Below are 230,686 nucleotides of genomic sequence, written 5' to 3' on the forward strand. Positions count from 1 at the left end.
TATCAGACGGTAAATCCATATACAAATAAGCTAGTGCAGAGCTTTCCATACGCGTCAGATGCTGAGATCGACGCCGCAATCCTGAAATCTCACGAGGCGTTCTTGAATTGGCGTACCACCGGGTTCGCAGATCGATCGAAGGTCATGACGCGAGCAGCAGAAATACTTCGAGCTGATAAGCGTATGTTCGCGGATGTGCTGACGTTAGAGATGGGAAAGATATCCGCTGAGGCAGAGCTTGAAGTAGAACTTTGTGCCGACATCTTCGACTACTTCGCCGAGCACGGCGAAAGTTTCCTTAAGGATAAGCCCCTTGAGGTCAAGGGCGCTAAAGAGGGTACTGTGACGATTGTATTCGAACCGCTCGGAGTTATCTATTGCATTGAGCCGTGGAACTTTCCTTACTACCAGGTTGTGCGCGTTGCTGCTCCACAGATCCTCGCCGGAAATACTGTCTTACTAAAGCATGCGAAGAACGTGCCGGCTGCGGCACAGGCAATGCAGAAACTCTTCAATGATGCTGGGCTTCCCGATGGCGTCTTTACCAACCTATTCATATCGATTGCCTCTACCGATCACATTCTGGCAGATCCACTGGTGCGAGGAGTTGCGCTAACTGGCAGTGAGCGCGCCGGCACGATCGTGGGCGCCGCTGCTGGTAAGAACCTGAAGAAGGTCACGATGGAGCTCGGTGGTTCGGATGCATTCATCGTTCTCGAGGACGCCGATATCGACAAGACCGTTAAATGGGCGGTAATGGGGCGGCACTGGAACGCCGGGCAGGTGTGCTGTGGGTCAAAGCGGCTGATAATTGTGGATGCAGTATACGACGAGTTCATGGACAAGTACCGTTCTTCAGTGGCGGCACTGCGCGCTGGTGATCCGCATGATCCAGTCACGCAACTTGCTCCGCTGAGCACGCAAAGTGCAGTCGATATGCTCGCCGAGCAGGTGAAGACGGCTATCGACAGTGGTGCGACCGCAGAGAGGCTAGGCGAAGCAGTCCCTAAGCAGGGAGCGTTCTTCCAACCGACCATCCTCACCGATGTGAAGCCGGATAACCCGGCGTATCAGACCGAGTTCTTTGGTCCGGTGAGCTTGGTCTTCCGTGTCGCCGACGAAGACGAAGCGATCTCCGTTGCGAATGCCTCCATCTATGGATTGGGCGGGTCGGTGTTCACTCGTGACGTGGTCCGTGGAGAGCGTGTCGCCCGGCGAATAGAGACAGGCATGGTCTTTGTTAATCACCCAACTGTAGTTAGAGCCGACATCCCATTTGGAGGTGTGAAGAACTCTGGCTTCGGAACCGAACTCACCGAATTCGGCATCCGCGAATTCGTCACTAATAAGGTGGTCGGCGTCGTTGATATCGACGCACCCTTCTAGGTGATATAGGAGCTGGTCTCGGTATTTTATTGCAGTTGCGTCGATGGAGTTACGCCGTTTTTTCTTTACGTCGCTGTCGTGAGATAGCCGAGACTGGCAGTTGTTGGCCTGTCATCATGCGTGCGTGGTTGACGATATCGAGATGATTCTGTTACCCGTCTTCGATCTCGGAAGCTAAATGTTATTCGTGATTGCCAATTAGTTTTCTAAATTGGAAGTCCAAAGTGTGGTCATCTGATTTTATTGGCGAGATAACCCGAAACCATGGTGCGCGATCCTGCGGTGGAATGAAGCGCACCATTTGCACCTCGATCATTTAGTTAGCTATTTGGTAGCTACTTGGCTGGGTAGCGTTCACCCCGGAACCGTGAAGTTAGCCATAGCAATGCCTAAGAGCACTTCCTTGATTCATCGGTTCCAGTGCGAAAACGTGCACGAATCCTGGTCATCTGGTGGCGCTTTATGCAAAGAGGAGTATTGTGCGGATATTTGTTAGAAGTTTCGATACACTTCACTTCGGATACCGATTTCCACCACTAAGACGATAAGTTGGTCGTCGTCGATTGCATATAGCTCGGTAGTCGCCAACGCGTAATCGCCAGATCCCAAGAAAGCCTTTAAGGGTTCGAAGTTGCTTCCGCGTGGATCCGTCTTGAGTTTGTCGGTGAGCGCCCGACAGAAGGCCCCCGGACTAGAGTAGGTTCGCTTTCGTTCACTCATGTTGTGCGCCTGTTTCGTGAGGCTAATTTAGCGCTAGCAGCTTCGAACGGTGTGTCCCGCGCCTCTTGCATCCATTTTGCCGCCTCCTTGTCGCCGACGAGGTCGAGCAGCCAACGAAGAAGAGAGACCATCGTTGCGGCGTAGTCCGAATCGACCGGCGTGGGGGACAAGGCTCGCAGCGAAGGCTCCGGGGAGTCGAAGCCCTGGCGGATGGCGTGGCAGTAATTCCCAAGACTGCAATGGGACTCTATCCGGTTGTGTTATTGCAGTGTTCACTACAGAGTATTTAGAAGTATTCAAAATTTGGATTGAATCTAAATCGGATGGGTGACATCGCATCAAAACAGGGGGTTTTAATGCGACATCGCATCAAAACAGGGGGGGTTTTAATGTGATACAACATTAAAACAGGGGGGGTGGTATTAGCGTAGAATCATGCGCGACGATGAAATTCGTACTCGACTTCGTGAGAACAACCCATGGTGGCAAGCGGCCGCAGCCGGGCGAGATCCTGATGGGTGGGCGTTGGACGATCGCTCTCTTGTGTCGCGAAAGTCCTTTGATTTGGGATATCGATCCAACCTCCTTCACGATGTCGCCAACGGAGACGTGGATGATAAACTTATCGTTCTTCGAGGTCCTCGTCGTGTCGGAAAGTCTGTCCTTCTAAAAGACACGGCATTGACACTTTGCGGACGAAGTGACATCGATCCGCGCCAACTCATCTACGTTGCACTCGATGGTATGACGCTAGCCGACCTGCGCCGAGTGGTCCGTCTCGGTCGTGAACTCACACGTTCAATGGGAGAGCGTCGGCGAATTTGGCTCCTCGACGAGGTGACCGCGGTTAAAGGCTGGACGGCGGAGCTCAAATATCAACGCGACAATACTCCGTTTGGTAACGACACCGTTGTGTGTACGGGGTCATCGTGGGATGATAGCTCAAATGTCAAGAGAGATCTAATGGCGGGTCGATCGGGGGAACGTTCCAATCGGCGTTCACGTATACTTCATCCGATGTCGCTACGTGATGTACTGATCGCTACGAATCGCCTGAATCCATCCTTTGAAAAAGTACGTCCGTGGGAGTTGCAATCCCCGGACGCACTTCGTATCGTAGAAACACTCGAACCATTCGTAGACGAACTCGATCTCGCGTGGCAGTCTTATTTAACGTCGGGCGGGTTTCCACGAGCTGTAGCCGAGAACCATAACACGGGGGCGGTGAGCGACTCGTTTCTAGAAGATCTTGCGTCGTGGTTGCACCGCGATGTTGATCCCGATGCCCACGATGACTCGGTTCCACGGCTGCTTTCGACGATCGAACAACATTGCAGTTCCCCTCTTTCTAGGAAGACTTTGGCGGAGGAGTTGGGTTACGCCGATGGCAACGGATTCGATGTTCGTTTGAATCGACTTACACACGCCTATGCGGCGCTTTGGTGTCACCAGATCGATGTGGATGGGAATCGCAAAAGAGGTTCGCAGTCCAAGATGTATCTGGCTGATCCACTGCTCTCGTGGATTGGTCCTCGTCTGAGGTCTGGGATTCCTTCGCCAGACTTTACTCGTCTCACTGAAGCGGCGCTTGCGGTTTCGGTAGCTAGGGCAGTCGATGATTTGCAAACGGGACGTTGGGAATCCGACGATGCAATTGGCTATCTTCGGACTGGAAGTGGCAAGGAGATCGACTTTTCAAAGGTTCCAATTCCAAGTCCCTCTGGTGTCAAGCAAAGCGTTCCAATGGAATCGAAGTGGGTGTCGACTGGTTGGCGAGCCGAGGCAAGGTCAATCGAGGGTTATTTTTCGTTGGGAGTTGTGGCTACACGTACAATATTGGACACTTCTCATCCGGCATGGGCAATTCCTGCGCCAATTGTGGCACTTTTGCTTGAGTGATGTGGGCTTTGAACTCTCGGCAAGCAGTTTTAGCGTAAATAAACCAATAAGGTCGATATTGTTGCCAACGCCTTGAATCCGATGCGCTTTTGATTTTGCAGTTCGCCGCTTTATCCTCCCATCTTGACACCTAACGGTTCCCACGTATTCCTTGAACGATAAATGAAGCCCGTGAGATAGGTACTTTGGGTCTCGTTATTCGTAACCTCTCCGATTCGAGGAGTTGTATGGTGAAATACTCCCCGCCCTTACGGACGGGACTTTCCGGCGCAATTTCATGCATTATTCCCAGTAAAGACCATAACGGTTGAGTTTAGTAGGTTCTTTAGGTTTACCATGTATTATACTTTCATATAACTAATTTGAAAAAGGAGCGTAGTGTATACAACGAATCTTCGTAAGGTCGGAGGGTCAGTCATGCTTGCCGTTCCCCCTGCTCTCCTCGATCTATTACACCTACATTCAGGTGAGACTGTCGGAATTGAAATAGATAACGATCGGCTAGTAATTACAAAAGCTCCGCGAGCACGATACACCTTGGAAGAATTGCTAGCTCAATGTGATGGATCAGTGGAACTATCTCAAGAAGACCGGGTTTGGCTTGATTCAGAGCCCGTAGGGAACGAGCTACTTTAGTGGAACGTGGCGATATCTACCTTGTGTCGCTTGACCCAACTTTGGAACATGAACAAAGAGGCACACGTCCCGTATTGGTGGTATCAGCTACTGCATTTAATCGAGTCGTTAGGGTCCCTATAGTCTTGCCCATTACAACAGGAGGTAACTTCTCCAGGACGGCGGGTTTTGCTGTGTCACTCCAGGATGCAGGAACGAGTACCAACGGAATAGTCAGGTGTGATCAGCCGTGTGCTATTGATTTAGGAGCCGCTAATGCCCGTTGGTTGGAAAAGGTTCCAGGATCAGTTCTCGACGAAGTGCTGGCGAAGCTTGCTCCGATATTTGAATGAGAGAAACAGCAGACCTTCTAAGTTTGCCATTGAAACAGTGGCTCGTTGAAAATGTTTAAGGTTGCGGCGTCGATTCGGGGTTAGAAGTTTGCCTGAGTAACCTCCTTGAGTATCGCAATATCAAGGGTCTGGTCAACTACGATTCTTTTTAGAGAGGAGTTCTCAATGTTTGAGTTCCTTGAGACGCTTTACGTCGTTGCCTTTATTTCCGCCGTAAGTGCTCTTCCATCGGTGCCAGGTCGCCTCGGCAACACCAAAGCTCCAGGCAACCTCGCTTGCAGTTGCACCTTCATTGAGCATTTTGTCCCCTTCGGCGATCTTTTTCAACACCTGTTCTGGGGTATGTCTCTTGGACTTCATGAAATTTGCCTCCAGCTACGTCATGGATACAAAAATCGCGTTAGTGGTGGATTGATAAAGTGGGAGCCTTCCAGCTAGACAATTGGTTAGACCTGAGTTCGTTCCAAGGTAAAGCCACTATTCAATTTCGGGGAGTTGACAGCGAAGGTTGCGAGACCTGAGTGTTACCAGTTACACGTTGAATATGACAAAGTCCAATCAATACGTCAAGACAACTATCTCGGTTCCTGTTGAGGTGTATGCCCGTGCGACGCGCCGCGCTAAGGAACTGGGTACCAGTCGTTCGGCGTTCTTTGCCGGTGCAGTAGAGAAGGAACTAGAAGCGGCTAACTCATCGGCTGGCGTGATTGACCGCATTAACGCAGTGGTCGACGCCGTCAATGACGACACGAATGAATTCTCGACAACCGCGGCTCACCGTCTGTTGGCAAAGGACGACGGCACGAGGTGGTGATTCAGCGAGGGGAGGTGTACTGGGTGGACTTAGGAGAACCACAAGGGTCGCGACCCGCGAAGCGTCGACCCGTTTTGATCGTGTCTGATGACCTTTATAACTCGAGCAAGTTGGCCACCGTGGTGGCTGTAACCTTCACCAGCACACTCCACCTCGGTGATATGCCGGGTAACGTGCACATCGCCGAGGGCGAGGCGGGGATGACGCGCGCATCGGTGGCTAACGTGACGGCCCTTGTCACATTGGACAAGTCCGAGCTCGGACGCCGTACTGGCCGTGTGCGACCACTCACTCTCGAACGCATCGATCATGGCCTACGGGAGGTCCTTGGGCTTTGAGTGTTAATTGGTGTCAGGAAACGTTTGCCACTCCCAAAGTGAGCTTCATGACGAGTTCGTCCACTTGGTGGAGGTAATTTCAAATTTCTTCGATTTTCGATCTTGAACACGGCAATCGTTGGGCGCCACAAGCGTGAACGTTCAGAGCCTTATAGTGGGCCGCCCGGAGTTCGATCTGGCACCTTGAGAGTGTTTCCAGAACGTCCAGGGACGTCCATCAGCCTCGAAATCTGCTCGCCGGACGAAGTGCAATGTCCACCAACGTCCAATGACGTCCTCTCACGTTTGAATTCGTGGCTAACAACATAGATCCCGTTGTGGGTTCGCGGTTCGACCAGAAGATTGTGCGTATCGGCCTGCAGTTTTGGGACTAGCGCAACTTAACCTGAATCCACAGAAATGGACCAGCTTGAGCCCTTCGGTGTGACTTCAAGTCGGTTTTTAGGAACTGATTTAGGTTTGACGGAGGGTCTATGGCTTAAATCTGGTTTCAGAGTGCCAAATATGACCTAATCCCTTTGTGGTTGAGCCTGTTTGGTCATTTTTGAGATTGTGAAATCTCATTTTGGGTATAGTGACCTAATCCCTTGTCTTCTAGAGCAGTTCCTTCAAGTAATATTCAGTGTGTTAGGTAACCAGATGTTCAGGTGATGGCGATCTCAAACTTTCTGATCCGATCAAGAGCCTCTAAGAACTTATCCTTATAGTGCCAGTGTTCTTCAAGATGCAGTATTACTTTTCTAGCTGAACGAGTGATATGTCCTGCGATCTGAAAGTAACACCGTCGAAGCTTTGGTGTGGTTATTACAGTTTCTGTAATAGCACCTATTCGTGCCAGGTTGTGTGCAATTGCACCGTGCCAGGTTGTGTGCAATTGCACCGTGCCAGGTTGTGTGCAATTGCACCGTGCCAGGTTGTGTGCAATTGCACCAATGGCTAATTAGACCAGAGCCAACCAAACGGCATTAGCGTTCATGTATCTGGATGGAACATGATTCCGCCTAGAACCTCCTTTGAGATCCTTGATGACTAGTTCGATCTGGGCATGTGCTCGGTGATCAGCCTCAAGGAAAAGCGTTTCGCCTTGTCGATCGGTAATAAATGCGTGATAGTCATAGTCACTAAATAGTGCCAGCTGAGACCCTGGAGTAGGCTTGACCCTTCGTACGATAAGACGAACGTCTTGTCTATCTCTTGCAAATGCGCGATATTTCACTTCTGCTACATCAGCTCCACCTTCAAGCCAATAAGGAATTGAAGTCCATGTTTCTTCTGGTATGGCTGCAATAACCTGCTTCAATCGTTTTGACATCCGTGTTGTAATGCAAATGCGCACATCACCCGCACTAGCTGCGTCTCTAACGGCTCTTGAGTAGAACCCAGAGTCAAAACGCATGGTTATTTCACCAGTTGCTCCAGCGGCTCTCGCATTGTTGATTACCTGAGTTACAAACTCTCCGGCACCACGGGCGGTATTGGCATTGCCTTCACGTGTCACTATTCCAAGAATGTCACCTGTTTTACCAACAGCTGCTAGGTGTGGGTGATACCCCCTTACTTTGGTATAACCAAATCCAGCTCCTTCTTTTTTGTTTCCATATACCTGACATATCGTGGAATCAACATCAATGGTGAGTGACTCATCACCTGGACCTGCTCCAGCTAGCCAGGCTCGTTTTAGCAACAAAGCTGCAACTCGTTCAACATCTGCGATGTCACTGGTCTCAAAACTACGCAAGAAGACACCAAACCTAGATGGTGCTGGCATTATCTGACCAAGGATAACTTGCGCTTTTGGGCTTTCAAGGATTGCAGTGTCATCAATGCAATCACCACCGGCCAAGATAGATGCGACGATAGCCATAGCTTTTCTGCCAACATTTGCTCGTCCAGGACGATCCTCTAGGTCAATGTGTAAATCAAAGAGATCCCTAAGGCCAAGTCTCTCAGCAAGGGTGATAGGGAGTATTAACCCACTGTTGGAAACTGCGTTCGAATCGTCAAAGGTGACTATCAAACACTCTAAAGCACTAGTAGATGCTTGCATCTAAAAGGTGCTCCTTGAACTGATGGATTTGAAGTGTCTTCAAACATCATTCTACCAGGTCAGAGCACCTTTTCTATGTCTAAATCAAAGTCGATCGGCTAAATTTTCGGTGGATCCAGGTTAACTCGGAATACCCTTTAGAGCCTGGACGCAACTCCTTCATTTTTTTGTGACGTGATGTCTTCCCTGTATCTACCAACGGGCGCCGCAACTGTGGGCCTCGGTCACAGAGCAAGCAGCGACAACTTGTTCATAATAATTATGATCGAGATCATCGAGCCAGGACTGCACGAGTTCGAGATTCACTTCCAGCGCGAGGAAAGTATATAATATGTAGGCTGCATAACTCAAGGGTTGTTAGAAATTTGCCATACAGGGTGTCGCCAATAGGAATAACATAGATTCGTAACCGGAAGGCGCAATGGCCATTCCTAGTAGTAACAATTCCTGGACTTATGCATCAAAGTAAACCATTGCCACCAAATAAAACTATGGCCCACCAAAATCGCATATCCCGTAATCCATTTACTTTTACCGACTCTCGAGAATCATCAGGTCGCAAAAAGTTGTCCATCGCAACTCCCAACATACTACTAACATCGGTAATTACCTTGTAATAATTGCACTCATGACCATCTCCCCGTAGAGTAAGGATCCCTAGGTGTCAAGATAGTTGGCATTTATTCGAATAGAATACCAACCATGCAGGGCGAGAACTTTGATCGAACACGATGAAGCCTTATCCAAAGGATCAAAAAGAAGCTGTTGTCAAGAGGCTGAGGGAGCTGTTGTCAGATCCCAATGCACCCAGAGGTGCAATCGCCGATTTGGCTAAACAAGTCCAGATACCAAAGACAACTATCTACATCTGGAATCGTGAATTAAAGGACCAGATAGATCGCCAAGATCCAACTAAGCGAACTCCAGCCAGTTTATGGAGCTCAGAGGATAAGTTTCGGGCCGTACTCGAGACTGCTGCCATGTCTGAGTTGCAACTTGAAGAATACCTTCGCACTAAGGGAATTTTGAAAGAAGAGCTAAACGACTGGCGTATTACCTGTTCAAAGGCGAATGATAAAACCGGTGAAGCTATAGCTAAATACAGATCCGAATTAGCTAGCGTGAAAATAAAAACTAAGAAGCTGGAGTCAGAGCTAAATAGGAAAGAGAAGGCACTCGCAGAAAAGACAGCGCTGCTGGTGCTGCGGGAAAAAGTCCAGGCGATATGGGGGGACAAAGAGGTCGAATGACCTTTCCCTCAGATCGCCTACTTGCAGTAGAACTTATTGAGGAAGCTCATAACGGCGGAGCTAGGCTTAAACTAGCGGTCAAGGAACTCGGACTGTCACTGCGTAGCTTTCAGAGATGGAAATCAGAAGGTAGCCTAACCTATGACAAGCGTCCCTTTGCCACTAGGGCTAAACCCAGCTTTAAACTATATTAATTTCCAGTGTCAAGAGATCTTAGATACCCTAGATAAACAAGAGTTCTCGTCACTTCCTTCAGGTCAAGAAAGTTCAAGCCTAATCTGATCAGGGAACCGTGTGCTATGAATGCTAACCATAGGTCGACCTTTTGAGCTTCCCAGTCAAGCAATGCAATATGAAAGATGAGGAGAAATGCCTCTAGCTCGCTGGCTCTTTCGATATCAACTTACGACAAAGAGATATCAAACCGGCACGAGCCGCGTTGTTATTGAGCCAAGATGATGAGCGTTTCTTTTAGGGGACGGAGATACTTCCTTCGGTAAGTTCTACGAAGATGAGTAAAAGCCAACGATGCGATGACGCATCGAAATCCCTATGGATGACATCACAACCAAGGCAGAATAAATGCCTTTTGATTACTCTGGCTGGTCGGTCGTTTCAGGCCAGACGGGTCTCTTGTTAAGGCGGCATGAGCGAGTAAGGCGTATAAGGGCAAAGTAGGGGTGCAGCAGTGGCAGGGTAGGAGATTTCGTATTGAACTCACGAATTAGTCTTGTAGCTTTTCCGTAAGGAAACCCAAGAAACCGAAGTTCGCCGAGGCAAAAATCTAAAGGTAAGAATGCCGGATGTCATGCAGCAGCGCGAAGTGCACGGTAGTAGTGACGTCGGTCTTGTAAAGAGACTTTGAGTAAAGGCGCGAGGCTGTTGCTGGCAATAGGGTACTTCGAAACGCAGTGGCGCGTTTGCTCGCCTTCGGTGTCGAGGCCACCAAATGGTTTCGATCTTCCACTGTCTCTGCCATACAGGCATTGGCACCGAGCATGGCGGGGTGGTAGACCGTGCACATATCGGCCTTTGCAATTTCTACGCGGTGGGTGTCAAAGTTGTCAATCCCGGTTACCGGCATGGCGAAACTTGGAAGCTACTTATCTATAGTAACCATGGTTCCAATGGATCAAGCAATGAGGAGCCTTCCACTTACACATGGCGGTCAGCTCTCACTCTTACCGTACCCTTTTAACCAGATTAAATGCAAGCTGTTATATGTCAAAACCACTTCGTTTGCCTGATTCTTGAGAGTGTGTGAAAAATGCACCCGTCCGCTATCATTGGCCGAAGTCAAACTTTTTTCAATAATCTCTACGGTGAGCGCAACGGTATCTCCAGGTCGCACTGGTCGTTTCCACCGAACCTCATCGACGCCAATCCCAATCTTCATAGAACCTTCCACTAAGCCCAGCTTGAGAAATAGCCACCAGGCGATGCTGAGCGTATGAAATCCGGACGCAATGAGACCTTTGAAAGACCCATCTTCAGCATATACGCGATCAATATGCATCGCCTGTGGATCATATGAATGGGCAAAAGTGATTATTTCAGCTTCAGTAAAGGTCCGACCGCCACCAACGAAAGTTTGGCCCACCTCAAAATCATCAAAATATATTGCCATTGGTTTTCTCCTTCTTGTTTAACTTTAATTTGCCTTGGCTTGTAGCACCTTGGTAGGGCCTGTCCGATCGCTAGAATTTTCGCAAATAATGTGACTTGCGCTGCAGTGCAGTGCATTCCTTGCTCCATTTCGACAGTTACACGGCGGCAAATATTGGTTGGGTAATATCTCGTAGCATTTCTGGGTGCAGGCCACAACCGCTCTGGATGGCGGCTCACTTAGCGGCACGCGAACCCGATGCTCAAGCTGAGAGTACCCTCTGCGCCCTACGTATTGGTCGAAAATGATTGCATCGAGATGAAGGTCGGTTGAAGCTAGTAACATTGGCAAGGATAGTTCTTACTCTTCGGTGGGGTCAGCAACCAGCAAATCACGCTCGACATTCCACCCGAGCGGCCACTTCTTCTCCGCAACGGTACCGGCAGCATCAGCGAATGCCCGCAGAGCAACTAACACAGTTTGGCGGTCCACTAAGGGTAAACGTGCCAGGATCACTTCCAGTTCTGTGCGGCGTTTTCTAGTTACCTCAGTAACGATCTTGCGTCCCGGCGAGGCAAGTGAAACTCGGACTATCCTTCGGTCAGTGTTAGTCCTGCGACGTTCGATCAAACCCTTTCGCACGAGCCGATCACACATTCTTGTCGCGGTCGAAGGGCTCACTCCGAGCGCTGTAGCAAGCTCTGCCAGATTCTGAGGCCCACGGGCAGCCAATTCGACGAGGACCCTATATTGGACCAGGGTTACCTCTTCGTCAACGGTGGCAAGCGAGCGTGCAGCCACTGCGACTAGGGCACGGCTGGCCGCCAAGACCGCGTCGACCAGTTCCTCTCCAGCATCTAACGATTCCTGGTTAGCAATATTTGTCATTAGCATTCATTGTATATGGCTATACTTGCCATATGCAAGTAAATTTCCTCAGAGAACGGTCTGGTATTCGTTTCGCACCCAAGAAGAAGAGATTGAGGATAAGAAAATGAAGAAGGTAACTAGGGAGACGCCTGAAGTATCTCACATTGCTTTGAACGTTGATGGCTTAAGAAATCTCTTCCCAACGACCTCCGTCGCACATCAATCGCCGCGTCAAAGAGGCGCTAAGGCGAAAAACAATGACGGCCTCGTCGTCAGCGCGTTGTGTTCGCATTTATCGAGATCTCCCGACCCTAGAATCCGAGGTGGCAAGGCATGAAAAGCTATCTTTCGAGCCGGATCAAAGCGATGTCGTATTTGCCCAAATGGCTGATATTGGCTTCAGTTATCGGGATTATTGCCGGATTGGGTGCCGTACTGTTCTTCGAAGCGCTTACGCTCGCAACGCACTTCTTTCTGGGATACCTTGCTAGTTACAAAGTTCCGACCCCAGCCGGCGAAGGGAACGTTTCGGGTTCGGGACACTATCTCAGGGCCTGGGCTATTCCGTTGGTCGTGGTACTTGGAGGATTGATCTCCGGGTTCATCGTCTTTACCTGGGCTCCAGAAGCAGAAGGCCATGGTACGGATGCGGCGATTGACGCCATTAACCGAAACCCCCGTGGAATTCGCCTACGCGCAGTCGTTGTCAAGATTATCGCGTCAGCCGTCACTATTGGTTCGGGAGGTTCCGGAGGTCGTGAAGGCCCAACAGCTCAGATAAGCGCCGGCTTCGGGTCCTTTTTGGCCCGCGTGCTTGACCTATCGCCGGAGGACGGCCGAATAGCGGTATCTGTTGGGATCGGTTCGGGTATTGGTGCAATATTTAGCGCCCCGCTTGGAGGAGCGGTACTCGCCGCGGATATTGTTTATAAGGATGACTTCGAATTCGAAGCCTTGTTGCCCGGTATGCTGGCGTCTATCATCGCATATGCGATTTTCGGGGCGGTTTATGGCTATCAACCCTTGTTCAGTATCCCAGGCGGATACAATTTTACTCAGCCAGTCCAACTGGTCTGGTTTGCGGTCCTTGGGTTGGTTTCTGGTGGCGTTGGCCTTCTGTATTCCCGGTCCTTCTATGGTATCGTCAAACTAGCGAGCAAGCTTCCATTCAGCAAGAAGCTACGACCAGCGCTTGGAGCTCTCCTAACCGGGTTGATTGCGCTATGGTTGCCCGAAGTCTTGGGAACAGGTTACGGATGGATCCAAAAGGGTCTCTCTTCTGACCTTCTTCACGTGCCCCTTTACATCATCATTTTGCTTCCTATCGCCCGTATTGCAGCAACAGCCTTCTCCATAGGAAGTGGGGGATCCGGTGGAGTCTTCGGCCCCGGTATGGTTATAGGAGGATTTACCGGGCTTGCCATCTGGCATCTGCTACAACCCTGGGCTCCCGGCATTGGCCACGATCCCGCCGCTTTTGTAGTGGTTGGAATGATGGCAGTCTTTGGAGGAATTTCACGTGCTCCTATTGCCGTGATGCTAATGGTGGGTGAAATGACGGGCAATATTAGCCTTCTAGCGCCTGCCATGATTGCTGTTGCCATCGCCTGGTTCATCGTAGGGCGTTCCGATGATAGTATTTACCGTTCGCAGTTGAGTACCAGGGCCGACTCGCCAGCAAGGACGCCGACCTTCGGGCTACCATTATTAACTTCCCTCAAGGTAGCCGATCTAGTTCATCCAACAGTTGTTAAATTCCAAAACAACCAGCGCGTTGTTGAGGCTCTCAGGGTACTTCGCGAAGCTGGCTTGCCAGGTGCTCCTGTTGTAAATGGTGACGAGAAATACTTGGGTACAGTGAGGACCGAGCGTCTCGAAGAGATTTCTTCTGCGGCTCCCGAAGCCGAGATCGAAGGGTCGATCGACTTTGCCAGCCCTACCATACCTCTGTCGGCCAAACTCGATACAGGCCTTGAGCTGCTTCTTCAATCAGGATTGGGATGGTTGCCGGTCACAGGCGAGGATCAGCGCATTGTGGGTATTATCTCCGCTAGCGATCTCGTCACTGGCTACCACGAAGTTCTAAATTCCAAGGTCGGTTACGCTTATGACCTCACGACTCGTGTCCTTGCTGTTGAAGAACGTGTTAGCAAAGGGGCACCGGTTATAGGCCACATAATACGTGATGCCGGTCTCCCTCCTGGCTGTGTGGTGGTATCAGTGCAGCACAAAGGTGTTCGAAGTTACGCATCAGGGTCGACTGAGATCTCTGAAGGCGACATTGTGATTGCAATAGTGGCGGCTGAGGAAGCAGTTGCACTGCTCCAACGGTTGCACGGCGAAGACAATGCGCCTAATTCGAAAAAAAGGTCCTTATAGGATCAGGCTAGCTGGCAAGAATAACCCGAGCGCCACAGGGCTTCCTGAATTGGTAGCTGTTTGATGAATTCCATGCTAAATCCAATGCTGCGCTGGATTTCCCCAATCTAAGGAAATCAAAGTTAGCGACGAGACAACAGTCAAATGGGATTTTCTGGACCGCCATAGTTTCGGGTGTAGTACGGAGTCCTCGCCACCGGAGAACTCCGTACTCTATATTTGCAATGTACTAAACAATCACGAGCAAAGGTCCATGACACCGTACCGTCTCACATTTAAAATGAGCTCAATTAGAAAGTATCTAACTGTATTGCCTTCCTGGAACCGATTATCAGAACAACCAAAAGATTGAATTTTAGCGTCAACTGCCTCCTGTCGATTGCTGCATCAACATCCCTTTAATCAACCTCGTACGTAGGAGAACTGGGTGACCACTTTCTTTTGGTAGGCTCAGTATCCCTTGTCTATGACGTAGCGATATGCTCTTTTGTAACCTTGAGCTTTGTGTTCTAGGACAAACGTTCTAAGGAGTTGCGTGATCTCTTCGTCTAGATCTGCACTTTTGCGTTCAGGTGCTACGGTACGCTGCGTAGAACGATTTTGACCTGCTACTTTGCAGGCTCGTCTCTTTAGAAACCCCGAATCGTATCTGTAGTTTGTGAACTACCATACGACACTAACGCAGAATCAAAGCTCAAAGACTCCATTGTGCTCTGATCGCGTTTGCATTCGGCTTGTTAATTATATATGGCACTTGCGAATCGATAAAATCAGATTGACCGAAGGCGACCCTGGTGTCGCCTTATATCGACGCTATAGAGAACCTATCGCGAGGCTCTTACTCGTGGAAGGGAACACCCGGGGCTGGATGCTCTCGTTCCGCCTTCAAGGTATGAGGGACTTGGACGATGCGCAAGAGCGTTACCAGGCCAACACCACCAATAATGTTGCCAATAGCAGCCCATCCTGCCGTCTCTGCCCATTGGAGATAGCCAAATGGAGCATGCCCGGTATTCAATGCGGCAAACATCAGGAGGGAATTCACTATCGCGTGGTTGAGGCCAGCGGCACCGAGCAAGAAGGCTCCAGTTACAGCGGCAACTATCTTCCCAGATGTTTGCTCTGTCCCGTGCTGCATCCAGGTCATGAGAGTTATAACGGTTCCACCAATAATCGCGAGGACCATTGCCCTAATTCCAAGACCAAGATCGACGTAGTAGGAACCCGATACAATTGCCTGTGACCTCAGCGATGGAAAACCGGCAATTATGAGCCAAGAAAAAATCCATCCTCCAGCGAGGTTTCCGACGAGTGTCCCGATCCAGAGTCGTATCAGACCCCGAAATTGAGCTTGGCGAGCAATAACAGTAGAGACCGGTATTAGAAAGTCTTCGGTGAATAGTTCGCTACGAGCCAATGCCAAGGCGATAAACCCTACCGAAAATGCAAGACCAGCTAGCAGCTTTGAGTGAGTGGTGTATTCAACGAGCAATAGAGCCAAGACACCAGTACCTACATCAATCCCCCCTACAAATCCGGTAGCCAGCAATGGCACCATTCGGCGGAAAATTCGACGACGCCCTTCGTCAACCGCACGAATGAAGGTATCTTCTACTTCTACCTCAGCGACAGAATCATCTAGGGCGGGGTCGGACCCAACGGCTGGTCGTGCTCGCTTGTCAGCCTTTTCCCCGGCTGCTAGCTTTTCATCAGACATATTTTACTCCTTTGATTAGGAGTTTTCTCTATGCGCAGTGGTAGGTTTCTCTTGAAGATTCCAAATGGACGATCCACCGTACGGCGAGGTATTACCTAGGTCTTGTTTGTTAAGGCTAGTCCTATCGCTTCGCCTTCTCGTCGTGTCGTCTCAATTGGGACGAGTGAGAACATCTGGCAAGGATCAAAATTGTTGTGCTATCCGTCGACTGAAAACAGCCATGACGCCCGTAACCACGCTGCTCGCTATGAACTCGCAGTAGCTTCTTGGTAAGTGAGGAAGTTGGAACGCGCTAAGAAATAGCAACTGCCAAGATAGTTGTTACCTACAAATATCGCTCATGCAGCTTGGATTTGGATCTGACGGAACTCAAAGCTCTTCCAACAGTAGCCAATTTCGCACGCAAAAAGTGCACCGAGGTTTTACTCACTATTTATCCAACGCGCTACCGTCGATGATGAGCGTGACGTCAAAGGAAAGTCGATTAGCGCAAGACAAAACAAGCAGTCCATCTGCAGCAGATAAATAGTAGGTCTTGAAGCTGCGATATCCACTGGGGAACTCGCTGTGCTCTACTGCCCGAGGCGTCAATGCGTTTGGCATCTGTTCAAGTAAGGCATGAACCAAACAATAGGGCGAGAACATCGCTCGAAGTTGGTTCCTTTAAAATTACCGATTACCGCAGATGCTTGTGCTTTCAAAAGATATCGGATGCACTGGTGAAAGTGCCACCTTGTCTGACCTTAGTCCGAAACAAATCTCGTTGTAATTTTCTACCGCTACTCCACGGGAACATCGAATGGAAGCAGACTCGAATATCCATACTTCAGCTTCATTTCTATCAACTGAAGGGGTAAGCTCGTCGTCCACGTTCGTACGATCGAAGGGTTGGTCTCCATCACTATGACCAAGAAGGGACTTAGCGTCCTAGCGACTTATTCTAAGGTCCGCAAAGGTAACCAACCGGAGTGCACATAAGCGGTGAGGCCGGTTTCGTAGTTGGTAACTCGAGTCAGATAATTGGGATGCTTTCTATAGGAGATCTCATCCGCCGCTACTAAAAAGAGGTTCTCCAAGCGATTGGGATCGAGCACTTCAGCGACTACCCGCTCGCAGATCGAACCTACTGTTCTGAACGAAAATGCGGCTGACTTTGGTAACGGTGGCATTATCCACCTTGTAGGTTGACCAGGCAACCAGGTGCTAAAAAACTTGTTCAAAGCGTGAATATACTACTGATCGTGCAAATGGAACTGATTTGATCATTACGCCATGGCTTGGATACTTCGTTCGTCCAAGTTGACAGCAGGACTAAGTTTGGCGCACTCCAATATCCACATGTCTGAAGCTGGAGTTGATGGTTCTGGTATTGTAGGGGAAGTTCGTACTGTAATTGGAATTACGACATCCAAGCTTGAAGCGGGTGAACTTGAGCTTTACAGCTACCTCTCCTTTTATAAGAGAAACTTCACTTATAACGACACGTTTTAATCCAAGGATCGAATTAGCTAAATTGGTAGCTATATCAGGTCCGGTCTACCTTTTTGAGTGTTTCTCAACTAAAAATTGAGGGACTTGGATCCTGTAAAATTTCTTAAAGGGCTACCTCAGATCCGAAAGATAGGTGTTTACTGGGATTGTCGCTTGCTTTAGTGGTACCTGGGACCCGTATCTATGTCAGGAAAGCCTCAAATATTTGGCATCCTGCCGAATTCGAAATAGACAAGGTCGGACCTTGCCAAATCAGATACCACGGCTCGATTATTGGCGCACTCCGTTCCTCTTGGAACTGGTAGGCGTTTATAACTACCTAATCATTGCCGATGCGTCGCACTACAAAGGTGTCTCGCAAAAGCATCAATACTCTCGATTAATCGGTCAACTATTTCACGATAATGTAAAGCGTTAGACACCAAATTATCTGAGGAAAGGAGACTGCCGCTAATCAAGAGTACGGAATTGTAAAAGCCGTCGTAGAACTGAAGATGGTGAGCTAATGCTGGAGTTGCGATAAAATCATTAAGGTGAGGTCGGAAAGGAGCGGGGTCATGCGCGTCGACAGAATTAGCCAAAGCGGTGCATTGTCGTGTTGAAATCACCTCGAAACTCTCACTGGCAGGTTCGAAAGCGACTGTCCCGAAGCCTATTTTTAGTGTTATCCACGATACTGATCTCTGATTGCGGTACTTCGGCCGTGACCTCAAACACTACTTTGCCGCCCCAATCTAGTACTACCAGTACCACGCTTGCTGTTCCTAATTCAACTACCACGACCGTGGCAGCAACCTTGAGCTTATCTGCTACTGAGACGAAATTAAAGTCGAATAAATCTCTATATCCTGCTCCTATCGGCGCCTCCAAATATTCATCGTGCCCCAATCCTCTTGGAGTGGTTGATGGTTCAAATCCCGCTGGACAGTTGAGGAACTCCTTGATCCAGACGACTCGAGAGTGGCTCATGGCTTCTTCAATACCTTCGCGACTTATCTTGTCGGATAGGGCACTATGGACCCAGGTCTCGCTAGGGCCTACGCAAAATCCAGTCATGTCAGCTACGAGTGCAGAACATGTGCAGCTTCAGATCACCAAGTCGACGTCTCTTAGCGCTTATTCAGGTTGCTTTGCAAAGATAGTAAAGGACAGCGCCTTGGTCGTGGTATGCAATGTTGCAACTGCAACGGTAGCGGCCTGCGATCCAGGACTTTCCCTAGAACTGTACGCCCTCGATCGATCCGGTCATTGGCTTATGTGGCAGGAACTTGCCTAGCGATGAATGCCATTTGCTAACGATCGAGCAGAGCTATCTTCCATTTTCAGATCAGACTCTAAAGGTTGGGGGGTGTATCAAGGCCAACCATCGAACGTTCCAAACGCTTCAGATCATTGTCGATAATCTTCGTCTAGGATCTGCTCGATTAGTGCCTAGGAGGTATCCCAGTATTGGTGAGTAAGAATATTACACATCCCGATAATACTTCGCCATGGAATCTCTGGTCGTTCGCTCCTGAACTCATCACTTAATCCGTTGACGGCTTCGCCAATAACTCCGATTTGGGCATCACCGCAGATCGATACACTCATCCTCGCTCTCGTTACTCGCCCGCCAACGAACGATCCTGGGAGTCGCTACTAATATGTCAGCGACGCGTTCGACGCCATGTCGACCGCGCTGACTCCAATGGGAGAGCTTCGGACAATATTTTTGGCTCTATTGACCTTCATGTGGATCAACTCGCCCTATCGTACGAAAGTTTGAGATCAATAGTTCCACAAGAAAGCATGACCAAAGCTAGAGTTGCCTCAGCAGAATGTAGTCCATAACATCTAGCAATGATCGAGCGGATCTTGGTGCTCAAACCTTCAACTCGACCATTTGATACGCCCTTGTCAAAGCAAAGGGATCAATTGCGGCCATGATGCCCGCCTTATGGGTCCGAATTGTCTTTGACAATCGGACGAAGGTTTCAATCCGGGACCGAGAAGCTCGGGAACACCATCGCTCTAAGGGAGTTCACTTACCTCATCGTTAGAGAGATCTCCAGCAAATACAGCTCTTAGGGACTCCTTCATCTCGTATGCCCGCTAGAGTTTTCCACCGGTACGCTTGATTCGAAGTAGGGTTTCACCCTGGCAGTCAGTCAAATCTCCGGGGTTCTTTAGTAGTGCCCACCGCGCACCTGCGAACTTGCGGTCATATTCTTCGAGAAGGAAGTTCTCTCATCTGGCGCCATAGGTCGCATCTAACCTCTACTAGGGCTTTTTGTTCTCAACTTGGAATTACTCACCAAACGCGACACGGAACTGTAGCTTATCTATGCAACTTTCAACATAGCTGACTTGAGGGAGCTCAGTTGGTGAAATATCACCAATACGTAAATGTCTCCGCTCTCGGTTGTACCATTGGATCCAGACGAAGATCTCTATTCTTGCCTCCTCTCTAGTATCGAAGACTGTTCGATACACGAGCTCCTTCTTCAACGAGGCACAAAAGCGCCTCGGCCATAGCGTTGTCATACGATTAGCCGGTCAACGGTGAATCTCCAACGCTCCCCATCGACTTACAAGAATTGAGCGAGTCGTAGCATCTCTCTGACCTCGATACTCGTATATTGAGATCCGTGGTCGGAGTTAAGCCGAATTCGGCTTAACTCCGATTGTGCCGAGGTTTTCATTAAGCCGAGGAATTAATGTTATGCCAGCGTAGACGTGGATAGCTGGACAATTTCTCGGCTTAATATTTCGGTGTCAACGCGGGCTACGTGGAACCAGAAGTCCATCCTTGGTGAGGATGTTCTCGGCGGGGATATCGTTGCTGAAGTCTTCATCTTCGAGGTGCACTCGGTCCCTAACGGCGTAATGTCGATTCGCGCGGCCTTAGCATCTACATTCTTCCCTTTCGCAAAAACATATAGGCGAGACTGAATATAACGATAATCAGCAGGAACATTAAGCCGAGGAATTAGTCAACAAACCTCTCACGTCCAGGGAAAATTTAGATTCCTCGGCTTAATGAAAACCTCGGCATAATCAGAGTGAAAAATGGTATCTGACATCAGTACCTTTCCCCTGGTAGATCTGGCTTTATCGAGGCAATCTATAAACATCTGGGTGTCCATTACCTCGCTATCGAGTATCCAAGGATCCTTACTTGAATCGCGTCCATGATGCAGAGTAACCTTCCTACAACCAGCCCTCCCTGGTGCCGATGTAGGTAAGGTCGCTAACTCATAACTTGTCGGGTGCATCGACGGAAAAGTTACGCTGAACCAAATCAGAACTCTTTCTGGCATGTCAATCTGGCCTAGTGGTGATTGTTTTAGCTCTTCCACAAGCCCCAGTAATGGATAACTCGGCCATCAGGCGACTAGCGGTCGCTCTAGAGATACCAACACCCATGGCTCTAGGTTTATGGGTAAGCCTCGGTGCCCTGTAGATCCTACGGTTAGCTGAGAAGGCTTCAAGTAGCCTCGTCTTCAGTTCCTCACGAGCGCTATTTAGCTCTTCGAGTTACTTTCTCCTCACCGCCCAACGATAATAGGCAGAACGCGATACAGCTAAGACTCTGCAGGGCAAACTGATCGGAAAGTCGGCCTTCTGGACATCGATGATAGAAGCACCCTAGTTTCGTTGGACTTTCCCTTATCCAGAAGGTGCGAAAACTCAAGTCGCTCACTCCTTTTCCATTTACGGGCTTGCTCTTATCTCCTTGCGGAGACGGTTGATCTCGTCGGCCACAACACATCCGATCTTTCACCGCTGCTAGCCTTCTTTGCTCTCCGAGCGTTGTAGACCCAGTTGTTGAACGTCGCCTCTGAGATACCCAACTCTTCTACTACCTGTCCAATGGAACGATATTTGGATCTCCGCAAGTTTGACTGCGTACCTTTTAAATCTGAGTCAAACTCCTCTACGAGGCGTTACCTCTTTTGGATGCAATTGAAGGCTCTGCATTCTCCTTCGAATTAGGGAGAGTCGTGTCGCGTATCGTGAGAAGGTTTAAGACTTCCGGTCGCTAATTAGAGGTGGTGGTTGATATTTGACCAAGGCGACTAGCTGGGATGATACATTAAAGTAGTACTAACTTGCATTTGCACTTTTCGTGTTTTTAGATGTGTAGCCGCTTTCATATGCGATCGAAAGGATGATTGTTTGAATCCCAATTTGAAGCAGGATAGTTCTCTAGAGCGACACTTTGAGATGGCCGAAGCAACGGTTGATGAGTTGGTTCGTATTGTAAATTCCATCAGCGCTCGGGGGAAAAAGGCTAAGAAGGCCTCTCAAACTGGCTCAGTTCGAGATTACATCCTTGCTGTGACTGAATTGAAAACATTGGTTGAGGGGATTGGCTCGGTGGTGGATGAACTTAGTTCCCTTGCTGAAGTAGATGTCTCAAAGATAATGGAGTCGGGCTCTTACAAGGAGGAACTATTTTCTCTTTGCGAGGAGGAAGATATAAGGATTATTGAATCCGATGGAAAATTCCTCTCCTATCCGACAATAATCTCGCTTTCTCCCTCAGATGCAACAGTGATCATTGAAAAGAAGAAACAGCGGGGGATTCGCCCTAGTTTTTTGGTTGCTCAATTGAAAGGCCTCTCAAAGCGCCAATTTGGATTAAAGCCAGAAACATTTATTGAGATGATCGCAACTGCTTATGACCTAGTAGTTGCCGAAAAGGAGTTCCCAGCAGGTACAGTTGTCAAACTTGTGGATCTCTATAGAGTTTTGACGATTCTTCCAGCTGCTAAGAGTTACACGAAATCGGAGTTTGTGCGAGATATCTATCTGCTCGATCAAAGTGGAATTGATACCACCAGAGGTGGCCGTGTCTTGAAGTTGCCAGCAAGTGCAATGACTCGAAGTTCCGGCACGATGGAGACAGTTGCTAAAGGTGGTCAGATCAAGCTATACGCAGGAATCTCCTTCGAGGTGACGCAATGATAGATAGCGATAAGTATCTCGAGTTTTTCTCTCAAGAATATCTAACGAGCTATATACCCAGGGGAGGTACTACGACAAAGTTTGTCTTACCACCTTCCGGTGAAGAGGCTAACTTTGTTGATGCTATCTGTTCGCAAGCACAGTCGAGTGGACATTTAGTGGCACGAATTGATTCAGCGACCTCCAAGGTGCAGATGATCGAGCAGATTTTTTTTGGTATCGCAAGGCAGATCGATTGGCAAAAGCTAGCAAATAGCTTTACCAGAATTGCAGCCCATAGTGCAGGATATCCAGTTCCCAACGACGATCAGGATCTTTCTCTAGCGATGTTGGCTTTTTCTTATGGGGCTGATGAACGTGAAGTTAAACGCGATATCAATATCGTTCTTCAGCAAAGGATCTTCAAAGATTACTCTATGGTTGGAGAGTTTCGCATAGCAATGATGCGACTTTGCCAGTACGAACTCAAGAGCGGACAGGTTACAGAACTAGAGCGTGATTCAATAATTGCTTGGCTGGAGGGATCCCTAAGGCAGATCTCTCTATTGAAGAGTGCTCTAATCTTTCGTAAGATCTCTCGTTCGAATGCGAGGGCAATGCTCTTTTCTCTCTCTCGATGGATAGTGGCGAATGGCTATGAGGGATTTCTATTGACGCTCGATATCCGTCAATTTCAGAAATTGAGAAAAGAACCAGACATTGAGTCGCCCGGAATAATTTATAGTCGCAATGCAGTAATGGATGCCTATGAATCATTACGCCAACTCATCGACAATGCGGACGAATTTTCTAATTTTGCCACGATCGTCGTTATCTCACCTGAGTTTTTGAGTGACGACTCGCGAGGCCTGTCAGCCTATCAAGCCCTTAAGCTGCGGATTTATGACGAGGTGAGAGATAAAAACCGTGACAACCCATACTCTTCTCTTATTTCTCTCTCCTCTTCAACCGCGGAGGAGCTCTCCCAAGATCTCTTAGATGGTAACTTGGCAACTTTGAAGGAGGTGTCGCATTGAACGTGGATCAAGAGAGCTTAGAAGATGTACGACAGATCGCCCGGCGAGCGATAGAGGCACTTCGATCTGGAGTTCCTAATGGCGAGAGTGTCAAGGCACTTGGAACAACGCAGCGTTCGATTGTGGATCGATTTGAAGGTTTGCTTACCGAGACCTCCGATGCTACCAGCGATCGATCTTCCTTTGGCATGGTCATCAAGGGTGGTTTTGGATCAGGAAAGAGTCACCTGCTTGAATATCTAGGCGAAGTCGCATTGGCCAAACGTTTTGTGGTCTCAAAGATTGTCATCTCCAAAGAGACTCCGCTTCACAATCCTACTGCAATGTTTCGCGCGGCGATAGCTTCAGCTAAAGTACCAGAACGATCTGGATCGGCTATCGATGAGATTGCAGCTGCATTGAAATTTGATTCACCTCGATATGCCGCGCTCTATTCTTGGCTCCATCAGCCCGAGTGTAAGCTAGACCAGCGCCTTAGTGCGTCACTGCGGCTATTTGAGAGCTTTCAGGGTGATGAGGAGTTTGCCGAGAAGCTTACTCAGTTTTGGGCCGGAGAGCCCTTTTCTATAGCAGAGATGAGAAAACGCCTTCGCGAAGCTGGTTGGTTGGGAGGTTATTCTCTTCGTTCCACCAAGGCAATGGATCTCTCCTTGGATAGATTTGCATTTGTATCCCGCTTGATTCATGCGGCGGGTTTTTCTGGATGGGTGCTTTTGATCGACGAAGTTGAATTGATCGGACGTTACTCCCTGATGCAACGGGCAAAGTCCTATGCGGAGATTCGTCGCTGGGTGGAGGGTTCTAAGAAATACCCACCTTCGCCAATTATCTCGGTTCTAACCAGTGTGGACGACTTTGAAGGAGAAGTCCTAATCGGTAAGGGTGACTATAACAAGATTCCCCAACGCTTAGCTGCCAAAGACCGACTCGAAGAGGCAATGCTTTCAATCGACGCTATAGCTGGGATGAAGATATTGGGCAGTCGTCAATCAGAGCTTCAGTCTCCAAATGATAATGAATTGAACGTAACCTATGAGGCAATTCGAAGAATTCACGGCGCTGCCTATAACTGGGACCCACCACATGTGGGTGGGCTAGAGAGGTTGGGCTCAAATAGAATGCGTCAGTATGTGCGAGCGTGGATCAATGAGTGGGATTTGATCCGTCTTGACCCTACCTTCATACCGCAGACTACCGTAACCAAGGTTGAGATTGACTATGGGGAAGACGGTGATTTGACTCAGTCCCCGTTATTCGAGTCGGTTGATAACTCTTAGGCAAAGCGATAAGATTCTTCTTTTCTTTTTGAAACCATGGTTTCTCGAAGGCATAGACCTTTGACTTCTGGATGGATTTACTTGATTCTTCAAGTGATCTTTAGCCCATGGATGGTAACCGATCGTCGAATTTGACGATCGGTTCCTTCGATAGGTAGAAAGGTGCGATGTTGTATTGATTTGTGGTGTAAATCGTTACCAACGGTTCAAGTAATTCTAATATCTCCATATGCTAAAAATTATTGCTTTGTAAATCCATTTGGGTAACTGTTCGCGGAATTATTAAGGCAACCGGAAACGTTGACACTCTTGGAAATATCGAACTGATAGACCGCCAAGAACTTCGAGTTAAATCCTTTTTAGACTTTATCTCATTTGCTTGCTGTCGTAGCAGAATTGACTCTTCACTCTCATGGGCAGATGAATCGATTTGCGCGATAACTCCATGTTCGAAGAGAGTATTAGCCGGGATGGTTTGTACTCAAGGAGCCAACCCGTTGATTCTTGATGAACTTTCGGAGATCGACATATTGTCGGTAAAATGAGATAACTTTACAAGATCAGTCATTGTCTGTATAATCAGACAATGAGCCTTTAGAGTGACTATGAATTCACTATGCCCAGAGAGACAGATAGTGAATTCATAATCATTGTACCTCAGTCATTTGGACTAGCGATTAGAGAATTTCGCAACATCGTAGGTGTGACTCAAGTAGAGCTTGCAAGAAAATCCGGGCTACATCGCAGAGCTCGAAACTGGTTCGACTACAAATGCAGTCAAATATTTGGTAGATGCATTTAATGCTCTGAACCTAGAGATCATCGTTCGACCCCGTAGCGAAGTTTCATAGAGGTATGGACTTAGAAATTTGGCGAAATGGTGAGTGTATCGCACTAATTAGCGAAAAGCGAAAGCGAATGCAACTTCGTTATACAGATGGAGCACGTCCGATTGGAGCACCTCTTGTATCAGTAGCAATGGCCGTAAGTTCAAAACCCTATGGAGATAAAAAGGTACGCGCATTTCTTCGAGGGTTGCTTCCAGAGTGAGAAGCGCGTCGAATCTTGGCTTACGACTTCAATACCGCAATAATTTAGTTGCCGAACCCACCATGGTCTAAAGGCAAGACAAGCACCTCGACCTTCACTCCTTTTGGCACTACTCTTGAATTGATTTAACCAAGAGGAACTCATCCAAGCCGAAGCGACCAAATTCTCTACCGATTCCTGATTTTTTGTATCCTCCAAATGGAGCATTGGGGTTGAACGCCCCTCCGTTGATCTCTACTTGTCCAGTTCGTATCTGACGTGCAATTGATAGAGCTCGTTCTTGAGTCGATGCCCACACTCCGCCTGCAAGACCGTAATTAGAGTCGTTTGCAATTGCAATTGCCTCTTCTTCTGTGTCAAAGGGTATTATGACGAGCACTGGGCCGAATATCTCCTCTTGAGCAATTGTCATATCAGAAGAGACATTTGAAAAGATCGTTGGTTTGACAAAGAATCCAGTATCAAGGCCATCGGGTTTGCCAAGGCCGCCGGTTACTAGAGTCGCGCCCTCGTCGATACCTATTGAGATATAGTGTTGCACCCTATCCCATTGAGACTTCGAAACTAGGGGACCGAGGCGGGAATTCCTAGCAAAAGGATCGCCAACAGTCATCTTTTCAGCAGTTTGCGCTGCGATCTGCTCTACTTCCGTAATTTTGTTTCTCGGAACGAGCATTCTCGTCAAAGCAGAGCAGGTCTGTCCTGAATTGAGAAATGCCTTTGATACTCCATCTGCGACTGCGCGTTCAAGGTCAGCATCTTCGAGAATGATATTTGCACTCTTTCCACCTAGTTCAAGAGTAGCCTTTGCGATGCGTGATCCGCAAATTTCAGCGATTCGGCTCCCTGCTCGAGTAGATCCTGTAAAAGAGACCATGTCGACGTCTGGATGTGAAGCTATAGCCTCACCGACGATTGGACCGACCCCGCAAACTAGGTTGAAGACTCCGGCAGGTAAACCAACTTCGTCCACTATCTCGGCTAGAAGGAATGCGTTCAATGGTGCGACCTCTGACGGCTTTAGGACAACTGTGCAACCCGCAGCAATTGCATAGGCTACCTTTGCGGCTATCTGATGGAGAGGGTAGTTCCATGGGGTGATACATCCAACAACACCAATTGGCTCTCGAACAATGGTCGAGTTCCCAGAGCGCTCTTCAAAATCAAAGCTTGATGCTATCGATGCTGCGGTGTTGAATGAATTTATAGGTAAACCTACTTGGATGAGGGAGCTTAGGTTTTTTACCATGCCGACCTCTTGAGTAACGATTGTGGAGATTTCGTCTAGGCGAGCTTGAAGCCCCTCGGCAATTCTTGTGCAATACTTTGAGCGCTCATCTACTGATACCTTTGACCAAGTCTTGAATGCCCTCTTTGCTGCATCTACCGCCTTTTCTACGTCGGCAGCAGTGCCGGCAGGGACCGTTGCCATAACCTCTTCGGTGGTGGAATTGATGACGTCAATAGTCGAGGTTGCATTGGACTTAATCCACGATCCATCTACGTATATAGAATCTCTAACTATCATGAAGGGCTCCCTGTAAGTAATAGTGAAATTGAAAGACTGAATTCGGAGCTGCCCTTCGCCAACTTTTGAGCGGGGCAAGCTACTTCTAATCGTAGCACTTAGCGAATTGCTACGCTCGTTATAGTAGTGCCAGCGAAATTGAGTCGCCGAATAATGACACAACGTGGCAATTTGTTTGACGGTTCTAAGGAGACGAGTTCACAAAAAACTTCCCTAATCTCTCAATCGATTGATGCAATTTTGAGGAAAGGATCGATCATGATTTGCTTTGTTTATATTGCAAATTGGGATTCTTTTCGATCCTGTGGATAAATTATCAACATTCCTCAAGTTCTCGTCCTGTCGAGTTATTCATAATCCACTTGAGCAGATGCCAACCATCCAGACACCTAGGGTATCTAACAGCTAGGTCTCTCCATAAGTCGGGCAATTCGCTCGTTACAATCATCATTGAGTGGATGCTTAGGATGGTGTAGTCAGACCTATTCAATTGTTGTTTTAGCAGTTAATTGGAGAACCTTCAGGGACGATACTAGAACTTGGTGGAGGTGCGTTGTCCTTATTCGAACTTCGAACCACCAGAGACCTGTTCGGACTCCTACTACACGACCTCAACGAAGAGTCAGGTAAGTATCCCAAAAACCTTCGCAATTGACATTGCGTTGACTAAACAACGACTGCAAGGCTGGTTAGCACCGCGGCCGAGAGGGCAGCCACGGTCGTGCAAGACTGCTCGATGATGTTCGACACGAGCTCATCGTCGAGGCGAAGCAGTCCTAGCAACAAATGGCCAGGGAGGATGTGATGGTGGTGCAGTTCCTGAGCAGTTCGAAGCGATAGCTCTAGTGTCCGCTTTGCGTTGGGAGTAAAGGTTGGCGGGCAGGTCCGAGTGATCGATACGCGCCGATCAGGGGCGCTTTCGAGTGCGCCCGCCCCAAAGGTTCCATCGACCGCTGCTCGGACGCCCCCGTAGTCGATCCCGATAGAGCTCATCACTTCAGGATCGGCCTGCTCTGCTGGCTGTTCAGCCGTACGTGGGAGAATTCGTCGAATAGCCACTGCCGTGATACCGCACTCTCGTAGGGGCCCACCCGCAGTCTCATCCCGGACTTCGGCGCAGCCGTAAAGAAGATGGCCCACACTCAAGTAGCGAGAGCCCAGCTCTATGGCGAGATCCTGTGCTCGGAAAAAGACCGCTTTGGATGACTCCGCGAATATCGACATTTGCTCAGCTCCTTTTCTAAGTGCTTGGGTCAGCGTGGAATCCATGCTTTTGGTTTACAGCCTGCTTGGATACACCGAGCTCTGAGGCGATCTGGGACCACGACCAACCAAGGTCGCGGGCTCTGTCAACGTGCAAGTACTCCAACTGTTCGGCTAGCCGTCGAAGGGAAGCAACGGCTCGAAGCCCAACTGTAGGATCGTCACTTCCCGCGCTTTCCGCTAGGTCAGGATGCGTCACGATTGTCAATCTATCTTGTCGGAGCAAAGTTGTCAAGGCAGATTGTCATTTTGAATCATACTTATCAAGTTTCGTAAGCAAGAGCCATTTTGGAATCAGATTCGCGGAGTAGCGGATGTGGAGACGCAAACACACATGTATTGAGAAGTCGCTCTACCAAGGACATTTCAAAGTGCCTTGCGTTGAATCGGTATGCGAATTCCTCGAGGCATAAGTTGCTTATGTTCTTGGTGAGTCCGTGGTAGGTTCTGTCGATAAATTTCTTGGAGTTTACAATTGAGGATCTTGAGCCATTTGAATGTTACATGTGATTGTTCGTCTTTGGATAGAGTGAACCCGTGCGCTAGTCCAAGGTCTTTCAGCACATACCCCGTAACTTGGGTTACCATCACTTATCAGCTTGGTATTAGAATCTCAACGTCTCACAAAAACATCTTTGGGTGATTTAGCAGTGGTATCTTTGATTACTTCCATGAAGCAATGAGTAGGAGCACCATTGCTAATCGATATTCAAATTAGGAGATTGGTTTGGGTCGTTGCTTTTCCTCTTTAGTCTTCACCATGGCTCTCACCACCTAAAAAGAACTCATCTACTCAGGCGTTTTCTCCAAGTTTGTATAAACCATCTCGGTCAGCCGGTACGCTCAGCCATTGCGCTCAGCCATTGCGCTCAGCCATTGCCTTAGGTAGCTTATTTAACATCAACCATCCAGTCGAATAAGATACTTGAACGAATTTAGCAAGGGCTCTAATGGCTAGGGGGTAGTAGCTGAAAGACCACGCTTGTCGTTGGACAATAGATAGATAGCAGAAAACCACTAGGAAAAAGAGATATGGCTTCGATGGAAGATGGTTCCGGAGGTAACGCTAGTTTGGCGGTGACAAGATTTACATTGAAAAAGTGGAGCTCGAGATGCTGCATTTCTTGAAATGATTTGGCCTTACTAAAGTAAATTGATCGAAGTTACACTTTGGACATCTAAATCCCTCATAGCAATAGCAATTTGATCAAATGATCTTCACATGCTTACTTTGAAGCGAAGCGTACCATAAAGCCTGAGATATCCACCATGCCACCTTAGTAGAACATCTGTTCTACTAAGGATTAGCTCCAATCTGGTCTCGGTGGAGGCGAAACTTACGAAACTCGATAAGTATGTTTTCAAATGGCCGTTGACAGGCTGGATTCGACGACTAATGTTCCGCGTTGTCCTGACGGACACCAACGTTCTGTTTGGCAGGACCGTCCGCGACTACTTGATCTAAACCCATCAGTTTGGTCTAATCGAATTTCGCTGGTCTGACAGCATCATGGTCGAATTGGAGACCAAACTGGCCCGCAAGTACGCAGACAAGAACCCGAACGCATCTAAGGACGCAACGCGGCTGCGTTGGCTATTGGAGAAGCACTTCCTTGAGTCGATGGTCGCCGTGGAATCAGAGTATTACGTCTTCGACGATCCCGAATTAAAGGATCCCGATGGCGAGCACGTCCTTGCTGCGGCGTTGGCGGCCGAGGTGGATATCATCTGCACTAACCATAAGGACGGGTTTTCCTCCGAGGAGGTTGACCCGAATTATGTAGGAGTTCCCGTTTGAAATGGCTCTGATACACCAAAAAGTCGTCTCGATGAACCCCAAACTCAGTGAGATACAGACCATTGCAAAACTCGACGTAGCAAAATGTCCGAATGTAGCCCGTGGCGCAGCGATGATTGCGTTGCCCGGTGGCTCCCACTGGGTGTCAGAACACAAGAAATCTGGACGAGGCTTCTCGAGTGGTCACCGGCTACGCAATCCCAGTCGGTGCGAGGAGCTTTACTTCAGCAAGTGATTGCAACGCTCGAGAAGAATTCAATGGTGCACGATTCAATTATCGGAAGTGTTCCCATTGCCGGAGGTTCACCATCGAACAGCGCGCCCCTGGCTAGCGTCTTCGGAGCCGAGGTAGAGTCTGCGAACATTTGCCAAACAGGTTGGCTGTTGCCGCATGGCCACCGAGATCATGCTGCGTGATCAGACTCGAGATGGTCCGGTCGCGATTACCTGAGCTACACGAAGAGATTCATTCACTATCTCACAATGCGATGAACTCCTCCGGGGATTCGGTTGTGACGACTTATTAAGTACCGTTTCCCGTCAACTCGGTGGTTCTGCTTCAGTAGTCTCACGAAAGGTTAGCGTCAACGGGGCAGGGCCAGCCACAGGATCTGGTCTGCGCTATCGCCAATGGCGCAATTGTGGCTGTTCATACCCATTCGTTACTTTCCAATATCTCACCTACTGGACCGAATAGCCATAGCGAGAGTTATCGGTTCTCACAAGTCACTCTTAGCCAACCTAAGATCCAAAGACGTTATGATAATTGATGACTCTGGCCTAACGCCGATTGCATCAAGGGGTAACCGCGAGCTATTAATATTCTTTGATGATCACAAGGGTTACCCCCGTTATCGGCGCTAACGAAATTCTATTTAGTACCTGATCTTCTTGATCGATTCCTTAGGGCTGGTGGCTCCAGCTTTTCCCACTGAATTCCACTGGTAAAGAAACGTTTACATTGATGCCGTGATATCGTTTGAATCTTGGCAATTGCGCCAGCTTTTGCTGGCTTTACGTTGTCTAATTCATAGAGAGCCGCTGCCATTTATCTCTAGTTCCTCTGGATACTTATTCATTGCTATTCTGTCTTCGCTTTCTTGGAAACACAAATCAAGCGAAGTAACAACGTTCATAGCACTGAAGCCAATTTTAGGTATGGCAGTTAACCTTAGGTAGGGGAGTATCGAATCAAGCAACTGTATCTAGATCCCGAAAAACAGCGTTTTTAAAATACACCAACTATACATACTTTGTGTATAGTTGGTGTATGGCAAAGATCAGAACCAATATTGACATTGAGAGCGTTTACCTCGAAGCCATCATGGATCGGTACGGCATCCACACTAAAACCGAAGCGGTCAATTTAGCTTTGCGGTGGATGGCAGGACAACCTATGACCCGAGAAGAAGCTCTTGCGATGCGTGGTGCACATGCTATCGGTGAAATTCCAGTAGACGGCGAACCGACGCCTCGATGATTTTGGCTGACAAATCGGCATGGATTGAATTCGACCGTGCTACGGGAAGCTCGGTTGACTTGCGAATTACCGAACTTATAAGTAACAGCGGTTCATTAGTCGTTACAGAGCCAATAATCATGGAGATAATAGCTGAGGCAAGAAGCCAACAGCATGAATCTGACTTACGCCGTCTATTACTTAGATTTGATCTTCTTGGTTTCGATGCAGCCATAGATTTCGAGGGTGCCGCGAGACTTTACCGTAAATGTCGCCTCTCAGGCATAACACCTCGTGGCATGGTCGACTGTATGATCGCTTGAGTAGCGAGCAGATACGAAGCTTCATTGCTAACTTCCGATGCTGACCTAATCAGAATTGCAAAGATTGCACAAATTGACATAGATGATGCTTCAATTTTCAAGTAGGTTCGAACAGGCAAACACCACAACGTCGTGTCAGGTATGCTCTTTTGTAACCTTGAGCTTTGTGTTCTAGGACAAACGTTCTAAGGAGTTGCGTGATCTCTTCGTCTAGATCTGCACTTTTGCGTTCAGGTGCTACGGTACGCTGCTTAGAACGATTTTGACCTGCTACTTTGCAGGCTCGTCTCTTTAGAAACCCCGAATCGTATCTGTAGTTTGCGAACTACCAAAGAAGTGAGATTTTAGGGTTAGAAGTTTCTTATCGTCACCTTCTTGGCCATTGCAATATCAAGAGCCTGGTCAGCAACGATGCTCTTTAGACGATGGTTCTTTAGATTCAAGTTCAATGAGTAAGCTTTACTTTGGTTCCCTTCAATGCAGCGTAGGTACTCTTCCATCGGTGCCAGGTCGTCTCGGTAACTGCAGCGCCTTAGTTCTTTTATGGCAAAGCGGCAACTTCACTTATGGTTGCACCGTCATTTAGCATCTTGTCCCCTTCGGCGATCTTCTTGCGCACCTGCGCCCTGCTTACCTTGAGTAGAACGGGTATGCCTTTTGGACTTCACATTAGTTTCCTCCATCTACATTATGGATACAAAGCTGATATTGGTAGCGGATCAATTAAATGGGAGCCTTCCATCGGCGCTCGCTAGATATGATTTGACACACGAGATTCCGAGGATGTTCGATGTCAAAATGCCTTTGGCGGACTTATAGATTCGCAAGGAAATTTGCTGCAAACATCCAAGTATTGAGCGAGACGTAGCGATCCAGCAATCTCCCTAAGTCAATAATTGAATAGGCTCAAATACCATGAGAATTGTCTCCTTGGTGCCATCAATATCTGAAACGCTTCTCGCAGCAGGTGCTAACGTCGTCGGCGTTACGAGGTACTGCAATCGCGACGACTTACCATTAATAGGAGGCACGAAGGATCCTGACTTGGCAAAGATAGCGAGCTTAGAGCCTGATCTTGTAATTTTGGATCGCCACGAGAATTTACTTGCAGATTACGAACTTCTGCGGCAAGCCAAAATGGATACTTTTGCAACTTCAATATCATCAATTTCCGACATGAACCGCGACTTTACCGAGCTATCAAAGATTATCAACTTAGAGCTTCCAAAGTTCGATGATTTCATAAGGTTACCTTCTCGAATAAAAGTTCTTGTTCCAATTTGGCGACGACCCTATATGGCCCTCGGACCTGACACTTATGGCGGTGATCTCCTGTCTCACTTAGGCTTTGAGGTTATTGGGGGTGAAACGACATATTCAAAGATCGACCTTGAGGACTTTGTAGGACGAGTCGATTTGATCATCGCCCCAAGCGAGCCATATAAATTTACTAAACGCCAACTTCCTGAACTAGGTGCAATCTCTGAAGTGATCTTCGTAGATGGTCAAGATCTCTTTTGGTGGGGAAGTCGGACTAAAGTGGCACTCCAAAGACTTGCTAGGAAGCTTTCGGCTTACTAGAACTGCCAATTGGATTTTTAGTACCGATAACTGGGGGTGAATGCCAAGGGGGGACGAAATGATACGGTATTCGGTATCATTTTCTCTGTCGAGAGGAGGATGCGGTCATTTATAATTGATAGTTTCGAGAAGTTCTACAGTACTTGATAGCGAATATTCAAACGGTAGACATTCAGAGGTAGATGGATGTTCGCTAGATAGCAGGCCACTAAGGTGATAAAAGCGATCTCAAACATGCAATTGGGATAGTTTGTACTTATTTCCAACTAAGTACAAACTTCATTCAGGAGGATTCGCTGTAAATGGTTTTCGGGTAAACAATCAGCAATTCGGTGCAGTACTTGCTGTAGAGATTCTTTTAGGGTTCGCAATGTGGGACACATACCACGCAGCGTGGTAAAATGCGATATCTTCGGGATGGCATTAACGTAGGACGATCTAATTTAGATTTGTATATTTTCGGATCACTCCAAATGCTCACGAAATTCGAACGTTCCCAAATGGCCAGCTAGCGCCAATGTCAATGAAGATTATGTGTATCCAATTGCTTCAATCACTGATCTAATCCGGAGAGTAAAAGTTCAACCGACAGTTGCGCAGTTGAATTGAGTTCGAAGTTGATCTATGAAGATATTAAAGACAACCGTAATGGGCCAATACGACGGATGCGGTGCCATTGGTAATGCGTCAACAGGTTGCTTAACTGCCCTGTTTACAAACGCCGAAAATATATATTATGTAAAATTGAGCTGATGCACTGACGTTCGGATAAATTATTGTTATTTCTCACGTTTTCGCCCTATTGATTTATGCATCCATTATTTGAGCAGAAGCCATCCTGACACCTAGGGTATCGAATATCCCACTGTTACAGCTTAACGCCAAAGGGTGGAGGAAGATGAACTATTATTTTAAATAAGTGTTTATCATAGATTTAAATAGAATATGGGTATCATATCTAATAAAGAAAGGTGGTCAAATGGAAACTAAAGATATCTTACTGATAACCGGAATTGCTACGCTTTTAGGATCTTGTATACATTCCCAATACGAAGGAGAATGGAAAACTATTCACACTGTTATTTCCGCATTCGGGTTAGTAGTTGCGCTGTCTTCTAGCCGCAAGTAGGTAAAGATTCAAGAAATTAGATGGGATGGTAATAGGCAGATTTCCGAGCTAGGAGCCTTCTGCTGGCTTTAAGCACTCGTATTCGCTCTCCTTATTCAACTACTTTCAAATCCTGCGACTATTGAATGTAAAACCTTGTGAACAGCAGTGTTTTTGAAACATGCGGTGGCCTGCTGAAAATAATGAGTTGATGAACTCATCTACTAATTATCGAATTACGAGGGGATGGACTCCAAAGCGACGAACTCGAAATGCCCTGGGTTTCAAGTGATCAAAAGATATAGTAAAAGGCTTCGTTGTGTGGTCTAGTTGGATCGCGTCCAACCTTTGTTCATAGTCAATTCAATATCTCGACGAGAGAGTACCTTTGAGCACTCTTCCCAGCCATCTACTCCCATGACGGTTCGCTTTGATGCTTTTTCGAAGATACTGACCGATCGATTCCGAAAGTGGAGGTACGTCTTGGCTTTCTCAGCAAATGCTTCGATATCATCTATCCATTCGTCATCTATGCAATCCGGGATGCTGCCAAAGAGGTTATAGCGGTCTCTCATACGCTCTGAAAGCTTCTCGTAGACTTTCTCATCCCGAGTGTCTTTGTACACCAGGTTCAACATATCCACCTCCTTGCGAGCTTGACCAAATCGCTTGATCCGCCCGAGGCGCTGTTCAAGCCGAGATGGGTTCCACGGAAGATCAACGTTTATGAGCGTCCCCAACGTCTGTAAGTTGAGTCCCTCGCACGCTGCATCGGTTGCGACCACCAAAGATACTTCGCGAGACTTCACCAGCCCTTTAATTTCTTCTCGGGACACCGCAACGAACTGCCTATCTCGGTATAGCCCACTTTTTGATGCACCGGCGTAAACCGCAATGGTTTGATCAGGGTAGACCTCCGCTAACTTTTTCGCTATCCAGTCCACCGTATCAAAATACTGTGAGAATATGATGCAGCCCCACTCTCCCCAGGTCCGTCCCTCGGAGTACTGGGACTCCAAGAATTTCTTTACGGCAGCGAGTTTTGGATCGACTGCTTCCGGGCGTGAGAGTTCCGCTCGAATCTGTTCCAAGTAGCCGATCTCTCTGGTCGTCAAGGTATCTAAAAGACCCTGCTCGGACCGAAGCCCTTCTCCTTCTTCGTCGTCGTCATTGAGCTGTTTATCCAATATTCGTCCTACTGTTGCTAAGCCAGAGGCAAACGACGAACAGATACGTTGTAAAAAGATCGCTCGGAATAAGCTTGCTCCACTTCCCCTGCTCTGGAGTGCACCGCCGAACTCCTCGGCGGCCTCGTAGCCTCGCTCAAACGAGTAGTTCGTAATCAACCCCAATCCATCGAAAGACGTTCCATAGGTTCCAGGTGAAGCATCGGGGTCCGGATGGACGTTCACCCCAACTCTAGCGAGGAGACCTTCGGCTTCAAGAGTTGCGCGCTGGCGTATCACAACATGCCGAACGAAGGGATTGTTATGGCGGAAGAAGTCTGACCCCATTGCGTCTTCAAGGTCCGCGCGAGTAAAACTTCCAAGTCCTGATAGCCCCCGAGAGGTATAAAACGTGTTGTCGGAGAGGCCGAGATCTGCTCGGATTGAGTCAAGTAAAGGTCGAGCATCAATTGTAGCCAAGGAGCGCGGCGCAAGGGGAGATCGAATGAGTTCCCAGGCTTCGTTAATGTCACCAACGGAGGATTCACCCGTGATAACAGGAAGCGTTCGCTCCACCACCCGCCATCCAGTTGCCCCTCCTTGTCCAAAGACAAAATCCGCATCTACCGAGATCACATCTAGGAGATCCCAAAGCTCTCGTACAGCGGTTTGAATTGGCGTGGCGGTTCCAAGTAGGACATGGCGAGAGGTGCGGGAGATGTCAACCATAAAGGAACGCAAGTTACTCTCGCCATCCTCTTTGTCAAAGCGAAGTTTCTTTCGAGCCTTATGAGCCTCATCTAAGATCACGGTGCCAAAGCGTATCTCGCGAAGGACCTGTGCTTCCGCGGAGTTGTGCGTGATGAGACCTGTAGAGACGATCCCTATCTGCAACGGACAACGCCCAACTTCGCCAGCGCTTCCTCCTCGGATGACTCTTTGTTGGTTGTCCACCCACTGTTTCTTGTTGGAAAGCCATACCGCACTTGGAATTCCCAAGTGGTCTTTCAGCTCTGTCTGCCACTGTTGGGTCAATGTTGCGGGACACAAAATAAGCACCGGTCCGTCGCCGAGCAGACTCCCAACCAGTGCAGCTGTCGCCATTGATAACGTCTTTCCCAACCCAACTTCATCAGCTAATAGGAGTCGAGCTTTCCCAAAGATCTCGCGATGCTCTAAAAAGGTAGACACAAAGGAGCGTTGCCAGGGTTGTAGCCCTTCGCCGCCCCGGTAGATGGGCGACTCCACCATTGCAGCTGCGGGTAGTTCTGCTGGACTTAGGTCGGCAAAGTGTACTTCTATGCGCTGAGAGATCCGTTTGATCTCCGTGATAATTGCATCTGGAAGCTCATGGGCCTCGTCCCAGAGCTTGTTGAACTCTGCTTCTACCCAGAGCGCTGCTTCAGGGGAGCTATCTTCCCAGAGGATCTCGTAGTTATGCGCAAATGCCGCTTTGCTCTCGTTGACGGAGCCTAAGAACGCAATCTTGGAACCGTCTGGTTGTGCAATGACGCCGGCTTTACCATGCACGAAGACCTTGTCTTTAGGCACGACCCTAATCTGTACCCGCCCCGAACAAAGAAGCTTATAGAGTCGCTGGTAGCGCTCTCGATGTAGTAGTGCCTCTGTTTCAGGAGCAATACCATTCCACACTCCTTTAAGTGCGACCTCACGAGCGGCTTTAGAGACTGCGATATCAGATGCATCGAGTTCGGAGTTGCAGACAATCTTCACCTCTTCGATGCTTTCGATCTCTTCTCCAACGAGCTCAAAGATGGAAGAGCGAAAGTAACCCGCAATGCGCTTATAGCTCTTTGCTCCTTGGAGCTTTTGAGCTAAGAAACTATGGTCGAGTCTCCCCTCAAGCGAGGAGTAGCGCATGATTGGTGACGAGGGCCAACTGGGGGATACTTCCTTAGTTGAGGACGATATCTCTACTCTTTGCTCATCCATATCTGGCTGCTTCACTGTTGCCTAGGTTGACTTTGATCTAAAAGAGACTTAGAAGCCATCTGCTTTTCGAGATACTGTTCACGAATTGTTGACAGCGGAATCCAGGAGTCGTCACGTTTCACTCCCCAAAAGCTCCAACCGTTCGTTGCGAGTCCACCTTTGATCGCAGCACCTGCTGCCGACGGTGTGTCGTAGGTAATTCCATTAGACCTAAGACGGATACCGATAGGCACAACAATCTCACCCTCTCCGGGCCATGCAGACACAAGAGAGATGAGCCGCTCTCCCACCTGGAGCATGCCAGCCTGCATGAGCACCTTCAGGTCGATGCCGTAATATTTTGCTGTCTTAGCTTTCGCTTGCGGCGAGGGAGATAGGATTTGGTTACCGTCAGCCGTCGCGGGATCGAAACCGAGAAGACGGAGCACTCTGGAGATAGGAACGACACAGTTTTCGAGCATGGTTTTTTCGTATGGAGCCAGCGTGTTGTCAGTTGGAGTCTGTTGGTTGGAAACCTGTGCGTTAACCGACTCCTTGAGGAGCTGGTAGATTCTGCCCTCAAGCCACCCCGTCTGCGTAGAGTTGAATCCATGGGTTGTGTCTCGACAGACCAGTAAGGCCTGACTCCAGAACTCTTTGGAGTTTTTACCGGTAACGTGTTGGGAGACTCTCGTTTTGAGTCCGTTCGGAGCCTTGCCAACGTATGCTTCGAAAAATCCGTCTCCGTCAAGAACGTGAAGCAACACATAGATGCCTGGCACGTCCCAAGTATCTTCCAACCCCTTTACTCCTTCACGATCAATCACCGCCATGACAAGTGCAGCAGACTCGTCATAAATGATCGTTGGCTCCAAGCCATTTTCCGGAACGAGCACCCGTAACGGTAGTGAATCAGCTGGTGGGTTTATGTCCACAACACAGTCCTTTCAGAGTTTCTACGCACTACATCCGCTCATTCCGGACAAGATCTCGTAGGATACCCGCCGCATATGATTCTTCTGGGTTGAGTGTCGCTCGTTTCTTTGCGAGGTAGTCCGCAATTGCAATAAGGAGCTCTCGGTTCTGGTAGTAGTTCGCTACCAAGGACTTCACTTCTGCAATCACTCTGTCTCCACCCACAGAGGTCGATGCGAGCTGGTAGATCCCATAGAGCACTGTTCGCACTAGCGTGGAGCCGAATTCGTCACCCGCACCCATGTAACGCTTATTGAGAGCCACAGCGTCTTTGAGCCGGGCGTTATTTGCCTTGGTGTCCGCCATGAGGGGGCTAAAGTCTTGCACTTTGAACGCCTTCGCAAAGTTCTGATAGTTCGACAGCACGAAGACGTCTTTGGACTCCATATCCACCATCTTGAGGTAGAACCGCTCAATGCCGGTGAGCTTGTCCCAGACGTCTTGGCTAAGTCCAGTGGGCACCAAGTACTCATTCGCCTTAGCAACCGCATAATCGATCAACTCATCGACGAGCGTCTTCTGCTTCTTGACCCTCGGACGCAGTGCCTCTTGGGTCATATCCACACCGTCGATGGTGGTGTACTTCGTCAGCACCCGAAGCGCTGCAGCGTACCCAGCCATCTGCAGATCGGCGTCTTCAAAGAGGTTCTCGTCTCGGTAGAGATCCTTCGTGTCTTGGTTCAGCCCGGTGAGCAGTTCGACTTGAGCCTTCACCTCGTCTTCAATTTCATAGGCGAGCTCGTCTCTTGAGGTGGCTTTGTTGCCCAGACGCTTTCGAAGCACTAGGAGGATGGTGCCTTTGATGTATTGGCCTTGGCGGAGCGCTGAGTCGGTCTCGGTTACGACGTACCACGCTGCCGAAACTTGGAGCCCCGAGGCCCACACGATGTTGGACATATCCGCCCATATCGAGCCGCTCTGGTGGGTGAACATGATGACTTGCATCCCATTGTCAGGCATGCAGTTGGTCATTGCCTTGTATGCGGCGACCATCTCGGCTTTGAAGTTGTGATCTTCGCCTTTGATTGCAAGTGCTCGCCGTGAGTCCCAGGTCCAATTGGCGAACTCCGGTGGGGGGTTCTTCCGCAACCAGGCGATGAAGAATTCGTAGATTTCTTCATAGCGTACCGCACTCCCGTAGGGGGGATCGGTAAGAGCCAGGTCAAAGGGGGTTGTGATTGAAGAGGCTGGGAGTGCTTTGATTTCTGTGCGAACGTCTTGGTTTAAGGGGTATGACTTGTAGTTCATCTCTAGAAAGGGAGAGGCGTAGTCAAATCCTCGGGTTCCATAGTCATAGAGAGTGTTTAGTGCTTGATTGTAAAAAGCATCGTTAATTTTGCCGGAGCCGGTAGTCGACTGCCAACGCGAGAGGCGGCTCCCAAAGTTTAGAACTTGAGCCAAACCGAACTTCAATCTCGCATCCGAGTGTTGGTTGACGAGCGCCGCCGTGAGCAACTGTCTCGGATTGAAGAGGTGGTGCCAGTAGGCCCAACCTCGAGTCCGAATTGGCTCGTCGGTCTTGTCGCCCGGCTCAATGCGCATATCCGGCACCCAACCGGCCTCTTGCCACCCCGCTAGATGCGCCCCGACGTAATCGTTGACGATCTGCTCTCGCTTGAGGTCGTCTTCGGTGACGGAACGAAATTCGGTCTTCCTGACAGTATCGTTCTTCACCCAGAGCACTGCATAAAGACGCTCTTGATAAAAGTCGCCCGGACGGGGCATGAAGTCCGACTTCTCCCACATCCGGAGTCGATTGGCGTTCGACCCGTCTGGGAGCTTGTGGTCACCCCTCAGCGTCGAGAGTTTTACGCGATGCTCTGCGTCATCAAGAAAATAAACAACATCGCCCTGGACGTATGTACCCTTAGAAGCAACCTCCATCTCCTCGTCGGCTGCATCGTGGACCAACACAATATCGAAGCTCTTGGATCCCTTATTTGGAACTAATTGAGCAATGATTCTGGTCTGTCTCACGACTACCAGGCTCGGTAGCACGGGCACTCGCCAACCTGTCGCCGGATCAGTAACCTCTACGCAATAGAGATAAACCTTCCCCCTCCAACCCGCGCCGTCAGATTCGATCTGAAGGGCATCAATTTGATCTCGGACAACCTTGACGAGTCGCTCTTGTGATTCTTCAAGTTCCGCCCGTTCGCTTGTATCCGCACCAACGATATTGAGCGCACCCCAGGTCAACATGGTTGCGATGGGGTTCAAGTCCGAGGCGTACACATCACACCCAAGCCGAGCTGCTTCAAAGGGGATCTGACCGGACCCGGAGAATGTATCTGCAACCTTTGGTCGATGCCCAAAGCGCATGATGCCGAGCTGTTCCGTCAACTCTGGAAATGAAAACGCGTTGGTCCCGAGATGTGCATTGACCGAGCCCCAGATAGGCCCATAAAGGTATTCCTGATCAACTGACTCGGCTCGTTCTACTTGACTAACGGAGTCTCGAAACGACGTTTGCGCAAGCGTCCGTCGAGCATTGGCCGCCCTCGCTTCTGGCGAACTAGTATCCCAACCCTCAGCTTTGAAGTTCTTCGTCGCTTTATTGAGGGCTTCTGAACGAGGGAACCTTCGCCACAGTGAATCTGTATCCATTGCCATCAACATCTCGAATATCGCAAGATCTTTGTGAAGATCGGCAGTCGCTGGAAGCAATGTTCCCAAAATGACTGCTTTATTCAAGACGAGAGCCTTTCGGCCTTTCCAGTATGACCCCAGTCCAGTAAGCGTCTTACTCGCACCCGCCATGCTCTCCTTGTACGCCTCAACCGACAGCTTCTGTACCGGCAACAGCTTCTCAATCAGCGCTGGAGCATCTTTCAGCGAAAGCGGGACGATCTTGTTCCCCGTAGCCTCAGTATCGTTCTGTGTCATAATCTCACTGAGCCCCTACAGGAAGAGACTCATCCTCTCTGATGTTTCTGCCTCGGGTATCTTCACCGAAGTCGTTGACATACCTTCACCGTCTGAGAGCGCATAGAACAACGCCTTCCTCCAGCCACGGTTCCGATCTCCAACCCCTCCAGCTTCCGCACTGGTCATTGAATAGAGCCACCAGCGCTCCTCGGGACGAAGTGCGCTCCACTTCTCACAGATCGTGTCGATCTCCTTCGAGGACGCCGGTTCCGCAGCCCACATGAGTATCGCTAGTTCTTTGCCAAGCATCCGGTCCAACACGTTCTCTTGTGGCTTCCACGTCCCAGGGGAGGACTTCGTTGCTCGTAGGCGAGCATTGAAGTCACGTCGTGAAATATCTGCAAGCGGGGTCCAGAGCGATCGATCAAGTTGTGCCCGAATAATCCGTTCCGGTGTTCCGTCAACCCCAGCTCGAAGCCCGAACTCTTCAGAGAGGACGACAAGCCCAGAGCGACCGGGGGGAATCTGCACCTTGAAGACGTGTGCGCCGTACTCAGCGGGGGCACCAAAGCCTATGAGCTTCGTGGTTGGTGTGGGGGCGTTACTCATGCCTGCTCCTTCCATGCGTTGGCGATACTCACACCCGTGGCTGCGGCAAAGTCCAAAAGGTCCTGCCCGCTTGGGAAGTGCATCGCTCCAAATTTGAACGTCAGTGACGCCGTTGGCGGGAGTGTGCCAGAGAGACTCTCGGTGAGTGCTCGGAGTTGCTCTGCTCTAAAGCCCGCAATATCAAACTGCATCCGGGCACTCGCTTGACCTTCAGCAACGCTTACCTCCACCCAAGAGAACGTCATCTGGCGAGCAATCGCCATATCGAGTGCAGCGAAGACCTTGTCTCGGGCGTTGATAGTGGCTTTCTGAGCGGTAGGGAAGATGACCGGTTTCGTGGGCGGTGGATCCGCTACAGGTGGCTTGCCTGGACTGCCACCCGGACCAGTCTCAGAGACACCTTTGGGAATCTGAAAGTCTTCCTTTGCGGAGATGCCCTTGTCTTCTGCAAAGACGAGGAGTCGGTAGTTATCTCCATCAACTATGAATGGCCCCGTATAAGCGATGCCGTCTCGAGGCTCTGCGCCGTTGAGGGTATAGCGGATCGCTTCAGCTGATGGGAGCGCAAAAAGGGTTACTTCCCGCTTATCTCCGAACTGCGGATCTAAGCGGTGCTGAATCTTGATCTGATTCGACCAGATGTACGGTGCTGCTGACTCTAGCCTCCCAGAACGATCAACCGCAAGAAATGCCACGCGCATTGCGGTCGTTAGCAACTGGGTATCGGTGAGCTTGGGAGACGCTACGGAGACCTCTCCGTCCTCGGCGTAGTGAACGGTTGTCGTTTCGGGATTGGCGTTTATGACTTGGACCTCTAATGTGATCGATCCATCGTCTCGCATGTCTCCAAGTTGTATGACGGATACCGTTGCTTCTTTGGGCTTTGGCTTCTTGGTGATCCACCCATTACTAAGATCCTCCCAGCGCCCTTCGTTGATAGCTTTGGCCTTTATACGCTCAAGATCTCCAGGGGGCAAAAAGTACATCGCAGCATCTTCTTGCACTCGCTCTTTCACGGCAGACCAGGGGATTTCATCGGTCCCTCCAATGAGCTGTTCTAATCGGGTGCAGATACCGCTAAACGCGGTCCCCTCATCCCAGTCCAAGTACAGCTTGACAGGGTCCCTCCTGAGTGTCTCTTCGATCTGGGCTTCACCGTTATTGGTATCGCCAACCGCGGCTAGTCCTTTTGCCTCTCTAAGCTGAGCTTCTCCCCCGGAGCTGATTGCACGAATTGGGTAGAACAGTTTGTCAAAGAGGCTCTTAAGTACGCCGGTGAGGTCGTGTTCAAATCGATTCTTCAACTCTTCGAACTCTTCGAACTGCGTGGTGCCCTGGGCGACTCGGTTCTGCGCTAATGCTAGTGATGACGCATAGACACTACGAGCAGCCTCCCAGAGCTTTCGCATTTCAAAAGAGGGTTGACCTGTCAGCACTAAAAGGTTATTCTTTCGCACGATCGAGTCAAAAAGGCGAGAGATCTCTTGAGGTGGCAACGAGGAGTCTGGGGCGACAATTGCGAGTACCCGAGAGCCCTTCACCTCTTCAGCTATTTCATCGATATGTGGTAACGCAAGCACCTTTTGGTACGCAGCTTTGCGCTTGGGTGCAAACATTTCCTGGAGCCGGTGAGCAACTAGGTCTTTCACTTTCACATCTGGTGCATCATCGGCTAGGCCTTTGAGCATCTTCGTCAGATTCTCCAATTTGTCAAAGTATACCCGCCCACCTTCAGAGCGATGGAGGTACCAACAACTCCCGAGCATTGCTTCGAGTGCATCTTGGTAAAACGAGAGATCCGCATTCGGGGTTGCTAAGCACTCCAGCGCTTCTGATTTTGTGAGCCCTTTGACGGGATTAACAGCAGTTGAGAGGCTAGAGACCAATAGAAGGCTCGCAAGCTGGGAGGCCGCATCGTTTCCGTTATTCGCATCGAGCACCTGAGCATGAGCACTTCCGTCGGTTGCATAGATATCCTTTGCGACAGCCTCATCTAGCTTTGAGATTGAGATGATCTTCTCTCGGACTTCGTCAATTGCAAGATCAAAGTGCTGGGGTCCAATGAGGAGCACATCGTTTGCGGCGCTATTCCAAACAGAGCGAATAAGGCGTGACGCAAGCTCCATGAGCCCACGGGTTTGTTGAAAATCCTTGTTCTCCTTGAAAAGAGCAAAGATGTGCTTCATTTGAGGGTGGAATGGATAAGTCTGGATGATCTCAGAGGCAAGTTGCTCGGGTGTCTTTTGCTGCTCAATGGTCTTTGAACGTTGGGCAGCTTCGATAGCTTTTGCGAAACTTTCGGCGATGTGTCCTATCTGTGCCTCGTCGGGGAGCTTCGCGAAGAGGCGCTTTTTGAGGATTGCGTAGGTTTCATCTCCGGAGAGGTCAACGGGAGTGATATTGAACTCGACTCGGCTGAGCTCCTTTCTAGCATCGTCGAGTGCGGCGTTGATGATGTGGGTGCCCTCGGCATGGGAGGCTTCAAGTTCGGAGACGACTACACAAATATTCTTGAGTCCTTGGGTGCACGACAGCAGGTTGGCAAATGCTCGACCCGCGACATCTGCCATCGTCCCTTGTCCGGCTGACTGGGTTCGGTAGTACCCAAAGTACGTGGGCATTTCGTCGAGAAGGATGAGGACTGGCCCACCAACGGATGCGAAGAGCTCTCGCCACTTCTCTTCGCCGGGAGCGTGAGCTCCGCCTTCAAAGAAGCCAGGCTTCCCAAGCTGGGCAGCGATACGCCCCCAGAAGAAATCATCGGGTTGTTCGCGACCGTTGAAGAAGCACACTCGGGCGGTATCGAAGGGGTAGCGATTTGCTGCTTCGGGAAAGAACTCTGTCCGGAGGCTTGGGTGTCGAGCAAGAAATGCCATTGTGCGAATGAGGTGTGTCTTTCCGCCACCCATCGCTTGTTTGAGGCGGAAGACTGAGCGACCACCGCTTGCTCCAGAGAGTCGCTTGAAGCCTTCTCGGACGAGTTCGGTCATACCTGCAGTGAGGTAGGATTGCGACAAAAAGCGTTCGCCGTCTTCTAAAGAGAGTGTCTCTTCGTCAACTCGTTCAATTGAGTCAGAGATACGGATGTTCTCTGCTCCTTCGTTCAAAACGCAGTAGTCTCTAACTGTGGGTAACATGTGGCCTCCTGGGTGCCTGATCGGCTATCAAGCAGGCACCAATCTGCATTGAAACAAATACGTTATAACTGATAAATTTTCCTAAAACCTTTTTGAACCAGCTACCAGTTTTTGGGTCCATCAAAACCAAACCTCATTGATTTGTAGCTTTTTCCTTACAGCCAATGTAAGTGGATTTTTCCACTCGGACTTCAAGTCAAAAGGAAGTAGCCTAAATTTCATTTGAGCCCACTCAAAGTTGCCATCTCATAATGCTTCATCTCGATTGTTTGGCGGAGGGAAGGTAGATAGCATTTTCGCGTCTGATACCGATCGATTGCGACGTTAGACATTCCCTGAAGGTGCCGATTTAAAAGGCCCATGGAGATTTTCCAGTGAAAAAAGTAGCCGGTCGGATTCTAGACGTGTACTCAACTACGTCACTCTTGCAATTTGCATCTATGAAATGGCGAATGAGAGGCACGAATTGGGCTCTATCTATCAATTTGACTTTCCATTCAAGTTTTATGTTAGCAAGTAGTTTTCGGCGAGTTGAAGTATTCTCGTGCACGGCCCCCTATTGGTGATCCACTCCCTATGTGAGTCGACATCGTCGATCTTATATGCTTGTCGCCATTGCGGCCTTCTTCCGAAAGTGGCTAGTTGCGTAAAATTCTCTGCACTTCGAAGATCCTCGTAAGATATCCCGCTGATCGGTTAGTCCAAGAGCTGTAAATTCATGTGGACTTAGATAACCAAGTGAACTATGGGCCCTGCTTTCGTTGTATCTCTTGAGATATTTGTCGGCTAGGACTTGAGCTTCGTCAACGCTTAGAAACAGTTCTCCATTCAGAAGCTCGTCTCGGAGTCTTCCATTGAACGACTCACACTTTCCGTTCTGCCAGGGTGAGCCTGGGTCGATGAAGTAAAGCGTAATTCCCATTTCAGATGAGAATTCTTCTATGACCTTTGAGATGAACTCTGGTCCGTTATCCATCCTGATGTAGGTCGGAGTTCCTCTGCTTGCGACTATCCCGTCTAAAACAGCAACGACAGCTTTGGCATCAATTGAACGATCTACGAGGGTAGCTAGGTATTCGCGAGAATACTCGTCGATCACGTTTAGAAACTTCAATACTCTTCCATCACTTGTTGCATCGAATTGAAAGTCCATTGCCCAGGTTACATTTGGCGCTATTGGCTGATGAGCCCCCATTGCAACTCCGCGATTGGACCTTTTACTCTTCCTCTTCCTGAAGGGAACTTTCAGTCCAGCATCGCGCCAAAGGCGATGAATCTTTTTCAGATTGACCTTGTATCCCATTTCAAGCACGTACCTATATGCCTTCCGATATCCCTGACGGGGATTCGAAAGTGCAAAGCTACGGAGCACTTCTGTAAGCTTTTCATCCAAATCTTCCTTCGGCTGGCTGGCCTTTCTTTGGGTAGACCTTGGTTGGGTAGTCAATTTGCAGGCTCTTCTTTCGGAAACCCCGAATCGCTTCTGCAGCAGCTTTACAGCGCTACGTCTGCGATTCGGGGTTAGAAGTTTCCCTCCGATAGTTCCTTGAGCATCGATACATCTAACGTCAGATCGGCAACAATGGTCTTAAGTCGTCGATTCTCAGCTTCTAGTTCTTTCAATCTCTTGGCATCGGTGGCTTTCATACCTCCGTAGGTGTTCTTCCAGCGATGCCATGTAGTTTCGGTTATTCCGAGGCTTCTTGCAACCTCAGCCACCGAACTGCCGGCGTTTAACAATCTGTCACCCTCGGCAAGCTTTTGAATGACTTGTTCAGGTGTGTGCTTCTTACCCTTCATGAAAAATCCTCCCATTTATATTTTGGTCAGTATTCTCACATTAAGGGTGGATCATCCAGGATTCTCCATGGCACTCGATTGTCGAATTTAATGTAGCTCGACCACATATCCCAACGGTATTTGAGATCCAAACAAATCGAAGCACCCGCCCATTCATTTCGAAATCCACAAGCTAAAAGCTCCCTACGTAGTTTCCCCTCACTCGGAGCAAACATTGTTCTCGTTTGATTGAAGTTTTAAGTCTCTTGAATGCTTCAAATAATTGTATCAACCGACTGTTCGGTCTTAGGAAGGTGGAGTTTGGAAACATTATTGGCAGAGAGAGCTATTCTTCCAGATCATACGCTAATTTGCAGAAACTTGCGGGAAACTATGTCAGGAGTCCTGGGCTCATCAAACGAGTAAAGTCACCCAGAATTTGGACCTTGTTAGATAGGTCCGATATAAAGTTTGTCAATGAGTAATGGTTGTTTCCAAAATCCGTGGCATCGACCCGACTGGTTCAGGTATTCGATCTCTCGAATCTCAAATTTTATCATTCCTCCAATAGAGGTATGTCAATCGGGTAATGATGTTACGAAAGAAGAGGTTGCAGTCGCTATGCCAGATGGCGTCAACCTCTACTTGAACCTCTTTCGCCCATTAGGCGCGGGAAAGCTACCAACGATTTTGTCGGCGTCACCATACGGGAAGGACGCGCTCCCTAAACGGAAGGGCGATCGGTGGTCTCTCAGTTCTCAATTTCGGATTATGAATCAGCCAAGTCCCATTCGGATCTCAGACTAAACGAGTTGGGAGGCTCCGGATCCTGTTTGGTGGATGGATCAAGGATATGCGGTAGTGAATTTAGATACCCGTGGGGGTTGAAAGTCGGAGGGAGTAGGGGATCTCTTTTCTGATCAGGAAGCCTCCGATATCGCTAACGTCATCGAGTGGATTTCTAAGCAGCCTTGGTCCAACGGTTCCGTTGGCATGCTTGGAGTCTCTTATCTAGCGATGTCTCAATACAAGGTGGCTGCAGGACCTAGACCTGTGGCACTCAAAGCGATCTGTCCCTGGGAAGGATTTACCGATGGATTCAGGGACTTTCTGTCACCCGGTGGTATAACCGAGAGGGGCTTATCTCGACTCTGGGTTGCGCTTACTAAGCGGTTTGCGAGAATTGGTATCGATATCGCGAAGAAGCGTCGCGAGCACCCGCTTCGTGACTCTTGGTGGAATACGATTACACCCGATCTTGCGAACATAACGATTCCTATCCTTGTTTGCGCAAGTTTCTCGGACAGCAACCTTCACAGCACAGGTTCGATGCGTGCCTTCACGGATGTATCATCCGTTGAGCGCCACGTTTATACCCATCGGAGTCCAAAATGGTCTACCTTCTACGGTGAAGAGGCACGTACTTATCAGTGGCATTTTTCAATCGTCATCTCCGCCAGATGTAGGCCACTCCCCTTCCTAAGGTACGGTTAGAGGTTCGTGATCGACGTGATCACATAATGGAGGTTAGAAATGAGGACGCTTGGCCGCTCAAAGAGACCAAGTGGACGACCTTAAATCTTGCAAATAGCGATTCATTGCGGCAATCTTCAGTAGGGGTTGGGTCTACTCAGTTCAGACTACGAAATCAAAGCCGCTTCTTCGAGTATCGCTTCGAAGAGGACACCGAAATATCAGGGCCAATATATGCAAACCTCTATCTAACCTTCTACGAAGTGGACGATCTCTACGTGTTTGTTGAAGTCGAAAAGTTTTCAAATGGCAAGCCTGTTCTATTTGAGTGTTCGTATGGATACGCGCGAGACTGCGTGTCGCAAGGAATGCTTCGTGTCCAACTGCGCTCAGAATCAAACACAGGTGATGAATTTGGGTATGCGGAGAGTTCTCTAGTTGAAATACACCCTATCAAAGATGGTGCGATTGTCAAAGTATCGATCAAGCTTAGTAACTCTTCAACCTTCATTTATAAAGGTGAGCAACTACGGTTGAACATCTCTGGACGATATCAGCAGCCTAGGAATCCATTCTTTGGCCACTTCCCCGCCCTTTACGCCAGAACCACTAGCGGAACCGCCAAAGTCACCTGGTCTCGCGATTCGCCGTCGAATATCGTCATTCCAGTGATTCCGACGAGATGATTTCGGTCTTCGTCAAGGCGCGTTCGTGAACGATTCTCGCCACAGCAAAGTGCCGCTTCAGCAAGCTGCCAATGCCCTGGGTAACTTTTCCATCTATTGTCATCCCCAGTTAGTGGGATCGATAAAGGCTTTTCCTTGATTGAATGTATTCGCAGTGCTCGGGTGATTTGACGTTGGCGGAATAGCTATTTCCCAAAAGCGAATGATCATGCGAGGCTTAATTCGTTTTTGATGAAGTTGGATTCCTTGGCGTACTTTTGTGGGGCATCTCGAGGATATCTTCGATTGGTGATCGCAAGGCTTTCAGCAGCCCATCGTTGTGCAATTTATAGCGGCACCCGCCTGTCAATTTAAGTCCTTTATTGGATGATTCAATAGCGTCGATCCCGGTTTGAAACTTTCAGTTAGGAACCTTGGATATGGCATTGCTACCGAAATTCTCAGATCCTTTGTGACCGTGCGATTCCTTGTGGTGACGATGGCGGAACGGTCCTTAATCCACTTTGGAATGGCTACCACCGAGATCTTGATTTGGTTACAGAAGCACGCTCTCAACGTTTGGATAATCGAAATAGTCTCTAACTGCTGCGATTGGGCTGTCTCACGGTTTGGTGGTTAGGTGGTTCAATGTACGCGTTTCGATATATCTAAAATCGCAAAGTGCTGAAATCTTGGATATCGAAGTGAGGTTGATCACGATGTGAATGATGCAAATATAGAGGTTTATTGGCGTCCTGGTTGCCCTGATTGTATGTACCTTCGGCGTGGTCTTAGCAAGTTGGGAATTGAAACTCTTGAACACAACATCTGGGCCGACCCTTCAGCCCGCGAATATGTTCGCAAGGTCGCTAGCGGTAACGAAACCGTCCCTACCGTAGCTATCGGAGATACGAACCTTATAAATCCAACGGTTGAAGATGTTATTGAGGTCATTCGACGGTCATACCCTGACCTGCTTACAAACGGTAGCGATAGTACCCCGGACAATGACGGTCGCCGTGCGATTTTCCAGTGGACAGTGATAGTGATCCTGGTGTCATTGAGTTTTTACGTTGAGAAGTTGGGATTTACCGCCTACAGCTGGGGAGTTGACGTTGTCAACATTCTCTTTTGGGTAAGTTTTAGAACCTTTCGATCGCGCAAGGGAGATAAGTGCGACGCAAGTAGCTGAAGGCTCTCCACTTTCCCACCGGGCCTGATGAATTAAAATCATGAATTCGATAGGCTCTTCCTTGCGTCAAAGTCGACCTCAGGGCAAGTGATTAGCGATCTCGTTGTTCGGAAATTGAAGAGCACTTTGCCGGATAACGTATCATTGTCGATCGTCTTCGTTGATCAAGTGATTCGGTCACCATCTGCGGGAGCCGATGGAAAATATCTTGGAATCAAGGTTCAACATCTGCCCGCGAAATGTGGCTACCCATCAAAATTCATCGACCTCTCAGCGCGTCTCTAATAAAAGACCTCGAAGTCCCCATCTGGATCTCTATTAATCAAGGCGACTAGAGCCCTCTAGTTCATTATGGGATTTAGTAAGCACAGAGCATCTGTGAATCCGTAAATCCCTGCGATTCGGATGCACAATCGACCGTGGATGGTCGTGCCGTCTAAGGAGTTGTAATCGCAATGGCGTTGGCAACATCGATCCCGCCACTCTCCCACTGTCCTGTTTGAAATTCTGTTGTGTGGAGAAATTCAAAGTGTCTTCGCACCACTCCAATTGAAAGCGGTCTCACTGTGTTGGATGACAAGTGGGAAGGATCGATAGATTCATCATTGATATATATTATTGATATATATCAGTGGAGGGTTGAAATATGGACATTGCAAAAGTCTTTCAAACCGGGCGAAGCCAAGCAGTTCGATTACCAAAGGAGTACCGATTCGCTGAAAGCGAGGTATCGATTCGACATTTTGGAAATGGCGTCTTACTGCTACCTATCAATCATTCATGGGAACTCTTGAGTGTTGCGTTAGGTGAATTTGAGCCGGAATTCAAAATTACGAGAGACCAACCAGAAATACAAAGTCGTCCAGAAATCGTGGGTGGATGAGATACTTACTCGATACAAATATTTGCATTTATATCATCAACAATAAACCTCATCATGTTTTGGAGAGATTCCAGCTCGAGGATCCGGACAGCATCGGATTGTCGAGCGTAAGTGCTGCTGGACTGGCTTACGGTGTAGCTAAGAGCGGATCGACTAAAAATCAACGGGCGTTGGAGATGTTCCTGACCGCCCTAACCATACTGCCCTTTGATGAGCAAGCCATATGGGAGTATGGACGTATTCGATTCGAACTTGAACGAATTGGTCAGCCAATTGGCGGTCTTGATACCATGATTGCGGCACACGCTATTTCACTTGAAGCCACATTAGTAACGAACAACACCAGGGAATTTGCTCGAGTTCGAGGGCTAAGGCTCGAAAATTGGAGTTGAATCGACGATGATGGAGATCGGAGATTGCTTAGATCGCGCAAAAGGGACAAGTTTTTCGCAGCCGCTGAAGATTGTTTACAGATGTTTGTTGCCCGTAGCTAAGTAGTCTGTCATTGTACCAAATGGAGAGTGCCGACTAAGCGCGATCCCTCCTCGAAGTCATGAACTTAGTTAGGACGCTCTTTTGAACTCTTCGTAGCGCTCAGCGAGACGGTCTTTATCCGGTTTAGCAGCGCGCTCTCTAGGGAGAAGAATTTTAGTTCCAGCTACCTTTTGAATCCCGTGTAGCAGCATCTGCCCGTCAGTCTCTTTCATGAATCGTTCCTGTACGTCGACGATTCCATCTGGAGTTATCCCTACAAAGTTATTGTCGTAAGCTGCGTGGTGTATTTTGCAGAGTGATAAGCCATTGGGAACTACCGGGTCGCCGCGGACGTTTCCGTCGGGGATAATGTGTGCTGCGTCGAGTAGCTCGGGATGGCGAAGTCGACAGATTGCACACGAAGTTTCGTAGGCATGAAGAACGCGTGCCCGAAAAACTGGCTGATGGAGGCGTGCTTGAGTGATCCGATTTATATAACTACGTTGAAGTTCTTCCTTGTAAGTTGAATCTGCATTGAAGAGTGAAAGTGCTTCAGAAAAGCCAATAATAAATTCGTGTTGTACAGCAATCTCTTGCAAAATATACATTGGGTACATGGGTAGGTAAAGTCCGCGGCCGATTCCGATGAAGTATGCGAGGGGTAGCCGTTCGTCCATCGCCATACGAAGAGCTCGATTATCGGAGTGCCCTGGATCAGTACCACGATACTTGTAGTGGATCATGCCGTCATTATCAGTGAGATCAACATACGGAGGTGGCTTCGAAAGTGGAGTGAATGTTGTTCGAATCGTTAGCGCCGCTTCGCTTCCTTGAAGCTTACGGATCCCAGATTGGACAATTAGGCGTATTTGTCTGCCGCGATACTCAAAGGAATTGATCTCAACAGATGTCAATACCCCGCTAGGGTAAAACTTAGCGAGTGCGTCGAGATGACGGAAGACCTCTTCTCTAAAGGCGCGTTCATCCTCTGTTCTATTTGCTATCACCACAGATGATTATGTTATCCCAACTGAGATGCATTTAAACTTCCTGACGAATTTTGTCTCTCTGTGGAAGACAGGCCACGCTCACTATTACGACCATCATTATCCGTGATGACACTCGGTTGGATGGCTTAATAGAGAATCGAGATAAGCCTGGTTTGACTTTATAGTGATGAGAGCGGTAGGTGCAACAACTCACTTTACGCGAAAGCAATTCTCCCTAATTCTAAGGGAAATGCCAAAGCATTGGCATCGAATCAAATTGCGGACAAGCCAGGTTGAAGTTTTGACACTTAGTCAAATATGACACTATTCATAGGTGACGCTGCCAAGCTTTTGGAGGTCTCAAAACCGATCCAACAAGGATGAATAGATCAGAGATACGTACATCTGGGATGGAACCTACCCACCAAAGAACGCGCAGTTCGTATGGTAGATCTGGCCGTTGCTAGGAGCCACCTAGATGTTCTTGAGAAACACTATCGTCTACGCAAGGATTTTCAACAGCTCGTAGGTGAAGACCGATGGCGTATCGTTAGTTTTCGTGCCTTCGACATGCATGAGACTGGCAGGAGGTAGCGGGTTCCTCTCGTCGAGTCCAAATACGTGCGATCGTGGAGTTGACGTGTGATGCAGATATCAATTCTGTCGCGTAATGCTTCATTTCTTTGATAGCTGGGGCGAGAAGACGAACTTTTGCGAAGAGTTAGATATCCGGTCGTGATCGGCTCAAAGGGCACCATTACGCAGCACTAGATGCGCGTTATTGAGCCCAAGTATCTCCGCGGTTTGCCCTGCAAGCCCGGTGATATTAGTTTCGAAGGAAGCGCGGTTCTGTAGTAACGTCGACAATCAAAACACGTCGAAGATAGCGCTCACACCGGAGGTTGACATTTTGCGAACCTACCCACATTGACGCCCGTAGCAACCATGACTTTGCTGTAACTCAATAAAAATCGTCGACACACTCAGCAAAAGACCTTGGTCGTGACTTAACTAATTAATGATTTGGCGAAAGTCGAAGCAGCACCTTGAATGAAAGGCCCGTACGAAAATTGCATCCTGTGTCATCAGACAATGAAGACGGGTCGACAGCCAGCAATAGAAGCGGTAACGATAACGACGGCTTCGCAAGATGGTATGAGTTGTTCTATCCGAAACTCCTAGCGACAATGGTCCTTGTGATTGGTGACCTCGAAGAGGCAAAGGAGGTTGTCGATGAAGCTTGCGTACGCGCACTTATGCATTGGCCCAAAATCTCTAAAAGCGAACGGCCCGAGGGATGGACCTATCGAGTTGCCTACAACGTCTTTCGTCGGCGAGCAAGGAGGCGAACTTTTGAAAGGCGCTTCTTGAACCGCCAAACAAAACCTTTCGACCTTTCGGCTCCAGCTGGAGAGATTTGGCTCTTGGTCAACGAACTTCCGCGTCGGCAAAGAGAGGTCGTAATGCTTCGATATGTTGGGGATCTTACCGAAGTTGAAGTTGCAGACTCACTAGGAATTACAAGAGGTACAGTCTCGCGAACCTTGGGTGCGGCTCGACAAAGACTCGCAGCCGACTTGGCAGAACCACTTACCGAGTCGGGTGACATTGCGAAAAGCAATAAAGACAGAGGAAATCGCGACGATTTCCAAATCGAAAACGAGCAAAAGAACCCGTCAACACAATCGCCCGATGAAACGCGACAAGCAAGTAAGGCGCAGATTACCAAAGGAGCACAATGTCACGATTGACCGAACTTACGAAGTCCCTACTAGAGGTGCCGCTAGCCGAAGCACCTTCAATTTCTACACTTAGCCAGCGAGCTAACCGCCGGCGAATTGATCGCCGTCGCCGTAGTTTTATCTTTGGGGCCATCGCGGTTTTAGGAGTCGCAATTTCTGGAACTACATTTGAGCTAAATAAGGGCTCTAGTTCGAATGCGCCACTATTGAGTGCTCAAGTGACAGCCTTTGTCAACCCTGGTCCACCGCACCTCCTGAATGGCGAGGTTAGCCTTGGCCCTCAACTTAGCGGTTGGAGACTAATCTCCGATCGGCAAACAAACATATCGACGACTCCAGCCAACTACTCATCGGCGATCACCTATGAAAATGATTCGACGACGAATGGAAAATCATTTACCATCACTATCAATCAGGGAACGGTGAATCCTGATTTCGTAACACCTCCGGCAGGAGGTATCGCAAACGCAACCATGGATCAAGTAACGGTAAAGGGGCAAAAGGCTCTCTTGTTGCAAGTTTCTAATCAAATTTCATACACATCAGTAAAGGGACCAAACGGTACCCAATCAATGACTATTAGCGGTGCTTGTACCGATGCGATACCGACTAACTCCGTTGGTTCTCCGTTAATGAATCCATGCCAAGGCACAACCCAACCGAACCATAAAGGTCCGAATACCATTTTGCAGTGGCAACTATCACCGATACTTGGGGTGCAGATAGTTGGCTTCAACCTAAGCCCAGCAGAGATTCAGGACATCGCTTCAGCCTTGGTAATCAATCCTTCCCTCGACAATTGCATGCCAGGCGGGAACCCGATTCATAGTGGCCTATGTGCTCCAGGGATAATTGCATCGCCTCCCATCAATACTCCAAAAGTTCCAATTGGTGGAACAGAATTGGCATATGGAACCGTCAAGAACCAGCCATGGGTATTTTCAGCTTCAGTGAGTGCTAGTAACTCATGGATGGAAGTTGTATATGGCAATGCGGTGGTGACCTCTAGCGGAAGCACAAAACCAATGGCAACTGTAAATTGGGACAATGCTAGCAACGGAGAGACCTTTCTCTCTGGAACTGTGCCGAGTTGGGTAACTAGCGTCAGTGTTTCTGGTCCGAGCAATCAAACAACTGCCCTACTTCCCACCACGCTCGACGGCTGGAGCTTCTTTATCTTGCCCATGGGAGTAGCAACAGCCCCTTGCAATGGTGTCTGCTCCGAGCCAATAACCGCTACCTTCTACGACGGATCAACTGTGGTTGGCCACGCCACTATGGCAACCACTGAAACGAGCTACGGTGGATTCAAATTAACGCAACCAGCTTGATCTTTATTAGTACCTGCTGGAGAATTACTACCTTTGGTCCGACTATCAAGGATCTCAATTGAATTGAAGGTGCGAGGACTGATTTACCGAGGGGCAGAGCAATGGGAATCTGGTCACTGAAAAGGTTAATTGTAAACAAAACCACGAAGCAGGGAAAGTGGCGGAGTCTGCCCCGGTAATTCAATTAGTTGAACAGGTTTGACGTGTGTAAGTCAATTCATTTCGAAATGCAAGTCGTTTCGTCCTCCCTTCATAACCATGAAGCTCCTCGGGGCGCCATTTGGGTAACTCTGCTCGTCGACTCCTATAGCTTGCTAGTGCTGAAGTCAATAAAGTTGATAATCTTACTCAGGTTTAGCTTTATAATCTTCAATGAAGGTGAAATCAAGCCAAGGGAGTTAGAAAATGTCAGTCCTAAATGAAGTACTAGAGGCAAATAAGGGCTATGCAAAGGAGTTTGGAGACAAGGCCAACCTTGCGATGCCTCCAGCACGCCACTTCGCAATCCTTACCTGTATGGACGCACGTCTTGATCCAGCAAAGTATGCGGGATTAAGTGAAGGCGACGCTCACGTAATTAGAAACGCCGGAGGAAGAGCTAGCGACGATGCGATTCGTTCATTGGTTATCTCATACAAGTTATTGGGAACCAAAGAGTGGTTTGTCATCCATCACACCAATTGTGGTATGGAGTTCTTTAACAACGACCTCATGAGTAACCTTTTGGCTTCGAGCCTTGAGACCGCTGAACTTGGTGCTGCGGGATTCAAAGATGTTGGTCAAGGACCTGGCTCAAGTGAAGGAAAGTACATCAACTGGTTGACGATTCCTGATCAGGCTTCGTCAGTACTTGAGGATGTCACTCGAATCAAGTCGCATTCGCTGGTACCATCGTCGATCCCGGTCTATGGATATATCTACGATGTTGCAACCGGAAGCCTCATTGAAGTTCCTGAGGCCACCAAGGTCGGTCAATCTCGATAGCGATTCGTCTCGCAAGAGTAGATATCTTGTCAAAGAGCCCACTACCCTGCTGATTTGTCTTCGAAGGTAGTGGGCTCTTTTGTGTTTGTTCGGAGATTTTCCATTTGGAGATCGCTGTTGGTCCCCTGTGTTGATCAAATCAACCGTATTTGCGATACATCGGCGATTTTCGTTGGCGATGCAGATAACTGGTACCTTCAATGGCTACCATGCCCCATCATTTCGCGTCCTTCGTTGCAGGGGTAAAATGATGGCTACTGGGATTGGTATTTAATCTTCGATACTTTAGTCCAATGGCAACGGCGCGGAAATGCCAAGAATACCCAGTGCCCGTGCCTACGTTCCTTCTGACTGTGTTACGACCACAGTTCTAACAAACTGGTAACTCCGACGATGAATCGGTCCATTATCGCGCATCTTGATCTTTGTGTATCCATGATGGTCTATGCACGGTGCTGCGCAGCACATTTCGGAGGGAAGGGGCGTTGCGACAAAGACGTTTCCATAGAGCTATGCGGGAGACGATAGAGTGCTGGAGTCCTCTCTATACTCTGTGACATCGTGAATTCAGTTTGAATCGCCAGCGAACTTCAGGTTTCAATAAACAACCGCCGCGAACGAATAACCTTTGATGAACGACATAGTGGTTGAAACTGCAATAGAGTTAGGGCAATAGATCAGCGAGGTTTGCGATGGTCATTGTTTCTTTAGTGTTATTAACACTCACCCTATTAGTCATTGCAGCTGGACTGCACCTAGGCCCACACTCCTCCGTAGGAGCCGGTGTTTCTTCGTTTGTGATTGCGGGCGTAGCCGTCTCTGTTTTGGCTAGTAGCACATCTTCGATTACTACCCTTACGCTGCTAATCTACGGACTTATCTTTTTGATCTCGTTGGGAACGATTGCCTTGGGGCTCAAAGGAGTTCTATCAAAGCCAAAGACATCGACACCACAGAGGTACAAGTCGCTTCTTGGTAGGACAGGGGTGGCTTCGACTGATTTAGCTCCCTCGGGGACCGTAACGGTCGATGGGGAGAGCTGGAGCGCTGATGCACTTGAGGGAGTCATTAGTAAGGGTGACAATATCTTCGTGGTAGAGGCCGACCAAATCCACCTCAAGGTCGCCATCGACACTTTCAATACCAGCACTTCAACGAGTGTTGAATTAAATGAATCAACCGGTAAGGAAAACAATAATGGTAAAGACGATCATTGAACTAGCCGTAGCTTTAGTCCTCTTGTTCGCAATTGTGCGGGTTCTCTTTTCGACCTTCAAGATTACGCGAGATTACCAGAGGTTGGTGGTCTTTAGGTTGGGTAAGTCCAATGGCGCAAAGGGTCCAGGGCTTGTTGTTATCAATCCAATTACCGACAGAATATCCTTAGTAGATCTTCGAGAGCAATTTCTTGAGATCCCGCATCAGACAGCTATTACCAAGGACAATGCGCCTATCTCTATTGACTTCATAATGTTCTATCGCGTATTTGATCCAGTGACATCAGTCGTCAACATCCGTGACTTCTCCGGAGCAGCGCTGAACATCGCTGCAACGACACTTAGAAGCGTTGTCGGAGACATGGCCCTCGACGATGTCCTCTCCAAGCGCGAGGCGATGAATACATCGCTAAGAGTGAAACTCGATGAAGTAACGGAGCGATGGGGAGTAAAGGTTACCAACGTAGAAGTTCGTGAGATCAATCCCCCACCCGCAGTTCAAGAGGCAATGACCCGCCAGATGTCAGCTGAAAGAACGAGGCGAGCAGTTGTTACTGAATCTGAAGGTAAGAAGCAGGCGGCGATCACCGTTGCCGAAGGACAGAAGCAAGCTGACGTTCTGTCAGCTGAAGGTGCCCAGCAAGCGGCAATTTTGACTGCTGAAGCAGAGAGGCAATCTGCGATTTTGCGGGCTGAAGGTCTTTCTACTGCCCTATCTGTTGTTGGTCAAATTGCAAAGGATTCGGACTCGAATACGTTGCTTCTTCAATACCTCGGTGCATTGAAAGAGCTTGCCAACTCCCCTTCCACAAAGATTCTGTTTCCGATGGAGCTGACCAACTTGCTGTCGGGAATTCGCGACATGGCGATGGGTCAAGGCCAAAGCAAGTCATTTAATGGAAGTGAAAATGATTGATTTTGACGCACGAAAAAATAATTTGCCGTTCATGTGAACAACGTGCATTTGTCAGTCAGTTATTGGATTAAGTGTTTGATAACCATTTGTACGCGGGAGTCAGCAAGCTTTATTTGAAGCAACTTCATGATCGCGAGGCCCATTCATTGAAGGTGTCGGCAGCTCCACGTCATTCTACGGATTACTTTATGACGCTTATCGACGCCCACTGTTGTGCGTATTTTCGATTTCCACGGCTAGCAAATGGCCTTTGATCATCACCGAGAACGCATAGCCGCCGAAGTCATTCGTCTATGGTTCTATGAGGTTTGAGTTATTCCAATGCCTCTTGCAACAGTTACCGCACCGCTCGCTTAGTAGTGTGTCCCATTCGGTAAGCTTTTGAATGACTCGTTCTGGTGTGTGCTTTTTACCCTTTATGAAAATCCCCCCTTTGATATTTTGGTCTGTATTCTCAGGCTAAGGGAGGATCGTCCAGGATTGATCAATGCAGTCTTATAACGCTTCGCCCTTTGAGTTTTAGTGTTGTGCCACATTGGACGCTTCACGGATAAGCGAAGTTCTGTGTCGTTCTCGTTAACGAGGTGCATCTATAAGTCGTTTTCAAGTAGGTTTGGGAACCACGCGTCGTGATTGATCCCTCCCAAATAGGTATAGGTCCATTCGTCGCCGATTTGGACTGGTGCAAAAAACTCTTGGGCTTCGTTTATGTAGATTGTGCCACCGGATATGCCTTTATGTACACCTAATCTTCGCGCAAGGGCTTCGGCTTTGATCGATCCGACATATTCCGAAAGGAGGAATTCTTTGCTTCGCGTGGGCGTGATCATCTTTTTGAAGCTTATGTCGCGGGCACCAGATTTGAGCGTGTAAGGGATTCCGACATGAGGCCCAAGCCAGGTATTGCCGGGTGAAAGAGTTTTAGGCGCCTTTGCGGAGATCGGATCTCCCTCAAGATCGAATTCAAGGATCTCTTTGTACGTACCTGCAAAATAACACGGTTCACCTCGATTAGCAGGCACCAAAACGTGGCCGTATTCATTTATATAAAATGCCCCGCCCTTCTGTCCATTGATCTCCATTTTGACGTTGTTTACCATATCTACGAGGTTAAAATGACTAGTGGTCGTAAGTAATTCTCTCTCTGAACTTGAAACTCGATATATTAGGCGAACTGCCATTTCATTATTCTGCGAACGGATTACTGAATACTTTGCTTCTCGGCTAGCATTAGCTGGGTTCAATCCAGGATAAACAGTTGCCACTTTCTAACTTCCCCTCTCTAAATCAGATTGCCAAAGAAATCCCCCCGGAACATGTTCGAGGAAAATATGGCTGCCATTATTTACATACCATACGTCGTCACGATGGTTTACACTAATCTTTATTCCACGGTCTAGCAGCAGTTTCCAGGCCTTTATTGTTTTTATGGCGTTTTGTGATTGCTGAGGATAATTGTTCTCATCTATGATCGCGAATTCGGTTTCGGACTTGTTAGCCCGCCTTTCGATTAACCCGCCACCCTTGCTCCTTATTTGGAAGGACCCACCGGTAGCATCGGTGGGTCCATAGTAAAGATCTCCGGGTTTTATATTTCGTTGCGGGAGGATTTGCTCCTGGTTTTCTATGTCATTCGTGACGTAGACGAAAGGTTCGTTGATTTTGCCAGCCACGTACATCATGTTCTCACCCGCATTTCGTTTTGAAACAAGAATTAGGTTGAACTCAGGCGTTAGGTAAAATCTTCCACCGCGTTGGCTACGTACTTTATCAACGATATCGGATACACCTTGTGGATTAGAGACTATTTTCCCATCGTACCGCCGAACCGTTCCTAGTGTGTCGAGGCTGTGCTCAACTCCAATTCTTCCACCGCGCCACTCTTGTGGTCCAAGGTCTAAGAGCTGGCAGAGTCTCTTCCATTCCTGGCTTTCGCTAGGCGTGGGGGTTTGGGGAGGATCAAACTTTTGTATTGGTGCGGCATTCGGTTCGAGAAGCCATTCCCAATATTTATTGGATTCAGGTCCAGTTAGATCAGTCCAGTCAAGCTTTCCATAAACAGCCTCATCCACGGTGTTCGAAACGTAAATAATATGCATATCAGCTATTTTTTTAGACCCGTCTCCTTCGAACTGTCGACGCAAAACTCTTCCTAATGTTTGGATCCTTTGGCGTATGCTGGAGCTTGACGCTACAAGCACGCCTAGATCAGCTTCTGGCACATCTATTCCTTCGATAAGAGATTTGACAGAGACCAATATTTTGTTAGTACCTGTTCGAAATGATGCTAAGGCCTCATTGCGGACGGACGACTTTAGTTTCGAATTTTCGAGAGTAATGCCAATAGAGGGTAATTTCAGTTCTAAAGCGCGCGCCAATTGTGTGGCTGAATCTACTCTTTCGTGAAATACCAGTGCGCGCCTATCAGGGTTTCTTTCGAATGAATCCGACACAATTCGTGTTGCGACTCTAATGCGTTCGGTACTTTTGTAAAGGAAATCTTTCCGTTGCGTCGTTGCTGAGACATAGCGCTTTGCGAGGGAGCCAACTTCATCGTTTCGAGTTTGGTAGATTCTTGCCTGCGAAATTTCGACTCCGATGTCCTGTAGTGCGCTAATGGAATCGTCGACACGTCGGGTTAGTCTTTCGTATTCTGCTTGCTCTGATACAGTTAGGTGCACACCGTGGTGATTTATCTCATAATTAGGCAGCCATCCATAATTTCGAGCTTGCTTTAGATCGAAGTGATAAACAACAGCGCCAAGAGATTTCCCAACAAGCTGATCATCGAACGAAATTAGGGTGCCTTCCTGCGAAGCCTCGTCCCGTTCCGGAGTTGCAGAGAGTCCAAGTCGAAATCTTGCCTTGGTATTTAGCACCTTTGCCATTGAAGGAGCTCCTGCTCTATGGCACTCGTCAATTACTAACATAAGTTCGCCCGATATTGCCGAAGACATCTCCGGAAGGAGGCGTGAAGCACTGTTTAGGACACAGATCAGGACCCTAGATGACTCTAAATCTCCTTTACTGCCTGATCCGAGAAGGCCTATCTCTGATCGGTTTAGATCTGAATGCCTATTAATTACATCTATCCATTGTCTCGCTAGTGCAGATGTGGGTGCAACGATAGCGACTTTAAGCTCGGGAGATTCCCGTGCCGCTCTTTCGATGCACTTTAGAGCAATAAGGGACTTCCCTCCACCGGTAAACACTTCGATGGTTCCCCTGAAAGGACCATGCGTGTCTCCCGACATCCACGCTTCTACAGCCGCTTCTTGCCACCTGTGTAGTTCAAATCCGGTAACTCTCATTTCCTACAAATCTATCGAGTTTCTGGAGATTCCTGACTTCGTTATTAACTGGTGTATCAAACTGCCTGCCACGCTTCTTAGTCGCGATGCGGGACGCAGTTCAGGCGAAGCTAACTTTATCCCCAATCAAGGATTACAGATAATTGATCGATTCCGAAAGCTCATTCTGAGGGAGTGGGCGCAATTAGATGGCTAGCCATCAATTTCGTTATTTAGAAAGCCATTCGCGTCGAACAAAATAAAAGGTTTATTTTCGTTCAGCGCATTCAACGAAAATACCTTCTGGCTTTTTTTTCTTGACACTATTCGACGGAAGTTGATGCCTGCTAGCGCCGAAATTGTTTTCGCATGTCTGTGCCATGGTGAATCCTGGATGATCCACCCTTAATGTTAGAATACTGACCAAAATATAAACAGTATATTTTTTATGAAGGGTAAAAAGCACGCACCAGAACAAGTCATTCAAAAGCTTGCCGAGGGTGACAGATTGTTATACGCCGGCAGTTCGGTTGTGTAAGTTGCCAGAAGCTCATGCATAACGGAAACCACATTGCATCTTGGTGAGAATACCTACGGAGGTATGAAAACCACAGATGCCAAGAGCCTGAAAGGACTAAAGGCAGAGAATTACAAGACTAAAGACCATTGTTGCCGATCTGACCTTGGATAATTCGATGCTAAAGGAACTATCGGAGGGAAACTTCTAACCCCGGATCGCAGACGTAGCGCTGTGAAGCTGCTGCTTCAATACCTTGGTGCATTGAAAGAACTAGCTAACTCCCCTTTTATAAAGATACTGTTTCCGGTGGAGCTGACAAATTTGCTGTCAGGGATTCGTGATATGGCGGCGGGGCAAGGTTCCGGTGGACTCAAAGGTAAAGATAACTCGATCGATAAGGATTGATATCTTTAGAACCTGCGGCTGCTAAAGAATGTTCTGGCGGTCTCTCAGTCGCGACGGTCGCCACTTTTGACGTGGATTAACTTCGCTTCATATCCGCCGATAGATCAGCTGGCTCGTTTGAATTCCTCAAACCTCTCAGCGAGTCGGTCTTGATCCGGTCTCGCGGCCCGCTCCTTGGGTAGATGAATTTTGGTTCCAGCTATTTCTTGAATACCATGTAGAAGCATAGGTCCGTCAGTTTCTTGCAAAAGTCGATGTTGTACTTCTATGATTCCATCCGGACGTATTCCCACCAAGTTATGGTCGAAGGCGGCATGGTGTATTTTGCATAGAGCGATTCCGTTGGGTACCACCGGTTCACCGCGGACATGACCGTCAGGGATTATGTGGGCAGCATCGAGCAATTCGGAATGGCGAAGTCTGCAGATTGCACATGACGTATCGTATGCGTGGAGAACCCGTGCCCGGAAGACTGGTTGGTGCATGCGAGTTTTTGTAAGCCGATCTACATAGTTACGTTCGAGGCTCTCTTTGAAGATTGGGTTCGCGCTTGAAAGTGATGATTCAAAGCCGACTACAAATTCGTGCCGTTCTGGAATTTCTTGCAGGAGATACACTGGAAAAATTGGTAAGTAGAGCCCTTTCCCGATGCCGTAGAAGTAAGCCAGCGGCAATCCCTCGTCCATCGCCATCCGTAGCGCTCTATTGTCTGAATGTTGCGGATCTGTACCGCGGTACTTGTAATGGATCATTCCGTCGTCGTCGGTATCGTCAATGTATGGCGGCAGTTCCGACGGTGGGGTAAATGTCGTTCTGATTGTTAGTGCGGCGCTGCTGCCCAGGAGCTTGCGTATTCCCGACTGGACGATAAGACTTATTCGTCTGCCGCGAAATTCAAATGAATTTATTGTAGAAGACGGTACTACGCCGCTCGGGGAATGTGCTGTGAGTAATTTAAGATGGCTAAAAACCGCCTTCCTCAATTCGAGCTCTTCGTTAATTTCATCAAGAATCATCACAATTGCTCATACTATCTCAACGGAAAAGCTTTCGAGGTATGGGAATCTTTTTGATGGTTTGGCGGTCTTCTTGGACCTTCTTACGGCCGCTCCCTTAAATGGTTGCTTTTTCGAATTTTTATTCTTGTTGATCAGCGCCATCCACCGCGTACTCCTGAGCATCATCAACAGGGCCTCTGACACTACGACATCTAAGTCGTGGTGCCCTCAATTCGTGGTACCAAGTGATCGCTTCGCAGAATTAAACAGAATTCACACTTAGTTGACTCGAGCAAGTTGGCAAATCATAGTCTTTAGTTTTTGAATGGGACTGTCTTGCCAATATCTGAAAGGCGTGTCCGTAGCACGTTCTCGATAGAGACTGTAATCCAATATTGAAGCGAATGATAAAATAAGCAAATTTGTGGCCCGTGGTAACTTCGAATTCGCTGACAGTGCCTTTGCCTAAAGCGAACAGGTTGGTTTCAAATAAATACTCAGCTACACACCAGCTACAAGTAGATCAGGATTAATAAAATTCAATTCTGAAATGCCCAGTCCCAGAAAATCGAACATCGCCATGATAAATTAGGGGTAATTGGTGATGCGGCTAAGACCCCAGCGGCAGGGACCATCACCCCAATAGGCGGTAGTTGATTGTGTCGAAATTAGATTTATTATCCTCGCTCGAAAAAGGCGCGGCAATATATTTCTCCAACGTTTTGTCGGCGGGTAACATTGCTGCTGAACTTCGCTCTAAACAAACATATATATCGCTCGTAGCGACGGATCGCCAAACTTCGGAGTTTGAATCCGGCAACACCTATTTCGATGATTCGAGCCTTTTTTCATCCTTATCACCAGGAGAAATTCCTGATGGTGTTTATGTTCTCTACGAAGACGTATCGGTATCACTTTTAGTTGTCGACTTTTCGAATGGTGGTGTTGAAGATGCAAATGGTAAGCCACTAGATGGTGACCAGATCGATAAAGTTCGAACATACTTCGAGACTGCGATGCAGGACGGGAAATCTATTCCATCCAAACCTAAGTACGACATAGATGATGGAGTGCAACGCCGTGGCTCGGGAGACCTTCTAAAGGTTGTTGATAGATCGTGGCGAGCCGAAGACAATTGTTGGCAGTACAGATGTAGATCCACAACTGGTGCTTCTAATCGGTTCTTGGAAGACGAGCTTGAAGATATCCCCGAGGACACGAACGACGTCAGATCCTGGCTTCGCCAAAATCCAATGCACAACATTGATACCGCGGCAGCACTAACTTTCATAAAGATTGACCAGGTTCTTAGCGATCTCTTCTATTCAGCGTTCAGCTCCCTTACAACCTTTATCCCTTATCAATTTCTGCCGGTTTTGAAGTTTTTGATTGGCGATAGTCAGCGCATTCTGATCGCTGATGAAGTCGGTTTAGGAAAGACGATCGAGGCAGGACTTATTTGGCGCGAACTTGATCAGCGCGGTTCGGCAAAGAATGTACTCGTCGTTTGTCCCTCCAACCTCGTAGCTAAGTGGAAGGCTGAGATGAGGAACCGCTTCGGCTACATTCTGCGCGACCTAAATGATGAGGAATTGAAGTCACTTTACTTGCGTAGCCCTGGGCGCTTAGCAGCATCTCATTATTTTGTCGTGTCGCTCGAAAAAATAAGGAGCGGAAGGTTCAGTGACCAGATAGTAGAGCTTTTAGACGAACAATCGGATCTTTTTGATCTCGTTATTCTAGATGAAGCCCACAATATTAGAAACAGTGAAACCAAAGGGTTTAGGACTATTAAGGCCCTATTGGATGATGTGGAGAGTGTTGTATTTCTCTCGGCAACTCCAATCAATAACGACTCAAAGGACCTTCATAACCTAATGCGACTCTTAAGGCCCGATGCTTACGAGGAGAGTTCAGTCTTCGGACGCATTCTCGATTTCGTCAAGATGGTGAATGAGTTTGTAAAGTTTGTTGAATCATCGGAGTTCGAAAGAGATGAAGCTCGTGCGAAGTTGGTTGAGATATCTGAGACGGAAGTTGGGGCAGCCGCTGCAAAGAGCGGTGACTTTAAAAGAATCGAACAGATTCTTGCTCAAGGCGTTATAAGTCCTGAAGACGAAGTCCGGCTTCGACACTCGATCGTCTCCCTCTCCCCACTCGCCTCTGAGATTTCTCGTATGCGCAGACGAGAGGTTACCGAAAATCCGGTAGTACGCGACGTCAAGATTCTTGAAGTTGAGTGGAACGAGCGCGAGAAGCAAATATATGACGAATACATTCGTCTACTCAAGAGGAGCTGTGTCGTCCTAGGACGACGATACGGGTACGTTGCTCAAATGCCGCTGCGATTTGCAGCAAGTTGTATGCCTGCGTTTGTCGAGGCTGCTACCAAGAAGTGGGAACCTTTTTATGCGCAGTCTTACAAGTCGCAGGACAGTGACGCTGTGTCAGTTGAAGACGCACTCTCGATTGACGACCAATTCGAAGAGGACGATCGCTCCGATGACGAGAAAAAGGACGCTCCCAAAATGGCGGGGCAAGAGGAGATTAAGTTGCTCCGAGACGAATCTTTCATGGAGCATCTAGACAACTTTATGAGTTACGCGAGTTCACTGCAAGCCACCGATTCGAAGTACGAGAAATTCAAGGAGTGGATCTTAGAGTTCTCTGCCAAGGATGATAAACAGTTGATCATTTTTTCATTCTTTACTGGAACTCTCAAGTACCTTCAAAAGCGACTCGCAGACGATTTCGACGTGAGGCTGCTGTATGGCAAAACGGCGCCCGAAGCTCGCCAGAAGATAATGGACGATTTCCGAAAAGGCACGTTCAAAATTTTGCTTATGTCAGAGGTTGGTAGCGAAGGTCTGGACTTCGAGTTTTGCACGGCCATGGTTAATTACGATGTGCCTTGGAATCCGATGAAGATAGAACAGAGGATCGGTCGCCTTGATCGATTTGGACAGAAGAGTGAAAAGATCCATATCTTCAACATGTCAGTGAAGGACACCATCGACAACAATATCTATATGCGCCTTTTCGACCGACTGGGCGTGTTCCAGTCATATGTCGGAGGACACGAGGAGATTCTCGGGCACATTGCCTTCACAAATGAGGATATATCAGAGATGTGGAGTCCTGATATCTCACCTGAGGATTCAGAGGCACGTATAGCTCAATTCGAAAAAGCTCGTCTTACAAATTTCGAAGCTATGAAAGCAACCGAGAGCGCTGAGGCTCTGGTCAATACTGACCGCCTACTTGTAAAGGGTTTCGAAGCGGATCAAAAGAGGCGTGGCAATTATTTAGGGCCAAATGAGATTCGTATCTTTGTCGAAACATTTCTAAGGCGAGTTCGTAATTCGCCACTGAGACCTAATCGAAGGCCTGGTATTTATTCCGTGCGATTAGACGACGACGCGAGGAGTTACGTCTCCCGATTCCAAAGAAGTAACCGACAATTCGACACTGCAGTAAAAAGCGATTCGGAGGTAATCATTTCTTTTGACGCGCAACGTGCCATAGAAAATGGTTACGACCACGTTGACCTTACACACCCTCTTGTTCAGGGTGCCCGCGTTTGTTTTAGAAATATGGAAGCAATTTCTGGAAGGTATGGGAGGATTCGAATTCCCTATGACCAGTACAAGGGCAGTTACCTGGTCAAAGTCTGCTTGGCGAAATCTCCTAATAGCGAATTCAGTAAATTAGTTGCCTTTGCCGTTCGGGCGGATAATTACGAATACGTCCCCGAGGTGGGAATGCGACTAATGGCGGCATTAGCCGACGGTGCATTTGAGAAATCGAGCGAGGGAGAGGCAATTGCCTATTCGGATCTCATCTTTGAAAAATTAGAGGATATGGAGATGGATTGGCGTCGAAGTGAAGAGGCAGAGGAACAGGCAAAGTTGGATTCTCGAAGGGCTGCGGAACTATCGCGAAAAAGGATAGTGCTCAGCAGCAAGATTGAACAACTTGAGAAGTCGATTCTCAACAGCTCGAACGAGACTTATATCAAAGGACAAAGAACGAAAATATCAAATCGCAAATCTGAATTGGCTCAGCTTGATGGAGTTGAATCCAAACGCGATTGGATTTCGATAGAAATTTTGCCCAAATTGGTCATTGATCTGGAAGTTTCCTAGCATTTCATAGCGGTGTCTTCTAGTAGGAGTAGTGGTTTTGGAGGATAGTGATCTACTGCGAATAGAGAACCTTGTACTTGAAAAGGTTCGAAGACTTGCTGCCCAAACGAAGGCTGATCTCTCGGAGGGGGTAACGGCCGGAGCGAATCAACACGCAAACACCAACCTCTACCAGGAGCGCAAAAATAGACGGGAGGTGATAGATGGAGCCCTTCGTGAAGATCAGTTTTTATACGGAAAGGTAGTTCTCAACGACGGCGGCGGAAACGACGAGATTCGTATTGGTAGGACAACCGTATGGGATAAAGAAAACAAGGTGGTGGTGGCGGATTGGAGAGCCCCAGTCTCGAAGAACTTCTTCCTTGCTGAGGACGAACAAAGAAACCACTTTCTAATGAGTGCCACATTCACCTTTGAAGAGCGCAAAATATCGGCTATAGAGGTTCCATTTGGACTCGACTACGCCACTCCCCGGAGTGCAACGATTTTCGACAAAAAACCGAATAAGATCGAGAATCGAAATGTCGCAGCCACACCTCGGGTAAGACCGATCAAGGATTCTAGTCTCGATATCAGATCTGCTCATTTAAGGCAAAACGATTCTGCGGGAAGTTCGGTGGTCGGCTCACCGAATGTTACAGGTAGTCAGCAATCGAATGCATCCAATGGGCGAAAAGTGCGCGCACCACGGACTCTCTCCACGATCCTTCGAAGACGTCGTAGTGGAAAAATGAGTGATCACGTAAATACATTGCAGCCTGATCAATATCTAGCTGTCTCGGCGGAAAGCACTGAATCGCTGATTGTTACTGGCGGACCTGGAACTGGAAAGTCCGTAGTAGCCATTCATAGAGCGATGTATCTATATGGTGCAAATAATCGGCGCATCCGAACGCTCGTCCTCGCCCCGTCTGAAAACTATTCGAGTCATTTGGCGGAGGTAGTCGATGGATCAACTCAGAGTGAAGGCAAAAGATACATTCAGGTACTGACACTCGAGCAGCTTTATCGTCAAGTCATCAGTGAGTTTGAATCTATCAAATTCGAAGGTACACGATTCGACAAAGAATTTCAAGTATCGATGCACTTAGACCCCCGCTTCCATGACGCGGTTAGAGACTTTATTTGGAGTCACGCTAGGCCGCAATCGATTGAATTGGATGTTCGCGGAACCTTAGTCCGGGTCGATCAATTAGATATTTCTCTCTTGATTGGACGAATGAGAGTAACGCAAGAGCCATTTGGATCCGGGCAGATTCTACTAAAGAAAATAATACAAGAGCACTTTAAGATTGCAGAAGGTGATACGCGAACGCGGTATCGCTTTGGCGAGAGTTCTTTGGATCATTTGGATGAAGAAATTAGCTCTAAGAGGGTGCTGGATAATGTATTTCTGCCCATTCAGCGGTTTTCTAAAATCGCGAAGGAGTTTCTCCGCGTACCCGGAGTTGGAAAGAGCTTTCTTGCACCGTACTTCACTGATGCGGAAATAGATCAATACTATGGTGGGTCAGTTTCTCAAAAGGAGCCCTTTTCGAATTCTGAATTGGCGGTATTACTTTCGATGATCTTGGAAGTCAATGGAGAATCAATCCGCTTCAAAGACTTCGGTCACGTGATCATCGAGGAGTTTCAAGATCTAGGTAAAGCAGATCTTTTGTTGATTAGACGAATAATCCCAGATTCCAACTTTACTTTAGCCGGAGATTTGAACCAAAGTTCAAGCGGAGTGGGTGTTGAAAGTATCGACGAACTTAAGGATCTTCTCAATATTCAAGATGCTCAGGAGGTATCTCTCGAATTATCTTTTCGTGTCCCAAGGAGCGTATCAATGTTGGCGGAAGCTATTCGGAGCGCAATCAGTCGAACCGATAACAAACTTTCGTTTTCTAACTTGATCGATAATGAGCTCGATGACGATGGCGTTTATTACCTTCGGTACGGTCATAGAAGAAGCATCGTTAGTTGCGTCGAAGAATTTTGTAATAGTATCGAAGTTTCCGGGCTGACTGCGGTTATCACTTCGCCTGATAATGTCGGTAAATTAAGGAGTCAATTCAAAGCCGCTGGCGTCGGGTACGTGACACGCCTCGAAGAGTTTGAAACATCTGCAACTGGACTTATCCTAACTACTACGATCGATGTGCGAGGCCTCGAATTCGACAACGTGGTTGTAGTGGATGCATCAGGATTGCTAAACGACCCCGAAGGCAGGGGGCATCTTTTTCGTGCAATAACTCGTGCGACCAGGAAAGTATGCATAGTTGACGGTAATCTGGACGACAAGCTACGCCACTTCGTAACACGCGAGCTGTAGTAGCCGGTCGCCCAGTCGGTTGGCTATGAAAATCTCTCCGATTTAAATTCGGAATTAATACCGCTTCAGAGTGATGATCTCTTGCCAGCCTCCACCGCTGTAATATATCGCATGGTGATTTTCTAAGCTGCGTACCATGTCAATAATCTCTTTTTGTTGATCACTATGTTCTATGTGCTTAGCAACCTTTCTCGCATCATCTTCGTTTGATTTGAAAAATACTGCAGTTCCTGCGTTTGCTGTCACGTCGTCGTCGAAGTCATTGAATCTTTGCGATGCGAGTACGAGCGACACTCCGTACTTTCGGGCTTCCCGTGCAAGGCGTGGAATTCGATCAAAGTTACGTATCAGGTGAGCTTCGTCGATAACTAGGGCATGGGTTATCTCCTTCATGACCCCTCGTCGCGTCATCTCTCTATAGATTCCATCGATCGAAAAGATTAAAAGGGCGAGACGGGCAACCTCACTATTGATGGTGCTCAATTTAATGATTGTTGCATGGTCAGAGTGGAGGAAGCTGCGGCCGCTGTTTGTTTCAAACAGAGATTCGTAGCTAAATAGATCGCGCAACCTAGTCATAAGATTTTTGTCGATGTCGCTTGATCGATTCATTCGTTTGAAAACGTCGAGCAATGTTGGCTGATTCGACTCATCGAAGTCGCTTGCCAAGTCCTTGGGATACTGCTTCTTGATGGCTTCTCTGAATTGACCAATCTGTATATCTCCTAAATTGGGAAATAGAAGAGATAGCATGCCACTGACTCCATTTGCGATATCGTTGACGACGTATCGGTTGGTTTGTAACTCAGATTCCGTAAAGTAAAGCGGGTTGAAGCTGGCATTGTTGATGTCTGAGACATTCATCTCGTTACCGAAAAACCCCTCCATTATCTCATCGACGTCTTGGTGGAAAGAGATTACGATTGGGGCAATACCTTGCTCCTTCAGCTGCTTCACCACGCCCATAATGAAGGTAGTTTTCCCTACGCCAGATAATCCCGTAACGATCATGTGGGGGTTGGTGGAGACGGATGGTTGCCAAATTACAGTCTCTCCGCTCCGAGAACTACCCACTTCAATCGAGATCTCTTTGGGGTGAATTGGTGGTAAGGGCATTTCTCCAGCGCCATCAACTATATTTGTGGGTTCGAGGGTTGAAGGCTCGGAAGTAGATAAGTCGGAATGTTGAATTTCTACGTCTGGCTTACCTGGCGTCTCGATCGTAACTAGATCGATCGTAACTAGATCGATCGGATTTGTGAGGCGATTTGCTTTTTCAAGGTAGTCTTCTGTAAATCCACTGACTTCAATCGCTGTGGAATCAACGTTTTCGTTGGTCACAGAGATCTCGAATTCTGTATCATCGATGAAGCCTTGGTCGCTTACTTCGAGTTCCGTGCGATTAGTGACACCGAATGTATCGCCGTCAATTAAGTCATTGGAGCGAGAGATGTAGAGATGATCTTGGAACGCACTGCGTTGAATAAACCGATCAACTACGTGTTCACTACTTATCTCGATATAGCGAAGGTTCACGTCGGAGTCTGTTCCAACTCTGAAGTCGATTGTGATCACGGTATCCATAGAGGTGTCGTCGAACTCGATCGGTATCGTGTCACACTGTAACTGTCTAAGGCTCGCCAACTTTTCCTGAATAGTTTTGTAATGCTGCGGCCTTAGCTGTTCCGATCGTGATCTTCCGATTTGCTGTTCAATGACCTTGGCGAGAGCCACTCTATCGCTCCAACGCTTCCGGGAAGAGGTTAAGGAAACGACAGACCCCCAAAGGCTGTGACACTCGTCCATAAAATCGCGTATTGCGGAGGCACCGCTAGCGAACGTCTTCTCAGTCGCCGAAAGTGTCAATCCAAGATAGATTGCATTGCCCTTTATGCGAAGAACGGCAAAAGACGTTTCAACTAAATTTTGACTCAAGTTGCTTCTCATCGAATTTGGAAGATCGATTAGCGGGATTAACACTGCTGCCTCGTTCGCTGTAGCTCCAACGATCGATTTATCTTGAACAGTGGCGGTGTATCCTAGGACGAAGCTGAGCGCCGGATCAGATCGGTCGTTTCTGTCAGTGTAATAGATCTGAGAACTTCCGGGAATTTCTTGGAGGGCCGCGATGGTGAATCGTACAGCGCTCTCGGCGTTGTTGGCGACCTCGCATGAATCCATTGAAGGCTTGTAGCCAATTGCAAGCAATGATGACGTTCGAACTGCTGAGATGGATGACTGTACAACCGTGGCTCCATTTGCGATAGTCTCTCCTATTAGATATTCGCCATTCGTTACTCCCCTACTACGGTAGACTTCCATGGCCCCTGAGTCGAGTATTACAACTTTTTCGGCGTATCGATGTGCATCGATGATAAAGTTTTGCTCTTGGTCGGAGATAGTCTTTACGAACGTAATTGTCTCCCCGTTGCCGCCGATTCGTTCCCTTACTTTTTCTTCTAGGGTGCCTAGTACGTCCGCTAGGTTATTTTTTGTTCGACGGTTATCGAATCTTTCTGCGTTCGAAAGATCGTCGTAAAATGTGGCTGTTATTATTTTGCCGTCGGTGGCAATCCTCTGCGTATCCCAAGTTCGAACTAGACCATATAGAAGTGACCTCGGACGGTTGATTTTCATCTCTTTGGCTTCCAAGGCGAATGCAGCGTTACTCCCGACAGAAAAAAATATCGCTAAGTGATATAGTTCGGTGCTCCCTCCACCGAGTTCATTCGGGTTTTCTTTTAGATCACCCTTTCTCCATGTAAGGCTAAAGCCCGGATTCCTCGTGTTTCGGCTAGGTCTCTCAAAGATCCACCGATATTTTTGTGGAACTTCATTTTTGCTTTTCCTAGCCAACTCCCATAGATCTTCGAATTTTCCCGCAATAGAGTCGAGCTCCATCGATTCGTTAGCCAAATCTTTGCGTGCGATTGAAGGAAACATGCCCAGCGAAAATGAAGGCGTCGTTTCATCCGGCTCAATTTGTTTCGGATTTGATACTCCCTTGCCTTCTCGAGACATTGTTAATGCAGTTAGGAGGGTTCCACCGTCGCCGCCCCCAAAGGACGCGAGTAAGGTGAGGTCAACCAACGAAGACTGATTTTCTTCGTTGGTTTGAACAGATCGCGTCGCGGCTATCTCCTTTGATATCTGTTCGGCCTGCCACATGCTGTCAGCGACTGCTTCAAAGTTATCTTGGTCGTCGGAATACCAGTATCGCCGTATCTGCGTCGGTAGAGAACTATCGTCAGTTATATCAGGAGCTACCAGTAATTGCGTATTGATGTCCAAGGCTTCGCACGAGCGCATAACTCCATATGGCGAGTTTTGATCGAAAGTAGGAAATACGATCGGGAAGCCATTTCCGCTTACCGATTCGTAGATAGATTTGAGCTCACTTCCCTTTCCCTCCCGCGAGAGAAATTCGATAAATTGGTCGTAGTAGACTCTAAATAAGAGCCTAATTGGGCTTTCCGGTAGGAGTATCAGCGCTTTGATACGGCCTGATTCGTCGAGAACTGAGATTGTGTTGACGAGGGCCAGATCATCGGCGTCTTTCTCGACGCCTTCCTTCCATAGGTTCGCAAATCTATTTATTGCCTCTTGGCTATCGGCTAAGTGGCAACCATATACGTTGTCAGCTGATCGAAGCCTTTTGACCACTGCATTCCAGATCGAAGAATCGACCTTATTGACCTCATCGAGTTCGATAGGTCTAAATTCGAGCGATGATGGGAGAAGTTTGCCCGCCGCACTCATTAGCATCGTGAACTTTCCGAGATTAAAGTCATTTTGTTCAAGAAGTTGCCAACATCGCCTCCATCCCCAGGGTAATTTAATTTTCCCTTTTATAGGCTTCTTTGAGTCGCGGTAAAGTAGGACGATCTCGCGCTCGCCGAGCGTTGCGATCGCAGATGGTTCTTTCAGTGCATCTGTAAATGCATCGGAGTTTTCTGCTTCTAGCAAAAATTCACTGATCGTTCGGTAAGTCCGATTCGACGATGTACCGCTCTTTTTAGTGGAATCTCCATCTCTTACGATGAAGGTCTCGGTCTCTTCTCGAATTGTATCGCGAAACGAAACTACCACGCGCGCATCGAAATTATCGCCAGCTTCGATCTCAAAGACATCTGCTCTGATTTTGAAGTCGTTTCGATTTTTTCCACTGCTCAGTACTTCCCAGTTGGCCTTTGACTCGTCGCCAACAAATAGCTCGACATTGAAGAGAACTCCGCCTTTTCTAATGGTCTTTGGTGTTGTCGTCCACCGAACGGTGAGATCCTTCGAGGTACTGTTATCCTCGGCGTTTATTATGTATTCGAGTTCGCCGTTACCATCCTGGGATAATCCTGACCATGGGGTCGCCTTACCGTTGTTGCCGCGCCAAGCTTCTATGAATATCTCGCTCACTTCTTCTTGTTCGACAAGCTCGAGCTTCCAGTTACCGACGAAAAATTTGTCATCGAGAGGGTTGTTGATAAAAACATCCTGCATTCGACCTTTGTCGCACTCGGAAATAAACTTCGAAACCAGCAAAAGGTCTTCTTCATTACCGTTGGGAATGATATCTAGGGATCTGAGACGATCTGTCGGCATCGCAGAGTTTGAGCTAACCCGTAATAGGTCTTTGACAAGTGCTTTAGATATCTCCAAATACCGATCGACCAAGTTGGTGGGCGTGTCACCGGCAATTGGCCATAGTCCGATACGCCACAGATTCTCTAAGAATTGTGAGAGACTACCCGAATGCTCTATGAGCTCTACAACTTCAAGTCGGCCGACGGCAATGGCGACCTCCTTTGAATACTTGGATGCGAGATCTACGTGGTGTAAGTATCCCTTCAGAGGAGATATATCGAGTAATGCTTTACGATACTCATCAATAAGGTCAACTTCGGAAATCTCTCGTCCTGCGGAGAAGATACCATCCAATCCGCTCTCTTGGTGCTTGTCATTTATAATGAAAATTAGAGCTTGATCCTTTGTCTCACGCAGCTCTACGGCTTCATCTCCCAGAATTACAAAGGAACTCCGTTGGTCAGGGGTATCGTCGACAACAAAAAGATTCCAATCCCTAACGCGATTACCTTTAGTCGCGGATAGCTCGAGACATAGCCGATTGATTAGTGTGGGTTCGCTGGTGCGTAGGTATGCAACGGCGCCCTTTTCGGCGGTATCCGCCAACCTTATAACGGTATCAGTAAGACTTGCAACGTTCAACTTGGATTCCTTCATCTAAATTCTCACCTAGCCAGATCTATCGCTCAAGCGCATCGTCGAGGGGAAACCTTGGGCGCAGAATCTTCATATTTTCAGAGTCGTTTACACCTACTAATAGACCGAGTGCTCGTAATCGCTCTTCGAGGTAACCTCTATTTTCAGTGAGCAAATAACTGTTTGCAGCAGGGTCTGCGTCGATGCTTAGTCCGTAACGACTCGCTATCTCATCGATAAACCTTCTGACAGTTAGAGTTCGAGGAATACCACTATTTGGGTCAATCAGTAGTCGATGTACAAATGTTTCCAAGAAGATGTCCGATGCAACTACTTCGCGTGCTACCTTGCTCTTCGAGTTGCCGTTACCTTTATTGCGGGTTTGTCGCCATATAATCATGGATGCAGTCGGCCCTTCGCCTTCATGTAGGAGGTCCTTCATTGCGCCAATCATCCTTTGAACCGTAGGCGTCGTGCCCATTAGGTCGGCTACAACTCGTCCTGCGCCTAAGGCTATGTGCTCCTCCATCCGATATAAACTTCCTAGAGGTTCACCGATCGTTTCATTCGAAACTGAGTCGAGGAATTGATCCATTCTCATTTCGATATAGGTATTGACCCTGTGGTTATTGTTTGTGAGAACTTCGCCCGCGGCTTCAAGTTTCTCTCTCGGGGTCTTTTCACTGAAATTGTCGTCGTCTCGTTTCAATTTGCTTCCACCACCAACTTCGCCAAGGAGGTGTTCGATGAATTGGAAGCCCTTTATCGCCGTCGTTGCAGATGCAATCTTTCGCGAGAGGTTCTCCCAAGAATTTTCGGCAAGTAATCGGATGGTTCTGTTGTCTCCACCTGAGCAATCAATAAAGACTGGGTAAGGAGCTTGATCGTCGTGGCTTAGTACCTCGCCGCTCATCGCCCATGTATTCATTATTTTGATGTACGAATTGAGCATCGCAAAGAGGTTGACGCCGATCATCATCTCAAGTGCGGCGGTGAATTCATTTCGGCTGAGATTCTTAGAGAAGTACCGTATGAAGTGGCGGAGGTCTTCTGAAAAGATTCGCCACTGGCGTTCAGTCACTACTGAAAACGGCTCAAAGGTCTTACCATTTGATGTCTGCTTATTCGGGAAACCACTTAAACACTGTGCGACCCTTACCTGAAGGAGTTGATCTATCTCTAGATCGATAGCTTCTGCTTCATCGATATCTTCGCGAGGATTTCCGGTGTTAGCAGCGGACCTACTCTCGTCTACCTTTATCGCCCGGGCAAATTTTGCTAAAAGTAAATTTGAGCCATAGTTGTTAAATGACTCTTTCGAGCTCGTCATTTGAAGGGCGTTTTTTATAAATGGTCGACTTGGTTTTCGGCTATCGCCCACTATCGCCGATACCGTGATTTCTGGGATCCCTCGAAGATGGGAAACTCGCTCCGGAAGGTCAAATTTGGCGGACATGAAGTGATTGGGAAGAGTTCGAATGATCGCGTGGTTAGTTCCGCGCCTATTTTTGGTGTTCTGAAATACCAGTCCGGATAGGGCATTCGAAATCACCCTGTGGGCAACCTTTTCATCGACTTCAACAGAGAAGTAGGCTCGATTCTCATCGGCAAGGAGCAGATCAGCGATATCATTAGCAGTTACCTTGTCCTTTCTCCCGCTCGAATCCCCTTTTGTGACAAATGAGGTTGTGAAGTAGCCTTTTCCAGGTCGCGCTCCAAAACGAAGAATGTAAAGTACTGCCGGTACAACGGCTTTTAGGTCAACATAGTTGAATTGAATTGGAAGAAGTGAATCAGCGTTTGACGACCACACTGCTCTCTCAAGCTTTCTGCCGAGGCTATCGCGTAGATTAGTGCGGATGTCCTTGGAAACTACCATATTAAACCTCGACCATCTTCAGTTGTGTAACTTCGTTTTTTAGTTGCGTGGATACTTTGAATACCTTTTCACTATCCTCGTTGTCTAGAACGAATAACTCTTTGATCTCGTGCATCTGTAGCTGTCGGAGGAAGATCCTGAGATTCGTCAATGACCCCCCGCCCCCGCTCGTCGGAGGAAGGTGAAGACGTCGTTGGGCATTCCTAAGATTCGTAAAAGTTTCTAAGTCGACAGTAAGGGTGGAAGTTGTCGACCGATCCGAATAACGGTGTCTGAGTATAACTTTATTGGGTAATTTTTCTAAGGAAGAATCGCTTTGAACATCGGCCATATTACCGAGTGATAGATCGAATTCGTCAATGGCTATCTCGGACCAAATGACCAATTCAATTGGATTTACGGTGTCGATTCTAAGTGGAATGTACCTCTGGTCCCTAAAAGCCTTACTCGGAAGATCGTCGATTCGGGCGAGTCCCTCTAGGAGTAGTTTAAGGAAATATTGAATGGCTGAGTGATCGCGATCAACTATGGCCCTAACCATCTTCTGATAGAGCGACGCCTCTATGGACCCCGACAATTCGTAGGTTAATCCAATCTCGCTAAATCTCGGGTAAAGGAACTCTGCGCGCCTGTAGCTCTCAATTTTCTCTTCGAACCGTGCACCTCTATCTAAAATCGGCTTGGGAACTAATCCTGGATCGAGCAGCTTGACCTCTTCGAAGATCTCGCCTTGAACAGTCTCACTCGGATATCGGATAGCCTTCCCGACTTCATTGACGACACCAAAGAGCCTTTCCGCCATCGGAGATGGAATGAGTTCTTCGTTGGACTGCAATTCTTTGCAAGAATAGGTTCCAAAGAGAACGAAACTGAGCCAACCTTTTAGAACTCTTGTGGTTATGTGAAACTTACCTCTAAGGTGAACGATCCTCGCTATCTCCTCTATCTTTCGAACGACGATATCGCCATTTTTATCGGTTTGACCACGCAGGGTTTGAACGGAGTTGAAAGCTGTACATCTGCTTTGTGCGCTGCATTCTCTACATGCATCCCATTTGTCGTCTCCATTAATAGGATCAACCATTTGCTTGATCATTTCGCTTAGAATACTTGAGTCGTTACGACCTTTATGGATAGAACCAACTAGCGATCTTTCGTTTAGATCGACGATCCAAGTGAAGCTATCAAAGTCCGATGACGAGTTTGTTTGGCCGTTTTCGAGGTACTCTTGGATGTACACGGCAAGATCTGCGAACTCGGGTTCGTCCCGATTATGTTCGACCCAAGTGTAAAGTGGGCCCGAATTAATTGCTACTATTCTGATTCCAGTGTACGGCTGAGCACCTTTGCTAAAGGGTTCAAAAAGCTCCTTCAATAGCTCCTGTGCCGACCTGCCTTTATGGGATGCTGAACCATCGAAATTCACGTACAATTCTCTGTTGCTGTCAAGTTCGCCAATGAAGATACGGTCTCGCGAGTTAAAGTTTCGGTCCTCTCCGTATATCTCTTTTAGTAGGTGCTGCAGTACGGCGGTCTTTCCGTCACCTGCGTTGCCAAGCAGGATAACTAAATTTTTTTCGCCACTTGTTACCTTTTCATATAGCTCATCATCTAACCGCGTGGGAACGTAAGTTTGTCTCGAAATCTCTTCATCTATGCCTCGTGTTTCGCTATTACCGAATCTTGAACCCGGATAGAAGCTGAGCAGATTCATTAGATGGTCGTTGTTAGGTTCGTACTTCGCACTCGCAATTTCGTCCAGTTCAACTATAAGTTGATTCAAGCACGCTTCGTAACTATCGATAGTCAGCGAAATTGACTGGGTAATAGACCTGTAGAGTGCGAAGAGTTTCGGTTTTGCACTCTCGATAGTAAGTTCGTTGGTGCTTTCTTGAAGATACGGAAATATTTCATCAAGCAATTTCTTGTAGCTCGAGATAAAACTGTTGAAGTCGTCGACTGGCAGATAAGTACCGTCACTGTCCTCCCGAAGTATGTAGTTTGCAGGGGTCAAATGATCTGGAATTGAAGGAGAATCGTCGATCGCCGAAAGGTCAATGAAGGTGGCAGATTTGTTGTTGACGATAATGTTTTGTTGGCTTACGTCTCGCAGTACGAGATTTTGACGGGAAAGCTCTTTGAGAGCTTTAAGTCCGAACTTCAGCCAAGTGATCACTAGGTTTTCAAATGACACCTTTGCATCGGCGGCAATATCTGACCAGATCTCGGGAACGTCGATTAGCGGAAATCCGTCGACATAGCTGCTAATTACCGCAACAGCGCTTGGATCTTGGTGTTCCTCAACCTCGTTTATTCGTTGTAGACCTTCGATGTCTAAAAGCGACGCTTTTCGATAGGCTGTCAGACTTCTAGAGTCTTGGGACGCGTGGTGAGGAACTCGCAAAACCACGCTTCGCTGGATCGAAGCCTTTTCTGTTTCGGCATTTGCGCGGAACGATATGTATTCGGAGCCATGTCCCAAGCGTGCTACGATTTTGTACCTTTGCGAAGGCTTGCTCTTTAGAGCAACGACTGTACCGTTGTCCCATAGGTCTACGGGGTCATTAATGTAGGATGGTGGAGCGGGAGACGATTTTGCTTCAGCCAGTGCCGAGAGGTCTTTGATGACTAGGTCAATATTCGCATCTTGATATGTGGCGTCGTTGCAAAGTTGCTGAAGGGCCATCCGGGCCAATTCAAGTTTTTCGTCACCGGTTTCGGTTCCCTGCTTCAAGACCGTGTCTAGCAGTATTTTCGCCATCGCATAGTTATCAGTTCGATCGGATGCCGCTAGAAGGCCTACTTCTCGAATGATCGGTGCCAAATATGTAGATGGTGCATACGATCCTTCCAAGACTTCGCTTGGCTGAATGCTAACGACCGTACTGTTTGGATCTAGACCGGCTAGTGCAAAGTCGTAGATTACAGGGAAGAGACCCTCGGTGCTGATGTAAATACTTTTAGGTGATAGGTTCCTATGCAACACCCTAACATTTGGGTTCGAAGGCACTTTTGTCTGATGGATCTCCGTTAGTGCTGTTAGGCACTCCTTGGTGAAGAGAATTCGCTCGTCCGTATTCAGATTAGAATACGACCTTTTATCTTCCAACGAGCGTTCGGACCTCATTGAAGCGATAGCGAATGTGGCTATCTCGCCCGGGTAGTCGGCCTGCGAGAATTGACTCACAATACGGGCGACGGACCTGCACTTTTGAAGATGCATGTAAACATTGGATTCCCGTTGCGCTAACGCAAGGCCATCCTTGACATCGTTACGATATCCGATATCATAGACGAAGAGAAGTACTTCCTCGCCCGAGCGGATTTGCTGCGCACGGAAAATCCGCGTAAAGTCGTGCGATAGACTTTTCACGAGAGAGTTCGCTTTAAATTCACGAAATCGCGGAATCCGTACATTCTTGATAGGGACTTTAGGAACAGGGCCCCTGTTCAATTGAGCAATAATACTATCAATCTGAGCGGAGTTAAACTTGCCCTTAGATGCTGATCGAAGTTCCTTTACGAGACTCTGTAGGTCGGTGATGATGATTTGGTCACTCTTGTGTATTGCGTTTAGTAATTTGAGATTAGCCGCGAAGACAAGGTGGGCTCTGAAAAATTCATTGCTTTTCTGGCCAAGTGACCTAAGTGCGTTATCGACCATTCCTTTCGCAATACGTCCCATGCTTATGGTCTGGTTTACTGCTTTAGCGACTAAGTCATCGTCTGTCCTCATCGTGTACTCGCTGAAACTTTTCAGCTCACAAATCCAAAGACCACATTCACTTATAATCACCATGTCGACGTTTTGAACGTCGTGACTACTAGGCGTCCTGTTGAGTTCATGATTGAAAAATACGGTCCAGTTAACCCCACGCTCTTTGGAGTCGGTTTCTAGTGCTTCCGCTAATGTTCGAAAAGCTCGTCCCTCAGAGTCGTTAGCTTGATCATAAAAGTTGTAATAGAAGTTCATCGTTTCGAAATCCTATCATTCGAGTGTTTGCCTAAGTTGGAAATATACGACGGCCTTTGATTATTATCAGCGGGGATTGGATGGAATAGCACTCGTTAAATGTGGATCAAATGATCCCATCGATCCGTTCCCCCAATTGAATTTGACGCTCAAATCCAGTTCTACCGCCTCGTGGTCACCATCAATTTCGTTGCTGATTTCGTCACCAACCATGGGATCGAGATTTACATGTTCGATTTTGGATCTAGGTGGCCGTCTCGATGGCAGTAGTTGCTTTAGATGAATTATAAGACAGCTAAGTTGATCTTTGTCCCGATAACAGAACATGGGGGAGATAGATGTCGCTCAGTCGTATCTTGAATGGAGATGCAGAGGTTCGCAACTTCTTCAGTAGCCTCAAAAGTCAACTAACCGATCGTAACGGATATCCCATGGCGCTGGCAGTTTGGAATTCCGAGATCAAGGTTCCAGAATTGGTGAATCCTTTGAAAGCGGAAAAGTGGGTACCGCATTTGACTATGTAGCACGTGCGCAAATTGAACGAACGGTTGGTGCTGAAAGAATAACTAATTATCCTTTGGCCTGTGAACTCGGCCTCGCCATGCTCATTGACGTGGTAGCGCATTCGGAGGATGCAAAAGTTATAGCTGATTCGATTCGATCAAACCTTTCCATCAACTGGACTAATAACGCTCGTCATACCGATAAGTTACGTGAAAATCTTCGCGCCAACATTATGCGCTCATCAGATTTGTAACGCGAAGAGAGGGAAAAAGGCCTCGCGCTCGTCTACAAGAATGATACGGCTGTCCTGTCGCTCTTGAATTTCCAATGGCAGCGAGCAATGAGCATACAAGCGAGTTTTGCTTCAGGATCTGGTTTCTTGCGCGAGTATTCGAACGCCGCACTATTCCTTGCAGAGCTAGATTCTTTCTACAGAACAGGATCGCCTTACGTACTTGACTACGCATTGCATCAACTCCAGGCTGAAGGTACTTCGAAAGGTTACCGGTATTTCTCGCAAAATTCTACGGTTACTGGCAGTGCCCTAGCGTCCAACGTTGAACAACTGGCGTGTTACTTCGAATCCTTTGCTCACTCAACCGAGATTGAACATGCTTGGCTGAATCCAAACTTTGGTAATTTGAGTGAAGTAGTAAAGGGAGCAGATGCTGATCTTATTTACGATGATCACCTGATTGATTTCAAGACTTATTCCAAGCTGAGCTATAAGCATCTTGATTGGGCCCAAGTCCTGGGATATGCCGCAATGGCGCAACACGTGGGAATGAAGATTTCCACCGTTGGCTTGTATTTTGCGAGATTCGATCTTTTAGTTACGCTCGAGTTGAATCGTACCTTGCAAGAACAACTGCCAATTTTCTTGGACGTAATTACGAGTTCCGCGTCCTACGATCTTGGTAAATAGCTTTATTCACTGTTATTGATCAATGAATTGGTTGGAACGGTATAACGATCGAAAAGGTTTCTGATGAAGGCGAAAGAGGCTCAACTGCTCAAATTTCTCAAAAAAGTCGAGCAGCTGCAGATACCGATTTATCAAAGAATGTATTCATGGACTGAACGTGAATGCCAACAGCTGCTTGAAGATATAATTCGTGCCGGAGACAGCGAGACCGACTCGGGTCACTTCATTGGTTCACTTGTTTATATTGAAGATGACGATAACACCCTCGCGGGATTTTCGCCCGTTTTGGTAATCGACGGTCAACAACGTCTTACCACCATCACACTACTCATTGCTGCTTTGGCAAAGGTTTCAGAGATGACTAATCTCCACGATGATGAATTGCTGAGTGACTTCACCCCGTCGAAGCTTCGAAATTATTATTTAGTTAATCCTGAAGAATCTGGGGAACGGCATTTCAAGCTGATCTTGACTCAAACCGATAAGGCCACATTGATAGCCGTAATTAAAGGTATTCAACTTCCAAATGATTACTCCATAAAAGTTTCTAGAAACTTTGAATTCTTCGAAACGAAGCTTTCTGAGATGAAGGGAGAACTTCGATCGGTAATAAAGGGCTTGACAAAATTGATGGTTGTTGAAATTGGTCTAAGCCATGGCCATGATAATCCCCAGCTTATCTTTGAAAGCATGAACTCCACAGGACGCGAGTTGAGTCAAGCTGACCTAATTCGCAATTTCTTACTTATGGGCGTCAAGCCGCAACTCCAAAAATATCTTTATGACCTCTATTGGCGTCAAATTGAGGTCGACTTTGGTCAGGAAGCATACGACCTTTATTTCGACGGTTTCATGCGTCACTTTCTGACTGTAAAGACTGGCAACATTCCACGTCAAGATAAGGTCTATGAAGTTTTCAAGACTTACGCTCGCTCGCCTCAAATCTCAAAGATGGGTGTGCCTACTCTGGTAAGTGATATTCGCTCGTACGCCAATTATTTTTGTGCAATGGCCCTAGGCACCGAGAATGAATCCGATCTCGCTAAGGCATTCCACGACTTTCGTGAATTAAAAGTGGATGTAGCCTATCCATTTTTATTGGAATTGTACCACGATTACCAAGCGGGAATACTTGCTAAGAGTGACCTCGTAGAGATTGTCCGTTTGGTTGAGTCATATGTATTTCGCCGTAATGTTTGCTCGATTCCAACTAACTCCATGAACAAGTCCTTTGCTACATTAGCAAAGTCGCTGAATAAAGAGCGCTATCTCGAGAGTGTCAAGGCGCAATTTCTGGCGATGCCGTCATATCGTCGCTTCCCAAATAGCGAGGAGTTTCACCGCGATTTTCAAACACGAGACCTGTATAATTTTCGAAATCGTAGTTATTGGCTGCGTCGTATTGAAAACGATGGTTCTAAAGAGCCAGTTTTAGTTGACTCCTACACCATCGAACATATCCTTCCACAGAATGAAAACCTTTCAACTGAATGGATTGATGACCTGGGTATAGATTGGAAAGTAATTCAGCAAAAGTGGTTGCATACGCTTGGAAACCTAACTCTTACGGGCTATAACTCTGAGTACAGTGATCGGCCATTTCTACAGAAGCGGGATATGAGTGGAGGCTTTGCCCAAAGCCCCATCAAACTTAATGCGGATATTCGCTACCTCGATCATTGGGACGAGAATGCCATTAAGGCGAGGGCTGGAAGGCTCGCTGATTTGGCAGTCAAAGTTTGGGAATTTCCCATTCTTCCTGCGAGTACGGTTGAACCTGATTCGCTAAAGCTACCGATGAGCGTCCATAATGTCGCTATAAATGATTTCCCCTTTAGTGGCAATACACGCGCACTATTTGATATTTTTCGGCGGGAGGTCTTGGCTCTTGACCCCTGTGTTATAGAGGAAGTTTTGAAATCGTATATCGCTTACAAAGCCGAGACTAACTTTGTGGATGTCGTGCCTCGTTTCAATCGTTTGGTGATTTTTCTGAATTTGGAGTTGCACGAAGTTAATGATCCGCGTGGCGTTTGTCGCGACGTGAGCGGTGTTGGTCACAACGGCAATGGAGACGTTGAAGTCGCCCTTGAGGCCGAAGGTGAATTGCCATACGTTATGGGACTTGTGCGGCAGGCACTTGAGATGCAGCTATGAAAGACTTTTGCTTACTAACACAAGTGATACGAGCCGTTAGTTCGGTTTCGCTATCCTACGATAAGCTTTCAGCTTCCTACTCCAGGAGTGTCCGCATCTAAGGGGCATTAGGTTTCGAGCGATTTGGCCCTTGCGTTTACTGCTGACGACGGTAGCTGTGTGGTCAGTTACTTTAGCTCCGACTCAATGTTTACATGTCAACCTGGGAATGAAGGTTTGGCCGAAGTGTTTTCGGGCGAAGGTTGAAGTGTTTGGGTTCAGGGGGGTGAGCGCAACGGTCGAGAAGAATCCACTGGTACTTATTTCAACCAGAGGAGTTGCATTGACCGCCCATTTGAATATCGAACAACGAGCAATCGCTCGGCGTCTTCGGAGCGAAGGTTGGAGCTTACGAGCTATCGCTAAACAGATTGGTTGTGGTCACTTCTGACATTGACGTCATGTTGCGTGGCCAGGCCCGAGAAGCTCGAGAAGTTATATGGGTTCCACACCCGTGGTGGACACACCATCTCTGTATGCAATGAGATCCTTTGTGGTCTGAGCCGTGGTGATTCTCTAAGTGCTATTGCCCGTCAACTTAGTCGTTCCCCCTCCACCATCTCACGAGAGGTTGGTGTCGACGGAGATAACTTAAACTATGCGGGTCTGGAAAGCACACTGGCTGCGCTTTTCGAATGTGCTAAGCGACCGAAGCAGCAGAAGCTGAGCTACGCACCACTAGCGAAACGTATCACGAGTGATCTTTGAAAGCTCTGGTCAACCGACGAAATCGCTCCGCGTCTCAGAAATAGAGTTCTAAGTGGTGCTGCGTATGCAACTTGGTCACGAGAGACAGCTATCTGTTCCTCTATGTGATTAGCAACCTCAGAGCTACGCAGGGAACTTGCTCGATAACTGCGGTAGGTCACACCACTTGTCATCCCCTGGGATCAAAGTGGCAAAGAAGAAAAAGGAGACACTTCATCGATGAGCCCTAGAGCTAACTCTTATGGATTGCCACCATAATTAGTTGCTTCATTCGCTGCTCTTGAACTCCAAAGTGAATTTCTTCTCATTTATGGCAATTGTGACCCCTCCATTGCAATATCCTATGGAAAGTTGTTAGGTGTCTACCAAATTTAGCCATCGGTGCGAATCCGTTCATTTCAGTTGCCATCCTTTCGCCAATGAAACTGCCGCATTCACAATTAAGGACCGCTGTTGAGGAGTTCTACGTGCTCCTACGACTACTAAATAGTGAGCGAAATCTCAACTCCGATAACCTTCCAACACTTCAACAGCTGCTTGAAGGTGATCTTCCTGAGGCTGGAGTTCACTTCTTATTCGAAGATAGTGAACTGCGCCGATGCGGAGATATATTACGGGTTGTAAATATTGGATCACACAGAGTTAGCGACGGTTCTAAGGCGAAGCTCAAGGATCGCCTTAGAACACATGCTGGTCCTAAAACACTCAAGGGTTCACATAGGTCGAGCATCCTTCGTCAATACATCGGAGACGCCATTGGGGGACAAGACCCTAAGAAGTGGGAGTTAGCAATGACTACTTGGGGAAGGGGTGGAAAGGTCCCCTCTAAGGATGTGAGAAACCACGAAATGGATCTCGAAGAAGAAGTTTCTAGGGTTATCAACGAGATGAGGATCCTAGTGCTTCCGGTTCACGATAGAGCAACTAGAGAGAGTGATCGAGCGTTCATAGTACAGAATGCAGTTGCGTTACTCGGCTGGGATCCATATGATCGTCCTAGCGGCAGTTGGTTGGGTAACTTTTCCTCAAACAAGCAGATTGCTTCGAACGGTCTTTGGAATATTGCTCACTTGCATGAACCCGTTTCTTCGCAATTTATAAGAGTTATAGATGGCTTAGTCAATGTAAATCAAAGTGGTGGCCCCATGCCTACATTCTCGCTTGCCCCATCTAACTGGAAGGGTTCGAGGTACATTGACTGAATTTAGCCGATCGCATGATATTCCTGTTCTAGCTGAGGCCTTGACGCGAAGATCGATCCCTATTATTCAACTTCCTAAATCCAACTTCTGGATTATTGCACAGTATCCCGTATATCTCCTTACGAGAGCGAGTTTCTAATTATTCTCGCGTTTTGCCGCCATGTTAATAATCCCGGTGAGTATCAGGATCGTTGACCAATCTGCCCGCTCTTAGCTTTTTCTTGGTCGGCCGTTTTGAGCGGTTTCACTCCTCAATTGTTCCTCGTCGCCGACAACATCTGTATCAGAGTCAACAGCACCTCTGTATCTTTGAAATACCGCTTCCAAAAGCCGATCTAAAGCTATCTAATCCCTTTAGATCCCAAAGCACTCTTTGCTTGCGTTATTTGGCTCTTTGCCATAGCCATTCCATCTTCGCCGGCCTATAAACAAAAATCAAGCTAGGTGACAACAGTCTTGGCAGAGAGGGACGATGAAATAATCGTTGCGAGAAACCGCGAAACCAGAGAGACTAAAACGGCTCAAAATGGCCAATTAACCATTAATCTGAAAGAAGGCAAATGCGTCAACTATCCTGACATTCACCGCTAGCGCGTACTTTTGACAATAACTTATTGCTTGCTATTTCAAATCGATACTTAGAGGTGATTTCACCACCTCTATCGACAGAGTCTGGTTGGCTAGTTTAATCACCCCAATTCAAATTAGCTTTGCGTGAATCCCCGTCGTTTTCATTGCGCATATCCTCCCTTGTGAATTCACTGATAGCCTGATCAATCTCATTGGATTAAGTTAGAGCCGGTCGGATAAGAAGAGGGGGAACAGTTCACTCAAAGAAATTTACCTTAGCTAGGAATTCACAATATCGATTGGTTATAATTGAGCGATGCGTGGGGAAATTTTCACGATTCCACTGGGGCTAATTCAAAAAGCCTATTCGAATTAGACGCATTGGCTCTATTCACGAAAGGTAGCGCCTCACCTTTGCTAGCAAAAAACGTTGAGACTATCAAGCGCTTACTTGAAATCGGGCCACGCGACGTTCTAGAACTTTTAGTTGAACTTGAGGCTATTGGAATTCTCGTCGACGATGTCTATCTTCGTACTCTTCCTGAACGCTATCCTGAACTGTTCCGAATCGACGCCGAGAACATTTGTTTGATTCAATCAGCGGAAGAAATTTCTGACATTCAATTCCAAAACCCATCATCCGAGCGATTAGTAGATCTTCCAGTTGGAAACGCGGAGGGGAATCAGCATTTTCCTCCTCTGAGTAGGTCTTTGAATTCCGTTCGGGATGTTGAACTAAGCCGCAAGATCGCTGAAAATTTCGATAAGTTTCTCGTTCAGCAAAGCAAAAGTGTTCGTGCATATCTTCTCGTTGCGGCGTCACGGGATCGTAAATATTTAGATTTCGATCTACTATTGCACAACGATCATTCGGATGTTGCTGCAAAAAATATTCGTTCCTCGTTAGAACTGCTGGGGAACTCGGAAGACGTCGCAAGGATCAAAGATCATATTGATTCGATTTCCCGAGAATGTGCTGTTGGGCACAGTGCTACCGCCGGTTTTGTAAAGCTCGAAGTTAGAAATGAAGAGATCGAATCCCAGATTATCCGGGACCCCAATCTTTTAGAAGATTGGACGCTCTTTGAGGAGCTTCTCGGTGTTAGTGGCTATCCAGCTCTCGGGCTACCTATCTCCCAGCTTTGTAGAGATCTACTTGGAGATAAATGTAACCATTCATCCGACATTAATTGCCTTATGGTCTCCTCTGGCTACATGATTGACGACGTTCTTTGCAATCCGGAGGCTTTGAATAAGTCCTTGATCAATCAACTAGTTAGATGGGGCCATCCGCTGGTTGGTGCCCTGAATGCAAAGAATGCAATAAGTAGGGAGGAGACTAACGAATTATATCGTGGACTCGATACGAACTCTAGTGCAGTTCGAGATGGCGAAGATAGCGATGACTTCGAGAAAGAGACTTTTGATAGTTATCGTTTGTTAGTTCGTTTATTTCACGAACATCTACCCGCAAGAGGTCGGGAAGTTCGCAGTTCACAGGTGACGATGGCGCTAGCAACCTATCATTCGATGAAGAGAAATGGTCGTGTTGCCATCGAGGCTCCCACTGGTACAGGAAAGTCTCTCGCCTATCTTGCTGCCGGTGGAGCGATCACAAAGTCGTCATCGCAATCCGCGGTAGTCGTTGCTACGCACACCAAACTTCTGCAGCGTCAACTGCGTCGTGAAATCGAGGTGATTAATGGAGCATTAGGCGCAAGCGAAGGTTTGAAAGTGCGCTTTCTATCTGGAACTAGCAATTATGTATGTGCACGTGAAGCAGCCTCCGTTCACCCTCTCAAGCAAGATAAACGCGGTGTATCGATTGCCCTAGCGATTGGGCTACGGGCACTTGGTCAACTACGCACTGGAACTTGGGATGAAGTAGCCGATGAATATCTTCGGCGCTATCTGCCGGGATATGAACAAGCACGACAGCAGCAGACCACTTCTTCTGCTGCATGCGAGAGGGATAGCTGCGAATATGCCACAATATGCCCCCTGCGTCAAGTTCTCGTTGGCATAAAGGAGCGTCCTGGGATAATCATAACAAATCACGCCATGGTGGCAAATTGGTTCGAACAGGACGAAAGCGAGTCAAATGGAGAATTAGGGGATGATTACGACAGTGAACAAGTCGGTCCCCTGTTAGGTAAAAATCTTCATCTCATCCTTGACGAGGCCCATGAACTAGAAGACTCGCTATCATCTGCGTGGTCAACTTCACTTGAACAGATCGCTGTTACTCGGATGGTGAATCGAGCCATACGTGCCTGTGATACCCTTATCGAAGTATTCGAAGATGAAAAATCCGACACAACTGGAATCGATCAGTCCACTCCCCTTGGCAGAGTTCAAAGTCTCAGGACTCTATTTTTGTCGCTAGAGGAGGTCAACGGACGATTATCAAACCTGACCAAAGACGTTCTTGCAATTTACGGACCGTCGGCGATGAGTGTTGCTATCGATGAGATCCTAAAAAGGTCGAACATTAAGTGGCCATTTCTAGATCGCGGAATCAATGAATTAAACGACGCTCTCAGCAGAGCCATTGAAAATATCAAGACGAGTATGAGCCTAGCCACAGCTACTCTTGGCGGTGATGGAAGTCCTTACGTTGGTAATGTCAGAAAAACTAGGGCGATTCGTCGCGCTCTTCGTTTGCTAGCAACAGTATCTCTCGAACTGGCAGACGTTCATATTCCAGCCGCAAAGCTCTTGTTGAGGGCGAATACTTCTATTGACAATGTCGTAGTTCTAACGCTTGAGGATGATAGCTATACGCAACAATCCACCTGGTCGATCAAGGTTACGCCGATCGACATCGACGTACGCTTTCCTAAGCATATTCTTGCGCGAGCCTCTTCGACGATTCTCACGAGTGCCACCTTACGCACAGAAGAAAACTTTGACTTTTTGTCCAGAACGTTGGGGATTAAAGTATCGTCGCAAACGGTCAACTCTGAACACAATCACCGCGAAGCGTACTATCGCGAACTAGCTGATATGGTCAAGACTACAGATGGCAGTTTCGCCGGAATTGCCCTTCCTTCACCCTTTGACTTTGCGAGTAATGCACTGACGATTTTCACGGGACACCTGACTCCACCTGCGCCAAGTTTGGAACGTCAGCTTATAGAAGACTTGGCAGAAGAGTTCATTGGCTTTACGACATTGACGCGAGGGCGAACCCTAGGCTTGTTCACTTCTGCAAAACGTTTAAGCGGAGTGCGTGAGATCTTAGAGGTGCGAGAAGCTGAACTAACCGAGCGCTTCGACGTTGAGTATCTTTTTCAACGGCGCGAGAACCTGAACTTTATACAGCAGCGATTTCGTGACGTGCGGTCATCGGTAGCATTCGGGTTACGCAGCTTTGCCACAGGATTTGATGTTCCAGGCCCTTCTCTTTCATTCCTTGCAATCGAACGACCTTACTTCCCTCCCCCAACCGACCCAATCATTAGTGCGCGTCAGGCTCGACTGAGAGATCTGGGAGGTGACGGTTTTTTTGATTACGTATTACCCAGGACCACCCTGCAGTTTGTCCAAGCAGTCGGCAGATTGATCAGATCTCGATCCGATCGGGGTGTAGTTTTGGTGCTCGATCGCCGCCTGCAGGTACCTGGTAGGACATCGCAGTCACTCAGGAGTTCTCTTCCTAGTGGCATGAATGTCATGGATACATCTACTAGGGCTGAGGCGTGGCGGGCAGCGATTAATTTCATCGACGGTGACGACGAGGACCTAGAGTTACACCTCAAAGAATTCGATGTCGATCGTAACGCTGATCTAGCTGATTTGATCATACATGAAGGAGAGGATTCAACTGAAAAGCTAGTAGCGGGTGCTCGGAGACTATTTGGCATTGAACAACTTGCCGAAGAACAACTAGAACTCATGAGAGCGATTCTTAGTGGAAAAGATGCGGTTGGATTGCTTCCCACGGGATTTGGCAAATCGATCTGTTTCCAACTTCCAGCGCTATTACATCCTCGACAGCTTCCGACAATTGTGGTCTCACCGTTGAATGCACTCATTAAAGACCAGGTTGATGAGCTCGTTGGTCGTCTCGGTCTACGAGGGATCAGAGCCCTGACAGGTAGCTCTTCAGCTACAGAACGTAAAACTTACCTACATGAGCTTATGTCGGGCCAGCTTCGACTTTTGTACCTTTCTCCAGAGCGCCTCGTTCGCGACCCAGCTCTTCACGGCGCTTTGAAGCATATTGAGATCGGTACACTTACCGTTGACGAAGCTCACTGTATAAGTAGTTGGGGTCATGATTTTCGGCCAGAATTTCGTCAAATCGCACCAGCACTGATTGAGCTTCCAAGGAGCACTCGTTTGGCTCTAACCGCCACAGCCAATGGAATTGTCGAAAACGATATCGTAGCCACCCTCGAATTAAACGATCCTTTAGTAGTTCGGGTTCCATCCAATAGGGCCAATTTAAGTTATTCGCGCATCTTTGTTGAAGATTCGAAAATGAGGATAGCGGAACTGCTACGACTTGTCGGTTATCACTACGAGCGCGGGGAAAGAATAGGAATAATCTACGTCCAACGTCGAGAAGAGACTGAATACCTAGCGGCGATTCTCAATCGTATGAAGTATCGAGCACGAGCATTTCACGCTGGATTACTTCCGGAGATTAAGGAAGGCGTTCAAGAGTCATTTTTCCTTGGCGCTACAGACATTGTCGTTGCGACCAAGGCGTTTGGAATGGGCATCAATAAGCGAGACGTCGCCTGGGTTGTTCACTACGGTATTCCCGAGTCGCTTGATGCGTATTCTCAAGAGTCTGGTCGTGCTGCACGCGATAAGTCGCTGACCGGCTTGGCAACTCTCGTATGGTCAAAGCAGGATATAGCTCGAAGATGGCGCCAGCTTGATTCTGCAAAAAATGAGCCAACAATAGTTGATCGCGCTCAGCGTCTTCTCGATACTATATCTAATGCACCGACTCGAGGACCTAATCATGTCGTTAGCGAAGACGAACTTTTGAGCCTTGACGATGAACTCGATAATAACGTTATCCTTGCCTGGCTTTCACGCGCCGACGTCGTAAAATTATTCCCCGACAGCATGGGTCGTGTTGCGATATCAAAGGGAATAACCGCTCCGGGCTCTCCCGCGGAGGAGATCGAATTTAGAACTCTTGTTCACAAGTTGGGTCTTGTGTCCGGCGTACGCCGCATACTTTCAATTGATGATATCGCAGCAAAATTAATCCGTAGCGCCGCTGAAATTGAGAATCTGCTGACGACTCTTACTCGTGATCGACTTCTGGATGTAACCACAACTCAACGACTTAGGACCATCCAAGTTATTCGAACAACGGTGCCTCGCAATAGGTTGGTTGAGTTACTTAGAGAGTGGAACAAGGAGCAGAGATCGCGCTTTTCTGAGATGGTTTCGTATGCCAACACTGACAAATGTCTTCGTGAGACCATCGCATTGGCCTTCGATTCGGCCCCTCCGAATTGTTTTGCGACAGTTACTCCAGAACTGTACTGCGACAACTGCCGCAGCGAAGTGCGTCCCTGGAAGTTAGACGACATCGGTAAGGTTCCGCTTCTAGAAGAAATATTCAACTTCGATGAAACAATCATCGGTATTGTCACCTGGAATTCTCATCGTTCAAATCCGCTCTCCGAAAATAGCTTGGTCGAAATTCTCCTCGGGAATAGCGAGGGGAGCAGAAAAGTATCTCTCGGTGAATCAGCATTTTTCGGTCTATATCACGACGTGCCAAATGCAAAATCGACGATTCAAAGACATATCACCGGATTGATCGTTGGCAAAAAGATCGTTCGTCGATCTGTTAGTTTTGAAACAAAAAACAGTGGCGTAGTACTGTACGGGACACTTCTACTAAATGACACTGTTTAGTGATCTTGAAAAGTTGAAAGTTTATGAATTCAAATAGTATTCGAAGGACGACGTCGACACTTACAGTTGAGTTCGATTCAAATCTGGTTCGAAGCGGGATTGTAAGCATCCCTAGATCTTCGGATTTATTAGAGAAAAACAGTAGCTATCCTGCCGTACTTCCTAGCGGGACTTTGATAGGCAACGCTCTAATCAAGGGTAACCAGGGCATCATCGATATACGTGAAGTACTGACATACCTTCAGGATGAACTCAGAAGCGGAGAATTATTTTCTATTGGATTGGAGGACTCTCGCCTAGTCATTACCCTCTTCCCGGGAGAAGATAGTTCAAGACCCAGGCGCCTACCTACCCGCGACGGCAAGTCTCGAAATACCCGAAATGGCATTTCAGATACTATTCCTTCGGACGGCGAGTACATAAGTTTCGAAGAAATTGAGAATCTTTCTATTGATCAAAAAAGGCTCGAGTCCTTTGTCGGATCTCAGCACTTCACTGATATTACGCACGAGAATGTCCTAGTCCGAGCAGCGATACCACCGCATCGTTCAAGCGTCGAGAAAATTTTCGAGGAGATAGCAGAAATTGCAGTTGATATTGAAGATCGACCATATTCAAATCTTCGATTATCGGAGTTGATCGAGGTAATTAATCGGGCTGACGGCATAGAGGACCTTGCGAAGATTTTAGTGGAAGCGCAGCGACGGGACGCATCTCATGAGTCGACGATTGAAGAGAAAATCAGGGAGTGGATTCGCAATAAGGACGTTCGAATTGGCGGTGGGGATGCCGCTAACGCAAGTAAAAATCTACTCAATCTTCTTTGGGAGCAGATCGAACTAGAAAAACTTCGCCTCGACGTTGATCAACTGCTTCTCGAACCACTAGACACTTTAGAGATCGATCTCATGCCTCACCAAATTGCCGCGGTTCAATCTGCCCTTGGTCCAATGAACGGTAAAGCAATCCTTGCTGATGAAGTTGGACTCGGTAAGACTATTGAAGCCGGGAGTATCGCTCATATTCTTATCTCACGAGGTGATGTTCGACGAATCTTGATAGTTGCGCCGCGTACCCTACGCATCCAATGGTGCGAGGAGATGCAATCGAAGTTTGGAATTTCGATACTCGATGCAACTAATAGCGAGCTTATTCACGAGTACCGTCGTAGAATTTCATCAGCAAAGTCCGACCACAAAATACATGGCATCGTAATGACCTCCCAGATGCTAGGACGAAATTTAAATGATGTTGCAGCGCTTCAACCCGACCTCGTAATAGTAGACGAGGCACATAGGGTGGCAAAAGGTGCGTCAAAGTTCAGAGAGCAGATGCAAACGTTGATGGCTACGGCTCCATACGCGCTCTTCCTTACCGCTACGCCGGTACAAAATAATCTCTTAGAACTCTATAATCTGGTTGAACTCCTTCGACCTGGGACATTCGGTACTCAGCAAAGATTTCGATCCCGCTTCGTAGCAAGTGATGAGCGAATTCCAAAGGAAAATAGCCTCGACGAGTTGCGACAAATACTTAAAAAAGTCCTCGTTAGGTGGACTCGCGCGCAGGCTGGACTCGATTCCGTAGTCCGTATTCCTGTTGACTACCCAATCTCACTTGATTCTGAGGAGCTCGAACTATACCAAGAGATCTTCCAAAGGGCCGTTAGGCTATATGGAAGCTATGAAGCGAACCGGCGAAGCGTCGTAGCAAGATTTCTATCGGAATGCTTCGCCCGCTCTCCGAAGGCTGCACTTGCGAGTCTAATTCGTCTTGCCGAGCGTCATCCATTTGATAAGCGTGAAGTGGAAAAGCTCGAAATGCGACTCGCATCGACTCTAATCTCATCGCGCGAAAAGGTACTTCTCAAACTGGCGTCGGATTGGATCGCTGAACACGGCAAAGTCGTAATTTTTGCACAGCACGTTGGTGTAATTGACCGTCTTCGACAACTCTTCGAATTAAATGGCTTTTCAACTAGCCTTTTCCACGGAAAGTTGTCTTCAACGGCACAAGCTGCTGCTCGTAGGGAATTCCAGAGTACTACTCAAGTCTTCCTATCAACTGATGCTGGCGCCGAGGGTATTAACCTTCAGTTTGCAAATTGCATTATCAACTACGATCTTCCGTGGAATCCAATGACCATTGAGCAGCGTATCGGGCGCCTACATAGAACAGGACAGACTCGGTCGGTCAATATTGCAAACTTCTTTGCTCCTAACACCTTCGAAGCCCACCTGTACGAACTACTCAACCAAAAACTTCACCTTTTCGAGTTGCTATTCGGAGAATACTCGACGATTCTCGGTGAAATTGACTGGAAATTCAATAGTTTTTCCGAGGCTATAACCTCTTTAGCAGTCACTTCGGGAGAGGAACAAGAGCGCCTTGCCGTGAGTGTAGGTGAGCAGCTTGAAGAAGCCCATCGAGCACTCCAAAGCGACAAGCGGGATGAGTCTGCGCTCACATCATGGTTTTCATTGAATGCTCGCAGGCAGAGTCGCGAATCTCTCCATGGAGCTGAGGTTCTGGCTCCGTCTGCAAGTCGAGAGTTAGCTATGGAGATACGACATCGTTATATCCGCGCTATCAACCAGTCGCTACTCGCTGCTGGCGCCCAAATTACCCACACTGAGATCGACGAAGTCTTGATCGAGGTTTCACTCCCTCAGGAATTTGCATCTGCTATCTCAAAAAACGGTACTAGAAGGGCTCAATTAGCACTGGTCCCAGAGGGACTGAGGCGACATCCGTCGGCAATACCTGCAGGGTTAGGTTCGCAGTTTTTACGTGCATGGAGTTCATATTGCCGTAGCCGTTTAAACGGAATCAAACTTGATCTGCAAAGCGTCAAAATTGACCCAGATACATTATCGTTTCCTCATTCCGAACGTATTACTCGACTCCGACGGGAAGTCGAGGTGCAGTTTGTTGAATTCGGTAGTCTTTCGCAATGGGTTTGGCAACCGCGAGATGGAAATCCGATATCGAAGACAATTGTCAAACCAGATAAATACGCCGAGATATTATCTCAAAAGAGGGAAGCTAAGCCCGCACTCACGTTGGCGGCTAACCAAGCTACAAGTGGCCCCAGCGCAACGATACTCGTCGAATCGTTAGCTTCGTCACAATCGGAGATGATGTCAGAGATTGAAAACGATGCGGTTCGAAGGACGATAGATATTTTGGAGGCGACGAATGAAGAGTTGATTGCCCTGAATGACGCCTACAAAACAGCTAAGGAGAATATACGCTACGACACTGAAAGTCAAGTACGCGTTGCTCGACTCGACAAGCAGATTTCTGCAAAGATGGCTCAAGCAAACGAACTAAAGAACAGACGCCACTCGGCGAATGGCGAGTTGGTCCGAGTCTTTGAAGTGGCAATGCAGCGTCTTCAGTATCGAATAGTCGATACCTGGATAACACCTCAGGGCAATGAGATCCGTAGTGAGGTGAATGTACTACCCCGGTTGGCTCAGTTCGACCTTGATGCCCCTGACTACAGCGCGACGATCAACGGTCGACAGGTTAAAGAACTCGACGTCTGCGACTTTGAGCACATCGGTGACATAGTCAATATTTGGGAATGCGCCAACTGCGAATTACATCACTGCGCAAGTTGCGAAACTTCCATTAACTTTTGCCCCCTTTGCAATGAATACGTCGGCGATGAATGCTGGAGAAGTAATTTAGACCTTTGCGTAGGGTGTGCGCCAGAGCAAGTTTCTGTTGACGAAGCCACAGGACTTTTTACCTACACCATTCGGAGCGGAGTCGTTGTCGCAGGCAGTCGATCCCAGCTCGTATTTTTATCTTCAGGTGAAAAGGAACCGTTGGCGGAACGACTCTCAAAGACCTTTCACTGGTGGAGCGTGGAGCCTGAATGGAACATAACTGACGACGAAGCTACTCTCGTAAGTAGCCCTGGCAATTCGAGCATTGTTCCACCTCTCTTGAAATGGGTTGTCGATAGCTCACGTGGGAAAAAGTCGGTCGAACGTGAGCACGATCGATTTCTAGAGTGGGCAGCTGAGAACTTTTTGGAGCCTCAATATCCCACCGTCAAGACTGCGTGGAGTCCAGTATCCAACGGTGCCTATGTGGTGATCTTCATTCATCGAAGCACAAAAATAGTGATCGATGTCGTATCGACGAATGAGACAAATAGTGAAGAAGAGGTAGAGGCTCCCCCAAAAAATTTGCAGTTTGAAGAGTTGCCTGCGTTTAGTACTGATAAAGATCTTAAGGGATTCTCCTCTAAAAAACTTCATAAATGGATACTAGGTAAAGTTGACAACTCACTGCCGAGTCGAAGATCACGTTGGAGACATCAGAGCCAAGGTTTGATGATTCGGATTGATAAAAATTCATTGGAAGTTACTCCCTTTTCTACGATTGACGATCAGATAGAGTATTTCGAAGCTCATTCAATCGCCGTGCTTGGTCCTGCCCATTATCTCGCTGTTCAAGCTGACTACTTTAAGCATGAGAATAAGCTTGACGAATCTGTACCCCTGGATGGATACTGCATCTTGCACTTGAACGGCGTCGGCGTTTTGGTAGTGAGAGTTGGGGCGGTTATAAAATTATTTATTGACACCGAGATTTCTGACAATGACTTTGATATTGCGCTAAGACTCGAAAAACTTGGAAGTTTAGCCGGGATCGAGGATGCCCCATTAAGGGGAGTTGATGTTCGCCGTAATACCCTTCTCCAAGATTTGCATTTAGAGTCGACCCAAAGATATCAGGTGCGGGAAGTCGATCGCACGGCGTTTGTACGAAAGCAAGAGCCGGGCCGAACGTCCTACGCCAAAATAACCAAAGCAGATTTAGATGCACTACTAGGAGAGCTAAATCAAACGTCGATACCAGATGATGAGTTTCGCATTATAGGTGAGAGATTAGGTCTGGACCAGGGTGGAGTAAAGATTGAAATTGAACGCCTACGGATGATTAATCAACTTGCAGAGCGAAACCTTTCACACCCATACGCCGTGCTTGAGCGGTGCGAAAGACTCAATGTTGAATTCACTGAAAATGACGGTGGGTCTATTCAGCGACGGATATCGGAAAGTTTGGTAGGGCCAGATGACACTGAGGTATGGAAGGGCACCTTGTGTGGCGATGATCATCAGGCATACCCAAATGACCGTTGGTGGTGTGATCGCTGTACGAAGTATCACTGCCCCACCTGCGATCTTGTTTCTATAATCTGCAAAGAGTGTAAAGCTGTATCCTGTGCTTCTGACGGTGTTGGCTTGATTAGCTCTCTACTCCTTAATCGCTCTTGCGAACGTTGTGGTTCAATCAAGTGCAGTAAATGTGGTGTCTCTCCGGAGATTTCTATTTGCAGCATCTGTTTTCGTGATTGCTGTTCACACTGCAGCAGAGGGGGTAGTATCTGTTTTACTTGCTTGGAAGCCCCTGAAGAGGAATGGATACTACCTGAGTCGATCATTGAAAAGCTCATTGGACTTCGATTTGAAGTTCGAACTCAGTTACTTCCCCCACGAAAAGGTCTCGAAAGTGCCGAAACAGTTGTTCTCGCATCAAACTCTTGGCGAACGGAGCGATTTATTCTTCGGGACGGCCTGCTTTATGAGTGGCGACTTCTTTCAAATTCAAGTGATTACACAACTCGAAAAGCCCTCGAACTTTACGTTGGTGGCGAGGTGCGGATTAATCGTTTGACGATGAAATCTCCTACCAATAGAAATAGTGAACAGGTTTTGATCAAGCAAGTCGATTTGCACAGTATTGCATCAATATCGTTTGGAACGGAATTAGAACCTAATTTATCAATGAGGATGGATATCTTAGAAGGAAGTAACTTTGACCGCGACACAGTCCTGTTGCTTGGCTTATGCAGTGAACTGGGATTGAGTTCTGCTGAGGAACCAGAGCACGCGCGACACTTAATCGACCAACCATCGATCTTCGAAGCGAAACTAGAAATGGGTAATAAAACCATCTTTCAATTCGTCATAACAGTGCAGATTAATGTAGTAACTGCTTCTTACTTTCTCGATTCCGTTGGATTCCTGTTAAATAAATCAGTTACTGGTGTTGATTCGGTTTCAAATTTTGACGAATCGATAGAAAGACGTTTTTTGTTTATTGAGAGAGGCACTTCGGCTTCACGAGAACTTGCTATCGTGTCCACTGACTTGTTTGAGGTCAATCTTTTTCGTCATGGCCGAGCCTTTCGAGTTAGTCTCCGCTTTAGAGACGGCAGTACGTCCGAGAGAATCATCGGCAAGGATTTAATCGGACAATTTAGAGAAGAGATGGCTAATGAATACGGACTTTCTAGTGGTACCGATGTAGTTTTTACTCCTTTGCCTCCTTCCTTGCAACTTTCGGACATGCCATTGTGCGCTAAGCGTGTTGCTCGGCAATTTACGATTGGGAAGGTCGAAGTACTTTCACCGGTCCAGGAGCATCCTTCAACCTACATTGATTTGGGCAAGGATAATGTTCCCTTCGTACCTTTCGATCAAGAACAGAAGACCGTGGTGGCTTTGGGGCATACTACTGGCATCGACGACCGAATGGAAAAAAATTCAGAAGTTGCCGCCGCTTCGCTTCTAGAACGTTTTCCATTCAACCAACGATATAGTGTGGCGGTTCGTCAAGAGTACCACGTGATCTATTCGTCACTCTTTAGAAGAACCGAGGTTCAAGTATACTGCTACCCGGGAATTCGCAATGGATATGTTTTTGCCTACGAATCTGGTGAAGGTGACGAAGGACGCTGGGTTACCTCATTTGAACTTGAAGGAGGTAGGACGCGTATTCCGACGACACTGAAGGGATCGTTCAACTGATTTAGGACATGAGCCCAATAACATGAACTCGTTATTAAGCTCATCGCATCGTTTCACTCACTGCCAAGAATTCCACGGTGTCCAGGAGGTAATTTCATCTTTTTTCCAATAGAACACTGGGCGGTTTCAAGTGGTCAGCGCAACGAGCTGAGCAAGTTTCTCCACTGGCTTGTGAAATCCTAAGGCCTTTCTCGTCCGATCATTCAAGCTTTCGTAGTTACGTTTCAGATCCGCATGGGAGAACTTGGAGAGATCTGTGCTCTTGGGCATGTATTGGCGAAGAAGTCTATTGGTGTGTTTCTTCGATCCTCGTTGCCATGGCGAATGAGGATCGAGTTCTTAAACTTGCACACCAGTCGCGACAGTGAACTCGATGTGTCGAGCAAGTTCGCTACCCTGGTCCCATGCTATGGTCTTTGTAAGGGAGTTCTGTAAGGTTTTGATCTCTTTACGCATTGCTGCTTCGACCTGTTTGGCGCTATGACCATTTGGGAGATGCAAGAGCAGGACAAAGCGAGTGGTGCGCTCGACGAGGGTGCCAACGGCGCGTATCTCCACGAGAGCCAATGATATCTCTCTCGGAAGTGCCCCGGTGTGAAACGATCCTCGACCTCCGGGGATCCTCTGAGATGCTGACTATATTGGCGATGGGACCAGACCTCTTGTGTGATCCCTGGGGATGACGCATGGAGTTGCTATAACGTAAGCTGGGCGGTTTCGAATCAATCTGAAATTCCAACCATAGAGTGCAATGCTTAAAGTTTCAATAGCTAGATGTAGGGTGCAGAATATCCGGAAGATGAACACCACTCCCAACGGTCTAACCTTCGATAAGATTAGTCCTCGTGAAGTTCAATCATCTCATTTCACGCGCTTTGCGCACGTAGTACAAACCACTCAAGCTCGTTGACTCGTAGGTACCGTTTTGTCGTTGAAAAGTCTTGAGCAGTTCTCGTTCCGCAATTTTTGATAGAAGGTGTAATGGAGCTACTAGATGCTGTTGAGCAGGTTCTCAAATCGGCCAATCAGCCGCTACACGTGAAGACAATCACTGACAAATTGATAAGTGATGGTCTTTGGAAGTCTTCGGGAAAGACTCCCGATAAAACAGTTGGCGCACGACTGTATAAGGACATCAAAACGAAGGGCGCGAAGTCGTCCTTCGTTATGGTTGCTCCCCAAACTTTTTCGTTGAATGGTATTCCAATGCTTGGCAAGAATACCGCACCAGATATGACTCTTGTAGATGAAACGCAAAAGACTCGATCTGAAGGTGCATACTTCACCTTCATTGATTGTGCCCAGAAGGTACTCGAAGAGTACGGTGGCAATAAGCCGGTGAACTACAGGGAAATCACTGACAGGGCCCTTCAAAAAGGGTGGTTGAATACGGGAGGGAAAACACCAGCTGCAACGATGTACGAGCAGCTGATCACCTTAATTAAGAGTCAGCAAAAGCACGGTAAGCAACCTCGTTTCGTAAAGCACGGTAAAGGCTACTTTAGCCTCAGTCAATCAACGGATAGCAGTCTTACAATTCAAATCGAGCAACATAACCAACAAGTTCGCAAGGCGTTGCACGAGAAATTGTTGGCCTTGACACCCGGCGAGTTTGAGGAGTTTATCTCTCAACTGCTGGTGGAGATGGGCTTCGAGATGGTTGAGGTTACAAAGCTTACTGGCGATGGCGGGATCGATGTTCGGGGCACCTTGGTGATCGGAGAGGTGGTACGCATCAAAATGGCGGTTCAGGTGAAGCGGTGGAAGCACAAAAACAATGTTCAGTCCCCTACTGTCCAGCAGATGCGAGGTAGCCTTGGTGCGCATGAACATGGTCTGATTATCACGACAAGTGACTTTAGCTCTGGAGCAATTAACGAGGCTATTGAGTCTGATAAAACTCCCATTGCGCTTATGAATGGTGATCAACTCGTATCACTGTTGATGGAGTATGAAATCGGGGCTAATCGCTCTAGGCCAGATTTATTTGAGATAGATGACGAGGTTCTACTTGTTGGGGGAGGAAAGGAATAATGGTGGTTCGGAAGTGAATTCACAGATAGAGGGAGTCGGTGCAAAGGCGTGTTGGTTTGTCGGGGCGACTTTCGGCGGTACCGACGATCAGACATCTCGCTTTTTGCGGGATGGCATATGGGAAAACGGTTATCAGGATAGATACCTTGATTTAGTAAAGTCGATTCAACCTGGGGATTTAATCGCGATTAAATCGACGTATTCGCGAAAGAACAACCTTCCCTTTGATAACAGAGGCTTTAGCGTTTCGGTTTTGGTGATCAAATCGATTGGAACTGTAATTAAAAATTGTGGTGATGGCCGCAACCTTAGAGTCGATTGGAACTCGTTCGACCCAGTTCGCGAGTGGTATTTTTACACTAATCGAAGTACGGTCTGGCGGGTCCTGCCTGGAAATTGGTACTCAGATGGATTGATCGGATTTACCTTTGAAGGAAAATCACAAGATCTTGATCGGTTCCGCAACGAGCCCTATTGGCGTGATCGCTTCGGTGATCGCGACGATAGGAGCAGTCCGTTTAAGTGGTCTGGTTTTTACGAGGAAGTTGCAAATAAGCTGCTCACCTTTCAAAGTCGACGTAACGAGCTTGTTGCAGGAATACTCGATATCGCCTCGAAAGTAAATGGCTTTTCCATCGTAAATGATCAATTCGCAGACGGTTCCATAGGTCCAATGAAAGACATTTGCCCATTTACTGTTTTTGGTATATTCAACCGAGGGATTACAGTAACAAATCGTAAGGTAATTGCAAACGAACTCGCCCGGCTGCTCGGAGTTTCGGTGCCCGTTCCAGACTCGTTCGACGGAATTCCTATTCTCAATAATCAGAAGTCATGGTTTTATGGGTACGGTAAAGATCGTCAACAAGACGACATTGAAAACCTCTGGGAGGTCTTTGCGCGGGCGATTGACTTTGCTGATTCGCCCAATGAAGAATCCCAGTCCAATTTTGCGTTAGCCTATGACAAAGCGACCCACATCTCAAACACCGGTTGGAACCTTACAATGGGGCTGTACTGGATTCGTCCCTGGAATTTTCCGACCCTGGATGGTCAGTCTCGGCTTTACATTGAAAAGAAGCTCAATATTCACATCGACCTGAATGGCCCCAAACGTCGTTGCAATGCAACTGATTTCCTAAAGGTGCTGGAAACGCTTGAGGTTCGTTTCAAGGAAGACACTTATCCTGTACATTCATTTCCGGACCTATCCTTTGCGGCTTGGCTGTACGGAGATAGCAAGGCTTCTGACACCACAAACGAGTCAGAAGCCGATGCGCCGGGCGACGAAGCGAATGCCGCATCTGAAGAAGAATTCATCGCTGCCCCGCTCGTTCCGTACTCGATAGACAATATTGTGGCCGATGGATGTTTCATTGGGCGAGATAAGCTTCAGCAGATCCTAGATCGCTTTAGTTCAAAGAAGAATCTTATCCTTCAAGGACCACCAGGTACTGGAAAGACTTGGTTGGCCAGGCGATTGGCATTTGCTTTGATTGGGCAGCGCGACGACAACAAGGTACGGGCTGTTCAGTTTCACCCAAACCTTTCATACGAGGATTTCATTCGAGGATGGCGGCCAATGGGAGACGGGAAACTCAGTCTCGTCGATGGCCCATTTATGGAGATGATAGAAATAGCTATAAATGATCCAGGTTCTAATTACGTTGTCGTCATTGAAGAAGTCAATCGTGGTAACCCAGCCCAGATTTTCGGTGAGATGTTAACACTTCTTGAGGCAGATAAGAGGACACCTAGCGAGGCTCTCGAACTCTCGTATAGGCAGTTCGATGGCGAGCGCGTCTTCATCCCAAAAAATCTCTATGTAATCGGCACGATGAATATAGCCGACAGATCACTTGCTCTAGTTGATTTGGCCTTGCGCCGCCGCTTTGCTTTCATTGACTTAGAGCCCAAACTCGGTAAGCCATGGCGCGATTGGGTTCAAACTAGATACGGATTCGATGCACAAATACTCGACAGAATTGAAAGCAACATTACAGCGCTGAATGAAATGATCTCAGCGGACTCTGGCCTCGGACCTCAGTATCGAGTTGGACATAGTTACGTCACTCCGACGGGCGATAACGGTATTAAGGATCCTAGCGCCTGGTTCTGTCAAGTAGTAGAGACCGAGATTGGCCCGCTACTGGATGAGTATTGGTTCGATTCCCCCGCAACCTCCAAGAAGGCCAAAGAACGCCTCCTCGAGGGATTCTGACCTTGACACTTGCTTCGATGGATTCGCGAACAGATGTTCAGGATGAGGTTGGCTACATAGGCCGCATCCCTGTTCGTAACCTTTGGCTGCTCATGCTGTATGCATCAGATCTTTTTAGAGAACTTGAGAATGCAAAGGTAGCAGTAGAGGACAATCCCGACGAAATCGCCGATCTAGTAGCTGAATTGCTGTGTCGGCGTGTTGAGCGTCGCCTTCAGCGAAACTTGAGTTATGGCTATCAATCGCGTGAGGCTGTACTTAGCTGCCTTCGAGGCCGGATTGATCTGCTGACCACTGAGAGGCACCGACTATTGGATCGAGGAAAGGTTGCCTGTCGATTCGACGAGTTGACGATCGATACGCCTCGAAACCGTTACGTTCGGACAGCCCTTGAGGAAGTTTCGAAGATAGTCGTCAGTAAGGCACTGGCACATCGATGCCGGTCATTGGCAACAAGCTTGAGACGTATGGGCGTGATCGGGGATCGACCTAATCGTAGCGAAGTTTCAGTCGACCGCTTCGGAAGACACGACTCTGGCGATCAGTCTATGGTAGCTGCGGCTCATCTTGCATTGAACCTTGCATTGCCTACAGAGAACGTTGGCGCAAAGATGCTATCGTCGCCCGATAGGGAAATTCACTGGATTAGAAAGCTCTATGAGAAAGGAATCGCGGGTTTCTATGATGTCACGCTTTCTCCACAGGGATGGCGCGTCGAAGCTGGAAAAACGTACACCTGGCAGATTGAAAAAAGGAACCAGGATATCGACAAGGTGTTACCCTCGATGCGAACTGATATCATCCTCGAACACAAAAAAGCTGAACGCCGCATCGTAATTGACACAAAGTTCACCTCCGTTGTGACGCGAGGTTGGTATCGCGAAGAGACACTACGCAATGGTTACGTTTATCAGATTTACACCTATTTGAGGTCTCAGGAAGGAAGAGGCGATCCTTTCGCTGAAAATGCATCCGGGTTGCTCCTTCATCCATCTGTGGATAGTTCATTTAACGAATCCGTTGTAATCCAGAACCATGAGATTCGATTTGCTACCGTTGACTTAGGCGCAACGGCGAAGGATATCCGGGAACAGCTATTGAAAGTCGTAGGAGAAGTATCATGCAATTAGATCGTGCCCAGGGATGTCTACTTGGTCAACTCGCAGGGGATGCCCTAGGCAGTCTGGTCGAATTTCAGTCTCCTGAGGAGATCAGACGCCGCTACCCTGATGGCTTACGAGAATTGTCTGATGGAGGCACATGGAACACCATTGCCGGTCAGCCAACCGACGATTCAGAGATGGCACTTCTTTTGGCACGGATGTTGCTAGAGCGTGGCACCTATGATTCTAATGCTGCATTTAATGCCTATAAATTCTGGTTAGACTCCGATCCTTTTGACTGCGGTATGACAACTTCCTCTGGTCTTCGAGGGTATCCGAACTCAGCCAGCCAGGCCAACGGAGCCATGATGCGGATCAGCCCTTTGGGTATTTTCGGCGCTAGCCACTCTCTGGATACAGTTCGAGAATGGGCTATACAAGACGCCGCTATAACTCATCCCAATCAGGTATGCCTTCAATCCAACTCGCTTTTCACAATGGCTATTGCTCATGCTATTTCAACTGGATGCGACGGCGAGACACTCTATCGCAAGATCAAAAAGTGGGCTCACGAACAAGTAGTCGATCCTTTACTCATGGATGTAATCCAAGGAGCTACCGAAGGACCACCATCTGACTACGTCCATCAACAAGGTTGGGTTTTGATTGCATTTCGCAATGCGCTGTGGCAATTGCTAAATGCTCCTAGTTTTGAAACAGGCGTCGTCGATACGGTTATGCGAGGTGGAGATACAGATACCAATGCAGCAATTTGTGGAGCGCTATTGGGTGCTGTCTACGGTATCGACGCGATACCATCCCAATGGGTCGACTCCGTCTTGAACTGCCGACCTAAAGTCGGAAGTCCTGGCGTCCATCGCCCGCGACCAGAGTGCTTTTGGCCAGTGGACGCCTTGGAGATAGCAAGTCGATTAGTTGGCAACCAATAAAGTCCACTGATTCATGTGCTGGTTGTTTACGTGTAGTCCAATGCAATAGTTAGTTGCGAGCACTTGATGAACCCGCAAATGTACAAATTTTATTTGAGATAAGCATGTAATTAATGGGGCCACTTGGTCAAGCTAACTGGGGTCAATTTACTCCGGTGTTTCCAAGAGGGCTTCTGCAATCCCCATTCCCCTTGGCAAAGGGAATGAAACAAAAACACCAATGCCCTACTTCGCCAATATCTCCCCAAGGGAGAAGACCTCAATAAGTTCTCTGCAAAAGATCTACAAAAGATACAAAGAAGCCTAAATGGCATACCTCGAAAAACCCTTGGCTATAAGGTACCTGAGGAGAAACTTGCCGAACTCGTTGCGTTGTCTACTTGAAACCGCCCATCCACTCACTTCTGAACAGCTAGCGCAAAGGTTAGGCTTATCAGGCCGGAGGGTCCCCGAACATGGTCGGTGGCCTACTTGGCTTGGATGCGAGCACGATCTGGCAAGCATTGAGGCGAAAAGGTGTTGCGATGCAAGATAGCTGCTGGCGAACTCGCCAGCACAAAAGCTGTAATCCTACGGGAATGTGAAGAATTGTATAAAAAGTGAAGACGAATTTCACTATTGATGAACTGATCATTGAATAGTATTTTGAGTCGCATCTGCGATTCGTAGTGCGGTTTTACCCAAGCATTTATAATTGCAAGCTCAAGCGAGTGTACGCCGTCGCCAGAAGTTGTGGCTATTTACTTACAGAATGTAACACCACTGCTCAGCGAAATCACCGCGTGATCTAGCTCGGTTTGATCCGGCCCGGGTAATAATTTCGACCTCTTTTACGCGATCAAAAAACGTTCATCGCCAATCTCGACTTCAACTCTCAATTCATCGCCGACTGCCTCGACATACTTGCGTAGTGTATCGAGTTGTGCGCGTTCGATGTCGCCATGTTCGATGCGTGAAACGCGATTCAGTCTGACCTTCATGCGACTAGCGAGTTCCACCTGGGTGACCTCAGAAGCTTCGCGCAGCTCGCGAAGGCGGTAAGACCGGACTTCGCTAAGCATTTGCTTTTTGTGCTCCTCCACAACCTCGCGGTTGACGGGACGTCTTGCGAGCATGTCGTCCAAATTCTTTGACATCTCGATCCTCCTTTCTGTTTCCTAATGTGGTCATCAAAGCGCTTGTCAGCAACTGGGATCTTCGCTTGACACCACTTCTTCCAACTTTTCGATTCGTCTCCCACTACTAGAGGAACTGCGTTTCGTTATAGATCGAAGGCAAAAAAGAATCTTCAATTCTGAACGCCCTCTAGAGCCTGGACGCAACTCCTTCATGTTCTTGTGACGTGATGCTTTTACGGTATCGACCAACGGACGTCCAAGCTGTGGTCCTCGGTCGATGAGCCACTCCAAAGCAGCAATAACCTGTTCGTAGGAGCTCTGATCAATGTCATAGAGCCAACGCTCGACGAATTCGAGATCCACTTCCTACGTAAGGATAGTATGCAATATAAAGGTTATACAACTCAAGGGTTGTAAGAACTTGCCAAGTAGATTGTCGCTTCCTCCGAGCAGTCCCTCGTGAATGGCATGGACGCGATGTCTGTCCCTCAGGTTAAGTCAGGTTAGCTACGAGAGTGAACGGAAAAGAGGTCGCGGGTTTGCTGGGCAGAATGTTGTGAAAGAGACAACGAGCGGACCTTGAGAGACACAATAAGAACCGAAATGATTCCAAATAGAGGACTCTTCTCTGGTAGGTGAGCAATTCGACCACTTGGACCACTTTGTTCGGCAACCGTATTCGGACGTAGTAATCTAACCTGTAGCAATTCGTAGCATAATTTGCTACACTTTCCTCGTGGCAAAGACGATCGCTCAACGTGAACTGCGCAATGACAACGCCAAAGTGATCGATGAAGTAGTTGCTGGCGAGAGTTTCGTTGTGACCCGCAACGGAGTTCCAGTAGCCGAATTGCTCCCTCTTCGTACGCTACGACGCACCGTGGTACCGAAATCCAGCATCGCAAATTTCATCGATACTGGGCCCGGTATCGATGCGAAGCTCTTTCGGGCCGACCTCGACAACCTCATCAATCAGGATCTCTAGATGAATCCGGGGCTACTTGATATTTCCGTAGTCATCGATTGGGATGATCCTTCGGTGCAAAGAGTCCTACCCGAGGAGATCGCGGTCAGCGCGATCACGCTTGCCGAATTGGCCGCCGGTCCCATTCTGGCATCCACCGTCACCGAGCAATCTGTTCGTCAGGCGAGCCTGCAGCAAACCGAAGCAACCTTCGAGCCAATCCCCTTCGACGCTGCCGCCGCGCGAAGTTTTGGCCAGATTGTTGCGGCCGTTGCGAGTACTGGTCGCACGCACCCATCGCGCATGGCCGATCTACTCATCGCGGCAATCGCTCACGCGAATGGCCTCGAACTCTATACGCGCAATCCGGATGACTTCGTCGGCCTCGAAGAACTGATTCGCGTTATTACCGTCTGAGTGACGTGAGCTTCGACCAGGCTGACTTCTTGGACAGTGGACTTCATAGAGAAAATCGTGCCGGTGACCTATGCAATCAGACTCGGTTTATTCTGCTTCGAAGGGGACCTTGGGTGACACAATACGAACCGTTTCGCAAACGTCGACGGTCGGCCACTCTCCCCCTCTAACTGATGACGGCATTCTTAGTGGCTGGAAGATGGGCCAGTTCCAGCGGTTGCTGCGCGACGCAATGACGACGCAGGACATTCGGGCTAGTCGTGGCTTACCAACTTCATCGTAAGCAAAATTGGTCTTACAATCCGAACTACACAAGACCAGCTATAACTGGCCGTCGATCTTTCCCTAGGAAGTTTCATCTTGGTCCAATTACCGGACCAAACCCACCCGAAGTAGATGGCTAAGAGCAGAGCGTCTACGGGGAGTAAAATCAGAAGCAACACGGTCCGAGTGCCAATTACATTTCCTAAAAAGTACATCATCGAGTTGAAAATCAATAAGACGGCGACGGACCGCGTCCGTCTTGAATAGGACGCCCCTGTTCTCGGCCTTGATGCGGTTCGTTCCCGCAGCATCAAGGCCAGCACTAACTCGGCACTCAAGACAGACACCCTAGGTGTCAGGCTGGTTGGCATCAGCTCAAGTAAAATATGTACAACCCCATAGGGCGAGAACTCCGGCGAACGATGATACTTTATCCAAAGGATCAAAAAGAAGCTGTTATTAGAAAAATAAGGACACTCCTTTCAGATCCAAATATACTAAGAGGTGCTTTTTCCTAACTTGCTAAAGTAGGCAAGATACCAAGTGCAACTATCTTCCAATGGAAAAAAGAAGTAGAAGCTGATTTAATCAGCCAGGAGGGGGAGCACCTTCTCGGCAGTTGCTCGTGGCAACTTGGCACTGAACGATAACTCTAAGGCTGATGAATCAAGGGCACGACAAAGTCGCTCGATGTCGCGCGTACGGACCTATGCATGTTCAATAGATGCTGATTTCACCATTGCTTTCCTAACGGCGCTGAGTGTGCTAACTGTTCAAAGCGTACATCAGGCTTCGATCTGAGCAATTCGATTAGCCCAAGTTGCATTGTTTACCATCGCGCGAATCAGATCTTCAATGACCCAATCCTTCCGACGTCGGCACTGGCCCTTAATCTGCTACCCAAATAGCCTCCCGAATGCTGATCGGCTCGAGACCGGATCCGCCGGTGCTCAGTGATCAGATCGTCGGGTTCGGTGATTTCTTCCTCGGGTTCTGACACTTTATCGGTGGCGATCCTACTCAACGGTAGGATCGCGCATTGCGAGTATGTTGATGTTATTCGCCGTGTCGCGGTAATACGATTAGGGCAATGGTCTATTAAGTGGGCGAATATTCGTAATTGGAAAACCATTGCCCTTCATCCTCCGAGCTATTTTACGATTGGATTGCCAAGTGAAAGACCCTTCCCCCCAGTTGAAATCATTGCAGCACTTGCAAAGGCGTAAAGTCCAAGGGCACAGAAGGCAAAGACGATGTATCCTCCGATATGGGTTAATGTATTCGATCCCTGAATCGTGCCCGCGAGTATAAATAGAAGTGCAATCTCCACTAGAGCTAGAATTGCTGAAAATACCATAGGTAATCTCAGCGTACTTAGCGTTAGGACTCCGATCAGGACTGCCCATGCCACAAGGTAGGTAACTATAGTTTGTTTTACGTCAGCGGCTGGAATTGCGTACCAATTATGATCTAGGCCGAGTAGTAGCGCAGCATACGAAAGCCAAAATCCTGCGAATATCGCAAAGAGACTAGCAACAGCCGATTGTCCTAGACGCGTTGCCCAAACTGCTGCAACGAGTAGTCCAATGCCCGTGGCGGTAATGATGTTTGGCAACACCCCTCCTGAACCAGCTGCTGGTATGTAGCCAACTGCTCCAAGTGCGAACGCGGTCGCTCCCACAATGAATGACGGTAACCCTATCATTGCTGGATCACCAGTTGGTGCTGGTGGTGCTACTACGGTCTCCTGAACGGTGTCAGTCATAATTCCCCCCGGAATGTAAAGATTTTTGGTTTGCGAAGAAGGTATAGGGTCCGCGTATTTGGTGATCTCCTCATCCGAATGACCTTTCCTACCGCGCGTTTGAAGCTTAGTGATCGGACAACTTGGTGTCAAGTGAGAAATTATGTTTATCTACGATTAGTTCAACACCAAGTTGTTTCGCTTTTACACAATCGGCGAATAGACATCTTGAAATGGTGTTAAGTGCCCTTGTGTCATTTTTTTATTAGGCATCTCTATAAATCGAAGGTCGCAATTACCCAAAAGTTGAACCTATGAGTCAGTACAGATGTAGGACATCTTTTTTCGTTGACTATCTATTCTTGGGGAATTATTGAAGTCTGAACTTCAACCCTTAATGCTTCCTATCTTCGCGCGCCTTGTCTATCGTCTTTGTCGTCATCAGCTGATCTGACGAAAGCGGCGTGAGAGGGTGACTTCCGTACTTTCGATTAACACCGAACTTCCACACCAAGTGCGATCGATCTAATCGGCTCTGTGATTTGAGGTGAAGAATCTACTGACAGGACCCCGTTAGGTGCATAAGATCGCAGGTATTTCTTTACGTGAGTACTTGGACGAATTGAATGCGAAGTGATGTGAAAAGACGATTGGCTCGGTTTGCATTCTTTTGAAATTGGACCTTTGTCTCGACCTAGGCTCTTGGCAGATCCGTAATACCTTGGGTAAGCTACAGATATGAGACCCGGTGCCGTATTAGGGTGGTTCCCTTTGAGATCCGAAGTTTTTGCTATTGATTGTCGAAAGTGCTCGGCCGCCTGTTTAATGATAAGTAATACCTTTGTGCAAAACCTGAGGCCAAATAGCTTTTCCGGCTGAATTTAAATTGTTTACCTTTATCTCTCTCTTGTTCGTGGTTGATATCGGAATCGATCGCTGCTTCGATGGCTATTTGGTGCTCTACCCCAAAAGATTTATCTTCAGCTGCTCGATTGCGTCAGAGGAGACTCCCTTTTGTTCAGCCCACTTTTCAGCTCCACCGTATCGAGAGTTAAGTTCACGAAAGAATATCTCTATGGTTTTAGGTTCACAACTATATATTTCTGGGGGAAGAGTCTCCATGTTGTGGGCGTATCGCGGCCATTTCTTAAAGCGTTGCACGATACGGTCCATATTCTCGGTGGTTCTTAGGTAATCGTGCGCTACAGCTTCCTGCGGGACCCCAAGTAGGAGGAGAACTAGGGCGACTAGGACTCCTGTTCTGTCTTTACCTGCTGCACAGTGAACGACAGTTGGAAGTTGGACTAATGATCCAAGTAAGTTAATGGCAAGGACGAGGTTATCATCGGTCTCGAGATGATCAAGGTACTGATTTACAGTTAGTTCCCCCGGATCTCCATGCGGGCTATCTACGTCTATGAGTGGAAGATTAATGTAGCAGAGTGGAATACGTCCTAACAGTCCCCTACCTTCGGTAACAGCCTCTCGCGTCGAGCGAAGATCTACGATACACCTCACCTTAAGCTCGTTACTAACAACCTCTACGTCGCTCGCAGTTAGTTCTTGCAAGCTGTCGCTTCTAAAGAGCTTGCCGTAGGCGATCTCTGCCCCATCTGCTGTCTTTATTCCGCCCAAATCTCGAAAGTTGAAAGCTCCCTCAAGCATTACTCGTACTCCTTTTCGTTCAAAATTCTCATCCGTCAGTTACCTCAACTAGAGTGGCATTTGCCATCCCTCCGCTTTCGCACATGGTGACAACTCCCCTCCCCCCACCTCGTTGAGCCAAATCATCGAGGATCTGAGTGAAGAGGCGGACTCCCGAAGCTCCAACTGGGTGGCCATAGGCGATAGCACCGCCACTTACATTTAGGCGATCCAGGGGCACCTCTAACTCCTTGGCGTACGCTAACACCACCGAGGCGAAGGCCTCGTTTACCTCAAAAAGGTCGATATCCATTATCTCTAAACCACTCCGCTCGAGCAGTTTCCGAGTAGCCGGTATTACTCCTGTTAGCATCATGATTGGATCATCGCCTACCACGGAAAAGTTCGAGAGATACCCTTTTACACTCAAGCCATTTTCCCTTGCAAAGTCTTCGCTTACTATTAGCCCAGCCCCAGCCCCATCGGAGATCTGAGAGGAGTTTCCCGCTGTGATCCTCCACTCTTCGATCTCGGGGAAGCGCTCGGCCATTTCGTGTGAGTAGAAGGCGGGCCGAAGCGACGATAGGGCCTCAAAAGTTGAAGTGGGACGAATTCCTTCGTCACTCTCGACTATTCGTCCGGAGTTTTCAATTGCAACCATCGATGCAATCTTGGAGGTAGTTTTCATGGCGCCATCTGCCAATTGATGTGACCGCAGGGAGTACTCGTCTAGCTGCTGCCGCAAAATATTGTACCGAGAAGCGATGAGCTCTGCTGAGACACCCTGCGAAATGAGTCCAGCGGGATAGCGTCTGTGAAAGCTTGGACCTTTTTCATCCTTTCCCATTCGATTAGCCTTCATCGGTACGAGCCCCATTACCTCAACCCCACCGGCAACTGCGACGTCATATGCCCCAGAGATAATCCCTTGGGCCGCAAAGTGCATAGATTGTTGGAACGAACCGCACTTGCGGTCGATTGAGACTGCGGGAACGGTCTCGGGATAGCCCGCTGCAAGTACTGCATTCCGAGCGATATTGCCAGACTGCTCGGCGACCGGTAAAGAACACCCAATTATCACATCGTCGATATATTCTGCAGCGATTCCGCTGCGCTCGACGATCGCAGTTAGGCACCTTGCTAGAAGATCTACGGGATGTACGCCCGCCAAGGAGCCACTTTCTCGACCTTTAGCAAATGGGGTGCGGACTACGTCAACGACCGCCGCTCTCGTCATAATCGAAGACCTATTGGTGGCGTTATCCTCATCTCTGTGAGCTCCTTTTATTTGCTACTTCCATAGCCATCAAAAGAGCCACCAAGGGTTGTTCGGTGACTATCTCGATGCCTTCGATATTCATCGCCGCCTCGATACCTTCGAGTGTCTCAAAAAGAGTGCTTCTCACCTGACGTCGATCGCCGACGTAGGATACGACCTGGTCTAACTCAGTTATCCCTTGAAGGTCTAGATCTAAAAAATTCGTAGTTACATCTGGCGTAGACACTTTGATAGGCGCGACTTCGCGAGCCCACGCAAGCAAGGTACTTAAGTCAGGGTCCTCGTCAATCTTTGCCTTAGGGAGCCAATCTACACCCACGTAAATAACTCCGTTGAACCCATCTACGGTTATGAACTTACCCTCAAGGGCTGAGAGCTCTTCGTTACCGCATCCGACGATGCAGGGACGACCGAGTTGCCTTGAGACCACCGCGGCGTGGCTCGTTGATCCGCCAACTTCAGTGCATATTCCAGACGAGACGATCATGCCATGTAGATCCTGCGGGCTAGTATTGTGCGCGAGGAGTACCACGGCTTCACCATCGCCCACCCTTGCGACCGCTTCATCGGCTCCGGTTACCCCTATGCCTTGGGCAATTCCTGGACAGGATGGTTGGCCTTGGGCTACGATTTGTGCATTCACGAGGTACTCTTCGGTTAAGTATGGCCGTAGAAGTATCTTCACTTGGTCGGCACTGACCCTTGAAAGTGCCTCTTCACGGGTTATCCATCCAGCCTCAGCCATCTCGACTGCACACTTAACTGCAGCACGGGGCGAGCGCTTAGCTACTCGTGATTGCAAAAAGTAGAGAGTCCCTGACTCAACCGTGAATTCAATGTCTTGGATATCGCGCGCGTCCTTTTCCAATTTGGACGCAGTAGCTAGAAGTTCGCGGCAAACTTCGGGAATCTGCTCGGCTAGTCGTGAAAGGTTTTGTGGAGTGCGCTCACCCGAGACCACCTCCTCTCCTTGGCCTCTACTGAGGTACTCTCCAAACGGCGCACCCTCGCCAGTCATTGGGTTTCGGCTAAAGATCACACCTGTACCAGAGACTTCATCACGATTTCCAAAGACCATCGCCTGTATTGTTACAGCGGTTCCAAGTTCATCTGAGATCGACCAATGGCGGCGGTAGGTGCGCGCTCGCGGTGATTGCCATGATTCAAAGACCGCAGCTACTGCTCCAAAGAGTTGTTCCCATGGATCGGTGGGTACCTGACGATCCACCTGGTTAGCGATCTGCTCCGTTAGCTCCTTAGGGGATGACTGTGGAGTGCGCTCGACCTCAGCTTTTAGAACGATCCTTCCATAGGATTCGATGAAGCGGCAATGAACCTCTCGTGCGAAGGCCTCGTCTGCAAATTCTACGGCAAGTTTGTCTTCAACTACTTGGTCGATTCCTAGGTTTAGAACTGTATCCATCATCCCCGGCATGGAGACCGGTGCGCCTGACCTTACTGAAACCAATAGGGGGCTAGGTCCTCGGCCAAAGGTTCTATGCAGAGATTCCTCTAAGTACGCAATCCCCTCTCGAAGCGCGCGTTTGGAATCTTCAGAGAGCGTCATTCCTCCATTTAGATATGCCCAACAGGTAGAAGTTGGTAGGACGAATGCCGGTGGTACTCGTATTCCTAGGGCAGCCATGTGAGCGATACTCCACGCCTTTCCCCCTATGTCATTCTTTGAAAGCTCGACGCTACCATCGAGAACGATTGGATTTTCAGCCAAAGGCATAGTTAGTTCTCCTCTCGGGTTCGACCTAGGAGGCGGAGAAGGTCTTCGTGTAGTTCAAACCAGATTGTGTGGTAGCTGTCTATGCGAACGCCGCTGACGTATTCGCTTTGACCGCTAAGTACTTTGTCATATGCGTCGCTTAGTCGCTCTTCATAAAGGGCGAAGCGGGGAACTTCTTTAGAGAAGGCGGCAATAATTGGTTGTGAACGTTCGTGAATACCACCTAGATCGTCGAATATTCGGTTGTCGTATTCGAAGTCGCTGTGATCGTTGGGAACCGACGTTCCAGCCTTAGTGACACTTTGCCAAGCCGTAAATAGCGCGAGCAGCCTCTTGTTGATAACCTCGAACCTCTCGTACGACTTATTAAGGGCTTCGTTTTCGCGAAGATCCTTGAAGACAACGGCATAGCTCTCGTTCAAATGTTGATGGCCTGAGGGCGTCAACATAAAGTTTCCTCGTGCCCCAACGATCAATCCTTCGGCCTGTGCCGTTTTGAAGGCCGACTCGACTTGATTGGAGGTTAGCCCCATGATCTTGGCGATCTCTTCGATCCCCCCAGCCTTTTTGACTCCCAGCCCATGCAAAGATAGAAGATCGACGTCCATATATACCTCCGGTTATTTCATCTAATTTTCTTGGACCTCTGCGGCCTTCAAGCGGCCTCTTACCTCTTTACGGAGGATCTTTCCTGCGGAGCTTTTGGGGAGGTCCTCCCAGATCTCCACGTAGCGTGGGCACTTGTACCTAGCTACCCTTTCACGAACGAAGCTAAGTAGCTCCTCTTCGCTCGTCTCGCCCCGAACCGAAACCACTGCCTTAACCGCCTCGCCCCACTTGGCGTCTGCTACACCGACTACGGCAGCCTCCTTCACCATTGGATGAGACTGAAGTGCATCCTCCACCTCACGGGGGTAGACGTTAAAGCCACCGCTAATGATTATGTCGTGGCGGCGATCGAGAAGGTAGACAAAGCCGTCTTGGTCAATTCGACCGATGTCGCCGGTGTGCAACCACCCTCCCCGAAGAGTTTCTTCGGTTTCATTTGCGCGCTTCCAGTAGCCACTCATTACGATCTGGCCCCTAGCAACTATCTCTCCTTCGGCCCCGATGGGGAGTTCCTTGTCCTCTTCGTCGAAGACTCGAACTTCTACCATGGAGTAGGGCTCCCCAGCCGAACCGACGCGATGGTGCTCTTCTGGCCTGAGTAGAGTTAGGGTCATTGGCGCCTCGGACTGGCCATACGTTTGCGTCAAGATCTTACCAAATGCCGCCTCCGCCCTTTCAACCACAGAGGGCGCGATTGGGGAAGCACCGTAGCAGAGTCTTTTAAGCTTTGAAAAGTCCAAGTCATTTATATTGGGCTCTTCTAAGACCATCGATATCATCGTTGGTACCAAAAATGTGCTGGTTGCTCCTCTCTGCTCGAGCGCCTCTAAGTAACGAGACGGCTCGAATTTGGAAAGGATGATGTTTTTAGCGCCACGAATTAAGTGTGGGAGAAAGAACGATCCACTCGCATGGGTAACGGGTGCTGCGTGCACCATTACATCTCCCGTTCCGATTCCAGGAATGAGATCGATGAGATAGTTGGTTATCTCAGCGTATTCATTTGCCATCGTAAGTACTACGCCCTTCGGTGGACCAGTAGTACCTCCGGTGTAGCCAATTCGATAGGGTGCTTGAGCAGAACGCCCCACGTCACAGGCGATCGGCGACCCATCCGAGATCAATTTCTCGAGCTGTTCAAGGTCGATCGATACTTCAACTGGAAAGCTAGAAGCATCCTCCGAAATCATGGCCCTCGCTTCAGAGTCAGCGATACGGTGAAGGTGATCTTGATGGGAGTCCCTGTGATTTAGCGAGACTCTTACGAGTCCAGATTTAGCTAGCGCGTAGTAGACGATGAGTCCTTCGATCCCATTTGGAAGAAGGACTCCCACCCGGTCGCCAGGCAAAAGACCCAATTTGAGAAGGGAGTTTCCAAGCCGGTCGGTAGCATCGTTGAACTGGTTGAAGCTTAAGACCCTTTCCTCACACTCTATGGCGGGCGCATCGCCGTGCCGACGAGCCGCCTGACGTATTAGATCTCCAATTTCCATCTAGAGCCTTTCGTACTTGACCACTACTTATCCTCCGGCGAGATAAAGTCCCCCCTAAGAAGCGATGCCCCCTTACCCTTTAGGGTTCGAGAGTTTCTCTGCGAATAGAGATAGAGTTCCTGGGCCCTCGGATCGTTTGGATGCAACTTCATCCACTCGTCATCTAGAAAGCGGTACTTATCCTCGAAGACTAGACAGTCGAGTTTCTTAGCCTCAGCATTCGCCTGCTCCTGCGTCAACTTGCCCTTTGTGGTCGTATAGAGGCCAGCCTTTGCCGGTAGCGAGGTGCTTCCCCCTCTGATTTGTCCGACTGAAGTGGTAAATTCATCATCACTAAGTACTGAATATGGAATGGTTGACCACATATCGCCCCTCGCCATCGAGTACTTACTCATCACGTACTCGTTCCCTTGCTGAGATGAAAGGGAGATATATCCAACTAGCTCTGCGATAAGATCCCTGCCATATTCGTCGTTCATAAGAGGCTTGAAGCGTTGAGCCCTCTCCTCGACTGTGAACCAATCTTCCTGTTCATAGATGCCTGCTATGTGGAATAGGTCCTTTGGAACGTTGTAGTAGACGAGTAGACCTGCGTCGATCAATTGATCTCTACTCCATGTTGCCATGACCTTCCAAAGGTCAGAGGTGGCCTTTCGAAGGACTTCTCGTTCATTCTCAAGGAATTCAGCCAAGGTATCGGGACTGTCCATTGCTACTGGCAGGTATCCCCCCGAAAGATAGTCAGAGGTGTAGACGCCCACTGCGGCCATATTGGCGTGGTCGTAAGCTGGAGTCGCTTCAAATGATGCCCAGTCGTCGACGATATGAAAGTGGGTGTCCTTCAGGATTACTGGAATTGTCAGGTTGTTATAGGAGACAGCAGAGGCGACCCCATCGAGCCACGGTAGATCTCCCTCCGCGAGGTCTACAAAATCCCTTACCAGCATCTCCGAGTTTTCACCGACCATATAGGGGCCAGAGTTGTGGATACCTAGGCGACACTCTGCATGCGAGAGAAACGCATATTGAGAGATCTGAGCTAGGAACTTTACTACCGCCGTATGTAGGCGGTCGCCCGGCTTTACAGGAAAAGCATCTGCTTCGAAGACTTGTACCACACGCTCAGGTAAAAGTTGCATTCTCTGGTTTGCATCACTAGCGAGGATGTGGGCATGGTTTCTGTGATAGGAGAGGTTTAGTCTTCGAGAAAAGTCCAGAACGTACGCAACGTCGTCGAGGGCGTCCGTAGGACTAATCATCCCCATGTCAATGAGGATCTGTCGCCCGCCTAGATAGAATTGAGGGATGATTCCATTTGCAATTGCATTGGCGTAGGTCGTTACCTCTCGAGCTCTATCACCAATATCTTCGGCAGACATGTGCTCTTCTAGCTTTCGCAGGAGTTGTGGGTAGCGATACCATGCATTTAAATAGGAGAGGGCGATATAGGGATTGACTGGAAATAGCTTTGACTCTTGAACAGTACGCGTGGTACAAAGCCAAAAAAAGGTGTCGCTGCACTTTCTGATCCATGAGTTGAGCTCGAGCAACTCGGCATAGCTGTGATTCTTTGTAGGCATTATTTTCCCCCTAATTCTTCAATCTTCCAGATGCGACGGCGTGAATTGCTGTCGCCTCCATTTGCCTGTTCCCCTTGCCGAGCAAATTCAACCTCTATGGTGTCGCCATCGTTTAGACCATCGAGTTCGGCGGCCATCAGGCAAGGAACCCCGTATTCTCGGGTCAAGATTCCAAGGTGTGATCGCACGGTTCCCCCCATGCATACGACACCAGCAAAGCCCTCTAGTATTGGCGCTGTTAGAGTGCCACCTGAGTCGTCGATGATGGCGATAGTTCCATCGGGTACGCCATTTATGAGCATCTCCATGACGATCTCGACGTTGGAGATCATTCGTGCCGTACCAATGACGTTGGCTTTAGCATTGAAGACGTTGTCCCCGGTTCCTACGACCTCTCGCCCCTCTTCGTCCCTTTCGCGGTTTCCGGAATCTTGAACTCCGACCAGCGACTTGTACTTATCGGGCTCTTCTTGTTGCGATATTTGAGCTGACATCTCAAATCGATACCCAGTTGCGAGTAGCTCGGCCTCGATCTTTTCAAAGTCGGCCTTTGTAAATTCAAGATTTGGATCTACCACGACATCGTTCCATGGTTTGCCTGACGATGCAAACCTTTCGGCTACTAGCTCGCGGATGCGATTGTGGTAGAACTCCACAGTCGGCGTCATCGCCTTCTTCCCCCACTTGGAGTCGTTTGTATTTGGTTGACCCATCGATATTCCCCCTCGATATTCTTCTTGTTTAGGCTTGTTATAAGTGTTTTGTAACTGTAAAGCTCTATCGTCGCAACGTGATAGTCCAATCCTCCTTGCTCACTCGAAGGTATTTAGGCCTCTTCATTGCCAACATATCCTCGACAAGATCCTTCAGGGAGGATGTCTCGTTGAATATGTAGTTGCGAGGAACAGGACCCTTTGACCTGGTTGCTTCAAGATCATCTGCAGGTGCTAGGTATCGCATGAGAAGCTCCTCATCGGAGATCTTTTCATCGCCGTATTCTCGCTTTAACTCTTTAATAGAGGGTTGCGGAGGCTCCCAATCCTGCATCTCTCTTCCCCGAGTCGAATCCAAGATTCGATCCTTGACCTCCTCATTGAATGGTGCTGGTGCCTTACCAAGGTGGCCAAGGACGTAAATAATTACCTCGTCGGGCACTATCGAGTAGCGTTCCCCTGTCACTACGTTTAGTACCGCTTGAATTCCCATCAATTGTGAAAATGGAGTAGCTGAAATTGGATGGCCCAAGTCCTCTCGACATTGAACTACCTCTTCAAGTACCTCATCGAGTCGGTCCGCCATGTTGTACTGAGCAAGTTGGGCTTTGAGGGTTCCAGTCATCCCACCTGGTAATTGGTGCTTGTAGTTGAAGACGGAGTACTCATTAACGTGGCCAATTGGATGACCCTCTTGCTGTGCTACACGAGCGAAGTGTGCGGCAATAGGCTCAAGGAGCTCTTCGTTGATTCCATGGGTGTGGCCTAGCCAATCTAGATTTGCAACCATGGATTCGGTTGACGGAAGTGATGGACCATTTGCGAGTGGCCGAGAGGCCGTGTGGAGGATATTGATTCCTGCTGCAATTGCTTCAATGTAATTTCTTGGCGCAACTCCGACGGTATTGTGGCAATGCATCTCGAGAGGCGTGCCGTTAGCAGCTTTTACTAAAGCTGGAAAAAGAGTAGTCGCTCGTTCGGGGGTTAGAATTCCTGGAGCATCTTCTACGTACACTGAGTCCACAAAGCCCCAAGACACCATCTCGGCGACCCTCTCTGCAAAGAATTCATCGGTGTGCACGGGACTGATGCCATACATGACCGATGGGACGACTTCGGCCCCGGCATCCGATACCACTTTGCATAACCTCTCCATCTTGTCCATATTGAAGAGGCAGTCGTAGATCCAAAATGAATTGATACCGTGCTTGACTAAAGTCTGAATCCAAAGGTCCATCAGCGAATCGGGTGTCAGGCCGAATTTTGCGATGCAGTTTGACCTTGAACCAGCACGTAGTTTAGAGTTTGGCATCCAACTCCGCCAAAGATCTAACCCTTCCCATGGATCCTCTCTGGAGTAGCGAATCATGCATTCAAACATCGAGCTACCCGTTACATCTACGGTCCTAAAACCGGCCTTGTCGATCAATCCAGCTACTTCCGCTACCATTCCGGTGCGCATTCGCATACCCCAAAGGCTCTGTTGGCCGTCCCTTAAAGTCTGATCAACGAATTCGATATGGCTCATTAAAGTTCCTATTTTCCTAGGGGGTCGAAGTTTGACCCAGAATTAGCAGCTAAAAATCTGGGTAGAAATGCTCTCTCTAGCCAAACGGTGGTGAACTGATTTTCTCCAAACTCTCTCGAGGATATAATCGAGCGGTGCAGGTCGATAGTCGTAGCCACTCCCTCAACTTCGAAGTGTGTTAGGGACCTAAGAAGCTTGGTTATCGCCTCTGATCGGGTATTGCCGTGGCATATTAGCTTTCCTAGCATCGAGTCGTAGTAGGGGGAGACTCTATATCCGCTGTAGCAGTGAGTGTCTACCCTCACACCGCTTCCCATCGGCGCCGTCCAGGAGGTGATCAAACCAGGCGATGCAGTAAATCCGTTTAGGGCCGACTCTGCGTTGACTCGACATTCGATAGCGTGGCCCGAGATCTTTACATCAGATTGCGAGAAAGAAAGGGGTGCCCCTCCTGCAACCCGAAGTTGCTCCCTTACAATGTCGATCTCGGTAACCATCTCTGTTACAGGATGCTCCACTTGAACGCGGGTATTTACCTCTAGAAAGAAGTACGACTCGCGGTCGAGATCATAGAGGAATTCGACCGTACCTGCTCCAACGTAATCGAGGGCTGATAACAGTGATATCGCAGCTTCGGCTAACTCTCGTCGAACAGTTTCGCTTATGATCGTTGCCGGCGCCTCTTCGACCAACTTCTGAAACCTACGCTGGCAGGAGCAGTCTCGATCACCGAGGTGGACTACCTTACCGAAGCGATCTGCCATAATCTGCACTTCGATGTGGCGTGCATTCTCGACGTAACGCTCTATGTAAATCCTGTCATCGCCAAAGGCGGCACGTGCTTCATTGGATGCTTGTGCGAATCCGGCTCGTAATTCATCCAAGTTGTGAATTTGGCGCATCCCCTTCCCCCCGCCGCCTCCAGCTGCCTTCAGAAGCAGAGGATATCCGAGCTCCTTGGCAATATTTTCAGCTTCATCTACTGAAGAGACTGCGTCGGAACCCGAAGCCACGGCAACTCCTAGGGAACGGGCAAGCTCTCGTGCTGCTACCTTGTCTCCGCCGCGTCGAATGGCATCGGCACTCGGACCAACGAAGGTGATTCCCCATCGATTCGCCTCCTCAGCTAGCGCCGGTTGTTCAGAGAGAAATCCATATCCGGGGTGGATGGCGTCACACTTAGCTAGTATCGCGGCAGAGATTTGGGTTCCAACGGAGAGGTAACTCGCACTCGCGCTCGGTTCACCTATACAAATTACCTCATCTGCTAACCGTGCTGGCATGCTGTCCAGATCTGCTTCAGATAGTGCAGCAACACTTATCAATCCTTCGTCAAAGCAGGCACGGATGATGCGTACCGCGATCTCTCCCCGATTTGCAACTAAAACCTTCGAAATCAATTTGTGCCCCGTGAGAGATCGTCGCTTTCGACTTCGATTAGGAAGAGAACGTCTCCTGCCTCCACTGCCTTTCCATTTTGTGCAACTGTCTCGACTACCCTTCCTGAAACGCCTGCTTTGATGTGGTTCATCAGCTTCATAACTTCAACGATCGCTACTGTGCTATCCGGCTCTAGAAGCTGCCCTACCTTTGCAAAGGGGGGTGCTCCGGGACTGGGTGAAGCCCAAAAGATCCCTACAGTCGGCGCCGTGATTCGAACCAGATCTGACGCACTGTGATCTCTGTTCAAGTTTCTCTGGGAGATTTGTAATTCAGCTGGAATTGATTCAGCTTCGGTGTCATTGCCAATCGTCGCTCTTTCACCCAAGTTGTAGGATGACTTTGTTACTTCTCGTTCGAATACGATCTCCTCTCTTTCGTCGATCGTACCTGATTTTGAACTAATTTTAATCTCGAAATCCGAAGTACTTAGGTGTATGTTTTCCCAGTTAGAAGCTTCAAATGCCTCAAGTATTCGACGTACATCCGAAGTATCGAAACCCATTCAACTCCCCCTTCGTAGTCAATTTGTCTTGACAACAAGTTGTAGGATGACTACTATTTACTCATTCTACATATGGCATGTGGTTCCGTCAAGCCATTTCGAAAGATGGGGCATTAAGCCATATGCAGAATCGAACATGTTCGAATTGAAGGGGGATATATGACGGGGAGACTAGAGGGCAAGATCGCTGTTGTCACGGGGGCAAGTAGTGGCATTGGCCGATCAGCCGCTGAACGCTTTGCTGCAGAGGGGGCCAAAGTCGTTGGGGTTGGAAGGAGTGAATCTAAGCTCGCCGACCTGAAGAAAGTAATAGAGAAGAACGGTGGCACGATAGTCACAGTTGCTACTGATTTATCGCAAGATGCGGGTTCGGCGGCCTCGATCGACACTGCGATCTCGACCTACGGAGGTCTTGACATCCTAGTAAATTGTGCAGGAGTTGGCTACTCATATAGAGAAGTACGTCCGAATAGCATGCTTGCTATCGATGAGAGTTCGGTTGAGGAGTGGAGCCACGTTATGGCGATCAACCTCGACTCGGTTGTAAATTGCACGAGGCGCGCAATTCCAGAGATTCGTAAGCGTGGTGGCGGAGCGATCGTCAACGTCTCGAGCGTGCTTGGTATCGTAGGAAATCCAGATGCGCACGCATATACCACTGCTAAAGGGGCAATAATAAATCTCACTCGCTCACTAGCTACGGCCTATGCTAAGGACAACATTCGTTCTAACGTCGTTTGTCCGGGATATATCGAGACGCCGATGGTGGAAGAGTACATCGACTACCTAAATGGTGAAGACTATAGGTTCCAATGGAATCCATCGGGGCGGATGGGCAAACCTGAAGAGATTGCAAATGGAATTCTCTTCCTTGCATCCGATGAAGCGACGTACTGCAACGGCTCCGTCATGGTGATCGATGGAGGAATGACTTGCTCGCCGTGAGGCCAGTAGTCCGAACTTTCGGATTTGAAGGCACGAGTGATCACTCGTGCCTTCAAAGATCGTTGGATAGGTCAATTCTCGTCCATCTGCTGAGCATTGAAGGTCGAAATGGCTGGCTCTAACTACATCATCGGTACTTCGATGACTCGATTCACCAAAGAGGATCGTTCGTTGGAACAGATGTGCTCTCAAGTGATTGAAGCTTCCCTAGCAGATGCAGAGATTTACACCAACGAAGTTGACGCCGTCATATTCTCAAATGCAGTCGGTGGACTAATTACAGGCCAAGAGATGATCCGAGGACAGGCAAGTCTCAAGAGAAGCAGCCTCCTTGGTAAGCCTATTATCAACACTGAAAATGCATGTGCCTCGGGTAGTTCAGCCTTCTTTCTGGCAGATAAGTTGATAGATTCCGGCGCCTACGAAGTTATTCTCGTCGTTGGCGCTGAGAAGATGACACATCTCGATAAAGCTACATCATTTGCCGCCATTGGCACAGCGATCGACCTGGAGTGGCCACCACCAATTGAAAGTGACGGCGCATCGATTGATCGTTCGTATTTTATGGATGTATATGCATCGATGGCAAAGGAGTACATGAGTCGTTACGGCGCTACCGAGGACGACTTCGCAGAGGTAGTAGTAAAAAACAGGCGTCACGCATTGAGTAACCCAAGTGCTCAATTTCAAAAGAGCACAACGGTTGAAGAGGTTTTGGCAAGTCGCGTTATTACCGGTCCATTGACACTCCTTATGTGCTCTTCGATTAGTAACGGCGCAGCAGCTCTAGTCGTAACCGGTTCCGAATTTGCAAAATCTCGAAGGACTGACTCCAGAGTTAGAGTTTTGGCGAGTGTCCTTCTCTCTGGACAAGAGAGAGCTGAAGAGACGCCTACGGTGGCACGTCGTGCCGCCACCAAAGCGTATGAGAAGGCAGGTGTATCCCCTGCTGATATCGATGTCGTTGAGGTTCACGATGGAGCAGCCCCCGCCGAGCTCATCACAATTGAAGAATTAGGTCTAGCTGATGAGGGAGGAGCCCTGCGTATGCTGCGAGCGGGAGATACGACCATCGGAGGAAAGATCCCAGTCAATCCAAGCGGTGGTCTGATTGCGAGGGGCCATCCGATCGGTGCAACTGGCTGTGCTCAGCTCGTGGAACTTTCGGATCAGTTAAGGGGACGGGGCGGTGACAGGCAGGTAATTGGTGCAAGAATTGGATTGGCTGAAAATGCCGGGGGATATTTGCGAAATGACTCTGCTGCAGCTACGGTTATAATTCTTGGACGCTAACGAGTTGAAAAATGCGTTTCGACTTTCGCATCTTTGGTGATGGTATTAGCCAAGTCGATGAAAGTATAATTAACGTTCGAAGGTGACGGCTTTCAGCGAGGTTGCCCGAGACTATCGCATCGATCCGAGTGTCGATATTTCGCTGCAAAGTGAATGCCAAAAGCCCTTCGGAGAGACATCTAAATGAGCGGATCTGTACAGACGATCGAAAGAATTATGGATTTGATAGCAAACGGTGAGTTTGCGTCAGGTCAGCGTCTTCCTTCGGAGACTGAACTAGCGGCTAAGTTTGGCCTTTCTAGGAGTTCGTTGAGGGAGGCCACTAGCGCCTTAGTCCACTTGAAGGTTCTTGAAGTACGCAAGGGAAGCGGAACCTACGTTTCAGACCTGGGGCCAGAAGTTTTGATGAGTGGATTTGGACTTGTTGTCGATTTGGCCAAGAGCGATACTCTGCTCGAAATATTTGAAGTAAGACGCCTTTTTGAACCAGTTGCAACCGCGCATGCGGCGTTAAAGATAAACGATGAGCAAGTTGAGCAGCTGCGTCGAAGCCTTGATCTTATGTACGAAGCAAGCAATGTGGAAGATCTCATCGTTCTCGACTACGAATTTCATGAACAAATTATGGCGGTTACTGGAAATATGACTTTGTGTGCCCTGATGCGAGGGCTGTCAAATAAAGCAATCCGGGCACGTATCTGGAGGGGAATTTATATCGGTGGCGTACAGTCGTTTACACTGGAACAGCATCGAAGGATCGTAGATGCGCTGGCTGACCGGAACCCTACCTTGGCTTCCGCAGCATCCACGATCCATGTAACCGAATCCGAGAGATGGATTCGCTCGCTAATTGAGGATAAGCAGATCTCGATCAATGCCCTTCATGATCATTCAGTAAACTTGACGGAGATTGAAACGGCGGAGTAGAGAGGTGCTCACCGATCCCTTTTTACAAGTTACTCTATCGAAATTGATAGCGATGTGAACCTTCTCACGATACGCGACACGACTCTCCCTAAATCAAAGGAGAATGGTAGTCATGGGAGAATTGCATCCAAAAGAGGCAACGCCTCGTAGAAAGTTTGACTCGGATTTCAAAAGTGACGCAGTCAAACTTGTAGAGATTGGAAATCGATCCATTAAGCAGGTGGTAGAAGAGTTGGGTATCTCGGAGGCAACTCTTAATAATTGGGTCTACAACGATCGGAGAGCAAAGAAGGCTTCCGGTGAGACTACACCGGACCTCATTGAAGAGAATCTTTGGAATTACTCACCAAACGCGAAACGGAACTCTGCTTATCTATGCAGCTTTCACCATAGCTGACTTTTCAAAATCAATTGGCGAAATATCACCAATACTTGAATGTCTCCTCTTCCGGTTGTACCATTGGATCCAGTCGAATATTTCGATTCGCGCCCGGATAATGCCGTGTTAACCTGCTAATCGAGGCAAATTGATTCGCGGGAATGGAGCCTCACGATTAGCCGGTTAACGGTGAATCCCCAACGTTCCCCATCGACTTATAAGAACTGAGAGAGTCGTAGCATCTCTCTGAACTCATTACTTGTGTATTGAGATCCATGGTCGATGCGAAAAATGGTATCTGACATCAATACCTTTCCCCTGGTAGATCGTGCTTTATCGAGGCAATCGATGAACATCTGGAGGTCCATTGAATCACTCATCGAATACCCAAGGATCCTTACTTGAATCGCGTCCATGATGCACACCAAATACAACCAGCCTTCTCTTGTGCCGATGTAGGTCAGGTCACTCACCCATAGCTTGTCTGTTTCATCGACGGAGAAGTTTCTCTCAACTAGATCAGAACTCTTCCTGGCGTGTCTATCTGGTCGAGTCGTGATCGTCTTAGCTCTTCCGCAAGCCCCACTAATGGATAACTCTGCCATCAGGCGACTTACGTACGGTCGCTTTTGAGACGTTAATACCGCTATCTCTGAGCTCATGAGTCAATCTTGGTGCGCCATAGATCCTACGGTTAGCTAAGAAGGCTTCAAGGAGCCTCTCTTTGAGATTCTCACGAGCGCTATTTAGCTCTTCGAGGTACTTCCTCCTCACCGACCAGCGGTAATAGGCATAAACGCGATACAGCTAAGACCCTACAGAGCACATTGATTGGAAAATCGGCCTTTACGGATATCTATGAACTGGTAAATCAGTTCCCGTCTGTGTCCTTTATCCAGAAGGCCGAAAACAGAGAGTCTCTATTTCTTTTCCATTTACGAGCCTGTTCTTATCTCCTTGCGGAGACGAAGATTATCTTCAATGAAATCCGGTGTAGTCTCACCGGAAGCCTTCTTTGCTCTCCGATCGTTGTAGACCCAATTATTAAGAGTTGCCTCCGAGATACCCAACTCTTCTACCACCTGCTTAATGGATCGATTTCCAATCTCTACAAGTTTGACTGCGTCACTTTTGAAATCTGAGTCAAACTTTCTACGAGGCGTTGCCTCTTTTGGATGCAATTCTCCCATGACTACCATTCTCCTTTGATTTAGGGAGAGTCGTGTCGCGTATCGTGAGAAGGTTCAATCATTGGATATGGTCGGCGAATGGGCTATGCAAGACGCCGCTCTAACTCATCCCAATCCAGTATGCCTTCAAGCTAACTCGCTTTTCACAATGGCTATTGCTCATGCTATTTCAACTGGATGCGACGGCGAGACACTCTATCGCAAGATCAAGCAGTGGTCTTACGCACAAGTAGTCGATCCTTTACTCATGGATGTAATCCAAGGAGCTACCGAAGGACCACCATCTGACTACGTCCATCAACAAGGTTGGGTTTTGATTGCATTTCGCAATGCACTGTGGCAATTGCTAAATGCTCCGAGTTTTGAAACAGGCGTTGTCGATACGGTTATGCAAGGTGGAGATACAGATACAAATGCGGCAATTTGTGGAGCGCTATTGGGTGCTGTCTACGGTATCGACGCGATACCATCCCAATGGGTCGACTCCGTCTTGAACTGCCACCCTAAGGCTGGAAATCCAGGCGTCCATCGCCCGCGACCAGAGTGTTTCTGGCCAATTGATGCCTTGGAGCTAGCAAGTCGATTAGTTGGCAACCAATAAAGTTCGCTGATTCATGTGCTGGTTGTTTACGTGTAGTCCAATGCAATAGTTAGATGCGAGCACTTGATGATGCCACAAATGCAAAAACTTGATTCGTTGTAATCATATGAGGAGTTGAATCACTCCCTCAAACGCACTAAGACCAGTTCAGTCAAGCGTTTCCACACTATTGACATCATTGAAGAAACGGAGTGTCTATCGAGGCGTTTTCGACACCAGAGAGGAGGCGAGAATTGAGATCTTTGACTGGATCTAATGGTACAACCGCAATAGGAGACATTCAAGTATTGGTGGCATTTCACCGGATGGGTTTGAGAAGTCAGCAATGTTGAAAGCTGCATAGATAAGCGGGGTTCCGTTTCGCGTTTGGTGAGTAGCTCCATTCCACCAAGGGTCCACATCTCTCTCGACATATAAAAAATCGCCCTCAGGAACAACCCGATAGGCGATTTGAGCGGCATCGATAAAGTGCAGGGTTATCATACGGATAGTTAGGTGGAGGTGAGCGGACTCGAACCGCCGATGTCCACGGTGCGAAAGTACCAATCCTGGCCTCCTGAATAGGGATTTAGCGAAGAATAATGAGGTCAAAGCACTGCAATCCCCTCAAGCCCCCTCGATAAACTTCCCCATATATATCGATAAGGTCGCGTAAGTTCACACCGACTACCCGCAGCCCACAGCCACCCCAAGCGCGGAGCAGACCTCGCGCATCCGTGCGTCGCTAAGTCGGCCTAAACGCTCGACGAGCACGCTGACTGAGACGCTCTCAACTGAGTCCAAGTTAACCGCGGACGGACGCGGGACTGGGTCGTCTTCCGGATTGAGCACCACCTCGCTCGACAACCCCCGTATGTTCGTCGTACACGGGGCGATTACCGCCCGGCGAAGCCGAGGAATAGCCATGTCGCGAGACAGAACCACCACAGGACGGCGACCGACGTCCGACAGTTCGCACCACCACACCTCGCCCCGTGCTGGAAGCTGGGTCACGACCGCCCAGCTGCGTCACGAAACGATGCCAGATCACCCCACTCATCAGGCACATCCAGCGGAACGTCATCGTAAGCACCGTAACTTGCATCTATCTCCGCACGACGATAAGAAGCCACCAACGCCCCCAACGCCTCGTCCAGCAGCGCAGCGTCCGTCGACCCGACGAGCAGCTCGCGGGCACTGCGCAAAAGATCTTCGTCCACCGTGGTACTCACCCTCACCCTACTCATGCCACCAATATAGCATAGATATGCCACAAGTCATCTGGTTGGATTGCTTCCAAGCGCGTACTGTGGGCAATATCACGGCCGCGCTGTGACAACACGCTGGTTGGTGAGGGTTGCGTCGCCCCGTATGGAAAGACCCGGATAGGAAGTAGGCAAGGTCACAGAGATAATGGGGCTTGACTTCGACGGAGTAAAAAGGTGAGGGTGACAACCGTCTAGGTCGACCAAGGAAGGAGGCACTATCGGACGCCGGAATGCGTGGCGAACGGTAATGACCGACAAGGTGCTTTACCGGGCGGGCCGACTTTTGCTGGTTATTGCTCTAGAGCTGCCTTGATTTCGTAGTCGGCTAATGAGCGATACGGAGGTTGGTCTATTATCACCCCTTGAAATCCAAAATATCTTAAAGATGCTTATTCATGGGTAGTAATGCGATTTCCCAAAGTAAATCAGGTAAAACTTTTCAGACGCAGTTTCAAATTCTCTTCAGACAGTTTCCCGCTTGTGGCAAGAACTTTCCATGGAAGCGGTTTCTTATCAGTGCTTGCATGTTGCTGGTGCCACTGACGGCAAAGCCACAGAAATGTGCTCGCTTCGATTAGCGCAATTTCAGTTCCAACCGGACATTGGGTCTTAAGGCGCTGGGCTTCTGCGACCGATTCTTTTGAAAAGGAGGGCGCTATTATCATCATCGGACATGGAATCTGAGGCGCTGGAGTTCGAGTGCAATAAGCTAAAAATTGACGGCTCGACTTTTCGGTAAGAGAGTATTCACTCACGCTTGACTTGCAGTCCCAGAGGAGGACATGACGTTTGTCGGGGTATAACGCTCTGCCGTCAGCATGGTTACTTCCCTCGAATTTCTCGGTTTCAAGAAAAAGATACTCCCTAACCAAATACGTTGTTGCATCTTCGAAGAATCGTTCGCCTTGTATATCTTTTTCGATAACTCCAGCTGCCCGAAGTTTGTTGTAATCACGAGAAGCAAGTTCTACGTAGAACCCCACCAATTGCTCGTGCCTCGAAACACCTTGCCCGATCGCCTTAGTGGTCGACGTATCGTAAAACTTGACGATACGTCTTATTAGGGCATCTTTGCTCGAATCAGAATTTGGTAGTGAAAGCTTCCGCGCCCACGCCCGAAGTTGATCATCCTCCACCAACTTCAATACAGCTTTTGGAGATGTGTAACTGTCAATCAGTCGTGATGCCAAAAACTCCCGCGTTCCGGTAAATAATTGGTTGCTTGCTTCGAGCGCAGCTTTCATGGTGCTGACTTGGACATTCTTGAGAAGATTTAAGTACGCTGGGGTTTGCAATTCAATCTTTAGGAGTTGGCGAAGCGGTATTGCAAGTTCGTCTGGCACGCAATAAATGTGTTCATCTTTCAATCGTGCTCTCAGCACGAGACCCATTCTTTCCAGATGGCCAATCGCTTCATTGACCTCTTTCGCGGTATGCAATGCGCCACTTTCCGATGGAAACTTACCGAGCTGAAGCTCTATGACTCGATGATCGCGTCGAGCTATTCCTAGCTTTAGGCGAAGCCTCTCGAGTAACCGGAATTCACTTGCATTGACGCTATCTTCCCAGGCCGCTTCTAGGACTGTTTTATACAAATCGACTGTCTTGGCATTCAAATGCCGAAGGGAGTTAGGTTTGCATGCCCCAAGCTCCAGCAAAAATCCTAAGGTCTGTCAAATTAACACTATTTACAGCACCTTCCAGATTCACCTGCACTCCGTCTTTGTTCGTAATCAACTGAGTTTGCAATATCAAACGTTGTGGATGATAGCATCCCAACCAAACCTCTACACGTTTTTCGAAAGTCAATTGCGTCATTCGACCTTTAAAACCATTCGAATTTATCGATTGAATCGTGAGTGGTTTACGGCTAAGTTCACAGTTACTTGTGGTGATCCGCTCGCTACGTGAGTCGATACGGCTGATTTTACAGGTTTGTTTCCCTTACGGATTTTTCCCGAAAGTGGCTAGTAACGTTGAATTTACTGCGCCTTAAAGATCCTCGTGGAATCTCTCAGCTGTTCGGTTGATCCCAGAGCTGTAAATTCACAAGGACTTAAATTTCGCGTACCTGGGTCATCGCTCCTCTAACTCCATCGCAGCGGCAAGGGATTGTTGGAAGCTGCATAGTTGAGCAGAGCTTCGTGTCGCGTTTGGTGAGTAATTCCAGCTACTAGGACTCTCTGCTTTGGTTCCTAGGGCACCTTGTCATACGCGCTCCATCATCGCCCTCTTCCAAACAAAAGTCAAGTTAGGTAACAACATTATTGGCAGAGAGGGGTTGTGAAGTTTCCAAACTTGAATTGCGCCGAGTTGACAAATTCGAACTGCTTACTATCCGCTTAAAAATTCCCCTCGACTTTATCGCCCTCTCTAATTTGCTTGAATGAATTGTCCGACGGGAGGCTGACGCCGAGAAGTGTAAGTTCGCCACTCGCGAATAATCCGACGTGTCCCCTTGGGTAGCATGTAGCCAGGCGTGGGCTGTTCCCAAATACCCTCTTATCGTTTTGTCGATTTGCCAATGAATGCGCGCTCTATATAGTTCATGCTCCACTCACAACTCACGTGCGAATTCGGCCTATCTTTTCGAGTTCACTTCAACCGAGGAGTCTACGGAATTGAGAGTTTGAGCTATGAAACCGAATAGATCTCAGGGCTGCGAGCCAAAAGTTTGGCCTTCAAGTGCGATATTCAACGGTGTTTGCGTATCACGAGAAGTTCGGAAATCCGCAGAATTCGTCGATAGGTCTCCGCATTGATCGGCATAGGGTTGCCATAATTATCGGCATAGGGTTATGATAGTGACAGTGGATACCGTTAAAACTCTAGGGCGAGAATACCGGCAACGAGTGATAGACGTGGCGTTGCTTCGCGCGCTCGGAGCGGCCGGCGCTGTGATTATTGAGGGTGCGAGGGCCAGCGGAAAAACTATGACCGCCATGAATGCATCAAATTCATACGCGTTCATTGACGATACTGACATACAGCGAATCTTGGAGATCGCGCCGCGCTCGGTTCTCGAGGGGCTCGCTCCGCGACTGCTTGATGAATGGCAGGTCGCCCCAGAACTTTGGAATTTAGTACGACGTAGTGTTGATTCGACCATTGAACCTGGACAGTTCATCCTTACAGGGTCTGCCCTAACTGCCGACGATTTAACCCGCCACACCGGAGCTGGTAGGTTTATTCGACTTCGACAACGGACAATGACCTGTTCAGAGAAGCTGGATGGGGCTAGAGGTCAGGTGAGCATCGCCGGACTTTTTGAAGGTATTCGACCGTCCGCGTATGCAAGTACGGGCATTGAACTCGACCATGTCGTCGACCATATCCTGCGTCCCGGATTTCCCGCGATGACAGCCCTAAGTCCGGAACAATCTGCAGATCGCCTCAGGGCTTACATCGACGACGTCGCCCGTACGGATATTAGGCGGCTGGCTGACGTCCGCCATAAGCCCGACGTCATTAGGCAATTAATTGTGGCAATCTCAAGGTCCGTCGCTACCGAGCTGAACTATACAACTCTTGCTAATGACGTACGAGTTGTCGCACCAAACATCGACGTAGAGACGATTAGCAGTTATGTCGAACTGTTGCAGCGTCTATTCATCGTTGAATCCCAACAGCCCTGGGCGCCAAAGCTGCGGTCCAGGGCTCGATTGCGAGTCTCGCCGAAGCTTCACTTGGTCGATGCTTCGCTTGCTGCTGCGGCGCTCGGTGCAGGACCTGTACATTTGCGAAATGATCTTGAGACACTCGGCATGCTTTTCGAGAGCGCAGTAATCCACGACCTTATGGTATTCGTTTCTGCAATGGGTGGCGAAGTCCGCCACTACCGAGACTCTAACGGCAAGGAGATAGATGCGGTAGCCGTACTTGCGGATGGACGCTGGGGAGCAATCGAGGTAAAGCTCGGTGGGGGACAGATTCTGAATGGAGTCAAGTCGTTACGCAGCGCTATCGACCAGATCGACACTAAGACGATGGGCGATCCAGCGTTTCGACTTGTCGTCACTGGAACCGGTCCGATCCTCACTGCAGACGATGGTACCGTGTCTGCCCCTTTAAGTGCACTTTCACCTTGATTGAAACCAATTTGTTTGAACTTATTTGTAAATCGCCCCTTGAGCTCATGATGGGTGGCCAATCTTTATAAAATTGAGGGTGACGCGGCTCTTCGAAACTCTTGGTTGCGTGCCTCTTGGGATTTCAATGAAAGGCAACCGCAAGTGCTGGCATCCCTACTTCTATCTAACGTGAACGAAGTCCTCTGGAGGGTCCCTGTTCAATCGTCCAAATTGAATGTGGTCTTAGGATCGCTTTGTTTTTATACGTTAGCGACCCTAAGGCAAATCCGTCTAGCTTTTTGACCATTTAACAGTAGCTGGTTGTTGAGCCTTTGTGGGCGAAGATCAACCGATTGTGTGTAAACGCGTAGCGTTTTCCCATTCAGTCGATCTTTTGCGTAGCAATCGTCCACAACTTTGGGCAACCTCACTCTATCCAATTGACGGTGTTTGTGAGACACAACAAAAAATAACCTTTTGCGGAATACGGCATTATGCCGTATGATAGATCATATGAGGAGGTAAAAATGAATAAATCCAAAACCGATGTCGAAACTGCCCGATTGGAAGCGCGAATCCCGGTCCAGATCTACGACCTGATGCAACGTGCTGCACGGTTGCGCGGTATGACTTTGACCAGTTATCTCATCGCCACCGCAGGTGAAGATGCCCGCCGTATCGTCGAGGACGCTGACATCATGCGATTGGCCCGTGAGGATCAGACCGTGTTCGCCGAAGCCCTAATCAACCCAATTGCACCGAACGAACGTTTGGTTCGCGCTGCCAAACGCCATTCCGAGATGATCGAACGGAGGTGAGTAGTCGTTACGTCATCGAGTCGCTCACAAAAACACATAAGCGGGAAACGTTTGTATGCGGCAACGACCGGATCGATAGCTATTTCCACAAATCTGTCTCACAAGACGTAAAGCGCAACTATGCCACTTGCTTCGTCGCGCGAGATATCAAGACTGATCAGGTAGTAGGGTTCTATACCTTGTCTTCCAGTAACGTGCCGTTGACCGAAGTGAGCGACCAGGTGAAGCGGAAACTGCCACGTTACCCAACCATCCCGGCAGCGTTAATAGGCTGGCTTGCTCGCGATAGAAATTTCGCCGGACAAGGGCTCGGGGAAGCATTGTTGTTTGACGCAATTAAAACAGTCGCCACAGCTCCTATTGGGGCCCATGCCATATTTGCTGACGCGATTGATGACCAAGCTGCAAATTTCTATATTGGATTTGGCTTCACGCCATTGTTGCATCGTCCTCGCACCCTCTATTTGCCGGTGGCAACGGTAATAAAATTATTGACGGTGCAGTAATGTAAGCAGTAATCTCGTTTCATTTCAACCCAGGGTGAGGGTCCCCAGATTTCGTGGGTACCTGTTAAGTCAACATAGATTATTAGCAGAATGGTTGTCAATTTTTCGAGAACAAGGCGTATATTAACTCTTGCGTTCAAGATACGAAGGTGCGCATCGAATTGTAGATTCCGGTAGGAACGCGCCAGAGGTAGGAAATGAGATATCTATTTCTGTGAGAGTTTCTAAAAAGCTCAAGTAAAAGATCAATTTAGGAGATTAGAGGCTGCATCGATCGTCAGCGACGGATCACTAACTGTGATGGGAGATGGGTGACGAGAACTCATAAGGCTTAGCCGCGAGCATCGTAGATACTCGAGTGAGAATAATGAGTTCTAAGGGTAAGCCAAACGCGTACTTTTACAGCAGAGCAAACAAGCGACGGCAATTTACCTTGGTAGAAGTGTAATTGCGCTAACTTCGAATAACCACGAATGGTGCGACTTCTGGACGTATCGAGATATCGTCTATTTCGCCTGGTTGCGGCGGTTACAGAACGAAAGCCTATGCCAATTTAACAAGGCGACGACCTTGAGGCAAAGATCCTTATTACTCACAGGGGATCTGTTGAAAGCGCGGTGTCGCTGAGGATCATCGCTGGCAGAGAGGGAGCATTAGATCCTTCAAACGTATATGGGGTGGTTAGTAGTTGATCTTTTAGCCTCTCGCAAGCGGTTGTCAGATTTTCGAAGCACTTTTTCCTCGACGACCTGCGACAATAGGAAAGCCCTAATAATCGACAACAATGAGCTGAGCTTGTTGATCGGAACCTTATGCCTCGCAGGACTCAACTATGAAAACACCCCAGTTCTCGCCGGTCTAGTCCACCCCAAAGGTGCGAAAGCTAAGGAATCTCCGTTTCTCACCGGCCGCGAGCTTTCTCACATCTAGTTGTGAAGACGACGCACTCTATTCGATGCGATCGCAGATTATTCATACCCGAAGCTCATTTTGACTTCGAGGCTTTGTACGCTTAGGATTGTAAGCGTCGCTTCGACGACGACTAGCACATTTGCCATCTCTTAATGGATTGGTTCTGAGATCGCTAAACGGTTTACTGAGTCACTTTTGAAGTTATGGGACAAACCTTTCACGAGGCTTTGTCCCTTTTGATAGTACTTTATCCATGCCAATTATTCCCCTTTAAATTAGGGAGAACCGTGTCGCGTGCCGTGAGAAGGTTCACTTCGTGACACATGATGGTTAGGAGAACCCGAGATTGTCCTTAGCCTTATCCGCATAAGAGGTCGTCTTACTTTCGATTACGTTCCACCTTTGCGTCGTTGTTAGTTTCATCCCTTTCTTATCTTCAATGCTCATGGCTGCAAGTAGTAGTGGTGAGCTACTACGTTGATTTTTTCAGATTCCCTGAATACGTCCTCACGCCCATTCCATCTTCGCCCTCTTGACGATATGACTCAGTTTGGGTGGCAACGCTATTGGCAGATAGGTTTTGAGAACCTAGTTCCTAGGGTCATTTACCCAAAAGCGCAGCTGCTTTTGCCCGTATAGCAGCGAGTTCATCCCGTGTAACTTTCCCCTTGTGTTTGGCGTTCCTAACAACCCAATCAAGACTCTTGATCTGATCTGCCAGAGCCACACTTTCAGGGTGGCCGGTAATCACAACTTCAAACGGGTAACCTTTGATTTGGGTAGTTAGCGGACAGCAAAGCATCAATCCGACCTTGCTATTGTAAGTAGATGGGCTCAATACCACCGCCGGACGATGTCCAGACTGTTCATGCCCAGCTTGTGGATTGAACTCGATCCATACAATGTCTCCTGCCTCTGGAACATAGCGTTGCAAAGTTACAAAAGCTCCCTGCCGGAGGGAATTCCAAAGTCAAATTCTCCGTGTATGTTATCGGGTTCAATAGCGCTAAGCAACTGAGATAAATCGTACTCATCATTATGAATTGGATCAATGACTATACGTCCAGCTTCTTCACGTATCTCTATTAAATCGTCTATTTTTAGATGAGCAGCTTCCATGATCGAGGATGGAATCCGAACCGATGCACTATTGCCCCACTTCTTTATGACTGAGCGCATCACAATCCCCTTTCCGAATGCTTTCTGGTTGCTTCACTTACATCAATCATAATGATACATTGTATCTACATAAAAGGTGCCGTGATTTCTCCCCAGGGATGCTCTAGGCAGTCTGGTTGAATTCCAGTCCCCAGAAGAGATCAGACGCCGCTACCCTGATGGCTTACGAGAATTGTCTGATGGAGGCACATGGAACACCATTGCCGGTCAGCCAACCGATGATTCAGAGATGGCACTTCTTTTGGCACGGATGTTGCTAGAGCGTGGCACCTATGATTCTAATGCTGCATTTAATGCCTATAAATTCTGGTTAGACTCCGATCCTTTTGACTGCGGTATGACAACTTCCTCTGGTCTTCGAGGGTATCCGAACTCAGCCAGCCAGGCCAACGGAGCCATGATGCGGATCAGCCCTTTGGGTATTTTCGCTGCCGGTCAACCATTGGATATGGTCGGCGAATGGGCCGAGCAAGACGCCGCTCTAACTCATCCCAATCAGGTATGCCTTCAAGCCAACTCGCTTTTCACAATGGCGATTGCTCATGCTATTTCAACTGGATGCGACGGCGAGACACTCTTTCGCAAGATCAAGCAGTGGGCACAAGAACTGCGAGTTGACCAATCGCTCATGGATGTAATCCATGGAGCTATCGATTCACAATCATCTAACTATTTCAATCAACAGGGATAGGCGTTGATTGTATTTGGCAACATACTTATCAAGTTTCGTAAGCAAGAGCCATTTTGGAATCAGATTCGCGGAGTAGCGGATGTGGAGACGCAAACACACATGTATTGAGAAGTCGCTCTACCAAGGACATTTCAAAGTGCCTTCGGTTGAATCGGTATGCGAATTCCTCGAGGTAAAGTTGCTTATGTTCCTCACGTCCGTGGTATGTTCCGTCGATAAATTTCTTGCAGTTCCCTATCAGGATGTTGAGCCATTTGAATGTTACATGTGCTTGTTCGTCTTTGGATAGAGTGATCGAATGCGCTAGTCCAAGGTCTCGAGCACATACCCCGTAACTTGGGTTACCATCACTTATCAGCTTGGTATCGGAATCTAAACGTCTCACAAAAACATCTTTGGGTGATTTAGCAGTGGTATCTTTGATTACTTCCATGAAGCAATGAGTAGGAGCACCATTGCTAATCGACACTCCAATTAGGACATTGGTTTGTTTTGTTCCCTTTCCTCTTCTGCCTTCGCCATGGCTCTCACCACCTAAAAAGAACTCATCTACCTGGACGTTTCCTCCAAGTTTATATAAACCATTTCGGTCAGCCATTGCTTTTCGTAGCTTATTTAGCATCAACCAGCCAGTCGAATAAGATACTTGAACGAATTTAGCAATGGTAGTAGCCGAAAGACCACGCTTGTCGTTGGACAATAGATAGATAGCGGAGAACCACTTGGATAAAGAGATATGGCTTCGATGGAAGATGGTTCCGGAGGTAACGCTAGTTTGACGGTGACAAGATTTACATTGAAAAAGTGGAGCTCGAGATGCTGCATTTCTTCGATGGTTTGGCCTGATTAAGGTAAACTGGTCAGAGTCACACTTTGGGCATCTAAATCCCTCATAGCATAAGCAATTTGATCAAATGATCTTCACATGCTTCCTCTGAAGCGAAGCGTACCATAAAGCCTGAGATATCCACCATGCCTCCTTTATCGAACATCTGTTCTACTAAAGATTAGCTCCAATCTGGTCTCGGTGGAGGCGAAACTTACGAAACTTGATAAGTATGTTTGGCAATGCCCTATGGCAGCTACTCAATGCCCCAAGCTTTGCTGAAGGCGTCGCCGATACAGTTATGCAAGGGGGAGACACAGATACCAATGCGGCAATTTGTGGAGCGCTATTGGGCGCTGTCTACGGTATCGACGCGATACCATCCCAATGGGTCGACTCTGTCTTGAACTGTCGCCCTAAAGTCGGAAATCCTGGCGTCCATCGCCCACGACCAGAGTGCTTCTGGCCAGTTGACGCCTTGGAGCTAGCAAGTCGATTAGTTGGCAGCCAATAAAGTCCGCTGATGCATGTGCTGGTAGTTTACGTGTAGTCCAATGAAATAGTTAGATGCGAGTACTTGATGAACCCACAAATGCACAAATTTTATTTCTGGTACGTATGTGGTGAGTGGGGCCACTAACTCAAACGTGCTGGGGCCATTATGGTCGAGCGTTTCCAAACTTGCACGATCCAAACTCGCATGTCCACCGTGTTGTTGAATAAGCCGTAAATTCAAAACCAAATACCGCTACGACATCAGAACTTATCAACTCTCGCTGGAGACATCTTGACATGGGAATACGTCGTACTTGGATCTCTTGTGCCCTACGGAGACCGAAATGCCCCAATCATGGAGTAATCACTGAGTCAGTGCCATTTGGGTGACCGGTATCGCAAATCTCGCTTCACGAGAGACTTTGAACATCTAGTTGCCGGCTCAACCGCAAAGATGGATAAAACAACAGTTACGAAGCTCACCCGGATTGCTCAGAAAACAGTTGGTACGATCTGTGAGAGAGTAGTAGCCAAAGAGATCGATCCAAAGCGACTAGAGAAGCTCTCAATAATAGGGGTAGATGAGATTGCCTATCGTAAACACCATAAGTACATAACCCAAGTTATTTAGAGCCCGTAACAGATCATGAAACTGGAAAGATCGTCTATGGAGCATGTTACTGGCCATTGAGAACTGCAAGTTGGCGGCAAGGTCAATGGGGATCTTGTAGCAACCTTGACACTGACATTTCGTCAGTGTCCGCCGTGGTAAATAGAAAATCGTAGCGCTATCAAGATGAGCTTACATAGCTACTTGCTGTCTTGATATCAGCTAGAGATCCTCGTGGTCGAAGGTCATTAGAAGTCGAAGGTCCCTGGCATGGGCAGAACGCAAAGTGTTCTGCCCATGCCAAGATTGTTTTCCTAGCTATTTTCCACAGGGTTAGTCAATCTTGGTAATACAGATCACGCTGAGGACCTACATCTTGTAATAGGAGTCAGGGGCCATTGCGATGTCATCCGTCGCACCTATTGTCGCACCGCGGTGACTTGGTTCAAGATAAGCCTTGGTCCAAGATGAGTTATAGATCGTGTTCCTCAAGTTCTCGTCCCGTATAGTTGATATTCTATTCGAATAGATGCCAACTCCCTTGACACCTAGGGCCCCAAACTTTTAAGGTCTATCCTGAAGTAAATTCGTCTTTGGTGACATAATGCTTGATCCGACAGATCGACTTTTGGTCACTATGGCAGATGTGAAGGTGATCAGGATCCCAATTGCGAGAGCAGCTATCCACGGTCCAGGCCGACCCATAAGCCAAACGACCAGCACTCCCCCATGTGGAACCGGAGCGGTTGAACCAAAATACATCGACAAAGATGCTGCAATTGCCGACCCGGCAACTGCTGACCATCGAGCATTTTTTGGATCCGCCATGGCAAATGGAATAGCTTGTTCTGTTACCAGGGCTAACCCTTTGGTTAATGCACTTGATGACACCTTTAGCTCAGGTGGTGTAAAAAGCTTAGGACGCACCTTTACTGCTAAAGCCAGACCAACCGGGGGAACCACACCTGCAACAATGATCGCAGCCATGACCTTCAAATTACCAGACAGCAAGAGTGCCACACCTATCGTATAGGCGACTTTATTTATTGGACCTCCAGAGTCAAAGGCCATCATTGATCCCAAGGCCAAACCAAGAACCAGACCTTCGGGTGAATTTAGCCCATTTACAAATTTCAAGATCGCATTGGTAACATCTCTCAATACGGTACCAAGAAAAACAAATAAGAGACCTCCAACCACAAGGGTTGAAATTACGGGAAGTAGCGTGGTTGGAAGAATCGGTTTGAGGATTGAAGGTACTTTTATCCTAAGTAGCTGTTGGACCAAGAGTCCACTGCCAACCCCAACCACAATGCCACCGATGTAACCTCCGCCCATGGCTCCAGCAATCAACCCTCCAACCAAACCTGGCACTAAGCCCGGGCGATCCGCTATTGCAAAGGATATATACCCACTTAAGATCGGAATCGTCAAAACAAAGGCAAAGGCACCGATTGAATAAAGAACCCCGGCAACCCCAAAGTGGCCATAGATCACATTGATATTTCCAAATAGCGAGTTCGCACCGCCGTAGGAACTGCCAATTCGAGATGCAATCGAGGTGCCAGCCATGGAATATGAGATCGTTGTCAAAACTCCCCCACAAGCAATTAGTGGAATTGCATAACTTAGGCCCGTCATTAGCCATTGACGAAGGGAACTAAGGAAGGAGTTCTCGGAGTCAGGTTTCGCCTCATCTGATCGAACCAAACCATCACCTTGCAACTGATCGACAGGTTCCTCATCTTTGTTGGGTGACTTCTGCTGAGACTGGGCAAGTGCGATAGCCTCTTCAATTACAACATGAGCTTCATTGATGGCACGCTTTACGCCTACTTCTAGGATGACGGCCCCAACAAAACGCTCCCTTTCGCGCACTTGAACATCAGCTGCAAAGATGACTACATCAGCACTTGTTATATCACTGGTCTCGACAGCATCTATACCAGCTGCCCCCTGAGTCTCGACGTGAATCTCATAGCCAGCCTCATTTGCGGCATTCTCAAGCGCTTCGGCTGCCATGTACGTATGGGCGATTCCTGTTGGACATGATGTAACTGCGACGATCTTCAATGCAATTCCATTGTGCTAGCGAGATGAGTATGGATAAGGGCCATTGGACATAATAAGGCAGAGGAGTAATCTACTTTGTCTTTGCGACGACTTCAACCTCGATCAGTTCAACGACCTCTTGGGCGTTTTTAGCCTCTCGAAGGGCGCTCTTAAATGAATCATGGATCAACCTGCGAGCTAGAGCCGCTAGTAACTTCATATGACTGGCCTCAGAGCCCTCGGGAATGGCTATCAAAAAGACCAGATCGGCCTTTCCGTCGCTAGCGCCAAAGTCGACACCTAATACAGAACGACCAAAGGCAAGGCTTGGAGTGACTACCCCACCCGATCGTGCATGAGGAATTCCAATACCACCCTCTAGGCCGGTCTGCATCTGACCTTCACGAATCAGTACATCATCGAGTAGTTTCTTAGGATCCACAAGTCGGGAGTCACTATCGAGCAAGCCGATCAGGTGCTTTATGGTCTCTACTTTGTCGGTAGTAGTCATATTGAGATCTACTGTCACAGTGCTTATGATCGGGGTCATTTGGAGCTCCCTTCCTTAATTAACTTTGTTCTATCGATTTCATTGTGCATTACCACGCTAGAGCGGTCCACCACCGCACGGTTCGGCATGACACTGCCTGGTAGAGAAACAGAGGCACCCGCCCAGGCTAAAGCCTCTGCCAGAGCTTGTTGACCAGGCTCATAGGCGGATAAAAAGCCCGCCAGAAGACAGTCGCCGGCACCCACCGAGGATCGTATTGCACTTGGACGAACTTCGCCGTAGATGAGTTGCCGTTCGTTTATATAAAATGCACCATGAGAGCCTAAACTTACCAGAGCCGACTTGGCGCCTGCCGCCAAAAGCGACTTGGCAGCGTCTATAGCGTCACCTAGGGTCACAATTTCTTGCCCGCAAAATCCCTCTAGCTCTTCGCGATTTGGCTTTACAATAGTTGGCCCATATGGAATCACTGTATTTAGGGCATCTCCGCTTGTATCGATCGCCACTTTGCAGCCACAATCACTAAGTTCATTCATTAGCCGACTATAGAAATCTTTTCTCATTCCCTTGGGAAGAGTGCCTGATCCAACAACCCATCGAGCACCGCCACCATGGATTTTAGTCATAGTAATCAAAGCCGCCTCTTCATCGTCGCTTAGACACGGTCCGGGTTCATTTATCTTGGTTACCAATCCACCTGGCTCAACGATTGAGATATTCATACGAATTGAAGACGCAATTGAGACCGATCTAACGACAACGAGCTCATCTTCTAAGAGTCGGATAATCTGGTTTCCCTCTAGGCCGCCAACGGGGAAAATAGCTTCGCTTGCAATACCAAAGCCACGTAGGGCTCGAGAGACATTTATGCCTTTTCCACCGGCATCTATTCGGGTAGATGAGGCCCGTATGACATCACCATTTATCAATGACGGTACCTCGAGAGTTCGATCCAGGCTTGGGTTGGGAGTCAGGGTAACTATCAAAGTCGTGCTACTTTCGCCTAACGCCAACAAGTTGGGTCATCTGATCATCTTTAGGTCTATTGCTTGCATCTATATCGAGAGAGATCATCGCCCGGAGCGAAATATCTCTAATCATTGCCGAACTAGAAACCATATTGTTCATGCAATCAAATCGATTGCGATCTAAATCAAAGTCACCGATTTGCATAAAAACTACGCTTTCTAGGTCAAAACGCTCAAGTGGAAGATCCGACTTATGCTGAACCATTCGAATCCGCCCGAGTGGAGCCGACTTGGGATTGGTCTGGCCTAGCTGGCTAATGTTAGTTTGGATGAAATGTTGTCGGCCTAAATTGGAATTGGCCAACTCTTGTTGGTTAGCCTGTAGCTGAGTTAACTTCAAAGTAGCAAATCGGAATTGATCTAGAATCGTACAAACCAGCCACCAAGGTTTTATTTGGCGTAAATTTGGGGCCCACCATTTCCACTTTGGCCCAGGAAGACAAAAGTGACCTAGCTTCAATTGATGAAGCATCGACAGGTCTTTACCTGTTTTGGTGTCTATCTTGGTGGCCATTTCGGTCCAATCCAATTGATCCAAATCCAATCGCACTGACTCGCCAAGATATATATCGTTTTGGTTTAATTCATTTCTATCTGATTCGACTGGACCCAATTCGACTGGACCCAATTCGACTGGACCCAATTCGACTGGACCCGATTGCCTTTGCGTTTGATGGAGTTGACCTGAATAAAATTCGAATGATTGGAGTTGAGCCGAAAAGAGATGAACCGAACGAAGCTGGTCTGGCACAACTGAGGCTGAGTTAGGCTGGGCTGGGTAAGGCTGGAATGTCTTAGGTTTGCCTAGTCTAATCCAGCCCCAGTCAAACCGAAGGGGCATATCTTGTGTGACCCCAGCTTGAACAAGGTCACCTTTAGCCACCTTGGTATGAGCCGACTCGAATTTAGCCGCTTTGAATTGGTTAAGGCCGAGATGATTCATACTTAGATAATCAAAAGAAAATCGGTCACTATTCGATGGAGATGGCGAATCTAGGGCGAAAATTCGATGAAGAATTGAATTTGTACTATTCACCGCTATATCTGTCAAGATACTTATTGTTTCATCTGTAACACTGGCGATCCCGCAGCGATTAATATGCGATGAAGAATTGAAGTTCTCTGAAATCCTTGAAGTATAAAAGTTCTTAGGGGTCCTCTGCCTATCTATAAATTTTGATAGCTTAGGCCCTAAATACGTACCCGTGGAATGAACACCAGTGAAACAAGACATGCTCAATGAACTATTAGCAAAAAGATAACTGGCTAAAATACTGCCGGACAAACGAGAAGTCGCAAAATTAACAATATCCAATAGCGCGCCTACTGAAGAACAACCTGTGAGACAAACACTCGACGGGTCTTCGTGAGTGGAGTCAACCCTAGTAATCTCTTTAGCCCCTTTGGATTTAAGTGCCCTCCTGCTAAGAATATCTTGATGACAAAGGTCAACATTATCCGAAAGTCGTAGTTGGCTAGATCGGGCTTCTTTTCTTTTGATTTCTCTTCTTTGGGTTTCTTGTTTATAGAGAGGGCTGCTTGATTGTGAAAGCTTACTCAAATCGAAAAAGCCATGACTTGGGTTGCCCCTATGTCCGGTGCTAAAGCAGTATTCGGGGTTATGATCTTTTGAACTACGAAAACCGAGATCCTCATAAACATCTTGCGCAGCCCGAAAGTCAGAGACTAAGCCAGAAAATGGTTCGACCAAGACTTCTAAGAAACACGCAGTATTGAATGGAACGAAGCCATCAATGGCCTCCGTCACCAGATCCATCGATGCCAGATCCATCGATAGTCCAATGCAGATCTTCGAATCATTCAGTCGTAGATGAACCGATGATTTGTTCATCACATCATCTAAATGATTTTCTGGTTTTGAAGTCTTGTGCATGTCTGCCATAGAGCCTTGTAGTTGGTTTAGCTTTTGTTTATTGCAATATTACCTTTGTTTTTAGATCAATGGAGCGATTTTTCAATCTCGGCAAATTTAAAAATATCTTCCCAAATATCTCTACAATCGGTAATAATGCCTTAAGATCTACTTTGGTCGATCGCCTCTCATTTCTTCATCAACGCTGTTCCAGCAAAGAGTAGACAACGAAAAGACCCGCTCATATATGGTTTGTTGATGAATCTAAGTAATCAATAGCCAGTGCTGTTAAGAGGAAATATTCGGTTTGAGGCTTATTGGATCGACAAATTTAGTCATTTCTTGGACCTAAGGCTAAGCCACCTCGAAGATGACGAATTGGAGTGCAGTTTGTGGTGATTAATCCATTTCAGAGGTTATTTCCAATGAGTTGTGACCCTACTTCTTTGAATAGTTGTGAAATTCTTTGAATATTTTTGCATGACTTGACTTTTAGATTTGGTTCTAGTACGGTTTTGTATTTAGTAAACACAGCGTTCATTTCGGACGCAAACTGATGGGGGAAACCAATTGAAGAAAATTAAGGGCCGCACATCCCTATTTGGTCGCCGGGGCCTAAAGACCAAGATTATCCTCGGGCTTTCAATGGCTACACTTGCAGCCGCTTGCGGTAGCACGTCATCGTCTTCGACGGCAACGACAGCAGCCACGTCTGCTACGTCAAGCTCATCGAGTGGAATTACGATCGCCTTCAACATGGGCGCCGAGGCCGATCCATTCTTTATCTCTATGAATATCGGCGCTGAAGCAGAGGCCAAGAAGCTTGGGGTAAAGCTGATTTGGCAAGGTGACCCATCGCTCTATTCACCAGCGACACAGATTCCGATCGTCGATCAACTTCTAGCTCTGCATCCAAGTGCCCTAATCATTGCACCTACAGATCCTAATGCGCTTCAGCCAGCTGTAAATCAAGCTGTCAGTGAAGGAATTCCAGTCTTCAATGTTGATACTCACGTAGCCAACATGGCCAAAGTCGTCTCATTCATCACGGGAGACAACACCCAAGGTGGACAAGCCGCAGCTGATGCAATGGCCAAGGCTATGCACTACACAGCAGGCAAGACCTACCAAGTTGTTGTGGGCCTTAGCTCGCCTACCGCTACAACCAACACCGCTCGACTGGCTGGCTTCAAAGCTGAGATCGCTGCTAAATATCCAGGTATACAAATCGTCTCCACTGCGTATTCGGAGTCGGTAGCTGCAACTGCAAATACCAACGTAAATAACTGGTTGACCCAGTACCCACACCTAGCCGGTATCTTTGCCATTGACGGAACCAATGCAACTGGTGCCTCATCAGCACTACAGGCACACGGCCTCGTTGGTAAAGTCGCCCTAGTTGGATATGACGCTTACTCAAACAACGTAGCTCTCCTTCAAACCGGAGTCTTCTCTGCCCTAATTGCACAGAACCCAACCGAAGAAGGTGCTATGTCAGTAGCCAATGCTGTCAAGTATTTACGACAGGGCAAAAAGGCAACTGGCATTCCAAAGCAAATCATTCTGCCTAACGTCGTCCTAACGCCTAGTACCCCAGCCGCTCAGCTAGCCAAGTACACTTACGCAACGGCTTAGTCGAAACGTCTTAATCCGCCACGGAGAAACTCTTCTCCGTGGCGGATTAAAGGCAGCTACAAAAGATCGGCAGATCTTTTGTAGCGTATTATTTCCATAGCGGAAGAGGTAGATGTGGCATCCAAAGTTGAAGAGGCGCCATCCACAGCGACAAAGTCGCTAGAAACGACGCCTACTCTAATCGCGCGAATCTTGGGCAATCAGCAATTTTTGCTCCTGATCGCCTTCGTCATCCTGGTGGCGTTTTTTACGACCAGAAATTCAGTCTTTTTATCCAATGGCGAATTTGGCAATATCCTTGCTGACTTCTCCTCGCTTGTCTTGATGGCAGTAGGAGAGACCTACGTAATTGCCACAGGTGGGATTGACCTCTCGGTCGGAGCAACTGCAGGCTTTGCCGGTGTTATTGCAGCATTTGTGATGCGAGATGCAGGATTGAAAAATGAGATGTTCACTCTCTTGATTGGTTTAGTTGTTTGCATCGCCGTCGGAGCTATCGTTGGCCTTGTAAATGCGATTTTGATGAACTATGCGGGACTGGTTCCATTTGTCGCAACTCTAGTAACACTTGGAGCGGCTGGTGGTCTATCTATCGTACTTACTGGTGGCGCACCAATAGGAAACGATTCACAAGCAATTCAAACCACAGTCTCGGTGATTGGGCCATTTTCATATCCGGTGTTGATCGTGATTGCAATCACTGTCATAGCTGGCCTATTTCTTCACACATCGCGCTTTGGTAGATATACCTTTTCTATCGGCTCCAATGAGTTTGCCTCGCGAGCAGCTGGTATAAACGTCAAAAGACATCTGACCAAGGTCTATATGCTCTCTGGGGTTTTAGCTGGTCTCACAGGAATGTTCTTTTATCTACGCCTTGGATCAGGTGCACCAACATCTGGTTCCGGTGCTGAATTAAGTGCAATAGCAGCTGTGGTTATTGGAGGAGCAAGCCTGTCTGGTGGTTCCGCAAGACTTTCAGGTACTGTTTTAGGTGGCCTGATACTTACCACCGTTACAAGTGGTTTGATCATCATGAACGTGGCGCCCAACTGGAACCAAGTCGCTGTTGCAATTTTAATTGCAGTAGCTGCAGGTTTTCAAGCCATCAAGCCCAAGAGCAGGAGAAAGCCATAATGGAAAACCGAATACCACTCTATGAGGCTCGTAACATCAAAAAAAGCTACGGAAGCGTTGAGGCGCTTAGCGGCGTAAGCCTCTCTATCTACGCAGGTGAAGTTGTCGGACTGGTTGGTGACAACGGTGCAGGAAAGTCGACTCTTGTAAAGATCCTCTCCGGTGTCTATCAGCCCGACTCAGGCGAACTCTTAGTGGATGGGGTGAGCCACTCCTGGCGATCTCCCCATGACGCTATGGAAGCTGGCGTTGAGACCTTGTATCAGGACTCTGGCTTAGCACCTGATCTCTCGATTGGCTCCAACGTCTTTTTAGGGCGAGAGAAACTACGGCCGGGGATCTTGGGCAAGATGGGCTTCTTGGCTCAAAAAGAGATGGAAAGTGAGGCACGCGAAGACCTAGAAAAGGTCGGAATCTCGATTCCGGCTTCAAAGCGAAATGTTTCTCAGCTCTCAGGCGGACAACGCCAAGCTGTAGCGATTGGTCGAGCAGTGGCTTGGGCACGAAAGGTGATCCTTTTAGATGAACCAACTAACCACTTAGGGGCTCGCCAAGCCGGCGAAGTTCTAAGTGTCATAAAAGCTGCTAGGGAACGCGGATTAGGTGTCGTCTTTATCTCACACACCCTTCCCCATGTTCTCGAAGTAACCGATAGGATCGTCGTTCTTCGCCTTGGTTCAGTCGTGCGTGATGCCCCTACTTCGCAGTTCAATGCAGAGTCGCTCCTAGGTACGATTACTGGCCTTACCGGCGCTAGCCCCAGCGCCCAATAGACAGATCAACGTTTGAAGCAATTTTTGTGGGCCTTCAAAAGCCAATTAGAAAGTCTCTGTAGGTCCCGTTGTAATGAGATGAGGCTACCTATAGGAACTTTTCTAATAGCTCAGAAACCTGCATTACAGTTAGTTGACGATCTAGAAAACCCTCTAGCTAGCCAGATAGATGACTAGATCGTCAACTTACCTCATGAGCCAATCATCCTGTTCGTTATACCTCGTTGCTCTCATTAGGTAGATCCAAAGTGCTAGCTCCTAGAGCGTTAGATTTACCCCTAAGATTCCCATCCTGGCACCCCGCAGGTTCGCTCCAGCATAGAAATATGCTGGAGCGACGGGCCAAGCTAAAGACTCTATTTGGTTATTCGGCCATTGCTGGGATAGGCAAATAGGAAAGTCTTATTCAAGCTAGCAGAGCGAAATCAGTGACAAGACGGACGACGTGAATAACATCGGCGGAATAATCCAATCAGTTCGTTTACGGTGGCAACAGAAAGATGCAAGTTAGTGAGGTTTCAGATCTACCCAATTGAAGAAGCTCAATGACACCTGCGATAAGCAGGTTATCAGCAGCATCCTGTGGCAGTGCGGTGCAGTTCTAGTCGCGATTCCAGTTGTCGCTACCATTGGGGTGCAGCATTTGGAAGTTCGAATGAAGTTCAAGATCAGTCTCAATGCCCATATCTAAATATGAACTTTAGAATTTCAGCTCAAAAATTCAGCTCAAACGTGTAGTTCAAAAATGCCGCTCGACAATGCCGGTCAGAAAAAAGCCAGAATTAGAGGTCAAGAATGCAGTTCAGATACGAAGTATTAGCTGCCCATATCCAAATATGCAGTTATAAATTTACCGAAACGCAAATAAACGCAAATAAACGCAAATAAACGCAAATAAATAAGGGTAACTGACCAGACGGATAGAGCAAGCACTTCTAGCCTAGATCAAGTTATCGCGATAGTTTCTTTGGAGTAGCACATGGCTGAAGGCAACGACTCTCAATGATGTTCGACGACTTTCTACCAGCTCCTAAAGTTCAGCGGCGTTCTCTAGGGAATAATCAACTGAAGGACGGGCACTTCCTGAGTTATCGATGATCAGCTTCGCGAGGGCGAGACAACCTAGCGAAGTTAGCTAGGTTGACGAAATGGATATCTTGATCTGGAGAGTTGGTTCGACAAAGGTAGAAATCCACTATAAATCTCTATATTTGTGTAAATGGTTACTTTGTTATCTTCGGATTGAGTTTTGACTACTCGGGTAATGTTTTGAATAACCCTATTAATTGGATCACTTTAGGTCCATGATTGTCCGTTTAGCACTCATAATCAAATAAATCGGCAGTAATATGGTTGCAAACAAAAATTTAGCGCACATGAGGTTCAAAAAGCGAATGTACCCGGAAGAACGCCATGAATGGATTAGAGAACAGATCAAGACCAACAAGCGCGTTGAAGTTCTAGAGTTAGCAAACGACCTAGCGGTTACGCCTGAGACGATTCGAAAGGATCTAGATCTTCTAGAAACGACCGGGATCCTAAAGAGAGTTCATGGTGGAGCGATCGTTGTTGAACGTCTTCGGTTCGAACCAAATTTGGATTCACGCGATTTAACTGCTCGAGTTCAAAAAGAAGCTATTGCCAAGAGGGCTCTAGAGGAGATCCCCGATGGTGGCTCGATCATCATCGACGCTGGCACGACTACTGCACGCTTAGCCTCCATCATGCCTCAAGACCGCGAACTGATGATCGTAACCAATTCAATCTCTATTGGAATGATTCTCTCACCTCTTCCAAACCTAACCATTCTTTTGATTGGCGGCAGATTGAGAAGTAAGACTGCAGCAACCGTTGACTCATGGGCACTTTCAGCGCTCAGTGAGATTCGGGTCTCAACCGCACTTATCGGAACCAATGGAATATCTATCGAGCGGGGCTTTACAACCGCCGACCCCACTGAGGCAGCTGTAAAGCGAGCGATGGTTGCGGCGGCTAAAAGAGTGATTGTCCTCGCCGATCACACCAAATACGGTGATGAGAAGTTCGCCCGCTTTGCCTCAATCTCAGAGGTAGACCTACTAATCACCGATAACGGGATCGACGAAGTTGACCGCGCCGCCATGGAGCTTGCTGGATTAAATGTTGTAGTTGCACCGTCATAGAAGGAATATCGATACAAAGATAGCTCTGATCAACAGGTAGAGCTCTGGAAGAGATGACAAGGAAATTTGAGATAGCCAGATAGATAGCGCAAAGAGATGTTTGGAGTAGGTAGATGAAATGGAAAATTGATGTTGGCGACTATTCACAAAGAGAAAAACCCCCCGTTCGTCTTTAATTGTGAGAAGACCAAAGGTTCAGCCGACGATGGCATAAATTGCTCAAAATCAACTATGAAGACTAAGGCACCTTACCAAGGCGAAAAACAACCTCTATGGGCGCAAGTCAATCGAAACCGCGAAATCAATTCTGGGCAATTGTAGCAGTCGATCAATTCAGGGCAGTAAACAGAGGGCAGTAATCACATGGAAATTTACATGGGCAATAGAAAAACCCCATTGACACGATCTACAAAAGAGGTTCAAGTTTATCGATTTACAAACTCCCCCACCATGAAGGCATGGCGGTCGACTAAAAAACAACAAGGATCAAATGAATTATACGAACAGAGATAGATCCCTTCGAAGAAACCACAGAGGACTCACAAGGTTCCATCTATTTCAATCGTGACGAGAGGATAATACTTAGATGGATTACCCAAGTGGCCACAGAGCCGAAAGTGGTTCGGTTGGGCTGTTGTGGTGTTGGATCCTGTTACCCCTAACCACGACGAAGTGTCTAAGAGATTTGCGGAATACGAAATTGGCCCTTGCCAAACAATCAGAATAAGTGCTACTAGATAATTGCTGCGTGAAAATTACAATGAGAAAATTACTACCAAACAACAAGTTAAAGGATGAATTAAAGTGACACAGCTTCGAGCTCGAGTCGGTTCTTCGGTTGGACTTCATGCACGTCCAGCCATGTTGGTTGCACAAGAGGCAGCCAAGGCACCAATCTCAATAAAGATTTCAAAGGGAGATGGCGACCCGGTAGATGCCCGCAGCGTCTTGTCGATACTGGCCCTCGATGCCCGCCAAGGCGAAGAAGTGACTCTCTATGGCGAGGGTGAAGATGCAGAATCAGCTATCTCTGCATTGGCTGCCTTTATCGAGTCTGACTTGGATGCTAAATAAAGCCAAAATTTAGTTTGTGAATACTTTGTGGGGGAACAGATCTTGAAAGAATTAAAGGGTATCGCGGTCAGTTCTGGGCTGGCTCAAGGCGTAGTAGCTACTATCGCTCCGCCGATAGCACTTCCTCCTGAACTGGATCTGCCTCTGGTCCTCGATCCCAAAGAGATAGAGACAACTATCTCAAGAATCAAAAATGCAATCGAAGTCGTGGCCAGTCGCCTCGACCTCTTTGCGACCGAAGTGGATGCCGAGATTGCACCCATTATTTCAGCACAGGTGGCAATAGCTCGAGATCAGGTCCTCTTTGATCGAATATGTGAATACGTTGCAGCTGGTTCAAAGGCTGAATACGCCGTCAGCAAAGCACTTGGCGTCTTTCGTGACCAATTCCTCCTTGCGGGCGGCTACCTGGCAGAGCGAGCAGGAGACCTTGACGATCTCTCGGGTCGCATCGTCGCAGAGCTACTTCAAAGGGCGATACCCGGACTACCAATACGCAATGAACCATATGTGCTAGTCGCAATCGACCTCTCCCCCGCTGACACCGCTGGTCTAGATCCCAAGAAAGTTATGGCAATCATCACTGAAAAAGGTGGACCAACGAGCCATACAGCGATCATCGCTAAATCACTTGGAATTACAGCAATCATAAACGTTCAAGGTGCAGGCGAACTCGTCGATGGTGAATTTGTAATTGTCGATGGATCAACAGGTACCGTGGTTGTCGATCCAAGTGGCGAGCTCCTAAAAGAACACGAACTAAAGGTGAGACTTAGAACTTCTAGCCAAAGCTCAAGCGGAGGGCCAGGAAGAACTGCCGATGGCCATGGTGTTGAACTTTTGGTCAACGTAGGACGAAGAGCAGACTTCGCACTAGCTGGGCTTGCTGATTCAGAGGGCGTCGGCCTCTTTCGCACCGAATTTCTTTATTTGGATCGCACCAGTGCACCTGAACTATCAGAGCAGGTATCTGCCTATCTAGAACTCTTTAGCGCCTTTTCAGGGCGAAAAGTTATTGTAAGAACTTTAGATGCTGGAGCCGATAAACCTTTGGCCTTTGCCAACAATGACGACGAGCCAAATCCTGCACTTGGCCTTAGAGGTTACCGAATTACCTCTCGAAACCCGCAACTGCTAGAGCTGCAACTTGAAGCTCTCTCCATAGCTGCTCAGGCGACCAATGCAGAGGTGTGGGTGATGGCTCCAATGATCTCAACTGCGCTTGAGGCTCGTTCATTTAGTGAGTTGGTCCACTCAAAGGGACTACGAAGTGCTGGAAGCATGATCGAGGTACCATCGGCTGCCATTCGCGCAAACCTCGTAGTTGGCGAATGCGACTTTGTAAGCATTGGCACTAACGATCTTGCACAATATACCTTCGCCATAGATCGCGAAACTGCTCCTTTGCCTGAACTTCTAGACCCATGGCAACCGGCACTATTGGAGTTGATCTCACATACAGCGCGCGCTGCTAATCTAGCGAATAAGCCAGTGGGCATCTGCGGAGAAGCAGCAAGCGATCCTCTCTTAGCGGTTGTATTTGTCGGTTTTGGGGTAACTAGTCTTTCAATGGCCCCTATAAGCATCCCCCCGGTTAGAGACGAGATCTCAAAGAGGAGCCTTGAAATCTGTCGGAAGGCTGCCGAGATAGCTTTAAATGCGGTCAGCGCTAGAGAGGCTCGAGAATTGGTATCGCTCTTCTTGGTGGCAGCACCAAACTAGCTTTACCAAAATATTGAAGAGCCAAATCACAACCTCTTCATCGAGATTGGAAGAGGCACAGATCATGGGATCTTCTGAAAATGAGTCTCATTGGAAATGCGTTCAATCGCAACGGCTACAATCCTTCGAATATCGCTCTATTAGCTCCACAATTTGAAGCGAATATAAGTTGATGCCGATGTGCTCGTTTGATACCGCCCGCGTACCTCTTTCGCCAAAAATTAAGCCTAGAACCATGAAGCTAATCTTTAGATTAAGGTAACTTTGGTAGACCCATCAATGGGTCTCCCGTAGCGGTCGGATGCAAATTGGCTTTGTTGCCTCTCTTGTTACATTCTTTCCGAAAGGCAACACGCCGGCCGCCCAAAAAAGCGTTTTTGATATGCCGGAATTGCTAGGGATCCACCTAGTCTGGCACGGCCCAGCAATGAGTCGTGCCTACCCTTCTAGCGGTGCATTAATTAATAAAGCATACTTATCAAGTTTCGTAAGCAAGAGCCATTTTGGAGTCAGATTCGCGGAGTAGCGGATGTGGAGACGCAAACACACATGTATTGAGAAGTCGCTCTACCAAGGACATTTCAAAGTGCCTTCGGTTGAATCGGTATGCGAATTCCTCGAGGCATAAGTTGCTTATGTTCCTCACGTCCGTGGTATGTTCCGTCGATAAATTTCTTGCAGTTTCCAATTTAGGATCTTGAGCCATTTGAATGTTACGTGTGCTTGTTTGTCTTTGGATAAAGTGAACCAATGCGCTAGTCCAAGGTCTTGCAGCACATACCCCGTAACTTGGGTCACCATTACTTATCAGCTTGGTGTCGGAATCTAAACATCTCACAAAAACATCTTTGGGTGATTTAGCAGTGGTATCTTTGATTACTTCCATGAAGCAATGAGTAGGAGCACCATTGCTAATCGACACTCCAATTAGGACATTGGTTTGTTTTGTTCCCTTTCCTCTTTAGCCTTCGCCATGGCTCTCACCACCTAAAAAGAACTCATCTACCTGGACGTTTCCTCCAAGTTTATATAAACCATTTCGGTCAGCCATTGCTTTTCGTAGCTTATTTAGCATCAACCAGCCAGTCGAATAAGATACTTGAACGAATTTAGCAATGGTAGTAGCCGAAAGACCACGCTTGTCGTTGGACAATAGATAGATAGCGGAGAACCACTTGGATAAAGAGATATGGCTTCGATGGAAGATGGTTCCGGAGGTAACGCTAGTTTGACGGTGACAAGATTTACATTGAAAAAGTGGAGCTCGAGATGCTGCATTTCTTCGATGGTTTGGCCTGATTAAGGTAAACTGGTCAGAGTCACACTTTGGGCATCTAAATCCCTCTTTCCACCGCAATTTGATCAAATGATCTTCACATGCTTCCTCTGAAGCGAAGCGTACCATAAAGCCTGAGATATCCACCATGCCTCCTTAATCGAACATCTGTTCTACTAAAGATTAGCTCCAATCTGGTCTCGGTGGAGGCGAAACTTACGAAACTTGATAAGTATGTAATAAAGTGCGGTGCTTCCAATGCCCCGTGCCTACGATCTCAGAGTCAAAGGTGTAATTGATACCGAATGTTCAAAGACAATTCAGTTTCACGGAAAAGACGGGTGAGATTTTAGAAATTCCCACACAACAGCTCGTTATCAGAATCGTAGAAAGTGAAAAAGCAAGCCGTCAGATGTCATTTCGCATAGAATTCAAGCTCAACCCGGACTTTTAAAGAGACATCCCAGCTAAGACTGTCACACGGACTGATTTATTGCGACAGGTAGTATAAAACGCTAGGCACATGGCAAAAGAACTATGGGGTATCCGTTGCAACATTTGCACCAAGTCGCTTGTGATCATGGCTTCTGATTACTCCAGAGAAAACGATTGCCACTATGCATAAGATTGCCGGAACAAAAAAGGTGTACTGCAAGGAGACAACCTTGGTCAACTGTCCGATCACCAAAGGACCAGCTAACATTCCAAAGTAGCCAACACTAGCAACCTTCGAGACATTAGCCCCAGCGTTGTTGGCGTCAAAATGCCCTGCCGCTGAATATATCTGTGGGACACAGCCTGATAGACCAAGGCCAAAGATTGCCCACCCAGAGATTGCAATTATGGTAGATGGGGCAAAGATTACAACGGTTATTCCAACTAAAGCGAGTGTCGCGCCATATCGCAGGACAAACAGCGAAGAATAGGACTTAGCCAAGCGATCAGAGATTGCCCGACCAATAGTCATCGTTGCAGCAAATGCTCCGTAGGCATAGGGTATTTGATTAGCTGGAGCGTGGCGAATGCTTTGCATATAAAGCGAACTCCAGTCATTGGCAATCCCCTCGCTTACCATTACTGCCAATGCAACGACCGCAAAGATTCGAATCTCGCGAGGCACGTTCTTCCAGGTACTACGGATCACTTTGGATCTAGCTTCCTTGGAAACTGCATCTTTTTTCAAAAGGCCTAAGACCCCGATAACGCTGGCCAATGCACTCAAAACCACAGCGATATCTACGATAACATCAGGAGAGACATTGTATGTTGCTAGCTGAGATGAGTAGATTGACGAGGAAAATCCCCCTATCGAAAAGGTGGCGTGAAAGGAAGACATGATGGGGCGACGATAGCTTCTTTCCACCTCAATGGCATGGGTATTCATAGAGATATCCAAAGCGCCAACGCTAATTCCAAGACTAAATAGAACTATGGCTAGCTCCCACCAGTTGGATGCGCGCAGTGGAAAAAATAGCGCCATCGCACAGCCAAACGCACTCGTTGGCACAATCAGCCGGGCGCTTAATCTATCTGCAAACTTGCCAACCACAGCCATGCTCACAAGCGCACCTACCCCAAGGCACAAAAGTAACCACCCAAGAGTCGCAGGGTTCACCTTGCTTCGAATGGCAACCGTTGGAATTTGAATCACCCAGACACCAAGGATAAAACCATTTATGTAAAAATAGGTAAGTGTCGAGAGACGTGCCATTCTCATTCGAGTTGGAATCTCCATTGTATTCACGATAATGGCTGAAGATTAAAGATGGTTTCAACCAGACAGCGTGTTATACCCGAAAACTAAGTGAAAAAGCGGGAGTTAGTGTACGCTAGCGCTCGAGCCGGCTAACCAGTGGCACTACTCGAACCCCTCCAGATGTCAAAAGATTTCCCCATAGGTTTCAAAATGGGCTGGTGGGCCCCCATTTATAGGCGGAACTTAAATCGGGCTATCGAGCGAATGATGGCTCGATAGATAGAGATCCCGAGAGACTGTCATATAGATTTTTTTTCATTATTCAGAGTAAGGAGTTGAAGGATCCTTTGATCCAAGTGGAAAGCTTCCAATGGATTGAACCCAAAGATAAAGAGTCTGTCTCAATCCATGCTTTTTCAAGCAATGGCCCGCAACATTTGGCGAGCAAGATTGGATCCCGCATAGTTGCAAACCGCGACCCTACGCCCGCCAACGTTAGTCAAGCTTGGTCAACCGCGCAGAACAAACAAGTCAACCATAAAAAGACGCAGTCGCCATCTCCTTGGTAGCCCCTCTAACGGGAAGTTGTCTCATTAGCGCTTCACATGCCTCAGCGGTCTTCGATACTTAAATTCGCACTTTCATGGTGACATGCCCAGTCTTATAGGGGTACAGATTCGCCCATGCAAGGCGCACTTGCGATGTGTTCGTTAGTGGTGTCTTTAGGTTCGCCAAAGACAAATATGGGGCCTTCGAAATGAGATTTCGAAGGCCCCATATTGTAATTTATCGTGATTCTAGGCGCACCTAGAATGCCAACACCCAACCGTATTTCCAGCTCCAGCTCCAGCTCCAGCTCTATGGTCGCAGTCGCTGTTATGGCCATGGTCATTTCCCTGGCCATAGTCATAGATCGTAGGACTATTCCAATTCAAGGACTACTTTGTATTCGCTAGATCCAGATCGAAAACCTAGCGTTATAGAGCTACAATGTTGATTCGCGACTTGATCCACCGCAACCCTCAGTCGTACTTTTCCGCCTTTACTCGATCCTCTCTTAGCCCAGCGGCCAAAAGGGTTGCCTTTGTCATATCGATTAGATCTGGCGAACCACAAACGTAGCCAATTGCCTCTGTTGGTTTTCTGGGAAGCTCCCTTAAACACTCTTGGACTATCTCAGCGTCAATGCGACGATGATAGCGAGATCCTGGGTGCTGGGGAGAACGGGTAAAGGTGTGCACTACCTCTAGCCAGCTGTGTTGCTCTTGAAGAGCAGCCAATTCATCGGCGTATATAACTAGTTCTTCAGTCTTTGATGAAAAAGCAGAAGCATTGGAACGCTAAGCCCTTTGATAGAGGCGTATCTAATCATGGCCATAAAAGGAACCACACCACTGCCAGCCGCAACTAAAAGAACTGGTCCATCATCGGGCTCGTTCCAGGTGAAATTGCCATGGGGCCCTCTTACGTCTATGACGTCACCCACTTGGAGTTGCCTAGTTAGTCGCGGTGAGACTAGCTTGGGTTCAAGAGGTGAACGCAACGATTGGTTGAGAATTCTCCTGCTACATTTAAAGCTAGACTGAGGTTCCCCAGATTTAGTGGACACCTGTTAAGCCAACATAGATTGTTGGTAGAAAGGATGTCATCATGGGAGCAATAAGGCGTAAATTCACCCTTGAATTCAAGACTGAAGCTCCTCATCGAGTTATAGATTCCGCCACGTTCATTCCAGAAGTTGCGAGTGAGCTATCTATTTCTCAAGAGGCGCTGTACCGATGGGTAAAAGATGAACGAATACGTCTAGAGGCAGCATCTAGTGTCAATGAAGGACCACTAAGTGCTGATGAAAGAAGAGAACTCATAAAGGTTCGTGCACGTTCTGCTACTGACCTGCTGTTGCGACTCCTTGTCGGCGCACCCGTTGTGACCGTCAACAGCGCCGCAAGCCTCATAGGGCGGAGCTTCGTTCACCCCAATGAAGCGGTCACTCGACTTGTCGAGACTGGCATTCTCAAGCAGGTCTCCGTTGGTCGTCGAAATCGGGCCATCGAGACACCTGAAATCATCGTCGCCTTTGCTGCGCTAGAACGGCAACTCGCCCATTTTGAGTAAATGCGTTGCTGTCGAATACGCCAAACGGTCATTTCGCAATGGCCCCTATGGTGACTAATAGGACTGGTAAAGAGTTTTGGAATACTCAGGATGACTTCTACTCGTTTCCCCTCTTCATCCAGGAGTAGGACGAACTGGCGCACCTCAAACTACTCCCTCACTTTTACAAAACGTTGAAGCTGACTGATGTGTTGATGATCCCATATCTCGGCCATAGCGCATTTAGCTGTACCTGCCCTAGCGGAGGCAGTGGAGAGATCCAGATCCATAAATTTCGGGGGTCATTCGGTGGTCTAAAGAAGCGGTTTGAGATAACATCTCCCCGTCCATCATTGAACCTGGGGACTTCGATAGTACCCGTGGCACGTCCGTCAAGGAACAGCACTTCTAGCTGGAGGCCATCAAAGATGTCGATCCGCCCTGCTTGATTGGGTGCGAGCTTAGATCTAATATCGTCGAGTATTTCGCTCATTCCCCGCGGCAGCGCATCACCTCCTATTTGAAGGTGAATTTCGAATCCGTCGTCGTACCTTAAAATTTCCTCCAAGATGAGAGTCGCTTTATCGACGGAGGCGATCACAATCGGCGAACCAAGTTGCGACTTAGGCCTTACCGCAGCCTCATCTGGAATCTCGAAGAGCAAAGGAACGGGAGAACTCGGGGCAGTTGTAGCGTAATGAAAGGCCTCGGTAAGCATCGGTCGCAATCTGTCTTCGTTTCGAAAGAAACCCTTTGAACCGAGTAGCACACCCGTATCGTGAACCTCAGACCATGAGCCCAATACGTCAAGTTGAATGACTCCTACTGTTACGGTTTTAGACTGTACACCTAATCCTTGAAGCACGTCAGAAGCAACTGACGAAACGAGGTTCCAGTCCACGATCATGGGTCCTTCTGGACGATCTGGCACAGCACCATTTCTATGGTAGAACCATCGCTGCGCTTCCACGATGATGAGACGCATGCGTTCCGCGGCCTCGCTTGATACGTCCGTTGCACTTGATGTCACACGAGCTAAGAACTGGTCCGATGCCTGAGTCATGGCCCGAAGGATCGCCGCACTCCCTTGAGGTTGAAGGACTAGGACATCTCGGACCGAAGAGTCAATGATCTTTCCCCACCAGGAAACCCACTGTCGATTTGCAATGGAACGCATCGATTCATCAAGGAGGCCCCTGAGATCTGGGAGATCGCCCTCAAGATTGGGGGGATATAGTTCCCACCTTGGTATCTCAAGTCGGCACGCATCTCGAACGAAAAGTGCCAAGTGCGGATACCAAGGCCTATCAGCAGCTAGGCGCCAAGGGGGCGCTGCGTAATCTTCACTATGCACCTTAGGATACCACCGTATACGACCTTGCACCCGCGGAGGTGCAAATTCCATTCGCCCCCAAAACGTAACCGTATAATGAAGGATAGATTCCAACTACGTTTGCGCTATAGCTTCCTGTGCCGTCGATATCATAAAAGCTTGTTATCCAACTATTTTCAGAGATTGGATCCTCCCATTGAAACAATATGGGCCGACCGTAGGTTGTGTTAACAACTTCGGCTCCCCATCCGTAATAGTATGACTGCCCATTTACCGACGCATTGACGTTCCATCCGGTCCAACCATATACACCGGAATTGTTAGAATCCTTCTCAATGTAAATATATGAATATCCGCAATTTCCATACACCGTGTTGAGCGGCGAAACGCCACTATTACGATTAACAACCGGGAGCCGAGAAGCCATAGATGATGGAACCGTAAGCGAGGTACCGTCTGCCAAGACCAACCGGCTTAGGCCAGATGCAAAATCCACTCTAGAAACAACCGGGATTGACCTAAGCGGAACTCGAACTTCGACTGCCTTAGCAGTCACGTACGGAGCTGTGAGAGCTACTAGCGCAGTTGGCAATTGATCCCCTATTTGCCTGCCAGGGGAGGTACTCGTGGCCGTCGCTGGAATGGTGTAACTTGTATTTCTTGCTCCCTGCGCAGAAGCAGCGGTTGCACTAACGGCAACAGCCAATGCCCCCAAACCAACTCCGATCCTTCCAGCTATTCTTTTAATTCCCATTGCGAACATCCCCTCTTTGTTACCATTTATCTATCTAATAGCATTCGTCAATATGGCTCATAAAACGAGTTCGCCTATCGTGGATAAGACCTTGATTTATTGATTCTGCTATAAAGCATCCCCATGGCCACCACCACATTCGAAGCCAACCTCCGTAGTCATAGAACACTGGTAGTAACGCTAACTATTTATTTTGCGCGTCGCATCTGCTTAAAAGATGATTTTTGGGGACTTTTGGGCTTTATTTACTCTGGAGAATAACTTTCAGAAGTAACCAGTCATGCGTCCGGATCGGGTACCTTGGCGTCTCTCCCAGCCACCTCTCCCAATCCAGCTAGATAGACAAGTCGTGACCATCATTGTTTACCACAATGCCTACGTCTAATTGATCTTGCAGAAGTGCCTGCTGTCTTGCTGCTACTCTTGCCGCTTTGTGCTGTTCTGTTCTGACGCACGCTACAAAGCGCTCCTTGTCAACCTCGCTCAAGTTGTCATGCCATCCATCGAACTTGACCCGCCACTCATTCACTGCTGCTCGTTGTTCGGCGTCGCGTTGTGGATCTACTCTCTTGTTGTCTTTTTGTGCGTGTAACTTGGCTAGAGTAGCCCGTACCTTAATTAGCGTCTGGGCTGTCTGCTGTAACTCCTCTTGGGTTACAGTTCCCATTTTATTAGCAAGTGCATCTCTGGCAGCACTTAGTCCTCGATTATGGCGATCTCGACTAATTGCACCTGACGGGTCCCCATTTGTTGGTCCAAAATTGATGTGAGTTTTGGATCGGGTTGTTCTACATAATAGCTATTCCAGGAGAGATCCCTAGAGCTTTTTACCATTCAGTAGTAGCTAGCTGTTGAGGCTGTGGGCGGAGATCAATCGATTGTGTTTAAACGCTCCGCGTTTATGCACATTTCAATAATCGCTTGCGAACCGATCGTCCACGATGAAATAACCGTTGCGAGAAACCGCGAAATCAGAGAGTCAAAAACGGCTCAAAATGGCCAATTAACCATCAATCTGAAAGAAGGCAAATGCGTCAACTATCCTGACATTCGCCGTTATGCACTAGTGGTATATTGACCAACCCAAAATTAGCTTTATGGACATACAACGCTGGATGGAATGGCGTTAGCTACAAAAATGTAAATGGGAAACCGACGGTGGTCTACAACGACTCCATATTTGCCCATTCTTCTGATAATCCAGCTCGGTACGTCTTAGATGTACTTTCAAATGCTGCTAGATACAGCAGTGGAACTATATCTGGCTCGTCCAGCATGTCAGTTACAGGACTAGCGCCAGGGGCGAGCGGGAGCGTGAATCAGTTACGTCAACGTAGTGCGCTCTGGATGGCGTTACTCTCTGGGAATAGTTGTCAGTCGGCGCTACACACGTCGTGTTTCGATGCGCTTCCAACAATTATGGGCAACTATGACGGAATCGTAATCCCCTCCGCCCCGTCGCAGATGAAACAAGACCTGATATCCACCTCAAAGCCTCTCGCTGGTGACATCATTCTGTTTGGTAGTTATGTGACCACAACCAATCCGAAGACCCACAAACAGACCACCAGGTTGCAGATCAATAACAACAGCTATGGGGTAATGCTCGATCCAACCACAAACAAGATTGCGTTAGTGGTCGCTGGGACGGCACCATCTTTCCGCTCTGCAATAAATGTCTTGCAAATGCCTTCAGCCCCTAGTGTCGGTGGACAGATAGATTCACAGACAGTTCAATTCATTGGAAGTCCATTTGGGTGAGCTATCAAAATTAAAGTGTTAGACGACATATCTACCATCAATACCGCAATTTTCCTCGTGGACGTGTATCGCGACACCTAGCGAGCTATCAGTTGGTGAACTCTCTGATACGAGATGCCGAGAATATCGCCAATATCCCGTAGAGAAAGGCCCTCATTGGCCAGGTCGTGAGCGAGACTTTCGGCATCGGTCTGCACTTCACGTTCGAGTCGTATTGCAGTCTCTCGGGTAGACCGCAGTCGGGCAGTTCGTTCAGCTACCTCCACCGTCCCAACCTTCCCTATTTCTATGTCAACATTGAAACTATCGGATGGAACGTCTAGAGTGATCGCGATCAGTGAGCTCGCCATTGTTCCGGCTTCGCTGAGACGTCGTGCTTGTGTCAACCCGCCGATCTCGGGGATGCTGACCATCCACCAACGGCCCTCTCTGGCAACTGTTGCTTTGTAGGTGTGTTTGGTCATTTGTTGTCCTATCTATCTGTATGGCAGGTACAACCCGCGATTGCCTTACGCGCATTGTGAACGACACCAGGGGAGATCGTTTTGTGACCGTCCGGGAGTGTGAAATGATGCTGGCCACTGGAGCATCCATACATCGTGTGACTACCGTCGGTCCACAATGCTGTCCATTTGGCTGCTTTGAACTCTTTAACCATTTTGCGAGAGGATTCTTCTGCAACCATATGGTTAGTCTAGCCAACAATACACGTAAAGTCAATCAGGCTAGACATGAATGTTTACCGACTTTACATTCCGAAATAGGCATGTAAGCCCTCTGATTCATCCGCTGTGAGGCTGCCAAGCATATACCGAGAGCGTTAAAGTAAGTAAGTGTTTTTATGTTGTGAAGTTGTGAAGTTGATATGTCAAGTAGGCGTGGCATCACAACCGAATACAACAAGGGTGCCCAGCTTGCGCCGAACACCCTTGAAATGTTGCACCTAATCCTATAATAGTGCAGTCTACCAGGGGTTTTAGGAACACCCCCCTGAGCTGCTGCACCCAGGACAACACCAGCAAGATCCCGTTTTCATCATTGATGTTCCACATTCATAACACAGTGGCGCATCAACGATCCTACTATAAGGATGCTCATCTATGGAAACCTGTTCCTTTAGAGGCGACCCCAAAGCTTTAGCATCGGCGGAATAGTGTCCAAGTCGCATTCTAAGTTCAACTTCCGTGGGATTGCCGTCAAGCTCGGGGAATGAACTACCTACTGAGTCGCCGTTCATAGATGTATATGGAGGCTCAACCATGGTTTGACGTTCCTCTGAGCTATGAATCCCAAGCTCTGAGCGAGTGCCAGAGTCAAGCTAATCAATAGCCACACGCCTGAAGATGCAGTCAACCAAAGACGAGGCAATCCGAAGATCGGGATCGTCAGTCATCCCTGCTGGCTCAAAGCGCATGTTAGTGAACTTGCGAACATAAGTTTCAAGCGGTACACCATGCTGTAGGCCAAGACTTATGGCTATCGAGAAAGCGTCCATGACTCCGGCCGATGTGGAACCCTGCTTGGAAACCTTAGCAAACAACTCACCAGGCCGTCCGTCGTCATACTCCCCTACTGTCACGTATCCTTCTGCTTCACCAACACGGAAAGCATACGTGCGGCTTCTGCGGTGACGAGGAAGGCGACTGCGAACTGGAGAGATTACTTTAGGCTTTGAAAGTTCTTCTTCCAGCCCAGCTACACGGTGGCGCAAAGTTGAGCACTCTGCCTCTGCCTCCGCTGCAAGAGCTTCCCACGTTTCTGTTTCTGATGTCGTATCTTGAGTTGCTAAATCTTTAGTGCTCGAGAGCGGTTGGCTAACCTTGCAGTTATCACGGTAAAGAACTACGGCCATAAGTCCAAGCTCCCACGCTTCGATGTAGGTTTCCTCGACTTCTTCGACGATTGTTTCCTCTGGAAGATTGGCCGTCTTTGAAATCGCTCCAGAAAGAAATGGCTGAACAGCACTCATCATCTTGATATGGCCGCTCGCTGAAATAGAGTTCTCCCCAACGGCAGTCGCGAAAACCGAACGATGTTCAGGCCGAAGATGCGGCTCTGACGTTAGAGAGCTGCCGTTTACTATTGCCTCGAGAATAGCTTACCGATCAGACTCGCTGTAGCCGAGGCGCACAAGTGCTGATTCGACGCACTGTACAGGGAGGATCATATTTCCACCACCAACCAGTTTCTTGTACGAAACAAGCGAGAAAGCGGGTTCGACTCCAGTGGTACCACAGTCCATCAGGAACGAAATAGTTCCAGTTGGAGCAAGCAGCGTAGCCTGAGCATTGCGAACGCCAGAGGTACGAGCTATCTCTAGGGTGTCATCCCAGATTTGTGTAGCAGATGAGAAAAGTTCCGGCGAAACCAACTTCTCGTCGATCTTCCCCATTGCTTCTCGGTGCATATAAAGTACTTGAAGAACTGATTCGGCGTCGCGTGAGTATCCAGTTAACGGCTCAAGGCGTGCTGCAAGTTCAGCCGAAGTCATAAAAGCAACTCCGGTCATAAGTGCCGTAACAGTCGCTGCAAGCGCCCTTCCGCTGTCTGAGTCATAAGGCAACCCTAAAGTCATAAGAAGCGCTCCAAGGTTTGCATAGCCCAGTCCTAGCTGGCGATAAGACCGAGTGTTCTCAGCTATAGCCTCGGTTGGGTAATCACTGTGATTGATGAGAATATCTTGGGCAGCAAATACCAACCGGCTTACATGAACGAAGGACTCGACATCAAACGAACCATCATCACCCAAAAAAGACAGCAGATTCAGAGATGCAAGGTTGCATGACGAATTATCAAGTGAAAGATATTCTGAACATGGGTTCGACCATTTATCCGTCCAGCTTTTGGCGTAGTGTGCCAGTGATTGATTGTGGTATCGAACTGAAGTCCTGGATCGGCACACTCCCACGCAGCTTGGGCAATCTGACGCATCAGGTCACGAGCACGCATGGTGCGAAGTAATCCACCTGTCTTTACTGCTCTAAGTTCCCAGTTCTTGTCCTCGAGCACAGCTTCCATGAATTCATCAGTTACCCGAACAGAGTTGTTAGCGTCTTGGTACTGGACTGAAAATCCGTCCCTACCATCAACTCCCATATCGAAACCAGCATCCCTGAGCGCCCTAGCTTTGTGCTCTTCTACTGCTTTGCACCAGATAAATTCTTCAATTACTGGATGTGAAGCGTCAAGAATGGCCATCTTCGCAGCTCTTCTAGTTTCCCTAGTCATAAATTCGTTTAATTAAGGAATTAATCCCTATTTGTAGTGTTTTACCTATACAGAGGTACATTTCACTACACTTAGTAGAAAAATGGAAAAGAAGATCGGTCGACCTGCTTACAAGGTTGTTCTTTCAGACAACGATAGAAAGTTCCTAGAGGGTGTAATCCGCAAGACCACCTCTCCACAGTCTCACGTAACTCGTGCCAAGATTGCTCTTGGAGCTGCTGATGGCCTTAGCCACGAAGAGATCGTTGAATTGTCCGGTGTCTCAAGCTTTACTGACTCTAAGTGGAGGAAGAGGTTCTCTCTCTTTGGGGTATCAGTTCTATCTGATGCTCCACGAAGTGGAACCCCAAGAATCCGGAGCCCGCCAAAGAAGTTGTCACTTCCACACAATCTAAGCTACCTCCTTTCGGCTCCCTTTTGATACATTTCCAACCGAACTATTCGTAGGAATAATTGGTACCTCTGCTACTGAATCGAAAGTCTCTGCACCTACCCGATATCCACCTTCGTGGTTTAGATTTGTGCTGCTCCCACCTACAGCGTCGCACCGCTTAGCACGTATCTCGATTTGTTCGACGCTATGGGCCCGTTGGGGAGTTTCAAACCATTACGAAGGGGTGTCTCAACTGCACAATTCACACTCACTTGGGCTCAAATCGCAACCCCCGTCACACCCAAAGAATTAGGGACCTCGTGTACCGGTGAATGTCAGGATAGTTGACGCATTTGCCTGCTTTCAGATTAATGGCCATTTGGCCATTTTGAGCCGTTTTAGTCTCTCTGATTTCGCGGTTTCTCGCAACGATTATTTCATCGTGGATGATCACTTCGCAAGCGATTATTGAAATGTGCATAAACGCGGAGCGTTTAAACACAATTCAACAATCTTTGACCGCTTTCACCAACAGTTTTCTTCTGCTGCTACTACCAACTAAGTCAAATAGTCATTGAAGATACTTTAGAACTAGCAGGCAAACTTTGACTAACGACCGATCTATCTCGCGGTGGTGTGGTCCATGTTCTCGCCAGGTGAGGCTCCAATCTCTCACTTTGGAGTTGACCCACCTCTTTGGATTGAGTTCCTTTGTTCTCTTGTAGAGCTCGGCTCGCTTTGAGAGTACCTCCATATGGTTACCTTCGTGGACATCGTGTGGAGTGACGAACTTTAGAGCACTATGGCGGTGGTGGTAGTTGTACTAACTGACAAACTTCTCCACCCAGATCCGACTATCTGCAAGGCTTTCAAATCCTTGAATAAGGATAACCTGGCCAGTACTTGGTTGTACGAAAGAGCGCCTCGATGTGAGGGTTGTCATCTGATATTGAAAGGTCGTGAGTTAGAGGTGGTGATTCCCATCTTGTAACAAAGCTCCAGTAGAGATGATCCTTTCATCGGTGAGCCGTTGTCACTATGTAATATCTTTGGAGCTCTTCCTCCTTCTAGGAGGGTTGCTCTTCTTACTACGTCGCTAAGTTGCTGAGACGATTCGCATCCATACACTTCGTAACCAACTATCTTTCTTGAATATAGATCCATTACGAAGTACAGGTAGTAGTAGATACCACTAGCTGGTCCACGGAGCCAAGAGATGTCCGTGACCCAAATTTCAAGTGGACAAGTCGCTAGGTGACTAGGTGTACCACGCTTGACTTGCTTTTTAGCTCTACCCCTGTGGTTGTTTTGCTTGTTATCTCGAAGAATACGATAAAAGGTAGATTCTGATCCGAGATATATACCCTTATCAGCTAAAGATGGAACTACTTGACTTGGTGGAAGTGATGAGTACTCCTCTTTGTGGAGCGTATCTAATATCTCTTGACGTTCTGATTCATCAAGGGCAAAGCTTGGTTTAGCCTTAATGACAAAGGGACGCTTGTCATGGGTATTCGCACCTTCAGCCTTGGAACCTCTGGTAACTGCGTAGTGACAGACCGAGTTCCTTTACCGCTAGTCGTAATCTAGCTCCAGCATTATGAGCTTCATCAATAAGTTCTACTGCGAGTAGGCGATCTGAGGGAGGAGATCATTGTAACCCCTTTGTCCCTCGCCAGAATAGCCTCGGCTTTTCCTTAGCTATACCAGCAATGTGTAAGTTTCTTGCTGTGCCTTTTCTTTTCTATTTAGCTCTATTTCAATTATTTAAGCTTCAAGCTTCTTTGACTTAGCCTTCTCACTTGCAGCTTCTCAATGGCCATTAACGCAGATCGGTATTTAGAAGTGGTTTCACCACTTCTATCATTCGCCTTTGAACAGGTGATTCTCCAGTTATCAAGCTCTTGTTTCAAAATTCCATTGGTTCGAAGATATTGCCCGAGTTGCAACTCACTCATTGCTGCTGTAGCAAGTACGCACCTGGAACTTAGCTTCTGAGCTCCACGTATGTGTCGGGGTTCCCTTTACTGGGTCCTGGCTAATCAGATCAGCTTCTACTTCTTTTTTCCATTGGTAGATAGTTGCACTTGGTATCTTGCTTTCTTTAGCAAGTTGGGAAAAAGCACCTCTTGGTGTATTTGGATCTGAAAGGAGCGTCCTTATTTTTCTGAAAACAGCTTCCTTTTGATCCTTTGGATAAAGTATCATCATTCGATCCGAGTTCTCGCCCTATGGGGTTGTACATATTTTACTTGAGCAGATGCCAACCATCCTGACACCTAGGGGTACCGCACATCGTGATTAAGCTTCAATCTAAATTGCAAATACTCCGAAACTGCCTGCGGCGACCACTGCGATAGCACGACTAGCTAGGGGCCCAATGCAGCCAAAGCAATTACTGCCACCCCATCCGGCCTCATGTAGCTGTAGCCTCCGGGCGTGATCACGCCTAGCATGCTCGGTTCACCTGTTCGATCTCTATCAATCTTTCCCACAAACCTCAATAGAGAAGCTGCACCTTCATCGATGCGCCCAGCGCCAAGCTTTACTTCGAATGCAGCCCAACGCCCATCACGCAACTGCACAACTGCGTCGACTTCTTGTCCCCCTTTGTCCCGGTAATGAAAAACCTCACCATCTAGGGGCTGCGAGAACACGCGCAAATCACGGACGACTAGCGACTCAAACAACAATTCGAGCAACTCTAAATCCCGAACTAATCTCTCGGACGTAGCTCCCAATGCAGCCACCGCAAGCGATGGGTCAACGAAATGACGCTTAGGCGAATTACGAAGCATTGTACGCGAACGAAGATGTGGCGACCATGCTGGCTGATTTTCTATCACCATTAGGCGTTCAAGAGCGTCAAGGTAAGAGACGACCGTGTTATGAGCCAATGGTCCAGACTCCCCTCCCGCCTCATAGCCCAAAACTCCAATTGCCACTTCGGTAGCGACATTGCGAGCAAAAGATCGTAAGAAGCGTTTAAGTCGTTGTGGGTCTCTATATGCCCCTGCCAAACGTTGAACGTCTACATTACAAATATTGTCAAGATAATCACGCACCGAACGAGCAGCGACGCGTGAAGAAAGTTCAAGATTTCGTGGCCAACCACCGCGTACTATCAGATCGGTAAGGTCCTGAAGCGAAAGCGCAACTTCGCCCGACTTCGGGGCCTCCCCTTCCATAAGGTTCGTAAGAGAAACCTGACCAGTGCTAAACCCCATCTCAAGCAACGTCATAGGTCGCATAGTCAAGATAGAAAATCGACCTGCGCCACTGTGGCGCTTAGTATCATCATTCGGAACTGACGAACCGGTAAGTATGAACTGACCAAATGTCCTGCGCTGGTCAACCAGCCTACGCACATCGTTCCAGATACTCGGCGACTCCTGCCACTCATCAATCAATCTCGGAACAGCGCCTTCAAGCACGAGCAACGGATCAACACTAAGAGCCCGCTTTGCTTCAGTATCAACATCAAGCATCACAGAACTCTTGGCTAATCTAAGAGCAGTTTCCGTCTTCCCGCACGCTTTGGGCCCCTCAATCAGTACCGCACCGGTCGCTGCCAAGCGTTCAATCAGTTCAACATCGACGATCCTGTCCCTATACAACATTTTTAGCTTTCCATAAAACGTAACACATAGAGCATAAGCGACACATTGATAGATTTGGCCGAAATACATTGATAGATTTGGCCGAAATACATTGATGCTCGAGGCGGTGAACGCCATCGGCTTCAGCCCACACAATCTCAGCGATCTAACTTCAAATGAGCCACTACTAAAGCGAGAACGGAAATGCCTGGGCCAGAAAATGAGAAAGGTGGACTCTATGGGTAGTCGAGGCTTCTGGAGTTACAAACTCAAAGGTGACACTATACCCAAGGTTTTCGCAAACGTTGATCTCATGGTCTCTAGTACTGTTAGCTCAGTTTAACCGGTAAAAGTAAGCCTATCTCAGTACTTAATGTTGCAACTGAAGTGCAGTTAGACCTGCTGGATGCAATTGTGGAAGCCAAACTGCCACGGTGGATCCTGGATGGTCTACCCTAAATGTAAGAATACTGTCCAAAATATAATTGGGAGGATTTGTCGTGAAGGGTAATGACCTACACCAGATCGAAAATCCTCTTGGCGTCGAATCAGCTTGTTCGATTACTGATAAACCTCTCGGCGGTGGCCAACGGTGTAACGACAATTAGCAGGACTCTATTATCGATTGTGTAAATGATCCGGAGGTCACCTACTTTTTAGCCTAAAACCATCGCGACCCCTGAGCTGGCGAGAAGCAGGGGGACGTGAATCTCGAGCGAGAAGCTCAATCGCTCCCTGAATCCGGGGTTGAATTGAACGATCAATCTTTCGAAGTTCACGAACTGCGCAAGGCCTAAGTTCGATTTGATACCGCCTCATGACCAGCTGAGATCTCTCTTTACTTGATCCCAGGGAATGTTAATATTCGGTTCGTCACGGGCGATATCAAACGCGGTTACATCACGTGACTCTTCGAGCGCCTCGACCATTTCGTCGTATTGGCTCGGGCTTATCACCGCTGCTGCGCGCCGGGAGTTGTCGGCGAGTTAGTTTGTATTCCATCACCTACAACAACCCGCTGGTGAGTACCTTTAAGGCCAATACATGAGATGGAGCCAAACTGTTTTCTCGTAAAGGCCAACTGCATCTTTGAACCGATTTTGCATGAAGCCGAAAATCTGACATGTCATCGTATTTGAGGTAGTACCAAGCCATCAATATACTGGTAAAAACGGATCGTTATGGTCGGGTTAACAATGGTGTGGCGTTTCCACCATTGTTGGATCTGTAATCTAATCAACCACTTTGAGATCTTGAGCTGAACCCTACAGTCCGAGTTCGGAATGCGAACCAAGCCTCACTAGTTGCACGCGATCCGGATTTGATTTTCTATATATGAGCACTAAATCGGGTCTAATATGGCAGTCGCGATGATCACTCCATTCTCCCGCAAGCGGATGGTCTTGATATCGTTGTTCCAAAGGCTCGTCATTAGCTAAGGATTGCACGATACTGTGAAAGTCTCTTTCTAGGGTGAGCCTATGTTTCCCCTTTGCTTCTCGCTTGTAATCGCGTTTGAAAGCATTGGTAGTCTCAATCAGGCGCATTCAAATCTGCCATCAGTTCCTCAACCGTTGCAAAGGAGGGCAGATTACCCCGTCGTGCTTCTTTCATTGCCTCGATAGTTTCTTCATTGGGAAGCAGTGGATCAAAAGGTAGAGCGTGCTCAGTAGCGACTCTAGTCAGGAGTAGACGCACTGCGTCAGATACGGTTAGCCCCATTGCTTTTAAGACAAGAGCGGCTTCTTCCTTTATGGCACTATCAATACGAGCCTGAACCAGCGCATTTGCAGGCATAATGGCCTCCTCTACTGAATTACATTGTAATACACCGCTGGTGTATTACCAGGGCAAATTGGTAGATTTCGTGCTGAGCGCTAATGAATTAGATCCAGAAGCATAATTTTCACCCGGGGGTACTCAAGAGGGTAAGTCGCCTGTGGCGAAGACGTGGAGCAGTAAGTCATGGATACCATGTTAATTCTACTTTCGGGCACCACCCCATGAAAGCCCAGTTCATGACTATATTGGCGACTGTGGCGGGTTCCCATTTAATGGTCCAAAATGAATGTGATCTTTGGATCGGGTTGTGTTTACACATTAGTGACTTTAAGGCAAATCCATAGAGCTTTTTCGATTAATTAGTAGCGGCTGGTTGTTGAGCCTGTGGGCGAAGGTCAAACGGTTGGTGTAAACGCGTAGCGTTTTCCACACTTTACATAATGGACACAAAACTCACATTAGTGGTGGATTGATAAATTGGGAGCCTTTCAAGAGGCTTTATCTGATTTAGATGCTTACTTTCCACCCTTAAATCCGAAGACCCACTAATCGGAGCCGGCCAAGGCCGCTGGTCACATTTCAACTTAACCTTGCCTTTCCGCTGCAATCGATCTCTGATGCGTAACATTAGATTCGGTCAATAACTATACGGCGCTACCGCATGGCGCCTCATCGAGCGCAATCGGGGCGATTCAATTCTAAGATAGTACTCGAAGAGTTGAACCCCGCAGAACTTTTAAACAGGTTGCTTCTACTAGGTGGTTTTTTGATGCGGCCGTCTGAAGTGCTCGAAATGAATCGAAGACAAGTGCGCGACTTAGTTAGCAGCTATCGCACTTCGAATCCTCGTGTCTTCGGATCAGTGCTGCATGGCACCGATAAAGAGGGCAGCGATCTTGATATACTGGTCGACGTTTTACCGGGTGCGACGTTACTGGATTTGGGTGGCCTGCTCGATGATCTCGAATCGCTGCTTGGAATCCATGTAGATCTTGTGACACCAAGAGATTTGCCTTCAAAAATTCGAGCGAAGGTACTCGAAGAGGCCAAGGCTGTATGAACGAAAATCGCCTTCCGGATTACCTTGAGCACATGAAGCAAGCCGCGGCGGACGCATGCGCCTTCGTCGAGGGGTTAGACAAGGCAGACTTTTTTGGTGACAAACGTACACAACAGGCCGTCATCATGAGTCTCGTTATAGTTGGCGAACCAGCAACCCTTATCATGGGACATTACTCGAAATTTGCGCTGGATCATGCGGAAGTACCATGGCGAAACATGCGGGGTATGAGAAACCAAATTGCTCACGGCTATTTTGCCCTAAACCTAGAAGTAGTCTGGGAGACAGTAAGGTCAGATTTGCCAACGCTACTCAGTCAGCTACCTTTATTGCAACGGGATGCCGCTTAGCTCGGCGTATCAAATGGTCGAGTTGAAGGCTTGAACACCAAGTTCTGCTCGATCATGGCCAGATGCTACGGACTTCATTCTGCTGAGGGAACTCAATCGTTGGTGATGCTATCTTGTGGACCAATCGATCTCAGACTTCCGTTCGAGAGGGCGAGTTGATCCACATGAAGGTTAGGAGAGCCCGTCAACTTTCAATTTACAAAAACCTGCGACAATAAACTGCTCGTCAAAAGTGGCGACTGCGCCAAAGAGCTCTCTTCTGACTAAATCCTTGATAAACCTAACAAATCTGGGAAGTGCTACCTATGAACAAAAGGATGTTCATGCACATGGGCAGCCCCTAGTGGCACGAAGAGACTCTCTCAAGCCCCACTAAGACAGTGCGATATTAGAGTCCACTTCGAAGTTGTCCAAACGGCTAAAAAAGTCAATCAATGCGCCAACATCGCCATCTATAGTTACCTGCTTTGAACCTATAGCATCGATCATGGCAAGCTATTGGCCAAGGACCAGATCCAGCACATGGCGATCTAATCGAATGGTAGCTGTAGCCTCGAGATCATGGCGGCCTAGGTAACTTAGAGCACTATTTTCTAACCACAGGACCCACTTCTCGCCGGTATCAGGAAAGTCCCAATTTATAGCCATATTGCGCCCCTGCGCATTTGGACCATTGAGACGGACTCCAAAAAGATCAAAGATCATATCGATAGACATCGAAGAGAGAACTTCAAAATTTGCCCCAGGTCGGGCCGTGGGAACAAATGAGACCTCCGAGCGAAGCTCTAGCGCTCCACAAAGGTAGAAGTTACGCCAGGGGCCAGATTCAGCCTGATAAGCAAGCTGCTCATATGTCGAAGCAAGAAGTTGACGGGCAGCGATATTCTCTGGTTCGCTAAAGACCAAATGAGTAAAGACTTGGCTGACCCACCTATATTTTCCAAGGCCATAGTCGCGCTGTGCTCGTTCTAGTATGGCCGCAGCTCCACCCATATATTCAACATAGGCCTCACCGGCCTCGCTTGGCGGAAGAGGATTGAGATTGGAGGGATTGCCATCAAAAAATCCTAAATATTTCTGATAAACCGCCTTCGAGTTGTGATTTAGCCCTAGTTGTCAGGATGGTTGGCTTATGCTCAAGTAAAGTATGTATAACCCCATAGGGCGAGAACTTGAGGAATGAACTCACAGAACTGTCGGTACCCAGATGGGCGTTTCTGGTATTTTTCGCAATACTCATCGAATAGAAGCTTTTGCGGTGACAGATTGGATTTCGACAGTTCGGCGATAATTGCGTCTCCATCGGGGACCACCTCTTCATTTGACATTGGATCTGGACTTGTTGGATAGCAGATAGCTCCTATCCGCTCATCGTCAGGTTTGTGTGCTTGGAGAATCACACCCCGCCACCTTCCAATTTGGCGAGATGCCGTTATTTGGTATCCACCTCCCATTTCTTTAAACTCATCTAAGACTTCCTCTCCAATATTTGCGATTCAATTCAAACGTCAAGAGACACTAATCAGATCGATTTCTAGGTGATCCGGAAATTTCGGCGGGCTGGTCCAAAGATTGTGGAAAATTCAGGTGAATGTGAATTAGGTACCTCAATCGCTAAGGATGAGCTTTTCGCCTAGCCAATTCTGATCCCACACCACAAGTGATGGATATCATTAATTCCAAAGCAAGCGCTTCGGAACTCCTTTGTCCTCGCTTTGTCTTGCTAACACGCTTAGCGAAACCGATTCGGTATTCGTATCACCATCCCAATGTTGGGTTCTTCGTGGGTTGACGTTCTAGCACTATCAGTTCATCCAAACTGTATTTGAAGAGATGCCAACCATCCTGACACCTAGGGTCAAAGAGGATCTCTTGTACAAGTACCTTTTAGGGAAGCCTTTCAATAGCCGGAGCAATGCCACCATCCACCAGATCTATGAGCACGTTTGCGTCCGAGACTATTAGTCGCATGTCGAGGCAAAGTCGTGTATCTTGTTGAATTCATCGATTGAGATACCTAAGAGCTCGGCAGCCTTACTCGACCCAATGTATTCTTCACTCAATGCACGAAAGATGAGCTGCTGAAATGAGTAATCGATTTCCGGCGGATACTGTTCTCCTGGTTCAACTTTACTCCAACCATTTTTCCGAAACATTATCATCATCGCCTTGCAACGGTCTCGACCTAATATTCCAAGATCAAGGGCTCGATAAAGAATGCCTGCCATACTCAATCCAAATTCAGCCTTTAGTAAAGACAATTCCTTGACATCTATACTCCTGCGACTCGCTCCAAGACGTTCAACTACAGTCGCTTTAGGCAAAAGCAAAGCCCCGGCAAAGCGATTGCAAGCCCGTTCCATATCCAAATCTGGCGATATACTCTGACCAGCAAGTACTATATGGCCGAGCTCATGGGCTATTGCGAACCGATGCCTATCCCCAGTAATGTTTTTAGAGACGACTATTAGGTGTGTCTCACCAACCATCGCTGATAAGCCATCGAACCTTGCAGGAATCGGGACAGTCGTGAAGATCACTCGGATCCCCTGTTCGATTATGACCTCGACCAAGTTTGAAATCGAACCTAAACCTAGCCCCCAATCACTACGAACTTCGTCAGCGATCATTTCCATATCGTCATAACTCGTGGCATTCACGGACGAATTCAATTTCATTTTTTGAAATTTGCTTTGAAGCGATGGTAGGAGCGACTCAAGTTCAAATAACCGTTCTATTTGCTTCATAACGTCAAATTCAATCGCGCCAAGCTCTGATTTAGAAAGGCCCTGCATCTTGCGGTACTCAATATTCGACAGTTCATAAGCTGCAGGGCGTAGAAAGTACTCGACGCGAACTCCCAAAGCACGCGCGAGTTTTATAAGCATGGTTGATGAGGGCGTTATTAAACCGTTTTCATATTTGCTCACAGCTGTATGCGAAATTCCGATTTGCTCTCCCAGTTCCCGTAGGGATAGACCAGAGGCTTTCCGAGCGCGTTTGATGCGATCGCCTATTGAACTCATTTCACCATGCATAGTTTACATTTTAAAACAACGTCGTGTTTTTTGTAAACTATCGGGGTGAACCCAGGATAATCCATCCACGGAACAAAGAAAGACGATGTTCTACCGACGCCCGAACGGTTAGTGTCTCGTCCTGTATGCGTCGCACTCGTGCACTACGGCCGTTACCGTTACATTGCGCGACTCTTCATCAATTAGGTATGGTATCCGATAGGAACTGCGACGAGCCGTAAAAATATGCAAAAGGGGCTCCTTCAAAGGCTTGTCAACTCGGTAGGGATTATCTAGTAAGGCTCCAGTAATGAATTCGTATGCTGCTAGAGCTACCTTTTCCGGAAGTGTTTCAGCTAGTGCGACTGACGCGGAACGCGCAATCTGCAAACTCTAACGATCATCTCGCGACGACACGTCGCCCAGACCTAATCATCACTTGCTTGAGCTCCTCGAGGCCTAAAGTGTCACCTTATTTATTGTCGGACAATCCCCTCCTATGGGCTTCAAGAAGCAAAGTGTCTGACAGAACCGCAATTGTTTCAAAAATTGCGTCATAGTCATCAGCGCCAAAAAGAACCGCGGCACGATATCCGCTCTTGGCAATTTCAATTCGCTCGCGCGTCGGACTCACCTCTTCAATTAGTTTCGACAATTGTGCGCGAGCATCAGCTAGTGGGACTGTTGACACACTTACAACTATTGCGCTAATGGATTTTAGCCGCCAACTGAAGTACGAAATATTGTGAAAATTCACGCTCAGCTCCCTGGGAAGAGAGCGGCAAGAAAGAACCAAACTCTGTCAACAAACTTGACGCAACTTAGGCCCTTTTATAGACACAGCGAGCACTCATGCAATGGCCAATATCAGGCGCCGCTAATCCAATCAATGGAATGAAAATAACCGCCTATCTTGTAGGGCCCTACGAGTACCTCCCCCTTCGTAACGCTTATCTTTGCGAACAGCCTTCTTGCTTTACCAAAAAATCCACAAGCACACCTAGAGATTAGGTTCCCGCTCCCCTATCTCTGGTATCTGTCCTTAGGCACCTTTTTTATGCACGGTTGCCCGTTCCAGTTAGGTTTCGATCAAATCAAGTGCAAACCTATCGGTTAGGCGAAAAAACACCATTGCTAATTGGCGGCTTCGTTCTTAATTTCCGAGAATTCTTAGGCAGCGGCGAGCTCTTTCACTAACAAGGTCAACGAGGCGCGGCGTAAGTGGATGATTCAAACTCAAATCACCAATTGCCCTAGCGGCATCCGCCATGGCGTCAGGTGCCCTTCGAACCAATTCCGCCACCCATTCGACTACCATATCTGGATCTAAGTCGAGATCATCTGCTACTTTTGGCCAAAGATTCCTCATGGGTGCGACGAGGTATTCGTCACCGACCTTCATAGCCAATCGCAACTTCCGCTCATGGGTTCCATATGGTAAAGCTGACGCGATATCGTACAGGGGAGCCAACCTAATATCCCCTTGCGAAAGAACTAGAGAATAATTCTTCGCATGGCCATCAGTTCCACCGATAATCCAATTCCACGCTAGGGCGCCCACAAAACGTTCAATTGCGTCTTCCTTGCTCCTAGTGGACATCACTTGCCGAAAGAGATGGACGATATCTTTCGGACCTGGGCCACCATCACTTTGATACTTATACGATGGCCATACCGATAATGCTTGACAGAGATCTTCTTGATGGATTCGCACGATTTCACCATTGACAACTCGCCGATCATAGCGTTCTATAACAAGCACTGACTCATCTCCAAAGCTCATAATTTGCGACCGAGAAACAACCAGTCCTGCGCGTCGCGCTGCATCGAGGCAGAGGTGCTCATTTATATCGTGGCCATCGAAACCGCTAACCGCGGGTTTGAGGATGTGAGTCGTAGGAATCGACCCTGTTGGAACACCCCACTTACCATTCGCGAAGAGGAGGGCTGTCTTGGCTTGTGCGCCAGCCAGACTGAAGTGACCTTGGAAATATCGACCCAGCCATGAGGTAGTATCCGCCTTCAACTCTGAAAGTTGCCTTGCTAATTCGTCCTCATTCAACCAGGTCACGTGTCCGTTACGCTCTCGAACTTCATCAAGAGCCTCGGGAGTAGCGAAGCGAAATGCTCCAGCCACGTCATGGCCGATTGGCGTTGAGAGCAGCGAAAAGGCCGACGAGGCACCTACTTGATAGTATCGAGCCCATCGTGCAATAACAGCTTCATTATCGGGTAGAAGTTCACTTAACCAAGGAGATATCACGCTATCAGGATGCGACCGTAACTGTAAGGGCATAGATACCGACAAAGGAGTAGAACTTTTCTTTCGGCGGTATTCATCATCGTAGTCAAAGCGGAGTCGCCCGTTATTCAGACGAGTGACTAGACCAGCGACTTCATTGTCGTGAACTACGTAGAGGCCATCACTCATGGTAGCGATGCTCTTCGAGAAGTGAGTCAAGACTAACAGTTGGTGTGAACGTCTCTTCAATGTCCTGACTTATCATTATTGTCAAGCCGAGGTATTCCAAGACTCCTAAGACGAGTGCAAACTCTGCTCTTGGTTTGCCTCCCTCGAACTCGTAGATCCACTTACGGGAAACACCGACCATCTCGGCAAGTTCAGCCTGACTAAGACCAAGATCTTTTCGACGACCACGCACTGCCGCTGCAACGTCGCGGATAGATCGAACTCGCATAAATATTCCTTTTGACACCGATCAGTTTCAAGTATAGCATGCAACCGATCGGTATCGTAAGTTGCGTGAGATCGTTCGGTTTCACCAAAAAAGGCTAATTCTTGGCGATCCATCGCTAATATTAGGATTCAGACCGAAATTTAAACTAGAAGATTTTTCAGGGGTGGATCAAACGCATCCGCCAGAGTGCGTCATTCAAGTGCGTACCGAAAGTAACAGTTTGCTCGAAGCAGACGAGTGATCGTAAAAGCTGCAAGATGCATTGGAGTAACGCAAATCCACATAGACCGAAACTTGAAATGAGAACTCTCGTCCAATAAAATGAAAAAGCACAGTCGACCGCCGTAAAGCCTTGAAAAGGTCCTCGGCCGCTCACTAGCGGACTTCCAACTAATCGTACGAGCACCTCAACGAATGACTTATCCATTCATCTCACCTTCTTTGTGCACCACGCGAAGAAAGCTAACGCACAATCGGAGAATTTAACCTCTTAAGGATTTCTAAGTTCAAGAGCAGAGGAACATGAGTTGGGAATTACCGACCTATAGTCGAATGTGTTCGAGACGATTGTATGTTTTTCAGTGTCCAGGGGTTGAGTAGGATCTCTCATAATACTGTGAAACCCCTCGTTTATAGGGTATTGCGTAGTAGTCATACGAAATTAGTACTGTATTACCCCCGTTAACGGGGTATACTGCAGTAGTGAATCGTACCACCACCGTAGATCGCATTGCAGAATTCGCCGAAGACCAGTGGGGCCTAGTGACCCGTCGTCAACTCGAAAACGCTGAGATTCCAGCAACAACCCTCGACCGCATTACCGCTCCAGATTCACTACTAGAGCGAGTCGCCTACGGTATCTACCGTCTCGTGGGTTCGCCCACTCCTGATCACATGGAACTGCGGGCCGCATGGCTTCAGCTGGTTCCCGCTGTACCCGCATGGGAGCGCACTCCCACAGAGGGCGTGGTGTCGCATCGGTCGGCGGCGGCGCTCTATGGTATAGGCCACCTCCCCGCGGACCGGCACGAGTTCACGCTTTCTCAGCGCAAGCAGAGCCGGCGGCGAGATGTTCGTCTTCATCGACGCCCCCTCGCAGAGGGAGAGTGGATTCAGTTTCACGGACTGCCGACGACCCGTCCAGCGCGAATTGCCTCTGATCTGCTGTACGAACACGAGGATCCTGGGGCTGTCGCTCAGATTATCGTTGACGCCATCCGCCAGGGCTTCGACTCCCCCGAAGCCTTCGCTGTGAGCCTCGCCCCCCACGCAGGTCGATTCAGACTACGCCATAACGATGGTCTCTCTCTTCTTCGCTGGCTGCTCGACCTCGTCGGTGACATGGAGGCGGAAAAATGGATGCAAGAGGCGCGCAACGCACGGTACGATCCGACTAGCGCTCAATCAGTGTCACAACACGGGCTTACAGCGTGAGTGAACGAAAGCGAACCTACTCTAGTCCGGGGGCCTTCCGTCGGGCGCTCACCGACAAACTCAAGACGGTCGCGGAATCCAGTCGGTGGACTCTCCCGCAGCTCCAGCGGCAGATGACGTACGACCGCTTTTTGGAGCGGCTATACCTTATCGACGAGGGGTGGGTCGTTAAAGGCGCAACGGCGCTCCTTGCCCGCGAGATTGGCGTTCGAGCCACAATCGATATCGACGTCTATCGAGCGGTGGAACATGAAGTGGCCGAAGTCGACATCGCACGAGCGGCAGCTCTCGATATCGGTGACTACTTCAGGTTCGATATAGGCCCGACGCGCGCGCACTCAGACGGAGCAGCCGGCTCCCGCTTTCCAGTAACCGCATACGTCGGAGCGACAAGGTGGGCTCAGTTTCACGTCGACCTTGTTGGATCGAATCTCCGCATGACCGGAGAACCTGATGAAATGCCGGCACTATTCCGTGTCATGATGCCCGACATTACCCAGCATGGTTATAGGGTTTACCCGCTCGTAGACCATGTAGCCGACAAAGTGGCGGCAATCATCGAGCGGCATGGGGACCGTCCGTCTACCCGTTTTAAGGACCTTGTCGACCTCGTCGCCATTATAACGGAGGCGTCGGTAGACGCCGGTCTTCAAAGGGCGGCAATGCATTCAGAAGTGGAGCGGCGTGGAGTCGTTCCGCCTGACCGCTTCGACGTACCCGACCGTGCACTTTGGGAGATGGGATATAAGAGGGAGGCACAACGGTCATTGCTGCCTTTGGCCTCGACGCTCGACGAAGCACTGGGCGTAGTCACGCCATTCATCAACGCAGTTTTCGACGGAACGGCAATCGGTCATTGGGACCCGACGACGCTGCAGTGGAGGGCCGAGACAACTTTCTAACCCTCGGGCGATATACGAGCACGGACACAATCAGCGCTACGCAAAGATGCAAGGGCCGGGTTCGATCGCTATCCAGCCTCGCGAACCGGTACCCTACAGTGTGAGTGGGTCAGAATTGGAGTTCATATTCGAAGTGGCTCTGAGTGTGGCTAACTAGTCCAGATACTCCGGGTGCGCCAGGCGATCTTCAACGAGGATAGCATCCGAATCAAGTTGCGAGAGGTAGTTGCTAACGCAGTTAGTTATCACTTCGATTAGAGCGACCGACCTCACGTGATTCGTCTCCAATTTGCGTGCGACGAGCCTTTTGAAGTTTGAGGCTGCCGCACGATTTAACGCCCCTAATGTAACCGGCTTGCAACGATTCGTCTTTCGTGCTTTATATCCGTGTAGACGAGTCGATTCTTATCGGTGTTCCGACATACCAATTGCCGCGGAATCCGCACTTGGATCGGTTGGGTTTACAGATCGGGAACCTGCAAGTAAAGTTATCACTTTCGCGAAACCCAAGCTACATCCATTTGCTTACCTTTTGAATCGCCTTCTGCTACTTTTTCTTAGGAATGATTGATGTGCCTGACCCTGGATTAAGAGGTCCCTGCGCCTACCTGAGCTGCTAAAGTCCTTGTACAGTATTAGCTATCTCCCATCTGCAGCCATGTACCATTATTGAATCTATATGCGGTAAGGCACTACTTTTTCCGGTACTGTTTGACGGAGCGAAATCGAAGCAGAGTGTGGGATACGCAAACTATAACTATCATCATTTCGCGACGACACGTCGTCCAGACCTAATCATCGCTTGTCTGAGCTCTTCGGCGCCCAATGTATCACCTTCTTGATGACCTTCCAATCCCCTCTTGTGGGCTTCAAGAAGCAAAGTGTCTGACAGAACCGCAATTGTTTCAAAAATTGCGTCATAGTCATCAGCGCCAAAAAGAACCGCGGCACGATATCCGTTCCTGGTAATTTCAAATCGCCCGTGCGTCGAACTTACCTCTTCAATCATTTTCGACAATTGTGTGCGCGCATAAACAATTTGGACTGTCCTCATTTACACCAAATAAAGCGTTAATCGATCCGTGCAGCCAACGAGAGTATGAAATATTGGAAGAGTTCACGCTCAACTCCTTGTGACGAAAGCGGCAGTTAAGGAGTCACCCTTAAGAGCAAAGTTGACGTTATCCAGAGTTTAATAGGCACCTCACATTGCCACCTCGTATGTGCAATGTTAAATGCCACCATGGCAATCAATAAGAGGAAAATCACGGCCTGCCTCATAAGACCTTACGAGTACCTCCCCCTTCGTAACGCTCCCCCTAGCGAAAAGACTTATTGCTCTACCAAAAAATCCACAAGCACACCTAGAGATTAGGTTCCCGCTCCCCTATCTCTGGTATCTGTCCTTAGGCACCTTTTTTATGCACGGTTGCCCGTTCCAGTTAGGTTTCGATCGAATCAAGTGCAAACCTATCGGTTAGGCGAAAAAACACCATTGCTAATTGGCGGCTTCGTTCTTAATTTCCGAGAATTCTTAGGCAGCGGCGAGCTCTTTCACTAACAAGGTCAACGAGGTGTGGCGTAAGTGCATGATTCAAGCTCAAATCACCAATTGCCCTAGCGGCATCCGTCATGGCGTCCGGTGCCCTTCGAACCAATTCCACTACCCTTTCGATTGTCAAATCTGGATCTAAGTCGAGATCATCTGCTACTTTTGGCCAGAGGTTCCTCATGGGTGCGACGAGGTATTCGTCACCGACCTTCATAGCCAATCGCAACTTCCGCTCATGGGTTCCATATGGTAAAGCTGACGCGATATCGTACAGGGGAGCCAACCTAATATCCCCTTGCGAAAGAACTAGAGAATAATTCTTCGCATGGCCATCAGTTCCACCGATAATCCAATTCCACGCTAGGGCGCCCACAAAACGTTCAATTGCGTCTTCCTTGCTCCTAGTGGACATCACTTGCCGAAAGAGATGGACGATATCTTTCGGACCTGGGCCACCATCACTTTGATACTTATACGATGGCCATACCGATAATGCTTGACAGAGATCTTCTTGATGGATTCGCACGATTTCACCATTGACAACTCGCCGATCATAGCGTTCTATAACAAGCACTGACTCATCTCCAAAGCTCATAATTTGCGACCGAGAAACAACCAGTCCTGCGCGTCGCGCTGCATCGAGGCAGAGGTGCTCATTTATATCGTGGCCATCGAAACCGCTAACCGCGGGTTTGAGGATGTGAGTCGTAGGAATCGACCCTGTTGGAACACCCCACTTACCATTCGCGAAGAGGAGGGCTGTCTTGGCTTGTGCGCCAGCCAGACTGAAGTGACCTTGGAAATATCGACCCAGCCATGAGGTAGTATCCGCCTTCAACTCTGAAAGTTGCCTTGCTAATTCGTCCTCATTCAACCAGGTCACGTGTCCGTTACGTTCTCGAACTTCATCAAGAGCCTCGGGAGTAGCGAAGCGAAATGCTCCAGCCACGTCATGGCCGATTGGCGTTGAGAGCAGCGAAAAGGCCGACGAGGCACCTACTTGATAGTATCGAGCCCATCGTGCAATAACAGCTTCATTATCGGGTAGAAGTCCACTTAACCAAGGAGATATCACGCTATCAGGATGCGACTGTACTTGTAAGGGCATAGATACCGACAAAGGAGTAGAATTTATCTTTCGGCGGTATTCATCATCGTAGTCAAAGCGGAGTCGCCCGTTATTCAGACGAGTGACTAGACCAGCGACTTCATTGTCGTAAACTACGTAGAGGCCATCACTCATGGTAGCGATGCTCTTCGAGAAGTGAGTCAAGACTAACAGTTGGTGTGAACGTCTCTTCAATGTCCTGACTTATCATTATTGTCAAGCCGAGGTATTCCAAGACTCCTAAGACGAGTGCAAACTCTGCTCTTGGTTTGCCTCCCTCGAACTCGCAGATCCACTTACGGGAAACACCGACCATCTCGGCAAGTTCAGCCTGACTAAGACCAAGATCTTTTCGACGACCACGCACTGCCGCTGCAACGTCGCGGATAGATCGAACTCGCATAAATATTCCTTTTGACACCGATCAGTTTCAAGTATAGCATGCAACCGATCGGTATCGTAAGTTACGTGAGATCGTTCGGTTTCACCTAGGAATTAAAAATTCGTCAAAAAGTTGAGTGACCAATAGTGCTTATTGGTCTACCCTTTCCTATAAAATCCTACTTCAGGATACGGATTTTTTGGACGTGAGAGAGATTCATAACAAAGTGAGATGAACCGAAATTTTAGGCTCGATCAAACATGGATGCAAAAAAGAAGATTCTAAATTTCAAATTCGCTCCGTGTCGGCTACCTAATGTTTTACTCGAATAGTTGCAAGTCTTATCCACGCATCGAACAACCGTCCGTAACTCTCAACGGATGCACCTTTACGGGTTGGTCGCTCGCCAACCGCTACTACCCTCAAGGAACAAGCTGCCTCACTCGTTTTATAGACGAGATTGATGACATAGGATCATCCTGCTTAGGGACATCCTTACGACGCCGCAACCTTAAACATTTTCAACGAGCCACTGTTTCAATGGCAAACTTAGAAGGTGTGCTATTTCTCTCATTCAAATATCGGAGCAAGCTTCGCCAGCACTTCGTCGAGAACTGATCCTGGAACCTTTTCCAACCAACGGGCATTAGCGGCTCCTAAATCAATAGCACACGGCTGATCACACCTGACTATTCCGTTGGTACTCGTTCCTGCATCCTGGAGTGACACAGCGAAACCCGCCGTCCTGGAGAAGTTACCTCCTGTTGTAATGGGCAAGACTATAGGGACCCTAACGACTCGATTAAATGCAGTAGCTGATACCACCAATACGGGACGTGTGCCTCTTTGTTCATGTTCCAAAGTTGGGTCAAGCGACACAAGGTAGATATCGCCACGTTCCACTAAAGTAGCTCGTTCCCTACGGGCTCTGAATCAAGCCAAACCCGGTCTTCTTGAGATAGTTCCACTGATCCATCACATTGAGCTAGCAATTCTTCCAAGGTGTATCGTGCTCGCGGAGCTTTTGTAATTACTAGCCGATCGTTATCTATTTCAATTCCGACAGTCTCACCTGAATGTAGGTGTAATAGATCGAGGAGAGCAGGGGGAACGGCAAGCATGACTGACCCTCCGACCTTACGAAGATTCGTTGTATACACTACGCTCCTTTTTCAAATTAGTTATACTAAAGTATAATACATGGTAAACCTAAAGAACCTACTAAACCCAACCGTTATGGTCTTTACTGGGAATAATGCATGAAATTGCGCCGGAAAGTCCCGTCCGTAAGGGCGGGGAGTATTTCACCATACAACTCCTCGAATCGGAGAGGTTACGAATAACGAGACCCAAAGTACCTATCTCACGGGCTTCATTTATCGTTCAAGGAATACGTGGGAACCGTTAGGTGTCAAGATGGGAGGATAAAGCGGCGAACTGCAAAATCAAAAGCGCATCGGATTCAAGGCGTTGGCAACAATATCGACCTTATTGGTTTATTTACGCTAAAACTGCTAGCCGAGAGTTCAAAGCCCAAATCATTCAAGCAAGAGTGCCACAATCGGCGCAGGAATTGCCCATGCCGGACAAGAAATGCCCATTATTTGTGGGCAACCTCTATTCCCTCTCCCATCCAGTTGTTATTGGCTAAATAACGGAGGCGGAATGGCGAACTCTGCAACTGCTTGAATTATAAAAGCGAGTCGCTGCCGATAAGCCACTTGAGAAAAATAAACCGCAATAGCCTTCCACCATCAAGCGTCTTACACCATGTGCTACAATAATACTTATGACAAAGACAATCACTTTTCGCCCAGACGAAGAGGCCATGCGGGCTCTTTCGGTTTTGACCCACGACGGTGCTCCCGTATCGACCGTAGTTCGAAATGCACTTATCGAAGCAGCGCGCAATCGAGTGAGGCAAGATCTTCTAGAGGAAGCCACTCGATTAGCAGCAGATGACGAAGACCTCGCTGAAGCGGCTCAGGTCCTAAAAGACATGGAGACACTGCGTGCGTGGTGAGGTCTTTTCTTTGCGGTCCCCTCGAGGTAGCAGCGGACATGAACAATCTGGACAACGCTTTGCCGTAGTACTACAGTCTGATTTACTTCCCTTATCAACCTGTTTAGTAGCACCCACATCGACCTCGGCACGAGCGGCAACTTTTCGCCCTGAGGTAAATATTCTGGGGCAGAAGACGCATGTCTTAGTTGAGCAGACAGCTGCAGTGGACCCACAGCGGCTGGGAGAGCCTGCAGGTCGTCTAACTTTTGACGAGATGAAACAGATAGAAGCGGCGCTGCGTCTAGTTCTCGATATATAGGGAGTTGTTGCAGAGATTCGATCAAATTTCCCAGTAAAGGAAATAACTTTGCTGGCCCTGCTATCCGCCAGTCATATTATTTTTCAAATTGCATAGAGATGTAAGTCCATGTCTGGTCTCATCTTTTCGCCTCAATTACGATCTTGCCTTGTTCTCGGTCTAGGAAGCGGACATAGAGTCAAGAGATCAACTACGGCAATGTTTTCGTCAGGGCCAGTTCGTAGCAGCAAAACCGATTACCGACATTTGCGACACCTGAGTCCACCTAATTCACATCTATCATTTGGGTTTAATATGGGCCTTTGCCCACGGCAAGGCGACTTGAAAAACTTGTGAAGCTATACATGTCGTACTTGTCCTACTTCTGAAGACATGGCAACGGATACAACAGACAACAAGAACCTTTCAGTCACTGAGGCTCGAAACAACTTCTCTCAGTTAGTGAATCGTACTGCCTTTGCTGGAGAAGTAACGTTTGTTCACCGCGGTAGAAATCATGAGCCGGTGGCAGCTATTGCTCCGGCTGATCTAGTAGAGCAATACGAGGCTCTCTGGGACCAGGAAGAGGTCGGATCGCTATGGAGCGTTTGGCCGATCTTAAGGCGGGTCGAACAACAGCGAGGCCCTGGGATGAGGTCAAGCGGGAACTGGGTTTTTGATAACTTACTTACACTTTCGAGATTCAATTCCAATGAACGTGATATTTAGGCACAACATTTGGTTGGCTTGTGTTGCCAGCAACAGCTTGACTACCCTTCGCATCTCTGGTCGAATCTAGATCTCGGTGTTCAAGCGGGGCTTCGAGGTGATCGTCTTTCGATAAACAATCGCCCTAGGTGTCAGGATAGTTGGCACATTTGCTCAGTTTCAGAGGAATTTTTTTCTGGCATATTGGAGCCGCAAAAAGTTTGAAATTTCGATTTCTCGTAGATCGCCTTTTCAGTCGACGAGTTCTGATTTAGTTGCCGACGGTCAGGCGGCAACTAAATCAGATGACCACACTTTGGACTTCCAATTTAGAAAACTAATTGAGATCACGAATAACATTTAGCTTCCGAGATCGAAGACGGGTAACAGAATCATCTCGATATCGTCAACCACGCACGCATGATGACAGGCCAACAACTGCCAGTCTCGGCTATCTCACGACAGCGACGTAAAGAAAAAACGGCGTAACTCCATCGACGCAACTGCAATAAAATACCGAGACCAGCTCCTATATCACCTAGAAGGGTGCGTCGATATCAACGACGCCGACCACCTTATTAGTGACGAATTCGCGGATGCCGAATTCGGTGAGTTCGGTTCCGAAGCCAGAGTTCTTCACACCTCCAAATGGGATGTCGGCTTTAACCACAGTTGGGTGGTTAACAAAGACCATGCCTGTCTCTATTCGCCGGGCGACACGCTCTCCACGGACCACGTCACGAGTGAACACCGACCCGCCCAATCCATAGATGGAGGCATTCGCAACGGAGATCGCTTCGTCTTCGTCGGCGACACGGAAGACCAAGCTCACCGGACCAAAGAACTCGGTCTGATACGCCGGGTTATCCGGCTTCACATCGGTGAGGATGGTCGGTTGGAAGAACGCTCCCTGCTTAGGGACTGCTTCGCCTAGCCTCTCTGCGGTCGCACCACTGTCGATAGCCGTCTTCACCTGCTCGGCGAGCATATCGACTGCACTTTGCGTGCTCAGCGGAGCAAGTTGCGTGACTGGATCATGCGGATCACCAGCGCGCAGTGCCGCCACTGAAGAACGGTACTTGTCCATGAACTCGTCGTATACTGCATCCACAATTATCAGCCGCTTTGACCCACAGCACACCTGCCCGGCGTTCCAGTGCCGCCCCATTACCGCCCATTTAACGGTCTTGTCGATATCGGCGTCCTCGAGAACGATGAATGCATCCGAACCACCGAGCTCCATCGTGACCTTCTTCAGGTTCTTACCAGCAGCGGCACCCACGATCGTGCCGGCGCGCTCACTACCAGTTAGCGCAACTCCTCGCACCAGTGGATCTGCCAGAATGTGATCGGTAGAGGCAATCGATATGAATAGGTTGGTAAAGACGCCATCGGGAAGCCCAGCATCATTGAAGAGTTTCTGCATTGCCTGTGCCGCTGCAGGCACGTTCTTCGCATGCTTTAGTAAGACAGTATTTCCGGCGAGGATCTGTGGAGCAGCAACGCGCACAACCTGGTAGTAAGGAAAGTTCCACGGCTCAATGCAATAGATAACTCCGAGCGGTTCGAATACAATCGTCACAGTACCCTCTTTAGCGCCCTTGACCTCAAGGGGCTTATCCTTAAGGAAACTTTCGCCGTGCTCGGCGAAGTAGTCGAAGATGTCGGCACAAAGTTCTACTTCAAGCTCTGCCTCGGCGGATATCTTTCCCATCTCCAAGGTCAGCACATCCGCGAACATACGCTTATCAGCTCGAAGTATTTCTGCTGCTCGCGTCATGACCTTCGATCGATCTTCGAACCCGGTGGTACACCAATTCAAGAACGCCTCGTGAGATTACAGGATTGCGGCGTCGATCTCAGCATCTGACGCGTATGGAAAGCTCTGGACTAACTTATTTGTATATGGATTTACCGTCTGATAAGCCATTTATGCCTCTTTCTGTTGTGCTTGGCACGGGAGGCAGGACATCTATTTCGGTGAGAAGCCCTCAATGCATCTATAGCTTTGACGCTAGTGCCTTCCTGGAATCTTACGTTACCGATGTGCGTGACCTTGGCTTTTACAGTTGGCGGAGAGATCTATCGGGTAGAAAAATATTTTCCTTCATACACGCCTCACACATTACTCGATCTGAACATTATCGATTTTCATAATTGTTCGCTGGCTACTAATAATTCTCCTGGAGTCAATAGCGATTCTTAAATAGCAAATAAAGTGGTGCAGATGACTTCTGCTCAGTAAATTAGGGAATTTGGAAGTGAAGTCGACTTCGTATAACTTCCTAGATGATATCGACAAGGAGTGGCTTAGAAGCAGTATTTCCGCAGGACTCTGTGATTGCCGATTCGCCCCAGGTCACCCTCATACTGTCGAAGCGTCAGGTATTGCGCACATTAAAACTTAAGCTGAACAGTATTTATTTACGTAATTCCTAAGGAAAACTACGTCTCAGTTCTTTTTCAGGCAATCGAGGACAATATAGGATATGGACTTGTAGCTTCAGATCATTAGCTTCAGGTCCTAGGAAATATGGCTCTATTGACATAGATGTGGGTCCCAGATACTACTAAAGCAAGTGCCAATCCCAGTACGCACCTAACTCTCGGATCTGAAATAGCCCTTCAAGAAACTTGACCGGATCCAAGCCCCTAAATTTTTCAGTTACGAAACATTCAAAAAGGGAGACCGGACCCGAGCACGCTACCACTTTCGTTAAGCAGATTCTTGGCTTAGAAGGTGTCGTTATAAGTGAAGTTTCTCTGTCAAACGGCGAGATTGTGATATAGCTCAAGCTCACTCATACCAAGCTTGCATGTCCTAATTACAATTACAGGACTAACTTCTCCTACGACACTAGAACTGTCAACTCGCGCTGGAGACATATGGACATGGGAGTCCGCCAGACATGGCTTTATTGTCAACTTAGACGACTGAAGTGTCCAATCCACGGAGTAATAACTGAATCGGTTCCATTTGCCAGACCAGTCGGTGAATCGCGTTTCACCAGAGACTTCGAGCACCTGGTTGCCTGGTGCACCTCAAAAATGGATAAAACCACAGTTACCAAGCTCACAGGAATTGCATTTCAGGACGGTAGGGATGATCTGCGAGCGGGTGGTGGCTGAAGAGCTCGATCGAAGTCGACTAGAGAACCTCTTTTTGGTAGGGGTGGATGAGAGCTCCTATCGAAAGCATCACAACTATCTGACTCTGGTAACCAACCACGAAACCGGAAAGATTATCTATTGTTGCCAGCAACCTATTTTTGACCCACTAGCAGCAACCTATTTTTGATCCACCCCACCCATTCATGGTAGTGCGTTTGAGCAGATTGAGATATCGCTGGTTGTAGATTTTTGAATTCTCTTGGGTCAAAGTCCACTGCGATAACTGACATTTGCCACTGGGTTAAATCTTGACTGGTTGAATTGGATTGCTTGGAAAACTTATCCATTTAGGCGTTAGGACTTAGGCAAGGCACTGGTTGTCGTATATCCATGGATCAACTCGAGGCTCTATGGCTTCATAGCTATAGTCTTTGGCCCAAACGGTCATGATCCATAAGTATTGGTCTTCGAATTAATTGGATTGTTGGTTCTAGGACGTGGGGCTAATGCTACGGCAGCATCTTGATGATTAGGAAAGAAAGAACTTTTTGTTGATTTAGTAGTAGCTACGGGCTGTGGGTCTTGTTGTCCAAGAGTCGCCGATTTCAACTCGGTAGGCGAAAGTTACAAATTTGACTACCTGTAATATTCTTGGTCCACAAATCCACAGTCCATTAGGACTTGTTGTAGTCATAGGATCTTAATATGTAATAGAAATATCTCAGAGTGCATTTTGGCAATCACTGATCACCTGTGATTGGGTTCTCAGCTTTGGAATGATCCTCTTGTTATCTCAAGGTCCATCAAATCATAGACCAAGTGCTCTTGGGGCTATTGAGTCGAATGACTATTTTCAATCTTGTGGTGACTATCAGGACGATTGATACATCCATTTAGTGTCTCGATTGATAGTTGCTGGTAGCAAGTGCCACCAACATCGGAGTGATCTCCGTTTCTCATGAATCAAATGACCAAACCTAGATCTCACATCTTTTCTGCCCAATCCCAGTGGAGCCAATATGACCGAGGTTGATAACCACGGCGCTTGAAGCCTAGGAGACAATTGCGAAAGTAGATCCTTAGCTGTTTTGGATTTAAAGCTCCGAACTTAATGCTAAATAAGGCATAGCAACCCCACTCCGAGTCAAAAAATGCCACCCGAAAGAGTTGATTTCCGAATTGTGCAATTGTCTCTTAGGTGATCTCGAAGGTGCGCTTCATCGACGATGAGTCACAGCACTGACTAGTCAGAAACCCGCCATGGCCATTGGAAGCAATCACGTAACCCCATCTAAGCGAAATTGAACTACTCCATAAAGCTGAACTTGTCGACATTGTCTTGATAATCGATAATGACTGGGCTACGGGGCCTACTGAGAGTTGAGTCCTTGTGGATAATCCTGATTCATTAATGGGCCTTAGAATCGATGGGAATCTGGCGGTAGTGCTATAGCTAGCCCTATAGCTTTGGATTCCTCAGGAATCGACCGACACCAGCGCAATTGTGAGAGCTTCAGATATCTACGTGAAGCTCTTGGCCCAAAGCCTCAAAGGTGAGGGTCGCTGTGGCGAATATGGTAGTGGCGAATATGGTTGTGGATCGGTATTCCTCAATCTTTAGAGGTCATGGACCACTAGTTGATAATCTAGAGGTGGCTCAGAGACAAAAGTAAGATATTCTCTCCGGCTGCTTTGGCTGCCTAGGCCATAACGATTCACATCCACATTGTTATGGCCTAGGCATGGCCTTTGGCTAAAGCGATGACACTTTGAGATCGCCAGAGCCTAAAGGCTGCAAAGGGGCTATGGATTTGTGGACCAAGAATGCGGGCTAACCCAAAGCTATGGCTTTCACCCATCGATTTATCATTAGCTACTCTTGGTCAACAGGATCCACAGCCCGTCACTACTACCAATTAAACAAAAGATTCTTTATTTTTTGATCCTGCTCTAAATCGTCATAGCTAAAATTCCAGCTCAAAACAGCAACGATTCGATTTAGTTGGAAGGAAACCTAATCAGCTGAGAATACTTACCCTAAAAGCTGTGGTGTCCTGGTCCCTAATATTTACAGGAAAGCAATCCAACGCGCGATAGTAGCTTTTGGTGGTCTTATCCTCAAATGAGATCGATGAAGGCTACTACTTCATCACAAGAGGGACAGAGTCCACCTGTTCCGACCTTCTTACAGAACAAGCCACAGTCGTCACATCGCTGGACTCCTAGGTATCTTGTTTCACATTGCGGACATTCATAGACGGTGCAATCTTTTCTCTTATTGCCCTTTGGCAATTTCGCTATGGGGACCTTGTTTCTATTACGGAGCTTCCATGCATTTACTCGACATCTGTCGCTACAGTAGATTCTTGGCTTAGTACCAGTAATTGCATTCCCACAGTAATGACATACTGGCGTTGCCATAGCGTTGCCTAGGGGGATTTTATCTTCCACTTACATCTCCTTATGGATAGTTGTGATTGGGTGCCAAGGAAACGTCTCAAGTAATTCCTGGCCCTTGGTGATGGCTATTAGCAATCATGGGTGAATGCGGACAACTAAGGGTTTTTACACGTTCACCCAGACTGAGATTGACTAAGAACATCCCACTGCAGCCATGGTGGTGACATCGGGGAGTTATCTGGGTGAGGCCCATGAAGATGCATATGGGTATGGTTACCCATATGCATCTTCATGGGTGCTAGCTATTGCTGGCAACACTAGCTAGGCGTTCTCAAATGGTCATTGACTAGAGCGAACTAATCGTCTGTGATCATTGGAGGTCACTAGCGCTAAATGGATCGCTTTATGAATTCAATCGTCAAAACAAGAGCCAGCCTCTCTGTCGTTGTCATTCGACGAAGGGCTGGCTGTGATCCTTGAAGCTCAAGTAGGCCTAAGAGTCAACCGTAGGATCCAAAGACCCACTAAAGAGGCTCGAATTGAAGATTTCTAGTCGCTAAGGTGAAGTTGGCTATCAACTAATCACCGCTCACTTGTCACTACTTCTCCTTGTCTATGAGCTGCAGCTGCCTGAGGGCTGGTGTAGATACCTTGGGCTACACGATCACGTAAGCGATAGGAGTTTCCTTTGATATTGATTACCGTGCAGTGATGTAACAGACGATCCAAAATTGCTGTTGCTTGGATGACATCAGGAAATATTTCACTCCATTCTCCAAATCCTTTATTTGAAGTGAGAATTATCGATCCAGTTTCGTACCTGGCGCTAATTACCTCAAAGAAGGCATTGCTGGCTACATGGTCGATGGCTCGGTATCCGATTTCATCGATAATTAGTACTTTTGGAGTGATGTATTTTCTAAATCTAGCTCCAGATGTCCCATATGACAGATCATCGGCGATTTTAGATAGCGTTGTAAAGTAGACGCTGTATCCGCCAATGATGGCTTCCATTCCAAGACCTATAGCGATGTGGCTTTTACCAACCCCAGGAGGTCCAAGTAGGACTACGTTTGACGAAGTTGCCACGAATGCCAATGAGCACAAGCCATCGATTACTGCTTTATCGAGCGAAGGACAAAAGGAAAAGTCGAAGTCAGATATACGCTTTTTGGAAGGTAAGCCTGCCGTTCGCATTCGAACTTCAAAGGCTCGTTCGCGCCTAGTCGAGAGCTCATGGCTAAGTAGATCTTTACCAAATGCCAAATAGGAGTAGTTCGCCTCAGTGGCACTTGTAAGCTTGGACTCTAGGATTTCTGCTGATCGGCTCAGTCCTAATTCAATAAGAATCAAACGAAGTTCTTCTAACTCAAGCATTTAGGCTAACCTCCTCGTAAACCCCAAGTGAACGTTGTTGTACTTGGGTGTCAACGTATTGCCTAGCAATTGGAACAGGCCCTATGAAAGATCCATGTCGCTCTATGCCTTTATATTGTTCGGGCAGATAAACCATGGAGCGCTTTTTGTAAGAGAGTGCGTGAGTAGCAATTAGCTCTTCATCTAAAAAGACCAAAAGAGCATTGTTCTCAACAATCACGCTGACAACCCTATGGGAAAACCGCCAAGGAACTCCATATCTAACTCCGGCGAAAGAAAAGAATCCGTCAGCACCAACTTTTCTAAACTGACGTTCAAATTGATAAAGTTCACTTCGTTTCGGAAGAGGCCGAAGATAGGGCGACTCATTGGCAAATGCTTCTAGGGGAGTCTCGCCAAGGCCATTATGTACTCTCGTATCAGTTTGTTGACACCAAGAAAGAGCCTGTTCATTCAAGTCGGCTAAGTTGGTAAAAGTACGTGCTGGCCAAAAGTTATCCTTGGCGTATCGTATTCCTCGTTCTACTTTGCCCTTTGTCTGGGGTCTTCTCACTGGAGCTAACTTGATTGATATACCTAAATATTTAGCCAAGTCGCTCGTGTGACTATTTAGGTCCCATCCTTGAGTGGTTGAGCCACCAAGGACAACTGTTTTCATGTGATCGGTAAGAAATGCATCGGTTATGCCACCAAAGTAATAAAGAGCATTGATCAAACAGGTAGAAAAGCCATAGATGTCAGCTGTTAGGGCAAACTCTAGATAGACCCTTCTGCTGTAACCCATTGTCACCATAAGTCCAGCGATGTTTCTCCTTGTTCCTCGGTGATCGTCATAACCAAAGAGTCCCCAATCAAGTTGAATCTGAGCTCCCGGTTTGCTTTCATAGCGAATGGTCGCCTTGGCGTGAGGTCGAATATTTGGTTTGATAGATTTTACGTAATTACGGATCGTCGTTTCTTTAGAGCTATAGCCCAAAGGTTCTATTCGAGAGAGTATCGCTGGAGCACTGATCAATCCGTCTTTGACAAAACCATCAATCATCTCCTTATAGAGGACCTAAGTTTTGATCCCCTAGGCGCTCTAGGTGGTTTAGTTTCGCACATTGCTCCATCACGAACGTACTTGCGTACAGTATTCCTAGATACACCGGCAAGTTTAGATATTTCGTGATAGCTGTGTCCTTGTGATCTTAATTCAATTAAATTCATTAATGTCCTGCCCTTCAGCATTTGATGACTCCTCCGTGGTTTTGAATGTTCCACAGACAAGTCTTACTGGAGGGTGGGTCAATTTAATGTTGCTGATCCTGGGTCAATTTAATGTTGCTGGCAACAGTTCCAACCCATGGTCGTACCTCGATGAAGTCATCGACCTTCATCCTTCTGGTGATCTGCCGGATGATGTCCACCCGGTTCGGGCGGACGTACCACCAGACCTCCGTGTAGCGCTCAGAGAGGTACGCCTTCACGACCGTCTCAGCGTCCATCCGACTTCGGGCGGTGCGGTCCAGCTCGATGGCGACCGTCCGCTCCTTTTTCGTTCCTGTCTCCGGGAAGATGAAGACGGCGTCTGGGATGCGTCCTGTCGTCTTCCTCTGCTCTGCCCGCTTCTCCCGGTACCGCTCGGCCCGGCGCTCCCGTTCGGTGAGCAAGGTGGTCTTCGGGTACTTGCGACTCAGCTCCTCGGCGAGGTCCACGATGGCAAGGGCGTGGTGGATTTCGGACGGGACGAGGCGGGCCGGGGCAAGCCCCACGTCTGCGATCCGGGAGCCCTGCGGCGACACCCGAAGGACGGATGGCTCCCCAAAATGGGTCCGGTCCCGCTTCAGAAGCGGAGGGCTGGCGTCGCACAATTTCCGCACCCGCTGGAAGCAGGCGGACCTCCCTTGCGGGGTCGGGAAGAACTGCCTTGCGATCTGGTCGGCGGTCACGATCCCGTGCCGAGCGACCCAGATGAGGATGTCCACGTCCCGGTCGGTGATCTGCATCCGCCCGGCTGACCTGAGCGGCAGGGTGCCTTTCGGGGTGAGCGACTCAGCGATCTCGCTGGTCCGGGATTGTGTCTGGGTCCTCTTTGGGGGGTTGGTCGGCATGGACGTTACCTATGAGCCAGCGGTGTCCCTGACACACACTCGCTGGCCGTAAACATTGCCGATCTAATTTGAGTATGTGACGGCATCAGTAAAACTGCAAGAGCCATCTTTTCTGTATCCTCAGCCAGATCATTTCTCATCATCACACGAGAGCACATAAAGAGAATTCCATCGCTCCACTCATTCCACTTATTTGCCTTCTAGATTCTCTTCCCGCACGGACTTCCCCCTTTTCTTTTTCTTCTTCTCGTGTGGAAAGAATCTCCTCTGGAAATCACATCAGTTTTTGTTATCCCCTCTCCCAGTACACATCCTCTGCTCTCTCCTGCTTCCCTACCTTTCAATCCCGCCGCCGCCCCCATCCGGTTCAACACCCCAGACACACAAGTAATCACGTAGTGGGTGTGGGGTGTTGAAGGATTGCCACTGCAATCCAGGATGGGGGCGGCGGCGGCAAATCCCCTTCTCAGAGAGCACGGAGGAGCGCTGGACACCCTGCAAATGTACCAGGCATGGCTCTGTTTTCCAGAACCAGAGGTGAGAACAGACCCGGAAATTGGGCTCCGAGCAGCGCCGGAACGACGCCACGAGCCGCTTCCCCTACCCTACCGCTCCGGGTGTGAAGGGTCGAGGATCACCCAGGGGGTGGTTGGCGGGTTTGGTGCGTTTGCAGCGCTCACCCCTTGATGAAGGTGCGCTGGGCGAACCCGAAAGGAAGACACAAGGTGCGGAAAGTACCTATCGGTTTTGCGTTGCCTCTTCGCTGCTGCCTAACTCTCCTTAGAGAGTTTTCCACAACGAAGCTCCATACAGGATTGTATAGGTTATTAACGGATTAACAATAAGGAGCGTCATTACCGTTTATGCGTAAATCTATTACCGTTTATGCGTAGCTTCATTACCGTTTATGCGTAAGTCCCCGGATCGGCCAGGACGAGAGAATGAGTTGTCCACAGGTGCCGAATCTGCCACGTGAGCGATCAGCGGCGTGCCAGGTGATTGGCGGGCACCCTCGTGATGTGGGTGGCCGATGGGAACAGCCGAAGGCCGGAGTCCTCGTGGGCGAAGCGTGCCTCGGGGTACGCCACATGGACCTTGGCAAGAGCAGCCTTCATCTTGTAGCGGAAGCTGAACAGCTCTTTGTAGTCCGAACCGAACTGGGCCTGGATACCCTCCCAGGGGATCAAGGTCTCCCGTCCGAGGTAGCTGAAGCGGTAGGTCAACCAGGTGTAGACGTCGAGCGCCAGCGGAGACCGCTTCAGCTGTCGGAGAGTCGCCACATCGACCGGGACAGGGCGCTCGATGATGTCGTCGAAGAATCGCTCGCCCAACGTAACGGTGCTGTTCCAGAGGGACCCGGCGTGGGGCTTCTTGGGGTTCCACCACAGCTCGTAGTCGCTGGCGACACCGAGCGATGAACCTCTGGAGACTTCGTCGCTGTCGAAGGTGCAGACGATCTGGGCAGTGAAGAGACGGCGGAGTTGCTCCTGAAGCCTGGGGATCGTGCCCCATCGACCTCCGGTCGGCATCAACCCAAGCTGGGCCATGAACCCTGAGAGGGTCGGCCCGAGGACGAGCGTTCGCTCTCTGGTCCGGACGGCTTCCGTCGTGAGCCAGGCAATCAGGAGACGAGGGACGCCGCCGTAGGGAAGACCCACATGCTGCGGAGACCACATCGACAGGGTGAGCTTGCCGTTTCGCCGGGTGTACTCGTTGGTGATCGGCTTGGAGTGGGGAAGAGTGACCTGCGCCATGATCCTTGCCATGTATCCCAAGTTTTCGGTTCTTCGGGCCATCTCGACCTCTGCGGCGAAGACCTCAGCAGCGATGGTGCTCAGGGGGATCATCGTGTCGAGCCGGTCGTCAATCACGTCGAGTCCTCCGTCCCCGGAGGTGACCTTGCAAGGCATCGACGATGACTTGGCTCTTGCTCCTCCCGGAGTTGGCGACTTCGGATTCGACCGTCTTCACGAGCGAGACTGGGCAGTAGAAGGTCACTCGGGTGTGGGAGTCCTCCCACCGTTCCTCGGCGGGAACGGACGGTTGACCGTCTACGGTCAACGGTTGACGGTCAACCTCCGAGTGGGCAACTTCCGAAGCGGGCGTCGAGGCTTGATAAAGAGCCTCCCGGCCCTTCGGTGCTGGAGCGTTCCCAGCCTGCAGGCGATCATGCAGCGAGGTTCTTGCCACGAGTGAGCACCTCCCTGGCAAGCGACATGAAGCGCTCGGCGATCTCGCTTGATGGCTCGAACGATGTAACCGGCAGCCCGGCGAGAGCAGCGTCCTGAAGAGCGACTCGACGTGGGATGGCGGGGAGGAGGAGGTCCGAATACTGGTCGGTGAGCTGATCCATGACTTCTCGGGCATGACGAGTCGTCGTCGTGGTCATGGTTGGGATGATCCCAAGGAGCGGCACGTTTGCTCGCTCTGTCATTTCTTGGAGGTGTGGGAGCGCCCGTAATGCCATGAACTCAGGGGGGCAGGTGACGAGTGTGTAAACAGCGACGTTTTTTTGACCCACATCAGCGGTTTAAAATTGACCCACCCAATTGAGTTCAATAGTAGTTGTTGGTGTCAGTAAAAGTGTCTCATTTCTAAGTCACCGTGTATCTGAAAATCTCAGTAGAGAAATTCGTTTAGCCGAGCAGTAAGACGTTCTGCATTATCTCTAGTTTGACCGAAGGTGACTATCACTTCTTCATTATCTCGAAGTAACTTGACCATCCAGGATCGCTCCTCTGGTCTACTCCGAGTAGTTGCAGAACCAAAATGTACCTCTGCTCTAATCGGGCCTCTTTTCCTCTGTCTATGAGCTGCCATACGACAAGCTGCTGAGCAATACCTTTGTGGTCTTCCTATGCAATGTTCCGGAAGTATTTGATCACACCCCTGTCTCTCGCAGATCTTTGAGATAGGTAGTTCCGTAACGTTATGAAATGGTTCTCGGGTTCGCTCTAGTGATCCCAGCTGAGATAGTTCCGTAACGTTATGAAATGGTTCTCGGGTTCGCTCTAGTGATCCCAGCTGAGATAGTTCCGTAACGTTATGAAATAGGTATTGGCTCTTCGGTACTTGTATCTCTTCCACTGATTGGAAATCATTTGAGACCGGATTAGGTTCGCTTAGGTAGCGGAAGTGATGATAGGAAGTTTTCATTTTTCCACCTCTTCACCTTTCTTGGCGTTGTCACCAGTTTGTGGGTTGGTATAGATTCCTTGTTTGATTCGATCCTTGAGCCGGTAGCTGTTGCCCTTGATGTTGATTACATGGCAGTGGTGTAACAGTCTGTCTAAAATTGCAGTACTTAGTACTTGATCTGAGAAGAGATCGCCCCACTCGGAAAAGCCCTTATTGGAACTAAGGATTACGGTTCCGGTTTCGTATCTGGCGGAGATAATGTCAAAGAAATAATTCGCTGCCATTCGATCAAGTGGCCTATATCCCATTTCATCGATTATCAGTACCTTAGGAGAGGTGTACTTTCGCATCTTGGTTGGACTGTAGGAACTGGAAAGGTCGTTTGCAATTTTTGACAATGTAGTAAAATAACAAGAGAATCCACCAGCGATTGCCTCAAGACCAAGTGCTACAGAAATATGAGTCTTGCCGATCCCGGGCGGACCCAAAAGGACCAGGTTGGTGGCACTAGAGATAAAGGCCAGAGAACGTAGTTCAGAGATAAATGCCTTATCAATACTTGGACAGAAGTTGAAGTCGAAATCTGAAAATGACTTCCTAAACGGCAGTCCCGCGGTCTGCAGTCTTATCTCATAGGTCCTTTTTCTTTTTGATTCAATTTCAACTCCCAATAGTTCAGATAGAAATGCCAAATAGGAAAGGTCTTTTTCAGTTGCAGAAGATACCTTGGCATCTAATAGTTCAGCCATATGGCCAAGACCCAGTTCTACTAGCTGGTTTTGAGCTAATTCAAGATCTAACATTTGCAGCCTCCACATATTCATCAAGCGAACGGATCTCAACTGAAGTGTCAATGATTTGTCTTACAAGTACCGGAGGAGCCAGTCTGCCAGCTTCAGCAGTGATCCCGCTGTATTGATGAGGAAGGTAAACCAACGAGCGCTTTTGGTAGGTAAGTTGATGAGAAGCTATCAACTCTCCGTTTGAATAAATCTCAACGGTTCGCTCTTTTGGAAGTACCTCTACCTGTGAAAGTGAGTATTTCCAAGGTACTCCGTATTTGACTCCAGCAAATGAGACAAACGAATCAGCTGTTACCTTTCTGATTCTCTTTTCAAAACCGTACAATGTCTCCCGGGTTGGAAGTGGTCCTAAGTGTGGCTGTTCTACTATGAAGGCTTCATTTGGGGTAATACCGAGACTTTGATGAATCCGGTTATCTGCTTCGCTACACCAGATAAGGGCTTGTTGATTTAGATCAGCTAGATCGCTAAAGGTTCTAGCAGGCCAGAAGTTCTCCTTGGCATATCTAATCCCTCGTTCTACCTTGCCTTTGGTTTCTGGCCGTCTCACTCTGCATAGTTTGATTGATATTCCCAAGAAATTAGCCAGATCTGCCATTTGCGAGTTGAACTGATATCCGTCTTTTCCGTTTCCACCGATTACCACGGTCTTCATATGATCAGTGAGAAACACATCGGTTAGTCCACCAAAGTAGAAAAAGGCATTGATCAGACAAGTTATAAGACCGTATATATCGCCACTCAGTGCAAATTCCAGATAACTCCTGCGACTTCGTCCAAGTGTTACATATAGTCCGGGAATATGTCTTTTTGTTCCTCTCGAATCGACATAGCTAAATATTCCCCAATCGAACTGACACTGTTTACCTGGTTGGGTTTCATATCGCCTGATAGCTACCTGTTTTGGCTTTGCCGGTGGTCTGATACTACTGACATATGTTCTCAAGATACTTTCTTTACCGGTATAACCCAGTGGAACAATTCTTGACATGATTGCCGGAACGCTCAGAAGTCCTTCAGATACAAGTCGATCGATCTCAGACTTATAGGGATCGAGTTTTGAGTTTCGTTGTGGCTTTGTCTCGATTGGTTTAGAACTTGCTCCGTCTCTTAGATATTTACGTACGGTGTTTCTTGAATGTCCAGTTTCTCGGGCAATTTCTCGGTAACTGAGACCTTGTTGCTTCAAATCAAATATGTTCATAAGTGGCCTACCCTTCAGCATGTAAAACTCCTTCGTGAAAGTGGATATTCACTCAAGAGTATTGTCTGTTGGGTGGGTCAATTTTTATCGCTGATGGTGGGTCAATTTAATTCCGCTGTTTACAGAGTGCGCCTGTGGCGGCTTTGAGAGCGCTGTAGCTCAGGACGCCAAGCCCTGGAGGTGTGTCGATGAGAGCAACATCACAAACGGATTCGAGACTCACCAGGACCCGACTGAGGAGTTGTTGCCAGTGATCGAGCTTGGGCAGTTCGACTTCGGCTCCGGCAAGGTCGAGATCGGAGGGGAGGAGGGAGAGACCTGGGATGCTGGTTCCGATTATCGCCTCCTGCCTCTGTGCGTGGCCGACGAGCACTTCGTAGAGCGTCGGCTTTTCGGGGTTGACACCGAGGGCAGCAGCGCAGGCTCCTTGAGGATCGGTATCGACGAGAAGTACACGCATTCCCAGATTGGCAAAGGCACCAGCCAGATTTACTGCGACTGTTGTCTTGCCCGATCCACCCTTGTGAGCTGCGATGACGAGTTTTTCCACGACATGATCGAGTATGAGGAAATTGGCAACGGATCGTCAACAACGAAGATCGTGGACCGTTTACGGTCAACGGTCAACGGATGACCGTAGAGATGCCCGATCTCAGAGCGGCCAGGGAGATGCACTTTCCGCAGACGGTAAACGGTTGACCGTCTACGTCGGTCTGGTCACTTCCGTCGAGGCACCGTACGCACGGGCTCGCTCGTGCGAGTGTCGCCTTCGGGACTGGCGAGCTGCCGCTCCAGTGCCGTGAAGGCGGCGATGACCTCGGGTGCCTCGAAGGCTTTGTTCCGGCGTCCGACGTTCACCTGCCGGAGTATCCCCGCATCCACGAGTCGCTGGATAGCTGCGGCTGCGGGTTTGAACGTACGGCCAAGGAGCGTGGCGGCGCTGTCGGCTGTCAGGATCGGCGCACCGGGAAGTACCCGGAGGAGAACGTCCGTTCCGGAGTTGGCACGGACCGAACCGAGTCGTTCACGCCACTCCACCTCTAGCTCAGCCGCTCGACGTTCGTACGTGCTGGCGTCAGCCACAGACCTCGTGCAGGCGCTTGCAAACCGGCCAATCCACGTGTTGAGCCCGTCGATGGCGGCAGGGGACGTTGGCGATCCGATGTACCGGAACAGCGTCAACCCGTCGATGTAGGTCTGCGCCCACGTCGCAAGCACCAGTGACACGGGAGGAAGCGTTCGGAGAGCGAGTCCCCGACGTCGAAGGATGAGATGGATCAGGGCTCGACCAGTTCTTCCGTTTCCGTCCACGAACGGGTGGATCGTCTCAAACTGGGCATGTGCGATGGCAGCTTGCGCAACGGCGGGGAGGTCATCCGTGCAGCAGAAGGCGCACAGGTCTTCAAGAAGTTCGTTGACGAATTCTGGGGAGGGGGAACGAAGACGGCTGCGCACGGGTTGTAGGCGCTTCCACCGATCCAGTTTTGTTGGTCTCGGGCGACGCCTCCGTACTGTTCAAGTCGTGTGCCAGCAAGGAGGCGACGGTGCATGTCGAGGAGGAGGTCCACGGTGATGGGATCACCGGCTGAGACGCTTTCAACCGCAAACACCATGGCGTCGATGTTGTTCAGGACCTCGGCTGCCGTGACGTCGGCTGCCGCCTGGTTCATCCCTCGAACGACCTCGGCGTGGAGGAGCCGTCGTGCTCCGACCTCCAGTCCCTCAATCCTCGAAGAAGCAACTGCTTCGGCACGAAGGAGGATGCGAGCGAGCGCCTCGGTGTCAACGAGTGCATTCGCTTCGACGTTCAGACGAACGATGGCCGCCTCGGCATCGGCAACATCCGCAGCGACCTCACCCTCTAGGAAAAACCGTCGTCCCATGAGATGATCTGGGACATACGCTTCGTAGTCACACGACCGGCTGTCCTTCCGAGGAAGCCCGGTGCCGCCGACATCGCTCCTCCAGCGTCGCTTCATAACCCTAGACATGGAATCTCCTTGTTGGAAGTTAGTATACAACCTCCAATAAGGATCGCCGGTGTGGGAGGTTAACTTCCGCCCGTTCCATCCGCTCCAGCGCTCTCCAGGAGCCGGTTGAGTGCGACCCTGGGCACGAGGATGCGTCGCCCAATCCGAATGCAGGGAATCTCGCCACGGGCGACGGCCTCGTAGGCGAAGGTTCGGGAGATGCCAAGAACGATGGCCGCTTCTTCGACGGACATCGTCAAGCGCACGGGCGGCTCACTGGGCAGAAGAGAGAGCGTCATGAGGAGCCACTGTTCAGTAGCTTCTCCATCGCCACCTTGGGGATGAGGATGCGCCTCCCGATGCGGAGGCACGGAATCTCGCCACGACTCACGGCGTCGTAGGCGGTCGCACGGGAGATGCCAAGGATGCCCGCCGCTTCCTCGACGGTCATGGTCAAACGCTGTTCTGGCCGGTCCTCGATGACCGGCCCGACGGTGCGACGGTCAACGTGCAGCTCTTCCCAGCCCAGGACTGCCTCGGCCTCGCTGAACGCATCGGGGTGCTCGTTCCACCAGTCGAGCTGGGTGACCGTGATGACGCCAACGGTGACGCTGCCCTTCAGCTCCGGTAGATCCTCGCTTTCCATCGAAGCAGCCTTACCCGGTTTTCGACGGAAGCTGAGGGTTTGCCCGCTTCTTGCGCTTTGCCGAGAGGACGTTCCCCATGATCGTGGCGGCTGCTCGGTCACGCTCTTCGAGGGCGTGGCTGTAAATCCGAAGGGTGAGGGAGGGGTCGGAGTGACCGAGCCGACCGGCGACCGTACGGACATCGACACCTGCTCCAATGAGCTGGGTCGCCGTGAAGTGGCGCAAGTCGTGCAGCCGAACATTCGGCGCACCGACATCGTTGCGGACCCGGATGAAGAAGCTCGTCACGTTGTCGGGACGGAAGGGGAGCAAGGAATCAACCACCGGCGAAAAGACGAAGGCATCCGGGGGAAGAGACTTCCCGCCCGCTTCTTTCACCCACTTGCGGACTTCTTCTTGTTGGCGCTTCAGGAGGGCGACGCCGACGGCATCAAGAGCGACGGTGCGTGAGCGGTCAGTCTTGGTGGTCTTCTCGGCCACACCACCGACCACGACGACGACGGAGCGGGACACTTCAAGCGTCCCCAGCTCCAAGTCCACATCGCTCCAGCGGAGAGCGCACAGCTCGCCACGACGCATCCCGGTCAAGGCAGCGAGCATGAGGAGCGGTGCCAGCTTGGGGTCACGCTTCTCGGCCTCTTCGATCACATCCCGCACCACGTCAACCGAGGGAGCTTGCACACGGCGCTGAGCGACCCGTGGCGGCTTGGCCCGCTCTGCCACGTTGGCCTTCACCCAGCCCCACCGGACACCCTGGTGGAGGGAAGAGGAGATGATGGCGTGGTGGTTCCGGATCGTCTTTGCAGACGATCCGGCGTCCTTCATGAAGCCGTACAGGCCATCAAGGTGCTTGGCGGTGAGCTGGTTGAGCTTCACCTTGCCAAGCCGTGGCCGGATGGTCCGCTTGATCTGAGCCCGGTACGTCCTGAGCGTCGTTGGGGAGAGGTCCATCCGTTCGCACTCTTCGAGCCACCGATCAAGGAGCTGACCGAAGGTCGCTCCGACGCTGTTGCCAGCAACCTATTTTTGACCCACTAGCAGCAACCTATTTTTGACCCACCCCACCCATTCATGGTAGTGCGTTTGAGCAGATTGAGATATCGCTGGTTGTAGATTTTTGAATTCTCTTGGGTCAAAGTCCACTGCGATAACTGACATTTGCCACTGGGTTAAATCTTGACTGGTTGAATTGGATTGCTTGGAAAACTTATCCATTTAGGCGTTAGGACTTAGGCAAGGCACTGGTTGTCGTATATCCATGGATCAACTCGAGGCTCTATGGCTTCATAGTTATAGTCTTTGGCCCAAACGGTCATGATCCATAAGTATTGGTCTTCGAATTAATTGGATTGTTGGTTCTAGGACGTGGGGCTAATGCTACGGCAGCATCTTGATGATTAGGAAAGGAAGAACTTTTTGTTGATTTAGTAGTAGCTACGGGCTGTGGGTCTTGTTGTCCAAGAGTCGCCGATTTCAACTCGGTAGGCGAAAGTTACAAATTTGACTACCTGTAATATTCTTGGTCCACAAATCCACAGTCCATTAGGACTTGTTGTAGTCATAGGATCTTAATATGTAATAGAAATATCTCAGAGTGCATTTTGGCAATCACTGATCACCTGTGATTGGGTTCTCAGCTTTGGAATGATCCTCTTGTTATCTCAAGGTCCATCAAATCATAGACCAAGTGCTCTTGGGGCTATTGAGTCGAATGACTATTTTCAATCTTGTGGTGACTATCAGGACGATTGATACATCCATTTAGTGTCTCGATTGATAGTTGCTGGTAGCAAGTGCCACCAACATCGGAGTGATCTCCGTTTCTCATGAATCAAATGACCAAACCTAGATCTCACATCTTTTCTGCCCAATCCCAGTGGAGCCAATATGACCGAGGTTGATAACCACGGCGCTTGAAGCCTAGGAGACAATTGCGAAAGTAGATCCTTAGCTGTTTTGGATTTAAAGCTCCGAACTTAATGCTAGATAAGGCATAGCAACCCCACTCCGAGTCAAAAAATGCCACCCGAAAGAGTTGATTTCCGAATTGTGCAATTGTCTCTTAGGTGATCTCGAAGGTGCGCTTCATCGACGATGAGTCACAGCACTGACTAGTCAGAAACCCGCCATGGCCATTGGAAGCAATCACGTAACCCCATCTAAGCGAAATTGAACTACTCCATAAAGCTGAACTTGTCGACATTGTCTTGATAATCGATAATGACTGGGCTACGGGGCCTACTGAGAGTTGAGTCCTTGTGGATAATCCTGATTCATTAATGGGCCTTAGAATCGATGGGAATCTGGCGGTAGTGCTATAGCTAGCCCTATAGCTTTGGATTCCTCAGGAATCGACCGACACCAGCGCAATTGTGAGAGCTTCAGATATCTACGTGAAGCTCTTGGCCCAAAGCCTCAAAGGTGAGGGTCGCTGTGGCGAATATGGTAGTGGCGAATATGGTTGTGGATCGGTATTCCTCAATCTTTAGAGGTCATGGACCACTAGTTGATAATCTAGAGGTGGCTCAGAGACAAAAGTAAGATATTCTCTCCGGCTGCTTTGGCTGCCTAGGCCATAACGATTCACATCCACATTGTTATGGCCTAGGCATGGCCTTTGGCTAAAGCGATGACACTTTGAGATCGCCAAAGCCTAAAGGCTGCAAAGGGGCTATGGATTTGTGGACCAAGAATGCGGGCTAACCCAAAGCTATGGCTTTCACCCATCGATTTATCATTAGTTACTCTTGGTCAACAGGATCCACAGCCCGTCACTACTACCAATTAAACAAAAGATTCTTTATTTTTTGATCCTGCTCTAAATCGTCATAGCTAAAATTCCAGCTCAAAACAGCAACGATTCGATTTAGTTGGAAGGAAACCTAATCAGCTGAGAATACTTACCCTAAAAGCTGTGGTGTCCTGGTCCCTAATATTTACAGGAAAGCAATCCAACGCGCGATAGTAGCTTTTGGTGGTCTTATCCTCAAATGAGATCGATGAAGGCTACTACTTCATCACAAGAGGGACAGAGTCCACCTGTTCCGACCTTCTTACAGAACAAGCCACAGTCGTCACATCGCTGGACTCCTAGGTATCTTGTTTCACATTGCGGACATTCATAGACGGTGCAATCTTTTCTCTTATTGCCCTTTGGCAATTTCGCTATGGGGACCTTGTTTCTATTACGGAGCTTCCATGCATTTACTCGACATCTGTCGCTACAGTAGATTCTTGGCTTAGTACCAGTAATTGCATTCCCACAGTAATGACATACTGGCGTTGCCATAGCGTTGCCTAGGGGGATTTTATCTTCCACTTACATCTCCTTATGGATAGTTGTGATTGGGTGTCAAGTAAACATCTCAAGTAATTCCTGGCCCTTGGTGATGGCTATTAGCAATCATGGGTGAATGCGGACAACTAAGGGTTTTTACACATTCACCCAGACTGAGATTGACTAAGAACATCCCACTGCAGCCATGGTGGTGACATCGGGGAGTTATCTGGGTGAGGCCCATGAAGATGCATATGGGTATGGTTACCCATATGCATCTTCATGGGTGCTAGCTATTGCTGGCAACACTAGCTAGGCGTTCTCAAATGGTCATTGACTAGAGCGAACTAATCGTCTGTGATCATTGGAGGTCACTAGCGCTAAATGGATCGCTTTATGAATTCAATCGTCAAAACAAGAGCCAGCCTCTCTGTCGTTGTCATTCGACGAAGGGCTGGCTGTGATCCTTGAAGCTCAAGTAGGCCTAAGAGTCAACCGTAGGATCCAAAGACCCACTAAAGAGGCTCGAATTGAAGATTTCTAGTCGCTAAGGTGAAGTTGGCTATCAACTAATCACCGCTCACTTGTCACTACTTCTCCTTGTCTATGAGCTGCAGCTGCCTGAGGGCTGGTGTAGATACCTTGGGCTACACGATCACGTAAGCGATAGGAGTTTCCTTTGATATTGATTACCGTGCAGTGATGTAACAGACGATCCAAAATTGCTGTTGCTTGGATGACATCAGGAAATATTTCACTCCATTCTCCAAATCCTTTATTTGAAGTGAGAATTATCGATCCAGTTTCGTACCTGGCGCTAATTACCTCAAAGAAGGCATTGCTGGCTACATGGTCGATGGCTCGGTATCCGATTTCATCGATAATTAGTACTTTTGGAGTGATGTATTTTCTAAATCTAGCTCCAGATGTCCCATATGACAGATCATCGGCGATTTTAGATAGCGTTGTAAAGTAGACGCTGTATCCGCCAATGATGGCTTCCATTCCAAGACCTATAGCGATGTGGCTTTTACCAACCCCAGGAGGTCCAAGTAGGACTACGTTTGACGAAGTTGCCACGAATGCCAATGAGCACAAGCCATCGATTACTGCTTTATCGAGCGAAGGACAAAAGGAAAAGTCGAAGTCAGATATACGCTTTTTGGAAGGTAAGCCTGCCGTTCGCATTCGAACTTCAAAGGCTCGTTCGCGCCTAGTCGAGAGCTCATGGCTAAGTAGATCTTTACCAAATGCCAAATAGGAGTAGTTCGCCTCAGTGGCACTTGTAAGCTTGGACTCTAGGATTTCTGCTGATCGGCTCAGTCCTAATTCAATAAGAATCAAACGAAGTTCTTCTAACTCAAGCATTTAGGCTAACCTCCTCGTAAACCCCAAGTGAACGTTGTTGTACTTGGGTGTCAACGTATTGCCTAGCAATTGGAACAGGCCCTATGAAAGATCCATGTCGCTCTATGCCTTTATATTGTTCGGGCAGATAAACCATGGAGCGCTTTTTGTAAGAGAGTGCGTGAGTAGCAATTAGCTCTTCATCTAAAAAGACCAAAAGAGCATTGTTCTCAACAATCACGCTGACAACCCTATGGGAAAACCGCCAAGGAACTCCATATCTAACTCCGGCGAAAGAAAAGAATCCGTCAGCACCAACTTTTCTAAACTGACGTTCAAATTGATAAAGTTCACTTCGTTTCGGAAGAGGCCGAAGATAGGGCGACTCATTGGCAAATGCTTCTAGGGGAGTCTCGCCAAGGCCATTATGTACTCTCGTATCAGTTTGTTGACACCAAGAAAGAGCCTGTTCATTCAAGTCGGCTAAGTTGGTAAAAGTACGTGCTGGCCAAAAGTTATCCTTGGCGTATCGTATTCCTCGTTCTACTTTGCCCTTTGTCTGGGGTCTTCTCACTGGAGCTAACTTGATTGATATACCTAAATATTTAGCCAAGTCGCTCGTGTGACTATTTAGGTCCCATCCTTGAGTGGTTGAGCCACCAAGGACAACTGTTTTCATGTGATCGGTAAGAAATGCATCGGTTATGCCACCAAAGTAATAAAGAGCATTGATCAAACAGGTAGAAAAGCCATAGATGTCAGCTGTTAGGGCAAACTCTAGATAGACCCTTCTGCTGTAACCCATTGTCACCATAAGTCCAGCGATGTTTCTCCTTGTTCCTCGGTGATCGTCATAACCAAAGAGTCCCCAATCAAGTTGAATCTGAGCTCCCGGTTTGCTTTCATAGCGAATGGTCGCCTTGGCGTGAGGTCGAATATTTGGTTTGATAGATTTTACGTAATTACGGATCGTCGTTTCTTTAGAGCTATAGCCCAAAGGTTCTATTCGAGAGAGTATCGCTGGAGCACTGATCAATCCGTCTTTGACAAAACCATCAATCATCTCCTTATAGAGGACCTAAGTTTTGATCCCCTAGGCGCTCTAGGTGGTTTAGTTTCGCACATTGCTCCATCACGAACGTACTTAGCTACAGTATTCCTAGATACACCGGCAAGTTTAGATATTTCGTGATAGCTGTGTCCTTGTGATCTTAATTCAATTAAATTCATTAATGTCCTGCCCTTCAGCATTTGATGACTCCTCCGTGGTTTTGAATGTTCCACAGACAAGTCTTACTGGAGGGTGGGTCAATTTAATGTTGGCGATCCTGGGTCAATTTAATGTTGCTGGCAACATCTATGGAGCAAAGGGAAAAAGGCAAGTAGCTTGAATAGGTTTTTCAGTGATCTAGGCCCGGACAGAGCCGCCAAGATTACCGCGGCAACTATGGATATGGGCCCTGCTTTTGGCAAAGCATTTACGGATCATTGCCCAGATGCACGGATCTGTCTCGATCCATACCAAGATAGTCAAGTTGGGAACAGAAAGCCCTAGAAGAGGTTAGATGCGACCTCTGGCGTCAGATGAGAAAGCTTCCTTCACCAGAATATGCCCGCAAGTTCGCAGGTGCACAGGTGCACAGGTGGGCACTGTAGAAGAATCCTGGTGATCTAACGGAACGTCAGAACGAAACCCTTTACCAAATCAAGCGTACCGGTGGAAAACTCTGGCGGGCATACGAGATGAAGGAATCCCTCCGGGCGGTCTTCGCTGGAGATCTCTCCAGCGATGAGGTAAATGAACTTCTAGAGAGATGGTGCTCGCGTGCAGCTCGGTCTTTAGATTGAAACGTTTGTCCGATTGTCAAAGACAATTCGGACCCATAAGGCGGGCATCATGGCTTCTATTGAACTCGGTGTATCAAATGGTCGAGTTGAAGGTTTGAACACCAAGATCCGATCGATCATTGCTAGATGCTATGGACTTCATTCTGCTGAGGCGACTCTAGCTTTGGTGATGCTTTCTTGTGGACCAATTGATCTCAAACTTCCGTACGAGAGGGCGAGTTGATCCACATGAAGGTCAATAGAGCCGGATATATTAGGTATTTTTATCAACAGTTAAAACAATAAACCCATGTTCACATTACTTGGGTAACCTCAATGGGAGAGTTCAACGTTCTTGCGAGCACTAACTCGCTAAGTTATTGATTTCGCAACCACTTCAGTAAATGTTTTTCCTTGGATTGAGCCAATGAAGTCAATTCAAATCTTCATAAGAATAGCCCACAGGCTCAATCTCATGCTTTTAGACCTTACTAAATATCTGTAGTTTCATAAATTGTGACTGCTGGAGGTCCGGCAAAGAAGGAACCAAGGTTCGTCCTTCCCTCGCCTGCCCGCCAGGTGGTATAGGCTGAGTAATGATCCTGTGATACCCAGCTTTCGATGAAAACGAAATGAGTCGAATCTTTGACATCCTCGATTACCTCGACACCAAGGCAACCGTCAAACTTCCGGGTATCTACCAAGATTTCACCAACAGTCTTCTTGCCCTCCGAAATTGTTCCCTCATTGAACTTAAAATCAAAGATAACCTTCGCTGCCATTACATCTCCTAAATCAAATTTTGTTTGCCAATTGAATTTACCACCAAAGATGACTTTTTTATCGACAAACTATTCCCTTCAAGACTAAGAGCAAGGAAACCACTGTTGCCTTGAACCAACGGGAGCGCAATCGGTTTCCGTAAAGGACGGGCCAAGCGACCTCATTCTTTTTTGGTTTCCCTAATTTACGTCTAGGTGAGTTTCTGGCTTTCTATGTACTTCTTCACTGTCTTTAAAGGTGCTCCACCGCAATACACAACGGCATATGAGGGCAACCAGAAGTAATTTCCCTGGAAGGCTCCCAATTAGTTGATCCACATAAAGTTCAATAGAGCCGTGAATTGATTGTCAAAAACGGTCTACCCCGTGCTATGGTGTAACAGAAGTCGCTCGACCCCACCCTTTAAGAAGGGGGTTACACTCCCGCTTTCTCAAGAACAATACCGCTTGACCGATAGCATGCAGTCTCAGATCCCTTTCTTGTCAGCTGAGTTAGGCACGGTTAGAAGACCATTGGGTCCACCATCTCCGGCGAATCAAGTGTTGCCGGATGCGTAGGCGACAACGCTGCTGGTACCCAAGTCCCCGATCACGTCGACCCCACACCCGAAGGCAATTTCATAACTTGCCAGAATGCTCCAGCATCTGACGATCACGTTCTATCAATCGGTCAACTGCAGCTATGTCAAACTAACGTGGGTGCGAAAAAGTAAAAGTGACGAATAGTTACATCTTGAAGCGGACTCTTCGAGAATTGGCGAGAAGAGTCAAGTTTTATCATCATCGATCCCATGCGGTCTCAGGCTTCGATCATTGTGGCTGATGAAAACTTCGGATGTGGGGCGTCTAGACAACATGACGTTTGGGCACTACGTGACTTTGGAATCAAAGCAGTCATTATCTCTAGTGTTGCCGCCATACATCGGGGAAATCTCCCTCAAGAAGAAATAGTTCCTGTTGAGATCGGTCATGATACGGTCGAGCTGATCATGGCGGCTACTGAGGCGAACTCAAAAGCAGAAATTGAAATCGATGTTACTAACGCTACCGTCACATGTAGAGAAGCTGGAGTTTTTCCGACCCCATTTCGGTTCGATAATGCGTCTCATTTCAACTTGATTCATAGATATGATCCGATAGATATTACATTTACTTTTGAGAAATCTACTGTAGGACATGAGTCCTCCTGGGATCCGTGGCTTCCTAAATGAAGCCCAGAGTTTGCATAAGATGTGTACCAGTCAGCCTTAGTGGCTCTTTGGGTTGTTGCCAAATTTCGAGCGCTTTTTTGGTTTGCACCTGTCGCTGACTCTGATCAATCATCGTTGTTGGCACTATCACATATTTCTGTTGCACTAGATACATGGCACAACCACTTGTCGTAGCTCCGGTTGTCGAAGTTCGTCAAAAACTATCTGCGATTCTTGCACGATTTCGCACTGAAGGGAAAACCGCTGCTCCTCTATTCCTGGGAGCGCACCGCACACCAGAAGCGGTTCTGTTGTCCTATCAGCAGTACCAGGAAATAATGACTGAACTAGATCAATTACAGTCGCAACGGGACCGTTCCCAAACAGACATGGTTGCCCTAGCCTCGGTCAGGGCCGAAGGCCAAGAGCCCACTGCTTTAAGCCACTCGCTTGAGGCTCAGGTAACGGCAGGTCAGTTGAGTGACGCAGATGCACTTACTGCACTAAAACGTCACCACACACAGGGACCCCCAACCTAAACAAGTGTCTTGGGACAAGTACGTCGATGCCAATGGAGTCCTTCGTAATCTCCTCGGTATCACTGATGCCAATAGATTGAGTGAGGCAGAGGCTGACTTTACTCGACGCCGCATCCGAGAATTAGAGGTCCATCCGGTCCAAGGAGAATTTGATATAGCACACCTTCAGGCAATACATCGTTACATTGCTCAGGATTTGGTCAGCTGGGCAGGAGAACTGCGTGACGTAAATATTGCAAAACAACAGATATTTTGCCCGGTCGGAAACTTACGTTCTTATGCGGATGAAATTTTTCGACGTCTCGCCACACACAAATTCTTACAGGGTCTCTCTCGGGAGGAGTTTATCTCTCGACTCACTTCGTTTTACGGTGATGTTAATGCACTGCATCCATTCCGAGAATTCAACGGTAGAACTCAGCGTGTATTTTTCAGCCAGTTAGCGCACAATGCCAGCTCGCATATCGCATGGGACCGGCTGAAACCTGAACAAAACATATCTGCATCTGTCGCTAGCTTCGGTGGACAGGAGACCCTAATGCGCATGATGTTCGACCGACTAATAGATCCTTGGGTAACGTGACTATAGAAAACTTCTGATCCGAAGGTAGATCGAATTCGCTCCAGATAGACGACACTAGCAGCAAACCTCGTCGGGCAAGAACCTCGTTGTAGCCACTACCCATGACAATATGGCAACAGCGTCATGATTGAAGGCAAGCCGGTCATAATATCGGGCTAAACGCCTATATCAAGGCGTTAAAACCAAAACCTCTTTTGGGTCTTGGGTCCGGTTTTACCCGGCTAACGGCGAGTGCCCCAGCATTTCTGAACATAGTAGCCGTGACTTACTACTCGCCGTCTTCGCTACGGGCGGATTACCGTCTTATCTAAGTATCCCCGGGTGGTAAATATGCTTCCGAATCTAAGCCATTGGCAGTCAGCACGAGATGAGCTGCAGCCAAAGCAGTCCGCTTGTTTCCCGCTGTGAACGTTTGCAGTTTCGCAAACGCTCACAGAGATCTAACAGGACAATTGCCAGAAACTGCCGTGCTGCATGCTTTGACGAAGAAATCAGCCGGACTCTGAAATTCATCACAAATACAGTTCGCTTGGCAACTACAGTTCGCACTTCGCCAGGTCGATTGAGTACGTAACTCAGATAGTCGGGCAAGGGAACTCATAACTAATCCAGCTACGGCGGAGCCAAAGTTTAGGTCTCCCGATTGAAGCAGTTACTTAGCAGTCCGTCATGGCTTTGATCGCGTGACATAGTTCGCCAAAACGTGGGCCTAAACTCCCAACTCGTCTAGTCAGCGCAGAACGAGCAATCCGTTGCAAATTATCGAACGAAGCGGCGCACTCAACTTCGAGGTTTTCGTTGACGCCGAGTCGTATTTCGCTCGGTATGTTCCGAATGGTTCGTGTCAAAGGAGCTACTATGATGCCCGTTAGTACTGGTATTGCTTCCGAGCGCGTAACGACAAGGACCGGCCTTCGCTTATCCTCCGTCTCTGCCCACCAAATCTCGCCCTGAAGAGGGACGGCTACCATGGTTCCTCCTCGATCAAGGCTTTGGTGGCTCCTTCGATTCCAATGAGCTCTTCTTTGGATTGAGGTCGTTGCAAGAAACTCTCAGCGATTGCTAAACCAATACTTTCCCGTCGGTGTTTATCAACAAACCATTCAAGTCCTATCCTTACCGCTTCGGAGCGACTAGGGACAATTCCGTCGGCTATAAGTTTGTCCACCTGCTTGGCCAAATCTTCATCTAAACGTGTAACAATCTGCGGCATACAATTAGTATAACTTTTTGTAATGCAAAGGCAATTTATTTACCTAGGAGCGTGAGTCCGAATTAGTTTCGGGTTTCGGTCTGTTTTCCTGTCTCACCCATTTATTGGCTATAGCGACGACAAACAAACTCCTAAGAACGTCTGAATGGCTCCTAGAACAGACTCATTGGGTCAGCTATGGGATTATTTCCTCTTTATGCCAGCGCTATCACTCCGTTTTGACGTGAATTAGCCAGTTTTCTCAAGTTGTGACAAATTGCATGTAGTGTCCACTCACCGGTGGCTCCAGCAACTGAGGTTACCCAGATTTAGTGGACACCTGTCAAGCCAACATAGATTGTTGGTAGAAAGGATGTCACTTTTGTCGAAAACAAGGCGTAAATTCACCCTTGAGTTCAAGACCGAAGCTGCGCATCGAGTTATAGATTCTGGCAGGAACGTTGCAGAGGTAGCTAATGAGGTATCTATTTCCCAAGAGGCTCTATACGGTCAAGTAAAAGACGAACGCAGACGTATAGAAGCTGTATCTATCGTCAGCGATGGACCACTAAGTGCTGAATCGTTCTGGTCAATCTTCAAGCACGAATATTTCTACCGGCACGTATTTGAAGGTGTGTCCGAATTAAGGGATGGGATTAGGGGTTACATGGACTTTTATAACCATAAAAGGCGGTACTCGAAGATCGGTAACGTCTCACCAGTCGGTTTTGAGCTAACCTTATTGGAGTCCGCCAAGGTGGAGTAATCAATGTGTCTATTATTTGTGGGCAACCTCAGATTACTGGCCGAAAATCTAGCCCGATTAATAATTCTCCCAGAAATAAAATAGTGAAACCTAAGATAACTAATTTTGTATGGACACATAGATTAAGCAGTTTTTGTCCAAAGTTTTATAAGAGTTATCAATAAGGAAGTCACAATTGGAACAAGGCAGAGGTAGCCGGAATCGGCGCACAACTACGTTTGCAGTGTTCATCATCATTCTAGTTGCATCAAATTCATTGACGTGGTATCTGACAAAGAGGACAAAGAGTGCCTCGGCAAGTGCGGTACCGACCATAAAGAGATCGACAGTTCTGCAATCTGTAACATCGGGCACTATTTCGCGCACTATCGCAACTACTGGTACCGTTGAACCGGGAAATAGCGCCAACGTAAACTTTGCAGTATCAGGTATAGTAAACGCAGTTAACGTAACAGTGGGACAGAACGTTACAGCTGGGCAAACTTTGGCAAGTGTAGATTCGACGACCTTAGCCGCGACCTTGAATTTGGATCAAGCTAATTTGGCGAATGATCAAGCAGTACTCGCTAGCGACGAGGCAAGCTCAGCATCAACTCAGCAGATCGCTTCAGATAATGCAACTATCGCGTCGGCTACTACCCAAGTTAGCAATGCACAGACAGCGCTCAATGATGCAAACCTGACTGCTCCCATCGCCGGAACGGTGACCGCAGTAAATCTTGCAGTTGGCCAACAGGTCACTGGAAGTGGTACATCTGTCACTAATGCTAAAGGAACAGTCGCAGGGTCAACTGCCGTTGCAAGCACTACGCAGATATCTATTATCGCCCTCAACTCATATACAATATCCGCCACAGTGACCTCAGCACAGGTTGGTAAGCTACAAGATGGCGAGCAGGCAACTATTACGATTCCGGGCCAAACTGGAACAGACTATGGCGTCGTCACATCGGTAGGCTTAGTGGCATCAACTACCTCGGGAGTCTCTTCTTTCCCAGTTACGATTTCAGTCACTGGGGCTCCAAAAGGGCTTTACGTGGGCCTTTCAGCTAACGTTTCGATCTTTACGCAAGTAGTGTCAAATGCAATACTTGTTCCCTCGACGGCACTTTCGGTGTCGGGATCACAGGAAACCGTAACTCTCGATCAAAATGGAAATAAAGTTCCAACCGTCGTTACCACAGGAATATCATCTGGAGGCCAAACTCAGATAACTTCGGGAATAACCACCGGACAAAAGATATTCGTGACAAAGCTAACCATAAATGGAGTTGCGATAGGTGGCGGTAGAGTTAGACGCGCATTTGGTGGTGGCGGCGGACTCGGTGGCGGCGGATTTGGTGGAGGGTTGGGATAATGTCTATGGACGAATCACTCGATGAAATTGCAAATCCACTCAACCATCCGACCGTAACGTTACCTGTTTCGACAAAGTCCACCCCTGTCATTGCAGTTCGAGAGATCCGAAAGGTATACGATACAGGTTCGTTCAAGGTTGAAGCACTAAAGGGCGTAACATTTTCAATTGAACGCGGCGAATTCGTCGCAATTATTGGCCCCTCTGGCTCTGGCAAGTCCACTTTGATGCACATTCTTGGAGCCCTTGACGTGCCCACATCGGGAAGCTTTGAATTAGCAGGCGAAGACGTTTCCGAGATGGGAGAGGAGCAACTTGCTGAAGTTAGAAATCGCAAGATCGGTTTTGTATTTCAACAATTCAATCTGCTTTCTTCGTTGAACGCATGGCGCAATGTGGAGTTGCCTTTAATTTATGCTGGTTTGGACAGTCGGCGCCGCCGCCAACTTGCAATCGATACATTGGGACGGGTCGGCCTCGGAGAACGCATAGACCATCGCCCTGGCGAGCTCTCCGGAGGACAGCAGCAAAGGGTTGCCATTGCGCGGGCTCTTGTTACCAATCCAGCACTTATTCTAGCTGATGAACCTAGCGGTAACCTTGACTCAAAGGCCGCGACCGACGTCTTAAACCTCTTTCGTGAACTGCATCAAAGTGGGCGTACGATAGTGCTTATCACCCATGATCGCGATGTTGCATCGCAGGCAGAACGAATTATTTCAATTCGAGATGGTCTTATCTTTGAAGCCGATCGGAGCAAGTAGAAGGTATGAACATCTTTGAAACCTTGCGAACCGGTTTGTCGTCAATTCTCACCCATAGGCTTAGATCGATCCTTACAATCCTTGGGGTAATGATAGGAATTACCGCAGTAATACTTACAGTTGGCCTAGGCCAAGGAGCTCAAAGCCAAGTCGCCTCTGAGATTAGTGCACTTGGCACGAATCTCCTAACAGTATCTCCTGGTAGCTCTACTTCGACGGGAGGAATTCGTGGTGGCTTTGGTTCAGCTTCCACGCTGACTCTCTCTGATGCCCAAGCTCTAGCTAACCCAATTGTCGCGCCTGATATTAAAGCAGTTGCGGCCACGTCAACATCGAATGCGACTTTGGTGGCAGGTGGTAATAACTGGACGACTTCGGTAGTAGGTACCTATCCGTCTTGGCTCTCAGTCCGCGGTAGGTCGATTACGCAAGGTCGATTCATTGCGAACGTTGATTTGACCACGCAAGCCAATGTAGTTGTACTTGGGTCAGTTACTGCGGCTGAACTCTTTGGCGGACGTGATCCAGTCGGTCAATCAGTTAGCATCAATGGAGTACCAATGACGGTTATCGGGATATTGAACACGGTTGGTTCTTCAAATACTTCTTCCACGTCTGCAAGCCTTGATGATCAAGCAATAATACCTTTCACCACATTTAGGAGCGAGGTAGTTGGTGGGGCCAATAGAGATAGCGTGGGTTCGATACTTATTGAGGCAAATTCTTCCGCCTCGCTAAGTGCAGCATACCAAGAGGCAAATTCAGAGTTGCTGGCACTTCATGGAATCACTTCGAGCGCAAATGCCGACTTCTCAATACAGTCGCAGCAGTCGGTACTTTCTACTGCAACATCTGTAGATAAAACATTGACCATTCTGCTAGGTGGAGTAGCGGCAATATCACTCTTGGTAGGTGGAATTGGGGTTATGAATATCATGATGGTCTCGGTCACAGAGAGAATTCGCGAGATTGGCCTAAGAAAGGCTCTTGGAGCTACACCTAGGGTAATCAGAAGGCAATTTTTGATAGAGGCTTCCATCTTGGGACTCGTAGGTGGCATCATTGGAGTAGCCCTAGGGATAGCAGGTGCAGTTGTACTTCCGCACTTTATCTCAAATCCAATCGAGCTCTCTATCCCTGCGATGGTCGGAGCTGTAGTAGTAGCCGTTGCTATTGGAGTTGGATTTGGCGTCTATCCTGCTGGTCGCGCAGCGAATCTGGCACCAATCGACGCGCTTCGTAGCGAGTAGTTATTCAATTCAAATGATACAAATAAATAGAAATATTAAATAAGGAGATGATGAGTGAAGATCTTTAAAGTTTCCGCCGCCTTAGTCCTTGCTGGCTCCCTTCTTGCTGCATGTGGTTCAGCAAATACCGCCCTTTCCACGCCGACCACCCATGTTGGAAAAGCAGCGTCGGTAACAAAATCTAATGGTACGTCGGCCAGTACAACCTCAAGTGGCACACGTCGCGGACTTCCAGGTACCTATGGAACTATTGCATCCGTAAACGCAAGTCTCCTCGAGGTTCAAAATCCAACTACTGGCCAGACTACGGTAACGCTATCGCCTTCGACTGTTCTCACAAAGACAATTGCAGCGACAGCCTCCCAAGTGGTTCAAGGCGTGTGTATTAGTGCGATTGGAAAGCCTACCTCGTCTAGTACATCGTCCTCAACTTTAATCGGCCGGCCAGTTAGCGCAAGGACAGTGGCAATTTCGCAACCTACAAATGGTAAATGTACGCCAGCAGGAGGTTTTGGCGGATTAAAAAGAGCATCTCGAAGAGGTTCCGCATCCGCTACCTTGTCTAACGGTTCCTCATCCACAAAAGGATTCCCCGGTCGAGCGAACTTTGCAACGGCATCTGGATTAGTCACATCGATATCGAATGGTATTGTCGAGGTGAATCGAGTTAACCGCAAGACGGGAGCGACTACTTCAATAGCTGTTACGTTAACTTCATCGACGACCTATACCCAATTGACTACTGCTACTACTTCTGATTTAGTAGTTGGCCAATGCGCCAGAGCGGTAGGAACCATGAATTCAATTGGAGCCGTCGCAGCTACTCGAATTTTGATATCTGCACCTGCGGCAAACGGTTGTGTAGCAACTGGGCGTTTTGGATTTGGTGGCGGAGCCCCTGGAGGAAACGTTGGTTGATTCAAACTTCGGTGCTTTGCAGAGACAACAGAACCTGGAAGCATTTGACTTCGACCTTCAGAGCCAAAAAAAGCGCAAGCGATTTCCTTCATGGGCTACACCATTTCGAGTCATAGCTACCTTGGTGGTGGGTGGTGGGGCGGTCTATGCCTATAGCTACAGCCGTGGCACAAAGGCTTCATATCGAATTTCCTATGCTAACGTCGGAACAGCTCAGCAGCTTCTTGCAAGTAGCGGAACTATTTCTCCATCTAGCTTGAGCACCATTGACTTTGCGGTGGCTGGAACAGTAGCGAGTGTGTCTGTCACCGTTGGTCAAAGCGTACAAGCAGGACAGACTCTTGCAACTTTGGATTCATCCTCTTTGAATGCGACGCTACAGGCAGCTAATTCTTCTCTTGCTTTAGCTCAATTGAAGTTAGCCAACGATATTGCGAGCCAAAATACTACGACCACCACCACCACCACCTCTACTACTGTGATTTCAACTGGTCCTAGTCCAGTTTTGCAGCCTCAAAATACCCTGAATATAGCTGAGAGTAATTTATCGCTTGCTCTATCTCTGGTGAGCTCCCTCTGCAATAGTTCGACATCAACCACCGCAGCTAGCTCCACTTCGACTACTGTTCTTAGCCCTTCCGCAGCCACAACCACTACTAGCACTACCACGCCGGCAACCGTTACTTTTCATCGCCATGGTCATCGCCGTTCCCCAGTTCCGACCACCTCCTCTACTACTACTACTACAATTGCTACGAAAAACCAGCCACTAATGGGTGGTCAATCGTCGAGCTCTTCAGCGACCTCTCCAACGACGTGTGCCAGCGCTCTAAGCAGCGCTGGCAATGACCTTAGTCAAGTAACATCTCTAACATCTCAATTGACAAAAGCGATATCAGCCTCTACGGTCCCCAAGGCCGCTACCTCCAATCAAGGTCAGTCGAATACGAATAATAGAGGACAATCTTTCTCGTCTAATCCAGCAACGCCAACGCAAGTTGCTGTTGATGAGGCTAAAGTTTCTCTTGCTCAAGCGAACGTGGCTGACGCAACGGCACAATTGAGCCTTGCTACTCTGACCTCACCAATCGCGGGTACTGTTGCATCTATTGGTGTCGGTATCGATAGCTCTGTAAGGGCAGCCTCATCATCAAGTGAATTCGTCATAATTGGAGGTAGTAATGACTACACCGCCACCTTTTCGGCTTCTCCAAGCCAGTTACCCATGATCCATCTTGGATCAAAGGCGACAGTTACACCCGACATGACGATGGTCCCAGTTGCTGGTACCGTCACTGCTATCGGTGCAGCTAACACCTCCGCTTCAGCCACCACATATCCGGTCACTATTACATTTGCGGCAAATAATTTAAACCATCTATCTGGTGGTCAAGCTAGTATCACGATGGATCTAGCCTCAGCTGCCCATGTGCTCACAGTCCCAACCTCCGCAGTTACCACCAATGGTTTGTTGCACTATGTGAAGGTACTGAAGGGCTCTTCGGTCAAGAATGTGACCGTCGAGATCGGAGTAGTTGGGAGTATCTATACGCAAATACTCTCAGGGCTGACCCCTGGCGAACCGGTGGTACTTGCAAACAACTCGCTAGCCATTCCAGCGACGAGTACGCTAACGACCCGTTTTGGCGCCCTAAGGGCCCTAGGCGGAGGTCGTGCTCTAGGGGGACGTGCTCTAGGGGGACGTGGTCTAGGGGGACGTGGTCTAGGGGGAGCTAAGGCCGCTCGTAATAGTGCAGGTTAGGAAGTTTTGATCTGGCAGCGCTCGATCTTTATCTTGAGCTTATATCGTTCTGTTTTTGAGCTACTCATACAATCTTTTAGCACGTGTTGTCAGCAAGATATTTTTGACCCACTATGAGCAAGATATTTTGACCCATCCCCCCCCTTTTTTTTGGTATTGCATTTAAACAGATCGAGATATCGCCGGTTTTAGATTCTTGAATTCTCTTGGGTCGAAGTCCACTTCGATAACTGACATTTGCCGCTGGCGTAGATCTGGAATTGTTGAATTGGATTGCTTGTAAAACCTAACCATTTAGGAGTTAGGAGTAGCTTTCGTTGGCTTTCCTCCAGGCGACCTTGGCTGTAGCTACAGCTCTTCTAGTGCTTCGAATTGAACCGTTATAACCTAGCGCCACCAGCCTGACATGGATCGCCTTAGCCCGGACTTTAGCCTTAGACTTGTCAACGGCTTCCTCAATTACGCCAGCGTACTTATCGGTGGCCTTAGGACGCCTCTCATATTGACCCTGTCGTATCAGTTGTCCGGCATTTCGTGCTTGAACATACTTCTTTAGGGGTATTAGGAGAACAGCCAACGAACTGCGCTGCTCCGTTATACGATCTAAAAAGATCGTAAGCCTCAATAATTTCCATGGATTCTTTGCTATCCTTCACTTTGGGCCCTTTCTCGGCATTAGGAACTGGATAAATCCATAATGCCCCAAGATAAGGGCCTTCATTCTTCTTTTTTCTCAAAAAGTGATAGCCAGACCGCCTTTGCGTGCCCACTCTCGGGTCCTGGGGACCCGAGAGTGGGCCGTCACGCTAGGCGGTCATCCTGTATGCAATTTTCGTGGCCATATTCATTCATGCCAAATGGCCATATTCATGCATTTTTAAATGGCCGTTGACAGCCACTTACGTCTTTAGGGCCGCTTTGGCTAACGCAAGTTGCTAAAAAACCACATGGCAGTTTTACACCTCCTTCCAAACGGCCATACGGCACGGCCTAAGTCGATGATATACATATAACGCTGCACTCTAATTGCTATCAGCTTTTATGGGATTTACGACCTATTGCATTCATGACGATCGACAAAGGAGGGGATATGTCCATGAGATTTGGGAGGAAGTTACGAACTCAACTTGACTTTTAATGATTGCCAGGCACTCACACTCATCGTTTGTGGGCTCGACAATAATAATCAGAACCGAACCTAAGTTGCACAAGCGTACTAACCCTAAATAAGGTCCGGTTTTCAAAAATAGACTAGCTGAACTTCGGTCCTGCTATTGTTTTACGTTTCCATCGGTGTTAGCATCAGGTGTCATCACTTCCGGCTAAGCCACTAAAGCTCGCTCTATTACATCGTTGTTCCAAACCTCGGCGTTGCTAATCCCGAGTATTTTTCCTTAGAGATGTCTAGAACTAAGGAGTAGTATTGAATACGGTATCACTAAATCAGCAAACCATCATTGACCGAAAAAACCTATACACCAAATACCTCAAAGCGGTGCAAAAATGTGACTGTACGAAGTTAGAGGTTGGTTCATCTAGAACTCATTCTCAATTGCAATCATTCACGGTAGCAGCCACCGCCGCCATCCAACCTCCTGGCCCGATCTCAAACCAAACTGCTCCACGTTTTTTACACAGACGGGGATGTGCCCACCACTGGATAGGTGAGCGAGCGAGTCCAGATTCAGCCAAATTTCCTCACCATCGACCTCTAAATTAAATGCACCGAAAAGGTGGTCCCAACTTGGGGACACAAATCAAATAAGTAAGATTCCCGCGAACTCGCGAGACGACTTAGTCGTCTATAGCATTGCTCGAGATTTCTCCAAGAAAAAACCGCCCACTCCCACTGCGTCCTTGTAGTCGCGGGTCGCCTGTATCGCCTTATCCCAGGCGTTGTAATGAAACGCTGCACCACTTGTCGTCGCCGCAATTGGATGAGCAACTTTACCCGGGATGAACGATTCAAACCCCAGACCTAGCTGATGCTTCGCCTTGGAGTGGAGAATTGTACACTTTCATCTAAAGCATCGCTTGCTCATAGCGCCAAGGGACTGATCGCGACAACCATCGACGTCGCAGTGGTATTCATACAGCAACTCCATTTCGAATTTCTAGGTGGCAGTCGACATAGTGATCCGAACCAACTACTAACAAGTAGCGGCCTTGGTCCAAAGGTGAGAGTTGCAATCTTGACCAATAGCGAAGAGGATAAAAACCACAGGGACGTGAAAATGGATATTCCCTTTGTCGCAAACTTCGCAAAATCCCTACAGTCTTACAACCGCCTATTTTAGAAATCTCTTATCAATCGGCAACTATGCGATATTTTCAAATGAATTTTCAAATGTGGATATCGTGATTGAGTAGCGCTGGCGGCCTCTCAATCGGTTGATGAATCAGACCAGACAACTTTTCCCTACCCTGACAAATGACCTTCTCCAAAGCTTTCAGCAATTTGCGGATTCGGCGATTTGCGGATTCGGTACCTCCCCAATCATGGAGACGATAACCCAGGACATGAGGTCCACCAACCGACAATGGCACACGTATGGCAATTTACAAAAAGTAATCAAAGGAATTCAGATAATGACAACAAATAACCCAATGCAAATAGGTGTAGTCGGACTCGGGAGGATGGGTGAAAACATCGTTCGCCGTCTTAGGAGAGATGGTCATAGATGTGTCGTCTTTGACATGAATCTTGACGCCATAAAAACACTGGAGAAGGAAGGAGCAACCGGATCCAGTTCTGTGGCAGATTTGGTAACAAAGCTCTCCAAACCCCGTGCCCTCTGGGTAATGGTTCCATCTGGAGATGTAACTGGCAAAGTAATTGAGGAAGTAGCTTCTTCGATGGAACCGGGAGACATGATAATCGATGGCGGCAACTCCTACTATCGCGACGATATGGCCCGCGCAACATCGCTCTCCGAAAAGGGCATTCACTTAGTAGATTGCGGGACGAGTGGTGGCGTTTGGGGGATCGACAGAGGCTACTGTCTCATGATTGGTGGCGAAAGCAAGATTGTTGAACACCTCGAACCTATCTTTTCCACCATCGCCCCGGGAATTGATTCAGCGCCCCGAACTCCGGGTCGCAAAGGTAAGGCCGACACGGAAGAGCATGGATTCCTGCACTGCGGTTCCAACGGTGCCGGCCACTTTGTGAAGATGGTACACAACGGCATTGAATACGGAATGATGGCGGCATTTGCTGAAGGATTCAATATCTTGGTGAATGCGAATGCTGGAAAACGAAAATCCGAGTCTGACGCCGAGACCACCCCTATGGAGCAACCACAATTCTACCAGTTCGACATCGACGCCACAGCTGTCGCAGAAGTATGGCGTCGCGGAAGCGTCATCGAGTCCTGGCTATTGGATCTGACCGCGACTGCCCTTTTCAACTCACCCGACCTAGCCGGCTACGCTGGGCGAGTATCGGATTCTGGCGAAGGGCGGTGGACTTCCCTCGCCGCCATCGAAGAGGGAGTTCCTTATCCGGTGCTCACGACCGCCCTCTACTCTCGTTTCGCCTCACGTGATCTTGATGACTTCGCCAACAAGGTACTTTCCGCAATGCGTAAAGGCTTCGGCGGCCACGATGAGAAGAAGGGATGATATGTCAGCAATCACAAAGATGACTCCCCACGCCAAGCCGGCAGTTGTACTGTTCGACATCGACGAGACCCTCGTTCACACCGGCGGATCAGGAGCGCGAAGCTGGAGTGCCGCCTTCGATAAGCTTTATGGCATTCCAGCCGACATCGGAGAGCACAGCTCCGCAGGTGAGACAGACCCGCAAGTGGCAATAGCCACTTTCCGTGCAATTCTTCACCGTGATCCTAACGCCGACGAATTGGGCCGACTTTACGCACAGTATTTGCTGCATCTAGCCGATGACATCGGGGTCTCCCAAGGTTATAGGGTGCTGCCAGGTGCCAAGAAGCTTATTCTAAGCCTTTTGGAGGCAGGAGTAGGACTTGGTCTGGTCTCTGGGGCCATGGAGGGTGCGGCCCGCACAAAGCTAATACCTGCCAATCTCAATCGATTCTTTGTCTTTGGGGCCTACGGCTCGGACTCACCTGACCGGACTGAGTTGACTGGCCTTGCCATCGAAAAAGCCGGCCGTCTCCACGGCAAGCTCGCTCTGGAACAGGTCTATGTTGTGGGAGACACCCCTCACGACATGACCGCGACCAACGCAACAGGTGCTATATCGGTAGGGGTAGCAAGTGGCCACTATTCGACCGATGAACTCCAAGCTGCCGGCGGCGTTTACGTCCTTTCATCCCTTGAGAACGGATTTCCGGGTCTGTGATGGCTCTCTTGCAAACAACCCTGATTGAGCCTGTCCCCCAGCGCGGATTTAGCCCGGTACTATTGACCATCGACATGGCGCCAGTTGACCTGATTGCCATGACCAACGAGGATATCGCTCACCATAGTAGGTGGAAACAGGCCATGGCTGACCACGCCTGGCGTCGCCGAAAGCCGACATGCCAACTTGGCTGGGTCGCCAAGTGGTCCAAAATAACCAGCCAAAACACCCCCGTCGGGACTTATTGGTGCGTCGGTGAGACGGACGTCGCCCAATTGACAACGAGTAGCGTCGATGCCAAAGGCCAGCAGTTCGAGAGGGATGGGGACCGCCAGAGTATCCACCAGCTTGTTCGAAGAGACGATCACCACATATCGCTGCGATGCGCCAGCGACGATCTTCTCCCTGGTATGAGCTCCACCTCCGCCCTTGACGAGCCAACCTACGGGGTCCACTTGGTCGGCTCCGTCGATTGCGATGTCAAGATGGTCGATACCGGTAAAAGGCTGAACCCTCAGCCCCATTTCCCGCGCTACGTCAAAGGTGGCCAACGAAGTTGCCACACAAGAGATCTCCAGCTTACGGCGAGCAAGGGCCGGGAGCAGATATGCAACCGTCGATCCGGTACCGAGACCCACGGTCATGCCCTCCTCTACCAGTTCAGCTGCTGCCTCAGCAGCGAGGCGTTTTTCAGTTTCGATATGGAGAATTTCCGCTTCAGATTTCGTCAAATTATTTTCTCACCTTATGAGGATCTATCGTCCAGAAGTTGGTGGCCCAAAAGATCCATCCCTCCTGGAGATTTACCGGGGTTGCGACCTTCTCGACGCAGCAGTTTTTTGAAAAGCATAACTCAATTCCTACGAAAGGACAACTATGACGACAACACTTCGACCATCAGGTGATCTCGACACAATCAGCATCAACACCATCCGGACTCTCGCCATCGATGCCGTAGAGCAGGCAAATTCCGGTCACCCCGGAACTCCTATGGGGATGGCGCCTGTCGGCTACCAACTCTGGCAGTACGAATTGAATTTCGATCCCGCCGATCCACTCTGGCCAAACCGGGACCGTTTCGTACTCTCAGCGGGTCACGCCTCGATGCTCCTCTACTCGCTCTTGCACCTAGCCGGAGTAAAAGCGGTCAACCCTGCTTATGAGACCTTGGGCCATGCATCGGTCACCCTTGAGGATATCAAGACCTTCCGTGAGTTGGGATCGCGCTGTCCTGGCCACCCAGAGTATCGCTGGACGTCCGGGGTGGAAACCACGACAGGACCACTCGGTCAGGGAGTAGCGAACTCGGTAGGCATGGCCATCTCCTCGGCCTGGTTGGCCAGTCGATACAACAAACCCGGCTTCAATCTGTTCGACTATAAGGTCTATTCACTCATGGGCGACGGCGATATGATGGAAGGTATCTCCGACGAGGCCGCGTCGCTCGCAGGCCACCTGGGACTTTCCAATCTCTGCTGGATCTACGACAATAATAAAGTTACCATCGAAGGCCCTACAGCGCTCGCATTCAGCGAGGACGTGAGCAGTCTCTTTTTGGGTTATGGCTGGAACGTCACCAAGGTGAGCGATGCAAATGACCTTTCTATGTTGGCCAAGGCCTTTCAAGTATTCCGTGATGAAACGCAACGGCCCACCCTCATAATAGTCGACAGCCACATCGGCTTTGGTGCTCCTGACGTTCAAGATACAAGTGCAGCCCACGGAGCGCCATTAGGTGCAGAGGAGGCTAAAAAGGCCAAACATAGCTATGGCTGGCCCGAAAATGCCAAGTTTTTGATTCCCGAGGGTGTTTATGAGCACTTCGCAAAGGGGATCGGAGCTCGAGGTGGCGAGCTACGGGCGGCATGGATCTCGTTGTTCGCCGACTACGAACGTAAACATCCAACCCTAGCAGCCGAGATCTTGGCTATGCAGCATCGCGAACTTCCACTACATTGGGACGTCGACATTCCTACCTTCAACTCTGACCCCAAAGGAATGGCTACCCGTGAATCATCAGGGGAGGTTCTCAATTCTATCGCCCCTCGAGTGCCCTGGCTCCTTGGAGGATCGGCCGACTTGACTCCGTCAACTCTGACCCACCTTACCTTCGCGGGCGCCGGGGACTTCGAGGCAGCCGACCACAACGGCCGGAACCTCCATTTCGGGATCCGTGAACACGGTGCGGCAGCTATATCAAGTGGGCTCTCGCTCTCGAAGGTACGGCCCTACTGGTCCACATTTCTAGTCTTTTCCGACTACGCTCGAGGCGCGATCCGTCTATCGGCACTTATGGAAATACCTGTCATCCATATCTTCACCCACGACTCGATAGGTATGGGCCAAGACGGCCCCACCCATCAGCCGATAGAGCAGCTAGCCTCGTTGAGGGCCATACCGGGCCTCATCGTGCTCCGCCCAGCGGATGCGAATGAGGTAGCCGAGGCTTGGCGAGTCATTATGGAGCTACAACACAACCCGGTTGCCTTGGTCCTCACACGCCAAGCGGTTTCAACCCTTGACCGCTCTAGATATGGCTCTGCAAAAGGGGTTGCCAGAGGCGCCTACGTGCTAGCAGACCCCATTACAGGGCCACCCGCGGCTATCGTCATTGCCACTGGCAGCGAGGTCTCGTTAGCAATCGCGGCCTATGAGGAGCTAAGCTCGCAAGGGATCGCAGTTCGAGTAGTAAGTATGCCCAGTTGCGAGCTCTTTGACCGCCAGCCAGCCACCTACCGAGATTCGGTTCTTCCTCCGGAGATCCTTGCAAGGGTAGCAGTTGAAGAGGCATTCACCTTTGGTTGGCACCGCTATGTGGGCATCGATGGCGCAGTAGTCGGTATGCACACCTTCGGAGCTTCAGCTCCATTGAAAGACCTTCAGAACAAGTTCGGCTTCACCCCTGAAAAGGTGGCAGATACGATTCGTCAGCAACTTCAAACTCAACTTCAAAATCAAAGGAAAAACAGATGAAAGAACCAATCAGTCAAGCACTCAAGCTCGGCCAAAGCATCTGGTACGACGGTATTCGTCGTTCCCTCTTTGTCTCAGGAGACCTAGAGCGCATGGTGCAACAAGACGGACTACGGGGCATGACCTCGAATCCCTCAATCTTTGATGAAGCCATCGCTGGCTCTGGGGACTATAGCGAGCAAATTGCTCAGTTGCGCCGCTCGGGGCCTATGGATGCCAAGTCGGCCTATGAGCTTCTGGCAGTCGACGACATCCGTAATGCAGCCGACATATTTCGCCCGGTTTACGAAGAAAGCGGCGGCACCGACGGGTACGTGAGCATGGAGGTCTCCCCCGAGTTGGCCCACGACACCGCCGCTACAGTCGCTGAAGCAAAGCGATTGTGGGGTACGATCGACAGGCCTAATCTTATGGTAAAGGTTCCCGGTACCTTGGAGGGAATCCCAGCTATTCAGCAGCTGATTGGCGCCGGCATCAATGTCAATGTGACTCTGTTATTCGGCCGTGGCGCCTATGAAGAGGCGGCCCTGGCCTATCTAGCGGGCCTCGAGGATCGCCTAGCCGCAGGCGGTGGCATTAGCACTATTGCTTCAGTTGCCAGTATCTTTGTCAGCCGTTTAGACTCCGCACTTGAGAACCGTCTCGACCATTCCCTTTCCGGCAAGGTAGCCATCGCTAATGCCAAGGTTATTTACGCTTGCTCTCAGCGACTATTTGCCGGGAAGCGCTGGGATCTCCTAAAGCGATCCGGAGCCCAAACACAGCGACTGCTTTGGGCTTCCACTAGCACCAAAGACCCCTCACTACCCGAACTACTTTATGTCGAATCGCTTATTGGCCCCGACACAATCGACACGGTACCGCCGGCGACCTATGAGACTTTTACCGCTCACGGCACGGTAGCTTCTACGTTAGAAGAAAACTTAAAGGAGGCTCAGGCTCT

Annotated in this window: 194 protein-coding genes and 18 pseudogenes (2 of these 212 running past the window's edge); 95 read left to right on the forward strand and 117 right to left on the reverse strand. The window is 48.4% G+C overall.

Annotated elements, in window-relative coordinates:
• Positions 1-1,386, forward strand: partial view of an NAD-dependent succinate-semialdehyde dehydrogenase gene (locus ACIDITHRIX25_RS72540; RefSeq protein WP_201732527.1) — the 3' portion only. The gene continues 6 nt to the left of window position 1, outside the view; 1,386 of the gene's 1,392 nt are visible here — the last part of the coding sequence; its start codon lies off the left edge, out of view; its stop codon occupies positions 1,384-1,386.
• 492 nt (positions 1,387-1,878) lie between these two features.
• On the opposite strand, the gene ACIDITHRIX25_RS72545 is transcribed toward ACIDITHRIX25_RS72540, so the two are convergent.
• Together ACIDITHRIX25_RS72545 and ACIDITHRIX25_RS72550 are read right to left on the reverse strand one after the other, a co-directional pair.
• Entirely contained in the window at positions 1,879-2,106 is a 228-nt protein-coding gene (locus tag ACIDITHRIX25_RS72545) for a type II toxin-antitoxin system RelE family toxin (protein ID WP_052604416.1), read from the reverse strand.
• A 33-nt stretch (positions 2,107-2,139) separates the two neighbouring features.
• Positions 2,140-2,406, reverse strand: coding sequence for a hypothetical protein (locus ACIDITHRIX25_RS72550; RefSeq protein WP_213333399.1), 267 nt, complete (start codon positions 2,404-2,406; stop codon positions 2,140-2,142).
• Positions 2,407-2,541: 135 nt separating this feature from the next.
• On the opposite strand from ACIDITHRIX25_RS72550, the gene ACIDITHRIX25_RS72555 reads away from it, so the two are divergent.
• The 3 genes from ACIDITHRIX25_RS72555 to ACIDITHRIX25_RS72565 all read left to right on the forward strand — a co-directional run bounded on the left by ACIDITHRIX25_RS72555 (position 2,542) and on the right by ACIDITHRIX25_RS72565 (position 4,973).
• Positions 2,542-4,005 carry an AAA family ATPase gene (locus tag ACIDITHRIX25_RS72555; protein ID WP_052604415.1) on the forward strand — a complete coding sequence of 488 codons (1,464 nt, stop codon included), beginning with the start codon at positions 2,542-2,544 and terminating at the stop codon, positions 4,003-4,005.
• Positions 4,006-4,383: 378 nt separating this feature from the next.
• Entirely contained in the window at positions 4,384-4,641 is a 258-nt protein-coding gene (locus ACIDITHRIX25_RS72560; protein WP_052604414.1) for an AbrB/MazE/SpoVT family DNA-binding domain-containing protein, read from the forward strand.
• Entirely contained in the window at positions 4,641-4,973 is a 333-nt protein-coding gene (locus ACIDITHRIX25_RS72565; RefSeq protein ID WP_052604413.1) for a type II toxin-antitoxin system PemK/MazF family toxin, read from the forward strand. Before ACIDITHRIX25_RS72560 ends, ACIDITHRIX25_RS72565 begins: the two co-directional genes overlap by 1 nt.
• A gap of 162 nt (positions 4,974-5,135) precedes the next feature.
• Here the strand turns inward: ACIDITHRIX25_RS72565 and ACIDITHRIX25_RS72570 are convergent, their stop codons facing one another.
• Positions 5,136-5,333: a transposase gene (locus tag ACIDITHRIX25_RS72570; protein WP_082058441.1), complete on the reverse strand. Its 198-nt coding sequence runs from the start codon at positions 5,331-5,333 to the stop codon at positions 5,136-5,138.
• Between the two features lie 148 nt (positions 5,334-5,481).
• Between ACIDITHRIX25_RS72570 and ACIDITHRIX25_RS72575 the strand changes: the two genes are divergently transcribed.
• Both ACIDITHRIX25_RS72575 and ACIDITHRIX25_RS72580 read left to right on the forward strand, forming a co-directional pair.
• Positions 5,482-5,787 carry a hypothetical protein gene (locus tag ACIDITHRIX25_RS72575; protein ID WP_152625830.1) on the forward strand — a complete coding sequence of 102 codons (306 nt, stop codon included), beginning with the start codon at positions 5,482-5,484 and terminating at the stop codon, positions 5,785-5,787.
• On the forward strand, positions 5,781-6,125 hold the full coding sequence (locus tag ACIDITHRIX25_RS72580; protein WP_052604411.1) for a type II toxin-antitoxin system PemK/MazF family toxin: 345 nt from the start codon (positions 5,781-5,783) through the stop codon (positions 6,123-6,125). Before ACIDITHRIX25_RS72575 ends, ACIDITHRIX25_RS72580 begins: the two co-directional genes overlap by 7 nt.
• 643 nt (positions 6,126-6,768) lie before the next feature.
• Here ACIDITHRIX25_RS72580 and ACIDITHRIX25_RS72585 read toward each other — a convergent pair.
• Positions 6,769-7,005 (reverse strand): hypothetical protein, encoded by a 237-nt coding sequence (locus tag ACIDITHRIX25_RS72585; protein ID WP_052604410.1) that lies wholly within the window; start codon positions 7,003-7,005, stop codon positions 6,769-6,771.
• A 60-nt stretch (positions 7,006-7,065) separates the two neighbouring features.
• Positions 7,066-8,172, reverse strand: coding sequence for an IS1380 family transposase (locus tag ACIDITHRIX25_RS72590; RefSeq protein WP_052604409.1), 1,107 nt, complete (start codon positions 8,170-8,172; stop codon positions 7,066-7,068).
• A 731-nt stretch (positions 8,173-8,903) separates the two neighbouring features.
• On the opposite strand from ACIDITHRIX25_RS72590, the gene ACIDITHRIX25_RS72595 reads away from it, so the two are divergent.
• A complete protein-coding gene (locus ACIDITHRIX25_RS72595) occupies positions 8,904-9,422 on the forward strand; it encodes a hypothetical protein (RefSeq protein ID WP_052604408.1) in 519 nt (172 codons plus the stop codon).
• Positions 9,419-9,616 (forward strand): hypothetical protein, encoded by a 198-nt coding sequence (locus tag ACIDITHRIX25_RS72600; protein ID WP_052604407.1) that lies wholly within the window; start codon positions 9,419-9,421, stop codon positions 9,614-9,616. Before ACIDITHRIX25_RS72595 ends, ACIDITHRIX25_RS72600 begins: the two co-directional genes overlap by 4 nt.
• A 590-nt stretch (positions 9,617-10,206) precedes the next feature.
• Here ACIDITHRIX25_RS72600 and ACIDITHRIX25_RS72605 read toward each other — a convergent pair.
• The 3 genes from ACIDITHRIX25_RS72605 to ACIDITHRIX25_RS72615 all read right to left on the reverse strand — a co-directional run bounded on the left by ACIDITHRIX25_RS72605 (position 10,207) and on the right by ACIDITHRIX25_RS72615 (position 11,916).
• A complete protein-coding gene (locus ACIDITHRIX25_RS72605; RefSeq protein WP_052604406.1) occupies positions 10,207-10,506 on the reverse strand; it encodes a hypothetical protein in 300 nt (99 codons plus the stop codon).
• Positions 10,507-10,590: 84 nt separating this feature from the next.
• Positions 10,591-11,049, reverse strand: a complete 459-nt coding sequence (locus ACIDITHRIX25_RS72610) for a MaoC/PaaZ C-terminal domain-containing protein (RefSeq protein ID WP_052604405.1) — start codon at positions 11,047-11,049, stop codon at positions 10,591-10,593.
• Between the two features lie 339 nt (positions 11,050-11,388).
• On the reverse strand, positions 11,389-11,916 hold the full coding sequence (locus tag ACIDITHRIX25_RS72615; RefSeq protein ID WP_200891175.1) for a MarR family winged helix-turn-helix transcriptional regulator: 528 nt from the start codon (positions 11,914-11,916) through the stop codon (positions 11,389-11,391).
• A gap of 315 nt (positions 11,917-12,231) precedes the next feature.
• On the opposite strand from ACIDITHRIX25_RS72615, the pseudogene ACIDITHRIX25_RS72620 reads away from it, so the two are divergent.
• Both ACIDITHRIX25_RS72620 and ACIDITHRIX25_RS000000104175 read left to right on the forward strand, forming a co-directional pair.
• A pseudogene (locus tag ACIDITHRIX25_RS72620) lies at positions 12,232-13,572 on the forward strand (chloride channel protein); the annotation flags it as partial.
• Positions 13,552-14,277 (forward strand): CBS domain-containing protein, encoded by a 726-nt coding sequence (locus tag ACIDITHRIX25_RS000000104175; protein ID WP_407071669.1) that lies wholly within the window; start codon positions 13,552-13,554, stop codon positions 14,275-14,277. The pseudogene ACIDITHRIX25_RS72620 and the gene ACIDITHRIX25_RS000000104175, both read left to right, overlap by 21 nt.
• Positions 14,278-15,115: 838 nt before the next feature.
• Here the strand turns inward: ACIDITHRIX25_RS000000104175 and ACIDITHRIX25_RS72625 are convergent.
• From ACIDITHRIX25_RS72625 to ACIDITHRIX25_RS72635, 3 genes are all read right to left on the reverse strand, one after another.
• On the reverse strand, positions 15,116-15,994 hold the full coding sequence (locus tag ACIDITHRIX25_RS72625) for a formate/nitrite transporter family protein (RefSeq protein WP_201732529.1): 879 nt from the start codon (positions 15,992-15,994) through the stop codon (positions 15,116-15,118).
• A gap of 429 nt (positions 15,995-16,423) precedes the next feature.
• On the reverse strand, positions 16,424-16,639 hold the full coding sequence (locus ACIDITHRIX25_RS72630; RefSeq protein WP_052604401.1) for a hypothetical protein: 216 nt from the start codon (positions 16,637-16,639) through the stop codon (positions 16,424-16,426).
• A gap of 290 nt (positions 16,640-16,929) precedes the next feature.
• Complete coding sequence (locus ACIDITHRIX25_RS72635; protein ID WP_052604399.1) at positions 16,930-17,163, reverse strand: hypothetical protein; 234 nt, start codon at positions 17,161-17,163, stop codon at positions 16,930-16,932.
• Between the two features lie 103 nt (positions 17,164-17,266).
• Between ACIDITHRIX25_RS72635 and ACIDITHRIX25_RS72640 the strand changes: the two genes are divergently transcribed.
• Positions 17,267-17,485, forward strand: a complete 219-nt coding sequence (locus ACIDITHRIX25_RS72640) for a hypothetical protein (RefSeq protein WP_052604398.1) — start codon at positions 17,267-17,269, stop codon at positions 17,483-17,485.
• 618 nt (positions 17,486-18,103) lie between these two features.
• On the opposite strand, the gene ACIDITHRIX25_RS72645 is transcribed toward ACIDITHRIX25_RS72640, so the two are convergent.
• A complete protein-coding gene (locus ACIDITHRIX25_RS72645; RefSeq protein ID WP_152625828.1) occupies positions 18,104-18,454 on the reverse strand; it encodes a hypothetical protein in 351 nt (116 codons plus the stop codon).
• Here ACIDITHRIX25_RS72645 and ACIDITHRIX25_RS72650 point away from each other — a divergent pair.
• A complete protein-coding gene (locus ACIDITHRIX25_RS72650; protein ID WP_152625827.1) occupies positions 18,453-18,761 on the forward strand; it encodes a hypothetical protein in 309 nt (102 codons plus the stop codon). The two genes, ACIDITHRIX25_RS72645 and ACIDITHRIX25_RS72650, sit on opposite strands and share 2 nt — an antisense overlap.
• A gap of 155 nt (positions 18,762-18,916) precedes the next feature.
• Here the strand turns inward: ACIDITHRIX25_RS72650 and ACIDITHRIX25_RS72655 are convergent, their stop codons facing one another.
• From ACIDITHRIX25_RS72655 to ACIDITHRIX25_RS000000104190, 4 genes and pseudogenes are all read right to left on the reverse strand, one after another.
• Positions 18,917-19,075: a HepT-like ribonuclease domain-containing protein gene (locus ACIDITHRIX25_RS72655; RefSeq protein WP_082058439.1), complete on the reverse strand. Its 159-nt coding sequence runs from the start codon at positions 19,073-19,075 to the stop codon at positions 18,917-18,919.
• A 146-nt stretch (positions 19,076-19,221) separates the two neighbouring features.
• A pseudogene (locus ACIDITHRIX25_RS000000104180) lies at positions 19,222-19,353 on the reverse strand (hypothetical protein); the annotation flags it as partial.
• Positions 19,347-19,487: pseudogene (locus ACIDITHRIX25_RS000000104185) on the reverse strand (hypothetical protein); the annotation flags it as partial. The pseudogenes ACIDITHRIX25_RS000000104185 and ACIDITHRIX25_RS000000104180, both read right to left, overlap by 7 nt.
• Before the next feature lie 284 nt (positions 19,488-19,771).
• Positions 19,772-20,008 (reverse strand): IS3 family transposase, encoded by a 237-nt coding sequence (locus ACIDITHRIX25_RS000000104190; protein WP_052604395.1) that lies wholly within the window; start codon positions 20,006-20,008, stop codon positions 19,772-19,774.
• A gap of 1,635 nt (positions 20,009-21,643) precedes the next feature.
• On the opposite strand from ACIDITHRIX25_RS000000104190, the gene ACIDITHRIX25_RS72660 reads away from it, so the two are divergent.
• From ACIDITHRIX25_RS72660 to ACIDITHRIX25_RS72685, 6 genes are all read left to right on the forward strand, one after another.
• Positions 21,644-22,435, forward strand: coding sequence for a hypothetical protein (locus tag ACIDITHRIX25_RS72660; protein ID WP_201732530.1), 792 nt, complete (start codon positions 21,644-21,646; stop codon positions 22,433-22,435).
• Positions 22,432-23,451, forward strand: a complete 1,020-nt coding sequence (locus tag ACIDITHRIX25_RS72665) for a BREX system ATP-binding domain-containing protein (RefSeq protein WP_052605267.1) — start codon at positions 22,432-22,434, stop codon at positions 23,449-23,451. Before ACIDITHRIX25_RS72660 ends, ACIDITHRIX25_RS72665 begins: the two co-directional genes overlap by 4 nt.
• Positions 23,452-23,453: 2 nt before the next feature.
• On the forward strand, positions 23,454-24,728 hold the full coding sequence (locus tag ACIDITHRIX25_RS72670) for a BREX system ATP-binding domain-containing protein (protein ID WP_249685692.1): 1,275 nt from the start codon (positions 23,454-23,456) through the stop codon (positions 24,726-24,728).
• Positions 24,729-24,970: 242 nt separating this feature from the next.
• Positions 24,971-25,273, forward strand: a complete 303-nt coding sequence (locus tag ACIDITHRIX25_RS72675) for a hypothetical protein (RefSeq protein ID WP_201732532.1) — start codon at positions 24,971-24,973, stop codon at positions 25,271-25,273.
• Between the two features lie 174 nt (positions 25,274-25,447).
• A complete protein-coding gene (locus ACIDITHRIX25_RS72680) occupies positions 25,448-25,579 on the forward strand; it encodes a hypothetical protein (protein WP_268749147.1) in 132 nt (43 codons plus the stop codon).
• Positions 25,580-25,583: 4 nt separating this feature from the next.
• Positions 25,584-25,778 (forward strand): HipA N-terminal domain-containing protein, encoded by a 195-nt coding sequence (locus tag ACIDITHRIX25_RS72685; protein ID WP_052605264.1) that lies wholly within the window; start codon positions 25,584-25,586, stop codon positions 25,776-25,778.
• A 109-nt stretch (positions 25,779-25,887) separates the two neighbouring features.
• Here ACIDITHRIX25_RS72685 and ACIDITHRIX25_RS72690 read toward each other — a convergent pair whose 3' ends face one another.
• The 4 genes and pseudogenes from ACIDITHRIX25_RS72690 to ACIDITHRIX25_RS72705 all read right to left on the reverse strand — a co-directional run bounded on the left by ACIDITHRIX25_RS72690 (position 25,888) and on the right by ACIDITHRIX25_RS72705 (position 29,780).
• The gene (locus ACIDITHRIX25_RS72690) at positions 25,888-27,306 is read right to left on the reverse strand and encodes an aldehyde dehydrogenase family protein (protein ID WP_201732533.1); all 1,419 of its coding nucleotides are present in this window, start codon (positions 27,304-27,306) and stop codon (positions 25,888-25,890) included.
• Between the two features lie 666 nt (positions 27,307-27,972).
• Entirely contained in the window at positions 27,973-28,530 is a 558-nt protein-coding gene (locus tag ACIDITHRIX25_RS72695; RefSeq protein WP_201732534.1) for a Clp protease N-terminal domain-containing protein, read from the reverse strand.
• Positions 28,531-28,546: 16 nt separating this feature from the next.
• A complete protein-coding gene (locus tag ACIDITHRIX25_RS72700) occupies positions 28,547-28,771 on the reverse strand; it encodes a helix-turn-helix domain-containing protein (protein WP_201732949.1) in 225 nt (74 codons plus the stop codon).
• A gap of 61 nt (positions 28,772-28,832) precedes the next feature.
• Positions 28,833-29,780: pseudogene (locus ACIDITHRIX25_RS72705) on the reverse strand (IS1595 family transposase).
• A gap of 272 nt (positions 29,781-30,052) precedes the next feature.
• Between ACIDITHRIX25_RS72705 and ACIDITHRIX25_RS72710 the strand changes: the two are divergent.
• The 4 genes from ACIDITHRIX25_RS72710 (at position 30,053) to ACIDITHRIX25_RS72725 (ending at position 33,730) form a co-directional block, all read left to right on the forward strand.
• Positions 30,053-30,367, forward strand: coding sequence for a PIN domain-containing protein (locus tag ACIDITHRIX25_RS72710; RefSeq protein ID WP_268749148.1), 315 nt, complete (start codon positions 30,053-30,055; stop codon positions 30,365-30,367).
• A gap of 1,270 nt (positions 30,368-31,637) precedes the next feature.
• On the forward strand, positions 31,638-31,847 hold the full coding sequence (locus tag ACIDITHRIX25_RS72715; RefSeq protein WP_052605258.1) for a type II toxin-antitoxin system VapB family antitoxin: 210 nt from the start codon (positions 31,638-31,640) through the stop codon (positions 31,845-31,847).
• Complete coding sequence (gene vapC, locus ACIDITHRIX25_RS72720; protein ID WP_201732536.1) at positions 31,844-32,149, forward strand: type II toxin-antitoxin system VapC family toxin; 306 nt, start codon at positions 31,844-31,846, stop codon at positions 32,147-32,149. The genes ACIDITHRIX25_RS72715 and vapC (ACIDITHRIX25_RS72720) overlap by 4 nt, the downstream gene beginning before the upstream one ends.
• A gap of 915 nt (positions 32,150-33,064) precedes the next feature.
• Positions 33,065-33,730 (forward strand): helical backbone metal receptor, encoded by a 666-nt coding sequence (locus ACIDITHRIX25_RS72725; protein WP_201732537.1) that lies wholly within the window; start codon positions 33,065-33,067, stop codon positions 33,728-33,730.
• A 1,434-nt stretch (positions 33,731-35,164) separates the two neighbouring features.
• Here ACIDITHRIX25_RS72725 and ACIDITHRIX25_RS72730 read toward each other — a convergent pair.
• From ACIDITHRIX25_RS72730 to ACIDITHRIX25_RS72755, 6 genes and pseudogenes are all read right to left on the reverse strand, one after another.
• Positions 35,165-37,957: a phospholipase D-like domain-containing anti-phage protein gene (locus tag ACIDITHRIX25_RS72730; protein ID WP_201732538.1), complete on the reverse strand. Its 2,793-nt coding sequence runs from the start codon at positions 37,955-37,957 to the stop codon at positions 35,165-35,167.
• 11 nt (positions 37,958-37,968) lie between these two features.
• The gene (locus tag ACIDITHRIX25_RS72735; protein ID WP_201732539.1) at positions 37,969-38,871 is read right to left on the reverse strand and encodes a restriction system modified-DNA reader domain-containing protein; all 903 of its coding nucleotides are present in this window, start codon (positions 38,869-38,871) and stop codon (positions 37,969-37,971) included.
• Positions 38,872-38,899: 28 nt separating this feature from the next.
• A complete protein-coding gene (locus ACIDITHRIX25_RS72740; RefSeq protein ID WP_201732540.1) occupies positions 38,900-41,797 on the reverse strand; it encodes an anti-phage-associated DUF1156 domain-containing protein in 2,898 nt (965 codons plus the stop codon).
• A 15-nt stretch (positions 41,798-41,812) separates the two neighbouring features.
• Positions 41,813-42,388, reverse strand: coding sequence for an anti-phage-associated DUF3780 domain-containing protein (locus ACIDITHRIX25_RS72745; protein WP_201732541.1), 576 nt, complete (start codon positions 42,386-42,388; stop codon positions 41,813-41,815).
• The gene (locus ACIDITHRIX25_RS72750) at positions 42,385-45,525 is read right to left on the reverse strand and encodes a DUF499 family protein (RefSeq protein WP_201732542.1); all 3,141 of its coding nucleotides are present in this window, start codon (positions 45,523-45,525) and stop codon (positions 42,385-42,387) included. Before ACIDITHRIX25_RS72750 ends, ACIDITHRIX25_RS72745 begins: the two co-directional genes overlap by 4 nt.
• Positions 45,526-46,237: 712 nt before the next feature.
• Positions 46,238-47,325: pseudogene (locus ACIDITHRIX25_RS72755) on the reverse strand (IS3 family transposase); the annotation flags it as partial.
• A 927-nt stretch (positions 47,326-48,252) separates the two neighbouring features.
• Between ACIDITHRIX25_RS72755 and ACIDITHRIX25_RS72760 the strand changes: the two are divergent.
• From ACIDITHRIX25_RS72760 to vapC (ACIDITHRIX25_RS72780), 5 genes are all read left to right on the forward strand, one after another.
• On the forward strand, positions 48,253-48,798 hold the full coding sequence (locus ACIDITHRIX25_RS72760) for a CocE/NonD family hydrolase (RefSeq protein ID WP_249685694.1): 546 nt from the start codon (positions 48,253-48,255) through the stop codon (positions 48,796-48,798).
• A gap of 26 nt (positions 48,799-48,824) precedes the next feature.
• Complete coding sequence (locus tag ACIDITHRIX25_RS72765) at positions 48,825-49,463, forward strand: CocE/NonD family hydrolase C-terminal non-catalytic domain-containing protein (RefSeq protein WP_249685641.1); 639 nt, start codon at positions 48,825-48,827, stop codon at positions 49,461-49,463.
• A gap of 700 nt (positions 49,464-50,163) precedes the next feature.
• A complete protein-coding gene (locus ACIDITHRIX25_RS72770) occupies positions 50,164-50,634 on the forward strand; it encodes a glutaredoxin domain-containing protein (RefSeq protein ID WP_201732544.1) in 471 nt (156 codons plus the stop codon).
• A 646-nt stretch (positions 50,635-51,280) separates the two neighbouring features.
• Positions 51,281-51,517 carry an antitoxin gene (locus ACIDITHRIX25_RS72775; protein ID WP_201732545.1) on the forward strand — a complete coding sequence of 79 codons (237 nt, stop codon included), beginning with the start codon at positions 51,281-51,283 and terminating at the stop codon, positions 51,515-51,517.
• A complete protein-coding gene (gene vapC, locus ACIDITHRIX25_RS72780) occupies positions 51,514-51,909 on the forward strand; it encodes a type II toxin-antitoxin system tRNA(fMet)-specific endonuclease VapC (RefSeq protein WP_201732546.1) in 396 nt (131 codons plus the stop codon). Before ACIDITHRIX25_RS72775 ends, vapC (ACIDITHRIX25_RS72780) begins: the two co-directional genes overlap by 4 nt.
• Positions 51,910-52,080: 171 nt before the next feature.
• On the opposite strand, the gene ACIDITHRIX25_RS72785 is transcribed toward vapC (ACIDITHRIX25_RS72780), so the two are convergent.
• Positions 52,081-53,001 carry an HNH endonuclease gene (locus ACIDITHRIX25_RS72785; protein ID WP_201732547.1) on the reverse strand — a complete coding sequence of 307 codons (921 nt, stop codon included), beginning with the start codon at positions 52,999-53,001 and terminating at the stop codon, positions 52,081-52,083.
• A gap of 1,058 nt (positions 53,002-54,059) precedes the next feature.
• Between ACIDITHRIX25_RS72785 and ACIDITHRIX25_RS72790 the strand changes: the two genes are divergently transcribed.
• The 5 genes from ACIDITHRIX25_RS72790 to ACIDITHRIX25_RS72810 all read left to right on the forward strand — a co-directional run bounded on the left by ACIDITHRIX25_RS72790 (position 54,060) and on the right by ACIDITHRIX25_RS72810 (position 59,170).
• Positions 54,060-54,731 (forward strand): RNA polymerase sigma factor, encoded by a 672-nt coding sequence (locus ACIDITHRIX25_RS72790; protein WP_201732548.1) that lies wholly within the window; start codon positions 54,060-54,062, stop codon positions 54,729-54,731.
• Positions 54,719-56,053 (forward strand): hypothetical protein, encoded by a 1,335-nt coding sequence (locus ACIDITHRIX25_RS72795; protein WP_201732549.1) that lies wholly within the window; start codon positions 54,719-54,721, stop codon positions 56,051-56,053. Before ACIDITHRIX25_RS72790 ends, ACIDITHRIX25_RS72795 begins: the two co-directional genes overlap by 13 nt.
• Before the next feature lie 405 nt (positions 56,054-56,458).
• Positions 56,459-57,037 carry a beta-class carbonic anhydrase gene (locus tag ACIDITHRIX25_RS72800; RefSeq protein ID WP_201732550.1) on the forward strand — a complete coding sequence of 193 codons (579 nt, stop codon included), beginning with the start codon at positions 56,459-56,461 and terminating at the stop codon, positions 57,035-57,037.
• A gap of 692 nt (positions 57,038-57,729) precedes the next feature.
• Entirely contained in the window at positions 57,730-58,254 is a 525-nt protein-coding gene (locus ACIDITHRIX25_RS72805; protein ID WP_201732551.1) for an NfeD family protein, read from the forward strand.
• Positions 58,235-59,170 (forward strand): SPFH domain-containing protein, encoded by a 936-nt coding sequence (locus ACIDITHRIX25_RS72810; protein WP_201732552.1) that lies wholly within the window; start codon positions 58,235-58,237, stop codon positions 59,168-59,170. Before ACIDITHRIX25_RS72805 ends, ACIDITHRIX25_RS72810 begins: the two co-directional genes overlap by 20 nt.
• Before the next feature lie 590 nt (positions 59,171-59,760).
• On the opposite strand, the gene ACIDITHRIX25_RS72815 is transcribed toward ACIDITHRIX25_RS72810, so the two are convergent.
• From ACIDITHRIX25_RS72815 to ACIDITHRIX25_RS72825, 3 genes are all read right to left on the reverse strand, one after another.
• Positions 59,761-60,435 carry a hypothetical protein gene (locus ACIDITHRIX25_RS72815; protein ID WP_201732553.1) on the reverse strand — a complete coding sequence of 225 codons (675 nt, stop codon included), beginning with the start codon at positions 60,433-60,435 and terminating at the stop codon, positions 59,761-59,763.
• Positions 60,436-60,438: 3 nt separating this feature from the next.
• Positions 60,439-62,481: a DEAD/DEAH box helicase gene (locus tag ACIDITHRIX25_RS72820; RefSeq protein ID WP_201732554.1), complete on the reverse strand. Its 2,043-nt coding sequence runs from the start codon at positions 62,479-62,481 to the stop codon at positions 60,439-60,441.
• A 1,008-nt stretch (positions 62,482-63,489) separates the two neighbouring features.
• Positions 63,490-64,401 (reverse strand): HNH endonuclease, encoded by a 912-nt coding sequence (locus ACIDITHRIX25_RS72825; RefSeq protein WP_249685695.1) that lies wholly within the window; start codon positions 64,399-64,401, stop codon positions 63,490-63,492.
• Positions 64,402-65,042: 641 nt separating this feature from the next.
• On the opposite strand from ACIDITHRIX25_RS72825, the gene ACIDITHRIX25_RS72830 reads away from it, so the two are divergent.
• On the forward strand, positions 65,043-68,528 hold the full coding sequence (locus ACIDITHRIX25_RS72830) for a helicase-related protein (protein WP_201732557.1): 3,486 nt from the start codon (positions 65,043-65,045) through the stop codon (positions 68,526-68,528).
• Positions 68,529-68,565: 37 nt separating this feature from the next.
• Entirely contained in the window at positions 68,566-70,845 is a 2,280-nt protein-coding gene (locus ACIDITHRIX25_RS72835) for a UvrD-helicase domain-containing protein (protein WP_201732558.1), read from the forward strand.
• 54 nt (positions 70,846-70,899) lie between these two features.
• On the opposite strand, the gene ACIDITHRIX25_RS72840 is transcribed toward ACIDITHRIX25_RS72835, so the two are convergent.
• The 3 genes from ACIDITHRIX25_RS72840 to ACIDITHRIX25_RS72850 are packed head-to-tail and all read right to left on the reverse strand — an operon-like array spanning position 70,900 to position 81,911.
• Positions 70,900-76,080: an ATP-binding protein gene (locus tag ACIDITHRIX25_RS72840; RefSeq protein WP_201732559.1), complete on the reverse strand. Its 5,181-nt coding sequence runs from the start codon at positions 76,078-76,080 to the stop codon at positions 70,900-70,902.
• Between the two features lie 22 nt (positions 76,081-76,102).
• The gene (locus ACIDITHRIX25_RS72845; protein WP_201732560.1) at positions 76,103-77,938 is read right to left on the reverse strand and encodes a methylation-associated defense system protein MAD7 family protein; all 1,836 of its coding nucleotides are present in this window, start codon (positions 77,936-77,938) and stop codon (positions 76,103-76,105) included.
• Between the two features lies 1 nt (position 77,939).
• Positions 77,940-81,911, reverse strand: coding sequence for a serine/threonine-protein kinase (locus ACIDITHRIX25_RS72850; RefSeq protein WP_201732561.1), 3,972 nt, complete (start codon positions 81,909-81,911; stop codon positions 77,940-77,942).
• A 445-nt stretch (positions 81,912-82,356) separates the two neighbouring features.
• On the opposite strand from ACIDITHRIX25_RS72850, the gene ACIDITHRIX25_RS72855 reads away from it, so the two are divergent.
• The 5 genes and pseudogenes from ACIDITHRIX25_RS72855 to ACIDITHRIX25_RS72875 all read left to right on the forward strand — a co-directional run.
• Positions 82,357-82,668 carry a hypothetical protein gene (locus tag ACIDITHRIX25_RS72855; RefSeq protein ID WP_201732562.1) on the forward strand — a complete coding sequence of 104 codons (312 nt, stop codon included), beginning with the start codon at positions 82,357-82,359 and terminating at the stop codon, positions 82,666-82,668.
• Between the two features lie 87 nt (positions 82,669-82,755).
• A complete protein-coding gene (locus ACIDITHRIX25_RS72860) occupies positions 82,756-83,340 on the forward strand; it encodes a hypothetical protein (RefSeq protein WP_201732563.1) in 585 nt (194 codons plus the stop codon).
• Between the two features lie 63 nt (positions 83,341-83,403).
• A complete protein-coding gene (locus ACIDITHRIX25_RS72865) occupies positions 83,404-85,497 on the forward strand; it encodes a DUF262 and DUF1524 domain-containing protein (RefSeq protein WP_201732564.1) in 2,094 nt (697 codons plus the stop codon).
• Between the two features lie 265 nt (positions 85,498-85,762).
• Complete coding sequence (locus ACIDITHRIX25_RS72870) at positions 85,763-85,927, forward strand: helix-turn-helix domain-containing protein (protein ID WP_201732565.1); 165 nt, start codon at positions 85,763-85,765, stop codon at positions 85,925-85,927.
• 77 nt (positions 85,928-86,004) lie between these two features.
• A pseudogene (locus ACIDITHRIX25_RS72875) lies at positions 86,005-86,109 on the forward strand (helix-turn-helix domain-containing protein); the annotation flags it as partial.
• A gap of 95 nt (positions 86,110-86,204) precedes the next feature.
• Here ACIDITHRIX25_RS72875 and ACIDITHRIX25_RS72880 read toward each other — a convergent pair.
• On the reverse strand, positions 86,205-86,417 hold the full coding sequence (locus ACIDITHRIX25_RS72880) for a hypothetical protein (RefSeq protein ID WP_201732567.1): 213 nt from the start codon (positions 86,415-86,417) through the stop codon (positions 86,205-86,207).
• A 246-nt stretch (positions 86,418-86,663) separates the two neighbouring features.
• Here ACIDITHRIX25_RS72880 and ACIDITHRIX25_RS72885 point away from each other — a divergent pair, with 246 nt between their 5' ends.
• The 3 genes from ACIDITHRIX25_RS72885 (at position 86,664) to ACIDITHRIX25_RS72895 (ending at position 100,741) form a co-directional block, all read left to right on the forward strand.
• Positions 86,664-87,446 (forward strand): GIY-YIG domain-containing protein, encoded by a 783-nt coding sequence (locus ACIDITHRIX25_RS72885; RefSeq protein WP_502756198.1) that lies wholly within the window; start codon positions 86,664-86,666, stop codon positions 87,444-87,446.
• A gap of 984 nt (positions 87,447-88,430) precedes the next feature.
• Positions 88,431-93,908: a RecQ family ATP-dependent DNA helicase gene (locus ACIDITHRIX25_RS72890; RefSeq protein ID WP_201732569.1), complete on the forward strand. Its 5,478-nt coding sequence runs from the start codon at positions 88,431-88,433 to the stop codon at positions 93,906-93,908.
• Positions 93,909-93,931: 23 nt separating this feature from the next.
• Positions 93,932-100,741 carry a DEAD/DEAH box helicase gene (locus ACIDITHRIX25_RS72895; protein ID WP_201732570.1) on the forward strand — a complete coding sequence of 2,270 codons (6,810 nt, stop codon included), beginning with the start codon at positions 93,932-93,934 and terminating at the stop codon, positions 100,739-100,741.
• A gap of 339 nt (positions 100,742-101,080) precedes the next feature.
• Here the strand turns inward: ACIDITHRIX25_RS72895 and ACIDITHRIX25_RS72900 are convergent, their stop codons facing one another.
• Positions 101,081-101,299: a DDE-type integrase/transposase/recombinase gene (locus ACIDITHRIX25_RS72900; RefSeq protein ID WP_502756210.1), complete on the reverse strand. Its 219-nt coding sequence runs from the start codon at positions 101,297-101,299 to the stop codon at positions 101,081-101,083.
• 423 nt (positions 101,300-101,722) lie between these two features.
• On the opposite strand from ACIDITHRIX25_RS72900, the gene ACIDITHRIX25_RS72905 reads away from it, so the two are divergent.
• The 5 genes and pseudogenes from ACIDITHRIX25_RS72905 to ACIDITHRIX25_RS72925 form a co-directional block, all read left to right on the forward strand.
• Entirely contained in the window at positions 101,723-102,775 is a 1,053-nt protein-coding gene (locus ACIDITHRIX25_RS72905; RefSeq protein WP_201732572.1) for an HTH domain-containing protein, read from the forward strand.
• 13 nt (positions 102,776-102,788) lie between these two features.
• Positions 102,789-104,996 carry an AAA family ATPase gene (locus tag ACIDITHRIX25_RS72910; protein WP_201732573.1) on the forward strand — a complete coding sequence of 736 codons (2,208 nt, stop codon included), beginning with the start codon at positions 102,789-102,791 and terminating at the stop codon, positions 104,994-104,996.
• Positions 104,997-105,013: 17 nt separating this feature from the next.
• Positions 105,014-106,126: a 5-methylcytosine-specific restriction endonuclease system specificity protein McrC gene (gene mcrC / locus ACIDITHRIX25_RS72915; protein ID WP_349632147.1), complete on the forward strand. Its 1,113-nt coding sequence runs from the start codon at positions 105,014-105,016 to the stop codon at positions 106,124-106,126.
• Positions 106,117-107,049: an ADP-ribosylglycohydrolase family protein gene (locus ACIDITHRIX25_RS72920; RefSeq protein WP_201732575.1), complete on the forward strand. Its 933-nt coding sequence runs from the start codon at positions 106,117-106,119 to the stop codon at positions 107,047-107,049. Before mcrC ends, ACIDITHRIX25_RS72920 begins: the two co-directional genes overlap by 10 nt.
• Positions 107,050-107,220: 171 nt before the next feature.
• Positions 107,221-107,433, forward strand: a pseudogene (locus tag ACIDITHRIX25_RS72925) (transposase); the annotation flags it as partial.
• 446 nt (positions 107,434-107,879) lie between these two features.
• Here ACIDITHRIX25_RS72925 and ACIDITHRIX25_RS72930 read toward each other — a convergent pair.
• Positions 107,880-108,185, reverse strand: coding sequence for a helix-turn-helix domain-containing protein (locus ACIDITHRIX25_RS72930; protein ID WP_201732576.1), 306 nt, complete (start codon positions 108,183-108,185; stop codon positions 107,880-107,882).
• A 45-nt stretch (positions 108,186-108,230) separates the two neighbouring features.
• Positions 108,231-108,530 (reverse strand): type II toxin-antitoxin system RelE/ParE family toxin, encoded by a 300-nt coding sequence (locus ACIDITHRIX25_RS72935; RefSeq protein ID WP_201732577.1) that lies wholly within the window; start codon positions 108,528-108,530, stop codon positions 108,231-108,233.
• Between the two features lie 373 nt (positions 108,531-108,903).
• Here ACIDITHRIX25_RS72935 and ACIDITHRIX25_RS72940 point away from each other — a divergent pair, with 373 nt between their 5' ends.
• Positions 108,904-109,152, forward strand: a complete 249-nt coding sequence (locus tag ACIDITHRIX25_RS72940) for a type II toxin-antitoxin system Phd/YefM family antitoxin (protein WP_201732578.1) — start codon at positions 108,904-108,906, stop codon at positions 109,150-109,152.
• Positions 109,153-109,548, forward strand: coding sequence for a type II toxin-antitoxin system VapC family toxin (locus tag ACIDITHRIX25_RS72945; protein ID WP_201732579.1), 396 nt, complete (start codon positions 109,153-109,155; stop codon positions 109,546-109,548).
• A gap of 1,414 nt (positions 109,549-110,962) precedes the next feature.
• Here the strand turns inward: ACIDITHRIX25_RS72945 and ACIDITHRIX25_RS72950 are convergent.
• The 11 genes from ACIDITHRIX25_RS72950 to ACIDITHRIX25_RS73000 form a co-directional block, all read right to left on the reverse strand.
• Positions 110,963-111,577: a GPR1/FUN34/YaaH family transporter gene (locus ACIDITHRIX25_RS72950; RefSeq protein WP_052604264.1), complete on the reverse strand. Its 615-nt coding sequence runs from the start codon at positions 111,575-111,577 to the stop codon at positions 110,963-110,965.
• Positions 111,578-112,516: 939 nt separating this feature from the next.
• The gene (locus ACIDITHRIX25_RS72955) at positions 112,517-113,221 is read right to left on the reverse strand and encodes a tyrosine-protein phosphatase (protein WP_201732580.1); all 705 of its coding nucleotides are present in this window, start codon (positions 113,219-113,221) and stop codon (positions 112,517-112,519) included.
• 28 nt (positions 113,222-113,249) lie between these two features.
• Positions 113,250-114,437, reverse strand: a complete 1,188-nt coding sequence (locus tag ACIDITHRIX25_RS72960) for a thiolase family protein (protein ID WP_201732581.1) — start codon at positions 114,435-114,437, stop codon at positions 113,250-113,252.
• 28 nt (positions 114,438-114,465) lie between these two features.
• The gene (locus ACIDITHRIX25_RS72965; protein ID WP_201732582.1) at positions 114,466-116,214 is read right to left on the reverse strand and encodes a pyruvate, phosphate dikinase; all 1,749 of its coding nucleotides are present in this window, start codon (positions 116,212-116,214) and stop codon (positions 114,466-114,468) included.
• A gap of 2 nt (positions 116,215-116,216) precedes the next feature.
• On the reverse strand, positions 116,217-116,822 hold the full coding sequence (locus tag ACIDITHRIX25_RS72970) for a hypothetical protein (RefSeq protein WP_052604254.1): 606 nt from the start codon (positions 116,820-116,822) through the stop codon (positions 116,217-116,219).
• Between the two features lie 21 nt (positions 116,823-116,843).
• Entirely contained in the window at positions 116,844-118,316 is a 1,473-nt protein-coding gene (locus ACIDITHRIX25_RS72975) for a class I adenylate-forming enzyme family protein (RefSeq protein ID WP_201732583.1), read from the reverse strand.
• Between the two features lie 23 nt (positions 118,317-118,339).
• Positions 118,340-119,896 carry a hypothetical protein gene (locus ACIDITHRIX25_RS72980; RefSeq protein ID WP_052604252.1) on the reverse strand — a complete coding sequence of 519 codons (1,557 nt, stop codon included), beginning with the start codon at positions 119,894-119,896 and terminating at the stop codon, positions 118,340-118,342.
• Positions 119,896-120,609, reverse strand: coding sequence for a PEP-utilizing enzyme (locus tag ACIDITHRIX25_RS72985; protein ID WP_201732584.1), 714 nt, complete (start codon positions 120,607-120,609; stop codon positions 119,896-119,898). The genes ACIDITHRIX25_RS72980 and ACIDITHRIX25_RS72985 overlap by 1 nt, the downstream gene beginning before the upstream one ends.
• A 64-nt stretch (positions 120,610-120,673) precedes the next feature.
• Positions 120,674-122,137 carry a hydroxymethylglutaryl-CoA lyase-like TIM-barrel protein gene (locus ACIDITHRIX25_RS72990; protein ID WP_201732585.1) on the reverse strand — a complete coding sequence of 488 codons (1,464 nt, stop codon included), beginning with the start codon at positions 122,135-122,137 and terminating at the stop codon, positions 120,674-120,676.
• Between the two features lie 8 nt (positions 122,138-122,145).
• On the reverse strand, positions 122,146-123,537 hold the full coding sequence (locus ACIDITHRIX25_RS72995; protein WP_201732586.1) for an acetyl-CoA carboxylase biotin carboxylase subunit: 1,392 nt from the start codon (positions 123,535-123,537) through the stop codon (positions 122,146-122,148).
• Positions 123,534-124,082, reverse strand: a complete 549-nt coding sequence (locus tag ACIDITHRIX25_RS73000) for a biotin/lipoyl-containing protein (protein ID WP_201732587.1) — start codon at positions 124,080-124,082, stop codon at positions 123,534-123,536. The genes ACIDITHRIX25_RS72995 and ACIDITHRIX25_RS73000 overlap by 4 nt, the downstream gene beginning before the upstream one ends.
• Positions 124,083-124,241: 159 nt before the next feature.
• On the opposite strand from ACIDITHRIX25_RS73000, the gene ACIDITHRIX25_RS73005 reads away from it, so the two are divergent.
• The 4 genes from ACIDITHRIX25_RS73005 to ACIDITHRIX25_RS73020 all read left to right on the forward strand — a co-directional run bounded on the left by ACIDITHRIX25_RS73005 (position 124,242) and on the right by ACIDITHRIX25_RS73020 (position 127,644).
• Positions 124,242-125,027, forward strand: coding sequence for an SDR family NAD(P)-dependent oxidoreductase (locus ACIDITHRIX25_RS73005; RefSeq protein ID WP_052604247.1), 786 nt, complete (start codon positions 124,242-124,244; stop codon positions 125,025-125,027).
• A gap of 108 nt (positions 125,028-125,135) precedes the next feature.
• Positions 125,136-126,320, forward strand: coding sequence for a thiolase family protein (locus ACIDITHRIX25_RS73010; protein ID WP_201732588.1), 1,185 nt, complete (start codon positions 125,136-125,138; stop codon positions 126,318-126,320).
• Positions 126,321-126,503: 183 nt separating this feature from the next.
• Entirely contained in the window at positions 126,504-127,247 is a 744-nt protein-coding gene (locus tag ACIDITHRIX25_RS73015; RefSeq protein ID WP_201732589.1) for a FadR/GntR family transcriptional regulator, read from the forward strand.
• A 112-nt stretch (positions 127,248-127,359) separates the two neighbouring features.
• Complete coding sequence (locus ACIDITHRIX25_RS73020; RefSeq protein ID WP_201732590.1) at positions 127,360-127,644, forward strand: transposase; 285 nt, start codon at positions 127,360-127,362, stop codon at positions 127,642-127,644.
• Here the strand turns inward: ACIDITHRIX25_RS73020 and ACIDITHRIX25_RS000000104195 are convergent.
• From ACIDITHRIX25_RS000000104195 to ACIDITHRIX25_RS73030, 4 genes are all read right to left on the reverse strand, one after another.
• Positions 127,621-127,746, reverse strand: a complete 126-nt coding sequence (locus tag ACIDITHRIX25_RS000000104195) for an integrase core domain-containing protein (RefSeq protein WP_201732952.1) — start codon at positions 127,744-127,746, stop codon at positions 127,621-127,623. The genes ACIDITHRIX25_RS73020 and ACIDITHRIX25_RS000000104195 overlap by 24 nt on opposite strands.
• Positions 127,747-127,841: 95 nt before the next feature.
• Positions 127,842-128,288, reverse strand: coding sequence for a DDE-type integrase/transposase/recombinase (locus ACIDITHRIX25_RS73025; protein WP_249685642.1), 447 nt, complete (start codon positions 128,286-128,288; stop codon positions 127,842-127,844).
• The gene (locus ACIDITHRIX25_RS000000104200; RefSeq protein ID WP_201732592.1) at positions 128,212-128,400 is read right to left on the reverse strand and encodes an IS3 family transposase; all 189 of its coding nucleotides are present in this window, start codon (positions 128,398-128,400) and stop codon (positions 128,212-128,214) included. The genes ACIDITHRIX25_RS73025 and ACIDITHRIX25_RS000000104200 overlap by 77 nt, the downstream gene beginning before the upstream one ends.
• A 161-nt stretch (positions 128,401-128,561) precedes the next feature.
• Positions 128,562-128,816: a transposase gene (locus ACIDITHRIX25_RS73030; RefSeq protein ID WP_201732593.1), complete on the reverse strand. Its 255-nt coding sequence runs from the start codon at positions 128,814-128,816 to the stop codon at positions 128,562-128,564.
• 67 nt (positions 128,817-128,883) lie between these two features.
• Between ACIDITHRIX25_RS73030 and ACIDITHRIX25_RS73035 the strand changes: the two genes are divergently transcribed.
• The gene (locus ACIDITHRIX25_RS73035) at positions 128,884-129,417 is read left to right on the forward strand and encodes an ADP-ribosylglycohydrolase family protein (protein WP_249685697.1); all 534 of its coding nucleotides are present in this window, start codon (positions 128,884-128,886) and stop codon (positions 129,415-129,417) included.
• 666 nt (positions 129,418-130,083) lie between these two features.
• On the opposite strand, the gene ACIDITHRIX25_RS73040 is transcribed toward ACIDITHRIX25_RS73035, so the two are convergent.
• From ACIDITHRIX25_RS73040 to ACIDITHRIX25_RS73050, 3 genes are all read right to left on the reverse strand, one after another.
• Positions 130,084-130,410, reverse strand: coding sequence for a type II toxin-antitoxin system PemK/MazF family toxin (locus ACIDITHRIX25_RS73040; protein ID WP_201732595.1), 327 nt, complete (start codon positions 130,408-130,410; stop codon positions 130,084-130,086).
• Positions 130,407-130,628 carry an antitoxin MazE5 gene (locus ACIDITHRIX25_RS73045; RefSeq protein WP_283770397.1) on the reverse strand — a complete coding sequence of 74 codons (222 nt, stop codon included), beginning with the start codon at positions 130,626-130,628 and terminating at the stop codon, positions 130,407-130,409. The genes ACIDITHRIX25_RS73040 and ACIDITHRIX25_RS73045 overlap by 4 nt, the downstream gene beginning before the upstream one ends.
• A 461-nt stretch (positions 130,629-131,089) precedes the next feature.
• A complete protein-coding gene (locus ACIDITHRIX25_RS73050; protein ID WP_213333401.1) occupies positions 131,090-132,259 on the reverse strand; it encodes a hypothetical protein in 1,170 nt (389 codons plus the stop codon).
• A gap of 1,209 nt (positions 132,260-133,468) precedes the next feature.
• Here ACIDITHRIX25_RS73050 and ACIDITHRIX25_RS73055 point away from each other — a divergent pair.
• The 3 genes from ACIDITHRIX25_RS73055 (at position 133,469) to ACIDITHRIX25_RS73065 (ending at position 136,058) form a co-directional block, all read left to right on the forward strand.
• Complete coding sequence (locus ACIDITHRIX25_RS73055) at positions 133,469-134,752, forward strand: ATP-binding protein (protein WP_213333402.1); 1,284 nt, start codon at positions 133,469-133,471, stop codon at positions 134,750-134,752.
• A gap of 509 nt (positions 134,753-135,261) precedes the next feature.
• Positions 135,262-135,552 carry a type II toxin-antitoxin system TacA family antitoxin gene (locus ACIDITHRIX25_RS73060; protein WP_201732599.1) on the forward strand — a complete coding sequence of 97 codons (291 nt, stop codon included), beginning with the start codon at positions 135,262-135,264 and terminating at the stop codon, positions 135,550-135,552.
• Positions 135,549-136,058 carry a GNAT family N-acetyltransferase gene (locus ACIDITHRIX25_RS73065; protein WP_201732600.1) on the forward strand — a complete coding sequence of 170 codons (510 nt, stop codon included), beginning with the start codon at positions 135,549-135,551 and terminating at the stop codon, positions 136,056-136,058. Before ACIDITHRIX25_RS73060 ends, ACIDITHRIX25_RS73065 begins: the two co-directional genes overlap by 4 nt.
• 1,513 nt (positions 136,059-137,571) lie before the next feature.
• Here ACIDITHRIX25_RS73065 and mazF read toward each other — a convergent pair.
• Together mazF and ACIDITHRIX25_RS73075 are read right to left on the reverse strand one after the other, a co-directional pair.
• Positions 137,572-137,904 (reverse strand): endoribonuclease MazF, encoded by a 333-nt coding sequence (gene mazF / locus ACIDITHRIX25_RS73070; protein ID WP_201732601.1) that lies wholly within the window; start codon positions 137,902-137,904, stop codon positions 137,572-137,574.
• 2 nt (positions 137,905-137,906) lie between these two features.
• Complete coding sequence (locus ACIDITHRIX25_RS73075) at positions 137,907-138,149, reverse strand: AbrB/MazE/SpoVT family DNA-binding domain-containing protein (protein ID WP_201732602.1); 243 nt, start codon at positions 138,147-138,149, stop codon at positions 137,907-137,909.
• Positions 138,150-138,258: 109 nt separating this feature from the next.
• Here ACIDITHRIX25_RS73075 and ACIDITHRIX25_RS73080 point away from each other — a divergent pair.
• Positions 138,259-138,840: pseudogene (locus ACIDITHRIX25_RS73080) on the forward strand (ADP-ribosylglycohydrolase family protein); the annotation flags it as partial.
• Between the two features lie 28 nt (positions 138,841-138,868).
• Here the strand turns inward: ACIDITHRIX25_RS73080 and ACIDITHRIX25_RS73085 are convergent.
• A pseudogene (locus ACIDITHRIX25_RS73085) lies at positions 138,869-139,811 on the reverse strand (IS1595-like element ISAxf1 family transposase).
• 87 nt (positions 139,812-139,898) lie between these two features.
• Here ACIDITHRIX25_RS73085 and ACIDITHRIX25_RS73090 point away from each other — a divergent pair.
• Together ACIDITHRIX25_RS73090 and ACIDITHRIX25_RS73095 are read left to right on the forward strand one after the other, a co-directional pair.
• Positions 139,899-140,180, forward strand: coding sequence for an ADP-ribosylglycohydrolase family protein (locus ACIDITHRIX25_RS73090; protein WP_249685703.1), 282 nt, complete (start codon positions 139,899-139,901; stop codon positions 140,178-140,180).
• A gap of 363 nt (positions 140,181-140,543) precedes the next feature.
• Positions 140,544-140,792: a helix-turn-helix domain-containing protein gene (locus tag ACIDITHRIX25_RS73095; RefSeq protein ID WP_052605479.1), complete on the forward strand. Its 249-nt coding sequence runs from the start codon at positions 140,544-140,546 to the stop codon at positions 140,790-140,792.
• A gap of 543 nt (positions 140,793-141,335) precedes the next feature.
• Here the strand turns inward: ACIDITHRIX25_RS73095 and ACIDITHRIX25_RS73100 are convergent.
• The 4 genes from ACIDITHRIX25_RS73100 to ACIDITHRIX25_RS73115 all read right to left on the reverse strand — a co-directional run bounded on the left by ACIDITHRIX25_RS73100 (position 141,336) and on the right by ACIDITHRIX25_RS73115 (position 145,398).
• Positions 141,336-142,844: a PTS fructose transporter subunit IIC gene (locus tag ACIDITHRIX25_RS73100; RefSeq protein ID WP_213333404.1), complete on the reverse strand. Its 1,509-nt coding sequence runs from the start codon at positions 142,842-142,844 to the stop codon at positions 141,336-141,338.
• Positions 142,845-142,914: 70 nt separating this feature from the next.
• The gene (locus tag ACIDITHRIX25_RS73105; RefSeq protein WP_201732604.1) at positions 142,915-143,373 is read right to left on the reverse strand and encodes a PTS sugar transporter subunit IIA; all 459 of its coding nucleotides are present in this window, start codon (positions 143,371-143,373) and stop codon (positions 142,915-142,917) included.
• Entirely contained in the window at positions 143,370-144,320 is a 951-nt protein-coding gene (locus ACIDITHRIX25_RS73110) for a 1-phosphofructokinase family hexose kinase (protein ID WP_201732605.1), read from the reverse strand. The genes ACIDITHRIX25_RS73105 and ACIDITHRIX25_RS73110 overlap by 4 nt, the downstream gene beginning before the upstream one ends.
• A gap of 7 nt (positions 144,321-144,327) precedes the next feature.
• Positions 144,328-145,398 (reverse strand): hypothetical protein, encoded by a 1,071-nt coding sequence (locus ACIDITHRIX25_RS73115; protein WP_201732606.1) that lies wholly within the window; start codon positions 145,396-145,398, stop codon positions 144,328-144,330.
• 1,407 nt (positions 145,399-146,805) lie between these two features.
• On the opposite strand from ACIDITHRIX25_RS73115, the gene ACIDITHRIX25_RS73120 reads away from it, so the two are divergent.
• The 7 genes from ACIDITHRIX25_RS73120 (at position 146,806) to ptsP (ending at position 154,738) form a co-directional block, all read left to right on the forward strand.
• Positions 146,806-147,870 (forward strand): substrate-binding domain-containing protein, encoded by a 1,065-nt coding sequence (locus ACIDITHRIX25_RS73120; protein ID WP_201732607.1) that lies wholly within the window; start codon positions 146,806-146,808, stop codon positions 147,868-147,870.
• A 114-nt stretch (positions 147,871-147,984) separates the two neighbouring features.
• A complete protein-coding gene (locus ACIDITHRIX25_RS73125; RefSeq protein WP_201732608.1) occupies positions 147,985-149,007 on the forward strand; it encodes an ABC transporter permease in 1,023 nt (340 codons plus the stop codon).
• The gene (locus ACIDITHRIX25_RS73130) at positions 149,007-149,780 is read left to right on the forward strand and encodes an ATP-binding cassette domain-containing protein (protein WP_201732609.1); all 774 of its coding nucleotides are present in this window, start codon (positions 149,007-149,009) and stop codon (positions 149,778-149,780) included. Before ACIDITHRIX25_RS73125 ends, ACIDITHRIX25_RS73130 begins: the two co-directional genes overlap by 1 nt.
• 532 nt (positions 149,781-150,312) lie before the next feature.
• Positions 150,313-150,471 (forward strand): hypothetical protein, encoded by a 159-nt coding sequence (locus tag ACIDITHRIX25_RS73135; RefSeq protein WP_201732610.1) that lies wholly within the window; start codon positions 150,313-150,315, stop codon positions 150,469-150,471.
• A gap of 703 nt (positions 150,472-151,174) precedes the next feature.
• Positions 151,175-151,942, forward strand: a complete 768-nt coding sequence (locus tag ACIDITHRIX25_RS73140) for a DeoR/GlpR family DNA-binding transcription regulator (RefSeq protein WP_201732611.1) — start codon at positions 151,175-151,177, stop codon at positions 151,940-151,942.
• Positions 151,943-152,746: 804 nt separating this feature from the next.
• Positions 152,747-153,016 (forward strand): HPr family phosphocarrier protein, encoded by a 270-nt coding sequence (locus ACIDITHRIX25_RS73145; RefSeq protein ID WP_201732612.1) that lies wholly within the window; start codon positions 152,747-152,749, stop codon positions 153,014-153,016.
• A gap of 39 nt (positions 153,017-153,055) precedes the next feature.
• A complete protein-coding gene (ptsP, locus tag ACIDITHRIX25_RS73150; RefSeq protein WP_349632148.1) occupies positions 153,056-154,738 on the forward strand; it encodes a phosphoenolpyruvate--protein phosphotransferase in 1,683 nt (560 codons plus the stop codon).
• A 478-nt stretch (positions 154,739-155,216) separates the two neighbouring features.
• On the opposite strand, the pseudogene ACIDITHRIX25_RS73155 reads toward ptsP, so the two are convergent.
• From ACIDITHRIX25_RS73155 to ACIDITHRIX25_RS73175, 5 genes and pseudogenes are all read right to left on the reverse strand, one after another.
• Positions 155,217-156,161: pseudogene (locus ACIDITHRIX25_RS73155) on the reverse strand (IS1595 family transposase).
• Positions 156,162-156,549: 388 nt separating this feature from the next.
• Positions 156,550-157,749, reverse strand: a complete 1,200-nt coding sequence (locus tag ACIDITHRIX25_RS73160) for an MFS transporter (RefSeq protein WP_201732614.1) — start codon at positions 157,747-157,749, stop codon at positions 156,550-156,552.
• A 622-nt stretch (positions 157,750-158,371) separates the two neighbouring features.
• Positions 158,372-158,596 carry a hypothetical protein gene (locus ACIDITHRIX25_RS73165; protein WP_201732615.1) on the reverse strand — a complete coding sequence of 75 codons (225 nt, stop codon included), beginning with the start codon at positions 158,594-158,596 and terminating at the stop codon, positions 158,372-158,374.
• A gap of 136 nt (positions 158,597-158,732) precedes the next feature.
• Positions 158,733-158,990 carry a ferredoxin reductase domain-containing protein gene (locus tag ACIDITHRIX25_RS73170; protein ID WP_249685643.1) on the reverse strand — a complete coding sequence of 86 codons (258 nt, stop codon included), beginning with the start codon at positions 158,988-158,990 and terminating at the stop codon, positions 158,733-158,735.
• Positions 158,991-159,007: 17 nt separating this feature from the next.
• Complete coding sequence (locus ACIDITHRIX25_RS73175) at positions 159,008-159,196, reverse strand: ferredoxin reductase domain-containing protein (RefSeq protein WP_201732616.1); 189 nt, start codon at positions 159,194-159,196, stop codon at positions 159,008-159,010.
• Positions 159,197-159,360: 164 nt separating this feature from the next.
• Here ACIDITHRIX25_RS73175 and ACIDITHRIX25_RS73180 point away from each other — a divergent pair, with 164 nt between their 5' ends.
• The gene (locus ACIDITHRIX25_RS73180; protein WP_201732617.1) at positions 159,361-159,825 is read left to right on the forward strand and encodes a transposase; all 465 of its coding nucleotides are present in this window, start codon (positions 159,361-159,363) and stop codon (positions 159,823-159,825) included.
• 163 nt (positions 159,826-159,988) lie between these two features.
• Here ACIDITHRIX25_RS73180 and ACIDITHRIX25_RS73185 read toward each other — a convergent pair whose 3' ends face one another.
• The 3 genes from ACIDITHRIX25_RS73185 to ACIDITHRIX25_RS73195 form a co-directional block, all read right to left on the reverse strand.
• Positions 159,989-161,158, reverse strand: a complete 1,170-nt coding sequence (locus ACIDITHRIX25_RS73185) for a hypothetical protein (RefSeq protein WP_201732618.1) — start codon at positions 161,156-161,158, stop codon at positions 159,989-159,991.
• A 1-nt stretch (position 161,159) separates the two neighbouring features.
• Entirely contained in the window at positions 161,160-161,891 is a 732-nt protein-coding gene (locus ACIDITHRIX25_RS73190; protein WP_201732619.1) for a hypothetical protein, read from the reverse strand.
• 334 nt (positions 161,892-162,225) lie between these two features.
• Positions 162,226-162,558, reverse strand: a complete 333-nt coding sequence (locus tag ACIDITHRIX25_RS73195; RefSeq protein ID WP_201732620.1) for a hypothetical protein — start codon at positions 162,556-162,558, stop codon at positions 162,226-162,228.
• 407 nt (positions 162,559-162,965) lie between these two features.
• Here ACIDITHRIX25_RS73195 and ACIDITHRIX25_RS73200 point away from each other — a divergent pair, with 407 nt between their 5' ends.
• A complete protein-coding gene (locus ACIDITHRIX25_RS73200; protein ID WP_201732621.1) occupies positions 162,966-163,652 on the forward strand; it encodes a hypothetical protein in 687 nt (228 codons plus the stop codon).
• 77 nt (positions 163,653-163,729) lie between these two features.
• On the opposite strand, the gene ACIDITHRIX25_RS73205 is transcribed toward ACIDITHRIX25_RS73200, so the two are convergent.
• Together ACIDITHRIX25_RS73205 and ACIDITHRIX25_RS73210 are read right to left on the reverse strand one after the other, a co-directional pair.
• On the reverse strand, positions 163,730-164,116 hold the full coding sequence (locus ACIDITHRIX25_RS73205; RefSeq protein WP_052604386.1) for an RNA polymerase sigma factor sigma-70 region 4 domain-containing protein: 387 nt from the start codon (positions 164,114-164,116) through the stop codon (positions 163,730-163,732).
• A gap of 512 nt (positions 164,117-164,628) precedes the next feature.
• Positions 164,629-166,868: pseudogene (locus ACIDITHRIX25_RS73210) on the reverse strand (vitamin B12-dependent ribonucleotide reductase); the annotation flags it as partial.
• Between the two features lie 94 nt (positions 166,869-166,962).
• On the opposite strand from ACIDITHRIX25_RS73210, the gene ACIDITHRIX25_RS73220 reads away from it, so the two are divergent.
• Entirely contained in the window at positions 166,963-167,301 is a 339-nt protein-coding gene (locus tag ACIDITHRIX25_RS73220; RefSeq protein ID WP_052604390.1) for a helix-turn-helix domain-containing protein, read from the forward strand.
• Between the two features lie 891 nt (positions 167,302-168,192).
• Here ACIDITHRIX25_RS73220 and ACIDITHRIX25_RS000000104205 read toward each other — a convergent pair.
• The 5 genes from ACIDITHRIX25_RS000000104205 to ACIDITHRIX25_RS73240 all read right to left on the reverse strand — a co-directional run bounded on the left by ACIDITHRIX25_RS000000104205 (position 168,193) and on the right by ACIDITHRIX25_RS73240 (position 172,649).
• On the reverse strand, positions 168,193-168,741 hold the full coding sequence (locus ACIDITHRIX25_RS000000104205) for a DDE-type integrase/transposase/recombinase (protein ID WP_201732955.1): 549 nt from the start codon (positions 168,739-168,741) through the stop codon (positions 168,193-168,195).
• 462 nt (positions 168,742-169,203) lie between these two features.
• Positions 169,204-169,464 (reverse strand): hypothetical protein, encoded by a 261-nt coding sequence (locus ACIDITHRIX25_RS73225; RefSeq protein WP_213333406.1) that lies wholly within the window; start codon positions 169,462-169,464, stop codon positions 169,204-169,206.
• A gap of 158 nt (positions 169,465-169,622) precedes the next feature.
• Entirely contained in the window at positions 169,623-170,873 is a 1,251-nt protein-coding gene (locus ACIDITHRIX25_RS73230) for an ATP-binding protein (protein ID WP_201732623.1), read from the reverse strand.
• Positions 170,874-172,117: 1,244 nt separating this feature from the next.
• On the reverse strand, positions 172,118-172,399 hold the full coding sequence (locus ACIDITHRIX25_RS73235) for a type II toxin-antitoxin system YafQ family toxin (protein WP_052605452.1): 282 nt from the start codon (positions 172,397-172,399) through the stop codon (positions 172,118-172,120).
• Positions 172,386-172,649 carry a type II toxin-antitoxin system RelB/DinJ family antitoxin gene (locus ACIDITHRIX25_RS73240; RefSeq protein WP_052605453.1) on the reverse strand — a complete coding sequence of 88 codons (264 nt, stop codon included), beginning with the start codon at positions 172,647-172,649 and terminating at the stop codon, positions 172,386-172,388. The genes ACIDITHRIX25_RS73235 and ACIDITHRIX25_RS73240 overlap by 14 nt, the downstream gene beginning before the upstream one ends.
• Before the next feature lie 754 nt (positions 172,650-173,403).
• Between ACIDITHRIX25_RS73240 and ACIDITHRIX25_RS73245 the strand changes: the two genes are divergently transcribed.
• Complete coding sequence (locus ACIDITHRIX25_RS73245) at positions 173,404-173,694, forward strand: nucleotidyltransferase family protein (RefSeq protein ID WP_052605462.1); 291 nt, start codon at positions 173,404-173,406, stop codon at positions 173,692-173,694.
• On the forward strand, positions 173,691-174,044 hold the full coding sequence (locus ACIDITHRIX25_RS73250) for a HepT-like ribonuclease domain-containing protein (protein ID WP_052605454.1): 354 nt from the start codon (positions 173,691-173,693) through the stop codon (positions 174,042-174,044). Before ACIDITHRIX25_RS73245 ends, ACIDITHRIX25_RS73250 begins: the two co-directional genes overlap by 4 nt.
• Positions 174,045-174,539: 495 nt before the next feature.
• Here the strand turns inward: ACIDITHRIX25_RS73250 and ACIDITHRIX25_RS73255 are convergent.
• The 7 genes and pseudogenes from ACIDITHRIX25_RS73255 to ACIDITHRIX25_RS73285 form a co-directional block, all read right to left on the reverse strand.
• A pseudogene (locus ACIDITHRIX25_RS73255) lies at positions 174,540-175,139 on the reverse strand (alkyl sulfatase dimerization domain-containing protein); the annotation flags it as partial.
• Positions 175,140-175,180: 41 nt separating this feature from the next.
• A complete protein-coding gene (locus ACIDITHRIX25_RS73260; protein WP_201732625.1) occupies positions 175,181-175,498 on the reverse strand; it encodes a hypothetical protein in 318 nt (105 codons plus the stop codon).
• Between the two features lie 507 nt (positions 175,499-176,005).
• Positions 176,006-177,070, reverse strand: coding sequence for a helix-turn-helix domain-containing protein (locus ACIDITHRIX25_RS73265; RefSeq protein WP_201732626.1), 1,065 nt, complete (start codon positions 177,068-177,070; stop codon positions 176,006-176,008).
• A gap of 120 nt (positions 177,071-177,190) precedes the next feature.
• Complete coding sequence (locus ACIDITHRIX25_RS73270) at positions 177,191-177,451, reverse strand: type II toxin-antitoxin system RelE family toxin (RefSeq protein WP_201732627.1); 261 nt, start codon at positions 177,449-177,451, stop codon at positions 177,191-177,193.
• Between the two features lie 82 nt (positions 177,452-177,533).
• Positions 177,534-177,752 carry a type II toxin-antitoxin system Phd/YefM family antitoxin gene (locus ACIDITHRIX25_RS73275; RefSeq protein WP_213333407.1) on the reverse strand — a complete coding sequence of 73 codons (219 nt, stop codon included), beginning with the start codon at positions 177,750-177,752 and terminating at the stop codon, positions 177,534-177,536.
• Positions 177,753-178,214: 462 nt separating this feature from the next.
• A complete protein-coding gene (locus ACIDITHRIX25_RS73280; RefSeq protein ID WP_201732629.1) occupies positions 178,215-179,492 on the reverse strand; it encodes a type II toxin-antitoxin system HipA family toxin in 1,278 nt (425 codons plus the stop codon).
• The gene (locus ACIDITHRIX25_RS73285) at positions 179,485-179,760 is read right to left on the reverse strand and encodes a helix-turn-helix domain-containing protein (protein ID WP_082058881.1); all 276 of its coding nucleotides are present in this window, start codon (positions 179,758-179,760) and stop codon (positions 179,485-179,487) included. Before ACIDITHRIX25_RS73285 ends, ACIDITHRIX25_RS73280 begins: the two co-directional genes overlap by 8 nt.
• Positions 179,761-181,307: 1,547 nt before the next feature.
• Here ACIDITHRIX25_RS73285 and ACIDITHRIX25_RS73290 point away from each other — a divergent pair.
• Positions 181,308-182,096, forward strand: coding sequence for a nucleotidyl transferase AbiEii/AbiGii toxin family protein (locus ACIDITHRIX25_RS73290; protein ID WP_152626205.1), 789 nt, complete (start codon positions 181,308-181,310; stop codon positions 182,094-182,096).
• Positions 182,097-182,859: 763 nt separating this feature from the next.
• On the opposite strand, the gene ACIDITHRIX25_RS73295 is transcribed toward ACIDITHRIX25_RS73290, so the two are convergent.
• The 5 genes from ACIDITHRIX25_RS73295 to ACIDITHRIX25_RS73315 form a co-directional block, all read right to left on the reverse strand.
• Complete coding sequence (locus ACIDITHRIX25_RS73295; protein WP_052607158.1) at positions 182,860-183,150, reverse strand: type II toxin-antitoxin system Phd/YefM family antitoxin; 291 nt, start codon at positions 183,148-183,150, stop codon at positions 182,860-182,862.
• A gap of 463 nt (positions 183,151-183,613) precedes the next feature.
• Complete coding sequence (locus ACIDITHRIX25_RS73300) at positions 183,614-184,891, reverse strand: type II toxin-antitoxin system HipA family toxin (RefSeq protein WP_201732630.1); 1,278 nt, start codon at positions 184,889-184,891, stop codon at positions 183,614-183,616.
• Positions 184,884-185,159, reverse strand: coding sequence for a helix-turn-helix domain-containing protein (locus ACIDITHRIX25_RS73305; protein ID WP_201732631.1), 276 nt, complete (start codon positions 185,157-185,159; stop codon positions 184,884-184,886). The genes ACIDITHRIX25_RS73300 and ACIDITHRIX25_RS73305 overlap by 8 nt, the downstream gene beginning before the upstream one ends.
• Positions 185,160-185,708: 549 nt before the next feature.
• Entirely contained in the window at positions 185,709-186,041 is a 333-nt protein-coding gene (locus ACIDITHRIX25_RS73310) for a type II toxin-antitoxin system PemK/MazF family toxin (RefSeq protein ID WP_052604413.1), read from the reverse strand.
• Positions 186,041-186,298: an AbrB/MazE/SpoVT family DNA-binding domain-containing protein gene (locus ACIDITHRIX25_RS73315; RefSeq protein ID WP_052604414.1), complete on the reverse strand. Its 258-nt coding sequence runs from the start codon at positions 186,296-186,298 to the stop codon at positions 186,041-186,043. Before ACIDITHRIX25_RS73315 ends, ACIDITHRIX25_RS73310 begins: the two co-directional genes overlap by 1 nt.
• A gap of 629 nt (positions 186,299-186,927) precedes the next feature.
• Here ACIDITHRIX25_RS73315 and ACIDITHRIX25_RS73320 point away from each other — a divergent pair.
• From ACIDITHRIX25_RS73320 to ACIDITHRIX25_RS73330, 3 genes are all read left to right on the forward strand, one after another.
• The gene (locus ACIDITHRIX25_RS73320) at positions 186,928-187,161 is read left to right on the forward strand and encodes a hypothetical protein (RefSeq protein ID WP_052607176.1); all 234 of its coding nucleotides are present in this window, start codon (positions 186,928-186,930) and stop codon (positions 187,159-187,161) included.
• The gene (locus ACIDITHRIX25_RS73325) at positions 187,151-187,462 is read left to right on the forward strand and encodes a type II toxin-antitoxin system PemK/MazF family toxin (RefSeq protein ID WP_052607174.1); all 312 of its coding nucleotides are present in this window, start codon (positions 187,151-187,153) and stop codon (positions 187,460-187,462) included. The genes ACIDITHRIX25_RS73320 and ACIDITHRIX25_RS73325 overlap by 11 nt, the downstream gene beginning before the upstream one ends.
• 372 nt (positions 187,463-187,834) lie before the next feature.
• Positions 187,835-188,170 carry a hypothetical protein gene (locus tag ACIDITHRIX25_RS73330; protein ID WP_201732632.1) on the forward strand — a complete coding sequence of 112 codons (336 nt, stop codon included), beginning with the start codon at positions 187,835-187,837 and terminating at the stop codon, positions 188,168-188,170.
• A gap of 517 nt (positions 188,171-188,687) precedes the next feature.
• Here the strand turns inward: ACIDITHRIX25_RS73330 and ACIDITHRIX25_RS73335 are convergent.
• Positions 188,688-190,079, reverse strand: a pseudogene (locus tag ACIDITHRIX25_RS73335) (NAD-dependent succinate-semialdehyde dehydrogenase).
• Between the two features lie 962 nt (positions 190,080-191,041).
• Between ACIDITHRIX25_RS73335 and ACIDITHRIX25_RS73340 the strand changes: the two are divergent.
• Positions 191,042-191,278 carry a hypothetical protein gene (locus ACIDITHRIX25_RS73340; protein ID WP_152626170.1) on the forward strand — a complete coding sequence of 79 codons (237 nt, stop codon included), beginning with the start codon at positions 191,042-191,044 and terminating at the stop codon, positions 191,276-191,278.
• A 2,100-nt stretch (positions 191,279-193,378) separates the two neighbouring features.
• On the opposite strand, the gene ACIDITHRIX25_RS73345 is transcribed toward ACIDITHRIX25_RS73340, so the two are convergent.
• The 6 genes from ACIDITHRIX25_RS73345 to ACIDITHRIX25_RS73365 form a co-directional block, all read right to left on the reverse strand.
• Positions 193,379-193,711, reverse strand: a complete 333-nt coding sequence (locus ACIDITHRIX25_RS73345) for a hypothetical protein (protein WP_152625793.1) — start codon at positions 193,709-193,711, stop codon at positions 193,379-193,381.
• A 531-nt stretch (positions 193,712-194,242) separates the two neighbouring features.
• Positions 194,243-195,037 carry an IS21-like element helper ATPase IstB gene (gene istB, locus ACIDITHRIX25_RS73350; RefSeq protein WP_201732634.1) on the reverse strand — a complete coding sequence of 265 codons (795 nt, stop codon included), beginning with the start codon at positions 195,035-195,037 and terminating at the stop codon, positions 194,243-194,245.
• Positions 195,030-196,079 carry an IS21 family transposase gene (gene istA / locus ACIDITHRIX25_RS73355; RefSeq protein ID WP_201732635.1) on the reverse strand — a complete coding sequence of 350 codons (1,050 nt, stop codon included), beginning with the start codon at positions 196,077-196,079 and terminating at the stop codon, positions 195,030-195,032. The genes istB (ACIDITHRIX25_RS73350) and istA (ACIDITHRIX25_RS73355) overlap by 8 nt, the downstream gene beginning before the upstream one ends.
• Positions 196,076-196,267: a helix-turn-helix domain-containing protein gene (locus ACIDITHRIX25_RS000000104210; protein WP_201732636.1), complete on the reverse strand. Its 192-nt coding sequence runs from the start codon at positions 196,265-196,267 to the stop codon at positions 196,076-196,078. Before ACIDITHRIX25_RS000000104210 ends, istA (ACIDITHRIX25_RS73355) begins: the two co-directional genes overlap by 4 nt.
• A 62-nt stretch (positions 196,268-196,329) precedes the next feature.
• Positions 196,330-197,130, reverse strand: a complete 801-nt coding sequence (locus tag ACIDITHRIX25_RS73360) for a replication-relaxation family protein (RefSeq protein ID WP_201732637.1) — start codon at positions 197,128-197,130, stop codon at positions 196,330-196,332.
• A 980-nt stretch (positions 197,131-198,110) separates the two neighbouring features.
• A complete protein-coding gene (locus ACIDITHRIX25_RS73365) occupies positions 198,111-199,001 on the reverse strand; it encodes a replication protein RepA (RefSeq protein WP_201732638.1) in 891 nt (296 codons plus the stop codon).
• A gap of 22 nt (positions 199,002-199,023) precedes the next feature.
• Here ACIDITHRIX25_RS73365 and ACIDITHRIX25_RS73370 point away from each other — a divergent pair, with 22 nt between their 5' ends.
• Positions 199,024-199,326: a hypothetical protein gene (locus ACIDITHRIX25_RS73370; RefSeq protein ID WP_249685647.1), complete on the forward strand. Its 303-nt coding sequence runs from the start codon at positions 199,024-199,026 to the stop codon at positions 199,324-199,326.
• 423 nt (positions 199,327-199,749) lie between these two features.
• Here the strand turns inward: ACIDITHRIX25_RS73370 and ACIDITHRIX25_RS73375 are convergent, their stop codons facing one another.
• From ACIDITHRIX25_RS73375 to istA (ACIDITHRIX25_RS73440), 14 genes and pseudogenes are all read right to left on the reverse strand, one after another.
• Entirely contained in the window at positions 199,750-200,286 is a 537-nt protein-coding gene (locus ACIDITHRIX25_RS73375) for a hypothetical protein (protein ID WP_201731989.1), read from the reverse strand.
• Complete coding sequence (gene istB, locus ACIDITHRIX25_RS73380; RefSeq protein ID WP_201731988.1) at positions 200,283-201,071, reverse strand: IS21-like element helper ATPase IstB; 789 nt, start codon at positions 201,069-201,071, stop codon at positions 200,283-200,285. The genes ACIDITHRIX25_RS73375 and istB (ACIDITHRIX25_RS73380) overlap by 4 nt, the downstream gene beginning before the upstream one ends.
• Positions 201,058-202,296: an IS21 family transposase gene (istA, locus tag ACIDITHRIX25_RS73385; protein WP_201731987.1), complete on the reverse strand. Its 1,239-nt coding sequence runs from the start codon at positions 202,294-202,296 to the stop codon at positions 201,058-201,060. The genes istB (ACIDITHRIX25_RS73380) and istA (ACIDITHRIX25_RS73385) overlap by 14 nt, the downstream gene beginning before the upstream one ends.
• A gap of 85 nt (positions 202,297-202,381) precedes the next feature.
• Entirely contained in the window at positions 202,382-202,825 is a 444-nt protein-coding gene (locus ACIDITHRIX25_RS73390; protein WP_201732641.1) for a ParA family protein, read from the reverse strand.
• Between the two features lie 167 nt (positions 202,826-202,992).
• Complete coding sequence (locus ACIDITHRIX25_RS73395; RefSeq protein ID WP_201732974.1) at positions 202,993-203,502, reverse strand: Fic family protein; 510 nt, start codon at positions 203,500-203,502, stop codon at positions 202,993-202,995.
• 96 nt (positions 203,503-203,598) lie between these two features.
• Positions 203,599-203,730, reverse strand: a pseudogene (locus ACIDITHRIX25_RS73400) (Fic family protein); the annotation flags it as partial.
• A 200-nt stretch (positions 203,731-203,930) separates the two neighbouring features.
• Positions 203,931-204,266: pseudogene (locus tag ACIDITHRIX25_RS73405) on the reverse strand (Fic/DOC family N-terminal domain-containing protein); the annotation flags it as partial.
• Between the two features lie 59 nt (positions 204,267-204,325).
• Complete coding sequence (locus tag ACIDITHRIX25_RS73410; RefSeq protein WP_201732643.1) at positions 204,326-204,616, reverse strand: helix-turn-helix domain-containing protein; 291 nt, start codon at positions 204,614-204,616, stop codon at positions 204,326-204,328.
• Positions 204,541-204,891: a helix-turn-helix domain-containing protein gene (locus ACIDITHRIX25_RS73415; protein ID WP_201732644.1), complete on the reverse strand. Its 351-nt coding sequence runs from the start codon at positions 204,889-204,891 to the stop codon at positions 204,541-204,543. Before ACIDITHRIX25_RS73415 ends, ACIDITHRIX25_RS73410 begins: the two co-directional genes overlap by 76 nt.
• Before the next feature lie 10 nt (positions 204,892-204,901).
• Positions 204,902-205,717 (reverse strand): tyrosine-type recombinase/integrase, encoded by an 816-nt coding sequence (locus ACIDITHRIX25_RS73420; RefSeq protein WP_502756211.1) that lies wholly within the window; start codon positions 205,715-205,717, stop codon positions 204,902-204,904.
• A 30-nt stretch (positions 205,718-205,747) separates the two neighbouring features.
• Positions 205,748-205,876: pseudogene (locus tag ACIDITHRIX25_RS000000104215) on the reverse strand (tyrosine-type recombinase/integrase); the annotation flags it as partial.
• A 2,002-nt stretch (positions 205,877-207,878) separates the two neighbouring features.
• Complete coding sequence (locus tag ACIDITHRIX25_RS73430) at positions 207,879-208,211, reverse strand: hypothetical protein (protein WP_152625793.1); 333 nt, start codon at positions 208,209-208,211, stop codon at positions 207,879-207,881.
• Positions 208,212-208,742: 531 nt separating this feature from the next.
• Positions 208,743-209,537, reverse strand: coding sequence for an IS21-like element helper ATPase IstB (gene istB, locus ACIDITHRIX25_RS73435; RefSeq protein ID WP_201732634.1), 795 nt, complete (start codon positions 209,535-209,537; stop codon positions 208,743-208,745).
• Positions 209,530-210,579: an IS21 family transposase gene (gene istA / locus ACIDITHRIX25_RS73440; RefSeq protein WP_201732635.1), complete on the reverse strand. Its 1,050-nt coding sequence runs from the start codon at positions 210,577-210,579 to the stop codon at positions 209,530-209,532. The genes istB (ACIDITHRIX25_RS73435) and istA (ACIDITHRIX25_RS73440) overlap by 8 nt, the downstream gene beginning before the upstream one ends.
• A 315-nt stretch (positions 210,580-210,894) precedes the next feature.
• Between istA (ACIDITHRIX25_RS73440) and ACIDITHRIX25_RS000000104220 the strand changes: the two are divergent.
• From ACIDITHRIX25_RS000000104220 to ACIDITHRIX25_RS73450, 3 genes and pseudogenes are all read left to right on the forward strand, one after another.
• A pseudogene (locus tag ACIDITHRIX25_RS000000104220) lies at positions 210,895-211,071 on the forward strand (transposase); the annotation flags it as partial.
• 113 nt (positions 211,072-211,184) lie between these two features.
• A pseudogene (locus ACIDITHRIX25_RS73445) lies at positions 211,185-211,364 on the forward strand (DesA/ISL3 alpha bundle tail domain-containing protein); the annotation flags it as partial.
• Positions 211,360-211,587, forward strand: coding sequence for a transposase (locus tag ACIDITHRIX25_RS73450; RefSeq protein ID WP_082058844.1), 228 nt, complete (start codon positions 211,360-211,362; stop codon positions 211,585-211,587). The pseudogene ACIDITHRIX25_RS73445 and the gene ACIDITHRIX25_RS73450, both read left to right, overlap by 5 nt.
• Positions 211,588-211,834: 247 nt before the next feature.
• Here ACIDITHRIX25_RS73450 and ACIDITHRIX25_RS73455 read toward each other — a convergent pair whose 3' ends face one another.
• Complete coding sequence (locus ACIDITHRIX25_RS73455; protein ID WP_052606959.1) at positions 211,835-212,125, reverse strand: putative quinol monooxygenase; 291 nt, start codon at positions 212,123-212,125, stop codon at positions 211,835-211,837.
• A 191-nt stretch (positions 212,126-212,316) separates the two neighbouring features.
• Positions 212,317-212,430: a transposase gene (locus ACIDITHRIX25_RS73460; RefSeq protein ID WP_201732647.1), complete on the reverse strand. Its 114-nt coding sequence runs from the start codon at positions 212,428-212,430 to the stop codon at positions 212,317-212,319.
• A gap of 486 nt (positions 212,431-212,916) precedes the next feature.
• On the opposite strand from ACIDITHRIX25_RS73460, the gene ACIDITHRIX25_RS73465 reads away from it, so the two are divergent.
• The 3 genes from ACIDITHRIX25_RS73465 (at position 212,917) to ACIDITHRIX25_RS73475 (ending at position 214,437) form a co-directional block, all read left to right on the forward strand.
• Positions 212,917-213,336, forward strand: coding sequence for a 3-isopropylmalate dehydratase small subunit (locus ACIDITHRIX25_RS73465; RefSeq protein WP_052606960.1), 420 nt, complete (start codon positions 212,917-212,919; stop codon positions 213,334-213,336).
• A 152-nt stretch (positions 213,337-213,488) separates the two neighbouring features.
• On the forward strand, positions 213,489-213,854 hold the full coding sequence (locus ACIDITHRIX25_RS73470; RefSeq protein WP_052606961.1) for a hypothetical protein: 366 nt from the start codon (positions 213,489-213,491) through the stop codon (positions 213,852-213,854).
• Between the two features lie 4 nt (positions 213,855-213,858).
• Positions 213,859-214,437: a Fic/DOC family protein gene (locus ACIDITHRIX25_RS73475; RefSeq protein ID WP_201732648.1), complete on the forward strand. Its 579-nt coding sequence runs from the start codon at positions 213,859-213,861 to the stop codon at positions 214,435-214,437.
• 357 nt (positions 214,438-214,794) lie between these two features.
• On the opposite strand, the gene ACIDITHRIX25_RS73480 is transcribed toward ACIDITHRIX25_RS73475, so the two are convergent.
• From ACIDITHRIX25_RS73480 to ACIDITHRIX25_RS73490, 3 genes are all read right to left on the reverse strand, one after another.
• On the reverse strand, positions 214,795-215,028 hold the full coding sequence (locus ACIDITHRIX25_RS73480; RefSeq protein WP_201732649.1) for a hypothetical protein: 234 nt from the start codon (positions 215,026-215,028) through the stop codon (positions 214,795-214,797).
• Positions 215,029-215,093: 65 nt separating this feature from the next.
• The gene (locus ACIDITHRIX25_RS73485; RefSeq protein ID WP_052606963.1) at positions 215,094-215,408 is read right to left on the reverse strand and encodes a type II toxin-antitoxin system PemK/MazF family toxin; all 315 of its coding nucleotides are present in this window, start codon (positions 215,406-215,408) and stop codon (positions 215,094-215,096) included.
• Positions 215,402-215,650 (reverse strand): ribbon-helix-helix domain-containing protein, encoded by a 249-nt coding sequence (locus ACIDITHRIX25_RS73490; protein WP_201732650.1) that lies wholly within the window; start codon positions 215,648-215,650, stop codon positions 215,402-215,404. The genes ACIDITHRIX25_RS73485 and ACIDITHRIX25_RS73490 overlap by 7 nt, the downstream gene beginning before the upstream one ends.
• A gap of 361 nt (positions 215,651-216,011) precedes the next feature.
• On the opposite strand from ACIDITHRIX25_RS73490, the gene ACIDITHRIX25_RS73495 reads away from it, so the two are divergent.
• From ACIDITHRIX25_RS73495 to ACIDITHRIX25_RS73520, 6 genes are all read left to right on the forward strand, one after another.
• Positions 216,012-216,395 carry an IS3 family transposase gene (locus tag ACIDITHRIX25_RS73495; RefSeq protein ID WP_201732651.1) on the forward strand — a complete coding sequence of 128 codons (384 nt, stop codon included), beginning with the start codon at positions 216,012-216,014 and terminating at the stop codon, positions 216,393-216,395.
• A gap of 175 nt (positions 216,396-216,570) precedes the next feature.
• Positions 216,571-217,752, forward strand: a complete 1,182-nt coding sequence (locus tag ACIDITHRIX25_RS73500) for an efflux RND transporter periplasmic adaptor subunit (RefSeq protein WP_201732652.1) — start codon at positions 216,571-216,573, stop codon at positions 217,750-217,752.
• A 5-nt stretch (positions 217,753-217,757) separates the two neighbouring features.
• A complete protein-coding gene (locus ACIDITHRIX25_RS73505) occupies positions 217,758-218,516 on the forward strand; it encodes an ABC transporter ATP-binding protein (RefSeq protein ID WP_200891324.1) in 759 nt (252 codons plus the stop codon).
• Positions 218,517-218,521: 5 nt separating this feature from the next.
• Complete coding sequence (locus ACIDITHRIX25_RS73510; RefSeq protein WP_052606967.1) at positions 218,522-219,766, forward strand: ABC transporter permease; 1,245 nt, start codon at positions 218,522-218,524, stop codon at positions 219,764-219,766.
• Between the two features lie 54 nt (positions 219,767-219,820).
• A complete protein-coding gene (locus ACIDITHRIX25_RS73515) occupies positions 219,821-220,684 on the forward strand; it encodes a hypothetical protein (protein ID WP_201732653.1) in 864 nt (287 codons plus the stop codon).
• Entirely contained in the window at positions 220,677-222,446 is a 1,770-nt protein-coding gene (locus tag ACIDITHRIX25_RS73520; RefSeq protein ID WP_201732654.1) for an RND family efflux transporter, read from the forward strand. Before ACIDITHRIX25_RS73515 ends, ACIDITHRIX25_RS73520 begins: the two co-directional genes overlap by 8 nt.
• A gap of 301 nt (positions 222,447-222,747) precedes the next feature.
• Here ACIDITHRIX25_RS73520 and ACIDITHRIX25_RS73525 read toward each other — a convergent pair whose 3' ends face one another.
• Positions 222,748-223,071, reverse strand: a complete 324-nt coding sequence (locus ACIDITHRIX25_RS73525; protein WP_201732655.1) for a hypothetical protein — start codon at positions 223,069-223,071, stop codon at positions 222,748-222,750.
• 1,360 nt (positions 223,072-224,431) lie between these two features.
• Between ACIDITHRIX25_RS73525 and ACIDITHRIX25_RS73530 the strand changes: the two genes are divergently transcribed.
• From ACIDITHRIX25_RS73530 to ACIDITHRIX25_RS73540, 3 genes are all read left to right on the forward strand, one after another.
• Positions 224,432-224,743 carry a hypothetical protein gene (locus tag ACIDITHRIX25_RS73530; RefSeq protein WP_213333408.1) on the forward strand — a complete coding sequence of 104 codons (312 nt, stop codon included), beginning with the start codon at positions 224,432-224,434 and terminating at the stop codon, positions 224,741-224,743.
• Between the two features lie 310 nt (positions 224,744-225,053).
• On the forward strand, positions 225,054-226,070 hold the full coding sequence (gene gnd / locus ACIDITHRIX25_RS73535) for a phosphogluconate dehydrogenase (NAD(+)-dependent, decarboxylating) (RefSeq protein WP_201732957.1): 1,017 nt from the start codon (positions 225,054-225,056) through the stop codon (positions 226,068-226,070).
• A 1-nt stretch (position 226,071) separates the two neighbouring features.
• Positions 226,072-226,770 carry an HAD family hydrolase gene (locus ACIDITHRIX25_RS73540; protein ID WP_200891323.1) on the forward strand — a complete coding sequence of 233 codons (699 nt, stop codon included), beginning with the start codon at positions 226,072-226,074 and terminating at the stop codon, positions 226,768-226,770.
• A 59-nt stretch (positions 226,771-226,829) separates the two neighbouring features.
• On the opposite strand, the gene rpiA is transcribed toward ACIDITHRIX25_RS73540, so the two are convergent.
• A complete protein-coding gene (gene rpiA, locus ACIDITHRIX25_RS73545; RefSeq protein ID WP_201732657.1) occupies positions 226,830-227,501 on the reverse strand; it encodes a ribose 5-phosphate isomerase A in 672 nt (223 codons plus the stop codon).
• 145 nt (positions 227,502-227,646) lie between these two features.
• Here rpiA and tkt point away from each other — a divergent pair, with 145 nt between their 5' ends.
• Together tkt and ACIDITHRIX25_RS73555 are read left to right on the forward strand one after the other, a co-directional pair.
• Entirely contained in the window at positions 227,647-229,743 is a 2,097-nt protein-coding gene (gene tkt / locus ACIDITHRIX25_RS73550) for a transketolase (protein ID WP_201732658.1), read from the forward strand.
• On the forward strand, positions 229,740-230,686 hold the 5' portion of the coding sequence (locus ACIDITHRIX25_RS73555; RefSeq protein ID WP_201732659.1) for a bifunctional transaldolase/phosoglucose isomerase. Its footprint extends 1,885 nt past the window's final position; 947 of the gene's 2,832 nt are visible here — the first part of the coding sequence; it begins with the start codon at positions 229,740-229,742; its stop codon lies beyond the right edge, outside the window. The genes tkt and ACIDITHRIX25_RS73555 overlap by 4 nt, the downstream gene beginning before the upstream one ends.

The sequence above is a fragment of the Acidithrix sp. C25 genome, assembly GCF_904848545.2.

Bases quoted from the DNA above. Each gene is read 5' to 3' on its own strand.
- ACIDITHRIX25_RS72545 (WP_052604416.1), bottom strand. From the start codon at position 2,106: ATGAGTGAACGAAAGCGAACCTACTCTAGTCCGGGGGCCTTCTGTCGG.
- ACIDITHRIX25_RS72555 (WP_052604415.1), top strand. From the start codon at position 2,542: ATGCGCGACGATGAAATTCGTACTCGACTTCGTGAGAACAACCCATGG.
- ACIDITHRIX25_RS72570 (WP_082058441.1), bottom strand. From the start codon at position 5,333: ATGAAGTCCAAGAGACATACCCCAGAACAGGTGTTGAAAAAGATCGCC.
- ACIDITHRIX25_RS72590 (WP_052604409.1), bottom strand. From the start codon at position 8,172: ATGCAAGCATCTACTAGTGCTTTAGAGTGTTTGATAGTCACCTTTGAC.
- ACIDITHRIX25_RS72595 (WP_052604408.1), top strand. From the start codon at position 8,904: ATGAAGCCTTATCCAAAGGATCAAAAAGAAGCTGTTGTCAAGAGGCTG.
- ACIDITHRIX25_RS72600 (WP_052604407.1), top strand. From the start codon at position 9,419: ATGACCTTTCCCTCAGATCGCCTACTTGCAGTAGAACTTATTGAGGAA.
- ACIDITHRIX25_RS72605 (WP_052604406.1), bottom strand. From the start codon at position 10,506: ATGCCGGTAACCGGGATTGACAACTTTGACACCCACCGCGTAGAAATT.
- ACIDITHRIX25_RS72610 (WP_052604405.1), bottom strand. From the start codon at position 11,049: ATGGCAATATATTTTGATGATTTTGAGGTGGGCCAAACTTTCGTTGGT.
- ACIDITHRIX25_RS72615 (WP_200891175.1), bottom strand. From the start codon at position 11,916: ATGACAAATATTGCTAACCAGGAATCGTTAGATGCTGGAGAGGAACTG.
- ACIDITHRIX25_RS72625 (WP_201732529.1), bottom strand. From the start codon at position 15,994: ATGTCTGATGAAAAGCTAGCAGCCGGGGAAAAGGCTGACAAGCGAGCA.
- ACIDITHRIX25_RS72630 (WP_052604401.1), bottom strand. From the start codon at position 16,639: ATGTTCTCGCCCTATTGTTTGGTTCATGCCTTACTTGAACAGATGCCA.
- ACIDITHRIX25_RS72635 (WP_052604399.1), bottom strand. From the start codon at position 17,163: ATGCCACCGTTACCAAAGTCAGCCGCATTTTCGTTCAGAACAGTAGGT.
- ACIDITHRIX25_RS72640 (WP_052604398.1), top strand. From the start codon at position 17,267: ATGGCTTGGATACTTCGTTCGTCCAAGTTGACAGCAGGACTAAGTTTG.
- ACIDITHRIX25_RS72650 (WP_152625827.1), top strand. From the start codon at position 18,453: ATGGCTTCTTCAATACCTTCGCGACTTATCTTGTCGGATAGGGCACTA.
- ACIDITHRIX25_RS72645 (WP_152625828.1), bottom strand. From the start codon at position 18,454: ATGAGCCACTCTCGAGTCGTCTGGATCAAGGAGTTCCTCAACTGTCCA.
- ACIDITHRIX25_RS72655 (WP_082058439.1), bottom strand. From the start codon at position 19,075: ATGAGTGTATCGATCTGCGGTGATGCCCAAATCGGAGTTATTGGCGAA.
- ACIDITHRIX25_RS000000104190 (WP_052604395.1), bottom strand. From the start codon at position 20,008: ATGACAACGCTATGGCCGAGGCGCTTTTGTGCCTCGTTGAAGAAGGAG.
- ACIDITHRIX25_RS72665 (WP_052605267.1), top strand. From the start codon at position 22,432: ATGATAGATAGCGATAAGTATCTCGAGTTTTTCTCTCAAGAATATCTA.
- ACIDITHRIX25_RS72685 (WP_052605264.1), top strand. From the start codon at position 25,584: ATGGACTTAGAAATTTGGCGAAATGGTGAGTGTATCGCACTAATTAGC.
- ACIDITHRIX25_RS72690 (WP_201732533.1), bottom strand. From the start codon at position 27,306: ATGATAGTTAGAGATTCTATATACGTAGATGGATCGTGGATTAAGTCC.
- ACIDITHRIX25_RS72695 (WP_201732534.1), bottom strand. From the start codon at position 28,530: ATGTCGATATTCGCGGAGTCATCCAAAGCGGTCTTTTTCCGAGCACAG.
- ACIDITHRIX25_RS72715 (WP_052605258.1), top strand. From the start codon at position 31,638: ATGGCAAAGATCAGAACCAATATTGACATTGAGAGCGTTTACCTCGAA.
- vapC (WP_201732536.1), top strand. From the start codon at position 31,844: ATGATTTTGGCTGACAAATCGGCATGGATTGAATTCGACCGTGCTACG.
- ACIDITHRIX25_RS72725 (WP_201732537.1), top strand. From the start codon at position 33,065: ATGAGAATTGTCTCCTTGGTGCCATCAATATCTGAAACGCTTCTCGCA.
- ACIDITHRIX25_RS72730 (WP_201732538.1), bottom strand. From the start codon at position 37,957: ATGGATGAGCAAAGAGTAGAGATATCGTCCTCAACTAAGGAAGTATCC.
- ACIDITHRIX25_RS72740 (WP_201732540.1), bottom strand. From the start codon at position 41,797: ATGACACAGAACGATACTGAGGCTACGGGGAACAAGATCGTCCCGCTT.
- ACIDITHRIX25_RS72745 (WP_201732541.1), bottom strand. From the start codon at position 42,388: ATGAGTAACGCCCCCACACCAACCACGAAGCTCATAGGCTTTGGTGCC.
- ACIDITHRIX25_RS72750 (WP_201732542.1), bottom strand. From the start codon at position 45,525: ATGTTACCCACAGTTAGAGACTACTGCGTTTTGAACGAAGGAGCAGAG.
- ACIDITHRIX25_RS72765 (WP_249685641.1), top strand. From the start codon at position 48,825: ATGGAGGTTAGAAATGAGGACGCTTGGCCGCTCAAAGAGACCAAGTGG.
- ACIDITHRIX25_RS72775 (WP_201732545.1), top strand. From the start codon at position 51,281: ATGGACATTGCAAAAGTCTTTCAAACCGGGCGAAGCCAAGCAGTTCGA.
- vapC (WP_201732546.1), top strand. From the start codon at position 51,514: ATGAGATACTTACTCGATACAAATATTTGCATTTATATCATCAACAAT.
- ACIDITHRIX25_RS72795 (WP_201732549.1), top strand. From the start codon at position 54,719: ATGTCACGATTGACCGAACTTACGAAGTCCCTACTAGAGGTGCCGCTA.
- ACIDITHRIX25_RS72800 (WP_201732550.1), top strand. From the start codon at position 56,459: ATGTCAGTCCTAAATGAAGTACTAGAGGCAAATAAGGGCTATGCAAAG.
- ACIDITHRIX25_RS72805 (WP_201732551.1), top strand. From the start codon at position 57,730: ATGGTCATTGTTTCTTTAGTGTTATTAACACTCACCCTATTAGTCATT.
- ACIDITHRIX25_RS72810 (WP_201732552.1), top strand. From the start codon at position 58,235: ATGGTAAAGACGATCATTGAACTAGCCGTAGCTTTAGTCCTCTTGTTC.
- ACIDITHRIX25_RS72820 (WP_201732554.1), bottom strand. From the start codon at position 62,481: ATGAGAGTTACCGGATTTGAACTACACAGGTGGCAAGAAGCGGCTGTA.
- ACIDITHRIX25_RS72825 (WP_249685695.1), bottom strand. From the start codon at position 64,401: ATGATTCTTGATGAAATTAACGAAGAGCTCGAATTGAGGAAGGCGGTT.
- ACIDITHRIX25_RS72840 (WP_201732559.1), bottom strand. From the start codon at position 76,080: ATGAAGGAATCCAAGTTGAACGTTGCAAGTCTTACTGATACCGTTATA.
- ACIDITHRIX25_RS72845 (WP_201732560.1), bottom strand. From the start codon at position 77,938: ATGGTAGTTTCCAAGGACATCCGCACTAATCTACGCGATAGCCTCGGC.
- ACIDITHRIX25_RS72850 (WP_201732561.1), bottom strand. From the start codon at position 81,911: ATGAACTTCTATTACAACTTTTATGATCAAGCTAACGACTCTGAGGGA.
- ACIDITHRIX25_RS72860 (WP_201732563.1), top strand. From the start codon at position 82,756: ATGAGCATACAAGCGAGTTTTGCTTCAGGATCTGGTTTCTTGCGCGAG.
- ACIDITHRIX25_RS72865 (WP_201732564.1), top strand. From the start codon at position 83,404: ATGAAGGCGAAAGAGGCTCAACTGCTCAAATTTCTCAAAAAAGTCGAG.
- ACIDITHRIX25_RS72880 (WP_201732567.1), bottom strand. From the start codon at position 86,417: ATGACAAGTGGTGTGACCTACCGCAGTTATCGAGCAAGTTCCCTGCGT.
- ACIDITHRIX25_RS72885 (WP_502756198.1), top strand. From the start codon at position 86,664: ATGAAACTGCCGCATTCACAATTAAGGACCGCTGTTGAGGAGTTCTAC.
- ACIDITHRIX25_RS72895 (WP_201732570.1), top strand. From the start codon at position 93,932: ATGAATTCAAATAGTATTCGAAGGACGACGTCGACACTTACAGTTGAG.
- ACIDITHRIX25_RS72905 (WP_201732572.1), top strand. From the start codon at position 101,723: ATGGAGCTACTAGATGCTGTTGAGCAGGTTCTCAAATCGGCCAATCAG.
- mcrC (WP_349632147.1), top strand. From the start codon at position 105,014: ATGGATTCGCGAACAGATGTTCAGGATGAGGTTGGCTACATAGGCCGC.
- ACIDITHRIX25_RS72920 (WP_201732575.1), top strand. From the start codon at position 106,117: ATGCAATTAGATCGTGCCCAGGGATGTCTACTTGGTCAACTCGCAGGG.
- ACIDITHRIX25_RS72930 (WP_201732576.1), bottom strand. From the start codon at position 108,185: ATGTCAAAGAATTTGGACGACATGCTCGCAAGACGTCCCGTCAACCGC.
- ACIDITHRIX25_RS72945 (WP_201732579.1), top strand. From the start codon at position 109,153: ATGAATCCGGGGCTACTTGATATTTCCGTAGTCATCGATTGGGATGAT.
- ACIDITHRIX25_RS72950 (WP_052604264.1), bottom strand. From the start codon at position 111,577: ATGACTGACACCGTTCAGGAGACCGTAGTAGCACCACCAGCACCAACT.
- ACIDITHRIX25_RS72955 (WP_201732580.1), bottom strand. From the start codon at position 113,221: ATGCTTGAGGGAGCTTTCAACTTTCGAGATTTGGGCGGAATAAAGACA.
- ACIDITHRIX25_RS72960 (WP_201732581.1), bottom strand. From the start codon at position 114,437: ATGACGAGAGCGGCGGTCGTTGACGTAGTCCGCACCCCATTTGCTAAA.
- ACIDITHRIX25_RS72965 (WP_201732582.1), bottom strand. From the start codon at position 116,214: ATGCCTTTGGCTGAAAATCCAATCGTTCTCGATGGTAGCGTCGAGCTT.
- ACIDITHRIX25_RS72970 (WP_052604254.1), bottom strand. From the start codon at position 116,822: ATGGACGTCGATCTTCTATCTTTGCATGGGCTGGGAGTCAAAAAGGCT.
- ACIDITHRIX25_RS72975 (WP_201732583.1), bottom strand. From the start codon at position 118,316: ATGGAAATTGGAGATCTAATACGTCAGGCGGCTCGTCGGCACGGCGAT.
- ACIDITHRIX25_RS72980 (WP_052604252.1), bottom strand. From the start codon at position 119,896: ATGCCTACAAAGAATCACAGCTATGCCGAGTTGCTCGAGCTCAACTCA.
- ACIDITHRIX25_RS72985 (WP_201732584.1), bottom strand. From the start codon at position 120,609: ATGGGTCAACCAAATACAAACGACTCCAAGTGGGGGAAGAAGGCGATG.
- ACIDITHRIX25_RS72990 (WP_201732585.1), bottom strand. From the start codon at position 122,137: ATGAGCCATATCGAATTCGTTGATCAGACTTTAAGGGACGGCCAACAG.
- ACIDITHRIX25_RS73000 (WP_201732587.1), bottom strand. From the start codon at position 124,082: ATGGGTTTCGATACTTCGGATGTACGTCGAATACTTGAGGCATTTGAA.
- ACIDITHRIX25_RS73005 (WP_052604247.1), top strand. From the start codon at position 124,242: ATGACGGGGAGACTAGAGGGCAAGATCGCTGTTGTCACGGGGGCAAGT.
- ACIDITHRIX25_RS73010 (WP_201732588.1), top strand. From the start codon at position 125,136: ATGGCTGGCTCTAACTACATCATCGGTACTTCGATGACTCGATTCACC.
- ACIDITHRIX25_RS73015 (WP_201732589.1), top strand. From the start codon at position 126,504: ATGAGCGGATCTGTACAGACGATCGAAAGAATTATGGATTTGATAGCA.
- ACIDITHRIX25_RS73020 (WP_201732590.1), top strand. From the start codon at position 127,360: ATGGGAGAATTGCATCCAAAAGAGGCAACGCCTCGTAGAAAGTTTGAC.
- ACIDITHRIX25_RS73025 (WP_249685642.1), bottom strand. From the start codon at position 128,288: ATGAGCTCAGAGATAGCGGTATTAACGTCTCAAAAGCGACCGTACGTA.
- ACIDITHRIX25_RS73030 (WP_201732593.1), bottom strand. From the start codon at position 128,816: ATGGGAGAATTGCATCCAAAAGAGGCAACGCCTCGTAGAAAGTTTGAC.
- ACIDITHRIX25_RS73035 (WP_249685697.1), top strand. From the start codon at position 128,884: ATGGTCGGCGAATGGGCTATGCAAGACGCCGCTCTAACTCATCCCAAT.
- ACIDITHRIX25_RS73060 (WP_201732599.1), top strand. From the start codon at position 135,262: ATGAATAAATCCAAAACCGATGTCGAAACTGCCCGATTGGAAGCGCGA.
- ACIDITHRIX25_RS73075 (WP_201732602.1), bottom strand. From the start codon at position 138,149: ATGCGCTCAGTCATAAAGAAGTGGGGCAATAGTGCATCGGTTCGGATT.
- ACIDITHRIX25_RS73090 (WP_249685703.1), top strand. From the start codon at position 139,899: ATGTTTGGCAATGCCCTATGGCAGCTACTCAATGCCCCAAGCTTTGCT.
- ACIDITHRIX25_RS73105 (WP_201732604.1), bottom strand. From the start codon at position 143,373: ATGACCCCGATCATAAGCACTGTGACAGTAGATCTCAATATGACTACT.
- ACIDITHRIX25_RS73130 (WP_201732609.1), top strand. From the start codon at position 149,007: ATGGAAAACCGAATACCACTCTATGAGGCTCGTAACATCAAAAAAAGC.
- ACIDITHRIX25_RS73140 (WP_201732611.1), top strand. From the start codon at position 151,175: ATGTACCCGGAAGAACGCCATGAATGGATTAGAGAACAGATCAAGACC.
- ACIDITHRIX25_RS73160 (WP_201732614.1), bottom strand. From the start codon at position 157,749: ATGGAGATTCCAACTCGAATGAGAATGGCACGTCTCTCGACACTTACC.
- ACIDITHRIX25_RS73165 (WP_201732615.1), bottom strand. From the start codon at position 158,596: ATGGCCATAACAGCGACTGCGACCATAGAGCTGGAGCTGGAGCTGGAG.
- ACIDITHRIX25_RS73180 (WP_201732617.1), top strand. From the start codon at position 159,361: ATGGGAGCAATAAGGCGTAAATTCACCCTTGAATTCAAGACTGAAGCT.
- ACIDITHRIX25_RS73190 (WP_201732619.1), bottom strand. From the start codon at position 161,891: ATGGGAATTAAAAGAATAGCTGGAAGGATCGGAGTTGGTTTGGGGGCA.
- ACIDITHRIX25_RS73195 (WP_201732620.1), bottom strand. From the start codon at position 162,558: ATGGGAACTGTAACCCAAGAGGAGTTACAGCAGACAGCCCAGACGCTA.
- ACIDITHRIX25_RS73205 (WP_052604386.1), bottom strand. From the start codon at position 164,116: ATGACCAAACACACCTACAAAGCAACAGTTGCCAGAGAGGGCCGTTGG.
- ACIDITHRIX25_RS73220 (WP_052604390.1), top strand. From the start codon at position 166,963: ATGGAAAAGAAGATCGGTCGACCTGCTTACAAGGTTGTTCTTTCAGAC.
- ACIDITHRIX25_RS73225 (WP_213333406.1), bottom strand. From the start codon at position 169,464: ATGATGATACTTTATCCAAAGGATCAAAAGGAAGCTGTTTTCAGAAAA.
- ACIDITHRIX25_RS73230 (WP_201732623.1), bottom strand. From the start codon at position 170,873: ATGTTGTATAGGGACAGGATCGTCGATGTTGAACTGATTGAACGCTTG.
- ACIDITHRIX25_RS73235 (WP_052605452.1), bottom strand. From the start codon at position 172,399: ATGCGCCTGATTGAGACTACCAATGCTTTCAAACGCGATTACAAGCGA.
- ACIDITHRIX25_RS73240 (WP_052605453.1), bottom strand. From the start codon at position 172,649: ATGCCTGCAAATGCGCTGGTTCAGGCTCGTATTGATAGTGCCATAAAG.
- ACIDITHRIX25_RS73245 (WP_052605462.1), top strand. From the start codon at position 173,404: ATGCGGCCGTCTGAAGTGCTCGAAATGAATCGAAGACAAGTGCGCGAC.
- ACIDITHRIX25_RS73250 (WP_052605454.1), top strand. From the start codon at position 173,691: ATGAACGAAAATCGCCTTCCGGATTACCTTGAGCACATGAAGCAAGCC.
- ACIDITHRIX25_RS73260 (WP_201732625.1), bottom strand. From the start codon at position 175,498: ATGGGAGGTGGATACCAAATAACGGCATCTCGCCAAATTGGAAGGTGG.
- ACIDITHRIX25_RS73265 (WP_201732626.1), bottom strand. From the start codon at position 177,070: ATGAGTTCAATAGGCGATCGCATCAAACGCGCTCGGAAAGCCTCTGGT.
- ACIDITHRIX25_RS73280 (WP_201732629.1), bottom strand. From the start codon at position 179,492: ATGAGTGATGGCCTCTACGTAGTTCACGACAATGAAGTCGCTGGTCTA.
- ACIDITHRIX25_RS73285 (WP_082058881.1), bottom strand. From the start codon at position 179,760: ATGCGAGTTCGATCTATCCGCGACGTTGCAGCGGCAGTGCGTGGTCGT.
- ACIDITHRIX25_RS73290 (WP_152626205.1), top strand. From the start codon at position 181,308: ATGACGTACGACCGCTTTTTGGAGCGGCTATACCTTATCGACGAGGGG.
- ACIDITHRIX25_RS73295 (WP_052607158.1), bottom strand. From the start codon at position 183,150: ATGAGGACAGTCCAAATTGTTTATGCGCGCACACAATTGTCGAAAATG.
- ACIDITHRIX25_RS73300 (WP_201732630.1), bottom strand. From the start codon at position 184,891: ATGAGTGATGGCCTCTACGTAGTTTACGACAATGAAGTCGCTGGTCTA.
- ACIDITHRIX25_RS73305 (WP_201732631.1), bottom strand. From the start codon at position 185,159: ATGCGAGTTCGATCTATCCGCGACGTTGCAGCGGCAGTGCGTGGTCGT.
- ACIDITHRIX25_RS73320 (WP_052607176.1), top strand. From the start codon at position 186,928: ATGACAAAGACAATCACTTTTCGCCCAGACGAAGAGGCCATGCGGGCT.
- ACIDITHRIX25_RS73330 (WP_201732632.1), top strand. From the start codon at position 187,835: ATGGCAACGGATACAACAGACAACAAGAACCTTTCAGTCACTGAGGCT.
- ACIDITHRIX25_RS73340 (WP_152626170.1), top strand. From the start codon at position 191,042: ATGGGAGTCCGCCAGACATGGCTTTATTGTCAACTTAGACGACTGAAG.
- istB (WP_201732634.1), bottom strand. From the start codon at position 195,037: ATGCTTGAGTTAGAAGAACTTCGTTTGATTCTTATTGAATTAGGACTG.
- istA (WP_201732635.1), bottom strand. From the start codon at position 196,079: ATGATTGATGGTTTTGTCAAAGACGGATTGATCAGTGCTCCAGCGATA.
- ACIDITHRIX25_RS000000104210 (WP_201732636.1), bottom strand. From the start codon at position 196,267: ATGCTGAAGGGCAGGACATTAATGAATTTAATTGAATTAAGATCACAA.
- ACIDITHRIX25_RS73360 (WP_201732637.1), bottom strand. From the start codon at position 197,130: ATGCCGACCAACCCCCCAAAGAGGACCCAGACACAATCCCGGACCAGC.
- ACIDITHRIX25_RS73375 (WP_201731989.1), bottom strand. From the start codon at position 200,286: ATGAAAACTTCCTATCATCACTTCCGCTACCTAAGCGAACCTAATCCG.
- istB (WP_201731988.1), bottom strand. From the start codon at position 201,071: ATGTTAGATCTTGAATTAGCTCAAAACCAGCTAGTAGAACTGGGTCTT.
- istA (WP_201731987.1), bottom strand. From the start codon at position 202,296: ATGCTGAAGGGTAGGCCACTTATGAACATATTTGATTTGAAGCAACAA.
- ACIDITHRIX25_RS73415 (WP_201732644.1), bottom strand. From the start codon at position 204,891: ATGGAAAGCGAGGATCTACCGGAGCTGAAGGGCAGCGTCACCGTTGGC.
- ACIDITHRIX25_RS73420 (WP_502756211.1), bottom strand. From the start codon at position 205,717: ATGAAGGACGCCGGATCGTCTGCAAAGACGATCCGGAACCACCACGCC.
- istB (WP_201732634.1), bottom strand. From the start codon at position 209,537: ATGCTTGAGTTAGAAGAACTTCGTTTGATTCTTATTGAATTAGGACTG.
- istA (WP_201732635.1), bottom strand. From the start codon at position 210,579: ATGATTGATGGTTTTGTCAAAGACGGATTGATCAGTGCTCCAGCGATA.
- ACIDITHRIX25_RS73455 (WP_052606959.1), bottom strand. From the start codon at position 212,125: ATGGCAGCGAAGGTTATCTTTGATTTTAAGTTCAATGAGGGAACAATT.
- ACIDITHRIX25_RS73465 (WP_052606960.1), top strand. From the start codon at position 212,917: ATGCGGTCTCAGGCTTCGATCATTGTGGCTGATGAAAACTTCGGATGT.
- ACIDITHRIX25_RS73470 (WP_052606961.1), top strand. From the start codon at position 213,489: ATGGCACAACCACTTGTCGTAGCTCCGGTTGTCGAAGTTCGTCAAAAA.
- ACIDITHRIX25_RS73485 (WP_052606963.1), bottom strand. From the start codon at position 215,408: ATGGTAGCCGTCCCTCTTCAGGGCGAGATTTGGTGGGCAGAGACGGAG.
- ACIDITHRIX25_RS73490 (WP_201732650.1), bottom strand. From the start codon at position 215,650: ATGCCGCAGATTGTTACACGTTTAGATGAAGATTTGGCCAAGCAGGTG.
- ACIDITHRIX25_RS73505 (WP_200891324.1), top strand. From the start codon at position 217,758: ATGGACGAATCACTCGATGAAATTGCAAATCCACTCAACCATCCGACC.
- ACIDITHRIX25_RS73510 (WP_052606967.1), top strand. From the start codon at position 218,522: ATGAACATCTTTGAAACCTTGCGAACCGGTTTGTCGTCAATTCTCACC.
- ACIDITHRIX25_RS73530 (WP_213333408.1), top strand. From the start codon at position 224,432: ATGCTTCGCCTTGGAGTGGAGAATTGTACACTTTCATCTAAAGCATCG.
- gnd (WP_201732957.1), top strand. From the start codon at position 225,054: ATGCAAATAGGTGTAGTCGGACTCGGGAGGATGGGTGAAAACATCGTT.
- ACIDITHRIX25_RS73540 (WP_200891323.1), top strand. From the start codon at position 226,072: ATGTCAGCAATCACAAAGATGACTCCCCACGCCAAGCCGGCAGTTGTA.
- tkt (WP_201732658.1), top strand. From the start codon at position 227,647: ATGACGACAACACTTCGACCATCAGGTGATCTCGACACAATCAGCATC.